The organism is Bacteroides sp. DH3716P, from assembly GCF_025914115.1.
GTDB lineage: Bacteria > Bacteroidota > Bacteroidia > Bacteroidales > Bacteroidaceae > Bacteroides > Bacteroides ovatus.
In genome coordinates, this window is sequence record NZ_CP083673.1 from 4,754,941 (window position 1) to 4,951,195 (window position 196,255).

Annotated in this window: 153 protein-coding genes, 1 tRNA gene, 4 pseudogenes and 1 riboswitch; of the genes and pseudogenes, 56 read left to right on the forward strand and 102 right to left on the reverse strand. The window is 41.9% G+C overall.

The genetic code is table 11. The features are described from left to right. Nucleotides 1-184: 184 nt before the first annotated feature. The 6 genes from KQP79_RS17880 to KQP79_RS17905 all read right to left on the reverse strand — a co-directional run bounded on the left by KQP79_RS17880 (nucleotide 185) and on the right by KQP79_RS17905 (nucleotide 6,613). Nucleotides 185-2,431: a hypothetical protein gene (locus tag KQP79_RS17880; protein WP_022199088.1), complete on the reverse strand. Its 2,247-nt coding sequence runs from the start codon at nucleotides 2,429-2,431 to the stop codon at nucleotides 185-187. Nucleotides 2,432-2,651: 220 nt separating this feature from the next. Next, nucleotides 2,652-2,771 (reverse strand) — tRNA-OTHER (locus KQP79_RS17885). A gap of 198 nt (nucleotides 2,772-2,969) precedes the next feature. Continuing rightward, nucleotides 2,970-4,058, reverse strand: a complete 1,089-nt coding sequence (gene rsgA / locus KQP79_RS17890; protein ID WP_004297109.1) for a ribosome small subunit-dependent GTPase A — start codon at nucleotides 4,056-4,058, stop codon at nucleotides 2,970-2,972. 217 nt (nucleotides 4,059-4,275) lie between these two features. Beyond that, entirely contained in the window at nucleotides 4,276-4,977 is a 702-nt protein-coding gene (locus KQP79_RS17895) for an SIMPL domain-containing protein (RefSeq protein ID WP_004304099.1), read from the reverse strand. An 85-nt stretch (nucleotides 4,978-5,062) separates the two neighbouring features. Further along, complete coding sequence (locus KQP79_RS17900) at nucleotides 5,063-5,665, reverse strand: DUF1062 domain-containing protein (RefSeq protein WP_004304101.1); 603 nt, start codon at nucleotides 5,663-5,665, stop codon at nucleotides 5,063-5,065. A gap of 108 nt (nucleotides 5,666-5,773) precedes the next feature. Continuing rightward, the gene (locus tag KQP79_RS17905) at nucleotides 5,774-6,613 is read right to left on the reverse strand and encodes an RteC domain-containing protein (protein ID WP_061447613.1); all 840 of its coding nucleotides are present in this window, start codon (nucleotides 6,611-6,613) and stop codon (nucleotides 5,774-5,776) included. A gap of 393 nt (nucleotides 6,614-7,006) precedes the next feature. Between KQP79_RS17905 and KQP79_RS17910 the strand changes: the two genes are divergently transcribed. Further along, nucleotides 7,007-7,282, forward strand: a complete 276-nt coding sequence (locus KQP79_RS17910; RefSeq protein ID WP_004297114.1) for a putative quinol monooxygenase — start codon at nucleotides 7,007-7,009, stop codon at nucleotides 7,280-7,282. Between the two features lie 67 nt (nucleotides 7,283-7,349). On the opposite strand, the gene KQP79_RS17915 is transcribed toward KQP79_RS17910, so the two are convergent. From KQP79_RS17915 to KQP79_RS17925, 3 genes and pseudogenes are all read right to left on the reverse strand, one after another. Continuing rightward, complete coding sequence (locus KQP79_RS17915; protein WP_008774619.1) at nucleotides 7,350-7,766, reverse strand: pyridoxamine 5'-phosphate oxidase family protein; 417 nt, start codon at nucleotides 7,764-7,766, stop codon at nucleotides 7,350-7,352. A gap of 81 nt (nucleotides 7,767-7,847) precedes the next feature. Further along, nucleotides 7,848-8,672, reverse strand: coding sequence for a helix-turn-helix domain-containing protein (locus KQP79_RS17920; protein ID WP_022199209.1), 825 nt, complete (start codon nucleotides 8,670-8,672; stop codon nucleotides 7,848-7,850). Nucleotides 8,673-8,709: 37 nt separating this feature from the next. Beyond that, nucleotides 8,710-8,880, reverse strand: a pseudogene (locus tag KQP79_RS17925) (ammonia-forming cytochrome c nitrite reductase subunit c552); the annotation flags it as partial. A 310-nt stretch (nucleotides 8,881-9,190) separates the two neighbouring features. Between KQP79_RS17925 and KQP79_RS17930 the strand changes: the two are divergent. Continuing rightward, nucleotides 9,191-9,787 (forward strand): 3'-5' exonuclease, encoded by a 597-nt coding sequence (locus KQP79_RS17930; protein ID WP_004304106.1) that lies wholly within the window; start codon nucleotides 9,191-9,193, stop codon nucleotides 9,785-9,787. A 74-nt stretch (nucleotides 9,788-9,861) separates the two neighbouring features. Here the strand turns inward: KQP79_RS17930 and uxuA are convergent, their stop codons facing one another. From uxuA to KQP79_RS17955, 5 genes are all read right to left on the reverse strand, one after another. Further along, nucleotides 9,862-11,031 (reverse strand): mannonate dehydratase, encoded by a 1,170-nt coding sequence (gene uxuA / locus KQP79_RS17935; protein ID WP_004304108.1) that lies wholly within the window; start codon nucleotides 11,029-11,031, stop codon nucleotides 9,862-9,864. A 63-nt stretch (nucleotides 11,032-11,094) separates the two neighbouring features. Next, the gene (locus tag KQP79_RS17940) at nucleotides 11,095-11,907 is read right to left on the reverse strand and encodes an SDR family oxidoreductase (RefSeq protein WP_004304110.1); all 813 of its coding nucleotides are present in this window, start codon (nucleotides 11,905-11,907) and stop codon (nucleotides 11,095-11,097) included. A 21-nt stretch (nucleotides 11,908-11,928) separates the two neighbouring features. After that, the gene (locus KQP79_RS17945) at nucleotides 11,929-13,002 is read right to left on the reverse strand and encodes a substrate-binding domain-containing protein (RefSeq protein ID WP_004297122.1); all 1,074 of its coding nucleotides are present in this window, start codon (nucleotides 13,000-13,002) and stop codon (nucleotides 11,929-11,931) included. A gap of 390 nt (nucleotides 13,003-13,392) precedes the next feature. Beyond that, complete coding sequence (locus KQP79_RS17950) at nucleotides 13,393-13,680, reverse strand: YtxH domain-containing protein (RefSeq protein ID WP_004297124.1); 288 nt, start codon at nucleotides 13,678-13,680, stop codon at nucleotides 13,393-13,395. 44 nt (nucleotides 13,681-13,724) lie between these two features. Beyond that, complete coding sequence (locus KQP79_RS17955) at nucleotides 13,725-13,970, reverse strand: GlsB/YeaQ/YmgE family stress response membrane protein (protein ID WP_004297125.1); 246 nt, start codon at nucleotides 13,968-13,970, stop codon at nucleotides 13,725-13,727. A gap of 207 nt (nucleotides 13,971-14,177) precedes the next feature. On the opposite strand from KQP79_RS17955, the gene KQP79_RS17960 reads away from it, so the two are divergent. After that, the gene (locus KQP79_RS17960; RefSeq protein WP_004297126.1) at nucleotides 14,178-15,383 is read left to right on the forward strand and encodes an MFS transporter; all 1,206 of its coding nucleotides are present in this window, start codon (nucleotides 14,178-14,180) and stop codon (nucleotides 15,381-15,383) included. Between the two features lie 132 nt (nucleotides 15,384-15,515). On the opposite strand, the gene KQP79_RS17965 is transcribed toward KQP79_RS17960, so the two are convergent. Continuing rightward, on the reverse strand, nucleotides 15,516-16,997 hold the full coding sequence (locus KQP79_RS17965; protein ID WP_004311214.1) for a RagB/SusD family nutrient uptake outer membrane protein: 1,482 nt from the start codon (nucleotides 16,995-16,997) through the stop codon (nucleotides 15,516-15,518). A 14-nt stretch (nucleotides 16,998-17,011) separates the two neighbouring features. Continuing rightward, nucleotides 17,012-20,140: a SusC/RagA family TonB-linked outer membrane protein gene (locus KQP79_RS17970; RefSeq protein ID WP_008774623.1), complete on the reverse strand. Its 3,129-nt coding sequence runs from the start codon at nucleotides 20,138-20,140 to the stop codon at nucleotides 17,012-17,014. Nucleotides 20,141-20,297: 157 nt separating this feature from the next. On the opposite strand from KQP79_RS17970, the gene KQP79_RS17975 reads away from it, so the two are divergent. From KQP79_RS17975 to bioD, 6 genes are all read left to right on the forward strand, one after another. After that, complete coding sequence (locus KQP79_RS17975; RefSeq protein ID WP_004311216.1) at nucleotides 20,298-21,407, forward strand: DUF4421 domain-containing protein; 1,110 nt, start codon at nucleotides 20,298-20,300, stop codon at nucleotides 21,405-21,407. A 92-nt stretch (nucleotides 21,408-21,499) separates the two neighbouring features. Next, nucleotides 21,500-23,914, forward strand: a complete 2,415-nt coding sequence (bioA, locus tag KQP79_RS17980) for an adenosylmethionine--8-amino-7-oxononanoate transaminase (RefSeq protein ID WP_004311217.1) — start codon at nucleotides 21,500-21,502, stop codon at nucleotides 23,912-23,914. A gap of 221 nt (nucleotides 23,915-24,135) precedes the next feature. Then, entirely contained in the window at nucleotides 24,136-25,290 is a 1,155-nt protein-coding gene (locus KQP79_RS17985) for an 8-amino-7-oxononanoate synthase (protein WP_061448369.1), read from the forward strand. Continuing rightward, a complete protein-coding gene (locus KQP79_RS17990; protein ID WP_004297134.1) occupies nucleotides 25,287-25,949 on the forward strand; it encodes a DUF452 family protein in 663 nt (220 codons plus the stop codon). Before KQP79_RS17985 ends, KQP79_RS17990 begins: the two co-directional genes overlap by 4 nt. A gap of 64 nt (nucleotides 25,950-26,013) precedes the next feature. Further along, nucleotides 26,014-26,868, forward strand: a complete 855-nt coding sequence (gene bioC / locus KQP79_RS17995; protein ID WP_004311218.1) for a malonyl-ACP O-methyltransferase BioC — start codon at nucleotides 26,014-26,016, stop codon at nucleotides 26,866-26,868. Further along, the gene (gene bioD, locus KQP79_RS18000; protein WP_004297136.1) at nucleotides 26,865-27,518 is read left to right on the forward strand and encodes a dethiobiotin synthase; all 654 of its coding nucleotides are present in this window, start codon (nucleotides 26,865-26,867) and stop codon (nucleotides 27,516-27,518) included. Before bioC ends, bioD begins: the two co-directional genes overlap by 4 nt. Nucleotides 27,519-27,623: 105 nt before the next feature. Here bioD and KQP79_RS18005 read toward each other — a convergent pair whose 3' ends face one another. The 4 genes from KQP79_RS18005 to KQP79_RS18020 form a co-directional block, all read right to left on the reverse strand. Beyond that, entirely contained in the window at nucleotides 27,624-29,981 is a 2,358-nt protein-coding gene (locus tag KQP79_RS18005; protein ID WP_004297137.1) for a PAS domain-containing protein, read from the reverse strand. A gap of 88 nt (nucleotides 29,982-30,069) precedes the next feature. Continuing rightward, on the reverse strand, nucleotides 30,070-30,594 hold the full coding sequence (locus tag KQP79_RS18010) for a biotin/lipoyl-containing protein (RefSeq protein ID WP_004297139.1): 525 nt from the start codon (nucleotides 30,592-30,594) through the stop codon (nucleotides 30,070-30,072). A 29-nt stretch (nucleotides 30,595-30,623) separates the two neighbouring features. Then, nucleotides 30,624-32,135: an acetyl-CoA carboxylase biotin carboxylase subunit gene (accC, locus tag KQP79_RS18015; protein ID WP_004304129.1), complete on the reverse strand. Its 1,512-nt coding sequence runs from the start codon at nucleotides 32,133-32,135 to the stop codon at nucleotides 30,624-30,626. A 78-nt stretch (nucleotides 32,136-32,213) separates the two neighbouring features. After that, complete coding sequence (locus KQP79_RS18020) at nucleotides 32,214-33,758, reverse strand: acyl-CoA carboxylase subunit beta (protein WP_004300524.1); 1,545 nt, start codon at nucleotides 33,756-33,758, stop codon at nucleotides 32,214-32,216. 248 nt (nucleotides 33,759-34,006) lie between these two features. Here KQP79_RS18020 and KQP79_RS18025 point away from each other — a divergent pair, with 248 nt between their 5' ends. From KQP79_RS18025 to KQP79_RS18035, 3 genes are all read left to right on the forward strand, one after another. After that, entirely contained in the window at nucleotides 34,007-34,594 is a 588-nt protein-coding gene (locus KQP79_RS18025; protein WP_004300526.1) for a DUF3575 domain-containing protein, read from the forward strand. A 24-nt stretch (nucleotides 34,595-34,618) separates the two neighbouring features. Then, the gene (locus KQP79_RS18030) at nucleotides 34,619-36,070 is read left to right on the forward strand and encodes a DUF3868 domain-containing protein (protein WP_061448371.1); all 1,452 of its coding nucleotides are present in this window, start codon (nucleotides 34,619-34,621) and stop codon (nucleotides 36,068-36,070) included. Between the two features lie 92 nt (nucleotides 36,071-36,162). Continuing rightward, nucleotides 36,163-37,662, forward strand: a complete 1,500-nt coding sequence (locus tag KQP79_RS18035) for an L-lactate permease (RefSeq protein WP_061448368.1) — start codon at nucleotides 36,163-36,165, stop codon at nucleotides 37,660-37,662. A gap of 1,102 nt (nucleotides 37,663-38,764) precedes the next feature. Here the strand turns inward: KQP79_RS18035 and KQP79_RS18040 are convergent. The 5 genes from KQP79_RS18040 to KQP79_RS18060 form a co-directional block, all read right to left on the reverse strand. Next, nucleotides 38,765-39,214: a WG repeat-containing protein gene (locus KQP79_RS18040; protein ID WP_008648679.1), complete on the reverse strand. Its 450-nt coding sequence runs from the start codon at nucleotides 39,212-39,214 to the stop codon at nucleotides 38,765-38,767. Further along, nucleotides 39,214-39,459, reverse strand: coding sequence for a hypothetical protein (locus tag KQP79_RS18045; RefSeq protein WP_004300538.1), 246 nt, complete (start codon nucleotides 39,457-39,459; stop codon nucleotides 39,214-39,216). Before KQP79_RS18045 ends, KQP79_RS18040 begins: the two co-directional genes overlap by 1 nt. A 136-nt stretch (nucleotides 39,460-39,595) precedes the next feature. Next, nucleotides 39,596-40,705, reverse strand: coding sequence for an AAA family ATPase (locus KQP79_RS18050; protein WP_022199190.1), 1,110 nt, complete (start codon nucleotides 40,703-40,705; stop codon nucleotides 39,596-39,598). A 2-nt stretch (nucleotides 40,706-40,707) separates the two neighbouring features. Beyond that, the gene (locus tag KQP79_RS18055) at nucleotides 40,708-41,415 is read right to left on the reverse strand and encodes an RNA ligase family protein (protein WP_022199191.1); all 708 of its coding nucleotides are present in this window, start codon (nucleotides 41,413-41,415) and stop codon (nucleotides 40,708-40,710) included. A gap of 38 nt (nucleotides 41,416-41,453) precedes the next feature. Then, complete coding sequence (locus KQP79_RS18060) at nucleotides 41,454-42,851, reverse strand: RtcB family protein (RefSeq protein ID WP_138343395.1); 1,398 nt, start codon at nucleotides 42,849-42,851, stop codon at nucleotides 41,454-41,456. Nucleotides 42,852-43,364: 513 nt separating this feature from the next. Between KQP79_RS18060 and trxA the strand changes: the two genes are divergently transcribed. Then, the gene (gene trxA, locus KQP79_RS18065; protein ID WP_061447516.1) at nucleotides 43,365-43,862 is read left to right on the forward strand and encodes a thioredoxin; all 498 of its coding nucleotides are present in this window, start codon (nucleotides 43,365-43,367) and stop codon (nucleotides 43,860-43,862) included. An 82-nt stretch (nucleotides 43,863-43,944) separates the two neighbouring features. Here trxA and KQP79_RS18070 read toward each other — a convergent pair whose 3' ends face one another. The 16 genes from KQP79_RS18070 to KQP79_RS18145 all read right to left on the reverse strand — a co-directional run bounded on the left by KQP79_RS18070 (nucleotide 43,945) and on the right by KQP79_RS18145 (nucleotide 66,263). Next, entirely contained in the window at nucleotides 43,945-45,093 is a 1,149-nt protein-coding gene (locus KQP79_RS18070) for a metallophosphoesterase (protein WP_061447517.1), read from the reverse strand. Between the two features lie 20 nt (nucleotides 45,094-45,113). Next, nucleotides 45,114-46,280 carry a metallophosphoesterase gene (locus KQP79_RS18075; RefSeq protein ID WP_008774632.1) on the reverse strand — a complete coding sequence of 389 codons (1,167 nt, stop codon included), beginning with the start codon at nucleotides 46,278-46,280 and terminating at the stop codon, nucleotides 45,114-45,116. A gap of 24 nt (nucleotides 46,281-46,304) precedes the next feature. After that, nucleotides 46,305-47,762: a RagB/SusD family nutrient uptake outer membrane protein gene (locus KQP79_RS18080; RefSeq protein WP_008774633.1), complete on the reverse strand. Its 1,458-nt coding sequence runs from the start codon at nucleotides 47,760-47,762 to the stop codon at nucleotides 46,305-46,307. A gap of 26 nt (nucleotides 47,763-47,788) precedes the next feature. Next, on the reverse strand, nucleotides 47,789-51,166 hold the full coding sequence (locus KQP79_RS18085; RefSeq protein ID WP_061447518.1) for a TonB-dependent receptor: 3,378 nt from the start codon (nucleotides 51,164-51,166) through the stop codon (nucleotides 47,789-47,791). A gap of 10 nt (nucleotides 51,167-51,176) precedes the next feature. Further along, a complete protein-coding gene (locus tag KQP79_RS18090; RefSeq protein WP_008774635.1) occupies nucleotides 51,177-52,346 on the reverse strand; it encodes a FecR family protein in 1,170 nt (389 codons plus the stop codon). A gap of 85 nt (nucleotides 52,347-52,431) precedes the next feature. Beyond that, nucleotides 52,432-52,980, reverse strand: coding sequence for an RNA polymerase sigma-70 factor (locus tag KQP79_RS18095; protein ID WP_004304159.1), 549 nt, complete (start codon nucleotides 52,978-52,980; stop codon nucleotides 52,432-52,434). Nucleotides 52,981-53,044: 64 nt separating this feature from the next. Further along, nucleotides 53,045-53,761, reverse strand: coding sequence for a LytR/AlgR family response regulator transcription factor (locus tag KQP79_RS18100; RefSeq protein ID WP_004300562.1), 717 nt, complete (start codon nucleotides 53,759-53,761; stop codon nucleotides 53,045-53,047). After that, nucleotides 53,758-54,837 carry a sensor histidine kinase gene (locus KQP79_RS18105; RefSeq protein ID WP_081104587.1) on the reverse strand — a complete coding sequence of 360 codons (1,080 nt, stop codon included), beginning with the start codon at nucleotides 54,835-54,837 and terminating at the stop codon, nucleotides 53,758-53,760. The genes KQP79_RS18100 and KQP79_RS18105 overlap by 4 nt, the downstream gene beginning before the upstream one ends. Beyond that, a complete protein-coding gene (locus tag KQP79_RS18110) occupies nucleotides 54,834-55,910 on the reverse strand; it encodes a sensor histidine kinase (protein WP_004311232.1) in 1,077 nt (358 codons plus the stop codon). The genes KQP79_RS18105 and KQP79_RS18110 overlap by 4 nt, the downstream gene beginning before the upstream one ends. An 81-nt stretch (nucleotides 55,911-55,991) precedes the next feature. Continuing rightward, nucleotides 55,992-58,469 carry a TonB-dependent receptor gene (locus KQP79_RS18115; RefSeq protein WP_004311233.1) on the reverse strand — a complete coding sequence of 826 codons (2,478 nt, stop codon included), beginning with the start codon at nucleotides 58,467-58,469 and terminating at the stop codon, nucleotides 55,992-55,994. A 233-nt stretch (nucleotides 58,470-58,702) separates the two neighbouring features. Then, nucleotides 58,703-59,293, reverse strand: a complete 591-nt coding sequence (locus KQP79_RS18120; protein WP_004300595.1) for a sugar O-acetyltransferase — start codon at nucleotides 59,291-59,293, stop codon at nucleotides 58,703-58,705. A 20-nt stretch (nucleotides 59,294-59,313) separates the two neighbouring features. Continuing rightward, complete coding sequence (locus KQP79_RS18125) at nucleotides 59,314-59,859, reverse strand: DUF2500 family protein (protein WP_004311234.1); 546 nt, start codon at nucleotides 59,857-59,859, stop codon at nucleotides 59,314-59,316. Between the two features lie 702 nt (nucleotides 59,860-60,561). Next, a complete protein-coding gene (locus KQP79_RS18130; RefSeq protein WP_004300610.1) occupies nucleotides 60,562-62,982 on the reverse strand; it encodes an ABC transporter permease in 2,421 nt (806 codons plus the stop codon). Further along, nucleotides 62,979-63,695, reverse strand: a complete 717-nt coding sequence (locus KQP79_RS18135; RefSeq protein ID WP_004304173.1) for an ABC transporter ATP-binding protein — start codon at nucleotides 63,693-63,695, stop codon at nucleotides 62,979-62,981. The genes KQP79_RS18130 and KQP79_RS18135 overlap by 4 nt, the downstream gene beginning before the upstream one ends. Nucleotides 63,696-63,707: 12 nt before the next feature. Beyond that, nucleotides 63,708-64,955 carry an efflux RND transporter periplasmic adaptor subunit gene (locus tag KQP79_RS18140; RefSeq protein ID WP_004300612.1) on the reverse strand — a complete coding sequence of 416 codons (1,248 nt, stop codon included), beginning with the start codon at nucleotides 64,953-64,955 and terminating at the stop codon, nucleotides 63,708-63,710. 6 nt (nucleotides 64,956-64,961) lie between these two features. Then, nucleotides 64,962-66,263 (reverse strand): TolC family protein, encoded by a 1,302-nt coding sequence (locus tag KQP79_RS18145; RefSeq protein ID WP_004311236.1) that lies wholly within the window; start codon nucleotides 66,261-66,263, stop codon nucleotides 64,962-64,964. 326 nt (nucleotides 66,264-66,589) lie between these two features. On the opposite strand from KQP79_RS18145, the gene KQP79_RS18150 reads away from it, so the two are divergent. Genes KQP79_RS18150 through KQP79_RS18165 form a run of 4 tightly spaced genes read left to right on the forward strand, consistent with a single transcriptional unit; the run spans nucleotide 66,590 to nucleotide 71,525 of the window. Then, the gene (locus KQP79_RS18150) at nucleotides 66,590-67,954 is read left to right on the forward strand and encodes a sigma-54-dependent transcriptional regulator (RefSeq protein ID WP_004300616.1); all 1,365 of its coding nucleotides are present in this window, start codon (nucleotides 66,590-66,592) and stop codon (nucleotides 67,952-67,954) included. Between the two features lie 5 nt (nucleotides 67,955-67,959). After that, complete coding sequence (locus tag KQP79_RS18155; RefSeq protein ID WP_004300617.1) at nucleotides 67,960-69,213, forward strand: sensor histidine kinase; 1,254 nt, start codon at nucleotides 67,960-67,962, stop codon at nucleotides 69,211-69,213. Between the two features lie 57 nt (nucleotides 69,214-69,270). Further along, a complete protein-coding gene (locus KQP79_RS18160) occupies nucleotides 69,271-70,296 on the forward strand; it encodes an AI-2E family transporter (RefSeq protein ID WP_004300618.1) in 1,026 nt (341 codons plus the stop codon). Nucleotides 70,297-70,352: 56 nt separating this feature from the next. Further along, complete coding sequence (locus KQP79_RS18165; RefSeq protein WP_004311239.1) at nucleotides 70,353-71,525, forward strand: glycosyltransferase; 1,173 nt, start codon at nucleotides 70,353-70,355, stop codon at nucleotides 71,523-71,525. A 30-nt stretch (nucleotides 71,526-71,555) separates the two neighbouring features. Here KQP79_RS18165 and rimI read toward each other — a convergent pair whose 3' ends face one another. The 4 genes from rimI to KQP79_RS18185 form a co-directional block, all read right to left on the reverse strand. Next, nucleotides 71,556-72,005: a ribosomal protein S18-alanine N-acetyltransferase gene (rimI, locus tag KQP79_RS18170; RefSeq protein WP_004311240.1), complete on the reverse strand. Its 450-nt coding sequence runs from the start codon at nucleotides 72,003-72,005 to the stop codon at nucleotides 71,556-71,558. A gap of 2 nt (nucleotides 72,006-72,007) precedes the next feature. Beyond that, nucleotides 72,008-73,474, reverse strand: a complete 1,467-nt coding sequence (locus tag KQP79_RS18175; RefSeq protein WP_004311241.1) for a RimK family protein — start codon at nucleotides 73,472-73,474, stop codon at nucleotides 72,008-72,010. Between the two features lie 130 nt (nucleotides 73,475-73,604). Next, nucleotides 73,605-74,849 (reverse strand): ABC transporter permease, encoded by a 1,245-nt coding sequence (locus tag KQP79_RS18180; protein WP_004300622.1) that lies wholly within the window; start codon nucleotides 74,847-74,849, stop codon nucleotides 73,605-73,607. An 82-nt stretch (nucleotides 74,850-74,931) separates the two neighbouring features. Beyond that, a complete protein-coding gene (locus KQP79_RS18185; RefSeq protein ID WP_004300623.1) occupies nucleotides 74,932-76,131 on the reverse strand; it encodes a pyridoxal phosphate-dependent aminotransferase in 1,200 nt (399 codons plus the stop codon). 180 nt (nucleotides 76,132-76,311) lie between these two features. On the opposite strand from KQP79_RS18185, the gene KQP79_RS18190 reads away from it, so the two are divergent. Both KQP79_RS18190 and KQP79_RS18195 read left to right on the forward strand, forming a co-directional pair. Continuing rightward, nucleotides 76,312-77,547 (forward strand): hypothetical protein, encoded by a 1,236-nt coding sequence (locus tag KQP79_RS18190; protein WP_004311242.1) that lies wholly within the window; start codon nucleotides 76,312-76,314, stop codon nucleotides 77,545-77,547. Nucleotides 77,548-77,573: 26 nt separating this feature from the next. Continuing rightward, nucleotides 77,574-77,789: a hypothetical protein gene (locus tag KQP79_RS18195; protein ID WP_004304182.1), complete on the forward strand. Its 216-nt coding sequence runs from the start codon at nucleotides 77,574-77,576 to the stop codon at nucleotides 77,787-77,789. A 1-nt stretch (nucleotide 77,790) separates the two neighbouring features. On the opposite strand, the pseudogene KQP79_RS18200 reads toward KQP79_RS18195, so the two are convergent. From KQP79_RS18200 to KQP79_RS18215, 4 genes and pseudogenes are all read right to left on the reverse strand, one after another. Next, nucleotides 77,791-78,629 (reverse strand): annotated as a pseudogene (locus KQP79_RS18200) (histidinol-phosphatase). Nucleotides 78,630-78,740: 111 nt separating this feature from the next. Then, on the reverse strand, nucleotides 78,741-80,609 hold the full coding sequence (locus KQP79_RS18205) for an ABC-F family ATP-binding cassette domain-containing protein (RefSeq protein ID WP_004311243.1): 1,869 nt from the start codon (nucleotides 80,607-80,609) through the stop codon (nucleotides 78,741-78,743). Nucleotide 80,610: 1 nt separating this feature from the next. After that, a complete protein-coding gene (locus tag KQP79_RS18210; RefSeq protein WP_004311244.1) occupies nucleotides 80,611-81,411 on the reverse strand; it encodes a DUF3805 domain-containing protein in 801 nt (266 codons plus the stop codon). Nucleotides 81,412-81,470: 59 nt separating this feature from the next. Then, nucleotides 81,471-82,664 carry a hypothetical protein gene (locus tag KQP79_RS18215; RefSeq protein WP_061447520.1) on the reverse strand — a complete coding sequence of 398 codons (1,194 nt, stop codon included), beginning with the start codon at nucleotides 82,662-82,664 and terminating at the stop codon, nucleotides 81,471-81,473. Nucleotides 82,665-82,905: 241 nt separating this feature from the next. On the opposite strand from KQP79_RS18215, the gene KQP79_RS18220 reads away from it, so the two are divergent. From KQP79_RS18220 to KQP79_RS18260, 9 genes are all read left to right on the forward strand, one after another. Further along, nucleotides 82,906-83,595, forward strand: a complete 690-nt coding sequence (locus tag KQP79_RS18220; protein WP_004300631.1) for a response regulator transcription factor — start codon at nucleotides 82,906-82,908, stop codon at nucleotides 83,593-83,595. Between the two features lie 27 nt (nucleotides 83,596-83,622). Then, nucleotides 83,623-85,404, forward strand: a complete 1,782-nt coding sequence (locus KQP79_RS18225; protein WP_004311246.1) for a sensor histidine kinase — start codon at nucleotides 83,623-83,625, stop codon at nucleotides 85,402-85,404. 157 nt (nucleotides 85,405-85,561) lie between these two features. Beyond that, nucleotides 85,562-86,506: a DUF5106 domain-containing protein gene (locus KQP79_RS18230; RefSeq protein WP_004304184.1), complete on the forward strand. Its 945-nt coding sequence runs from the start codon at nucleotides 85,562-85,564 to the stop codon at nucleotides 86,504-86,506. A 770-nt stretch (nucleotides 86,507-87,276) separates the two neighbouring features. After that, nucleotides 87,277-87,477, forward strand: a riboswitch (cobalamin riboswitch). 183 nt (nucleotides 87,478-87,660) lie between these two features. Continuing rightward, on the forward strand, nucleotides 87,661-89,706 hold the full coding sequence (locus KQP79_RS18235) for a TonB-dependent receptor plug domain-containing protein (RefSeq protein ID WP_061447521.1): 2,046 nt from the start codon (nucleotides 87,661-87,663) through the stop codon (nucleotides 89,704-89,706). 19 nt (nucleotides 89,707-89,725) lie between these two features. After that, nucleotides 89,726-91,738 carry a YncE family protein gene (locus KQP79_RS18240; protein ID WP_004304186.1) on the forward strand — a complete coding sequence of 671 codons (2,013 nt, stop codon included), beginning with the start codon at nucleotides 89,726-89,728 and terminating at the stop codon, nucleotides 91,736-91,738. 49 nt (nucleotides 91,739-91,787) lie between these two features. Beyond that, nucleotides 91,788-93,098, forward strand: a complete 1,311-nt coding sequence (locus tag KQP79_RS18245; protein ID WP_004304187.1) for a DUF5074 domain-containing protein — start codon at nucleotides 91,788-91,790, stop codon at nucleotides 93,096-93,098. Between the two features lie 218 nt (nucleotides 93,099-93,316). Further along, nucleotides 93,317-94,690, forward strand: a complete 1,374-nt coding sequence (locus KQP79_RS18250; protein ID WP_061447522.1) for a tryptophanase — start codon at nucleotides 93,317-93,319, stop codon at nucleotides 94,688-94,690. Nucleotides 94,691-94,770: 80 nt separating this feature from the next. Beyond that, complete coding sequence (locus tag KQP79_RS18255) at nucleotides 94,771-95,073, forward strand: GNAT family N-acetyltransferase (RefSeq protein ID WP_004300639.1); 303 nt, start codon at nucleotides 94,771-94,773, stop codon at nucleotides 95,071-95,073. 8 nt (nucleotides 95,074-95,081) lie between these two features. After that, nucleotides 95,082-95,306: a (4Fe-4S)-binding protein gene (locus KQP79_RS18260; RefSeq protein ID WP_004300640.1), complete on the forward strand. Its 225-nt coding sequence runs from the start codon at nucleotides 95,082-95,084 to the stop codon at nucleotides 95,304-95,306. 161 nt (nucleotides 95,307-95,467) lie between these two features. On the opposite strand, the gene KQP79_RS18265 is transcribed toward KQP79_RS18260, so the two are convergent. The 4 genes from KQP79_RS18265 to mutY form a co-directional block, all read right to left on the reverse strand. Continuing rightward, nucleotides 95,468-96,100, reverse strand: coding sequence for a 4'-phosphopantetheinyl transferase family protein (locus tag KQP79_RS18265; RefSeq protein ID WP_061447523.1), 633 nt, complete (start codon nucleotides 96,098-96,100; stop codon nucleotides 95,468-95,470). Further along, complete coding sequence (locus KQP79_RS18270) at nucleotides 96,078-97,433, reverse strand: gliding motility-associated protein GldE (protein WP_004311253.1); 1,356 nt, start codon at nucleotides 97,431-97,433, stop codon at nucleotides 96,078-96,080. The genes KQP79_RS18265 and KQP79_RS18270 overlap by 23 nt, the downstream gene beginning before the upstream one ends. Before the next feature lie 77 nt (nucleotides 97,434-97,510). After that, on the reverse strand, nucleotides 97,511-97,990 hold the full coding sequence (locus KQP79_RS18275) for a single-stranded DNA-binding protein (RefSeq protein ID WP_022200014.1): 480 nt from the start codon (nucleotides 97,988-97,990) through the stop codon (nucleotides 97,511-97,513). 91 nt (nucleotides 97,991-98,081) lie between these two features. Continuing rightward, entirely contained in the window at nucleotides 98,082-99,131 is a 1,050-nt protein-coding gene (gene mutY, locus KQP79_RS18280) for an A/G-specific adenine glycosylase (RefSeq protein ID WP_004311255.1), read from the reverse strand. A gap of 211 nt (nucleotides 99,132-99,342) precedes the next feature. Between mutY and KQP79_RS18285 the strand changes: the two genes are divergently transcribed. After that, the gene (locus KQP79_RS18285) at nucleotides 99,343-99,618 is read left to right on the forward strand and encodes an HU family DNA-binding protein (RefSeq protein WP_004300646.1); all 276 of its coding nucleotides are present in this window, start codon (nucleotides 99,343-99,345) and stop codon (nucleotides 99,616-99,618) included. Between the two features lie 283 nt (nucleotides 99,619-99,901). Continuing rightward, nucleotides 99,902-101,476, forward strand: coding sequence for an Rne/Rng family ribonuclease (locus KQP79_RS18290; RefSeq protein ID WP_004304193.1), 1,575 nt, complete (start codon nucleotides 99,902-99,904; stop codon nucleotides 101,474-101,476). 41 nt (nucleotides 101,477-101,517) lie between these two features. Here the strand turns inward: KQP79_RS18290 and KQP79_RS18295 are convergent, their stop codons facing one another. The 5 genes from KQP79_RS18295 to KQP79_RS18315 form a co-directional block, all read right to left on the reverse strand. Further along, the gene (locus tag KQP79_RS18295; RefSeq protein ID WP_008648727.1) at nucleotides 101,518-103,077 is read right to left on the reverse strand and encodes an ATP-binding protein; all 1,560 of its coding nucleotides are present in this window, start codon (nucleotides 103,075-103,077) and stop codon (nucleotides 101,518-101,520) included. 567 nt (nucleotides 103,078-103,644) lie between these two features. Beyond that, nucleotides 103,645-106,206, reverse strand: coding sequence for a collagen-like protein (locus tag KQP79_RS18300; protein WP_225483539.1), 2,562 nt, complete (start codon nucleotides 106,204-106,206; stop codon nucleotides 103,645-103,647). Between the two features lie 442 nt (nucleotides 106,207-106,648). Then, nucleotides 106,649-107,593, reverse strand: coding sequence for a tyrosine-type recombinase/integrase (locus KQP79_RS18305; protein WP_008644687.1), 945 nt, complete (start codon nucleotides 107,591-107,593; stop codon nucleotides 106,649-106,651). 395 nt (nucleotides 107,594-107,988) lie between these two features. Beyond that, entirely contained in the window at nucleotides 107,989-110,952 is a 2,964-nt protein-coding gene (locus KQP79_RS18310; protein WP_004311303.1) for a hypothetical protein, read from the reverse strand. A gap of 396 nt (nucleotides 110,953-111,348) precedes the next feature. Then, complete coding sequence (locus KQP79_RS18315) at nucleotides 111,349-112,293, reverse strand: tyrosine-type recombinase/integrase (protein WP_004311304.1); 945 nt, start codon at nucleotides 112,291-112,293, stop codon at nucleotides 111,349-111,351. Between the two features lie 203 nt (nucleotides 112,294-112,496). On the opposite strand from KQP79_RS18315, the gene KQP79_RS18320 reads away from it, so the two are divergent. From KQP79_RS18320 to KQP79_RS18345, 6 genes are all read left to right on the forward strand, one after another. After that, nucleotides 112,497-112,766, forward strand: a complete 270-nt coding sequence (locus KQP79_RS18320) for a DUF4248 domain-containing protein (protein WP_004304199.1) — start codon at nucleotides 112,497-112,499, stop codon at nucleotides 112,764-112,766. 461 nt (nucleotides 112,767-113,227) lie between these two features. After that, nucleotides 113,228-113,851, forward strand: coding sequence for a hypothetical protein (locus KQP79_RS18325; protein WP_004304200.1), 624 nt, complete (start codon nucleotides 113,228-113,230; stop codon nucleotides 113,849-113,851). A gap of 4 nt (nucleotides 113,852-113,855) precedes the next feature. Then, entirely contained in the window at nucleotides 113,856-115,235 is a 1,380-nt protein-coding gene (gene dnaB, locus KQP79_RS18330) for a replicative DNA helicase (RefSeq protein WP_008644681.1), read from the forward strand. Between the two features lie 187 nt (nucleotides 115,236-115,422). Then, nucleotides 115,423-115,929 (forward strand): HU family DNA-binding protein, encoded by a 507-nt coding sequence (locus KQP79_RS18335; RefSeq protein WP_004311307.1) that lies wholly within the window; start codon nucleotides 115,423-115,425, stop codon nucleotides 115,927-115,929. Between the two features lie 120 nt (nucleotides 115,930-116,049). Then, a complete protein-coding gene (locus KQP79_RS18340; RefSeq protein WP_004304203.1) occupies nucleotides 116,050-116,343 on the forward strand; it encodes a hypothetical protein in 294 nt (97 codons plus the stop codon). Nucleotides 116,344-116,361: 18 nt separating this feature from the next. Continuing rightward, nucleotides 116,362-116,811 (forward strand): N-acetylmuramoyl-L-alanine amidase, encoded by a 450-nt coding sequence (locus KQP79_RS18345; protein WP_004304204.1) that lies wholly within the window; start codon nucleotides 116,362-116,364, stop codon nucleotides 116,809-116,811. Between the two features lie 147 nt (nucleotides 116,812-116,958). Here the strand turns inward: KQP79_RS18345 and KQP79_RS18350 are convergent. From KQP79_RS18350 to KQP79_RS18475, 26 genes and pseudogenes are all read right to left on the reverse strand, one after another. Further along, a pseudogene (locus KQP79_RS18350) lies at nucleotides 116,959-117,474 on the reverse strand (DUF4143 domain-containing protein); the annotation flags it as partial. 243 nt (nucleotides 117,475-117,717) lie between these two features. After that, complete coding sequence (locus tag KQP79_RS18355; protein ID WP_008016862.1) at nucleotides 117,718-120,285, reverse strand: zinc-dependent metalloprotease; 2,568 nt, start codon at nucleotides 120,283-120,285, stop codon at nucleotides 117,718-117,720. Nucleotides 120,286-120,327: 42 nt separating this feature from the next. Continuing rightward, entirely contained in the window at nucleotides 120,328-121,284 is a 957-nt protein-coding gene (locus KQP79_RS18360) for a fimbrillin family protein (protein WP_004314313.1), read from the reverse strand. 55 nt (nucleotides 121,285-121,339) lie between these two features. Next, nucleotides 121,340-122,980, reverse strand: coding sequence for a PKD-like family lipoprotein (locus KQP79_RS18365; RefSeq protein ID WP_061447527.1), 1,641 nt, complete (start codon nucleotides 122,978-122,980; stop codon nucleotides 121,340-121,342). A gap of 9 nt (nucleotides 122,981-122,989) precedes the next feature. Beyond that, a complete protein-coding gene (locus KQP79_RS18370; protein WP_004314272.1) occupies nucleotides 122,990-123,715 on the reverse strand; it encodes a DUF4843 domain-containing protein in 726 nt (241 codons plus the stop codon). Between the two features lie 12 nt (nucleotides 123,716-123,727). Further along, the gene (locus KQP79_RS18375) at nucleotides 123,728-125,287 is read right to left on the reverse strand and encodes a RagB/SusD family nutrient uptake outer membrane protein (protein ID WP_004304210.1); all 1,560 of its coding nucleotides are present in this window, start codon (nucleotides 125,285-125,287) and stop codon (nucleotides 123,728-123,730) included. A gap of 8 nt (nucleotides 125,288-125,295) precedes the next feature. After that, on the reverse strand, nucleotides 125,296-128,433 hold the full coding sequence (locus KQP79_RS18380) for a SusC/RagA family TonB-linked outer membrane protein (RefSeq protein ID WP_008644674.1): 3,138 nt from the start codon (nucleotides 128,431-128,433) through the stop codon (nucleotides 125,296-125,298). Nucleotides 128,434-128,651: 218 nt separating this feature from the next. Beyond that, nucleotides 128,652-129,824 carry an iron-containing alcohol dehydrogenase gene (locus tag KQP79_RS18385; protein WP_004311314.1) on the reverse strand — a complete coding sequence of 391 codons (1,173 nt, stop codon included), beginning with the start codon at nucleotides 129,822-129,824 and terminating at the stop codon, nucleotides 128,652-128,654. 133 nt (nucleotides 129,825-129,957) lie between these two features. Next, nucleotides 129,958-130,968 carry a lysylphosphatidylglycerol synthase transmembrane domain-containing protein gene (locus KQP79_RS18390; RefSeq protein ID WP_004311315.1) on the reverse strand — a complete coding sequence of 337 codons (1,011 nt, stop codon included), beginning with the start codon at nucleotides 130,966-130,968 and terminating at the stop codon, nucleotides 129,958-129,960. 108 nt (nucleotides 130,969-131,076) lie between these two features. Then, the gene (locus KQP79_RS18395; protein ID WP_004326585.1) at nucleotides 131,077-131,994 is read right to left on the reverse strand and encodes a phosphatase PAP2 family protein; all 918 of its coding nucleotides are present in this window, start codon (nucleotides 131,992-131,994) and stop codon (nucleotides 131,077-131,079) included. 123 nt (nucleotides 131,995-132,117) lie between these two features. After that, entirely contained in the window at nucleotides 132,118-132,768 is a 651-nt protein-coding gene (locus tag KQP79_RS18400; RefSeq protein ID WP_004304216.1) for a CDP-alcohol phosphatidyltransferase family protein, read from the reverse strand. A gap of 104 nt (nucleotides 132,769-132,872) precedes the next feature. Then, entirely contained in the window at nucleotides 132,873-133,340 is a 468-nt protein-coding gene (locus KQP79_RS18405; protein WP_004311318.1) for a GtrA family protein, read from the reverse strand. A gap of 14 nt (nucleotides 133,341-133,354) precedes the next feature. Beyond that, the gene (locus tag KQP79_RS18410) at nucleotides 133,355-133,834 is read right to left on the reverse strand and encodes a phosphatidylglycerophosphatase A (RefSeq protein WP_004314279.1); all 480 of its coding nucleotides are present in this window, start codon (nucleotides 133,832-133,834) and stop codon (nucleotides 133,355-133,357) included. A gap of 161 nt (nucleotides 133,835-133,995) precedes the next feature. After that, entirely contained in the window at nucleotides 133,996-135,285 is a 1,290-nt protein-coding gene (locus tag KQP79_RS18415; RefSeq protein WP_004314280.1) for an inositol-3-phosphate synthase, read from the reverse strand. Nucleotides 135,286-135,393: 108 nt separating this feature from the next. Continuing rightward, on the reverse strand, nucleotides 135,394-137,946 hold the full coding sequence (locus KQP79_RS18420; RefSeq protein WP_138343391.1) for a DUF5686 and carboxypeptidase-like regulatory domain-containing protein: 2,553 nt from the start codon (nucleotides 137,944-137,946) through the stop codon (nucleotides 135,394-135,396). Between the two features lie 97 nt (nucleotides 137,947-138,043). Further along, nucleotides 138,044-139,336, reverse strand: coding sequence for a sensor histidine kinase (locus tag KQP79_RS18425; protein WP_004304220.1), 1,293 nt, complete (start codon nucleotides 139,334-139,336; stop codon nucleotides 138,044-138,046). 54 nt (nucleotides 139,337-139,390) lie between these two features. Beyond that, nucleotides 139,391-140,740, reverse strand: a complete 1,350-nt coding sequence (locus tag KQP79_RS18430; protein ID WP_008648745.1) for a sigma-54-dependent transcriptional regulator — start codon at nucleotides 140,738-140,740, stop codon at nucleotides 139,391-139,393. 443 nt (nucleotides 140,741-141,183) lie between these two features. Then, entirely contained in the window at nucleotides 141,184-142,662 is a 1,479-nt protein-coding gene (locus KQP79_RS18435) for a TolC family protein (protein ID WP_004300692.1), read from the reverse strand. A gap of 129 nt (nucleotides 142,663-142,791) precedes the next feature. Then, nucleotides 142,792-145,403, reverse strand: a pseudogene (locus tag KQP79_RS18440) (ABC transporter substrate binding protein). Between the two features lie 84 nt (nucleotides 145,404-145,487). Next, nucleotides 145,488-146,741: an ABC transporter permease gene (locus KQP79_RS18445; protein WP_061447532.1), complete on the reverse strand. Its 1,254-nt coding sequence runs from the start codon at nucleotides 146,739-146,741 to the stop codon at nucleotides 145,488-145,490. Between the two features lie 29 nt (nucleotides 146,742-146,770). Continuing rightward, nucleotides 146,771-148,060, reverse strand: coding sequence for an ABC transporter permease (locus KQP79_RS18450; protein ID WP_004300698.1), 1,290 nt, complete (start codon nucleotides 148,058-148,060; stop codon nucleotides 146,771-146,773). 96 nt (nucleotides 148,061-148,156) lie between these two features. Further along, nucleotides 148,157-148,783, reverse strand: coding sequence for a GIN domain-containing protein (locus KQP79_RS18455; protein ID WP_004311326.1), 627 nt, complete (start codon nucleotides 148,781-148,783; stop codon nucleotides 148,157-148,159). A gap of 66 nt (nucleotides 148,784-148,849) precedes the next feature. Then, nucleotides 148,850-149,515, reverse strand: coding sequence for an ABC transporter ATP-binding protein (locus KQP79_RS18460; RefSeq protein ID WP_004311327.1), 666 nt, complete (start codon nucleotides 149,513-149,515; stop codon nucleotides 148,850-148,852). Nucleotides 149,516-149,532: 17 nt separating this feature from the next. Beyond that, nucleotides 149,533-150,780 (reverse strand): efflux RND transporter periplasmic adaptor subunit, encoded by a 1,248-nt coding sequence (locus tag KQP79_RS18465; RefSeq protein ID WP_004311328.1) that lies wholly within the window; start codon nucleotides 150,778-150,780, stop codon nucleotides 149,533-149,535. A 233-nt stretch (nucleotides 150,781-151,013) separates the two neighbouring features. After that, entirely contained in the window at nucleotides 151,014-152,411 is a 1,398-nt protein-coding gene (locus tag KQP79_RS18470; RefSeq protein WP_004311329.1) for an NAD(P)/FAD-dependent oxidoreductase, read from the reverse strand. Between the two features lie 81 nt (nucleotides 152,412-152,492). Continuing rightward, nucleotides 152,493-153,398, reverse strand: a complete 906-nt coding sequence (locus tag KQP79_RS18475) for a glucosaminidase domain-containing protein (protein WP_004311330.1) — start codon at nucleotides 153,396-153,398, stop codon at nucleotides 152,493-152,495. A gap of 110 nt (nucleotides 153,399-153,508) precedes the next feature. Between KQP79_RS18475 and cdd the strand changes: the two genes are divergently transcribed. The 7 genes from cdd (at nucleotide 153,509) to KQP79_RS18510 (ending at nucleotide 161,560) form a co-directional block, all read left to right on the forward strand. Next, nucleotides 153,509-153,991 (forward strand): cytidine deaminase, encoded by a 483-nt coding sequence (gene cdd / locus KQP79_RS18480; RefSeq protein WP_004304232.1) that lies wholly within the window; start codon nucleotides 153,509-153,511, stop codon nucleotides 153,989-153,991. 2 nt (nucleotides 153,992-153,993) lie between these two features. Then, nucleotides 153,994-154,833 carry an AraC family transcriptional regulator gene (locus tag KQP79_RS18485; protein WP_015532972.1) on the forward strand — a complete coding sequence of 280 codons (840 nt, stop codon included), beginning with the start codon at nucleotides 153,994-153,996 and terminating at the stop codon, nucleotides 154,831-154,833. Nucleotides 154,834-154,921: 88 nt separating this feature from the next. Continuing rightward, nucleotides 154,922-155,503, forward strand: a complete 582-nt coding sequence (locus KQP79_RS18490) for a DUF417 family protein (protein WP_004304234.1) — start codon at nucleotides 154,922-154,924, stop codon at nucleotides 155,501-155,503. Nucleotides 155,504-155,602: 99 nt separating this feature from the next. Then, on the forward strand, nucleotides 155,603-156,976 hold the full coding sequence (locus tag KQP79_RS18495; protein WP_234120741.1) for an FAD-dependent oxidoreductase: 1,374 nt from the start codon (nucleotides 155,603-155,605) through the stop codon (nucleotides 156,974-156,976). A 377-nt stretch (nucleotides 156,977-157,353) separates the two neighbouring features. After that, nucleotides 157,354-159,054, forward strand: coding sequence for an ABC-F family ATP-binding cassette domain-containing protein (locus KQP79_RS18500; protein WP_234120739.1), 1,701 nt, complete (start codon nucleotides 157,354-157,356; stop codon nucleotides 159,052-159,054). Between the two features lie 430 nt (nucleotides 159,055-159,484). Continuing rightward, complete coding sequence (gene nudC / locus KQP79_RS18505; protein WP_256331556.1) at nucleotides 159,485-160,279, forward strand: NAD(+) diphosphatase; 795 nt, start codon at nucleotides 159,485-159,487, stop codon at nucleotides 160,277-160,279. 105 nt (nucleotides 160,280-160,384) lie between these two features. Further along, a complete protein-coding gene (locus tag KQP79_RS18510) occupies nucleotides 160,385-161,560 on the forward strand; it encodes a DUF418 domain-containing protein (protein ID WP_004311334.1) in 1,176 nt (391 codons plus the stop codon). Between the two features lie 388 nt (nucleotides 161,561-161,948). Here the strand turns inward: KQP79_RS18510 and KQP79_RS18515 are convergent, their stop codons facing one another. The 3 genes from KQP79_RS18515 to KQP79_RS18525 all read right to left on the reverse strand — a co-directional run bounded on the left by KQP79_RS18515 (nucleotide 161,949) and on the right by KQP79_RS18525 (nucleotide 167,191). Then, on the reverse strand, nucleotides 161,949-163,694 hold the full coding sequence (locus KQP79_RS18515) for a phospho-sugar mutase (RefSeq protein WP_061447738.1): 1,746 nt from the start codon (nucleotides 163,692-163,694) through the stop codon (nucleotides 161,949-161,951). A gap of 178 nt (nucleotides 163,695-163,872) precedes the next feature. After that, nucleotides 163,873-165,510, reverse strand: coding sequence for a C69 family dipeptidase (locus KQP79_RS18520; RefSeq protein WP_234120935.1), 1,638 nt, complete (start codon nucleotides 165,508-165,510; stop codon nucleotides 163,873-163,875). A 28-nt stretch (nucleotides 165,511-165,538) separates the two neighbouring features. Further along, a complete protein-coding gene (locus tag KQP79_RS18525; RefSeq protein ID WP_032851594.1) occupies nucleotides 165,539-167,191 on the reverse strand; it encodes a M23 family metallopeptidase in 1,653 nt (550 codons plus the stop codon). A gap of 198 nt (nucleotides 167,192-167,389) precedes the next feature. Between KQP79_RS18525 and KQP79_RS18530 the strand changes: the two genes are divergently transcribed. The 5 genes from KQP79_RS18530 (at nucleotide 167,390) to ald (ending at nucleotide 177,109) form a co-directional block, all read left to right on the forward strand. Further along, nucleotides 167,390-170,023 (forward strand): zinc-dependent metalloprotease, encoded by a 2,634-nt coding sequence (locus KQP79_RS18530; RefSeq protein ID WP_117809084.1) that lies wholly within the window; start codon nucleotides 167,390-167,392, stop codon nucleotides 170,021-170,023. Nucleotides 170,024-170,053: 30 nt separating this feature from the next. Then, on the forward strand, nucleotides 170,054-173,401 hold the full coding sequence (locus KQP79_RS18535) for a SusC/RagA family TonB-linked outer membrane protein (protein ID WP_008648767.1): 3,348 nt from the start codon (nucleotides 170,054-170,056) through the stop codon (nucleotides 173,399-173,401). 10 nt (nucleotides 173,402-173,411) lie between these two features. Next, the gene (locus tag KQP79_RS18540) at nucleotides 173,412-174,749 is read left to right on the forward strand and encodes a RagB/SusD family nutrient uptake outer membrane protein (RefSeq protein WP_004304248.1); all 1,338 of its coding nucleotides are present in this window, start codon (nucleotides 173,412-173,414) and stop codon (nucleotides 174,747-174,749) included. Between the two features lie 440 nt (nucleotides 174,750-175,189). After that, a complete protein-coding gene (locus tag KQP79_RS18545; RefSeq protein ID WP_004311339.1) occupies nucleotides 175,190-175,873 on the forward strand; it encodes a WG repeat-containing protein in 684 nt (227 codons plus the stop codon). A 129-nt stretch (nucleotides 175,874-176,002) separates the two neighbouring features. Then, nucleotides 176,003-177,109: an alanine dehydrogenase gene (gene ald / locus KQP79_RS18550; RefSeq protein WP_004311340.1), complete on the forward strand. Its 1,107-nt coding sequence runs from the start codon at nucleotides 176,003-176,005 to the stop codon at nucleotides 177,107-177,109. A gap of 148 nt (nucleotides 177,110-177,257) precedes the next feature. On the opposite strand, the gene KQP79_RS18555 is transcribed toward ald, so the two are convergent. The 7 genes from KQP79_RS18555 to KQP79_RS18585 all read right to left on the reverse strand — a co-directional run bounded on the left by KQP79_RS18555 (nucleotide 177,258) and on the right by KQP79_RS18585 (nucleotide 182,868). Then, nucleotides 177,258-178,196 carry an NAD(P)H-dependent flavin oxidoreductase gene (locus tag KQP79_RS18555; protein ID WP_004321438.1) on the reverse strand — a complete coding sequence of 313 codons (939 nt, stop codon included), beginning with the start codon at nucleotides 178,194-178,196 and terminating at the stop codon, nucleotides 177,258-177,260. A gap of 169 nt (nucleotides 178,197-178,365) precedes the next feature. After that, a complete protein-coding gene (locus KQP79_RS18560) occupies nucleotides 178,366-179,091 on the reverse strand; it encodes a DUF4858 domain-containing protein (RefSeq protein WP_008774701.1) in 726 nt (241 codons plus the stop codon). A 175-nt stretch (nucleotides 179,092-179,266) separates the two neighbouring features. Beyond that, nucleotides 179,267-179,791, reverse strand: coding sequence for a DUF4943 family protein (locus tag KQP79_RS18565; RefSeq protein WP_004304253.1), 525 nt, complete (start codon nucleotides 179,789-179,791; stop codon nucleotides 179,267-179,269). A gap of 11 nt (nucleotides 179,792-179,802) precedes the next feature. Continuing rightward, nucleotides 179,803-180,852: a porin family protein gene (locus tag KQP79_RS18570; protein ID WP_061447740.1), complete on the reverse strand. Its 1,050-nt coding sequence runs from the start codon at nucleotides 180,850-180,852 to the stop codon at nucleotides 179,803-179,805. Further along, the gene (locus KQP79_RS18575; RefSeq protein WP_004300758.1) at nucleotides 180,836-181,387 is read right to left on the reverse strand and encodes an RNA polymerase sigma factor; all 552 of its coding nucleotides are present in this window, start codon (nucleotides 181,385-181,387) and stop codon (nucleotides 180,836-180,838) included. The genes KQP79_RS18570 and KQP79_RS18575 overlap by 17 nt, the downstream gene beginning before the upstream one ends. A 247-nt stretch (nucleotides 181,388-181,634) precedes the next feature. Beyond that, entirely contained in the window at nucleotides 181,635-182,483 is an 849-nt protein-coding gene (gene nadC / locus KQP79_RS18580; protein ID WP_004300759.1) for a carboxylating nicotinate-nucleotide diphosphorylase, read from the reverse strand. Beyond that, nucleotides 182,476-182,868 carry a DUF4783 domain-containing protein gene (locus KQP79_RS18585; RefSeq protein ID WP_004326554.1) on the reverse strand — a complete coding sequence of 131 codons (393 nt, stop codon included), beginning with the start codon at nucleotides 182,866-182,868 and terminating at the stop codon, nucleotides 182,476-182,478. Before KQP79_RS18585 ends, nadC begins: the two co-directional genes overlap by 8 nt. 127 nt (nucleotides 182,869-182,995) lie before the next feature. Between KQP79_RS18585 and rlmH the strand changes: the two genes are divergently transcribed. Next, on the forward strand, nucleotides 182,996-183,469 hold the full coding sequence (rlmH, locus tag KQP79_RS18590) for a 23S rRNA (pseudouridine(1915)-N(3))-methyltransferase RlmH (protein ID WP_061447741.1): 474 nt from the start codon (nucleotides 182,996-182,998) through the stop codon (nucleotides 183,467-183,469). A gap of 19 nt (nucleotides 183,470-183,488) precedes the next feature. On the opposite strand, the gene KQP79_RS18595 is transcribed toward rlmH, so the two are convergent. The 7 genes from KQP79_RS18595 to KQP79_RS18625 all read right to left on the reverse strand — a co-directional run bounded on the left by KQP79_RS18595 (nucleotide 183,489) and on the right by KQP79_RS18625 (nucleotide 188,185). Beyond that, entirely contained in the window at nucleotides 183,489-184,088 is a 600-nt protein-coding gene (locus tag KQP79_RS18595) for a nucleotidyl transferase AbiEii/AbiGii toxin family protein (protein WP_022200187.1), read from the reverse strand. Beyond that, nucleotides 184,043-184,342, reverse strand: a complete 300-nt coding sequence (locus KQP79_RS18600; RefSeq protein ID WP_004311349.1) for a DUF6922 domain-containing protein — start codon at nucleotides 184,340-184,342, stop codon at nucleotides 184,043-184,045. Before KQP79_RS18600 ends, KQP79_RS18595 begins: the two co-directional genes overlap by 46 nt. A 78-nt stretch (nucleotides 184,343-184,420) precedes the next feature. Next, nucleotides 184,421-185,062: an HD domain-containing protein gene (locus tag KQP79_RS18605; protein WP_022200188.1), complete on the reverse strand. Its 642-nt coding sequence runs from the start codon at nucleotides 185,060-185,062 to the stop codon at nucleotides 184,421-184,423. A 37-nt stretch (nucleotides 185,063-185,099) separates the two neighbouring features. Continuing rightward, nucleotides 185,100-185,555: a preQ(1) synthase gene (queF, locus tag KQP79_RS18610; protein WP_004321441.1), complete on the reverse strand. Its 456-nt coding sequence runs from the start codon at nucleotides 185,553-185,555 to the stop codon at nucleotides 185,100-185,102. A 535-nt stretch (nucleotides 185,556-186,090) separates the two neighbouring features. Beyond that, nucleotides 186,091-186,750: a 7-cyano-7-deazaguanine synthase QueC gene (gene queC, locus KQP79_RS18615; RefSeq protein ID WP_004300765.1), complete on the reverse strand. Its 660-nt coding sequence runs from the start codon at nucleotides 186,748-186,750 to the stop codon at nucleotides 186,091-186,093. 8 nt (nucleotides 186,751-186,758) lie between these two features. Further along, entirely contained in the window at nucleotides 186,759-187,439 is a 681-nt protein-coding gene (locus KQP79_RS18620; protein ID WP_004321442.1) for a queuosine precursor transporter, read from the reverse strand. A 239-nt stretch (nucleotides 187,440-187,678) separates the two neighbouring features. Continuing rightward, nucleotides 187,679-188,185 carry an RNA polymerase sigma factor gene (locus KQP79_RS18625; protein WP_004300768.1) on the reverse strand — a complete coding sequence of 169 codons (507 nt, stop codon included), beginning with the start codon at nucleotides 188,183-188,185 and terminating at the stop codon, nucleotides 187,679-187,681. 163 nt (nucleotides 188,186-188,348) lie between these two features. Here KQP79_RS18625 and KQP79_RS18630 point away from each other — a divergent pair, with 163 nt between their 5' ends. After that, the gene (locus tag KQP79_RS18630; RefSeq protein WP_061447742.1) at nucleotides 188,349-189,638 is read left to right on the forward strand and encodes a DcaP family trimeric outer membrane transporter; all 1,290 of its coding nucleotides are present in this window, start codon (nucleotides 188,349-188,351) and stop codon (nucleotides 189,636-189,638) included. An 83-nt stretch (nucleotides 189,639-189,721) separates the two neighbouring features. Here the strand turns inward: KQP79_RS18630 and KQP79_RS18635 are convergent, their stop codons facing one another. Further along, entirely contained in the window at nucleotides 189,722-191,131 is a 1,410-nt protein-coding gene (locus tag KQP79_RS18635) for an OmpP1/FadL family transporter (RefSeq protein ID WP_061447743.1), read from the reverse strand. A 208-nt stretch (nucleotides 191,132-191,339) separates the two neighbouring features. Here KQP79_RS18635 and KQP79_RS18640 point away from each other — a divergent pair, with 208 nt between their 5' ends. From KQP79_RS18640 to KQP79_RS18665, 6 genes are all read left to right on the forward strand, one after another. After that, nucleotides 191,340-192,341, forward strand: a complete 1,002-nt coding sequence (locus KQP79_RS18640; protein ID WP_004304300.1) for a 2-hydroxyacid dehydrogenase — start codon at nucleotides 191,340-191,342, stop codon at nucleotides 192,339-192,341. 63 nt (nucleotides 192,342-192,404) lie between these two features. Further along, on the forward strand, nucleotides 192,405-193,109 hold the full coding sequence (locus KQP79_RS18645; protein ID WP_061447744.1) for a pirin family protein: 705 nt from the start codon (nucleotides 192,405-192,407) through the stop codon (nucleotides 193,107-193,109). A gap of 43 nt (nucleotides 193,110-193,152) precedes the next feature. Beyond that, nucleotides 193,153-193,800 carry a pyridoxamine 5'-phosphate oxidase gene (pdxH, locus tag KQP79_RS18650; protein ID WP_004300774.1) on the forward strand — a complete coding sequence of 216 codons (648 nt, stop codon included), beginning with the start codon at nucleotides 193,153-193,155 and terminating at the stop codon, nucleotides 193,798-193,800. Between the two features lie 67 nt (nucleotides 193,801-193,867). Continuing rightward, on the forward strand, nucleotides 193,868-194,599 hold the full coding sequence (locus KQP79_RS18655) for an MBL fold metallo-hydrolase (protein WP_061447745.1): 732 nt from the start codon (nucleotides 193,868-193,870) through the stop codon (nucleotides 194,597-194,599). A gap of 13 nt (nucleotides 194,600-194,612) precedes the next feature. Beyond that, nucleotides 194,613-195,758: a DUF4468 domain-containing protein gene (locus KQP79_RS18660; protein ID WP_052588002.1), complete on the forward strand. Its 1,146-nt coding sequence runs from the start codon at nucleotides 194,613-194,615 to the stop codon at nucleotides 195,756-195,758. A gap of 14 nt (nucleotides 195,759-195,772) precedes the next feature. Beyond that, nucleotides 195,773-196,150 carry a VOC family protein gene (locus KQP79_RS18665; protein WP_004304308.1) on the forward strand — a complete coding sequence of 126 codons (378 nt, stop codon included), beginning with the start codon at nucleotides 195,773-195,775 and terminating at the stop codon, nucleotides 196,148-196,150. Nucleotides 196,151-196,255 lie beyond the last annotated feature (105 nt).

Here is a 196,255-nt window from a genome sequence, read left to right on the forward strand (position 1 = left end):
TGAATCTGAAAAGACTAAAAGCGGGATGGGATGAAAAATATTTGTCACAACTTTTACAGGAAAATAATTTTTAATGCGTCTGCCCTGCAGCTGTCAGACGATTAATCTATCGCATACAAAGGTATAACTTTATGCGATACGACCTTTAAATCTTAGGAGGAAAAAGACAATTCCTCCCAAGAATTTAATCACCCAACAGTAATTTAGTCACAGCGGCAGTATTCAATGCCCATTCACGAGTATATATCTCGTCCGCTTCCGGAATATCAACTAACTTCAATCCCTGTGCCTGTGCTTTGACAGCTAACAGTTCACCAACAGTTGTTTTCGCTTCCAGCTTATCCAGATACTTTTCAATGGTCTGTGTATCCAAAGAAAGAATCGTCTGTCCACCAAAAGGTATTTCCAGCCAAACGATTTCCCGTTCTTTCACTTTCAGAACTCCGAAAACAAGCCCTTTCTGCAAACTTTGGGAAATACGTACCTGATGTTGTACGCAAGAAGGATCGTAAGCTACTCCTGTTCTTTCCGATATCTTCATTGGATAGGCAGAGTTCATCCAACCTACCACCAGATTAGGAGAGATAGTCCCGTTGCTATATGCATTGCAAGTGAAAGCGACATATTCCGCACCTACACGGTTCAGTTCATTCAAATCCAGCTCGATATATTCAGCAGTACCTTTCTTATTAGGAATACTTCGGATATCCCCGCTATGTTTAGCGCCAATAGCTTGCAAGTTGAAGAAGGAACAAACTTCTGTTGTGGAAGGCAAAGTGATATGACAACTCAAGTCCATGTCAAGATGCTGTGCCGGAAGCCCTTTTCCCCACTGCATAAACAATCGCACTTTATCCCCCTCTACCGGGAAACGCGTTCCCTGCAAAGCACAGGAAGTATCCTGAATTGTTTCGCTACGATCGCCGATAGCCAACGGAATATGGAACAACATAGGGTCAATATACATACTTTTGTTTTCACTTTCGACAGTTGCACTGGCGAAACGGGCAGCTACGACTTCCTTACACAAATCCTGTACATCCTTCACCATCGCTTTTAGCTGATCCTCCATATACAGACCCACCAAATAATGTGGTTCTATCAAAAGAGCATTCCCCCCTAAAGGTTTCACCATTCTCTTATGTCCCGGTTCAAAGTAGCTCTCCGCATACATACCCAAAGTAACTACCAAACGTGCCGGCAACAAATGAACCACTTCTTTAAATGCAGCCAACGTCTCTTCCGCTCCGAACCAAAGCATATTCGCAAATAAAGAACGTGCAAACATACCCGGTCGCTGCTTTAACAAAGCAAATGTCTGTTCCGCATCCGCCTTCAAACGGTTGCGCTCCACTTCTCCCTGCCAAACGGTATATGCCTCGCGGTAGAATATATCCATCAATTCCTTCAAATTTCCGAATTCCGGCTTACGGGCATATTCCGCCAGACGCAACGCACGTATCATACGTACCCACATCTCTCTTTTCGGATGCATGATTTCGCAAGCCTTCTCCGGAGCCATTGTCAGGTTGTTCAACCAAAGAGCTACCATTTTACATTCACGACGCGTATATTTCAACTTCAACTCCTCACGCTTCGCTTGAGCTGCCGAACGACTTTTATCCAAAACTCCACATATATGTGTGTTGTTTCTACCTGTTTTACGGATAATAGTCTTAGGCTCTATGATTTGCAGGAATCCGGTTTTCTTATACCACAGATAACGCAATATATCATTCGGAGTAGAGAAATAGATTTGCGCTTCCTGCGCTCTATCCTGTTCCACCAATGTATCTATCACCAACATCAATGTCTCCTTCATTTTGATTTCGACTGCCGGTAACGGAAGTTCGCCAAGCATTATTTTCAAGCTATCCGCTTGTGTGGCATCAAGAGCTGTACGCGATTCAAGCAAGTCACAGAAAAAAGCATTCAGCTCCTTGTCCTGCCAAAGTTCCAGCACTTTCAATTTACTTCCCTGTCCGAAGTATTCCGTAGTAGCCGTTTGGAACGGAGTTCCGCAGAACGGGCAACCGTTGTATCGTTCCATAGGAAATGTATTATCAGGGATCACGTGTCCGCAAGGTAGTTTAAGGCCTTTCTGGCTATTAAACAGGTTAGCGATCCATGTAACCAGATGATCCAAGCGCGTTTCTCCGGTAGGTACATCCCACCCTTTCACCAATGGAGACCAGTTTAGCGTCACGCCCAATGCTTCTTTCATCACCTGAAGAATCATCATCTGTTGAGCCGGATATAACTGATTAATGGCATGCAGCAGTTCTTCGGACAAGCTATATCCTACTTTACGGAGTTGGGCTACCAATGCAATGGTAGTCGAAGTCAACTCTTCCTGCTTTTTCTCTTCTTCTATCAAAGGCAAATAGATTGCATTCTGCCTGATAGACACTTTCAACAAATCTTTATTCATAACTTTGTTTTTTTAAGTAAGGTAATCGGAAGACNGAAGACTGTGAATCAATGGAGCATTCCTGCGGTTTTGAAGTAAGTCTTCCTTGACCTTAGTTGATAAAAAGAGGTAGAACAGGCCGGATTCGAACCAGCGTTATCCACCGTTAAGAAGTAAGCCCCGGTTGACCTCATTTCAGATAATCCCGAAGCTGCTGTCCTACCTCTATATTTATTTTTTGTGGAGCAGGCCGGAGTCGAACCGACGACCGTCACAGGATAGAAGTAAATCTTAATTGACCTTTTTCATCAGGATAATCTCAAGATTATGTATGATGCTCTACCCACTGAGCTACTGCCCCTTTACGAAACAGGAAAACTGATAATCGTATGAGTCAATATCTTAACAGGATGTATGGAAGTAACCCGTACTTGACCTGTTTTCTTGTTTCTTCGACAAAGATAGATGCAGTGGTGCGCAGCCTTTTTGCGCAACTAAAACTTTTTTGCTCTTTTAAAGAAAAAAATAAATTCCAATACCTGCATCGTTTAAATAGAAATCAGCGATTTGCCTTACGATTCTTTACTTCTTCTACAAGTTTTGTAAAGGACTTCTCCTTTTTACGTTTCTCATGTTCGGAAGCTGAAAAGTGCCACGCTTCCCGGCGAAGTTTCAGATAGCTTGCATAAACTTTATAATCTAACACACCGCTATTGACTGCTTCTAAAACAGCACAACCCGGTTCGTTAATATGCTTGCAATCTTTGAAACGGCACGATTCTGCATAGTCAGAGATTTCAAGTACTTCGGCCAGTGAATCTGGATTGTCGATAACCAAGCCAAATTCACGCACACCCGGAGTATCGATTAAAACACCCGAATCATTCATCAATACCATTTCCCGACGGGTTGATGTATGCCGGCCTTTTCCTGTGGACAGGCTTATATCGGAGGTAAGCAACACAGATTTTTCACAGAGTGCATTTACCAGAGAACTTTTCCCGACACCCGAAGAACCGACAAACACAACAGTTTCTCCCTCTGATATGGATTCCCGCAACCGGAGAATCGTTTGGGGTTGATGAATGCTCGTAAAAAATACGGGTATCTGATTGGAGATATGATTTATTTGTTCTTCAACACTCTGCCTGTCAAAATCTAAATCGGATTTATTAAGCACCAATACAGGCTTGATGTTTTCTTCTAATACCTGAACCATAAAACGTTCTACTCTGCGGACATTGAAATTATCGTCAAGACTCTGCACAATAAATGCTTTATCGACGTAAGAAGCAATGGCCTGCTTATCGGCAACTGTACCACTTTTCTTGCGATACAATGTCCGCTCACGAGGTAGCATATAGACAATAATCCCTTTATTCTCATCAAATGGTTGAAAAAGCACCCAATCACCCGTACAGGGTAATTCAGCATCAGATTTCCCATACATCATGTTTCCCGTGAGTTCACACTGAAACAATCCGTTTTCGGAAACGACCTCGTAGCAGGTACGATGTACTATGGATATACGTCCATGAGGAAGAGTGCTGTAGAGTGATTCTTGTTTTAGTTGGCTTAGTTTATCATTCCAGCCATACCAGTTTAAATTAAAGTCGAATTTGTGAATTGTTTGATTTTCGTTATTCATGATCTTAATGTATACAGCGTACACGTTACAAAGCACCACGATACTTTTAGCACCCTTGTACGCAAGTTAAAAATTGAAATTATAAAGACATAAAGAGTACTCCCGGAAGGAATCATCCGAGAGCAAACGAAAGGACAATCTGTATCAGAAACACAGATTGTTTACTAAACCAAATCCGATTTATTATTTCTTGTCATGCGACAAAGATAGACTATTTTTATTTAATGGCAAAACGAGCCGTCATTTCATACCGTAGCTTGATAACCCGGTACTGCTCGGTAGCTGCCGCACCCATGCTTACATTGCTCTGCGCTTCGAAAGGAAGATAACGGCTTATGTTATTATCGGCAGGTTCGATGATACGAATCACTTCACCCAACTGCTGCCCCATCGCTTCCACCAGATAAGATGCTTTCTCACGGGCAGCCTTCAGTGCTTCAATCTTACCTTGTTTCCGATACATTGGCAAATCCTTATGTTTGAGTTCTCCGATGCGCATGGACTCAATTCCCCACGTATTGACTGAACGAATAATAGAGTTAATCTGCTCAAAATCCGTAAGCCGGATATCCAATTGCTTACCTATCAGAAACTCCTTTCCTCTCTGACGCCAATAATCTCCTATTTCCTGTGTGCGGATAGCATCATCCGTTATTCCTATTTTGCGCAAACTTTTACGCAAATCTTTCTCTATCATTGCCAATGGCACTTTCGTATGAAAATCTTCTTCTTTTTTTGATTTACCGGTGTATTCTTCTTGCCAATACTCCTTAATCTGAACCAGAAAATGAATCTCATCCGGAACGACTTCTATTTCAGAAGAACCGGTCACTTCAACGTATCGTCCATCACTTTCCTGTGCATTCACAACGATACTCCAAGTAAACAAAACAAAAGCTAATAAACATACCTTTTTCATATCTTCAATCTTAATAGTACAACCTCTTTTACAGAATGCGAATTATCATTTCACAAAGCTATTAAAAAAAACTGTAAAACCGATTTTATCCCAAGAAATCAATCAGGCTTTTTCGATCCATCAAAATAGTATCGCCATTCTTTACCTTACACTTGGAAGATGTTTTGCCGGAAAGTAAAGAAATATACCCTTTTTCAAACAGCAGCTTCAAGCGGGTACTGGAAAGAGGCAGACATCTTTTTATCAATGAGGATAATTTAAGGCTCAAGTCGAAATCACACTTGACTTGGATACTTATGATCTCACTACTCATATTCAGGATGTCTTCTAAAGAGACGGTATTTATCACCTCATATTCAACACTGTCATAATCTAATTGAAGATTATTCCTACTTGCCACTCCGGCAGAAAAGGCATATTGCCAGGCAACTTCCCTGTCATTCATAGAAAAGCTGTGAAAGAGCTTTTTATCAATCAAGTCGGGTTTAGTTCGTGACAACAGAGTCATATTACAAGTGTTATCACATTTCACACATCTATAAATCAGCCAGACATCAATGTTTTTCTTCTGTGCATTCATCCTGAACTTATCACTGCAATAAAAGCGGTCACTATCACAGTGACTGCATTTCTTAATTAATAAGGGGCAATTCTTCACCCTTATCTCCCATGTAAATGTTGTTTCCATAACTATACAAAAGCGATTATCTTTCTTTGTGAATCAATTATATTTCTCCGCAAAGTTGGATAATAGCCATTTGTATAATTCACAAGATGTCACAAGACGCCCTGAAATTTATCTGTCAAGCTCATCCATCATCTTTATAATCTGTTCTTTCAACTTATCCAGAAATTGGGTTCTGCTTTTCTTTCTATTCCTGATTTCCAAGAATATACGATAAAAATCACCTATCTCGATATTAAACAGTGTTTCGCAACAAAAAGCAATGTCTTTCAAACTCGTATTTCCATTACTAAAGCATTTACCTGCATACAAGGCGTAGATAAACTCAACCAAAGCAACTTTACTGTCCGTCCATTGCAACAGTTTACTGTCTACAATGGAAGTGAATTTAAGATGAAGTTTCTCTGTCAGCTGCTCTATTTCCTCCGACACATATTCTATCAAGCGATTATTCGCCAGAATTTCTGCAACACTCGAATCATGCAAGGTGGTAAAAGAAATATCTCTATCCAGTAGATGACAATGTATATCAGAAAGAATATCATAATTCTCCCGAATAAAATAGCGGTTATCAAGCTCTGTTCGACCGGCACGGTAATATTCATAAAAGTCATTATTCAAAAATGATTTTTGCAGGTTCTCCAATTCAATCTTCAGATATCTGCATTGGGATGACAGAGATTTGTCGATACGATTCTTTTCAATCTGATACAAACGGACATAAAACATCAACAGACCGGAAATCTGCGGTTTCGATACTTTAAAGAAAAGAATCTCTTCTTCAGCACTTCGAAACTGATATCCGGCAACAGCTGTTTTCAGCGAGGTCAGTGAAACCTGTACGACACCAATGATCTGCCTGATTCTATCCAAAGGATCAACCGTCTGAAGCTCAATCCTTTTTATTTCTTCTTCTATGTTCAGCTTACTATTTCTTACGAAATTTTCCATTCATTCTCAACGCACCCACCACTCCCATCTGATTAGCATAAACCGGACTAAAAGCCTGAATACCTTAATTGCATCAGTTTTGAAAAACGATGCAGTGAATAATAAAAATGATAAAATGAAAAACCTGTTCAAGTATAGAACTACTCAAACGAAAGAAATTAGCCTGTGGTTTATGAGGCTAATATTAAGCTATAACAAATTTAAGAATTGTGCCCAAAATCATTGCTTTTAGAATTCAGATGCAAATATAATTGTTTTTTTAGGATGACATGAAGTTTATATGAAATTTTGAAATAAACTCACCAGAAGTATAGAAAAATAGTATCTTTGCCTCCGACTTTTCACAGATACTGTGAGAAAGCAATTCTTTTAATTATATAAATAAAAAAGACTATGATCAGATTAAATGTTTTTGTTCGTGTAAACGAATCCAACCGCGAAGAAGCGATAAAAGCGGCAAAAGAACTGACTGCCTGTTCTTTAAAAGAAGAAGGATGCATTGCTTATGATACTTTCGAAAGCAGCACGCGTCCTGACGTTTTCATGATTTGCGAAACTTGGCAGAATGCCGAAGTATTGGCAGCACACGAAAAATCTCCTCATTTCGCTCAATATGTAGGTATCATTCAGAAATTGGCTGAAATGAAATTGGAAAAATTTGAATTCTAAATGAATTACGAGGCTGTTCGAGAACAGCCTCATTAAATCCGCTATTCCTCTATCTTTCCGAGTAGAATTAGTCGAGTTTCTTATGGATAAATATTCCTTCAATCCAATAAGTTGCATGATTCGATTCAAATTTCAACAAGACATAACCGGGATCAGTGGGGCCACCGGGAAAATGATTGATAAACCAGTCCTGCCAAAGTTCCTGCTTCATCTTTTCGTCAGTCACAACTTCCACTTTCCCCGTTAACGCCACGCTGTCTCCTTTATCCTGAAAGCATAATCCTGCTTTCGGATTCGATAAGAAATCAATTGTTTTTAGTGAATCTGCTCCGGTAGACATCCAGATAGTGGAAATTCCTTCTGTCAGGATTTTGCTCATCGGTACAGGGCGGGGATAACCTTCTTTATTCACAGAAGCAAGGGTAACTACTTCACATCTCTGCAACAATTCTGTTGCTTTCTCTTTCATTGTTTTTGTGGTCATAAGCTGATTGGTTTTTATTAATCTTGCAAAGGTAACGGCATATCTTCCCATTCTATTGTAAAAAAGCGACTTTTACCTAATCTATCTTTGTGGTTCGATATAAGTAAGTGTGGTTTCTTCCGGAACGGTTAGGGAAAGAAAAGACGCAGGAGTATTGCCGGACATCGACTTAATCTCTTTTGAAAAATGCGCTAAATCATAGTATCCTGCATCAACTGCCGTAGTCAACAGATTGGCTGATGTTGTGGTTCTCAACAATTCCACAGCATTCTTAAATTTAACAATACGGCTGTATTCTTTAGGAGTAAATCCGGTATAATGCTTGAACTTTCTCTCAAAATGACGCTGACACAAACAGACATCATCCATCAAGCTGCGAACTGAACGTTTTCCTTTGGAATGATTAATCATGCTCACTGCCATAGCGACATGAGAATCGGCAGGCTGATAATGACGCGCCAAATATGCCAGCAAATATTCTTCCACTACTCGTATTCGATCTGTGACATGCTTCTGCTCACCTAATTTTTCAATAAAAGTGTCATCAAAAACAGCCTTCATCTCATTAGTACTGACTCTGCTATTCACAAACTCGTGTAGAGGCAGGTTTGTAAAGCAAGACAAACCACAAGGTAAAAAACGAACGCCAAACATGTGAATCGATTCTGTATAAGTGACGAGTTCCGAATATTTTGTCATAGGTCCTACAAAATAGGAACGATAGGGTTGCATAATCAGACTCCCTTCTTCAACAGCATTAGCCACCTCTCCCAGCGTAAATATAAAATCGGTACAACCATCCGGCAGAATATGGATGCGCATACCATAATCCGGATTGCCCTTAAACTCCCAATAGCTATCAATGTAGGGAACAAGTAAATGAGAAGGCTGATATTCTGTATACATGGATCTATTTTGTACGCAAATATAGCGAAAATAAATTCTAATCAATGATGCGTCCGTTTGCCTTTGCCTTTTGAAGCCATTCAGGGACAATCTCTTCGAGAAATTTATCTTTGCCTACCTTTTCGGCAGCCATATCCAAACCGATATATTGCTGCGCCTTTTCTTTCGTTGTGATATCCGGAAGCGGAACATCACCAGTATATCCGTACGTTCAATTTGAAGGGGTCACTTTCAGCTGGACAAAAGGAATCAATTTAGATTGGATTCAGGGGATCAATTTGATTTGGACAGGAGGGGGCAAATGGTCCCGGATTTTCCATTTTGTCCATGCCTTTGGTTTATGTCGAACAAAAATAGTGTAAATTCTTTAAAAGAAGAGTTTTTTATTGGAAATGTTTCCCCAAAGTCCATTTTAATTCAATTTTTAGTAAAAGGTTTCTATTTGCCAATCCTGTTACTATATTTTCTCCAACCTCATTTTTTATGCTATATTTGTATCCGAAAAAATAATAGAAACGATGATAAACTTTGCAGCTATCGACTTTGAAACAGCCAACGGCAAACGTACCAGCGTATGCAGTGTTGGGGTTGTCATCGTAAGGGAAGGAAAAATAACGAATAAAATCTATCGTCTGATCCGTCCCCGCCCCAATTATTATACGCAATGGACCACAGCTGTTCATGGCTTAACTTACGACGACACGATGGAAGCCGACGAATTTCCGGAAGTATGGGCGGAAATCAAACCATTGATAGACGGTCTGCCACTTGTAGCGCACAACAGTCCTTTTGATGAAGGTTGTCTCCGGGCGGTTCACGAATTATATGACATGACTTATCCTGATTATAAGTTTTATTGTACTTGCCGTACTTCGAGGAAAGTCTTTGGAAAAGATTTGCCCAATCATCAGTTGCATACGGTAGCAGAACGATGCGGATATCATTTAGAGAATCACCACCACGCACTGGCAGATGCAGAGGCTTGCGCACAAATAGCTTTACTTATTATTCCCGAACCGAAAAAAGCAAGAAAAACAAAGAAAGCTGATAAAGATATACATGTTGGAGATTTATTCGCTTCACTTATTCCTCAACCAGTGAAAAAGAGCAAATGAAAAACACTACAACTATTATTTCAATCAATAATAGCCGTAGTGTTTGATAATAAAGTGCTAACTATGTACTTCGATTAGAGGATAGATTTTGCAATACCCATTTCCAAGCCGCGAAGTTCAGCCAAGCCGCGAAGACGGCCCAGGCAAGAATATCCCGGATTCGTTTTCTTTTTCAAGTCATCAATCATTTGATGTCCGTGGTCGGGACGCATAGCGATAGAGCATTTACGACGCTGTTGTAGAAGAATAAGGCTCTTCATTACGTTGTACATGTCTACATTTCCTTCCAAGTGATTAGCTTCGTAGAAGTTTCCTTCCTCGTCACGTTGTGTACTGCGCAAGTGTACGAAGTTCACACGGTCGCCAAAACGTTCCATCATACCTGCAAGATCATTGTCGGCACGCACACCAAAAGAGCCTGTACACAAGCAGAGGCCATTAGATTCGTTAGGTACGGCTTCAATCAATTTCTTGAAATCCTCTTCCGTACTCAAAATACGAGGCAAACCTAAGATGGTATAAGGAGGATCATCCGGATGAATCACCAGTTTCACTCCTACTTCATCGGCAACAGGAGCAATTTCTTTTAAGAAAAAAATCAGGTTGGAACGAAGCTTCTCTGCATCAATATCGTCATAACGATCTAATGCTTGCTGAAATTGTTCTACCGTGAAACTTTCTTCCGAACCCGGAAGTCCGGCAATCATATTACGAACCAACAATTTCTTGTCGTCTTCGCTCATCTGCTCAAAACGAGCTTTCGCTTTAGCTATTTCTTCCGGAGTATAGTCTTTTTCAGCATTCGGACGTTTCAAGATGAAAAGATCGAAAGCTACAAAAGCTGCTTTTTCAAAGCGGAGTGCTTTAGAGCCGTCCGGCATTGTATAGGCAAGATCTGTGCGGGTCCAGTCCAATACAGGCATGAAGTTATAAGTAACTACCATCACGCCACACTTCGCCAGATTACGGATACTTTCCTTATAGTTTTCGATGTATTTCATAAAGTCGCCCGTCTGTGTTTTGATATGCTCGTGTACAGGTACACTTTCTACCACAGACCATGTCAGACCCACTTCTTCAATCATTTGCTTACGCTTCATGATCTCTTCTACTGTCCACACTTCACCATTTGGAATGTGATGAAGAGCATTTACTATACCAGTAGCGCCTGCCTGCTTAATATCCCACAAGCTAACCGGGTCATTAGGACCATACCAGCGCCAAGTTTGTTCACATAAATACATATTATTCTTTCCTGATTACAAGTTACTAATTATGATTAAAAACAGAATGATATCATCCCAATATTAGATAGAGAATGCATCAAATCCACCGTCGATAACAGCTACTGTACCTGTTACGAAGTTAGAAGCATCGCTAATCAAATAATGGATTGTTCCATAAAGGTCTTCCGGTTCACCGAAACGGTTGAATGGAGTATGAGCAAGAATGGTCTTTGAACGGTCAGTCAGAGAACCATCCGGATTAGTCAATAACGCACGGTTCTGATCGGTCAGGAAAAATCCCGGAGCGATGGCATTTACACGCAGACCGTTACCGAATTTCAAAGCCAGTTCACCAGCCATATATTTAGTAAAGTTAGCAATAGCTGCTTTAGCTGCACCATAACCCACGACACGAGTCAATGGACGAAGAGCTGATTCAGAGCAAAAGTTTACAATAGAACCTTTCTTCTGTTCCACCATAATTTCAGCAAATACCATCGTAGGCAATACTGTACCGAAAAGGTTCAAATCCACTACTTTCTTGAATGCGTCAATCTGTAAATCGAAAAAAGTTTTATCAGGAGCAATAGTTGCACCTGCCATGTTACCTCCGGCAGCGTTCAACAATACATCAATACGGCCATAAGCCTTCATGATTTCCACTTTGTTGCCTTCCAACACTTCTTTATCCATCACATCCGTGTAAAGGAACATGGCTTCATTTCCTTCGGCTTTGATACTGTCTACCAATGCTTTTCCTGCTTCTTCACTTCTGTCGAGCACAACTACTTTTGCACCTTCCTTTGCGAGATACGCAGCAATACCTTTACCTAAAATACCAGCTCCACCGGTGATAACAACTACTTTGCCTTTTACGTTAAATAATTCATTCATGGTTCTTACAAATTTATATGTTTATAATTTATTGTTCAGATAATATTTCAGATTCTCTTTGAGAAGAATATCGATAGGCATCAAATTAACCTTTTCACTGCCCTGTTTGAACAACAGATGATTACACAATGATTTAATACCATCATATCCCTGACGCTCCGGACGCTGCGCAATCAATGCGGTTATCACACCTTCGGAAAGCAACTGTGTATTTCTCCCGATAAGGTCATAACCAACCAGTTTGACAGACTGCATTCCTCTCGCTTTCAGGTAATTCCCTAAAATATAGCAAGTTGAATTAAAAATAACAGCCCCATTTATATTCGGATTAGCTTCAAATATTTCATCCAGCTTCATGAAGTTATACACTGAATCATTTATTTTCAGCTCTACTTCATGCAGATTTCCGTTGAACCCTGTTTCCGTGAGATAATGGCAGAAACCTTCGCGCCTGTTCTTTCCCTGATTAGAGTCATTCTTCCCACTATGAATAATTCGCGCCATCAATATATCGGAAGACGAAGAAAGCCGGTCCATCAACAATCTGGCAGCAATCACTCCGGCATCATAAGACTCCGTTCCGAAATAAGCCAGTTGATGTTGCCCTCCAATGTTGGAGTCAACATACACATAAGGTATTTCATTCCTGTCAAGTTCCTGCGAAAGCCGGATAACAGAATCCGTAAACAAAGTCGCAATCAATACACCATCTACTTTCTCATTCAGCAGATTACGGATGATATCATCAAAAGTCTTGTTATTATATTGATCGAAAAAGAGTTTGGTAATGGTGATGTTATACGATTCCATTTCCGACGCTGCTTTATCTATACCTTCCGAAATAGCTTCCCAATACTCTCCCTGAACAAAAGAAGGAGTAATCGCTAGAAGATGATATTGCTTTTTGGAGGCCGCCAATGAACGTGCCATCAGATTGGGCTGGTAATGTACCATCTCCAGAATCGCCTGTACCTTTTTCCTATTTTCTTCAGATACCCTACCACGATTATGGATTACACGATCTACCGTGCCAACAGAGACACCTGCCATCTTAGCAATGTCTACAATCCGAATATTTGAAAACTCTTTATCCATTTATTGATAAGTATCTTGTTTTTCATCGACAAAAGTAAAATGAATTATTGAATTAAGCAATAGTGTGTGCGCACACACATAACATACAATAAAGAACATATTATTAATAATCAGCTAGTTAACCAGAACAACCAGGAAGTATACATGTTGTTAAACATAAGAAAAAGTAAAGATAGTATAGAGAAAAAAGCATTTATCAGATGAGAAATCAGAGGGAAAATAGCTTTTGATTCTTGAAGGAAGTGAAAATAATGGAGAAGACACACCAATATGTGTTCGTGCACACATCATTCAAATAGTGACTGATAAGGCTAGAAATAAAAGATTAAACGTATATAAAATAAAACAGGTAACCGATTCTATTTAAATCGATTACCCGTTTTGGAGTTCTTATTTCCCCCACTTATCTTTTGCTTTTCCAGCCACTTTATCGGCTTCATCTGCTACTTTATCAGCAATTTCCGCACCGGCTTCTACTGCTTTAAGTCCAAGATCCACTGCTTTTCTTTCAGCATGAGCAGCAGCTATTTCAGCATCACGACCTATGCGATGGATAGCATTATAAATTTCACTTTCTAATTGTTTTGCTTTTGCTGTACGTGAAAGACGATAAGCTACTGCGCCAAGGATTGACCCAATTCCGAGTCCAATCCAGAAATTTCCATGTCTACATTCCATAATCAAGTTCTGTTTTTAGGATTAAAAATAAATTATATAAATATCTATTTAGATTTCGAGAATAAAGAAGCAATCCACAATACAAGGATAGCTCCTACGGTGGAAGTTATCAAACTTCCGATCAGTCCTGAAGCTGCCAGTCCGAAAAGGGCAAACACCCAACCGCCCAGTACACCTCCAAGAATACCAAGTAATAAATTTATAACAAGACCAAAACCTCCGCCGCGCATTATTTTACCTGCGAGGAATCCAGCCACAATACCAATAACGATATACCATATAAAGCCCATATAATCCTCCTTTTTTATTTAACAACAGTAGGTATGAAGAATAGTTCAGTCACTCAAAACTGAATTAACGACAATTTACAATCCTTAGTCTTAGAGCTTTATTCCTATCATATTGAATTAATCACAGCAAATATATATTGAGAAACGGGAAGTTTCCGTACCTTTGCAGCCGATTTTTCAGGAACACTTCAATAGTAAATAGGTATTATGGTACAGAATCAGGAACAACCCGTAGGAAAAATTACATTTTCCATTTTGATTGCATTGAGTCTTTCGCATTGCCTCAACGATCTTTTACAGTCGGTGCTATCAGCATCTTATCCTTTATTTAAAGATGATTTAGGACTTAGTTTCGCGCAAATCGGACTTATCACACTAGTTTATCAACTTTCCGCTTCAGTTTTTCAACCGATTACCGGAATTTTCTTTGATAAGCATCCCGTCGCATGGTCATTGCCTATCGGAATGAGCTTTACACTGATTGGTTTGATAAACTTAGCATTCTCTGATAATCTATACTGGATATTAGCCTCCGTATTCTTAATCGGAATTGGCTCTTCCGTACTGCATCCGGAAGCCTCCCGTATCACGTTCCTTGCCTCCGGCGGAAAACGTGGACTGGCACAATCACTCTTTCAGGTAGGTGGCAACTTCGGAGGTTCATTAGGTCCTTTACTGGTTGCTCTATTGGTGGCTCCTTATGGCAGACAACATCTCATCGTATTTGCATTTGTGGCTTTAGCTGCTATCGGAGTGATGTACCCAATTTGCAAATGGTATAAATCATATCTAAACCGGATGAAAGCACAGACTGTCAGTGTTAGAAAACCTGTTCATCTTCCTTTGCCTATGGATAAGACAGCCCTTTCAATCGCGATATTGCTGATTCTGATTTTCTCCAAATATATCTATATGGCAAGTCTCACGAGTTATTATACTTTCTATTTGATTCATAAATTCAATGTAAGTGTACAAGATTCGCAGCTATATTTATTTATCTTTCTGGTAGCTACTGCTATCGGAACATTAATCGGCGGACCTGTCGGTGACCGTATCGGTCGGAAGTATGTGATTTGGGCTTCTATTTTAGGAGCTGCCCCGTTCAGTTTACTAATGCCACATGCTAATTTGATGTGGACTATTATCCTTAGCTTCTGTGTGGGATTGATGCTTTCTTCCGCTTTTCCCGCCATATTGCTTTATGCACAGGAATTGCTTCCTACCAAGCTCGGATTAATATCAGGGTTATTCTTTGGATTTGCATTCGGGGTGGCTGGTGTAGCATCTGCTGTACTCGGTAATTTAGCGGATAAAACGAGTATTGAATATGTATATAATATCTGTGCTTATATGCCGCTACTAGGATTGGTCACATTCTTTTTACCTAATTTGAAGAAGAAAAAAATAGAATAAGATTAGATTAAATAAAATAGGGTGTGTCACATTTTGCGCTCCCTCTTTTCCAAAGAAAACGACCGGTATGCGTCGTCACGACGTATACCGGTCTACAAGTTAAGGTCAAAGTCAAAAAATTAAGAGAGCTATTTATATGTTAGGGTTAGCGTTAATTTCTTTCTGTGGAATAGCATATAAATAATAGGTGCTATTTACTGTAAACGGTTTACCGTTCGGGAAGTTAAGGAACCAATGTCCCAGAGGATTTCGTTTTTCAAAGCTACCACCCTCCTGCCAGCAATCGACTTCAGTCTTCTGCATCTCATCCGATAAAGCAGCACGTTCTACTGCCTTTTGTGTACGAAGTATATCGGTAATACCAAATCCTTCTCCCCAAAGTTCACGGCGACGTTCCATCAGAATCTCATTGATTACATCTTCCTGTGATTTTCCTGTCACCTCATAATCCCCTACTCCACGGGCATTACGCAATGTATTCAATGGAGCTACAGCCTGTGCCAACGCTACGCCATCACGAACTTTCGCCTCCGCTTCTATCAAATACATTTCAGCAGCACGCATCAAGACCAGATCAGCCGTATCATCTGCACGCATGTGAAATTTCTTATATCCCAAATATCCTTCACGCATCCACTGAAACAAAGGTAAACGAATATCACCTTCGGTAAATGTATCTTTCAGATGGGGATCAGCCATAAAGCTGCTATATGCTCCTACGTATGTTGCATCCAAATAATAGAAATTATAGCTGGCATCCGATTGGGAAGGAATTTGAGGAAATCCCCATATCCATTCTTTATTGGAAATATTATTAAAACCTTCGTACTCGGCTGTAGTTGTCATCAACGTATATCCTGCACGTGCTGCTTCAGCAGCTTTCGCAGCTTCTTCCCACTGTCCTGTCAGCAAGTAAGCACGAGCCAAAAGACCGTTGACTACTGCTACATTTGGTTTGAACTTTTGATTATCACCGCTGCGGACATAGTTTTTCAAATAGTCCTTCGCCAAAGTGAGGTCGTCGAAAATAAGCTGATAAACCTGTGCCACTGTTGATTTTCCTTTCGGTACAGTGGAACTATTGCTAGGTTCGGTATATATAGGAACACACGGAGCATCTTTATCTTTCAAGTAGGTGAATTGATAATGCTGTACCAGGTGCAAATAACAAAAGGCGCGTAATGCCAATGCTTGTCCCTGTGCCTGACGGAGTTCTTCCGAATCCCCCTTGATAGAAATGGCAGTGTTACAATTATCTATCGTTTTATATATCAGATACCAGGCAAACTCTGTTCTACCATTTGAGGATTGCGCTATATCTTTAAACTGATACGAAGAATTGAAACCGTATTTCGGACGGGAAACAACATCACTTGCCATCATGTCGTCCAGACACTGAAGCGCCCGATAACCGATATTGGCATAGGTACTTGAATAATCAAACAGATTATACCAGGCACCATTCACAAGTGCCTCCGCATTTTCGGGTACAGGTACTTTTTCTGAACTTACCGCATCCGTTGGGTCCGTATCCAGAAAACTGCTGCTACAACTCGTTGCCAGGAAAAGTCCGGCAACTGCCGCAAGAATGGATTGAATTTTTATTTTTCTCATAATTTAGTCTGAATTTAGAAAGAAACGTTAATACCTCCGGAGATCGTTCGCATAGCCGGATAACGATAATAAGTAATACCGGTAATTCCCTGTTCTGGGTCTAGTCCCTGATTCCGGTGAATGGTAAACAGATTATCTCCTTGTACATATACCTGCACACTGCTCAATGATAACTTACTAATCCATTGTTTGGGTAAGTTATAGGAAAGAGTCAGATTTTTCAATCGCATATACGAGTTATTCTGCAAGAAACGGGTAGAAGCCGAATTCCAGTCATTAGAGGTAGTACTCAAGGCCGGGACATCTGTATAGCGATTGTCGGGAGTCCATCTTTTTAGAATCTCTGTCGACCAGTCACGTCCTTCCAGACTTCCGTTGTGCAGAATCATTGTTATATCACGATTGTAGATATATCCACCGATACTGTAAGCAAAGATGGCAGAAAGATCAAATCCTTTCCAGGAAAGAGAGGTATTAAATCCACCATACACCTTCGGGAGAGACGATTTATTGATGTAATAATAGTCAGCCGAATCGTAATCGTTTGTTGTCACACGTTTTCCGGTCGGATTCTTATTTGCATCCACCTCATCCTTATACCACAGCGGATCTCCATTTTCCGGATCTACTCCCGCCCACTCTATCATATAGAAATCATACACCGAACGACCTACCTGCAACTTGTTCACACCACTTCGCGGCATATCTTTCAATGGGAGGTCTGTCACCTTATTTTTATAGTGTGTCAAGTTCATACCCAGTTTCCATACCCAACCATTCTGATTGATAATCGTTCCGTTAAGCACCATTTCTATACCTGTATTCTTCAAGGCTCCTACATTCTCGTCAATAGAACCGTATCCCAGGGAAGGAGCTAGCGGACGTGAATAAAGCAGGTCTTTCGAACGACGTGTAAAGAAATCAAACGAACCGGAAAAACGGTTATTGAACAGGGAGAAGTCGATACCTACATTAAAGTTGAGGTTTGTTTCCCATTTCAGATTCGGAGTTGCCATACGGTCGGACACTAACGCATTTTCTCCCAAATTGGAAACAATGGTATAAAGTCCTTTACTTGCATAATAAGTACCCAGGTTGTCATTTCCCTGCGCACCATAGCTCATTTTCAGAGTCAAGGCAGACAACCAGTCGGAAGTACTTGCCATAAACTCTTCCCGGTCGATACGCCAAGAAGTACCCAACGACCAGAAATTTCCCCAGCGGGTCTCCGGCGCAAAACGTGAAGAACCGTCGCGACGATAGGATGCCGAGAAGAAATATTTATTTTGATAGTCGTATAATGCTTGAGTCAGATAACCCACCAACGCATAGTCGATGCGATACCCCGAACCTCCGGTCAACTGTGAACCGACTACCAGCTCCGGCATATCAGGCTGCGCCATTTTGGAACGTGATGCCGTCAGTTCATCGTAGCGGTAAGAATAGGCCTCCACACCGGCAAGAACATTAAAATGATGTTCACCAATTGTCTTGTCATACGTAACAATATTATTCCATGTCCAAGAGAAAGTACGGGTATTCATTCGGCTGACGCCGCCGCCGTTTTCTTTAGCCGGGCCTAACTTCGGATTCGTATAATCCAATGTATTATAATTAATCAAGTCAAAGTTAAAACTTGTCTTGAATTTCAATCCTTCAATAATCGTAGCTTCCAGAAAAGTACGACCGGAGACTTCATCTTTCATTCGTTCCGATTTATCCAAAGGCAAAGTAGCCGGAAGGTTCCAGTTTGCCATCGAACCGGAAGGACGATAGGAACCGAAGTCATAAATACGGTCTCCACTCTCATCCAATTTGTAGCTACCATCCGTATTCATTTCATAAATGGGATAGAATCCCGGCATGGTACGTCCTGCGGTAATCACATTACTGGTTTTGGAGTCGGATGAAACTGGATAGTTCTGCATGGAATGTGCGAAACTCAAATTGACGCCTCCTTTCAACCAGGAAGTCATCTCGCTGGTGATATTGGAACGGAGATTGAAACGCTGGTAACCGGATTCGAGTGCAATACCTTTATCATTCAGGTATCCGGCAGAAAAGAAATACTGATTCGCTTTTCCACCTCCGGAAACACTTAGATTTAACTCTGTGCGAAGTGCCTGTTGCTCCATGGCGTCACTCCAGTCAGAATTCCATAACGGACGGGCACCTGCCACCAGCTTTCCATCTGTACCGACCGGTTGCGCATATTGAGGACCATAGGGGTTCGGGCCACCTCCCATTAATTTCGTTACCAAGTCTTTGGATGCTTGCGTGGCGGCAGTTGCCGGAGTATAATCCGCACTCTTGGCATACTGATTGCGAAGTGCTTCCCAATATAATTCAAAATATTGGTCGGTACTGACACGATCATAATCACGCACGGCACGGTTGGAACCTCCTAAGGAAGCTTTCACCTTTACCGTTGCTTTGGTATTTTGATCTCCCTGCTTGGTGGTGATAATAATCACTCCATTCGCACCACGGGAACCGTACAAAGCAGCAGAGGCCGCATCTTTCAATACTGTCATCGAAGATATGTCATCCGGATTGATAGAGTTCACACTACCATCAAACGGTACACCGTCCACTACATAAAGCGGAGCGCTGGAAGCGTTGATAGACCCGATACCACGAATACGGATTTCCGCATCCGTACCCGGCTGCCCACTTGCCGCACTTGCCTGTACTCCGGATACCGTACCCTCTAATACACGTGATATGCTGGAAGTCTGTAACTTTTCAATCTCACCTGCTTTCATCGTCGAAGCTGCTCCGGTAAAACTATACTTTTTAGCGGTAGCATAAGCTACTACCATTACTTCTTCCAGTTCCTTACTTTCCGATTCCAACGTGACATTAATCACACTCCGGTTATTCACCGGTTGTTCTACTGTTCTCATTCCTACAAAACGGAACACTAAAGTACCGGTAGCAGGAACCTCAATCGAATACTTTCCATCAATATCGGTAATGGTGCCGGAAGATGCTCCTTTCAATTGTACGGAGACACCAGGCAAAGGTTCTCCTTCAGAAGTCACCGTGCCTGTCACGCGTTTCTCCTGCTGTGCTTCCGCATATACTATATTTCCTACAAAAAGCAGAAGAGACACGACTAATAAACGTAAATAGATTCTCATAATTTTGTGGCTTAAGATTTATTTGCTTGTTGTAACTAACAGTACATTGAACTTTTTTGTTTAGGAAACGAAACATTTTTTAGAAGATTGCTAGTATAAATCAACGAAAGATAGTACATTCGTGAAACTAAAAATATCTATACCAACAAAGAACCACATGGGGAAACGGGTTATTCTATATCTTTTTCTGTTATTTTCACTGTCCTTACAGGCGCAGACTGAAGAGAAAGTCTCTTTAGGCAACGATAGTACAGAAGTAGATTCCACAACAACCACCAAGCCAAGTGCTTTTAAAAGAGCGATCAAGAAGTTTATGAACTTCAGTGATTTCGATACGCTCTATATCAGTCCCAACCGTTATAACTATGCGCTGATGGTTACTCATTTCAGCAACTTTGAGTATTATTCTATCACCAGTGAATTGCCGCAGCCACAGAAACTTAGTTTTTCTCCCAACCCGCACAACAAGATAGGATTGTATTTCGGCTGGCGATGGATTTTCCTGGGATGGTCTGTAGATGTGAACGATATTTTCAAAAAAGGTACCCGAAAGAACAGAGGAACAGAATTCGATCTTAGCCTATACAGTTCCAAACTGGGTGTGGATATCTTCTATCGCCGCACTGGTAATGATTACAAAATACATAAAATCAGAGGATTTTCAGACGATATCCCCTCTAACTATTCCGAAGATTTCAGCGGAATAAAGGTAGATATCAAAGGACTGAATCTATATTATATCTTCAATAACCGTAAATTCTCCTATCCTGCCGCATTCAGTCAGTCCACTAATCAACGACGCAATGCAGGTACATTTATTGCAGGTTTTTCCATTTCAAAGCATCATCTCGACTTCGACTATACAGCACTTCCGGGATTTATCCAGGAGGCGATGAATCCTGCCATGAAAGTCAAGAATATTAAATACACCAATGCCAATATCAGTTTCGGCTACGCCTACAACTGGGTCTTTACCCGCAACTGTCTGGCATGCCTGTCTCTCACCCCTGCCATTGCCTACAAAGCTTCCGATGTGGACGCAGAAACAAATGAAGCAAAAGCATGGTACGGTAAATTCAATCTGGATTTTCTGGTTCGGGCAGGGATTGTCTACAACACAGGCAAGTATTACGTAGGTACTTCTTTTGTTGGAAAAAACTACAATTATCATCGCAACAATTTCTCTGTCGACAATGGATTCGGTACTCTCCAAATATATGCCGGATTCAACTTCAACACCCGCAAAGAATACAGGAAAAAGAAATAATTCCACAGAAACTAGAAATCATCAACTTGCTTGCTTATCCAAAGAATCTTTGTACATTTGCCACGTTCTAACGAACAAAAGTAAAAAAATCAATGAAGCAACAACGCCACATACAGACCACACGCACTCTTCTTTCCCGCTTTCGCTACTGGGGAAGAAAGAACTATGCTGCCTTTGCAAGTATGGGACGCGAATTCCAAATCGGTCATCTGCATACCAATGTAGTAGACGTTGCTCTTCGTAAGCAGAATGCTGCACAAACTATCCCTTATCATACATTTATGACACTTCAGGAAATCAAAGACCAAGTGTTGGCGGGTATCGACATATCACCCGACCAAGCAGCTTGGCTAGCCAACATGGCTGACAGCGAGGCGCTTTATGCCGCCGCGCATGAGATTACCGTCGCACGTGCTTCGCACGAATTCGACATGTGTTCCATCATCAACGCCAAGTCCGGCCGATGCCCGGAAAACTGCAAATGGTGTGCACAATCCTCCCACTACCAGACCAAAGCCGAGATTTACGATCTCCTCCCCGCTGAAGAATGTCTCCGACAGGCCCAATACAACGAAGCCCAGGACGTCAACCGATTCTCCCTCGTTACCAGCGGACGAAAACCATCTCCCAAACAGATTACCCAACTTTGCGATACAGTCCGTTATATGCGTCGACATTCGTCGATTCAACTTTGTGCTTCTCTGGGACTGCTCAATGAAGAAGAATTGCGTTCCCTGCATGAAGCGGGAATCACCCGTTATCACTGTAATCTGGAAACTGCCCCGTCTTATTTTTCCAAACTCTGCTCTACGCATACGCAAGAACAGAAACTGGCTACTCTCGATGCAGCCCGTCGTGTAGGCATGGATATCTGTTGCGGAGGTATCATCGGCATGGGAGAAACGATGGAACAACGGATTGAATTTGCTTTCACATTGGCAGAACTGAATGTTCAATCCATACCTATCAACCTGCTTAGTCCGATTCCGGGAACTCCACTGGAAAACGAGCAGCCTCTAAGCGAAGAAGAAATACTTAAAACCATCGCACTCTTTCGTTTTATCAATCCGACCGCTTTTCTGCGTTTTGCCGGAGGACGTTCACAACTTTCTTCCGAAGCGATGCACAAGGCATTATATATCGGAATTAACTCGGCTATCGTAGGCGACCTATTGACAACACTCGGCTCCAAAGTATCGGAAGACAAAAAGATGATTCAGGAAGAAGGCTATCATTTCGCCGATTCCCAATTTGATCGCGAGCACATCTGGCATCCGTATACTTCGACTACCGATCCGCTTCCTGTCTACAAAGTAAAACGGGCAGACGGCGCTACCATTACCCTCGAAGACGGACGAACGCTCATTGACGGAATGTCTTCCTGGTGGTGTGCAGTGCATGGATATAATCATCCGGTATTAAATCAGGCGGCAAAAGAACAATTAGATAAAATGTCTCATGTCATGTTCGGAGGACTGACGCATGATCCGGCCATTGAACTGGGGAAACTGTTATTGCCTTTGGTTCCTTCCTCCATGCAGAAAATATTCTATGCAGACTCCGGTTCGGTAGCCGTAGAAGTGGCACTGAAAATGGCTGTACAATATTGGTATGCAGCAGGAAAACCGGAAAAGAACAATTTCGTGACTATCCGTTCCGGCTATCACGGTGATACGTGGAATGCCATGTCTGTATGTGATCCGGTGACGGGTATGCACAGTCTTTTCGGTTCGGCATTGCCTGTACGTTATTTTGTCCCGTCCCCCACTTCCCGGTTCGACGGAGAATGGAATCCGAAAGATATACTACCTCTACAAGAGATGATTGAAAAACATTCAAAAGAGTTAGCGGCGCTTATTCTGGAACCGGTGGTACAGGGAGCAGGCGGGATGTGGTTTTATCATCCGCAGTACCTGCGCGAAGCAGAAAAGCTTTGCCGGAAGCACGATATTCTTCTTATTTTCGATGAGATAGCAACGGGATTCGGACGAACCGGTAAACTTTTTGCTTGGGAACATGCCGGAGTAGAACCGGATATAATGTGTATCGGTAAAGCACTGACCGGAGGATATATGACACTTTCTGCTGTATTGACCAGCAACCGGATAGCAGATACAATCTCTAACCACACACCGGGAGCTTTTATGCACGGACCTACATTTATGGGGAATCCACTTGCGTGTGCAGTGGCTTGCGCTTCCGTTCGCCTGCTGCTCGAATCCGGTTGGCAAGAGAATGTGAAGCGAATCGAAACTCAACTGAAAGAAGAACTGGCTCCTGCACGGGAATTTCCGGAAGTGGCTGATGTACGAATACTCGGAGCCATCGGAGTCATTGAGATGAAACGTCCGGTAAATATGGCCTATATGCAACGAAGATTTGTGGAAGAAAGAATCTGGGTACGTCCCTTTGGCAAGCTGGTATATCTGATGCCGCCTTTCATCATCACTTCGGAACAATTAAGCAAACTGACTTCCGGCTTACTTAAAGTTATTCAAAAAAGATGACAGATAAGAAGAATATTACCAGATTTTCACCCAAGAATCTGTTCCTCGGTGAGCAAAAGGGTGTTCCTCGGTGAGGAACGGGCCTTTCCTCACCGAGGAAGGATGCCTTGGTCGGTGAGAAACTTTCGGGATACTTCTTTAGACAATAAACATCTTATAGACAACTGATTACGCTTTCAACCATCCATATATCGAATACTTATTACTTAAAACAATAATTCATGACATTAGAACATATAAACCAGGAACTCCAGACCTTGAAAGAGAAAAAGAACTACCGTTCTCTCCCACCGCTAATTCACGAAGGACGAGATGTTCTGCTGAACGGACAACGAATGTTGAACCTATCTTCTAATGATTATCTCGGGCTGTCCAATGACATTTCATTGAGGAAGGAATTCTTAAAAACACTCACCCCTGAAACATTCCTGCCTACTTCCTCCTCTTCCCGGTTACTGACCGGCAATTTTAGTGACTATCAGAAGTTGGAGCAACAGCTAGCCACGATGTTCGGAACGGAAAGTGCACTTATATTCAATAGTGGTTATCATGCCAATACAGGAATACTTCCTGCCATTTGCAATACTCACACACTGATTCTTGCCGACAAGCTAGTGCATGCAAGCCTGATAGACGGAATTAAATTATCATCAGCTAAATGTATTCGGTATCGTCACAATGATATTTCCCAGTTGCAACGACTGATTGCTGAAAATCATAACGCTTATGAGCAGCTTATTATTGTTACCGAAAGTATCTTCAGCATGGATGGCGATGAAGCTGATCTTCCCGCTCTCATTCAACTCAAAAAGAGTTATTCCAATGTTCTTCTTTATGTAGATGAGGCTCATGCTTTTGGTATACGAGGAAAAAAAGGATTAGGATGTGCCGAAGAACAGGACTGTATCAACGATATAGACTTTTTAGTAGGAACATTCGGAAAAGCCATTGCTTCGGCAGGTGCCTATATTGTCTGTCGGCAACTCATTCGGGAATATCTTATTAATAAAATGCGCACGTTTATATTCACCACCGCACTTCCTCCTATCAATATCCAGTGGACTTCGTGGATGTTAGAACGCCTTTCAGCTTTACAACATAAGAGGGCTCACCTGCTACAAATCAGTGAAAAGCTAAAGGTAGCCCTTACAGCCAAAGGATATAATTGCCCATCGGTGAGCCATATTGTACCTATGATTATAGGAGCCAGTGAAGATACCATATTGAAAGCAGAAGAACTCCAGCGCAAAGGATTCTATGCATTGCCCGTCCGTCCGCCTACCGTACCCGACGGAACTTCACGTATCCGTTTTTCACTGACAGCGGACATCACTGAACATGAAATTGACCAACTCATCAAATTGATAAACGAATGAAGCAGCATTTTATCATAAAGAATAATCAGAAGCATCTATTGCTTTTCTTCGCCGGTTGGGGGATGGACGAAACTCCTTTCCTGACCATTCATCCTACAGATAAGGACTGGATGATTTGCTATGATTACCGTTCATTAGCATTTGATACCGACTTATTAGAAACCTATTCCCAGATTACACTTATCGCCTGGTCGATGGGAGTCTGGGCAGCTTCGCAAATCATGAAGCAGTACCCACATCTGCCTGTCTCCCAAAGTATCGCCATCAACGGCACCCTCTACCCCATACACGAAACCAAAGGTATCGCTCACTCTATTTTCGATGGCACACTTCAAGGGCTGAATGAACAAACCTTGCAAAAATTTCAAAGAAGAATGTGTGGTTCAATAGCTGACTATAAAACTTTTCAAACCATATCCCCCCAGCGTCCGATGGAAGAACTCAAAGAAGAACTTGCCGCTATACAACAACAATATTTATCATTGCCGCCCTCTGATTTTAAATGGCAAAAAGCTATCATAGGAAAAGGCGACCGCATTTTCCTCCCGGATAACCAATATTTGGCATGGGAAAACCAAGTGGACTCTCTTGAACAAGTGGAAGCGGCACATTACCAACAAGAGCTTTTTAACACGATACTCATGCAGCCGGAGAACTGATGCATCCATCATTTTAAAATAAAGTGATTATCAAGTATATCAGCCTATTAAATAAATATTGATTATGAATAAACGACTAATCGCAGAACGTTTTTCAAAAGCTATCACTACCTATCCAAAGGAAGCAAACGTGCAACGGCAAATAGCAGGTAAAATGATTCGTTTGCTTACAGAACACATACCTTCTCCCTGTTCGAAAGTAATTGAATTTGGCTGCGGAACCGGTATTTACTCCCGTATGCTGCTCCAAGCCCTCCGTCCGGAAGAGTTATTACTTAATGACCTTTGCCCCGATATGAAATATTGCTGTGAGGACTTATTAATGAAGAAGCAGGTTTCTTTTCTTCCGGGAGATGCCGAAACAGTCTCTTTCCCCACCGAAAGTACATTGATAACTTCCTGCTCCGCCTTGCAATGGTTCGAATCACCAGAAAACTTTTTCGAAAGGTGTAATACCCTACTCAATAATCAGGGTTATTTTGCTTTTAGCACTTTTGGAAAAGAAAACATGAAAGAAATACGCGAACTTACCGGCAACGGACTTCCTTATCGTTCACGGGAAGAGCTCGAAGTAGCTTTGTCACCCCATTTTGACATACTGTATTCAGAAGAAGAGCTTATCCCGCTTTCGTTCGAAGACCCGATAAAAGTACTATATCACTTGAAGCAAACCGGAGTCAATGGCTTATCAACGCAATCCTCTCCTACCGGAAAACAAGAGAACGATTTGTGTTCATCAGACAACAATTCAAAGAATAATTCAAGAACTAATTCTAAGAACAATCTCCCCCAACAACAGTGGACTCGTCGTGACTTGCAACTCTTCTGTGAACGTTACACGCAGGAATTTACTCAGGGCACTTCTGTGTCCTTAACATATCACCCTATTTATATCATCGCAAAAAAGAAAAAAGTATGAAACAGAATGTATATTTCGTAAGCGGTATCGACACTGATGCCGGAAAAAGCTATGCCACCGGCTTTCTAGCTCGTGAATGGAACAAGAACGGGCATCGCACCATCACCCAGAAATTTATTCAAACGGGAAATGTAGGTCATTCCGAAGATATTGACCTACATCGGCAAATCATGGGAATCCCTTTCACCAAAGAAGACCAAGAGGGACTAACCATGCCGGAGATTTTCTCTTATCCCGCCTCTCCGCATCTTGCTTCCCAGCTGGATAACCGCCCCATCGACTTTGATAAAATAAAACGTGCGACCGAAGAATTGAGTGAACGGTATGACTCTGTTTTACTTGAAGGAGCAGGCGGCCTTATGGTTCCCCTGACAACTGAACTTTTAACCATTGACTACATCGTCCAAGAAAAATATCCGCTTATCTTTGTTACTTCGGGCAAACTGGGGAGTATCAATCATACCCTGCTTAGTCTCGAAGCAATACAAAAACGCGGCATTGTACTAGATACCGTATTATATAATTTATATCCTACCGTAGAAGACAAGACGATTCAGAATGATACAATGGAATTTATCCGGACCTGGCTGAAAAAGTATTTTCCGGAAACGAAGTTTATACTGGTTCCGGAAATAAAAAAGAATCTATAGAAAAGTAATCACCGACTACTTTCACTCAACAACAATCGTACTCTTTTGTGGATTATGGCTATCATAAGTAACTTTCACCGGATACATATAGCCATAATCCTTTTTTTAAACAGTAGTCGAATATTTATCTAAAGCCTTTCTCAATGTTCTTTCCGAAATCGGTTTGGTCACAAAGTCATTACAACCCATCTCCAATGCCAATTCTTTATCCGCCTCAAAAGCATAAGCCGTCAAAGCAATGATTGGAATTTCTTTAGAATAAGAGCGGATAATATGGGTTGCTTCCAGTCCATCCATACGCGGCATTTTTACATCCATCAGGATTAAGTCCGGTTGGTACTGCTTATACATTTCGATAGCTTCCACTCCGTCTTTAGCCCAAAGCAATGTATATTCCCTGCCAATCAGATTCTTCAGCAAGATAAAATTGCTCTCCACATCTTCTGCTACCAGAATCTTCTTAATCTGTTGTACACGATTGACTGTATTTCCTTTAGATACCACTTTCGACTCTTTAAAGAATTTACCATGCTCTCCGGTTTCTTCATAAGGGATCGTGAAATAGAATGTGGAGCCTTTACCCAGTTCGGAAGTCACCCCTATTTCTCCACCGATTTTTTCGATAATCATCCGACAGATAGACAGACCTAATCCTGTCCCTTGGGCAAAAGAGTTCAGTTTGACAAAACGCTCGAAGATATGATCTACCTTTTCCGGTTCTATCCCTATTCCTGTATCCTTTACATACACACGAATATCTTTATCCATTCGTCCAAAACCAAAACGGATCTCTCCTTCATAGGTAAACTTACTTGCATTAGTCAGGAAATTCGTTATCACCTGCATGATACGGTTCTGATCTCCCTCCATGAGCAAATCCTCCTCCTCATTATCAAAGACAAGAGTTACCCCTTCTTTCACACGTTCTTTATGAACAGTATAAATTGTTCGGCAGACCTCTCCCAGATTCATTGGACGTTTGATATATTCCAGTGTCCCGGCTTCTATCTTCGATAAATCCAGAATATCATTAATCAATTGCAACAAAATATCCGAATTCTGATTGATTATATCCGAATAGAGTTTTTTCTCTTCAGCAGTTTCGGCAGAAGGCAATAACTGGGAGAATCCTACAATAGCATTCAGCGGAGTCCGGATCTCATGGCTCATGTTAGCAAGGAAAGCGCTTTTCAATCTGTCGGATTGCTCCGCTTTAATCCTTGCCCTAATCAGTTCCTGCTCAATATTCTGAAGATTAGTAATATCCCATGAAATGCCAATCAGCAACGGTTTACGTCCCTCCATCGGTACAAGTGCTTTCAAAGTCTGCACGATACGCGCTTCTCCATTAGCGGACAAATAAGTTTCCTGCATATCAATGCGCTTATGAGTCTGAAGTAATTCTAAATCATCTTTACGGAATTTCTCCGCATCTCCATGCACCGGAAATATTTCATAATCCGTATGCCCGATAGCTTTAGACGCCGGAATACCTGAATGATCGGCAAATGCCTTATTCCAATACAAATATCTAAAATCATCTTCCGGGTCCTTCACACACAAATAGACCGGAATATTATTTAAAATACCATCCAACAATAAATTCAGTTCGCGGAGTTCATCCCGTTTCTTGATAACATCAGTAATATCCTGCGTAAAGAACCAAATGAGTTCCTGATTATTTTCACGAATCAGAAAAGCAGATACCTGATGTACTCTCTCCTTCGTATGCCCGTAAGGTATATAAGCCGCCCGATAAGCAAAGCTACCATCGTTATCACGAATTTCCTGCAATCTTTTTTCCCACGCCCCCCTGTCGGTCATAGAGACACGCAAATCATATACTTTTTGTGTACCCAACTCTTGCGTTACACCGTATTCTTCTATAAATTGCTTATTCGCATAAACCAGCGTTCCATCTCCCGCCACAGCAAGAATGCTGTCACTCACCTTATCGAGCACACTTTTAAAAACTTCCAACTGCCTTTGGGTAGCTACTCGTTCCGTTATATCACGACACATAATCAGCACGTATTCCTCATCCAACGGAAAAATACGGTTCTCGTAATAATGGCGTTCACCATTAAAATCCAGTTCGTGATGTGCAGTTGAAACAGTTCCGGTGGTGATAGCATGACGCATATTGGAGTGAATATTCTGATATGCTTCCGGTGGAACCATATCCTGCATACGCATCCCTCTAAAATCCTTGTTTGATATTCCTACATGGTTGGTTTCCTCATTGGAAACAACTTCAATACCTACCTCACTCTGATTGAAGACAGTCAGCATATCGGGAAGAGAGTCTAGTATTCTAACAGCATATTTTTCTTTAAAACTAACAGGACGATCGTTATATTTCTCATCCCTAAGGGTAGAAAGTTCTTTTCTAAGCTGCTCGTTTTCTTTTTTAAGTGCTTCTAACTGTTCTAATAATGCTTCTTTGCTTTGTTCGATACTCATAATGTAACGGTGTAAATACGTACTTATCTGCCAAAAGTAAATATTTTTTTGAATAAAAGCACGTATTTACCCCGTTTTTTTCAAAGAATTACTCAATTACCATAATCCGGTCGTTCAATCCCACCTTCATGCCATCTTCCACGAATACTTCTTTCACAACTCCATCCGTCACCGAACGTATCTCATTCTCCATTTTCATCGCCACCAATACACAAAGCGGATCACCCCGCTTCACGAGATCTCCTTTCTTTACATACGTCTTCAGGATAACTCCCGGCATCGGTGCCTGTACCACCTGACGCCCTACGGATTCAGCAGCAGTGCGGGCATTATGTATCTTCTCCATTTCTCCCTGCAATTCAATCTGATAAAGCTCCCCTTTATTCATAATCGTATATGAATTATTGGAAGAAGGAGAAATCTGCACTCCATGCGAGTGGTGATCAATGATGATCGAATGGATAGAGTCGCCACCCATGTTATAATCGACCTCATATATCTTACCATTGACTGCAATCTTCTTGATTGGTCCGTCCTCCAGAATCTCCACCTTATATTCACTGTCCGGCATATCCTGGAGCTTGGCGTAATATGTAGCTAATGTTGTACCCATAATCTGTTCCGTTATTTATTAGTCTCAAATCAATAATTATTAGCAGTCATCTGCAATTTACCATAATACTTCCAGAGTGATTCTCCTACTACCGGGAGTGTTGTTGCACGGGAAGCCGCTTCTTTCTCACGCTCGTAATGTCGCACTGCGGCAGCAATGACAGCCACTGTCGGATCTGTATTCTGACGACGTTTCAGGTCTTCCTTATCGAAGCGTGTATCAATAAACGTCGTGTCATATTCACCTTTCAGGAAAGCTGCGTTCTTCAATACACGTTGATGGAAAGGAATCGTTGTCTTAATTCCCAGAATCTTATACTCGCGCAAAGCACGTGCCATATTGGAAATGGCCGATGCACGGGTACGCCCCCAACAACATAGCTTGGCAATCATCGGGTCATAATGCAGAGAGACTTCAAATCCGGCATAAGCGGCACTGTCAAGACGCAGGTTACGTCCCTCGGGAGCTTCACGGACAGTAATCACACCGGGAGAGGGCATGAAGTTATTCTCCGGATCTTCGGCGTAAATACGACATTCGATCGCTGCTCCGCTAAACTCAATATCATCCTGTTTGTAAGGTAATGGATTTCCGGCAGCAACAGTTATCATATCCCGTACCAAGTCAACGCCTGTGCACTCCTCCGTCACAGGATGCTCTACCTGCAAACGGGTATTCATCTCGAGAAAATAGAAGTTCTGGTCCTTATCCATCATAAACTCCAATGTCCCGGCACTGTAATAACCTATTTTTTTACAGGCTTCCACGGCTACCTTCAACATCTTCTTTCTCGTCTCCTCTTTCACAAAAGGAGAAGGACTTTCTTCTATCACCTTTTGGTTACGACGCTGAATGGAACATTCACGTTCATACAGATGAACGACATTTCCATACTTATCTCCCATGATCTGAACTTCGATATGATGCGGATTCTCAATATATTTTTCAATATAAACCGCATCATTGCCAAAGGATGTCCCTGCTTCGGATTGCGACAAACGGAGAGCAGTTTCCACCTCTTCTTCCGTACGTACCAGACGCATACCTTTTCCTCCACCTCCCGCAAGTGCTTTCAGCATAATGGGATAGCCAACTTCATTAGCTACCTTCTTCACTTCATCAATGCCCTGTACGGGTGTTTCGGTTCCGGGCACAATAGGCAATCCTGCTTCCCGCATAATCTTACGGGCCTCCGTCTTGATTCCCATTTTGGAAATAATATCCGCACTCGGTCCGATAAAAATCACTCCCTCTTCTTCGCAACGGCGGGCAAAATCCGCATTCTCCGACAGGAAACCATATCCCGGATGAATAGCGGCTCCGGTCTTTTTGGCAATGGACAATATCAATTCCGGCTTTAGGTAGGAGGTATCTTCGGGCGATTCGGAGATGCAATAGGCTTCTTCCGCATAACGCACGTGCAAAGCTCCGCGGTCTACATGGGTATAAACAGCCACTGTCGAGATATTCATCACCCGACAAGTCCGAAAGATGCGCATCGCTATCTCACCCCGGTTGGCTACTAATATTTTTTTTATCATAATCTTTTTCTTTTTAGAAGTCAAAACTTAAAAGAGCAATTTAATAATTTTAGGCACGGATTTAATCCATAAACAGGCTTACAGCGGTAGATTAGAATGTTTCTTAGGAGGATTCGACTGCCGTTTGTTGGCAAGCATCTCGAAACTTCGAATCAACCGCAAACGGGTTACTGCCGGATCGATTACTTCATCCACATATCCCAGTTCCGCCGCCCGGTAAGGATTGGCAAACTTTCCGCGATAATCATCCTGAAGTTCTTTCCGTTTCTCTTCGGGTTTCTCGGCTTTATCTATTTCCTTACGGAAAAGGATATTCACAGCTCCATCCGGTCCCATCACCGCGATTTCGGCGGTAGGGAAAGCAAGATTTACATCTCCACGGATATGCTTGGAACTCATCACATCGTAAGCACCACCGTATGCTTTGCGGGTAATAACCGTCACTTTCGGCACCGTAGCCTCACAATAAGCATAAAGTAATTTTGCCCCGTTACGGATAATTCCGCCATATTCCTGATCGATTCCCGGAAGGAATCCCGGAACATCTACCAGTGTCAGTAAAGGGATATTGAAAGCATCACAGAAGCGGACAAAACGGGCGGCTTTGATAGACGCATTGATATCCAGTGTACCAGCAAGCACCAATGGCTGATTAGCCACCACTCCCACCGTTTTTCCATTCAGGCGGATATATCCCGTCACAATATTCGCAGCATATTCTGCCTGAAGCTCGAAGAAACTATTATCATCAGCCACCGCTTCTATCATCTCTTTTATATTATACGGCTGATTCGGATTGGACGGAATCAAATCTGCCAGTTCCGGAGTCAGGCGAGTCGGCGAATCGCTGGTCGCTACAAACGGAGGCTCTTCCATATTATTCCCCGGCAGATAGGAGATCAATTCACGAATATAATTGATGCACTCAATATCGTTTTCCGCAGAAAGATGGGCTACACCGGACTTTGTCATGTGCACGCCTACTCCACCGAGTTCTTCTTTTGTCACTTCTTCCTGTGTCACGCTTCTCACCACATCCGGTCCTGTAATAAACATATAACCGGAGTTTTTCACCATCAAAATAAAATCGGTCAATGCAGGAGAATAAACAGCACCACCGGCACAAGGTCCCATGATTGCGCTAATCTGCGGAATCACTCCGGATGCCATAGAATTGCGCAGGAATATCTCGGCATATCCGGCCAAAGAACGTACTCCTTCCTGAATTCGTGCACCTCCCGAGTCATTCAATCCGATGATGGGTGCTCCCATCTGCATGGCCATGTCCATCACTTTACAAATTTTCTTAGCATGCGTTTCCGAAAGAGCTCCTCCAAATACGGTGAAATCCTGTGCGAATACATAAACCAGGCGCTTGCCAATCATACCATATCCCGTCACCACCCCGTCTCCGGCGAATTTCTGCTTTTCCATACCGAAATCGGTACACCGATGGGTTACCAACTTATCCAGTTCGATAAACGAACCTTTCTCCAATAATAAATCGATGCGTTCACGGGCGGTCAGCTTGCCCACAGAATGTTGTTTTTCAATGCGAGCGTCTCCGCCGCCTTTTTCTGCTTTCCTGTTCAGTACTTCCAGGTTGCTAATAAGCTCTTTCATAGGCTGTAATTATTAAAGTTGTATGTGTGTGTAAAAATAAACAGTAATAAATGAAATCATTGTCATATTGATTACACAAAGGTACTTTTATATAATGAACGCATCATGCGTGGAAATTGTTAGCATTTATGCCTTAAAACATCTTTATCCATTTATTTAGGGAGCTTTTTTTGCAGGTTGCGACAACAAACTTCCCCGCTTTTCTGTTTATCGCTTATCATTTTTAATAAAACCTATACCCTAACAAAATGAGAACAATTAAAATCTTATTAGCAGCCGGTTTCCTGCTCGTGTTCGGTACAAGTATTCATGCACAGGTACAACGGAATGAAACCTATCTACCCAAATTTGCCATCAAGACCAATGCTCTCTATTGGGCCACTTCTACGCCCAATTTAGGAATCGAAGTGGGATTGGCAAAGAAACTGACTCTCGACATATCCGGTAACTACAATCCGTGGAAGTTTGGTGACGACCGTCAAATCAAACATTGGCTCGTTCAGCCGGAATTACGCTATTGGCTCTGCGAACGTTTCAACGGAAGTTTCTTCGGTTTGCACGGACATTACGGAGAAATGAATGTCAGCAATCTGAATATATTCGGAATGGGACATGACCGTTACGACGGCAATCTGTACGGAGCCGGTATTTCCTACGGATATCAATGGATCATAAGCAAACGATGGAGTATGGAAGCTACCATCGGAGTGGGATACGCCCGTCTGGAATATGATAAGTATGCTCGTGGTGACGGAGGTGAAAAGTTGGGACATAACACCCGCAATTATTTCGGTCCGACCAAAATCGGTCTTAGTTTCATTTATGTCATCAAATAATCGAACTCTCTAAAACTTACAATGATGAAAAGAAAACTTATTTATCTATTTATAGCTTTTGCAGCCGCCATCCTACCGGCTCATGCACAAAAATTCCTGAACGATGCGCTCACTCTCTCGAACGTATCTTTATGGCAACAAGGTAACTCTCTTTATGTCGGCATGACCTTCGACATGAAGAATCTGACAATAGGTTCCGCCCGAAGTTTAAGCCTTATTCCCCTGCTGACGGACGGACAGCATAATATACCCTTGCAAGAAATCATCGTCAATGGTAAAAGACGCGAAAAAGCATATATCCGCGGTCTGGCAATCACTAAGCAAGAACCTACCGCCATTATCGTTCCTTATAATAAAAGGGAAACTTTTAATTATACGCAGGTGATTCCTTACAAACCCTGGATGGCTAATGCCAGTTTACAACTTGTAGAGAATCTATGCGGATGCGGCAATTATCAGGAAATGAATGCACAGGAACTGATTACCAATGATGTATCTACCGAAGCCAAACGTTTAAGTGCCATGTCTCCTATCATTGCCTATATTCAGCCAACCGTAGAAGTGGTCAAAAACCGTAGCGAACAATATGAAGCTCATCTGGATTTTCCGGTCAACAAATCGGTGATCCTTACCGACTTCATGAACAATCATGCTGAATTGGTGAATATCCATGCCATGTTTGACAAAATACAGAATGACCGGAACCTGACTGTGAAAGGTATCAGTATCAAAGGTTTCGCCTCGCCGGAAGGACCTCTTGCCTTCAATGAACAGCTTTCCCAAAAACGTGCGGAAGCTTTGAAGGATTATCTGGTTAAGAACGAAAAAGTGTCTTCCAAACTATATAAAGTGACTTTCGGTGGAGAAAACTGGGATGGATTGGTAAAAGCACTCCAATCTTCTTCGATGAAGGAGAAGGAAACATTCCTGAACATCATCAAAAATACAACTGACGATGCCAAACGTAAACAGGAAATCATGCGTGTAGGCGGCGGAGCTCCTTACCGTACCATGTTGAAAGAGATTTATCCGGGACTGCGTAAAGTGAATTGCAAAATTGACTACACCGTTGTCAATTTCGATGTTGAACAAGGCCGCATCATTATCCGGGAAAATCCGAAATATCTTAGTCTGAACGAAATGTATCAGGTGGCCAACAGTTATCCGAAAGGCAGCAAGGATTTTGTTAATGTATTCGATATTGCTGTACGCATGTATCCTACTGACGCCGTAGCTAACCTGAACGCAGGAGCCGTCGCATTATCACAAAAGGATTTGGATGCAGCAGTGAAGTTTATGGAGAAAGCCGATCACAATACTGCCGAGTTCATCAACAATACCGGAGTCTACAATTTCCTTAACGGAGACATTAACCGTGCCATGGCCGCATTCGAGCAGGCAGCAAAGCTAGGTAACGAAGCTGCCCTTGCCAACTTAAAACAATTACAACAAATTTTAAGTGTGAAGATGAAATAAACAGAAAAATCTATTTATTCAACCGACCAAAGTGGGGCGTTCGTTTGTTATATCAATAATAAACGACGTTCCACTTTTTAAATCTGATAATTATGACCTTGATCCTTGCTGTTATTCCAGTGTTACTGTTGATTATACTGATGGCATTTTTTAAAATGTCAGGTGATAAAAGTAGTATCATTTCTCTGATTGTAACGATGCTGATTGCTCTTTTCGGCTTTGCTTTCTCGGTAGACAATCTGTTTTACTCCTTTTTATATGGAGCATTAAAAGCTGTCTCTCCTATCTTAATCATTATTTTGATGGCTATTTTCAGTTATAATGTATTGTTGAAAACTGAAAAGATGGAGATTATCAAACAGCAATTCGCATCTATTTCTACCGATAAAAGTATTCAGGTGTTATTACTGACTTGGGGATTTGGAGGTCTATTGGAAGCTATGGCCGGCTTCGGAACAGCAGTAGCTATTCCGGCGGCAATTCTTATCAGTCTGGGATTCAAGCCTATCTTTTCGGCAACGGTGAGTCTGATTGCCAATAGTGTAGCCACTGCTTTCGGAGCAATCGGAACTCCGGTATTAGTATTGGCCAAAGAAACGAATTTGGACGTATTGCATCTTAGTACGAATGTCGTATTGCAATTATCCGTTTTAATGTTCCTGATTCCGCTGGTTCTACTTTTCCTTACTGACTCCAAACTTAAATCGCTCCCGAAAAATATATTCCTGGCTTTATTGGTAGGCGGAGTCTCTTTAGCCAGCCAATATGTGGCAGCAAAATATATGGGTGCTGAATCTCCGGCCATAATCGGCAGTATTCTTTCTATTATCGTAATCGTTATTTATGGAAAACTTACTGCATCCAAAGAAGAGAAAACACGAAAAAGTCATCTGAAAACGAAAGATATATTAAATGCATGGAGCATTTATTTACTGATTCTGTTTCTGATTATTCTGACCAGTCCGCTCTTTCCGGGATTGCGTCATACTTTAGAGAACAATTGGATTACGAGAATCAGTCTGCCTATCAATGCGTCCACCGTCAATTATACTATTTCCTGGCTGACTCATGCCGGAGTATTGCTTTTCATCGGTACTTTTATCGGTGGATTGATTCAGGGGGCTAAAGTAAAAGATCTGTTCATCGTTCTTTGGAATACCGTGAAGCAGTTGAAGAAAACATTCATTACGGTTATCTGCCTCGTGGGGTTATCTACTATTATGGATAGTTCCGGAATGATCGCTGTGATTGCCACAGCACTGGCTACGGCTACCGGAAGTTTGTATCCGTTATTTGCTCCGGTTATCGGTTGTCTGGGAACATTTATCACCGGAAGCGACACCTCTTCCAATATCCTTTTCGGAAAGTTGCAAGCAAACGTGGCTGGGCAAATTCATGTCAGTCCGGATTGGCTGTCTGCTGCAAATACAGTAGGTGCTACAGGGGGTAAGATTATCTCTCCACAAAGTATTGCCATTGCTACTTCTGCCGGAAACCAACAGGGAAAAGAAGGTGAAATACTGAAAGCAGCTATTCCTTATGCTTTAATATATGTGGCGATTACAGGAATTATTGTTTATATTTTCAGTTAATTACCCTAAAATTGAAGAAGATAATAATACTGTTAACAAAGCGTGATAATACTTCCGCTTAACCATTAGATATTAAAACATTTAGCTCGTTTTTGCACGGTTTTGATTCTTTTCACCACAGAGGACACGGAGGACACAGAGGTGAATTTGGTTTATGACTTACGGTTGTGACCCTAATTTTGATGCGTAATCCTCCTACTATAAAGTTGAAAAAATATGAAAACATCTGCCACCTGCAACGAAAAGCGCGTAATGCACTAGTTGATAAATAGTTGGAGCGTTGCAGATACCTGCGGCAGATAGGTTGCAGATAAAGTATCTGCAACACAGTATAAACCTTACATAAGCTAATTCTCCATGAGTGCAGAAGTTTATTGTATACATTAACTTCCCGTTTCCAGGCGGGGAACTGTCGTTTCCGGCATTAGAAATTACAGTTTCCACAGCAGGAAACGAGAGTTTCTAAGGCGGGACACTACAGTTTCTACGTAAGGATACTGTCGTTTCCCCGTAGAGATACCAAAATTTCTCCATAGAGTCACCCCAATTATCCCATAGCTTTGCATAAAGGAATCAAGGCTTTTTCTTTGATTATATAACGTGTTGCAGATACTTTATCTGCAACCTATCTNATAAAGGAATCAAGGCTTTTTCTTTGATTATATAACGTGTTGCAGATACTTTATCTGCAACCTATCTGCCACAGGTATCTGCCACGTTCCAACTATTTATTAACTAGTGTATTACACGCTTTTCGTTGCAGGTGGCAGATGTTTTTATGTTTTTCAACTTTATAGTAGGAAAAACTTTCATTCATTTCCGTACCGTATTGTGAATACTACTAAAAAACACCTAGCAGTTTAAGCAGATGTACTTGGTTAACTATATACATCTTGAGAATGTAAAATATTTGCAGAAACGACTTAATGCAGGATCCGATGAAGAAAATAGCAGTAAAACACTGATATAAACCGGTTCTTCTTGGTAGAAAACGTACGAAAAGTGCCAGAAATAAGCAATCACCTTTACTACAGCATTAGCGTAGTGAGGGTGATTTCAACTTATTCTCTCTCACATCTTTCCTTGAAACTGTTAAATATAACTACAAATAATTTTTAAATATCTTATCTATTATACTTTTCTGAAGCATCACTTCCATAACAGGTGTTTCTCTATCATATTTATAATATCTCTTATCTTTACGCACATAAATATATCTAATATACTCATAACCTGTAGCACACCATTCCTCAATATCAAATCTAATATCATCATATTCGAAAGGAAGCACTAATCTATTATTTATATCAACAGCTCCATATTTACTATCCTTAGTTACTATTACAACATCTTTAGTTACATAATCCAAACTATCATATTCTGTAGGAAGTAATACTTTACCGATATAATCAATAATTCCCACTTTTTTATCTTTCACAACATAATGCGCGGAAGGCCCATATTCCCACCATGAAGAAATCGAATCATACTCGCAGGGAATTAGCTGCTCACCATCCTTCATCACCACTCCCACCTTATCCTGCCTCTTCACTACAAGGCTTTTTCAGCCAAGACCAAATTAAAGTCATCATCAGCTGAAATTTCCTGTAATTTTCCAAAGCCGAAAATAGTATCTCCTTTATTATCCAGCCAAGCATAACCACGTTCACCACACAAAATAACGCCCCATTTCCCTTCCTGAATATATATGATATCGTTCTCTTCTTGTGCATATCCTATAGAAGATACTAATAAAGAGAATAAAAGTAAAATATAAGTTTTAACTATGTGTTCCATGATATCAGAATTACAACCATCATAATATTCTCAAATATAACGGATATAATTCTGATACACAATAATTCTTCTAACAAATAACAATTCTATTTCTCATCATCAAATGAGTGGCTCTAGAATCAACTTTTCACGTTGCTTATACCACATGATATACGACTTCATGCGCTTCCGCCAGTTGAGGAACCTCCAGTTTATCCAACATTTTATCTAAAACAGATTCAGGAAGTGCATATTCCCTGCTTTTATTTTGTTGACGCCAAATGTGGTATGGTTGTTCCAGATAGACTATCTTTACTTTTGCACCATAATCAACAAACAAATCAATCAATTGAGCACGCATCTGACGAGTTATGTTAGTAGCATTCCAAACAAACTCCTGACCTTTGCGGAGATACGTTCTGGCTTCCTCTTTCGCTGTTTGCACTACCCATCCATTCGCAGACTTATCCGTAGGACTCAATTTGTGTTTTCGACGAATGACGTCCAAACTCACCACCGGAACATCTATGCCAGCAGATTGAATATAATAATCCTTCCCCATTCCCGGAAGTCCTGACAACATCGTCACTTCACATTTAAACTGTTCGTGAGGGACATAATCAATATAACTGTCTTCAGTATGGAAGTAATGAAAACGTGCATAATCAGTGGCAAATTCTCTTGGTTTCTTCCAACAATCCTGTTCACGGCAGAAAATCTCAAACAGTTCCAGTGCTTCCAGCAGTTCATTCTTATCTTCACAAATGCGTCCTCTGATATCAGCGTCGGCCAACATCTTTAGTAATAAAGTATCTACCCGTAAAGAAGCTTCACAGAGTTTCTTCACAGAGTCAGGCTTCTCCATCAGCCAAACAGGTAATCCATGGTACCGGACTAAAGATGCAATCTGTTCCCGGATATGGAATGGAGCAGGACAATCCCGGTATAAAATAGTGCGGACAGTGTACTCTCCTTTTCTGGCATGTCCTTTAGCAGATACCCGCCCCTCTCCTTCATCCACGGAAGTTGAACGTTTTTCAACATCATGCAACAAGGCAGATGTCCAAATGATTTCTTTCTCCAAAGTAGAAAGAGAATGATAAGCGGAAGACTGCTGCAATGCCTCCAACACCATACGGGTATGTTCGGCTACACTTCCCTCGGCATGATAACGAATATCCTGCTGAACAGTATTCATTTCGCGCACCCACTCGAACTGTTGTTCGAGTGAGCACCACGATTTATCTTCTACCAATTTCCAATTCATCTTTATTCCTCCTTTTCATTATTAAATTCCCAAACAAGCGGGGCACGCTTCCAGTTACGTGTCCAATGCTCATCTGTTTTAACATGTCCTTTCCGCACATACTTAAATACATTATGTGCAAATTCGCTTACCGGATATTCTCCGACATTGCGGCTGACTACTCCCTCACGGGTACAAACCTCTTTCGTCCACGGATCACAAGAGCCGAAAATAGCCGGTTCTTGTGACATACGGATAATTTCCTGTTTCAAAAGTTCTGGTGTCAAACCGGAAACAGGCTCTATCTTCAACTCCGGAACAGTAGGAAGGTCAAATAAAGCTGCATAAAACTTTACTTCTTCCCATGACAGCCACTGATCCATACAACGGGCTGCAAAGACATAAAAATGCGTTTCTAATCGCTGATATTCTATGGAATGCACAGCATATAGATTCTCTCCAAAGATTTCTATATCACCCAAATCATTCTTTATCAATTCCCAACGCTCACGCAGTTGCCTCGTCCAGGGTGAAGTAGTGGGAGCAGCATGCGAACGGGCGAAAACGCCCCACTGACTTAAACAATTATTCTCTCCATCCAGCTTCTCGGTATGCACCAATGTCCGAATCCGTTGGATGTCCTCCCAATACGTATGGTTAATCCGGTCGTCACTAGTCGTTCCGGGAGAGAACGGATAGTGATAGGTGCGACCATATTTCTCTGATATCATTTTCTTCTTTTAATTAAATACTAATTTCTTTCATCGCATCACTCCTTATTCATTCGAACGATTCGAGGCATAAATTTACCTTGCACTTCTACCAGTGTCTCCTGCATATACATCACTCTGTCAATGTCCTTATATGCCAGTGGCATTTCTTCCACGCTCCCACCAATCAAAGTCACTCCCGCCTGCGACAGTAGCTTCTTCAAAGCCGATTGCGTAAAACTATCTTTTGCCTTCTGGCGGGACATCGCCCTGCCGCCTCCATGAGAAGCCGAATTTAAAGCAGCTTCCATCCCTTTGCCACAAACCAGATAACCGGCAGTAGCCATGCTACCGGGAATCAATCCCGCTTGTCCTTTCTGTGCCGGAGTAGCCCCTTTACGATGTACGATTGCCATACGCCCCGGTACTATTTCCTCTCTCCAAGCGAAGTTATGATGGTTGTTGACATTAGCGAGCGGCTTCAACCCTAATGCTTTCGCCAAATTCAAATGAATCCGTTCATGACAGGCACGGGCATAATCGCCTGCCAGATTCATACTCATCCAATACTCCTGCCCCGCTTCAGTGTTTAAATCCAGCCAGGCAAAATGCTGTGCTTCACGGGGAAGCCTGCACACCTCACGTGCCAACAGGCTGTAATGTTTGGCAATGGCAGCTCCCAATCCTCGTGAACCGGAATGTGACAACAATGCCAGATAATTTCCTTCCGGAAGATTCAACACGTTATTTTCTTGCAGAGCGATCTCGCCGAACTCTACAAAATGATTGCCACCACCAGAACTCCCCAGTTGACGTACTGCCTTTCCATGCAAATCCCTCAACAAAGGTGTCAAACGGAATTCTTCCCTATCCAACACCTCATGTTCCTGCTCAAAACCCAATCCGCCATCCATACCGAAATGGGTGAAATCTTTCAAGGCTTCTTTCATCTGATAGGTACATCGTTTCAGGAAGTCGGCGCTGGCATCAAATACCGTCAGGCTCATCCGACAACCGATATCAACGCCTACGGCATACGGAATCACTACATTATCCGTAGCAAGCACTCCACCGATAGGTAACCCGTATCCGGCATGAGCGTCAGGCATCAATGCTCCGACCACCGTTACAGGTAAGCGCATAGCCAGGTTCATCTGTTGTTTGGCAAGCGTTTCGATAAATTTACCTCCATAGGTTTTATACCTCAACGGCTCATCCAATAAATCATAAGCTATAAACTCTTTCGCTATTATAGTAGGCGAAAGGCGTTCGGCCAGCTTATTCCAAATTTCATTATTTTTGTAAGATTCGGGATGCTCGAGTATATCGCTCAATGTCATTTCAATCTGTTCTTTAGTGTCGTATTTGCAATGTTTGCTCACAATGTCCACTACCAGACTGCGGGCAACATTATCCCGGTATCCCAGTTTGCTTAAATCTTTTAATCGTATTCCCATACTCTTTTTTCGTTCGCATACAGCATTCCCTGTCGGCCTCACCGGCAGACAACAATGTAATACACGTGATACCAATGCTTTGGATATGGATATGAAATACCCCACCACCGCATTAAAGTGATTAATTTAAAATATAAAAAGTGATTGCAGGACTAATCAACCATTACCGCTTGTTAGTAGAATTGCGGTCAATATAAGAACCATAGGTTCAGTGTAAAAACAGTAAGTTGCAAAGCCTCATCCTCTCGATGAGACAACTTAGTCCTAATTTGAAAATATTATAGCTCCAACATAATTAATACCCTTTCCATCTGTTTTTAAAGGGTGAATACTCATTTTATCGCGGCAAAATTAGTGCTTATTTTTATTTCCTCCAAAGAATAATAGACAAATTTTAGCGTTCGGTAACTATCCGAGGGAAGTTTTGCCAAGAGTTTCTGTCAAATTGCTATTTTTTACTCCCTTTATATCCCCTATCTTTGCAACATAGAAAACAAAAAGAAAGAATAGTATATGAAACTAATGAAAGGTTTATTGAGTGCCTTTGCCGTTATATTGGCAACCACAGCTTGTGCAGGCAACAGCGGAGAAAATAAAAAGAGTAATGAATCAACAAAGGAGGATAATAAAATGGAAGTAGTAGCATTAAATAAAGCCGATTTTTTAAAGAAAGTATATAATTATGAAGCCAATCCGAACGATTGGAAATTTGAGGGCAGCCGTCCTGCTATCGTAGATTTCTATGCTACCTGGTGCGGTCCATGTAAGGTGATGCACCCGATTCTGGAAGAACTTAGCAAAGAATATAGCGGTAAAGTAGATATCTACCAGATTGATGTGGACAAAGAACAAGATCTGGCAGCGGCATTCGGTATCCGCAGCATCCCTACCCTATTGATGATTCCAATGAAAGAGGAACCTAGAATCATGCAGGGAGCTATGCCCAAAGACCAGCTTAAAAAAGCAATTGATGAATTTCTTCTGAAACAAAATAACGAAGCAAAGCAATAGACTTCGACTTTTTTCTCGTCATGGCAACTGCCCTCTATTCGTCTTTTGAAGATGGATAGAGGGCTAGTTTTAGTTAAACTCATTATAGTTTCCTCTGAACACCGTCGTCACCAACGACGTAATAAACTCCATTGTCTAGCAATACAGCCCGTCCACGCTTTTTCTTCCGATTCTCTTTATTGTCAACATTAACAGCGATGACTTTACCATTATAAAAGGTTGAAATATCCTTGAAGATAGTGTGCCCCACAAAGATATGTTTTATCATATAACGATCCAACATCATTTGTAAAGAGTCTTGTGCCAACGGTTTATATTTGGGATCTTTTCTCACCAGGCCGCGATACCAGATTGGACCGTCATTACCATACAGAAAATCAGTCAATGGAGAAAGTGCCTTACGCTCTTTTTTGCTCATGAAAAGTGCCCGGCTCATTTCCTCGTTCACAGTGGGGATATTCAAGTTCTTATCATAGAATAATTTTCCTAATCCGGCATGCACATATAAATCAGTTCCAATGATTTGCATTGTATTACGTGTTGCAAGCCAACGGCCCAATTCGGTATTTGTGCCGAATAATGAGGGATATTCCACTCCCAGTTTTTCTGCCAGCAATTTATATTTATCTTTTGTATAGCGAAGATCGTTGGACAACACCAGAGCCTCATGGTTTCCCAAAAGGAAAGAGACATGACCTCCCGCTTTAGCCGCTTCGTCTTCTAATTTATAGAACAGCCAGAAGATCTGCAGTACATCCTTGCCACGGTCGAAAATATCTCCGATAATCACCAAATGATTGCTACCGAAATTCCATTGATATTTATCATTAATCACTCCGTTTCCTTGCAACAGGCTAATCACACAATCCAGCCGCCCATGAGGATCGGACATCACAAAAACTTTTTCCGGACGGGTATATTGCCACTCCGGTCTTTTCAATGGATGGAGTTTTACATCAAACGGATACCGTCCCTCATGATCCGTCACACGGAAACTGAAATCTTTAGGTAATGTCGCATAAGTCTTATCGGTAATCCGTCCTTTCTTATTGACATTAATAACCCGTGTACTACCGTCTGCCTGATAGAGTATATAGGGTCCGTCACCAGACAATTTCTCTTTTTTTTCTTTCTTCTTATCTCCTGAATGATAAGTTCCGGCCTGAATGCCGGAACTTATTAAAACGAGAACAAGAGTAGAAAGAAATAATCTCAAAAAACGAGTGCTCATATTCTTTTCTTGCTTGAAGTTTATTTTTTAATCGTTACTAATTCTCCTTCGTCATTGATGGCTTTAATATCATCTCCTTCAATAACCACAGCACGAGTCTCTTTTTCAAAAGCCTTGGGATGATTAACACAAATATCATATACCTTTTTATTATAGGTATACTTCACACGACTATTTTCCGTATGACCGATAATAATACGTTTGACATCATATTGAGCCAGAAGTTTATCTACATCCGCTTCCTTTATCGGACTGTACTCACTGCCAGTCTTAACCATTCCACGATACCACAACGGACCGTTATAACTATCACTATAAAGGAAATCGGCAATATCCGGATATTGTTTTTTCCGTTCCTCTTTTGAAAGGTAAATGCTCTTGCTCACCAGTTCATTGATTTCGGGAATCGTCTCTTCGCGTTCCATAAACACCTTACTCAATCCTGCATGAACATAAAGGTTTTCACCTACAATCTGAATGGTGTTTTTAGAACGCAGCCAGTTACCCATCACATTCGTCAGTCCCCACATCTTTCCATAGGTCATGTTCATCGCTCTTTGCGAAAGAGTGTTGTACTTGGCATACGTATATTTCAAGTTATCACGCATTATCATTTCTTCGTGATCCCCCAAGATGGTTGTCACTCTGCCACCAACAGCTTTCGCCTCAAATTCCAATTTGTATATGAGCCATAAAATAGGAAGTACGTCTGCTCCACGATCGAAAATATCACCATCAATCACCAAATGGTTACTGCCATATATCCATTCATATTTATCATTAATCACTTCCCCTGTTTTCAGAATAGCAGCAAACAAGTCGAAACGCCCGTGAAGGTCGGATACGGCAAATGTTTTAGCATACTCGGTACGGTCTTCCCATGCCGGACGTTCAAAATTCTCAATCTTATTAATGGGTACCTGAAAAAGGAGTTGATTATCATCCGAATACACATCCAGTTTCAATCCGGCCGGTAATCCGGATTCTTCACGAATGTTCAATGCATTATCTTTAGTCACTTCCAGAATTTTAAGTCTACCGTTTTCATAGAAAAGGTAAGGACCATCATTACGGAAATGAGTGATTTCAGCTATATCCGGTCCCACGGGAGTCAGATCTTCCCCGCACGAATAAAAGGCCGTGATGAACAAACCCAAAAGGAAATAGATGCTATATATCTTTTTCATAATTTCTATACGTTAATGCGTTAATTAATGCAATTCATATTCCGGATTCTGAACCATATTCTCATTGTACTCCATTTCGTGGTTAGGAACAGGAAGAACGATTTTATAATAACTCCAATCAAACTCTACCGCTTCATTGGGAACTTCGCTCAAATAATCTTCACGTATCACTTTCTTGTTATTTCTAAGTAAATCAAAGAAACGTTGTCCCTCTCCCCAGAATTCAATGCGACGCTGTTCAAGCACCAGATCCAGATTTATATCTTCATCTGCCACGGCATCCAGATCCTTACCCGTACGTGCATAAATAGGTTTCAGATACTTGCGCGTATTAGGTATATCATTCCTCTTAATCGCAGCTTCAGCCGCATTCAGATAGAGTTCCGACAGACGGAAAACCGGGATATTGGCATCTTCATACGATTTAGAACCTTGGGCCGGATATTTCAAGCAATAAGGTTTACTGCTACTTGCCGTAGACACCATCTGACTACGAACATCATCGGAATTGTCTTTCATGTAGTCTTTCCAATACTTTTCGGTAGCTATCAGATTATATTTGGTGCTAAGATAACCGATGGATGATTTTCCCGGACTATCAGTTGTCAGATTCACAATTTCGAACAACAGTTCACTATTGAACGGAGTAGCCCATATCTTGGCATATTCATCATTGGTCCACAACTTATAGCCTTGTTTTTCCGCACCTTTGATAGCTTCGGCAGCCACATCGTATGCCTCTTTGTCATTCCCCATATAGAGATAAACCCGGCTTAATAATGTCATTGCCCCCCATTTATTGATCTTACCCTCTTTCTTTACCGGACGAAGCAGCTTCACCGCATCTGTCAGGTCGTCTGTGATGGCCTTATAACATTGGGCGGTCGTATTGCGGGAAGGTTTGATATTCTTATCTTCTACCACTTTATCAATAATGGGCACAGCCAGTGATGCCCCGTTATCTTTCAGATAAGGATACCCGTAAATACGTGTCATATCGAACAGCAACAAGGCACGTATTGCCAAAGCCTCTCCTTTCAAGTCATTATAATACTCCTGCTCTGTCAGCTTCTCCAGTTTCGGAGTTGTAATTTCCCGATCGGGAACAAGCTTTATCTTTTCAATATCCCGGAATAAAATGTTCAGGTTCTTACCAATACCGTAGTACATCCCCCAGAAACCACTAGGTCCATTCGTCTTATTGTACTTGAATGTATAGAAACTGACATTGGTGCTGGAAGACTTATAAGATTTCATGTCATCTCCCCTCAAATCACCATAACAGAACATATCTGCTCCATAATAACTGGATGACTGCATACTGCTGTATGCACCGTTCAGCACAAATTCAAAATCTCTTAATTCGATCAATGAACCATCAGTTTCTATAGCTGTGGAAGATTGCAAATCCAACCAATCATTTCCGCAACTACTCAATAAGGTTGCAAAGGCACCTAAAGCTATATATTTTATCTTTTTCATACTTATTCATTTATAGATTAATGCACTTAGAATTTCACTTCCAAACCGAATGTATAAGTTCTCATCGGAGGAGTATCCCAACTAGGTGATGAACCCGATTCGGGGTCAATATAATCGTATGCCGCCCAAGTTAACAGGTTATTGCCCGATGCATACAGACGTATATTGTCTATACCCACTTTCCGGGTCCATGTCTTCGGCAGTGTAAAGCCGAAAGTCAGATTCTTCAGACGAACATAATCTCCACTGTATAAACGACGTGTGGTAGCATAATCGGTCATGGAAATTGATCTACCGACTACAAAACGTTCAATACTCGTTTCATCACCCTCTTTCTGCCAGCGTTTCCGGTAATAAATAGGAATATTCAGCGTTCCATCGCCACCGTGTTCCAGTTTGCCTGCCGCGCCGTCATAGTTCCATGCCCCAAAAGAGAAATTCACGTTAAAATTCAGATCAAACCACTTATAAGAGATGCTGTTACCCAGTCCACCGGTGATAGTAGGATCGGCACATTGCAGTATCACTTTTTCCGCACTACGCGGATCTTTAGTAGTTTCTTTGTTCAGATTTCCATTTTCATCCGTCGTATTCTTATAGAACATCGGTTCACCGTCTACCGGGTCGATGCCTGCAAATTCAATCATATAATAGGTAGAATAGGGCAAACCTACCTTATGAATAGATGTTCCGCTGGTTACTTGTTTCAAATCTCCGTCCAACTTCAGGATTTTATTGGCATTATGTCCCAGATTCAAACTAGTGCTCCAACGAAAATCTTTTGTCTCGATATTAGTTGAACGAATTTCCAATTCATATCCCTTGTTTTGTAATTTACCTATGTTGGCAAGATAACTTGAGAAACCTGTTGCAAGAGATAATGGCCGGCTGTAAAGCAGATTTTTCGTTGTACGAACGTAATATTCAAATGTAACATTCAGTCTGTTGTCGAAGAATCCCAAGTCAATACCGGAGTTGAAGTTATAGTTGGTTTCCCAAGTCAGTTCCTTGTTTTCCAGTTGCGACTGCGTGATACCCGGATTATCGTTATAATTACTAGTCAGACTGCTCAATCCCATATATCCATAATAAGAAGACGGCAGAGTTCCGTTCACACCGTAAGAAACTCTAAGTTTCAAGTCACTTAACCAGTTCTGAAGAGGTTTCATAAAACTCTCGCTACTCACTCTCCATGCACCGGACAATGACCAGAAATTTCCCCAACGATTCTCTCTTGCCAATCGCGAACTTCCGTCTGTTCTCCAACTCGCTCCCAGATAGTATTTGTTGTCATAATCATAGTTGGCACGTGTAATATAAGAGACAATACGCGTCGTACTGTTAGAACCTCCCATACTCTGATACACTACACCATTGTTGACTTCCGGTTTATCCCAGCGTGCAAAATTAGAGATAGTAGTTCCCAGTCCATCCGACTCCTTACTGTTGATTTCATAACCAGCCAAAAGGTCCAGATTATGTTTTTTCTTGATCTTTGTCTGATAAGTCAGAATATTAGACCATGTCATATTGGTAATATCATTATAATCTTTGCTGAAACGTCCGTTATCATCGTCACCGTCACTGGTACGCGGGTCTTTCCATGCACGAGACTTGTTCATCACAAAATCATAACTGAATGTAGACGCAAACTTGATTCCTTTCCAAATATCGAATGATGCATATACGGTATTGAAAGAACGGGTCGCATATTCTCTCTTAAAATTATAAGAATTTGATAACATCGGATTACGGTCATCCAATTTGATTAATGCACGGTTCCAGGTACCGTCTTCATTCCATATAGGGTCAGACGGTGTGGCTCCATTACGCGTACCGTAAATTGGAGAAGTATACGATGTCCCTTCCGAATAAGTATCCTGATTCACTTTGGAGAACTGTATCTTTGCACCGATATTCATCCATTTAGCCATCTGATAGTCTACATTCAAACGTGCAGAAATACGTTCCAGACCGGAGTTTATCGTAACACCATCCTGCTTCATATAGCCGATGGACGTATAGTATTTAATCTTTTCCTGTCCGCCGGAAGCTGAAAACTCGTAATTCTGGTGGCTACCGTTACGGAACAGATAATCATCCCAATTCACAAAACCACACCAAGGGATCGGTGCATACTGGTCAATATTCGAATCGGCATAAGCCCATGCTTCATTCTCGGTCATCCCCTGATGAAGTCCTACCTCATCATCGGTCTTACCACTATAAGTTAAAGCATAATTTCGAAGCCCCTCGTGGATCAGGTTACGACGTTCCTGTCCGCCCATCAATTCGCGGAAAGGCATGGCAAAATTAGAGAATCCCCAATCCGATTTCAATTTAAAGACCGGTTTACCTGCTTTTCCTTGTTTCGTAGTAATAATGACAACGCCATTTGCTGCACGTGAACCATAAAGTGAAGCAGCAGCGGCATCCTTGATAACAGTGATGCTTTCAATATCCGATGTATTCAAGGTAGACATTACATCCAAACCGGAATCACTACCAGATGCACCAATATTACCCGACAATACGGGAACACCATCCACTACATACAGCGGAGAATTGGAGGCATTGAACGAACCCATACCACGGATACGGATGGACGTTGACGAACCCGGTATACCCGAACCGGTATTTACGCTGACACCGGGAGCCGCCCCCTCCAACATCTGTTGGAAAGATACATTAGGCACATCTTTCACAGCATCTGTCTTTACGATACTGGCAGAACCTGCATAAGCCGATTTCTTGAAAGTACCATATCCCGTTACAATTACTTCGTCCAACAGGTTATTATCCACTTTCAGGATTATGCTCATCGGCTTGCCGGGAGTTGCAACTACCTCCTGTGACGCATAACCGATATAAGAAACCATCAGAGTCACTTTCTTGTCTGTAACTTCCAGATGGAAATTACCATCCATATCAGTCATCATACCGTTAGTTGTACCTTTCACGATGACATTAGCTCCGATTATCGGCTCTCCACTATCTTCAATTACTTTCCCTGTAATCGTATATTTCTCACGTGCAACAGTTTCCGTCCTAACGGGTTCAGCCTTACGGATGGCAATTACTCCATCATGAACCGTATAAGTCAGTCCGCTATTTCGCAGGCATTTGTTAAGCACTTCAGAAATCAGTTCATTCTTCACATCCAGATTTTCCACTCTGACTTTCTTTGCATCATTTGTGCTGTAGATAAAGGTAAAGTCCGTTTGTTTCTGAATTTCCCAAAGAACTTCATTCAGTGTTACATTTCTGAATTTGGCTGTAACCGTGGTCTGTGCGAATACAGATGCGCGCATCAGCCCTGAAGTCGTAATACAGAGAAAAAGGAACATCATACAAAGACGTTTTCCATATTTCCCAAATCTGGCAACATTACGTAGTTTTTCCATAAAACAGGGATTAATGATTAGTGAATATTTTGATAGTTTTTCCTTCTACTGTGACAGTTACTCTACCCGTTTGCTCCAACAATTTCACCAATGGGGTAATCTCATTATAGCGGTTAACATAGCAACCGAAGCGTAACTCTTTCGTCGCCTCATTCTCATAGACTACATCCATATCATACCATCTGGCAAGAGTTTTCATGATGTCGTCCAATCGCTGGTCCTTGAAATTGATCTTTCCATGTATCCATGAAGTATAAAATGCAGTATCTACATTGCGTACATTGATCTGGTTGCTGCCCGGAGTAATACAAGCCTGTTCCGATGGTTTCAGAATCCGGTTGCTTCCATTTTCAGTCTGTACTTTTACCGAACCGCTGACAAGTGTAGTTTGATATTCTTCGTTTGCGTAAGCTGATATATTAAAAGTAGTTCCTAATACTTCTATTTTCATCCCTTTGGTTTGTACAATAAAAGGCTGTCCGGTTTTGCTTACTTCGAAATAGGCCTCTCCCTCCAATTCTACCAGACGGCAATCCTGTGCAAACTGAACAGGGAAACGGATGGAACTCATAGAATTCAACTGTACTTTACTTCCATCGCTCAACGTCAGCTGATATTCACCACCACGAGGAACGTTTACCTTATTATATGCAAGTTTTTCGGATGTCCGGGCGGGAGCCTGCTGATAATTCAATGCTGTAGAATCCACCTGAATGACTGTACCATCTTTTTCTTTCAATTCCACGCCGGAGGTAGACTTCAAATCAATTGCTTCTCCATTATCCAGAATAAGAACGGCTTTCTTACCACCCGGAACAATTTGTTTCGCTACTTGAGATAACGGCTGGGGTTCATTACCGCTCTTATATATTGCCACAGTAGCAATAACCACCGGAAAAATGAAAATAGCAGCATATTTACATATATTCAGTATCCGATGTCTGAACCGATGGCGTTGGATTTTTCTTTGCACTCCCTCCCATCCGTCCTCTGTATGGAAAGTTTGCCGCTTCTGCATATTCTGCTTTATGTTCTCTTCCTTGCAGATTTCCCGAAAAAGGCGTTCGTTTTCGGGCGATTCATTTCTCCACCGGGTCAGTTCTGCCTGTTCTTCTTCCTCGATTTCATCAGATAAGTATCTGGCAATGAGTCTTGCAATATAGAAATGTTGGTTTATCATAATTCACATGTTTTAATCGTTGTTTATACTAAAACAGGTGAATTGAAAATCAGGGTGTATTAAAAATGATTTTTTTTAAAAGAAACTATAAAAAGTAAAAAACCAGGTAGTAATAGTCTTTCAAATATACGCGTAATTTACGGTAGGCAATCTTTTTCTGGGAGTGTACCGTTTCGCCGGAAATATTCAGTGTTTCAGCAATTTCCGGATTGCTTTTTCCCTCAAGTGCCAGTTGCATAATGCTTTTCATCTGCGGTGGCAGTTTTTCAATGGCATCCACTAATATCCGGTAACTTTCTTCTGCTATGACCTTGTCTTGGAAAAAAGAGTCTTTACTCATTTCCTGAACTTTCTGTGCATACTCGTTCATGACCTTGGTATGTTCCAGTTCATTTAAAGATTTATTGCGTACCGACGTATAGAGGAATGATTTAATCTGATGCACATACATGAAATCATCGCGCAACTGCCACAACTTCACAAAACACTCCTGAACAATATCAGCCGCTAATGCATCATTTTCGACATACTGATTAGCAAACATACATAAAGATATGTAATATTTGTCGAATATAGAACGAAACTGCGTCTCATCAGTTAACTTAATACTAATATAGTCTGTTGTGCCAATCACGTATTCTTTATTTTGGTTACAAATATACCATTTGAAAATTATGTAACCAAACAAAAATGAAAAATCACAATCTTTGTTTCATTACAAAACCCTCAAAGAAGTCGTCCCGATAACTATTACCGATAGCAATTTCATACGATTTTATAAATATATCATTATTGTCAAATGACTCGATGTGATCGGTATTGACGATATAGGATTTATTCACCCGCAAAAAAATAGATTTTGGTAATAAATCGAATATGGCTTTCAGGCTCATGCGAGTAATGATACGCTGGTCGTTCAGTTGAAGAATGACGTAATCTTTCAATCCCTCAATAAAGAGAATATCGGAGAAATTCACCTTGAAATACCGGCGCTCTGCCTTTACAAAGAAATATTCAGCGGCAACAATCGTTTCGATAGCTTCTTTTTCTTCTTTCAATAATAGAGAATGATAGGATAACGCTTTATCCACCGCCTTTTGAAAACGTTCCGCTTCGACAGGCTTAATCAGATAGTCGATTGCATCTACTTCATAGCTATCCAACGCATATTCTGTATAGGCTGTGGTGAAAATAACCAGTGTCTTTTTGGAAATTGTACGGGCAAACTCTATTCCTGTAATCCCAGGCATCTGAATATCCAGAAAAACCAGATCGACTCCCTGTTGCTCCATAAAGTCGGAAGCAGTTGCAGCACTGTTAAAACTGCCTATCAACTGGAGGTTATCGGATTCTTCTATCAATAACTTCATGGCCTCACGTGCCAAGGGTTCATCATCTACAATGATACAATTCATAATGTTATACTTAAAATTACAAAATAGAGATTTTCATCTTCTCTTTGTTCCAACTTATAATGTTCAGGATACAGTAATCCTAACCTACGCTGGATATTGGCAAGTCCGATTCCACCGACTTTACCCTGCTGGACTGCAACAGCCGGTTTAGAATTCTCACACCGGAAATCCAGTCGGTGAGCATCCACCTTAAAAAAGACATGGACATACGAAGAATGCTCACTATCAAAACTATGTTTCACCGCATTTTCCACAAAAGGAATGAATAACAAAGGCTGAATCCAAATGGAATCCACTTCTCCCTCCTGCCTCAACGTAAACTGGAAATTGTCACGGCGTATCTTTTCCAAATTCAGATAGTCATTCAGGAAACGGATATCCGAAGCCAATGAAACTCTTTCACGCGAACTGTCGTTAATCTGATACCGTAGCAAATCTTCCAGTTTAAAAAGTACTTTGGAAGCTTCTTCCGGATTTCTCTTTATCAGGACATTGGCATTATTCAGCATATTGAAAAGAAAATGCGGGTTAATCTGATTCTTCAGAAATGTCAGTTCGGATTGCAAAGTAGTGGACTCGAGTTCGTCAATACGCAGATTATAACGCAACCAATGGGTAAACAAGGATATGGCTGCCGAACCTGCGGTAACAAAACCGATGGTCAGTATCCCCGAAAAAGTATTAATGAAAGTAGCGAATCTGCCAGGATCTTTTCCGGGCAGAATTACTTCAAAGAGTAATCCCTGGGTGACTGAAAGGAAGACGATGACTACCAAATTCGTCAGGACAGCCGCCAGGACATAGTGCCCCAAACGGTTCTTCAACAGAAAACAGGGTACTAATATATACAGGTTCATATAGATTACCGTATTAATGGAAACAAAATATGCCAGGAATCCACCAAAACGCCGCCAAAAAGAAACTGACTGCAAAGGTTCGTACCAAAAGACATTAATAGTCATCAAAAGAACTATTATTTGCAGTAACAGATGTCTACATGTCCGGTAATGAGGACTTAACAGAAAAGCTGTGACACTTTTATCTTCCATTCTTCTATGTTCTGTATTCAGGTTCATACTTCACCTCCTTTCAATTCCAACCAGATGCTTTCTGTCGTCAGGAATAGTCTGTAACGATTGCCATATAATAAGTTCAGTCTTTGGCGGATTCTTTCAAGTCCTTTATCTTCCAAAAGATTCACTTGTAGGCAAAGACAAGTGAATATAATTGTGTTCTCTTCTACTTTCAAATGGATTTTGAGAGAAACAGGGATTGATGTTCGCTGTTCGTTGATTGATTTTACAATATATTGCACAAATGGAATGAAAAGCAAGGGTGGAACCAGTGTTCTATTTACTTCTCCATCCGCAAGCAGTTCATAATTGAATTGTGCCTGAGAATTCTGTTCCAAGGTCAGGTAATTATTCAGGAAATTAATTTCACTACTAAGCAATACCTTTGTTCTGCTGCAATCATATAGCTGATAGCGAAGTAGTTGACTTAATTTCATCAGCATCTTCGAAGCTTTTTCCGGTTCGCTCAATGTCAGTTCCCCCGAATGATGCAATGTTTTGAAAAGAAGTTCGGGGCTGACTTGTTCTTTTAGCTGTTCCACTTCCGAAAGAACGTGAACCTTTTCCATTTGTGAGACACGTTGATGATCTATCATCCATTCTTTCAGGAGAACGGTCATTGTTCCTCCTATCATGCAGAGTGTGGACAACATGAAAGAAGATATATAATCCATCACTATAGGTATGGAGAAATAGGAGGCACGTTCGTAAAATTCCGGCCAGCAGGAATAAGATACATATTCCGTTGCCATTTGTATTGCCAGGGCAAGCATCATTGCTACTGAAAGTAAGGATATGTAGGTTAGATAGCGTCTTTTCAGCAAAAACTTTGGAAAGAGCCAGAAAAGATTCAGATAAATAACTCCTATATAAGTCAGTAGATATAAGAAAGTGAATGTATAAATCCATCCTCCCAATATATCCCGATAATCGAGGAATATAATAAAAACCTGATTGAATGATATGGTAGCCAACACCATAATAAGCACCAGATAACGCGCCCATCGAAGTTCCGGACTAACGAGGAATCGATATAATAAAGTAGATTTATTGTCTGTTGTTATTGTTTCAGCCATCGTGTATTTAATCAGGGAAGATGTTTTATCTCCGGGGACGAAGATAAAACATTTTTCCGGTTGGACTTCTATATCGGTTATTTAAAATTCAAGTTTATAACTCACATTTGTCAATGTTGTAGAACCGTCACTAACATCAATTTTTCCAGTTTTCACATTATATTCATGTCCATAGTGTTCTTTCGCACCGGTAAAATTAAGTCCTTTCACTGCAAACTCATGAGAGACTTTCTTCTTGTTGATGCGGTAACTCACGGTATAGTTGCCGATAAGCATGGGAGAATACTGTTTAGAAAATGCTTTCGTTTCGTCATATTGCACCTCTTTATCAGGATGATTCATCGTTGCTTCCCTGTCAATCGGAGAATACCGGTCACCTCCTTGTAAGGTCAATTTCAGATTGATGCTAAGAATATTCTGTCTGTTACGTCCCAGCATCCATTCCTTTCCAATCAGTCCGTTGATGACATAATTCCGATTAAACTTCGTATTGTACCACACACCGTCTCCGCCCCGGTAGCGGGAATCGAAAAGAGAACCGGAAATCATGTAATAGAGCCCTTTTTCCAGGAAACGTTCTAAAGTGATGTCAATACCGATGTTGCGTCCTCTTCCTTTATTAACCAATGCGTCTTCCACATAGAAATCAGAACGGTTGAGTACGGAATAAGAGCTGTCAGCCATCACAGGCACATCATGGAGAAATTGGATATAAGGTTCTATTTTCAGATTCATGCGATCGGATATTTTGTATCCAAAAGATAACATGACGTGCTGCGCTTTGGTGAAATCGAGTTCCTTGTTGACGGATTTGTCTCCTGTACTTTTCGTTTTCACAAAATAGACGTCCATTTTCTCCATGCGACTGTACATACCATAAGCCAGTGCAAAAGTTGCTTTCGGAGTAGCTTGCCATTTCAAACCAATACGGGGTTCAACAGACCATTTATTATTCAGAGTCAGAAATTGCCCGTAAATACCGGCATTGAGCGTCCAGCGTTCCGTCAATCCTACAGAAGAACTATTGTAGGCAGATATCAGACTCGTATTACCTTTTCCTTGAGATACGGTTTCCAGTGATTCGGCTTCATAAGGAGCAATGGCAAGATTCATTTGATAGAACATGGCATTATACGTAAATCCTGTCTTATTAGTAAAACGGTTACTGAATTTACGGTTAAAAGTCGAAGTTAGTATTAAGTTAGTATGTTTTGAGTTAAGATCCATGTAGGGGGTGGATTCCAAAGAGTGGTTAAACATGGTTGCTCCACCGTCCAGTTGCGAATAAGTACCGGCAATAGTGGTTTTCAGTGATGCGTCATTGTTGAAGAAATAACGGTGGCTGATACCTCCGGCAGCCATATACTGTTTGTCTTTTGATTCGCTACGGTCGCTCATATATTCCCATTTATCCGTATTCTTTTCAAAATCACTGCCGAATTTATCAATCAGGCTGGTTCCCCAGACAGAGAATGTTCCTGCTTTCTGTGTCGGGAAATTCAGTTTGAAGTTCAAGTCCTGATAGTCCATCTTTCCGCCCTCCAAGTTCAGAAGTCCTGTTGTGGAATACCGATAATTGAAAATATAGGATGCTTTGTGCTTCTTGCTTAACGGTCCTTCGGAAGCTACATCAATTCCCATGATGCCCACTTGAAGCGTATTCTCATTCTTCTGGTTATTTCCATTACGCAATTTCATATCAAACACACCAGATACCGCATTTCCATATTCTGCCGGAAAAGCTCCGGTAAAAAAATCGGAATTACCCAATACCTGCGAACTAAGAGATGAAAGTATCCCTCCACCCAATGTGGCAATATCCGCAAAGTGATTCGGGTTCGGAATTTCAACGTCTTCCAATCGCCACTGCAACAGATGGGGAGCATTGCCATGAATGGATATTCCATTGGAAGATACACTGGGGGCCACTCCGGCAAAGGAAGATACCAAACGGGCAGGGTCGTCAAAACCTCCGGCATAGCGGCTCGCTTCTTCCACACTCAACATACGGGCTCCAGTAGTAGCCATCTTATTCATCGCTTCCTCTTTATTGGTCCTGGCACGAATCACTACTTCATTGAGTTCGTTTACACTTTCTTTCAAAGGAATTTCCAAATAAACCTCTTTGGCGGAAGTTACCAGTATCTCTCTGAAAATACCCGGTTCATATCCCATAAAGGCTGCCTCTACCGTATGCCGTCCAACAGGAACCTGTGGTATGCTGAAACGCCCGAGACTGTCTGTTATCGTACCTGTTCCCTCTTTTTCGGATAATCTCACCGTTGCATACGGTATCGGGTGTTTTGAATCCCCGTCAATAACCATTCCCCGGATTGTCTGTACCGGCCGACCTTTTCTCTGCGGTGTCTGACTAAAAGCCACTGCGGATACCAACAAAGCAACCAACAAAAGTATCCACCCGCCATAACGATGTGTTTTTCGGGTTAACTCTTCACCAAGAACTCTTTCAAAGGTTTTGAGTACTGTGCTGCATTCATCTGCGGAGATACCCGACTGAATAGATATTTTTTCTAATAATCTAGTTTTATTCATCTTCATGATTTTATTCTGTTTTTATTTCGTCACGAAGATAGAGTATAGAAGATTGCCGATTTTTGAAATGAGACGAATACATCCCGTTTGTAGACAAAACACAAAATTGGTAAGACGAAAAATCATCCGAACTATGGAATTTCACTTAAAGAAGAAGCTCTTTTTAAAAGACACATCACTTTCAGAACGATTTATATCCTCTAAAAGTGATGTGACTTTTTTTAATAGCACACGCCAACCTACCCTAAAAAGTCGGTCTTATCTTTATCCGTGATCTCCCGAATTACTTTACATGGCACTCCTGCAGCGATTACATTTTCCGGCACATCCTTAGTCACTACACTTCCTGCTCCGATTACCGAATTTCTCCCAATGGTAACACCACCCATAATATGAACGCCTGCACCAATCCAGACATTATCCTCTATTACAATCGGATGTGCATAGCAACCTCCCATAATGCGTTCCCGGGCATCAAGTGCATGATTTGCTGTGTACAATCCCACACGTGGTCCCAACAATACATTATCCCCTATTGTAATAAGATTCCCATCCAACATGATGCAATCAAAATTAGCAAAGAAGTTGTTTCCTATAGTGATATTAAATCCAAACTCACACCGGAAATTGGGTTCGAAGTGAACATTCTCCCCAATGCCTTTCAACAAATTGCGTAATAATGCTTCACGAACCTCTTTGGGTTTTCCATAAGTAGAGTTATAATCATTAGTCAGAAAAACGACTTGTTCTCTTCTCTGAACCAGTTCTGTAGACAAATCATTATACATAGTCCCCGACAACATTCTTTCATACAATTCTCTATTTTCCATATCTATATCATAATGATTGATTAAAGTCCTTTTGTAATCACCGGTAATCCGAAAAAGCCTTTTTGTAAAGTCAGTATCTTCGATGCACCTGCCTTGGCCTTATTATAAGTGGAAAGTGACACATGCAGCTCTTCCACAGCTCCATTCTCAAAAGCTACCTGCAGATAGTATTCCTTACGTATGCCATCCGAAACATAACGATGCCTGCCTACTCTACGGGTCTTCTTATGTGTTTCCACATATTTTTTCTGTACCATCACTGTTTCTTCGTGTGTGGAAGCAGGATCGGCAAACCAATAATTACCGCCAAGAAACAAGACATAACTGATGGCACCGATGCAAGCCAGATGACACAAACAATTAATTACTTTACCATCCACGGTTGTCAGCCATATCCATTTCTTATAGAATGGGATAGTAACAAGAGCAATCAAAAGCGCCATTCCAAGAGGTATCCACCAGGCAGTCAGTGTATCTTCGTAGATAACATATCCAATGCCACACGAAGCAATAAATATCAGAAGCATCAAAAAGCGAAGTATCCTAATAAATAGAGTTTTCATCATATTTATACTTTTATGCGCAAATATAAAGATAAGCAATTAAAGATACAGCCAAAATCACATATAAAAATCAAGGTTATATCTTGTACCTTTTTTCTTTGTGGAAATAAAAAAACGAACATTTAAGCTAGTTTCACGACTTAATTAAAGTACATGTCTTGTTCCTCGGTGAGAAACACATCGTTGCACACCGAGAAACGGGTCGTTCCTTTTAAAGGAACGGGGCTTTGGTTTTAAACCAAAATACAAGTCATATAATCAATTAAATATCAACAATTTACCAAATCACCATTTCAACTAATAAGCATATTGGAATTTTATTGACAACTCACGATAGGATGAGAATAATAGAATAACAGAAAGGATAGAAAAATTCATTTTAAACATAGTGACGGTATCCACTTATGATAGTGACGGTATATTCGTGGGATAGGGTAACCATCCCGACCGGATAGTGACGCTATATTTTTGCTTGGGAAAAAGCATAAAAAAAGGCTATCTATCCCAGACAGCCAATCTTTTGTTAACCTTAAATCTAATACTATGAAAAACACATTGCAAAGATACGGACTTTCTGCATATCTCCAAATTTTCAGGCTCAAGTAGCGTATCTTATAACATGGTTTAATAGAAGTAACAGTTTCGTTAACATTTAACATAAATCCATCGGATATTAACGAATATCCGATGGAGTAGATTCAGAGATTACTCATATCGTAATGAACGAGCAGGTTTGCTCATTATTATTTTCATTGTCTGGAAAGCCACTGTCACAAATGAAATGAACAACATCAGCAATACAGGTACTATAAAGAACCACGCTTTGAGATCGGTACGGAAAGCATAATGGCTTAACCAGGCATTCATACTAAACCAAGCTACCGGAAGAGCTATAACAACTGCAATCAAAATCAACTGGAAAAATCCTTTGACCAACTGATAGAAAAGATTCCAGCGGGAAGCTCCCAACACTTTACGTATTCCCATCTCTTTGGTGCGGGTGGAACAGGAAAACATGACTAATACCCAAAGTCCGAGACAGGAAATAAAGATTGCCAATCCGGTGAACGAACCGATCATCGCTCCGAAAACCTCGTCTTGCCGATATTGGTGGTCGAAGAACTGATCGAGGAAGAAATAATCAAAGCTGGAATCCGCAAAATACTGATTCCAGATCTCTTGCACTTGAGATACCAGTTCACGGGGATTTCCGGAAGCCATCACAACAGAGATATAACGCTGGGGCAACCAATCAATTTTATCTTTATGAATCAGCATGATAGGTGTATAGTTCTTGCTCAACGCCTGCTGATGATAATCTTTCACCACTCCGATAATCTGCATCGGCGCATCAGTACATTCCACTGTTACCAACTCGCCTATCGCCTCATCATTGGAAGCAAATCCCAGATTACGTACAGCTGTTTCATTAATCACCAGTTTATCGACATCATCACCATATTCTTCGGAGAAACTTCTTCCGGCTACTATCTGCAAACCGTATGCATCCGCATAATCAGGATCACAAGCCAGCATCTCATAAAGACGGTTCTGCTTCAAAGCGTCATTGGTGCGACGATTGGAAAGGAATGTGGCCACTTCTTCGCCCGGCACGGCACCGGAAAAAGTAACCCGATGGACCAGAGGAAGACGCGCGATTGCTTTTTTCATTGCTTCCAACTTGATATTCTGCCCCTCTGTATGTCCCGGAAACTTAACCACTAATGTCTGGCTGGTTTTCACTCCCAAAGATTGATTGCGCATAAAATTCAGCTGTGCAAAAACAATCAATGTAACACAAAGTAAAATCATGGAAGCTGTATACTGGACAACCACCAGTACCTGACGGGTTCGGTCGCCTGACTTGCTATGCAAAAACTTCCCTTTCAACAAGGTTATAGGTTTGCGATTCAACAAAGCCAATGCCGGATAATACCCGGAAATAAATATTCCGGCTATAAAAACGAGAACCAGCAAAATCCACCAGTAATCCATGAACCAGACAGAAAACGTAACTGTACGTCCTACCAATTGGTTGAAATGTGGAAGAACCAGTTCTATTAATCCCACAGCTAATATGAAAGCTATCAGATTCATAACCAAGGCCTCAAACAGGAATTGATAAATCAACTGTTGGCGGAAAGCTCCCACTACCCTGCGCACTCCCACTTCTTTAGCACGCTCCATCGAACGTGCTACGGTCAGATTGATATAGTTAATCCAGGCAATAACCAGAATAGCGACAGCCGCAAAAATCAGGGCGATCATAGCAGAACGATTTCCTTTGGTTTCCGTCTCATAGCCTATCTGTGGGGTGAGATGTATATCTGCCAAGGGAATTAAAGACACGCCCCACGTCTTATTTTTCAGTGCTTCCTCTGTCTTGTATTTCTCCGCCATCACAGGAAATTCTTTTTCTATCTCCGCTTTTCTTTCCGGTGAATCGAGCAAAACATACGTATAGGCTTCATGCTTATACCAGTATTCCTGCATATATTGAGGCAGAGAGGCATAGGAAATCAGAAAATTATAATGAATGTGTGAGTTGGAGGGCATTTCTTTCATGACTCCGGTCACTTCGCACGATACTTTATCATACGTTCCGGTAAAGATCAGAATTTTGCCGATAGGGTCTTCATCTTTGAAATACTTACGGGCAATACGTTCGGTGATTACCACTTGCCGGGGCATGGAGAGACAAGTCTTTTTATCCCCTTTCAGAAGTTCGAAATCAAAAAGACGGAAGAAGCCCGGATCGGCATAGGCTATCTGATTCTCCCGTAATGTCAGTTCGCCATATTTCACAATCTGCTCCGGTTGGAGATGGGTAGCGATACGGGTATAATCTTCGATTCCGGCAAGATTCTCTTTCATGGCCGAGGCATATCCGAAAGAGCTGGTCGCCCAGTAATCGGTCAGGACTTCCCCTTCATGAAAAGTACTTTGCACCCGATAGATATGGGCATATTTCGTGTGCATTTTATCAAAGCTGAACTCAAAAGTGACATAGGTTAGCATCAGTAATGCCGATGCCATTCCGATTGCCAATCCAAAGATATTGATGAAACTGAACTTCTTCCGCTTCATCAGATTCCGATAGGCACTATTCCAGTAATTCCCTATCATACGGTTTCGTTTTTAGATGACGTTTTCTTTTCCAGCGGACGGTTGATGTTTTCGGCTACAATCTGTCCGTCCAATAGTTGGATGACCCGGTGTGCATACTTCGCATCCCGCTGTGAGTGGGTGACGATAATGATTGTGGTTCCCTGACGGTTGAGTTCGCTCAACAGTTCCATCACTTCGATGCCATTCACCGAATCCAGATTTCCGGTAGGTTCATCGGCCAGCAGTAGTTTACATTCGGTCACTACGGCACGGGCAATGGCTACACGCTGTTGCTGTCCGCCGGATAACTGCTGGGGATAATGATTCGCACGATGTAACAGGTTGACTTTTTCGAGCACTTTATTGACTCGTTCTTTCCGTTGGAGAGTCTTCATACCCAGATAGACAAGTGGCAGTTCCACATTCTCATACACGGTCAGTTCGTCAATCAGGTTGAAACTCTGAAAGATAAAGCCCAGATTACCTTTCCGCAAAGCAGTCAACTGGTTTTCAGTCATTTTATCGACTTGCTTCCCCTCAAAAAAGTAAGAACCGGAAGTCGGAGAATCCAATGTACCGAGAATATTCAGCAAGGTGGATTTGCCGCATCCTGACGGTCCCATTATCGCTACAAATTCTCCTTGTTCCACCTGTAAGGTGACATCATTCAATGCTTTTGTCTGCACCTCTTCTGTGGTGAAAAGCATAGATAGTTTTTCTGTTTTAATCATAATAATTATTCATTATTTTAGTATTAGTTTCTCATTGTCTCCAAATAATTCATACCCGGATATGATTACTTTCTCACCCGGAGACAAACCGTCTGTCACCTCGTAATACAGTGGATTCTGCCGTCCTATCTTCACAGGGCGCCGCGTGGCAAATGTACCACTTTCATCGACAACGTACATCCATCGGCCCCCGGTAATTTGAAAGAATCCGCCACGGGGAACCAGAATAGCTTGTGCCGGATCACCCAATTGCAGGTTTATGTGATAAGTCTGTCCGGCACGGATATTCTCCGGTCGTTCGGATATAAAATTGAGGTCTGTACGAAACTGACCGTCTTTCACTTCAGGATAAGGTTTAGTCACTTCCAGTTTATAGGTTCCTCCGTCACGGGTAAAGTCGGCAGGAAGTCCGGGAAGTACCCGTTCTACGTAGTGCTCGTCTATCTGTGCCTGTACTTTAAGGTCGGAAGTGATGATTTGCCCGATATGTTCGCCGGCAGAAATAGATTGCCCGATTTGCGCATTCAGGTTTCCTACCTGTCCGTCAATCGGAGCTTTCACTTTCAGGTTTTCCAAACGCTCACGAACCAATGCCAAGCTCCGTTTCATATTACGTATATTCTCGTCAAGACTGCCTATCTGACTTTCCCGAAAAATATGATCCTGCCGGATACGTTCGTCAATAACAGCCAGTTGCTCTTTGGCTGCTATATATTCTTCCTCTGCCTGGCGATAGTCTTCACGTGCTATCAGTTGTTCGTTTACCAAACGTTTATACTGCTCATAACGGCGTTGCTTCCCGATAAGCTCTTTATTCAGGCCGATACGTTCTTGTTTCAGTTGCAGTCGTTCCTGCTCCATACTAATCCGGGTATTACGCAACTCGTTTTCCTGATAAGCAAGATCGGCTTCACTCTGCATGATACCGATATTGAGCAATGGGTTGCTAAGACGCAGAATCACATCACCGGCCTTTACCATAGCTCCCTCTTCTTTCAGGCGCTCTTCCACACGACCGCCCTCGATGGCATCCATATAGATAATCCGGCTAGGCATGACCTGACCAATCACACGGATATAATCACTGAACTCGGCCTGCTCGACAGTAGCAATTGTCAGCCGGTCTTTCTCCACTGCCATAGAAGAAGCTGTATCTCTGAAAATAAAATAGGCAATCACAGCAAGTCCGAGCATTACCCCACCGACCCAATAAAGACGTTTGCGATTGATGCCGGGTTTTCGTTCAATAAGTGTATCCATAATGGTTTATAAAAAAGTTCCTTGTCGATAATATTTTTCTAGTTTCATCATCATTTCTATTTGCAAGCGTACACGAACCAGTTCTGCTTTGGCAGCAATAAACCGGTTACGGGCTTCCATCAGTTGAAAGACGGAAATCAATCCCTCTTCCCATTTCCGTTCGGATTCTTTCAGTACCAGTGTTTCAGCGTCAAGTTGTGATAATGCCTGCTGATGTTCACTATATCCGGTGTGAAGAGAAAGGAGTGTTTGCTCAATATCCGTATATAATTGTTGTTTTTCAAGTTCTTCTTCGTTTGTGAGCCGATACATATTCAATTTCAGCTTGCGCTGATTGGTCAAACGTTGCAAACCGCTTAGCAGGGGAAAGGAGATGCCAACACCCACATATTTTCCTATATTATCACGCAATTGTCTGGCCGAGAAAGCTGTATTATAATAATTGGAACCGACGGTGAAACGAGCAAAGACAGAGGGTGAGAAAGCTCCTCCCGCTATCGCATACTCTTTATGAGCTGCTTTTTGTTTCAAATCAATCATACGTATGGAGGGCAATATTTCGATAGATTGTGCGTATAGAGTTTCCACAGTCGAAACAGAATATGGTGGTAATTGGGATGCTGTAATCGTATCCAGAATAGCGAGTGTGTCGCCCGGCTGGATATTCATTAATTGTTTCAGATGTAATAAAGCGATCCGACTGCTATTTTCGCGCGACTGATAACGATAAATATCTCCCTCCCGGCGTGCTTTCACCTCCTGTAAATCGGAAGCTGATTTCAATCCCAGTTCCACGAAGACCTCTGTCTGTTTCAAATACCTTTCGCTCAACCGGCTTTGTTCCAAAGCAAGATCGAGCAATTTTCTCTCCAGAATCAGTTTGTAATAAGCATCCGTCACCTGATAGGCCAGTTCATTCTGTTTCTCTTTCAGCTCCCATTCACTACGTTCTTTGTTCATTTTCCGGAAACGCACCTGATTGATACGCGAAAAGCCTTCAAATAAGGAAAGTGTCATATCGAGTCCCACCGTTCCCTCTTCAAAAGATTCACTGGTATACCCATTGGTGTCAGGATCCAGCGAACGTCCGAATCGTTTGCCTGTTTCCGCATTAACCACTATGTGCGGCAGGAAAGCACCGACAGAAGCTATATAATCCGCTTTCGTTTCCTTTATGCCGATAACTCCGTTACGTACAGCCGGATTCTGTTTATAAGCCAAACGAATGCAATCGTCCAAACTCATAGCGGATTGGGCTAGCAGGAAAACCGGCACTGAAAGCAATAGTAGTAAAAGAAATCTTTTCATCCTTTATAATATATGATTGTGTGATAGCAGGATGATAAAAGCAAATGCAATGCCACAAATCATAAATAATTGATTATAAAACAAATAGAAATTACATAATTCTTCCACCGTCCAAAAATTAAACGCCCTAACGTCCAATAATTGGACATTACCGAGAGAATCCCTCTATTCTACCCCATTCTAACTCGTTCTGACTCATTCCAGCATAAACTTTGTATGAAAACGTCTAATTATTGGACACTCCCTTGCAAAGAAAATCAAAAACAGATACCTTTACCCGAAAACTTAAAAGGAACATTCAACGGACAGAGCCCCCAATCTTGCGTATGGAAACAGGAACGATTTTAATTGTAGACGACAATAAGAGTGTATTAGCCTCACTGGAGTTATTACTCGAGAATGTGTTCAGCACAGTCCGCACAGCTGCCAATCCTAATCAAATCACGACCATCTTATCTACCACTCCGATTGATATTGTGATTCTGGATATGAACTTTTCAGCAGGAATCAACAATGGTAACGAGGGACTGTACTGGCTGAAACATATCCATGAAATCCGCCCTTCACTGCCCGTTATTATGCTAACCGCCTACGGTGATGTAGAATTAGCCGTTAAAGCACTGAAGAATGGTGCAACAGATTTTCTACTAAAACCATGGGATAACCACATACTGATACAGAAAATAAAGGAAGCCTATCAAAACAATCGTCCAACCCATCATAAAAACTCTCCCAAATCAACCCAGAAAGCATCCGGTGATGAAAATCTGAATAAGTCAGAAATGTTGATCGGTCATTCCCCTGCAATGCTACAGCTAATTAAGGTAGTTACTAAAGTCGCCAAAACCGATGCCAATATCCTGATAACCGGAGAAAACGGAACAGGAAAAGAGATGTTAGCCAGGGAAATACATCGCTTATCTTCACGAAACACCCGTCAGTTACTTAGTGTCGATATGGGGGCTATCAGCGAATCGCTCTTTGAGAGTGAACTCTTCGGACACGAACGTGGAGCGTTTACTGATGCTTATGAAAGCCGTCCGGGTAAATTCGAAGCCGCCAATGGTGGTTCGCTTTTTATGGATGAAATCGGAAATCTCCCTCTTGCATTGCAGGCCAAACTACTGACTGTACTACAAAACCGAAATATCACCCGAATCGGAAGCAACAAAGTGATTCCCGTTGATATCCGACTCATCTCCGCCACCAACAAAGACATACCGGAGATGATTAAAGAAGGTTTGTTCCGCGAAGACTTATTCTATCGCATCAATACCATCCATCTGGAAATTCCCCCTTTGAGAGAACGGGGAGATGATCTATTATTATTCATCGATGCTTTTCTTCATCGCTTCGCTTCCAAATATCAACGACCGGAAATGCGAATGCATGAGCAAACGATTGAAAAGCTACGCTCCTATCATTGGCCGGGCAATATCCGGGAACTGCAACACACCATCGAAAAGGCGGTTATTTTATGCGAAAGCAACGTGATACGTCCTAAAGATATTCTGGTGAAACAGACTTGGAAACCACAGACAGTCCAAGCGGTGCCCAATCTGGAAGAAGTGGAACGACAAGCCATCGAGACGGCCATCTTGCAAAATAATGGAAACCTGACTGCTGCGGCCGAACAACTTGGTATCAGCCGACAAACGCTCTACAATAAACTGAAACGATTTAAGCCCTAAGCCGTATGCTATTCAGCCGACATATATATTGGACCACATTAGGACATATCCTATTTATTCTTGCTACCGCAGGAACAGGTCTATGGCTCATTATTTCCCAACAAGGAGTGGTAATAGGGATATTACTGGTTATCTGCTCCTTGTTTCAGATTGGAAGATTAGTGAATAAGCTAAACTCTTTCAACCAAAAATTACGCCTTTTCTTCGATGCGATAGAAGACAAAGACAATATGCTCTATTTCCCCGAAAACAATGTCAGCCGGGAACAGGAAATGCTGAATCGTTCACTCAACCGTATCAATGCCCTGCTCATCCGAACTCAAGCTGAATATTCAAAGCAGGAACATTTCTACCGTTCGCTATTGGAAGAAGTCCCTAGCGGTGTGTTGGCATGGGATTCTTCCGGAAAAATAATGATGGCCAACAGTGCCGCACTGACTTTATTGGGATGCCAGCAACTAGCCCAATACGACCAACTGAAACCTATCCTGCAGGAAAAAGAGAAGAAAGAACGACTTAGTCTGTCTCAAAACCAGATGAAATTACAGAACGAAACTATTACCATCTTATCCATCAAGGATATCAGCAATGAACTGAATGATAAAGAGAGTGAATCATGGAACAAGCTAAGCCACGTGCTTACCCACGAAATCATGAATACCATTGCTCCCATCATCTCCCTGTCGCAAACATTATCCGCATATCCGGACAACAGCGAAAAAACACTTCGCGGACTTCATATCATCCAGGCACAAAGTGAACGCCTGCTGGAATTTACCGAATCTTTCCGTCGTCTCTCCTATCTGCCCCAACCGGAAAGGAAACGGTTTTCACTAACAGCCCTCCTGCAAAATCTGCAAGAACTCCTGTCTACCGATTTTCAGGAAAATCAGATTCATTTCACACTTACCTGTCAGCCGGAATTCATCGACATGGATGGAGACGAGAACCAGCTATCCCAAGTCCTGCTCAATCTCCTTAGAAACTCCATTCAGGCGTTAGACGGAAGAACAGACGGAGCAATCGAAATTTATGCATATCGGGACGAGCATATATCTATCGACGTCACAGACAATGGTCCCGGTATCCCCGATGAACTGCAGGAAAAAATATTCATTCCGTTCTTCACCACCAAATCCGAAGGAACCGGTATCGGATTAAGTCTCTGCCGACAAATCATCCGTAACCACAACGGTCATTTGTCTATTTTGGAAAGCCGTCCCGGTAAAACAATTTTTCATATCGACATTTCACTGTAAAACAAACCTTTCACGGTCTTCGAGTGTTTATTATCATATAAACGAATTTTACACGATATGAGCACCAAAGAACAATACTGGAAATATTCCCTCATTGTCATCATCCTGTTTATGGGAGTCATCATCTTCCGCCAAATCACTCCTTTCCTGGGGGGATTGCTGGGAGCACTCACCATCTACATTCTTGTACGCGGACAGATGAATCATCTGGTAGAAAAACGAAAGCTGAAACGAAGCATCAGCGCACTGTTGATTACCGCAGAAACGATTTTCGTCTTTCTTATCCCTTTGGGATTGACTGTCTGGATGGTGGCAAACAAGTTACAGGATATCAATCTGGATCCACAGACCTATATTGCACCTATTCAACAGGTAGCAGAATTCATCAAAGAGAAAACAGGATACGATGTATTGGGAAAAGATACGCTGTCATTCATCATGTCCATACTTCCCCGTATCGGACAAATTATAATGGAAAGCATCAGCAGCCTTGCCATCAACCTGTTCGTCATGATCTTTGTGCTTTATTTCATGCTGATTGGAGGAAAAAAGATGGAAGCTTATGTCAATGACATTCTGCCATTTAATGAAACCAATACGCAGGAAGTCATTCACGAAATCAATATGATTGTCCGTTCCAATGCTATCGGTATTCCCTTACTGGCTATCATCCAGGGAGGCGTGGCTATGATAGGCTATCTGCTTTTCGGAGCACCGAACATACTGATGCTGGGATTCCTGACCTGCTTTGCAACCATCATTCCGATGGTAGGTACGGCATTGGTATGGTTTCCTGTAGCCGCTTATCTTGCCATCAGCGGAGACTGGTTCAACGCCATCGGGCTTTTTGGCTATGGGGCTATCGTCGTATCGCAATCGGACAATCTCATCCGGTTCATCCTTCAAAAGAAGATGGCGGATACGCATCCGCTTATCACTATTTTTGGAGTAGTCATCGGTCTGCCGATATTCGGGTTTATGGGAGTCATCTTCGGTCCGTTGCTGCTTTCATTATTCTTTCTTTTTGTGGATATGTTCAAGAAAGAATATCTCGACTTGCGAAATAACCTCCCATCGAGATGACGAAACTACCGAAAAATTGTGTACTTTTGCGGCTGTAAAAACGACACTAAAATTTGATGGAAACATTTACATTCAATACTGTCGAACTGATTCTTTTATCGGTGGCAGGTATTCTTTTTATCATCCAGCTCATTTATTATTTCGGCCTGTACAATCGAATACATGTCCACAATAAAGCTGTAGGCAAAGAAGAGGTGCATTTCATACGAGAACTGCCTCCACTTTCCGTGATTCTCCGTGCACGCAATGAGGCTGAAAATCTTCGTAAAATTCTACCTGCCATTCTGGAACAGGACTATCCACAATTTGAAGTGATTGTCATCAATGATGCTTCCACAGATGATACCGAGGATATACTGGGAGTGATGGAAGAAAAATATCCTCATCTTTATCATAGTTTTACGCCCGAAAGTGCACGCTATATCAGTCATAAGAAACTGGCTCTAACGTTAGGCATCAAAGCCAGCAAACATGACTGGCTCGTATTTACGGAAACAAACTGTATGCCCGCCAGCAACCAGTGGCTAAAACTGATGGCACGTAATTTCACTCCGCAGACCCAAATTGTGTTGGGATATAGCGGATACGACCGCACAAAGGGATGGTTGCACAAACGTACTGCATTCGATACTTTGTTCCAGTCTTTGCGCTATCTGGGATTCGCGCTAGCCGGAAAACCTTATATCGGTATCGGACGCAACCTGGCTTACCGGAAAGAACTATTCTTTCAACAGAAAGGTTTCTCCAAATACCTGAATCTGCAACGTGGAGAAGATGATTTATTCATTAATGAACTAGCTACCTCCGCCAACACCCGTGTTGAAACAGACTTCAACGCTACCACACGGATACAGCCCGTATATCGCTACAAAGATTGGAAAGAAGAAAAGGTTAGTTATATGGCTACTGCCAGATTCTACCACGGAATACAGCGTTACCTCCTGGGATTTGAGACATTCTCCCGTTTGTTATTCTATATTGCCTGTATAGCAGGTATCGTATTCGGGATACTTAATTTCCACTGGCTAGTAGCAGGCATCGCATTCCTGATGTGGTTACTGCGCTTTACAGTACAAGCTGTCATTATCAACCGCACGGCAAAAGAAATGGGTGGAGGACGAAAATACTATTTCTCGTTACCTGTTTTCGACCTTATCCAACCTGTACAGTCATTGAAGTTCAAACTCTGCCGTTTCTTCCGGGGAAAAGGAGATTTCATGAGAAGATAAACCGGATTTCGTGAGAAGACAGACTTATTGTTAAATCAATCGCTGCATATAAATAGCATCCGAACCATCGTGATAATAGCATGGCTTTATTCCTGTTGGAATAAAGCCATTTTTCATATATAGCCCGATAGCGGAAGTATTGGTCACTTTCACTTCAAGCGTAATCTTTGCAGCCTTACATTCACCGGCCGTCTGAATCGTCTGGTCCATCAATACCTGCCCCAGTCCTCTTCCTCTATAATCCGGATGAACAGCTATCGAATAGATTCTTAAATAGCGAGTTCCCCCATGAAATAACAGGGAGACATAAGCGATCACCCTATCCGCCTCCATCATCACATAGAAAGTTCCTTTCGAACGGCTTATCAGATAGGCAAACTGCTCTATTGAAAAACTGTCTTCCCGGAAACACTCCCACTCTATTTCCAAAATAGCGGGAATGTCTGCCTGCTGTGCTTTACGGACGATTATCGGCTCCATAATCAATAATGTTTTGTTTCTAGCACTTGTTCAAAGTGATTCAACAAGCGGTAATACATTTCATCACCGATAATGGCATCTTCCAGTCCATGATCGATACTCGGATTATCATTGATTTCAATTACATAAGCCTTATCATCCACCATTTTCAGATCGACTCCATACAACCCTTTTCCTATCAGATTGGCAGCCTTTACAGCTGTATCCAATACCACACGAGGCACCTGATAAATAGGAATCGTATCTACCAATCCACAACGGCTTCTGCCCGAATCATAGTGACAGTAAATTTGCCAATGTCCTTTCGCCATATAATATTTGCAGGCATAGAGCGGTACACCGTTCAATAGACCGACACGCCAGTCAAACTCCGTTGGAGTAAATGCCTGTGCCAACAAGATAGCCGATTTTTCAAACAGTATCTTCAGACTGGCTTGCAGTTCTTCTTCGTTCGACACCTTTTTCATACCAATGGAATAAGAGCCATCCGGTATTTTCAGGATAAAAGGAGCGCCCACCTGTTCGCTTATCTGTTCGAACGAATGATGGCTGGATTGAAAAATCAATGTAGACTTGGGAGCAGATATCTTTTCCTTCTCAAAAAGTTCTTTCAGATACACTTTGTTCGTACACCGGATGATAGACAACGGATCGTCAATGACAGCCATTCCGTTTTGTGCAGCCAACTGTGACAAATGGAATGTATAATGATTGAGCGAAGTTGTAGTACGAATAAACAAGGCATCAAATTCGAGCAAACGGATAGCATCATCTTCGGTTATCATCTCCACATGGATGTTCATTTTCTTAGCTACCTCAGTCAATTTGTGCAGAGCACCTTTATTGCTGGGAGGAAATTTCTCCTGTGGATCGACCAATACAGCGAGACTGTAACGGGAAGCCTTTGCCGACTTCGGTGCACGCCATATTTTCTTGTTAAAGTTATCCAGCGTATTGGCAAAGAAATCCTGCTCTGCATCATTAAGCTGATTCAGGGGAAGAAAATGAATGCCCTCGATCTGATTTCTGGGATGAGTATTCAAAGCCACTCTTAACAATGGGCAAGGGTAATTCTCGAAAATAAAACGCGCAATCCGTTCCAGACCTTTTTCCCGGCATTTGCCAAAGTAAATATTCAGGTACCAGATATCATCCTTGATGTCATTCTTCTGTATCCATTGATAACAAAGGGCTTGCAGACTACGGTCCATCCGCACCCCCGTTCCAACCTCCATTTTGTTGATGATATCAACATCCGGAATGACTTTCTGTCCTCTCGTTTGGGCTAGCAGCGAACAGTAATACCCTTCAGAGTTATAGCTGTAATCATTGCTAAGATTAATAACTAACTTCCGGTCTTTCTCCACCGGCTTGTTTTTTAGATAGTCGGAAACAGTCAGGACACTACTTGTCTCATAATACGGTTTCCAGTCATCCAGATTATCCAACAGGATTAACACATTATTCATAATGGTTAAAAATTAAACCTACAAGAGGATATTAAGTAAATTGGGCGCAAATATAGACATATTATTCACTCCACATCACGCAATAGACCAAATTATTTTTGCAGTAAAAATCAGATAGGAAAAAAGAGGATTATTCGTATCTCATGGAGCTTGCCGGATTGATCTTAGTGATAAGAAATGAAGGACCAATCAACATCAATACAGATGCACACAAAGTGCCCAAATTAATCAAGATAAAAAGTAAAACATTAAAAGAAACTGGAACAGTATCTACATAATAAGTCGCCGGATCAAGTTTAAAGAATCCGAATTGAGACTGAAGGATACAGAATGCCAAGCCAATGGCATTGCCCCAAAACATTCCTTTGCCAATCAAAAAGACTGCAAACCAAAGAAAGGTTCTGCGAATCGTGAAATTATTGGCTCCCAATGCTTTTAAAATCCCAATCATATTGGTACGTTCGATGATAATAATCAATAAACCGGAAATCATGGTGAAGCCAGCAACTCCTATCATCAAAATCAGAATCACCCATACGTTCAAATCCAATAAATCAAGCCAAGCAAAGATTTGAGGATTCAGTTGTTCGATGTTACGCACATAATACACACCTCCCAACTCATCTTGCCTGTTGTCAATATCAGTTGCGATCTCATAGGTTATATCTTCCAGTCTATCATAATCTTTCACCTGTAATTCCACACCGGTCACCTGTTCCGGTTGCCAACCGTTCAAACGATTCACCAGATTAAGATCCGTCAGTAAAAAGAGGTTGTCGTATTCGGAGAAATTCGTCTGATAAATTCCGGCAATCGTCAGGCGACGAGCGCGAATATCATCCTGTATATAATAGGTATATATCTTATCTCCCAGTTTCAACTTCATTTTAGTTGCCAACGCTTTCGAGATAAGTACTTGATTGGTAGAAACTGAATCACTGAAAACAGGAATCTCCCCTTCTACCAAATACTCTTTTATAAAATGGGGGTCAAACTCCGGACCTACACCTTTCAACACCATTCCTTGAAAAGCGTCATCGGTCTTAATCATACCCGGTTTGGTAGAGAAACGCTGCACATGGCTTATCTCCGGATAATCAGCAAGAGCAGTCATCATACTGTCTCCTACCACAATGGGATGGGTTTCGTAAGAACTGACCGCATCCAAATTAGTTATCTGGATATGCGACCCGAATCCTATAACTTTATTTCTCACTTCACTTTTAAACCCGATGACTACCGCCACTGCAATAATCATTACGGCCAAACCAATAGCAATACCCGCCATGGCAATGAGGACCGCAGGACGTGACACCTGCTTTCCGCCATCGCTTTCACGATAGATACGCCGGGCTATGAAAAGTGATAAAGACATTTGTTTAAGTATTAGGTATTAAGTATTAAGTGTAGCAGCAACAAACACCCCAGAAACTACGGTTAATACTTAATACTAGAATTTATTCCGTTCTTCCCGGATACACTTCCAAAGCCTTCTGCAAGACAAAAAGTGCACGGGTTAAATCTTCTTTTTTCAATACGTAAGCAATACGAACCTCGTTGATTCCAGATCCCGGAGTGGTATAGAAACCGGAAGCCGGAGCCATGAATACAGTCTGACCTTCATACTCAAAATCAGAAAGACACCATGCGCAGAACTTATCGGAGTCATCTACCGGAAGTTTGGCCACTGTATAGAAAGCTCCCATCGGAATGGGCGAATAAACGCCGGGAATACGGTTCAAACCGTCAATCAAACATTTACGACGTTCTACATACTCATCATACGTTTCGCGTGAATATTCTTCCGGAGCATCCAAAGAAGCTTCTGCAGCAATCTGTCCAATCAACGGAGGACTCAAACGAGCCTGACAGAACTTCATAACAGCATCGCGTATCTCCTTGTTTTTGGTAATCAACGCACCAATGCGGATACCACATTCGGAATATCGTTTGGATACCGAATCAATCAGTACCACATTATTTTCAATACCTTCCAGATGGCAGGCAGAAATATAAGGAGAACCGGTATATATGAACTCACGATATACTTCATCAGAGAAAAGGAATAAATCGTACTTCTTTACCAAGTCACGAATCTGATTCATTTCACGACGTGTATACAAATAACCGGTAGGATTGTTTGGGTTACAAATAAGAATCGCTTTCGTACGTTCATTAATCAGTTCTTCAAACTTCTCTACTTTCGGAAGAGAAAAACCTTCTTCAATGGTCGTAGCAATAGTACGAATCTTAGCCCCGGCAGAGATTGCAAATGCCATATAGTTAGCGTATGCAGGTTCCGGAACGATAATTTCATCTCCCGGATTCAGGCAGGAAAGGAAGGAAAAAAGCACGGCTTCCGAACCTCCTGATGTAATGATTATATCGTCTGCTGTAAGGTTGATATTGAACTTTGCATAATATCCCACTAATTTTTCGCGATAGCTACGATAACCTGCACTGGGGCTATATTCCAGCACTTTACGATCAATATTGCGTATCGCGTCAATCGCGGCCTGAGGAGTGGGCAGATCAGGCTGTCCGATGTTCAGGTGAAACACATGGACTCCGCGTTGCTTGGCAGCGTCTGCCAAAGGAGCCAGTTTTCTGATAGGAGATGCAGGCATCTCGTTTCCGCGAATGGATATGGTTGGCATAATTTTAACTACAAATTACTAATTACTATTTACTTTTTCTACTTGGAGCTGCAAATGTACGCAATAATTTGAATACAGAGACATAAAAACTTTAAAAACCTTAGCAAGGTTAAAATCGTTATGGTAAATTGAAAAGAAAGCTATACATTTGTCATACGGAAAACTTAAAACAATATCATAATGACCATACACCTTATCTCATTCGCTTCAATACTTCACAAACAAGTCTCGCTACGTAGCTCGCACGAAGCTATTTTGAGCGAGATTGAAAAATATTATACTGTAAAGTTCGTCGACCATCAAGATATGGACAAACTTAGTAGTGACGATTTCAAAATCATTTTCGTCGCTACCGGTGGGGTGGAAAGACTGGTCATACAGCATTTCGAAAACCTCCCTCGCCCCGCCATTTTACTGGCAGACGGCATGCAGAATTCTCTTGCTGCCGCACTGGAAATTTCCACCTGGTTACGGGGACGCGGAATGAAAAGTGAAATTCTGCACGGTGAATTACCGGCTATCATCTTACGTATCCATACACTTTATAATAATTTCCAGGCACAACGTTCCTTGTTCGGCAAACGTATCGGAGTCATTGGAAGTCCTTCTTCCTGGTTAGTTGCCAGTAACGTAGACTACTTGTTGGCAAAACGTCGTTGGGGAATCGAATATGTAGATATTCCATTGGAACGGATTTATGAACAATTTAAACACATTACGGATGACCAAGTCGGAGCATCATGCGCAGCTGTAGCATCACAAGCTCTTGCCTGCCGCGAAGGAACTCCCGAAGATTTAATCAAAGCGATGCGATTATACCGGGCAATCAAAAAGGTCTGTCAGGAAGAAAATCTGGAAGCGCTGACATTAAGCTGCTTTAAACTGATTGAACAAATCGACACTACCGGATGCGTGGCATTATCTTTATTGAATGATGACGGGATAATAGCAGGTTGTGAAGGAGATCTTCAATCTGTATTTACGCTATTAGCAGTTAAAGCACTTACGGGTAAAGACGGATTTATGGCAAATCCTTCCATGATTAATTCCCGTACGAATGAACTGATATTGGCACATTGCACCGTAGGTCTCAAACAAACGGAGAGATATATTATCCGCAATCACTTTGAAACAGAAAAAGGAATTGCCATACAAGGGCTACTTCCGACGGGGGATGTAACGATCATAAAATGTGGCGGTGAATGTCTGGATGAATATTACTTGTCTACAGGAACATTGACTGAAAATACTAATTATATTAATATGTGCCGTACACAAGTGCGCATCCGCATGAATACTCCGGCCGAATACTTCTTAAAGAATCCACTGGGAAATCATCATATTATGCTTCATGGTAACTATGAAGATACGTTGAACGAGTTTTTCCAGGCAAATGCTTGCAAGAGGATGGAATAAAGGCATCTATAAAAAACGAAAGATTTATGATAGGAGAAATTACATGTGCTATAAATAGAGTTGAAGAGCAAATAGAGCAGCTCTTTGACGAAAAAGAGGAGTTTATCATGGCCTATGAAGATGCGCTACCTAGAACTATGTATCTGAAGAAGTTGACTGAAATTGATTCACGAATAGACGAGCTAAAGAAAACGTTGATTTCGTTGAATGAAGAGAAACAAGAGATCCTGGATATGGAATAACTTATCCTATGGGAATATCTTCCCATTTCCCCCCATGCCATTCTACCACCGAAGTAAAACCTGCTTTCTTCAAAGCGGCTAACCCTTCGAAGCGGGCATTGTTTATTCTTTCAGGGTAGTGCGCATCACTATTCACCTGTACCCGAATACCCAATTCTTTCAGGAAAGGGAAATAACGTTCATTCGGATAGAATGTACCCAGCCATGATAAGACTTGGTATTGATTTCCACCATATAACCACGTGCGGCAATCACCGCGAAGTAATCGCGGACCAACGTGTCATACCATGCTTCATCAAGCAAACCCGGACGATAACAGGAAGCGTTATAATGCATCTTGTCAGCATGGCCGACAATATCAAATCCTCCCAGCTCTACCATACGGAGCAGGTTCTTATAATAAAGGTGGACAACAGAATCCAAGTCACCATCGAAGTGCCTGTCTACCAATTGACGGAAAAGATCTGCCGGGGTATCAATATCTACGATTTTCCCTTCTGGAGAATACAACATATGCACAGAACCTATCCGGTAGTCAAGTGGTAGTTTTTGAAAACAAGGCAAAGAGGGATTGTTTTCTTCATTCAGGTAGTCAATTTCGAGACCGATGGCAAGCTCTATCTTACCTGCATATTTCTTTTTCAGACGAGAGAATTCGGAAAGGTAATCTTCCATTCTATCCCACTCCATCGTCCATGCGGTAGAAAATGATAGTGGAGCATGAGAAGAAATGCCATAAGAAGTAAACCCTTCGCTGATAGCAAAACGAATAAAATCGTCCATATTGGCTCGTCCGTCGCAATACAGGCAGTGGCTATGATAATTGGTTAGGTTTGTCATACTAGGTTATATTGTCTGGGGGTATATTATCATTATTTGGTTATCCGGGAATATAATAAACTATACTTGTGCCATCGAAGTGGCACAAAGGTGCCAATATAGTGGCACGAATCAGCCTTCTATTTCGCTAAGTTCCAACCAACGCATTGTCTTTTCGTCAATCATATCATTGACTTCGGGCAAACGTTTTGACTTTTCAGTCAATTCGTCAACGGAAAGTGTGCCGCTACAAAGAAGTTCCTCAATTTGTGTTTTTTCAGCTTCCAGTTCGGCGATTTCTTTTTCCAGTTGCTCGAATTCACGCTTTTCCTTGAAGCTCATCTTACGTTTGTCGTTCAGGCGGACACGGGCGGTCTTTTCTTCCTGCGGCTTCTCCGCTTCTTTCTCTTTTTGTTCTTTCGCCTCTTTCCAGTCACGATAATCACTATAATTTCCGGGGAAGTCACGGATATCTCCCTGCCCGTTGAATACCATCAGGTGATCTACTACTTTATCCATAAAGTAACGGTCATGGGAAACGACAATCACACAGCCTTTGAAGTTTTGGAGATATTCTTCGAGCACATTCAGCGTGATAATATCGAGGTCATTGGTAGGCTCGTCCAATACTAGAAAGTTAGGATTACGCATCAGGATGGTACAAAGGTAAAGACGGCGACGCTCTCCCCCACTCAATTTATAGACATAGCTATGCTGGGTTTCAGGAGTAAACAGGAAATGCTGCAGAAATTGAGAAGCAGTCAGCTTCTTTCCATTGCCCAATTCGATGACTTCGGCAATATCCTGTATCACATCAATCACTTTCATCTGTTCGTCAAACTGAAGTCCGTCCTGCGAATAATAACCGAAACGAACTGTTTCGCCAATATCCACTGTTCCGCTATCAGGCTTGACTTGTCCCATCAATATCTTGATAAAAGTAGATTTTCCGGTTCCGTTATTTCCTACAATTCCCATCTTCTCATAACGAGAGAAGATATAAGAGAAATCATCCAGAATCTTCAGATCTCCGAAACTCTTGAAAAGATGGTCGGCTTCGAATATCTTGCTTCCGATATACGATGCTTTCACTTCCAGCTTTACATTATCAGTATTAAAACGCTGCTTCGCAACCTTTTCCAATTCGTAGAAAGCATCTTCCCGGTAACGAGCCTTATGTCCGCGTGCCTGCGGCATCCGGCGCATCCAGTCGAGTTCTGTACGATACAGATTATTGGCACGCTCTATTTCCACGCTCTTAGATTCAATACGTTCCTGACGCTTTTCGAGATAATAGCTGTAGTTACCTTTATATTGGTAGATTTGTTGATTGTCTATTTCGATAATCTCGGAGCAAACACGATCAAGGAAGTAACGGTCGTGAGTCACCATCAGCAGGCTAAGGTTGGTACGACGCAGGTAATCTTCCAACCATTCGGTCATATCCAAGTCCAGATGGTTGGTCGGCTCATCAAGGATTAACAGGTCCGGTTCGGTAATCAAAGCATTTGCCAAAGCAACACGCTTCAGCTGTCCGCCGGACAGTTGCTTCACTTTCTGATCGAAATTACGGATTTTAAGTTGTGAAAGGATTTGCTTGGCTTTCTGTTCATACTCCCAAGCTTTCTCCTGATCCATACGTGCCAAGAGGTTTTCCAATCCCGGATGACCTTCGGTTTCCATGCAGCGTTCGTACTCCTTTATCAATTCCACCGTGCTGTTACCATGATGGAAACAGGCTTCGAGCACTGTCAGTTCTTCGGGATATTGCGGATCCTGTTCCAGGTAATCCACCCGAAGATCACGACGAAAAACAATATTACCGCTATCATAACCTTCCTTTCCGGCAATGATATTCAGTAAGGTAGTCTTTCCACTACCGTTCTTTGCTATTAATCCTACCCGCTGACCTTCGGCAATGCCCAAAGATACATTTTCAAAAAGAACCAAGTCACCGAAAGACTTGGTCAGGTTATCTATCTGTAAATAAGGTACTGCCATTTTAATCCAAACACTTCTTATATTCTTCTATTACATTGCAAGGCTCTCCCGCCTTTACTTTACTCCAAACGAGCTTCATCGGGTCGATGGTCCGATCTTTATATTGGAGAACAGGAGCTTCCCGGTTGCCGTCAATCAACGTTTTCCATTCCATGCCATCCACTTCATTTGCCAGAATTGCACAAACAGTGATACCAATAGCCAACCATTCCTCTTTCTTTTTCAAACCAATCTTACCGCTGTCAATCACTTGTTGAAGTTTCTCCAAGTCCTCTTCTATTCCTTGAAAATCCTTTTTCAGTTCCTGCTTCACAGTAGATACCACCCATTCATATCCCTCATTAATCAAATAAATTTCAGAAAGACGTACAGGAATCAATTCAGCAGGATACTTCTGCCCTTCTTTACGTACCTCCAAAGTAGCGATTACATCTTCCGCCTCCTTCACAACTCCACCTTTAGGCACGGTGAAAGAACATTCAAAAGCAATATCGTCAACGCCTGTAATCCACAAATGGGAAGTATAATAAGTTCCCTCCTCCTGAAACATTTCTTTACTATACGCACATTCCCACGTTCCGACTTTCACCAATGAAGCCGAATCGTTCTCTTTCAGTTCCTGCCGGATGGCATCTTTGCCATAACCGGCTTTTCCTTTAAATGCGGATATACGAAAATTCCCCGTCCATACATCGGGATTATAGAAAAGAAAAGAGCCTTCGCCATCTTCAAACTCATTCCAGTCTGATGGATAGTTCATAGAAAACCATGCTCCGGGAGAGATAAATTTCTTGCCTTGCATCCTTTTACTTTAAAATGATTACTTGGCAAAAGTACGAATTAAATACGAATTACAAAACATCATTTCCCTATTGGCTGTATTTTCCTCCGCACATCTTTAGAAATCTCCAGAAACATATAATTCAATTTCCCGGAATGAATACCTTCTTCGTTCTCCTTATACTTCTTATTAGCATATTGCTTCGATTTCTCGAAAGTCAATAGCGACATTTCATTCTGCGACTTGCCTACCATTGTGGAGTCCAGCTGTTCATCCGGGAAAAAGTCATCCAGATCGACATCACCAATCATTGTTGTTTCTAGGAAGTTCTTATCAGTATGTGAATTATCGGTATAATACCCCACAAACATGTGTCCCGGCGTACGTACCAGAATAGGATCGATATTTATAGCCCGAAGCAGTGATGCAAACAGTACGCTACCGTCCACACAATTAATCTGCGAAGATTCCAGTGCATCATCAAACGTACGAACCCGCTGCGAGAAAACAACATTACTCGAAAGGCTGGTGTTGGAAACAGAACTGTAACGGAATTTGCGTTTCTGCAATATATTCCAGAGAGCATACACCTGCTTGTCCACCGCCCCTTTAGCCTTACTCTGATAGCCTAAGAAGCGATTGACAATACGAGTATTCAGTGCTTCGCGAAGCAACTGGTCAATCATAGGATTCTCTTCATTGACATAGGCAGCAAAGAAAATACTTGTATCATGGAATTTGGTTCCATTCGATACATACCCCAACAGACATTCATTGATACTGCGCACAGAGAATGTACGCACCCGTTGCCCCAGATCTTTTCCATTCATCTCGACAGTAATAGCCACACTTACCGGTTCTGCCTGCACCTCATTTTTCAGAGCTTCATAGTTCCAGATGATATCAGGATAAATCGTATATTCCGTTCGAGGCTTGTTTAGTACAAATTCCGACACCGAACGGGAGAAAAAAGGCGTTTCAGCCACTTCAATCCGTACCCGGCTATAGGCTGTCTTCGACTTCACCCGAACAGCAATACACGATTTCGGATTCCCCAAATAATTAGAATCCAACGGAACAATCACCTGCGCATCAGTAGTGGCAACAGACAAAATCGCTGAAGGAAATATATTTCCGCCCAGATCATCCACAATTTCAAAACCGGAATTGAATGAAGTATATTTAAACACAGACATACCGCCAAGGAGAATTAACAGTACCACCACCGATCCTATTATTTCCTTCCGATGCCGTTTTAAGTCAATTTTTATCATTATTTGTAGTTTCTATAATCAAACGTTTCTATTGTATCTCGCTAACAAAGATAACAAATAGTGAGCGGTTTTTCCTCTTACAATCAACAAAAACTTCCATATTCCTCATCAATTCTCGGAATTCCCGGAATGTAACACGATTGTAACGTCTGTTTCATCTGCCCGTAACAAAGTCTCCTCATCTTTGCAAAGGATAAAATAAAAACGTAACTTTGTCATATCACATTAATACATACATCTTATGAACGATTACCGTATTCTAGTTGTCGACGATGAAGAAGACCTCTGTGAGATTCTGAAATTCAATCTTGAAAACGAAGGTTATGAAGTTGATACTGCAAACTCTGCTGAAGAAGCAATGAAGATGGACATCAGCAGCTATCACTTGATTCTCCTCGATGTGATGATGGGAGAAATCTCCGGATTCAAAATGGCGAACATCCTGAAAAAAGACAAGAAAACAGCTAAAGTGCCTATTATCTTTATCACAGCAAAAGATACCGAAAACGATACTGTGACCGGATTCAACCTGGGAGCAGACGATTATATTTCAAAACCTTTCTCGCTGCGTGAAGTCATCGCCCGTGTGAAAGCCGTATTAAGACGCACAGTGACAACGGAAACGGAAAGAGTCCCCGAACGTCTTACTTATCAGTCGCTCGTTATTGACATCACAAAGAAAAAAGTAAGTATCGACGATGAAGAAGTGCCATTGACCAAAAAAGAATTTGAGATCTTGCTTCTGCTGGTACAGAATAAAGGACGTGTATTTTCCCGTGAAGACATCCTGGCCCGCATCTGGAGTGACGAAGTGTACGTGCTCGACCGTACTATCGACGTAAACATCACCCGTCTACGTAAAAAGATTGGGGTATACGGCAAATGCATTGTCACCCGTCTCGGATATGGATACTGTTTTGAAGCTGAATAAATAATTATGCCGAATTAAATAGTTATTATGAACCTGCCTGTAACTCAAAAGCATTTTCTTTCTTTTAGCCGAAAACTTTTCCTTTCGGTTATTTCACTATTCCTGGTATTTGCCATTTGTTTTATTGCGTACCAGTATCAACGTGAACGGGAATATAAAATAGAACTGCTAAACACCAAACTGCAAGATTACAACAGCAGGCTCTACGAACAACTGGAGAATCAACCTCTTGACAGTGAAATCATCGACGGTTATATCAATAACCATATCCTGGAAGACTTGCGTGTAACCCTTATTGATGCTCAAGGAAATGTTGTTTACGACAGCTATCCAAGTCATAATAACCAGATGGAGAACCACCTGAACCGTCCGGAAGTACAGAAAGCCATAAAACATGGCAACGGATATGATGTACGCCGTACTTCCGAGACAACCGGAGTTCCCTATTTCTATTCGGCCACTCATTATAAAGATTATATTGTCCGTTCGGCTTTACCTTACAATGTCAGCCTCATCAACAACCTGCAAGCAGACCCGCACTATTTATGGTTTACCGTAATCGTGACCTTATTATTAATGATTATCTTCTACAAATTCACCAACAAACTGGGGACTTCCATCAGCCAGCTCCGTGAATTTGCGATGCGCGCCGACCGGAACGAGCCTATCGAAATGGCTATGCAATCCGCCTTCCCGCACAACGAACTGGGAGAAATATCACAGCACATCATTCAAATCTACAAACGACTGCACGAAACCAAAGAAGCTCTCTACATTGAACGTGAAAAGCTAATCACCCACCTTCAAATCTCACACGAAGGACTAGGTATATTTACTAAAGACAAAAAAGAGATTCTTGTCAACAATCTTTTCACCCAATACAGTAACCTGATTTCAGACTCCAACCTGGAAACAACAGAAGAAGTCTTTGCCATCAGCGAACTGCAAGAGATCATTCATTTTATCAATAAGAATCAGCAAGAACGTTCGAGAGGAAAAGGTGAAAAACGAATGTCTGTCACCATCAATAAGAATGGACGGACATTTATCGTAGAATGTATCATCTTCCAGGATGCCAGCTTCGAGATTTCCATCAACGACGTTACCCAGGAAGAAGAACAGGTTAGACTCAAACGCCAACTGACCCAGAATATCGCCCATGAGTTGAAAACTCCCGTCAGCAGTATCCAAGGGTATTTGGAAACCATTGTCAGCAATGAAAATATTCCACGCGAGAAGATCAACGTATTCCTCGAACGTTGTTATGCACAAAGCAACCGTTTAAGTCGGTTATTACGCGACATCTCCGTACTCACCCGCATGGATGAAGCCGCCAGCATGATCGACATGGAACGGGTAGACATCAGTGTGTTGGTAGGTAACATCATCAACGAAGTATCGTTGGAGCTTGACGAAAAACATATTACAGTCGTCAACTCCTTAAAGAAGAGTATACAAATCAAAGGAAATTACTCACTACTTTATTCCATCTTCCGTAATCTAATGGACAATGCCATCGCATACGCCGGAAGTAATATCCAGATCAATATCAACTGTTTCCGTGAAGATGAGAATTTCTACTATTTCAGCTTTGCCGACACAGGTATTGGAGTATCTCCCGAACATCTGAATCGTCTCTTCGAACGTTTCTACCGGGTAGACAAAGGTCGTTCACGGAAAGTAGGTGGAACAGGACTGGGACTAGCTATTGTGAAGAACGCCGTCATCATCCACGGTGGCAGCATCTCCGCCAAGAACAATCAGGGAGGCGGGCTGGAATTTGTATTTACATTGGCAAAGGAGAAGTAAAATCAGGAGTTATCCTGCAAAACTTGTCTAATCAAAAAAACTAACAGAAGAGAACGCAGCAAAATAAAAGGAAGAAAAATTCTTTGAATAAAGTAGAAAGGACATTATCTTTGTCACCAATGTAATCTACATAAATTCAATGTAATAATTGTTAGTTATGAAAACAAACATCCATATTCTTCCAGCTATATGCATCCTTTGCCTTTGTGCCTGCAAAAGCGGCAACGCTTCCAGTCTGAACAAAAATGATGTAATACAAGACACCATTAAAACCTTTACATTGCCTGCCATCCCCCCAATGATGACAGCCCCGGAACAACGGGCAGACTTTCTGGTAAAACACTATTGGGATAACGTCAACTTCGCCGACACTAATTACATCCACCACCCCGAAGTGACCGAACAAGCTTGGGCGGATTATTGTGACATACTGAATCACGTCCCGTTGGAAACTGCACAAGAAGCCATGCGGAAAACAATCGAACAAACGAATGTAGACAAAAAAGTATTCACCTACATCACCGACCTGGCGGATAAATATTTATACGACCCCAACTCCCCCATGCGTAACGAAGAATTCTATATTCCCGTATTAGACGCCATGTTAGCTTCTCCCTTGTTAGAGGAAATTGAGAAAGTACGTCCTAAAGCCCGCCGGGAATTAGCACAGAAAAACCGTATCGGAACCAAAGCCCTGAACTTCAGCTACACATTAGCTTCCGGCGCACAAGGCTCCCTCTATCAACAGCAAGCCGACTATATCCTCCTATTCATCAACAACCCCGGCTGTCATGCCTGCACAGAAACAATAGATGCCCTGAAAAACGCACCTATCATCAACCGACTTTTGGGACAAAAGAAACTAACAGTCCTCTCTATCTACCCTGACGAAGAGTTGGACGAATGGAGAAAACACCTGAATGAATTCCCCAAAGAATGGATCAACGGATATGACAAGAAATTTGCCATCAAAGAACAACAACTATATGATTTGAAGGCTATCCCCACCCTCTACCTTTTAAACAAAGAAAAGACCGTGCTCCTAAAAGACGCCACCGCACAAGCTATCGAAGAATACTTAACTAATGTTGAACTAGAGTAAAACGATACAAAAATGAGGGTGTTCGGAGAGGGCTGTACAAAGCGCTGAAACGCCCACCAGTAAAGGGGGAAAAGCCAATGAAAACCAGTAGAGTAGAGAAGAGTAAAGAAGAGTAAGTAAAAGTATTATTTCTGTTATAAACAACAGCAATAATACTGGGCAGAGAAGATGGCTTTGGATGCTGCCGTTGTCGGTTCGGACCACTTCGTCGGTGCCGTTTCTGTTCCCGTGTCCCTCATGAACTGTTCGTCCGGCAGATAACCGACTTTTGTCTGGTAGGTTGTTGATGCTCGCCCGGTGGGTAACGGACATTCACACGGTAGGTAACGTACGTTTGTACGTTAGGTAAATTCTATATTATTTCTCGGGCTACCACTTCAATACTTGTTTGCTAAAGTATCATTTGCTTCAAAACCATACCGAAATGAATTAGTTCAAAACCGTGCAGTAAGGAACAAAATAGGTGGATACCGCTGCATCCACCTATAAAAAACGACCAATTATGTTTCAATAAATCTGTTTCATACGTCCAACGTTGGACATAGACAAAGATACTTTTTAAAAGCTAATCTTATGTCAAACAAATAAAAAAAGGCGGGCAACTCAATACCCGCCTCTAAAATCCGCTAATTTGGTAAATTTTGTAATAAGTGACAGTCTCATTTACAAAAATACAGAAAATATCGAAAAAAACAAGTTGGTTCTTTCTCTTTCGTATCAGGACGAAAGAAAAAGAATATCCCCCAACTTGGAAAAAACAAATAAACTCCCTATCTTTGTCCCGCATTGGTTTGCGACTCCCTTACGGGGGAAGCAATTAAAAGGGAATCAGGTGTAAATCCTGAACAGTCCCGCTGCTGTAAGTTCCATGCATGTTACAAGCAATTCACTCATTGCCACTGGAGAATAATCTGGGAAGGCGTTTGTAACAGGAATAAGTCAGAAGACCTACCATGCAATTATGTTTCACTGCTTTCGAGGAAAAAGCGTTGAGTCTAATGAACCGGACAAGTCGTCTATCATTTCATTCATCACTCTAATTCAGAGAAAGTGTGTTAAAACGAATAAACTCTGCCAAGTTTATTTATGCGTGTCCGGTCGAAGGGATTTCGCCCGGACACTTTTAAATAGCAACAGACTGAAATAAGGAATAAATGAAAGAGAGAACATTTAAGAAAATGATCTTTGCAGTATTCTGCTGCCAATTCTTATCCATACCACTTTTTGCACAACAGCAAAAGGTAGATACGACACATACATATTCTATTCCTGAAATAACAGTATCAGATATCTATCAGACTCGCGAAGTACGTTCTACCGCTCCCCTGCAAGTATTCTCCAAAGACGCCCTGAAAAACCTGCACGCCCTGCAAGTATCCGACGCAGTGAAACACTTTGCCGGAGTGACCGTAAAAGACTACGGAGGTATTGGCGGACTAAAAACAGTATCCATACGAAGCCTGGGAGCACAACATACCGCTGTTGGCTATGACGGGATCACCCTAACCGATTGCCAAACGGGACAAATCGACATCGGGCGTTTCTCGCTTGATAATGTTGACCAACTCTCTTTAAGCAATGGTCAAAGCGACAACATTTTCCAGCCCGCCCGCTTCTTTGCAGCAGCAGGTATCTTGAATATCCAGACACTCACTCCCCGCTTTGAGAAAGAAAAAACAACCAATATAAGTGCATCTTTCAAAACCGGTTCATGGGGGCTGGTCAATCCCTCCATACTATTAGAACAACAATTAAACTCCAAATGGACGGTATCAGCCAATGGTGAATGGATGTCTTCCGATGGACATTATCCATATACTCTACACTATGGAGATGCAAAAGAAGATCTGACCTCTCGTGAAAAGCGAAAGAATACAGACGTGCAGACTTTTCGTGCTGAAGCGGGACTTTATGGCATTTTTTCTGATAAAGAACAGTACCGACTTAAAGCATATTATTTTCAGTCTTCCAGAGGACTACCCAAAGCCACCACTCTTTACAATGACCATTCTCTACAACAATTGTGGGATAAAAATACATTTGTACAAAGCCAATACAAAAAAGAATTCAGCCGCCAATGGGTATTTCAATCTTCTGCCAAATGGAACTGGAGTTATCAGCGTTATCTGGACCCAGACACTCCAAATTCTAAAGGTAAGACAGAAAACAGTTATTATCAACAAGAGTATTACCTCTCTGCTTCTGTCCTCTACCGGATGTTGGACAATCTTTCATTCTCTCTTTCTACAGATGGAAGCATCAATACAATGAATGCTAATCTTAATGAGTTTGCACAACCTACACGTTATTCATGGTTGACAGCTTTTGCGGGGAAGTACATGAATGATTGGCTAACAATCTCTGCATCAGCTTTAGCAACAATTATCAACGAGGATGTAAAAGAAGGGGGTAGTGCCGGCAACCATCGTAAATTAACACCGTATATAAGTGCTTCATTCAAACCATTTTATCACGAAGAATTCCGTATTCGCTTCTTTTATAAAGACATTTTCCGTTTACCTAGTTTCAATGATTTATATTATCAGGAAGTGGGAAACACTAAATTAAGACCGGAAAACGCACGACAATACAACGTAGGTCTGACATATAGCAAAAACGTATGTCCGTTCTTACCTTATTTATCTGCCACAATCGATGCATATTACAACAAGGTGACAGATAAAATCATCGCCTACCCAACTAAGAATCTTGCCGTATGGAGTATGAGAAATTTGGGTGAGGTTGAAATCAAAGGAATTGACGCCACGGGTAGTTTATCTCTTCAGCCCTGGGAAAGAATCCGTATTAATCTCTCCGGTAATTATACCTACCAACAAGCTTTGGATATAACTAATTCTGACCCCACTACCGAAGCAGGGAGGACTTACAAACATCAGATAGCTTATACTCCTCGTGTATCCGGTTCGGGACAAGCCGGCATCGAAACACCGTGGATCAACTTTTCGTATTCATTCCTCTTCTCTGGGAAACGGTATGTGCAGAATGAAAATATAGCCGAGAATAGTATGGAGGGTTATAGCGATCATAGTATTTCAATAAGTCGCAGTTTTCACATTCTAAAAACTCATACTTCAGTCAGTGTAGAAGTACTAAACATAGCCAACAAAAACTATGAGATTGTGAAAAACTTCCCCATGCCAGGGCGCTTCGTCAGAGCAACTTTAAATATAAGATATTAAGAATAAAAGCAGGTAAATTATGAATATAAGAACAAAAATATTATATATATATCAGACACTATTTTGCGCATTCCTGTCACTCTTCGTAGCTTGCGATGACTTAGAAGACAAGTCGACTTCAACAACCATAGATGGTAATATTACAGAAACCGGAACAGCCGAAATATACATATTAAGTGAGGGTTTGTTCAACTTGAACAATAGTTCATTAGCTAAATATTCATTCAAAAGCAACAAACTAGTCAAAAACTATTTTAAAGACTTGAATAAGCGTGGGCTAGGTGATACAGCCAACGACATTGTACTCTACGGAAGTAAACTGTATATTGTAGTGAATGTATCAAGTACCATTGAAGTGATTGACTTCCAAACAGGTATATCGATCAAACAAATCCCCATGTTTACGGATAATGGAAGTTCCAGACAACCACGCCATATCGCTTTCTATGAAAACAAAGCATATGTATGTTCGTTTGATGGAACAGTAGCACGTATTGATACGACTTCGCTGCAAATAGAAAGTTTCACAAAAGCCGGAAGAAATCCGGAAAACATTTGTGTTAAGAATAAGAAATTGTATGTCTCCAACTCTGGAGGATTAGACTATTCGGAAGGATTAGGGGTAGATAATACTGTCTCCGTTATCGACATCGAATCTTTCACCGAAATAAAAAAGATAGAAGTTGGTCCTAACCCCGGCTGTATTTCACCAGGACCGGACGAAGCGGTCTATGTGGCAACTTATGGAAGCAATATTGCAGACGGAGATTTTAACTTTGTGAAGATTAATAGCCAAACGGACGAAGTAGAACGCATTTATAACGAAAAAGTGATGAACTTTGCCATCGATAATAACAACATAGCCTATCTATATAATTATAATTACAATACCGAAGCATCGTCTATCAAAGTACTAAACTTAAGAACCGGAGAGACGATACGGGAGAATTTCATCACAGATGGAACTAAGATTAGTACTCCATATAGCATTAATGTCAACCCTTATAGTGGTAATGTGTATATCACAGAAGCATATAGCTATACGATAACCGGAGATGTATTATGTTTCAATACAAACGGTCAATTATTATTCAGATTAAACCGTATCGGTCTCAATCCCAACAGTGTCATATTTAGCCAAAAAGCATCGACTGGGGATAGTGACGGAGAAGAATCCGACCCGAATGCCCCCTCTGCTTTTGCCAATAAAGTATTAGACTACAATCCGGCTCCCAGTCAATATATGAATACTGTTACCACTGCTTATAAAGAGAATTATACCGCTGAAGAGGTTAGAAAATATGCAGAAGAACAATTGAAAGATACCGACCTATGCTTGATTAGTCTTGGAGCATATGGTGGTTATATCACAGTAGGATTCGATCATACCGTTCCTAATGTCCCGGGTGAATACGATCTTAAGATATATGGTAACGCATACTATGATATGTTCGGAACATTGACCGGTGCTCTCGGGGGAAGCGCTGAACCTGGTATTGTATTAGTGTCCAAAGACACTAATGGAAATGGATTAGCAGATGATGAATGGTATGAACTGGCAGGAAGTGAATATAACTCTCCTGCTACGACCAAAAATTATACAATCACATATTATCGCCCATCCTCTCCGAAAGAAGATGTTAAGTGGACTGACAATAAAGGTAATGAAGGATATGTATATCGGAATGATTACCATACAACAAATTCTTATTACCCAGCATGGATAAAGGAAGATCAAATCACATTCCACGGAAGTCGTCTGAAAGATAATACAGTGAATGAACCGCATGAAAATATGCCCGAACATTGGGTGGGTTATTGTTATGCCTGGGGATATGCCGATAATCATCCGAATGGAGAAGAACAATGTAAATTCAAAATAGACTGGGCAGTAGATAAGAACGGAAATCCTGTCGTATTAGATGGAATCGATTTTGTAAGAATCTATACGGCAGTCAACCAAAATAGTGGATGGATGGGAGAAATCTCCACAGAGCTACAGGCCGTTGAAGATTTACACTTCAAGAAATAGAAAGACAATAAACTATATATAATTTATTAATTCAAGAAAAATGAAGAAAATGAAATTCTTAATCAGCCAACTTTATCTGTTGGCATTATTCGCACTGCCATTTGTTTCAACATCATGTAGTGATGACGATGACAATAGCACAAAAGTAGAAATTTCCAGTTTAGGTGTAGAAGATGGAACTACTATAGTAACAGGACAAATTATTCAACTTGAAGCTCAATTAAGCAACCCACAAGGAGAAGTTCATTACTCATGGTCAACAGCTGGAAAGGAAGTCTCTACCCAAAGCACTTATACTTTTCAAAGTGATGTCACAGGAACTCACACGATAACGCTAACTGTAACAGCCAACAATGAAGCGCAGGAAAAAAGTATTAATATAATAGTCGTTAAACCACCATTCTATGTTATTAATGAAGGTCAAGGCAAAGGTTCTGTTAATAGATACAAACAGGAACAATGGCAATATAATATAGTAGAAGGACTAGGAGTAACTTCAACTGTAGGTATTATCAATAACGGTTATATGTATATCGTTAGTAAACAAAGTCCTTTCCTTGTTAAAATGAATTTGGAAAATAACCAAATTGTGAATAAGATAGAAGACGGGTTGGACCAAAATGCACAAGGACAAAACTTTTGCATTGTTAATAATGAAACTGGTATTCTTACGACTAGTAATGGAGCATTCAAAGTTAATTTAAAGCAATTGACATTAGGTGAAAAGTTATCAGGTTTAGATGCAGTTAGCAGCGATAATGAAGATATATATAAAACAGACAAATACATATTCATTAGCAGCAAAAACACAATTAAAGTATATAATACCAATGATCTTTCCTTTAAACAAGACATAGCCTACCAAATAAAAACAGGATTCGCCCAAACCAAGGATGGCACATTATGGGGCGCAAATGGTAACAAATTAATTAAAATTAATGTAGAGACATTAGATTATGAAGAAGTTGAATTACCTAACGGACTTAGTGTTTTTTATAATCAGTGGGGCTATACTCCTACAGGCTTATGTGCATCTATAACAGAGAATGCATTATATTTAGTACAAATGTTTGAAGAAGGTTACAGTGTATATGGCAAGAACATTTATAAATATAATGTAGAAACAAAAAATGCTACCCTATTCTTCTCTGCTCCCGCTGCTGATAAATCGGTATATGGAGCAGGTGTTCAAGTCGATCCCAGAAATGGAGATGTATATATTATCTATACAGAAGACGGATGGTCGACACATTATTTAAATACTAATATTTACATAGCAAATGGAGTCACTGGTACTCAAAAAGAAGTAATTGATTATACTGGTACTTATTGGTTCCCATCGACTATAGCCTTTCAATAAACATAGTACTACATTAGAAATCATCCTATAATTTTAAAGAGTCAGATATTCCCAATGGAAGTCTGACTCTTTTCATTTCTCCACCCACTATATTTTGATTTCCTACTATTTCACAAAAAGGCATCCGCATCAGCCAAACTTACAAAAGGTCATCATATATTTGTTAATCACGCATATTTTAGCTACATTCGTCGTTCAAAACTATTAAATCTACAACAATGAAATTACCTTTTGCTGAATCATGGAAAATCAAGATGGTAGAACCCATCCGGAAAAGCACACGTGAAGAGCGCGAGCAATGGATTAAAGAAGCACATTATAATGTCTTTCAACTCAAATCAGAACAAGTTTATATCGATCTCATCACCGACTCCGGCACCGGAGCGATGAGCGACCGCCAATGGGCGGGAATGATGCTAGGTGATGAAAGCTATGCCGGAGCGACCTCATTCTTCAAGTTGAAAGAGATGATTACGAAACTAACAGGATTTGAATACATCATACCAACCCATCAGGGACGTGCCGCTGAAAATGTTCTTTTCTCTTATTTGGTACATGAAGGAGATATTGTGCCCGGCAACTCACATTTTGACACCACCAAAGGCCACATCGAGGGACGTCATGCCATCGCATTAGACTGCACCATCGATGCAGCCAAACAAACCCAACTAGAAATATCGTTTAAAGGAAATATAGACCCTGATAAATTACAGAAAGCCCTCACAGAATACGCTGAACGGATTCCTTTTATCATCGTCACCATCACCAACAATACAGCCGGAGGACAACCCGTCTCCATGCAAAACCTGTACGAAGTACGTGCCATCGCCGACAAATATGGCAAACCCGTACTTTTCGACTCTGCACGTTTTGCCGAGAATGCCTACTTCATCAAAATGCGCGAAGAAGGTTACCGAGACAAAACGATCAAAGAAATCACACGGGAAATGTTCTCTCTTGCCGATGGCATGACAATGAGCGCCAAGAAAGACGGAATCGTCAATATGGGAGGATTTATTGCCACGCGACGTGCAGACTGGTATGAAAGTGCAAAAGGCTTCTGTGTACAATACGAAGGCTATCTCACCTACGGAGGCATGAACGGACGGGATATGAACGCCCTCGCCATCGGACTGGACGAAAACACCGAATTCGACAACCTCGAAACACGTATCAAACAAGTGGAATACCTGGCAAAGAAACTGGATGAATACGGAATCCCTTACCAACGCCCAGCCGGAGGACACGCTATCTTCATTGATGCGCCTAAAGTCCTGACACATGTTCCTCGAGAAGAATTCCCGGCACAGACGCTAACTATAGAGCTCTACCTGGAAGCCGGTATCCGTGGATGTGAAATCGGTTATATCCTTGCCGACCGTGATCCGGTGACCCATGAAAATCGCTTTAACGGCCTTGACCTACTTCGTCTCGCAATCCCCCGCAGAGTATATACCGACAATCACATGAATGTAATAGCTGCCGCCCTCAAAAATGTATACGAACGCAGAGAAAGCATCACTCATGGAGTACGTATCGCCTGGGAAGCTCCCTTAATGAGACACTTCACAGTTCAATTGGAAAGACTATAAACTTGGAGAATATTTGTTCGCGTAAAACAAAAGTGTTCCCCAAGTGTTTATATTATAATCGAACTTAATACGTAAAAATTATGGCAGAAGATTATAAATTAATAGACAACGAAGAAAAGCATAGGTATGAATTTCAGATCGATGGCAAAATAGCTGAAATAGACTATATCAAATCAAACAATGGAGAAATATACCTTGTACATACCGAAGTACCCGCCTCATTAGGCGGCAAGGGAGTAGGCTCACAACTTGCGGAAAAAGCATTGGCAGACATCGAGCGACAAGGTCTACGCCTGGTACCGCTTTGCCCGTTTGTAGCCGGATATATTCACAAACATCCGGAATGGAAGCGAATTGTAATGCGTGGTATTCATATTAAATAAATACATATATGGGAAAAAAAATTGAATATACTAATGGTGAACTGACCATTGTGTGGCAGCCTGAATTATGTCAGCACGCCGGAATATGTGTAAAGATGCTACCCAATGTTTATCATCCCAAAGAAAGACCCTGGGTGCAGATTGAAAATGCGACAACAGAAGAATTAATTGCACAAATCGGCAAATGTCCGTCAGGAGCATTGAGCTATCGACTTAATAAAAAAGAGAAATAACCCAATAGTGAAAGACTTCGCCTGAAAGGCTTTGAATTCATAAAAATGAGATTGCTTCAAAATAAAAAAATGAGGCAGTCTCATTTTTCGTTTTAGAAAGACACTACATTCGGACAATGATAACACACCGAGAAAAGAGCCTCACACATTTCCTCATCCGTTCAATTCAATGTCCACGTCAATACAAAGTCCTGACAAATACGATAACCGACAGAATAAAGTTCTTGCTGCGCCTTAACTAACTCCTGAACCTGAAACGTCCCCTCCTCTTGAGGAATAAAATGCGTCAGCCGGAGTTTACGAAGATCAGCATCCGCATTTTCCATCCGCTTGAAAACAGCTTCCTTTGCCGACCAATGCAATAACAGCCCCCAAGTTATATCTCCCTGATAAGATTCTACTTGCTCATCAGGACGGACATAGCGGTCGCATACCTTGTGAACCCGTTGGGCATATTGTTCAATGTCAATGCCTACCGGAACCGAAGAAGCAAGCATCACCGCCACATAACCTTTCGTATGAGAAATACTGATAAAAAAAGAATGATCTGTGAGATAAGGTTTCCCCTCGGGAGAGTAACCGATTTCCTTATCCTCCTGCAACATGGAATACAACAGAACACGAACCGACAACCATTCCATCTTACGACGTTCGGAGACAAAGCGATTCAATTCCTGCTCACAGAAAGCTCTTCGCGCACCGGGCAAAAGAAGCAATAAAGCATCCAAAGACTCTTCCATCTTCCAGACAGCCCACTGTATGCCATTCGTCTTATACTGCAGAAACGACGCCATCTTCCATTTCTTTCCGCAGAATTGTAAACTTAACTTTCAATATACGGCGACTATCCATTTCGAGCACTTCAAACTCATAATTGTGATACGTCACTTTCTCATGCAGCGCCGGGAATTCACCTTTAATTTCGAGCAACATACCTGCCAATGTATCTGCATCACCCACCACCTTTTCAAACTCGTCTTCGTCCACTTTTGCAATCTTATAGAAATCCGTCAACTGCGTTTTCGCTTCAAATATCCAGGTATGGTCATTCAAAACAACGTATGTACGCTCTTCGTCATCGTATTCGTCGTGAATCTCACCTACAATCTCTTCGATAATATCCTCCATCGTTACCAGCCCGGAAGTTCCTCCAAACTCATCCACAACGATAGCAATATGAATCTTATTCGCCTGGAAGTCACGCAGCAAATCATCAATCATCTTCGTCTCCGGCACAAAATAAGCCGGGCGAATCAATGACTGCCAACGGAAATTATCCCCCTTATTGACATGAGGCAGAAGGTCTTTAATATACAGCACCCCTTTAATATTGTCCCGTGAACCGGAATAGATAGGAATACGTGAATAAGCATTTTCAATGATACATTGCATCACCTCCTTGAAAGATGTACGGATATCCAGATCGACCATATCCAGACGTGATGTCATCACCTCCTTCACGGTTTCCCCACCGAAACGGATAATTCCCTCCAGAATATTGTTCTCTTCAGAAAGCTCTGCTTTATCCGTCAGTTCCAACGCGTGCGACAGTTCATCCACAGAAATATTGTGGCTCTTCTTCACAAAATGCTTATTCAGAAAAGTTGTCGAACGCACAAGCACAGTAGCTATCGGACGGAATACCTTTTCCAGAAAGTAAATTCCCGGTGCCGAAAAACGGCAAAAAGTCAATGTTTTCTGTGCCGAATAGATCTTAGGCATAATTTCACCGAACAACAACAGGAGGAAGGTCAGGATGACGGTCAGTATCAGGAACTCTGCCAACGGAGAATGGAAAACAAACACATTCATAAAGAAGAAATTGCAGAGCATGATAATGGTCACATTCACAAAATTGTTCGTAATCAATATCGTTGCCAAGAGACGTTCGGTGTCCCCAAGAAGAGCACTTATTTTATCGTCGGAAGGATGATTGCGCTCATCAATATCATTCCGATCAGAAGGAGATAGCGAGAAAAAAGCTATTTCGGAAGCCGAAGCAAAGCCGGAAGCAAGCAGAAGCACACCTGCCAGCACTATGGCAATAATAGCAGAGATAGAAGGAGTGTTTACGGTAATACCGTTGAAAATGTCAGCCAATTGGCTTAAATAACCATCTGAGTCCAAAGAGTTTATATTTTAGTTAAACAAAAGATAATGTGCCAATGAGTTAGAAAAAATCGATTGGCACACTATCACATTATTTAGAACGGCAAATCATCTGCCGGATTATCTTGTACAGGTTGCGCCTGCGACTGCTGCGTTTGTTGCGGCTGGCTGACAACCGGTTGTTGCTGCTGTCCCATAACAGGCTGTCCAGAAGCAGAAGCCCCCGCACCCGGGTTGGCTCCTTTCGGAGACAACATTTCCATATTATCCACATAAATTTCGGTAATATAGCGCATAGCACCCGACTGGTCGCTGTAAGAACGCGTTCTTATCTTCCCTTCCAGATACAGTTTGTCACCTTTGTGCACATATTTATCTACAATCTCCGCCAAACGGTTAGATGCAACGATATTATGCCACTCTGTTCTTTCGGGCACTTGGGTCCCATTTTGCAATGTATAGGCCCTATCAGTTGTAGCTAAACGGAAAGTAGCCACCGCTGAACCTGTATCGAAATACTTCACCTGAGGATCTTGTCCTACATTTCCCAACAATATTACTTTATTTACTGACATATATGCATCAAGTTTATGATTCTTAAAATTAAATCTGCTGCCAAAATTAAACAGAATAACAATAGGATGCAAGAATTTTAAGTATTAAAACTTAATACTTGCCATTTAGTGCTTGCAGCAGAGTTTGCACCAGCCTTGAAATAGCGTACTGCTCCAGTTCCTCCACTTTTATTTTCTGGAAATCACCGAAAGAAGTCAAATTTTCAGATAATGTTACTTCATACAGATTAGCATAAATCACCCGGTGAGACAACACATGCTTCACTTCCCTGCAAACAGAACGCACCACCGGCACTTCCCCCGATGCAAAGAATGCACGGAATTCCGGCAAAGCAAGAAATTCTTCCTCCGAAAGAGCCGTCGGAGTCTCTATCAATGGCAATTCGAACAGATTCTTCCAAATATCATTTCCTGTTCGTTTATTTATAAAGGTATACGCGCCCGCACGTACATAAATATAATTGAAGTAACGGTTGGTAGTCTTTGTTTTATGCTGTTTCACCGGAAGCTTTGTCACTAACCCCTTCGAAAGTGCCGAGCAACCGCCTGCCAAGGGACAAAACAAACAGTTGGGCGACTGCGGAGTACACTGAATCGCTCCGAAATCCATTATCCCCTGATTGTAAACAGCCGGATGCTTCTTATCCAACATCTCATCTGCCAATGCTGCAAAAAGTTTCTTTCCTTCCGTCGAATCAATCGGAGTATCTATACCGAAATAACGTGAAAGCACCCGATACACATTACCATCCACCACCGCATAAGGCATACCGTAAGCAAACGAACAGATAGCTGCCGCCGTGTACCCCCCCACTCCTTTCAGAGCCAGCACTTCCGGATATGTTTTCGGGAAAACACCATTCATGCTTTTGGCGGCAGCATGAAGATTGCGGGCACGCGAATAATACCCCAACCCCTGCCAATACTTCATCACCTCGTCCTCATCCGCAGCAGCCAAAGTCTGTACATCGGGAAAACGCTTGATAAAGCGAAGAAAATAATCATACCCCTGCGCCACCCGCGTCTGTTGAAGAATAATCTCCGAAATCCAGATCAGATACGGATCGGCAGACTCCCTCCAGGGCAGTTCACGTTTATTCTCTTCATACCACTCTACAATCGTTTTCGTAAACTCGTTCATATCCTCATTCCTAATGTATTATCTAACATTTATCTTGTATATCCTACTCAAAAGGCACACAAAAGTAACTCTTTTAGCTCTAAGAAAACCCTATGCCACTATTTTTTTAGAAAAATGTGCAGAATATATTTTTTTAGGAGCTTAAAAAGCTATATATTTGCAGTCCAAAAAATTAGCAATAACATAGTAATAATATTTTTTTTAAGGAAAAATGACTAAAGCAGATATTGTAAACGAGATTACAAAGAAAACTGGGATTGATAAGCAGACAGTTCTTACAACAGTTGAGGCATTTATGGATGCAGTAAAGGATTCACTGTCTAACGATGAGAACGTATACCTGCGTGGGTTTGGTAGTTTCGTAGTAAAGAAAAGAGCACAGAAAACTGCTCGTAACATTTCTAAAAACACTACGATCATTATTCCGGAGCACAACATTCCGGCTTTCAAACCGGCTAAGACATTTACAATTTCAGTAAAGAAATAATAAACAAGAGTATTAACCCATAAAATGTGAAGCTATGCCAAGCGGAAAAAAGAAAAAAAGACATAAAATGTCTACGCACAAGCGTAAAAAAAGACTAAGAAAGAACAGACATAAAAGCAAAAAATAATTTTTAAGTCTGGATCACACAGAAATAAAGAACAAACTTGCGAAGCTAATGTCTTTCAAGTTTGTTCTTTGTTTAAGTAGCTAACCCAAAATGAACAATTTGTCAAAAAAGTTGTTCATATAAACGAGATTCAATCAATAATAAAGAAACAAAACAGTGACAAATGAACTAGTAGTTGACGTACAGCCCAAAGAGGTCTCCATCGCCCTTCTCGAAGATAAGAGCCTGGTGGAACTTCAAAGCGAAGGAAGAAATATTTCTTTCTCTGTGGGCAATATGTATTTGGGACGTATCAAGAAATTGATGCCCGGACTAAATGCATGCTTTGTAGACGTCGGTTACGAGAAAGACGCTTTCCTTCATTATTTAGACTTGGGTCCTCAATTTAACTCACTCGAAAAGTTTGTAAAGCAGACTTTAAGCGACAAAAAGAAGCTGACCTCCATCAGCAAAGCAACCCTGCTTCCCGACCTTGACAAGGATGGAACTGTATCCAACACCCTCAAAGTAGGACAAGAAGTAGTGGTGCAAATCGTTAAGGAACCGATCTCCACTAAGGGACCGCGACTGACGTCCGAAATTTCGTTTGCCGGACGCTATCTCGTACTGATCCCTTTCAATGATAAGGTTTCTGTTTCACAAAAGATTAAATCGAGCGAAGAGCGCGCCCGCCTTAAACAACTGCTGATGAGCATCAAGCCTAAAAACTTTGGTGTCATTGTCCGCACGGTAGCCGAAGGCAAACGCGTAGCCGAACTCGACGGAGAGCTTAAAGTTTTGGTTAAGCATTGGGAAGATGCGATGGTAAAAGTACAAAAAGCCACCAAGTACCCGACGTTGATTTATGAAGAAACCAGCCGCGCCGTAGGTTTGTTGCGCGACCTCTTCAACCCATCATTTGAGAATATTCACGTCAACGACGAGGCTGTGTACAATGAAATTAGGGATTACGTATCACTGATTGCGCCCGACCGGGCTAATATCGTGAAACTGTACAAAGGCCAACTTCCCATTTACGACAATTTCGGTATCACCAAGCAGATTAAATCATCGTTTGGTAAAACAGTCTCTTACAAGAGTGGTGCCTATCTGATTATTGAGCACACTGAGGCGCTTCACGTAGTAGACGTGAACAGCGGTAATCGCACCAAGAATGCCAACGGGCAGGAAGGTAACGCACTCGAAGTAAATCTGGGAGCCGCCGACGAGCTGGCCCGCCAACTGCGATTAAGAGACATGGGTGGTATCATTGTCGTGGACTTCATCGATATGAATGAAGCCGAAAACCGTCAGAAGCTTTATGAACGAATGTGTGCCAATATGCAGAAAGACAGGGCACGGCATAATATTCTGCCGCTTAGCAAATTCGGGCTAATGCAGATTACACGCCAACGTGTGCGTCCGGCAATGGACGTCAACACGACCGAAACCTGCCCTACTTGCTTCGGCAAAGGCACTATCAAGTCGTCCATTCTCTTTACGGACACTTTGGAGAGTAAAATTGATTACCTGGTCAATAAACTGAAGGTTAAGAAATTCTCGTTACACGTCCATCCGTATGTTGCCGCCTATATCAATCAGGGACTCGTTTCTCTGAAACGGAAGTGGCAAATGAAATACGGATTCGGTATCAAGATTATTCCAAGTCAAAAACTCGCATTTCTGCAATATGTGTTCTATGATACACATGGAGAAGAAATCGATATGAAGGAAGAAATCGAAATCAAATAGACAGAAAAGGCGGCCCGGTCAAAACGAGTCGCCTTTTTGTTTTATCTATTTTCTTCAACTATCCATTTTTCAATATTACGGGTTTCCGCACTGAAGTTCACTCCTATTTTAAAGAGTTTCCGTTCATCCATCTCGAAAGGAAGAGCATAATGCTTGTCATTTATCTGCTGCAAGGCTTCTTCGGCCATACCATTCAGTTTAAATTCCATGATATAAATGAATTTGTCTGTCTGCAAGACAAGATCGATGCGCCCTTCGCTTGTATGATATTCCACTTTGGCATAGAAGCCGACCAGTTTAAAGACAATGAAAAGCACATTCTCGTAATGCAATTCCTGATCGCGAATCACTTCGTAGGTGGTATCTGCAAAGAAACTTTGCAGACGACGGAAGAAAGAATTATAATCCCCGGAACGTACTTCACGAACAAATTTCTGAATTTCAAACGGAGATTCTACCTTATTTACATTCGCATAATAAGGAAGCAGGAAACGGACAAATCCTTCTTCTACTTCACGATTCGGGAAACCTAACCGATACATTCCAAATTCTTCATCATACCCTTTAATAGTGAGATAACCACTCTGATAAATCACCGGAATGGGATTAGTAGATTCAGAGTCTATGCTATTCAATACTTGGGCGTCGGTTTCTTCATGCGTCATCCGCTCCAAGTCATAATGATGTTTTTGCAGCAATTTCACCAGATAGGTCGGTGTGCCCGTTTCAAACCAATAGCTGCCAAATTCTCTATACTTAAAAGCATTGAGCAAACTAAACGGATTGTACATGCCGATTGAATTGTGTGTAAAGTGATAGCCGTCATAACATTCTTTCAATTCTGCACAGAGTTTATCATACGTCACACCGCGTACGTCCGCAAATTCATGAAGCTCGGCATCCAAAGTATCATGAAGTTCCTGATCGCTAACCCCACAGATTTCAACATAATCTTTTCGCATGGATATATCGTCCAAGTTGTTCAAGTCACTAAACACACTGACTTTGCCAAACTTTGTCACACCGGTAAGGAATGCAAACTTGATGCAACCGTCCATTGTTTTAAGCGCTCCATAAAAAGGCTTTAATGTATTCCGAAATTGCTTTTGTAATTCCTCATTACCGATGGCTTGCAACATGGGTTTATCATATTCATCGACAAGAATAACCACACGTTGCCCCGCCAACTTACAGGCGCGCTCTATAATACCGGCAAAACGCAAAGAAAACGAACGTTCGGACGGCTCGGCACCATATAGTTTTTCCCATGCTGTCAGCGATTTATCAAGTATATTATCCAGACTTTCGGATGTATCATATTTCTCGATATTAAGGTCCAGATGCAGTATAGGATATTTTATCCAGTCCTTTTCCAGTTTTTCCACAGCCAGCCCTTCAAACAGTTCTTTCTTTCCTTGAAAATAGGCCTCTAAGGTGGAGACGAGCAGACTCTTTCCGAAACGGCGCGGACGACTCAAGAAGTAATAACTTCCAGTCTTTACCATTTGATACATCAGTGCTGTCTTATCAATATAGAAATAACCGTCATTACGAATTTTTTCGAAATTCTGAATGCCGATCGGATAAATTTTATGGCTCATATTCTCTTCTTTTATTAATCAATGCCTTTCTTGCAAAGATATATATTTTTAATAGAACTCTTTGTCATAGCAGGTTAAAAGATTCTTTTCAATCATTCATTCTGCACATTTCCCCGGAAACTTAGGGACGATAAAATAAGGGGATGATGACTGCACAAAATTACGAAAAGCCCGGACTTTCGCAAGCTCGGGCTTTCTGTATCTTGGGGACATCTCCTTTACCTATAGGGAAATGGGCGACTAGCAATTTGATTCTAGTACAACAAAAAAGACGTTCCAAGAGTAAAGATAAAAGGGATGCCAGTGGGAAATGTGGGGAGGCATCCCTTTTCTAATAGAAGAATAAAGATAGAAGGATGGACTTTCACAAGCTGTGTCTCTTCGCTTTGTCACTTCTCAACATATAATCTTCACACTTCGGTGAAGAAGGGTTTCATATTTATGGAGAGAGCGCACTTCAACAAGCACGGGCTCTCCTATTATGTTATATCATTCTAGAGATAGCTCCCACCTCTGCCAGAGGCAAATATAGAGGAACTATCTAATAGAACATTAAAGGATTTCAAATTAATCCGCAAAGAGAGCAGTAGGGAATGTTACTGTCTTCACCACAGGTGCAGGAGATGTTGCGCTCCAGCTGATTGAAGGAGTAATAGTAACCGTCACTACCAAATCTTGCACAAGACCCTTCAAGGCCTTACCAACTGTTGTTAATTTCAGTTTCTTATTAGCATCAAACTCGAAGTTAACTTTATCACTTAGTTCTACCTTAATAGAATATCCATAAAGAGCAAGAACATCGTCAGCGGTAGTCAAAACACTAGTGTCATAAGTTTCACCATTTGCAGTCGGCCACATATTCTTACCTTTTCTGTCTTTCCATACAATGTCACCCAGTACATCAATCTCTGCATCTATGGTTTCAGCTGTATACGCTGTTGTGATACCTTTTTTAGCGTCCGTTGCACCAAATGTTGATGTAAGCAGTTTTGATAATGAGATAAATTTCACCTTTTGGTTAGCAATTGAAGCAGGTTCAGCAGCATCGTTAGGTTGACAATTTACATTTACGGTCAATGCCATATTGTCTTTAGCGTGATCCATGTCTACTGTGAATTTACCGTTAGATTCACTTCCTACAGGATCTTCACCATTCTTGTCTATAGCATACGTAATATTGTTGTATATACCTGCATTAACTCCTTCAGTAATAGCGCTCCATGTAGTAAAGATTGAGCCCATTTCTCTTTCGAGGCTGATGCTCTGAATCTTATCACCATTCTTAGTTTCATTAATCAGAAGAGATACCTCGTCATCTTCAGTCCACATACCTGAAGTTTTTGTAAATACAGGCATCTTATAGTCAACAGTTACCGGCATTTTGAATATAATTTGCTTCGTTGCGTCGACGTCAACTGTCAATACGACTTCCATAGTACCCTTGTATGCAGCGGCTACTGTCAGTTTCAGGTTATCATATTTAGTATCACCAGAAGCACCAATACCACTGAACTTCACTTTGTCTCCATCGTTAACCGTAGCAGTTGAGCTAGCAAGTTTAGCAGCTGTAATAGCGTCTTTGATTGCCTTAATATTAGCTGCTGACACAACAATGTCGGATTTTTCTGATTTATTCCAAACTACCGTCTGTGCTGCCAAAGATTTTGTTTCTATTTGCTTAAAGGTGACAGTCAGTTTAGCCGGAGCAGAGGAGCCACCGACGCTAGAATAATCAATGCCCTCATGAGCTTCTCCATCAAAAGGAATACCATTTGTAGTTATATAGCAGACTTCAACCTTTGCTTCTTGCCCTTTGGTAGAAGTGATGGTTTGTTTGCCGGCCTCGTTCGTTCCCAATGTTACACCTTCAGGAGCATCGGCTGCCAACTTATAATAATATGCATAGACTGTACTCAAATCCATAGGAGTGGTGGTAGCTGCAGCTGCCAAGTCATCCAAAACCTGTACCTCACCAACTTTTGCGGACACTGCTGCATCTACCAGTTTAGTAGCACTTGTAACTGCTTCTGGTTTGATTTTAACATCATAAGCAGAGATTATTTCATTGTTCCATGCGTCTTTTGTACAGAATGCGTATGCTTCATCGGCAGGAAGGGCATTCTCCAGATTCAAACCATCTTTTAGTGTAACAGTAAGGTCGTAAACACCACGATTCACTTTAGCTTCGGTAGCACGTGTCAATGGTTTTGCAGTTTTATTTTGTTCGATCTTAGAGATAACAAAATTAGCTTCATTTTGAGAATTCATCAAATAGATTTGATATTTGCTATCAGTAAAGTCAGGACCTACCGGATTAATCAACGCATTCAACACGCCGGAATTAGTTATTAACAGGTCATTTTTCTTAAATTCTTTTTTCTCATCACCCATACCAAAAGTGAAATCAGCTTTGCATTGAGCATAACTTAATTTAAGTTCCTTTGTTCCGCCTGTAGTGATTTTACCATTATTAATATTCACTCCTTCAATGCTACTAATCAAAGCTGCAGTAGGCAAAATACTTGTTAATTCAGTTCCAGTAGTTTTATCTTTTACATGTAGAGTGAAGCTAGGTAATCCCTCATTCTGTACAGCATAAACAGTGGCTGACGAATAATCACCTTTTACCCATTTATTTGTAACGTCATCATAAAAATACCAATAATCTTTTTCAAATTCACCTGTTCCATCGCCAATAAAAGGAGATTTTCCGGCAGGACCGGCAGGACCAACAGGACCTTCAGGACCAACAGGACCTTCGGGGCCAACAGGACCAGTAGCACCGGTCTCACCCTTTTCACCTCGTGCCGGTTTCCCAGTATCAGCACCGTCTATAAACCAGTTTCCATTTTCTCCAATTTCAACGACAGATCCATCTTTACCATTCACAATAGAATATTTATTTCCATTGTTGAAAGTAATTTCAAATCCACCAGTGATACTTTTAATGTCTGTTACCCAATTACCTGCATTCACTTTTGCTTGCAGTTCAGCAAGACCTGCCGCATTGGCATCAATCTGCGTTTGCAGATTGTCGATGTCATCATCATAGTCTTTACAGCCTACATAAGTGACAGTAGCAAGCGTCAATGCCCCGAAAAGCATTACCCTAACAAAATTTTTCTTCATAACTACTTAAAAATTACATTAATAATATATTATTAAACACTAAGTTTCAATAATAGCACGCCCGTTACTCTGTAGGTAACGGAGAAACCTTTGTGCCTGCTTTTCGGGAGTAGTCAATACTGGGAAATGATAAGATAAACAATGAAACATTTTTACCCCTGCTTCTGAAAGACAGTAGAGGAAAGGAGATCTTTTGCAAAAATTTAGAAGTTAACAAAGCCCTAATACAAAGAATCCGCGTGTTTTATTTGATTAATTCCTGTTTTGAGTAGTTTATTAGAAAAAATGTATGATTTCGTTTGGTTGTTTTAAGAAATATGCTCATATTTGCACCGATATTCNGTAGTTTATTAGAAAAAATGTATGATTTCGTTTGGTTGTTTTAAGAAATATGCTCATATTTGCACCGATATTCATTCCCGTTACCTACAGAGTAACAGAGTTATTTCCAAGCACTTACACCTACAATAGAACGTTTTACAAAGTCAAGAACTTGTTTATTTGCTTCATCAATTTTCTTACTCCGGAAAGGTTTCAGATAAGTCTCCGTCACAGTGATAGACGAATGTCCCATCGCTTCGGAAATAATACCCGGATGGATTTCACAATAATAAGCTGTCGTAGCCCAGGTATGGCGGGCGGTGTACGAGCTCAATTTATCGGATAATCCCAATAATTCACCTAGCAACATCAACTGTTGGTTAAAACTGCGCAATGCCAACTGATATTCGCGATACGCCTCTTTAGTTCCTTCACGGCTTTTCAACAATGGAAATAAATAGGGAGAAGAGGGATCGCGATTCATATACTTCTTCACCAGGATCATCGCTTCGGGAGTCAACGTCACAGACAACGGGCGCCCTGTTTTACGCCGGCGATATGTTATTACGTTATCACGCAAATCACTCTTACGCAAATAAGCGAGATCGACAAACGGCATACCACGAAGCGAAAACATCAGAATGAACAACTCTTGCGCCTGACATACAGCAAATGGCACACCTGACGTACGAGACAATTTGGCAAACACCTTCTTCATATCTTCATCACACAACGCACGTTTATGATCGGTACGAGTACCGGTATAAACAGAACGGAACAGATGAGGTACATAAGGAGCTTTCCCAAGATCGACGGCACGATTGTAAACCGCACGAAACGTACGCAGATAAGTGGAAACGGTGTTCCAGCTACAACCACGACTACGAAGATGTATTTCAAATCCTTTTAACCACTCCGGACTCACTTCTTCAAAGGTGAAGTCCGCTTTCCCACAATAAGCAATGATGGCATTCAGACTGCTACGATAAACGTGTGCAGTACCGAAGTTTCCCTCCACCTGTAGCCCCGTGGCTACTTGCTTCATAAATGTTACTACTTTCAACATTTTCTCAATTTATTAATTTATTCGACAATAAAGATACAAGTATTCTTTCATCTAAAAACTCATCATACGAACAAAACTGAAAACGAAGATGTTTTTATAGAGAAAGCTATCAAAGTCGATTTATAACAAAAACCCGGACTTTCGCAAGCTCGGGTTTTCTATATCTTGTGAACGCCTCCTTTACCTATAGGGAAATGAGGGACTAGCAATTTGATTCTAGTACAACAAAAAAGACGTTCCAAGAGTAAAGATAAAAGGGATGCCAGTGGGAAATTAGGGTGGCATCCCTTTTCTAATAGAAGAACAAAGATGGAAGGATGGACTTTCACAAGCTGTGTCCTTCGCTTTGTTCTGGGGTAAAAATATCTTTTTCACACATAGGTGAAGAAGGGTTTTTAGTCTGGAATACTAGTTGACTCTTTTGTCGGATCTATTTTCACTGTAACCGTTTTACCAGCAGCATAATTAGTAATTGTTCCCCAACGTGATTCGGCAACAATGTTAACAATAATGCTAACTTCAGCTTTCAACTGCTTTCCTGTATTGGTAAGAGTCAAAGCACCCGTATTCTTATCTAAAGTAACATATTTAGCATTAGCGGCATCAGCCAATTCAAATGTAGGAGCTACAAATCCGAATATGCCTAATGGAGCTGCTCCCCATTTGTCGCCAGCTTTTACTTCCTTACCTGCTTCCCACATTTTCTCTTTATTAGAAGCTTTCCATATAGCTCCTGTTGCAAGTTGAGTAGTTGCATCCACTTTATCACTACCAATCTTCACTGTTGTAGCAGTCGGAGCAGTCCATTCACCACTAAGATCAGCAAGAGTAAAGGTTGTTTCCTTAGAAGTTACTAATTCGATATCTGCTCCAGCCGCATTTTTAGCAATAACCTTAGCAACAACTACTATAGCCTTAGCAGGAGCAGGGTTAGAGTATGTATTATCCACTTTCAAGACATTATCTGCAAGGCTAACACCAGTGATCGCCTCTTTCAGTGAGAACTGAACAGTAGCACCTACCTTCTTAGCATTGTCCACAATCGTTGCATAGTTCGCAAAGAGAGAAGGGATTTCCATCATGAAATTCATAGATGTAGGCTTGTCTGCCGGAAGAAGATTTGCGGTCAAAGCCAAACTTGATCCACCAGTAATAATCTTATCATCATACGTCAATGTGTAATCAGCATCTGTTACCTCAACTGTAATTGATGGTTTCAAAGTGAAGTTCTGTACATCAGATACCTTTACTTTTACTTCCGGTACATAAGTATCTTTTACTGTACCCTTCGGAACTACAATTTCCAATTCGTTTGTAGTGGTATTAGCTTTAAATCTCAAATATACTCCTTCTGCAGCTTTAAAGGCAAAATTCTCTGCTGGCAATTTTTCATAAACTTCCTGACTAATACCAATATCAGTACTACCACCAGTTGTACCATAAGGAACTGTCACATCAGCTACTTGTTCTTTTGTTCCATCAAATTTAACTGCCGAAATAGTTGGAGAAACTTCCGGATCTGTCGATGCCGCTTTAGCGGTAACATCAGCAAAAGCAGTAACTTTCTCGAAATCAGTACCAGTGATTGTTACAGTGGCCTTTGGTTTGGCTATTTTACCATTAGAAGCATCAGTATAATTTTTCAACTTCAGTACACCCTTCTCAATGGTATAGGAAGCCGCATCATCGCCCTCTACCTTATATGATACTACGAACTTCTCGGCATTCACACTGCTTGCCATTGGCTCATTAGTAACATCATCACCAGCTCTATTTTTACCAGTAATCTGAAGAACAGCTCCCGTTGCATAATCTACAACTGATAGAGGTTTATCATAAAGAATATAATCAATTTCTTTATTCGGTGATTCCACTTTTACATCAGTAATCGCTCTATAATCCGAAATTACCGGGAAATAGTTCGAACTGATATTAGTCAGATTCTTGCTTTGATCTTTAGCGATAAGATTCAGACTAACAGCGAAACTCTTGTCCGTTGAAGTAGAAATAGTAAAAGTAACGATACCTGTAGCTTCGTCTACTTCCGTTTTCTCAATGTTATAAATCTCGGCTGTGCGGGTCTTAATTTCCTGTCCGTCGAACGAAGGAGCATAATTCTCTGCGAAGTTGGCAACGGCCGTTGCAGGAGAAATACGGAATTTCATCTGGATCGGTTTCGTTTCAGCTACCAATTTATTATCGTAGAAATAAGACATAAAGATGATTTTACCATCTTCATATTCAGGAACATAAACTACGCTCTGAATCTGATTTTCAAGTGCTGTGATACGAGTTTTTAATGCAGTAAACTCTCCATCTACCCCACTTTTATAAGTAGCAAGATAGGCTTCTACTTTATTATCAAAATCTGCTTTAGTAGCGCAATAGCCATAACTAGCTTTGATCGTAGAGATTTCAGCCAATACTGCCGCAAAATTTTCATAACCACCACCAGCTAAAGCTGTTTCGATAGTTGTTTTAAATGTAGTAAGCGTAGTGATATTACTGGTAACAGTTTGGTAAGCAGTTGCCTGTTCACTCTTATAAGTTTCAAAACTAGTACTCAACGTTGCTAATTTATCGTCTACACCTTTGATAGCAAGATTGATAGCAGAGGTTTCCGCCAATACCTGTGATTCAATAACCTCGTTTACATATTTAGCAATAGAGCCATTGTCTTTCAGCAACTCCAGAACTTCGTTATCAACCAATCCTGCAAGTTCAGAATGGGCTACGTAAGCAGTCAAATCATCCTTCGATGCAGCGTTTTGATTGAATGTTTCCAATGCGGTGATTCTGCCATCCAATTTTTGCAGTTCCAAGATATTAGCTTGTATCTCAACAATAGCAGCCGCATTATTGTCAGCCATATCTTTTACAGCCTTCAATTCATTCTTAGCTTCTGCCAGTTCATTTGCTAATTTTTTCAGGTCTTCGCTAGATGCAGCACCAGCCAATTTTTCTGTCAGGTCGGCAACTTTAGCTTCCAGATCTTTTTTCGTTTCGTTCAAAGTTCCCTCGATTGAGTTTACTTGTTTTGAAAGTTCGGTAATCTGGTCGCCCAATGTTTTAATAGTACTTGCATCTGCTTTGTTTTCCAACGCAGTCTGCAACGCTTCTACTGTTTTCAGCAAATCCTGTACTGCCTTGCTATCCGCCTTACCATCAATAGCAGTTTGCAATTGAGTCTGCAAAGTTTGAATGGCACTAGATATGGCCGCTTTCATGTCCTCTGTACTCACCGGATTAGTGGACGTAACTTTATCAATCTGCTCTTGCAGATTTTTGATGTCATCGTCATAGTCCTTACAACTCGTTACAGTTGTACTAACCGCAAGCGTCAATGCCCCAAAAAGCATTACCCTAACAAATTTTTTCTTCATAACTACTTAAAAATTACATTAATAATATATTATTAAACACTAAGTTTCAATAATAGCCGCCCGTTACTTCGTAGGTAACGGATAAACCTTTGTACCTGCTCTTTTGGAGTAGTCAATACTGAAAAATAAGACGATAAGCAATGAAACATTTTTACCCCTGCTTCTGAAAGGCAGTAGAGGGAGGGAAATCTTTTGCAAAATTTAGAAGTTAACAAAGTCCTAATACAAAGAATCCGTGTGTTTTATTTGTTTAATTCCTCTTTTGAGTAGTTTATTAGAAAAAATGTATGATTTCGTTTGGTTGTTTTAAGAAATATGCTCATATTTGCACCGATATTTCAACCCGTTACCTACGAAGTAACAGAGTAAAAATCAAGCACTTGCACCCATCACCGAGCGTTTTACAAAGTCGAGCACCTGTTTATTTGCTTCATCAATTTTCTTACTTCGAAAAGGTTTCAAATAAGTTTCCGTTACAGTGATAGACGAATGTCCCATTGCTTCGGAAATAATGCCCGGATGAATTTCGCAATAATACGCAGTCGTCGCCCAAGTATGACGTGCGGTATATGAGCTCAACCGGTCTTTGAGTCCAAGCAGCTTTCCCACCAGTTCCAACTGATAGTTAAAATTGCGCAGAGCCAGTTGATATTCCCTATACGCCATTGGCGAACCTTCGTCACTGTGAAGAATCGGGAATAAATAGGGCGACTGCTCCTCGCGACTCATATACTTCCGTAAAAGAAACATCGCTTCCGACGTCAACGTCACAGACAGTGGACGCCCCGTTTTACGACGACGATAGCTAATCACATTCCCCCGGAGATCACTCTTACGCAGATAAGCCAGATCGACAAAAGGCAGCCCCCGGAGCAGGAACATCAGGATGAACAATTCCTGCGCACCCCTCATGGCAGGAGTAACCGCATCCGACTGCAACAGACGGGCAAATACCTTCTTCATATCCTCCGCATCCAATGCCCGACGACGGTCCGCCCGCGTACCTGTATATACGGAGCGAAACAAATGCGGCACATAAGGCGCTTTCCGAAGATCGACAGCACGATTGTAAACCGCACGCAACGTGCGAAGATACGTAGACACCGTGTTCCAGCTACACCCACGAGCACGAAGGCTACCCTCAAAATGCTTCAACCACTCCGGAGTTATTTCCGGGAACGACAAACAACCGGAACCCTGAAAAGTAAGAATCGCATTCAAACTACTTCTATATACATGAGCAGTCCCTAAATTCCCACTCTGCTGCAAATCAACAGCCACTTGTTTCATAAACGAAGTAAAACTTTCCTTTTTCATTAAAAAATAATTTAATAATTAATATTTACTAATTTCACAATTTACTTTAGTAAAATACGAAAATATATATACAAAGATTTACATATATAAAATTATAATATTAAAAACTGAAATATTCACATTATCTATCAAATTTATTTTTATACATTTGCGCAGTTTTTTTAAACAAATAATCATTTTAATTACTAAAAAACAACAAAGTTATGAACAACAATGAACCAGCTGCCGAACACTACAGCATCAATGGATTCAAGTATTTCTCCGAGTTGGCGAAAGAATATTTTCCAGATCTGGCAAACGCCTCTTCCGCCAGCAAAAAAATGCGCAAACGCATCAAAGCAGACAAGACGTTGAACGAACAACTGGCTGCCGCGTATTACACCTGCCAAACAATCGACATCAGTCCCGAAATGCAACTAATCCTTTACCGCCATTGGGGACCTCCCCACATCGACCTGCCGACCAACGTTTAATTACGTAGTAGAAAACGAAAACATCGACAAGGAATAAAAAGAAAATCGAACTATATATTTTTAAATATATCATTTATCTTTTTATTGTTTATTATGTATTCCACTTTGCGTTCACCACTTTTTTCGGAAAAGAAGATAACTATCATTTATACAGCTATTTACAGAAAGAAAAAAGCGTTCCACAAAGCGTTCGGCAAAATGACCGTTTTTTTCATTCCAAACAGAGCCTCCGAATCCTCCCAACGAAGGCTCTGTTTATCTCCGGCAGAAGTTCTATCAAACACAAACAGAGCATCCGTTTCATCTCCTGATCGCTTCTTCGCCCCATGAAAGAAAACAAAAATACAACAACTTACGTACCACAACTATTCTTCTTCGTCCACACCCGTCCACAAACAGACACACCCCTTGCAAACCGCACGGGAATAGCGTACTTTTACAGAAAATTTAAATAACACTCAATGAAAAATTTCAATTTTCAAGCCATGCTGAAACATGGTTTTCTCATTATCCCTAAAGCCTTACTACAGCAGCAGATAGAAGACCGACACATGCAAGAAGGAGAAATAGAAGCTCTCCTGAAAATTCTGATGAAGGTCAATTATTCGGATACACTCTACAACGACCGTCAAAATAAAAACTGCCTGTGTAAAAGAGGCGAAAGCCTGTTTAGTTATCGCGACTGGAGCCACATCTTCCACTGGTCTGTCGGAAAAGCCTTCAGGTTCATACACGAGCTTGCCACGCTGGGAATTATAGAAATCATCTCTCACCCCAACAATTCCTCCCTGCATATTCGTGTCGTCGAATACGATAAATGGATGGGAGTTCCCGATAGCGACAAGCAGAAAAAGAAAGCCGTCAACGAAAAGTTTCACCTGTTCTGGAATGAATTCCACAGCATCACACAGCTCCCCAAAGAGAATATCGCCAAAGCACAACGCGAATGGAAAAAGTTGGGCGACAAGGAACAGCAACTCGCCATCGACAGGATAGAGGAATATTATTTCCACCAAACGAACATCAATTTCCTTCTCCATGCCGCCAGCTATTTATCCAACAAAGCTTTTCTTAACGAATACTGATAATATGAATACCGAAAACAGAGTTTCGCCACAGGCTCCCGAAATAGAAGAAGCTATCATCGGCGCCTGCCTGATAGAACAGGGAGCCATACCACTGGTAGCCGACAAGCTGCGTCCCGAAATGTTCTACGTCCTGCGCCATCAGGTTATCTATGCCGCCATACTGGCCATGTATCATGCAGGAATAAAGATAGACATCCTCACCGTAAAAGAAGAGCTTTCCCACCGTGGAAAGCTCGAAGAGGCGGGCGGACCGTTCGGCATCACCCAATTGAGCAGCAAGGTGGCAACCTCCGCCCATCTTGAATATCATGCGCAGATCGTACACGAGAAATACCTGCGACGCGAAATGATTCTGGGGTTCAACAAACTCCTCGCCTGTTCGCTAGACGAAACGATGGATATTGACGACTCACTGGTAGACGCGCATAACCTGCTCGACCGTCTGGAAGGCGAATTCGGCCATAACAACCACATGCGCGACATGGATGAACTAATGACCGCCACCATGGTAGAAGCCGAAGGACGTATCGCCAACAACAAAAACGGAGTAACCGGCCTCCCTACCGGACTGGCGGATCTGGACCGCATGACGTCCGGACTACAGAAAGGCGAGTTGGTGGTGGTCGCCGCCCGTCCCGGCGTAGGAAAAACGGCATTCGCACTACACATGGCACGAAGCGCAGCAATGGCAGGGTATGCCGTAGCTGTCTACAGCCTCGAGATGCAAGGGGAACGACTAGCAGACCGATGGCTGACAGCGGTCAGCGAAATCAGCGCCCGCCATTGGCGATCGGGAACCGTCAGCCAACAGGAACTCGTAGAGGCACGCACAACAGCCGCTGACCTCAAACGCCTGCCGATACACGTAGACGACAGCACATCGGTCAACATGGAACATATACGTTCCAGCGCGCGACTGCTGCAAAGCCAACATGCGTGCGATGCTATTATTATCGACTACCTGCAACTCTGCGACATGACGACCGGTCAAAACAACCGCAACCGCGAACAGGAAGTGGCACAAGCCACCCGCAAGGCAAAATTGCTAGCCAAAGAACTGAATGTACCAGTCGTACTGCTTAGCCAGCTAAACCGCGAATCGGAAAACCGCCCTGCCGGCCGTCCCGAACTGGCTCATCTCCGCGAGAGCGGAGCTATTGAACAGGATGCAGACGTCGTCATGCTGCTCTACCGTCCCGCCCTTGCAAGGGTGACGACCGACCGGGAAAGTGGTTATCCCACCGAAGGTCTGGGAGTAGTCATCATAGCCAAGCAACGCAACGGAGAGACAGGAAACGTCTATTTCAGACATAATCCGGAAATGACCAAGATCACCGAATATGTCCCTCCGTTAGAGTATATGCTGAAACATGCCAAATAAGAAACAGTTACACTAATAATATACAATTTTATATTACAACATATAGCATAAATCATTTTCTCATTTTATTTCATTATACATACAATATATATAGCAAAACACTTGACTTTCCCTCTCATATTTCGTATATTTGTAATGTCGTAAGGACAGAGAAAATTTTATTACTTAAACCTTAACTTTTTATTGTATGAATGTATTAGTGGAGCGCTATCAGCGCAGAAAGTATGTGAATCAACCGGATTCACAGATGTTGTATTATGTACGCCAGAAATCGGGCACAGTGAGAGTGATGGACATCAACAAGCTGGCGGATGCCATCGAAGCGAACTCCTCGCTCACTGCAGGAGACGTGAAGCATGCCATTGAGGCTTTTGTCGAGCAGTTACGCCTATCGCTTACCCAGGGCGACAAGGTGAAGGTTGACGGATTGGGTACGTTTCATATCACATTGAGCAGCGAGGGGGCAGAAAAAGAGAAAGATTGCACGGTGCGCAGCATCCGCAAAGTAAATGTCCGTTTCGTGGCGGACAAGGCGCTTCAATTGGTAAATACGAGCCATGCCACTACCCGAGGCGAAAATAATGTCGATTTTATCCTGACAGCAAAGGGCGACGGAGAAGGTGACGATGACGGAAATAGCGGTAGCGGTGGAAACAGCGGCGGAAGCGGAGAAGCTCCGGACCCGGCAGCTTAATCTTTAAAACAGCGCCGCATGGATATTACGGAGTGATTTCTACAGTTACTCTCTATGCGGTTTCTGTTTTCTTCTACATTTATTTTTTAATTCTCAATTTTCAATCCTCAATTTATTAAAATGCTTGATAAAATCATAGAGATCATTATAACGATCCTGCCCTTTCTGGGCAGTAACCGCAAAAAGCGCAAAGTAATGGCGCAAGAAGTAAAAGAGTTCAGCGAACTGGTGAAAGACCAATATACTTTTCTGATGCAGCAGTTGGAAAAAGTGTTGAAGGATTATTTCGACCTTAGCTCGAAAGTGAAAGAGATGCATACGGAGATATTCTCATTAAGAGGTCAGCTGGCGCAGGCTGCCACCTTGCAATGCATCCATAAAGAGTGCTCGCAACGTAGCATGGCGGAAGCCTGACAATGAACGGTCTTATCCATGAGAACTATCAATCTAATAGTAATCCATTGCTCCGCCACGCGCGAGGACAAGAGCTTCACGGAATATGATCTGGATATCTGCCACCGCAGGCGCGGATTCAACGGAACGGGGTATCATTTTTATATCCGCAAGAACGGTGATATAAAGTCTACCCGTCCGATAGAAAAGGTCGGTGCGCATTGTCGCAGTTTCAACAAGGAAAGTATAGGTATCTGCTACGAAGGAGGACTCGACTGCATGGGACAACCGAAGGACACACGCACCTGTTGGCAAAAACACTCTCTGCGTGTATTAATTCTCACTTTATTGAAAGAGTATCCCGATTGCCGGATATGTGGACACCGGGATCTTAGCCCCGACCTGAACGGAAACGGCGAGATTGAACCGGAAGAATGGATCAAAGCCTGTCCTTGCTTTAATGCTGAAAAGGATTGGGATAAAGTCTAAAAAAATTAGCTTTATTATAATTTAGGCACGGATAACACGGATTTCACGGTTGCTTTGTACAAGCATAGCACTAACCGTGCAATCTGTGTAATCCGTGCCTAATCTTTAACTTATGATTTTGCTAGACTACGCGTTATCAAAGGCCGTTTAGAACCGACGTAATATGCTGTCTAATTTTCCAACGAGGTAAAAAGGTAGATTTATCAATTTGAATTCTTTTCCGTCTGCCGTCTTTACCTCATCCACAGCATAAGGCTGCGACCATATTCTGACTGCAACAGTCTGATTAGAGTGATTCATAAAAGAATGTAAGGAACGCAAGTGGGCGTTATGCCCTGATTTGACTTCAATGGGATAAACCATAGAATCCTGCACCCACACATAATCGACTTCTGCATTAGAACCACTTTTATTACGCACCCAGAAACAACGTTTCTGACTGACTTTATCTGTCAGTGTCAACAGTTCTTGCGCTACAATCTGCTCCGCTATCATACCACGCCAAGCATCCATTATATCTTTTGCTCCCAAAACCTCTTTCTGTACCTGTGCCGCATAATTCACCAATCCTGTATCTAACCAGACCAGTTTGGGCATACGCTTTATTTCAGGAGTGGCCGGAACTTCCGTTGCCGTAGTCGGATAAACTAATTCCAGCAACAAAGTTATAAAGAATTTCCAAAGATGGGGCAAAATACCATTGATTTTGTTTCAAAGATGGGGCAAAAGTCTATCGTTTATGTTCCAAAAATGGGGCAAATCCGCCTAATACTGTCGTAAAGATGGGGCAAAAAGAACGTATTTACAATCAGCTAATCTACAAATTAGACGACTTACCATGTACTAACTCCAATCGTACATCGTAAATCGTCTAATCGTAAATGAACTTAATCGTAAATTATTTTTCTACTTCACGTCGAATGCAGCATCAATCAACGCTTTCAAGTTCAGATAATGACTTCTGTATATTCCACTGGAAGCATTTGCCGCATTGGTCAGGTCTCTTCTAAGATCAGTCAACTGTCCGCGTGCAATAGTCGGTGCTTCAGAAGGGAAATCGAAAGCTACGAGCGAATAACCACCCAGACTTCCGAGCGAACCGGAACTGTTCTTCGGTTTATCAAGCATTCCAATCAACGCATTGACATAAGTCTTTTGCAAACTACGTTGGGAAGCATCCGGTTTCTTTCCTCCTTGCATATCGCTCCAGATACTCTTCTTCAAATCACGGAACAAATCGTTGGCTGTGTATGCCTTCGCTCCGTTGACCAGTTCGTTGTCCGTCATCTTATCAAGTGTGCGGCTGCTAAGCAGTTGTTTCAATGTACTGCTCTGTACACGGTAGATCGAATTGAAAGTATTGATACCAGTTCTTTCGGACAGTTTATCATCCATCAGCCAGGTCGGTGTGGTAAACAGTTCCTTGTTCAGGAAGTCGACCGCTTTCTTCTGAATATCCTTCGGAACATATTCCACCGCTTTCATGTCTGTCTGTTCCACAGAAATCGGATTGTGGTAGATACCGGCCACATTGGTAGCCACATGGCCCATGTACAAGTCGAATTGTCCCACCACATTCTGATACAAACGGACAGCTTTCATATAACCCTCATTCGGTTCATAAGTCCAGTTCATGATTTCAGGCATCACACGTTTCAGGTTTTTGATTCCATACGAGCTTGCCAGCATGGCATCATCTCCCAAATCTTCACTCTGGTTGCGGGGATCGTTTCTGTCGAGTTCCGTTCCGAACGTATAGCGTTTGTCCTCCCGCAGCTTCTCAATGATCCACTTATTCAAATGAGGTATTTCGGCTTCCGCCGTTTCATATTCAGGCATCCAACGATAGCCCCATTCAATCGCCCATTTATCATACATACCGATACGGGGGAATATTCCCGAACGTGAAACGTTGTCTTCCGGCTGTGCCACATAGTTGAAGCGTGCATAGTCCATGATAGACGGTGTATGACCGTTGGCTTCCACCCATATTTTGTCTCTAAGTTTCTCTACCGGGACGGTATTGGAAGAACCGAAGTTATGACGCAGTCCTAATGTATGTCCCACCTCGTGGGAAGATACAAAACGTACCAGTTCGCCCATCAGTTCATCGTCGAACATCGGTTTGCGTGCTCCCGGATCAATGGCTCCTGCCTGCACGATGTACCAGTTGTAAAGCAGGCTCATCACATTGTGATACCAGTTGATATGCGTTTCAAGAATTTCACCGCTGCGAGGGTCGTGCACGTGAGGTCCGCTTGCGTTCGGAATATCGGAAGGCTTGTACACGATAGCCGAATGGCGGGCGTCTTCCAAGCTCCAGGTAGGATCGTCCGTCGGTGCTTCTTTGCCGAAGATTGCATTTTTGAATCCTGCTTTCTCAAAAGCGGCTTGCCAGTCGTTCACTCCCTGAATAAGGTACGGAACCCATTTCTTCGGAGTGACAGGGTCGATATAAATGATAATCGGTTTCTTTGGTTCCACCAATTCGCCACGCAGGTATTTCTCGCGGTCTTCGTCTTTGGGTTCGAGACGCCAGCGGGTGATATTCGCTTTATACTTCACTCCTTGCGGATTCTCGTCAAAATCCTTATAGCTCACAGCAAAGTAACCTACCCGGTCGTCGTGCAATCTCGGTTTCATCGGTTCCTTGGGAAGTAATAGCATAGAGCTGTTCAGTTCGTAAGTCAACGGAGTGGTAGAGGTGGCAAAGAAAGCTGCCAGCAGTTTCTCAAGTCCACTGCCTCCTCCTTTCTTCCGCTGGAAGGTACGCACGGTACGTATTTCGATGTTTTGCGGAAAGGCTTTCAGTGTGTCGATATAACTGGCGTCGTCTACCATGCTGCTCGCTCCGATGTTGTCTTTCACCCGGCTGGTGAATGAAAACATTTCGTTGTCCTTACGGATATAGTCGGTCATGTCGATCACATAGTTGGTAGTTTCTCCTTCTTTACGGACAGTTTTCAGCGGGAAGGTGGCCACAATGGGTTGAACATTGGAGTTCAATACGGCCTGATACATACCCAGTGTATCAGCAGAATGTTCGAGATAAGAGATTTCACGCACGAACAGTTTGTCGCCGCGTCCTTTCTCGAAACGGATCACTTCGTCGCTGATGTAATCTCCCGGATAGCCTACTTTACGTTTCTGCGCGTCTACCGGTGCTTTCACAACTCTGTTCACAATCAAAATATCACGTCCGAAAAGAGAGTCGGCTATTTCGAAGAAATATTTACCATCTACGTAATGCACTTTAAAAAAGCCGTCCATTGTTTTGGCTTTGCCGGTGATTACTTTTGCGTAAGGTTGCAGAGCATCTTTCTTACTCTTGGCAATGGAGTCAGCCTTGGCTTTATCCACCGCTTCCGTCTTGCTCTTCTTTTTCTTCTTTTTCTTGAAGATGTCCGTCGATTGTGCTCCGGCCAATGGAACGATCATTGCCAGAATCATCAGAATTGAAACTAATTTCTTCATGCTTTCTTTTTTAATATTTATATACAGATACAAAGATAATAATTATTCGATACCGGCAATGCCATACATATTTAAGTTGTTGATACTAGACATCTTTTCATTCGGTTTGCCTGAAATAGTATATTCCTGTCCATCAATTGTCAAAGTAAAATTATAGGTATAAGTTAGCCCTGTTTCAAAAGGTACGGCAATCATCATATAACAGGTCTCCAAACTGGCACCAAAATACCCGGCAGTTATCTCGAAGCCGCCATTAGGAAGATTATAAGTAATACTGTTTATCGGAGTACCGGAAATTTTACCTGTCGACAAATCTACAGTTGCTCCATCTTCGTAGGCAATCGGATGGTCACAGCTCACCACCACTTTAGTAAATTTCTTACCGACAAAAGAATCCGGGCATCCCGCACCCGGTAAAGTGATTTGAGAAAACAATGGTTTGAATTCTCCCAAAGAAACAGTTGCAGCAGAATAGCTAGATGTAGTAGCCGAAGCATAAGCAAAGCTATAATTACGATGCGGCATAAACTCTGATTCATAATACTCCTGCACAGCTAAGTTGGGCAAAGCGACAGCCTTATAATCTTGTGAAGCTGCGTTATAGGGCGTATAGGCATAAATAGTGTGATCGCCACCCTTAAATCCTGCAGCAAGTTCGGAAGAAGGATTCAGCGTAATATCTTCAGTCACACGACTATCACGATCATATACTATATACGTTTTACCATCCAATTCTGTAGTAGTAGCCACCGCTACTTCCGACGGAGCATACGGCAAGTTATCCTGCGGTTTGCCATCGGACAACACATATATTCCTATCTTGTCCGCTTCAATCCATCCCTGGCTTCCATGGGAATACACATTATAAGCACCGGAAACAGCAATTTTCCCCACTACGGGAATATCTGCATCTTCTTCTTCACCATCGTCACTGCTGCAACTTACTGAAGACAATACTAAAGCTACACAAGCAGCAAAATAAAACAGTCTATTTTTCATACTTTTCTCGTTTAAATGATTAATTATTTACTGATAGGTTATTTTCTTTTTCCAATTAATATTCTCCTTCATAGTTCGTGCACCATACCATGCCTTTCACATCGCCAAACCCGCTAAAAGTCTTCAATTCCAAATCGGGAGCAAAACCTTCGAAGAGACGTACCATCTGGCTCGTGTTTACATCGATGATGGCGATATCCCCATTTTCCTGCGAAAGTGCCAGCCGGAAATTCGGATCAGTGCTATTTCCCCCATAGCCATAAAACTCACAAACAACAGGACTTCCACTGATGCCGGTGATACGGCTGCCTGCTGTGTAAGCCAGCATATGGCTGCGCATCTGCATACTGTATATATAGAGATTCTTATCTCCATCGGTAAAGTAGAAATAAGGGTTCTTTTCAAAATTGGAGGACATCTTAATGACACTTTGCGGAGTCAATAAGGAGCTGCCGCTGAATCCGTATTGATCCGTACCGGTTATCAGGTGAGAGTTATTATCCATGTCTTTTACGGCAAACTCGTGCAAATCATAATTTCCGGTTCCCTGCACGTCAATCAGCGACACGTAGTTTGACCAAAATGTCAGCCCGCCGTTGGAGGCTACATCTTTCTTTTCGTAAGCCCCTATTGCCAGGCAGCGGGTTCCCGCTCCCATATTGTTCACCCGCAACACACCGGAGGGAACTTCCAAATCCTGATCGTATGTTTTGAAGTAGACGATGGCAGGAGTATAAACTGCTCCCCACTGCGGATAATGTGTAATGCCGATAAAACGGGCATTTTGCTCATCATACAAGATACAACGTTCTTCGTCGGCACACCAATAAGTGACGTTGTGGAACGGTGCGAAACAGGTGATACGGCTACCTCCCTCAAACTCATACGGCATGGCGCCGTACTTCCCGTAATAAGGAATCGCTTTATTGTCAGTGCCTACGGCACGGATATACACTTCCCCCTGTTCGGAGCAAATCACGTAATATTCTTCCTTGAATGCGAAGTCCATTATCTTCAAGCCTTCCGGCTCTTTACGGTTTTCAAATTCGTGGGCAAGCCACATGTCTTTTTGCAACGAATTGCCATCTAGCGTGACACTTCCACTACCCTGATTTATCAGGATTTTCGGCAAACCTGACACGTAGGAACCGGAGATAGAGCCTAATACATAATAGTAATAGATCCCGAGCGGGTCTGTACCCAGACCATCTTCGATGATGTTTTCTACATCGTGCGTAGCCCGGAGGCCGGGATTGATGAAAGATAAAGAAGATTTTCCGTCTCCTTTGTTGGAGAGAATCATCCAGCCCCAGTCGAAACTGTTCTTTCCCGTCAAGGTATATTTATTGCTGATGTATGTTTCATTCGTTTCCTTATTGATGACTTTCAGTATCAGTTCGTACGTTCCGCCTTTTTCGAACTGATACTTCAGATGATAACCTGTGTAGATCAGTTCACGGTTCAGATACCATTGAACGGTGAAAAGTTCATCAACATTCCCGATGTCCGTTGAGAAGTTGATGGGCGCATCCATCTCGAAAAGGTTGCCTACCATAAACGTGTAGTCCGATGAAGCGGAGTTCACAAAAGAAACTTTGGTAGAGTTTGTATAGTCATAGTTTCCCAAATCGTCATAACAGCCGGTTATCACGAGAAGCTGCAGGATTGAAATGAATAGTATTGTTTTTCGCTTCATAATTTATTATCAGTTATCGAGAATGGTTTCATACAGCGGTGTCACTCCGTCTGTATCATAATATTGGTAATTGCCTTGCTGCCACTGGTCTTTCCACCAGGCCTTGAAGTCGGCTATCAGGTTGACAAACTCAATACCGGTGTATTTATCCAATGATTCGAGTATCTCACCATCCATGAAAATGATAAAAACACGGTATTTCATATCCGAATAAGTACCCAGATTGGCTGCCGAACTCTGGTTCCACCAAACAGGTTGGGAAATCCGGTCGGTCACTTGAATCGTGACGTGTTTGTATTCTGCCGGACCCACCAGACAGTTTTCCACTGCATCCAGTGAAAGGGTAAGGGTGTAGTCTGTGTTGAGCAGGTCTTCATTGCGATAGACGGTGACTTCGTAGGTGTCTTCCGCCAGTCCGCTATGGAAGATGCCGGAGGTCAAAGGGGCATAGTCGATGCCGGAACGGGCGGTGCTTTTCTCTCCCACTGCGGAAATATCACAGGTGGCATTTTCTTCGAGCAGGTAGCCAAGAAGTGTCATTTTCACTTTCACGGTTCCTTCTCGAAGCAAGGGTGCATCTGTAGCAAAGTTGAATGTTATTTTCTGTGGAGACTTATCGCTCATGTAAGTAAAATAGACGTAATTGTCTCCATTATAAACGTCCAGCTGCTCTTCACTGCAAGAGGTGAGAACGAACAGCAGGCAGAAGATGGTATATGTCAATATTCGTTTCATCTTATCCGGGCATTAGTTGGTTGTTTCACTGGTAGGCAATGGAAGTACATAAGAACCTGTCATGTTGATTTCTCCTTCCTCGTCGGAATCGGGCACGGTGGAGAGGTTCATCCGTTTGTAGGTGTAGAAGGTTCCACCTTCGCCTATCATTTCTTTCCGTATATCGAGCAGTATTTCGGCATCCAGTTGTTCACGGGTGCTGACTGTCAGACTAAGGGTACGTTCAGCTCCACGGGCTTTTCGAACTGTTTCGAGGTAGTTGATTCCTTCGGTTATCTTGCCATTATAGCTACTGATCTCCGCCAGGATATGACAGATTTCACTGAACCGGATCACTGGTATCATCGGATTCTCCATTGCTTCTACTACTGATTCTACGGAAGGGTTATACTTCAGTGTGTAATACTTCGACTGGGTTTCATTGGTAGTCCCGATCAGGTAGGTGAGCCGATAGTCGGTATATACGCCCGTATTGTCCGAAGCAAACAGGGAAGGGATATTTGCCAACGGCAAACGGGTGGTTGACGAAGAAGAGGAAGAGCCCCATACGGCCTGTTCATAATCCGTAGCCAGCTGTTTCTTGTACAAGCCGAACAATATGTCGTGGGAGACTTTTGTATATCGGGAATTGAGATTGCAGGTAATGTTCTCTCCTTCTGTAAAGCCTATCCACCGTTTCTGCTGATAATAGGTGTTGTAAAGTTCTTTGGCGGCTGTCTCGGCATTCTTGTAATAGGCAGGACCGGCATAGATGCAGACACGGGCTTTCAACCCCAGCAATGCCAGATAGTTGAAGCGGATGCCACGATACCAGAAGAATGCTCCCATATCGTCTATATAGGAACCGGAGTTGAAGCGGTAGCGGGCATTCCATTCGGGAGTAGGTTCGTACATTTGTGAAGCGTACATCGCTTCGGGATGGTATTCGGTGTCAAACTTACGCAGAATGTCTTCCGCTTCGAGCAGGTCTTTCAGGACTTTCTCGATAAAATCGGTAACGGTACATTTTTCTACCACTGCGGCTTCGTATTTATCGCGGTAAGGAAGATAGGCGCCCGAAGGATTGGTTGCCGTTGCAGGAGCAAACAAGCGAAGCAGGTCAAAATGCATCATGGCTCTTAATGACAAGGCTTCGGCGTAAATGAGGTTTTTCTCTTCTTCTCCGTATTCGAACAAAGAGATGTCCGTGGGCCGGATGTTCTCGATGAGCTTGTTCAGGTTGGCTATCACTTTATAGCCTTTTTCCCAGATAGCTGTCACGACGGGTTCGGTGTCGACCGTGTTATAGATAAGTTCGGAAGCGTCGGCATACATCGGAGAGATGGTTCCCGCCTTTTGATTGTATTGCTGGGAGATGGCACTAAGGAATCCCCAGCTTAGTTGCTTACCGTAAAGTTCGTCGGACGCCAGATTGGTGTAGATACCATTCAGGGCATTCCGGTAGCCGAAACCGGTGGAAAACAGATCGTCGTCGGCTATCGCATTTTCTGGTGTTACGTCCAGCCAGGCATTGCAGGAAACGGCTAACATTCCTGTCAGGGCTATTAGTATATGGCTGATTAGTTTCTTCATTTGTATGGTTAGAATATGATGTTAGTAGTCAGATTGAATGAACGCGAATAAGGATAATCCAGTCCCCGTTCCTGACGGATGGTAGACCAATAGAACAGGTCGTTCATCGTGAACGAAAGACGCAGGCCGGATAGATGGAGTTTCTTTAATTGTTCGGGACGGAAATTGTAGCTCATTGTCAATGAACTCCATTGCAGGGTATTGTTTTTCTGTACAAAACGCGAAGATGCGCCGGTGGTGACATTACGGTCACGAATATCTTTCATGGTGGTTATGTCTCCCGGTTTCTGCCAACGGTCGAGCAATACCCGCTTATCTACATTGTCATTTTTAATGTCGGCATTCTCTACATAGGAGACGAGGGTATTGTTGTAAGCATCTCCACCAAAAGTATAGAGGAAAGAAGCAAACATGGATAACTGTTTATAGGACAGGGTATAACCGAATGAGCCTTGTCCCTTGGGAGCTGTATCGCCAATAATGGTCCATTCGTCGGCAGACCATACATCGGTAACGTCACCATTCCGGCGAAGGTAGATTTCTTTGCCGTTTGTGGGGCTGATTCCCAATGACTTCATCCCGTAAATAGAGGTCAGAGAGGCTCCTTCGTAATATTTCAGGTATGTTTTAGCATATTTTGAATCGGAGCTGCTTTCGGGGTTATATCCGCTGAACAGTTCTTCCACTCTTTTATTATAGTCGCGCATTGCCTGGGAGATTTCAATAATCGTGTTTTTGTTTCTTGCAAAGCTGCCGTAGAGCTGGAAGAGCCAGTTTCTGTCACTGTAAAGTCGTGCCCGCAGTTCCAGTTCGACGCCGGTGTTTTTCACCTTTCCCATGTTTTCTTTGTAGGAGGTGAATCCGGTAGAGGAAGGGATGGTATAATCGGTTATCAGGTCGATGGTACGCTCGTCGTAGGCAGAGGCTTTCAGATAGATTTTATCGTGCCACAGTCCGATTTCAACTCCATAGTCGAGGGTGTATTTACGTTCCCATTTCAGGTTCGGATTTCCCATCTGATAGAGGAATACACCGTAGCCTGTGGGATACCAGCTGTCTGTTTGCAGCTGATACATATCTTTGGCCGAATAGAGGGAGAAGTTGGTCTTTCCGGTCAGTCCGTAGGAGGCACGGAACTTCAACATGGAGAAGAGTTCGTTCGACTTCATAAAATCATAATTATGAATGTTGATTCCTGCTCCTGTTGACCAGAACATGGACCATCTTTTATCGGAACCAAATTCGGAAGAACCGTCGATACGTCCTGTAAGGTCGGCGAGATAGATATTGTTATAGGTGTAGTTGGAAGTAAGCAAGGCTCCTACCAAGCGGGTGGTATTGTCGGAGCTGCTGGGCTTTCCGTATACTTCTGCCGCATAGTTTGAAGAGACAAGGTCGCCACCAGGGAATCCCCGGTAACGTGTTTCGGAAGCAGTGCTCTGCGTTTGTCTCATGTTGGAGGACAAGCAGATATTGAGATTGTGTCCCTTGAAGGTATTGTTGTACATGAGTGACAGGCTTCCGTCTATCACTGTTCTCTTTTGTGTGGATTCTGTTTTTTCACCATTGATGTTGCCTGTACTGGCTGAATAACTGGCCGATGCGGGATCTTTGTACAGATCACCGGTAGAATTTCTCATCAGGACGGAGAACTGACCGCGCAGACGCAGACCGTCGGTGATACGCCAATTCAGACTAAGATCATCGGTTACTTCATCATAACCGGAATGGTCGAAGCTGTTGTAGAAGTTGATTTCGTACAGTGGATTTACTTGTGTGCCGCTAGCCCCGTCGAACTTTTCGAGACGGCGCACATAATCGCCATTTTCATCATACAGACGCATATAAGGAAGTAAATGGGAGTAATCGCTGAATGAATTGAAGGGGACATCTGTGCTTTTGTTATAAGTGTAGGTCACTTTGTTCTTTATTTGTAGTCCGCCAATGCGGTAGTCTACATAAAAAGCGGCATTGGCATTCTTACGGGAAGAGTGTTTCATCACTCCTTCCGTTCCTCTGAATCCCAGTTCCACTCCCCAGCGCACGTCGTTTTCTCCACCGTCTATGAAAACGGAGTGTTTATGGTTCAGAGCCGTGCGCAGTCCTTGAGAAAGCCAATAGGTATCGACACCTGTCAGTACATTATTGAGTCGTTGGTAGTAACCGTTGGTATAGGGGTCTATTTCCGGGGTGTTGCTGTCATATAGTCCTGCCAGGCGTTCGGTTTCCAGCTTCTCACGGGCGTTCATCAGATTGTAGGAGGATAAATCCGGCAGTTCGGCAGAAAGTACTCCGGAATACTGTACACGGAACTTTCCGGCTTCGGGCGCACGCCGTTCAATGACAATTACTCCGTTGGCCGCACGTGAACCGTACATGGCAGTGGCGGCAGCATCTTTCAGGATATTGATGCTGTGGATGCTATTCATATCGAGGTCGTATATCTTTTCTACATCGACTTCAAAGCCGTCCAGTATGAAGATAGGCAGGTTGGAATTACCGCTTAGCACTTCCCGCGAAATGGAGGAGGTGGAGGTCTGCCCAAGTGTCGTTTCTCCGATACCGGTCTGACCACGCAAGACGAATTGAGGCAGGCTGTTGGGATCGGAACCAGCAGCCAGATTCTCCTGTATTCTGAAAGAGGGATCGAAAGTCTGAATGGCCGAAATCAGGTTGTTCGGGTTGACTTTTAACAGGTCTTCTTTCTCTATCTTTGTGGTATTTCCTGTGAAACTTTCTTTCTGTATGGAGTTATAGCCGGTTACAATCACTTCCTGAATACTTTCGGTAGCTTCTACCATCTGCACATCGACTTTCTGCCGGGAAGTGACTTTGATTTTACGGGTTTCAAAACCGATGTAAGAATAGATAACCAGACCGCCTTTTTCGGGCAGGGTCAATACATAGCAACCGTTTATATCGGTAATTACACCAGTAGAATGACCATCCAAACGAATCGTCACTCCTACCATCGGTTCTTTAGAGAGTTTCTCAATCACCCGGCCATAAACATAATTTCCGTGTGGAGGAAGAAGATATGTCTCTTTTGAATTATTTTTGTTTTGGGCTATTGCATTAGTAGATAGTGATAAAATGTATACAAACAATAAGATTCTATTCAAAGCCCCGGAATTTAGCTTTTGCATAACGGATATATATAGTTATTACACCCGCAAAAGTATTCTTATATGATAGACGGAGCAATCACGAATTTTAGGTATTTTACACAACTATTATACCAAAATATAATTAAAGCAAAATCTTTTTGCTTCTGTTTAGGTATTAATCAATAGCAAAAAGAATAACTGCATCATTTATCCTCTATCAAAAGGCAAATGATGCAGCTGTCGGTTATATCTGTTTTTTATAATGCCAGACGGTATATCTCTTTGCTGTCCCGTTTCGCTAATTTGACATAGTTGCCTACCAATTCACCTTTATTCCGGTGCAGACTATCTGCAAGGCGGTCGATGTCGGGATTCTCAATGCCAAGTTCTTTGAAGGTCACAGGCAGGCCGATGGAAGTAAAGAAGGATTTCAGACGGGAAATTCCTTCAAGGGCTACCGCCTTTTTATCGTCTGATTCTGCCACTCCCCACACTCGGATGGCGTATTGGGCTATCTTACCCACATTGTGTTCTGTCATCCATGTCATCCAGGCAGGGAAGATTACGGAGAGTCCGGCACCATGAGTCACGTTATAGATGGCGCTGATTTCATGTTCGAGGAAGTGGGAAGCCCAGTCCTCTTCACAACCTACACCACAGGTTCCATTGTGGGCGATCGTTCCGCACCACATCAGATTGGCACGGGCTCCGTAGTTTTCGGGGTCTTTCATGACGGTAGTTGCCTCTTTGATGATGGTAAGCAGTGTACCTTCGCACAAGCGGTCGCCTATTTCCACTTCTTTTGTATTGGTGAAATAGCGTTCCATGATGTGTGCCATCATATCGGCAATGCTGCAGGCGGTTTGGAAAGGAGGAAGTGTGTAGGTCAGCTCGGGGTTCATCACGGCAAAAACAGGACGTAGTACACCGGGAGCACGGAGGCTTAATTTCTGTAAGCCATCGACTTTCGTGATGACGGTGTTACCGGAACCTTCGCTTCCGGCAGCAGGAATCGTTAACACAACGGCTACTTTCAATGCTTTCGTCACAATGGCTTTTCCGATGTAGAAATCCCAGAAATCTCCGTTGTAAGGAACTCCGGCTGCAATGGCTTTCGCCGTATCAATCACAGAGCCACCACCAACGGCGAGCATCATGTCTACGTTTTCTTTCCGGCAGAGGTTGATTCCTTCATACACTTTCGTGTCTATCGGGTTAGGCTGTACACCGCCCAGCATACAATAGGGAATACCTGTTTCCTGCAATGATTTCTCAACACGGGCCAACAAGCCGCTACGTATCACGGAACCGCCGCCATAAACAATCATCACTTTACGTGCACCGTATTTCTGTACTAACACTCCGGTCTGCGCTTCCGTATCCCGACCGAACACGAATTCAGTAGGGCTGTAAAAGATAAAATTATTCATTGTCGTTTTCTTTATAGGTCTTTTCGTCAGTCTTTTCTATAGATCCAGATAGAACTCCTTTGACAAGTTTTTCTATAAGTTCTTTTATAGAGCCCTTCATAAGGGTCTTTATAGATCAGACAAAGTTATAAATTTAAGCAGAATATCTTTCTTTTGATTGTTTAAAATTTCCTACTTTCATTAGTACAAGTCCGATTACAATCCAGACCATTTCGCGTACACGGGTAATCAAAGCGGCATAGACTCCGTAAGCTCCGGAAAGGGAAAGGCCGCCTACGGCGAGGGCAAAGCCACCTTCACGACCTCCCAATTGCATAGGCAGGAAAAACAGCAGATTAGCAAGTAAAGAAGAGAAAGCCGCAATCAGGCAGCAGTCGGCAAAGCTGACATGGGTGGTCAGCACGTTCAGTATCAGCCATATTTCAAGACAACTGACTACACGGGCGGTATATTCCAGTATGAGGGCGCTATAAAAGGTTTGTTTCTTTTGTTGGTGGAGAAGGGCAATTTGTTTGTCTATATTCTCCAACTTCTCTTTATGCGCATTTGCAAAATGAAATACTTTCTTTTTCAGAAAAGGAATACGACCACCCATACGGACAAAAGCCACAGCCATCCCCTGCCGATAGCCTTTCATAAAAAGAATAACAATCAGCAAGCAAAAGACAGTAATAGCTCCTAAGATTATCCCCATCATCCACCCCACCGGATAGAGACAAACGTAAAGCAACACTGAACTTAACCAAAAGCAAAAGTGGGAAAAGATATGCATCATCACATAAAGAATCACGGAAGAGGTGGCGCGTTCTATTCCTATATAGGGTTTCAGCTCCATAATACGATATGGTTCGCCTCCCATCAGCCCAACAGGAGTCACGTAATTAAGCGCAAAACCTGTTACTGTGAATTTGTAGAGCCGGACAAATGAAAACCCCGTCTTACCACCACTACGGATGATGATGTACCACGATACTGTATTAATAAGGTAGACAAACAGCCATAGCAACAAAACCAAAGGTAAATATACCCCTGCACGCTTCAAATTCAGCCAAAGCTCCTGATAATCCATATCAAAAGTGAATATCATTATCAGAACGGCAATGATACCAAAAGCGAGAAATATATTACGGTACTTGTTCTTCACTATTTGTGAGACTTATATCTATTTTTTATATGGGTATATATCTGCTTTTATATGAGTATATACTTGCTTTTTGTATGGGTATATATCTCACTTTATTCACATATAATCTTACTTTATATACGTATAATATCTTTCGAAGAATCTTTTGAACGCCGGGATTCTCATCAATATGTATTCGAATACCAGCCAACCGATTAACGCGCAAGAGATGCCAAGTAATACATCAATGATATAATGATGGCATGAATAAATAGCTGTTCCCCAAATGCCGACCATGATAATAGAGAAAAGAGTAACCACATACCACCTGCATTTACCAATAATGGCATACACCAATGCAACTACCATATAGGCCGCGTGCAGTGAAGGCACTGCCGCAAAAACATTAGCATTACGCCCGTAGATAGAATCAAAGATGGTTACTCCGAAGAATGCATCAAAGCGTCCCAATCCTGCAACATTACCCGGTGTGTTTAATATCGGTTCGAAACCGTAGTTGATGGCATACCAAGGCGGAGCGGCCGGATGAATATAATAACCGGCAAAACCAATCAAATTGACAAACAAGAATACTAACGCAAAGCGAAGGTAGGTTTTTCTTTCCTTCTTGAAATACAGGCAAAGACCGAACAGGATGGGAACGGGAACCCAACAAAGGTAGAAGATTCCGGCAAAAACGTCCGCTATCGGCCAGTTGTGTGCAGCGAAGTATTCGCAAGGAGTAACCAGAAGACCATTATCCATTACTCCGAAAAGAGACTTTTCGAGATTATACAGTCCGGCCACATCAATCGGGTTCACTTCGTAGTTGGGGCAAATACGCATCCAGTCATACGAGATTCCAAAAATGGCGAAAGGTAACAGGGCCACAGCCAACTTACGAGTAGGTAATCCGGCAAAAAATAAAACTAAATAGAGTACCGCCATTAACAGGTGCTCGGAACGAAGCCCGATGAAGATACTTGTCAGCAAAAGGAAAAGAGCCATAATGACTGTCACAGTCAGGGCTTCTCTCTTCGACGGCATTTGAATATTCTTTATCATTATAATGTTTTGATTAGACAACTAGACTATTTACTATTGGACTATTTACGATGTACTATTTAGGATGTACGATGTAAATAGTAAATCGTCCAACAATAAATTAATTCATTCTTTCATCGCTTTGTAGCAATGTCTCACACGAGCAAATGCCGTGATATTGGCAAACAGGGCAACAAAAGCCAGAGGAACAATCATAATCAGGATTGGTTCGAAAACGGTGATATCTTTGAAAACGCCACAGAACAAAGCTCCGAGACTGGTCAGCACTACGCGTTCCGGACGTTGCATGAATCCGACTTTACATTCAATTCCTAAGCCTTCGGCACGGGCACGCACGTAGCTTACCATCAGTGAGCCGATTAGTGCCACAAATGCAATGAGTGCATAAAGGAAATAATCTTTCATTGATAAATAGTAACAGATACCAAAGAAAGTCATCAATTCACTGTAACGGTCGAGTACTGAATCGTAAAGCGCACCGAACTTGGAACTCATGTTGCCTAGGCGAGCTACACGTCCGTCCATCATATCGAACAGTCCGGCAAACAAAATCACACCTCCTGCCCAGCCGATAATGGCCAAATCGTTCTGTCCGCCATATATGCCGGCATATACAAACATACCTGCCGCTACTACATTCAGGATAAATCCGGTAGTGGTGATAAAGTTAGGAGTGATTCCTATTTTAATCATTCCGCGTATCAGGGGATTGATAATCTTATAAATCAACTGTTGTAAATAATCTCTGTAATTCATCTGTTTAAATCTGTTTATAGCTATTTTTATCTAAATCTTCTGTTTTCTCAATCTGTATATATCTAATTCTTTCGTTTTCTCATCAGTCTTTTCAATCCGTTTTTTCAGTTTCTTTTTCCGAATAAACTTCTGATATCTATATTCCGGTAAACAAAAAAGCGCTGCATATTATAATTCCAAAACAGTGCCACGATGATTGCCACTACCACTTTAGGGATAATGAAGAAATCTCCGAAATACAGGCTAAGTGTGTTGCGTACCCAGGGAATCTTCGCCAATGATTCCGTCAGTGCATACGTTCCCCACGTATTGAGCCAAACGCTGCAAACCCATACAAGGATAAATTTTACAGCAACGTGTGTTTTCTTTCCTTTCGATTTAAAAGTCCATTTATAGTTGATAACGCAATTAACGATTCCTCCATAGATAGCCCCCGCCAGGGTGGCATATACATAGTAGACATCAAACAGCCTGACCAGAAGAATCGTAACGAGAAAGTCTGCAATAGTTGCCATTTGAGCAGAAAGCTGCGCCCTCAAAAACATGAAGATGCCGCCTTTCTGGGAAATCATCCGTGCAACTTTTTTCAGCCAATCACCCATCTCGCTCCCACTAACAATATAAAACTATACACTCCCGCCAAAACATCGTCCATCATGACCCCTACTCCACCTTTCAGGCTTTCCATACGACGTATGCCCAACGGTTTGGCTATATCAAAGATACGGAACAGGGCAAAAGCCGCAATCACGTACCAAAACCATTTGTCATCATTGGGAACAGCCAACAACGGTATCCACACTCCCACCATCTCATCTACTACCACACGCGAAGGATCTTCTCCCCAATAAGTCTCCAGCTTATCGGCAGCCCAAATGCCGGCGAATATAAATACAATCACCAAAGCGGCAGTCAGCCATAATACCCAAGAGAAAGGAAGGAGAAAATAAAGTGCAATCCAAATGATAGAAGCCAGTAACGCCCCAGCCGTGCCGGGAGCAAAAGGAGAAAAACCGGAGCCAAAGCCCGTGCCTATAAAAACAGGTAGAAAGGGAGGACGCTTCATTTATTACTAATTACTAATTACAAACTACGAGTCGGTTGTGTCACGAGTCCCCCAACGAATGGGGAATTTGTACAATAAAAAAGTAAAAGTTGAGGTTGAGCATCCACCAGTCTTTATAGGATGGTAAATCTCAATCTCAACTTATTATTTGGGGTTACTGATTAAGCTAAGTAATCAGGTTCTTTTTCACCAATCATGTTACGCAATGTCTGTTTTACCATTCTCCATTGTGTAAACAAGTCGTGTTCGGGCTGATGTTCGAAATCGTGCATCGGACTCTTGCAGAAGAATGACAACCAAGTCTGGATGCCACACATGCCTGCACGCATTGCCAAGTCGCTGAACAACACAAGGTCAAGAGCGATAGGAGCTGCAAGGATAGAGTCGCGGCAAAGGAAGTTCACCTTGATTTCCATCGGGTAGCCCATCCATCCGAAGATGTCGATGTTGTCCCATGCTTCTTTGTTGTCTTTGCGGGGAGGATAGTAGTTGATACGTACTTTATGATAAACATCTCCGTAGAGATCCGGATATTTTTCTGGTTCGAAGATAGTGTCGATTACAGACAGCTTGCTGACTTCTTTTGTCTTGAAGTTATCCGGATCATCGAGCACTTCACCATCGCGGTTACCGAGGATATTGGTAGAGAACCAACCGTTCACACCCAGCATACGGGTTTTGAACATCGGAGCCAATACGGTTTTCATCAGTGTCTGACCACTCTTGAAGTCTTTACCGGAGATAGGTACATTCTTTTGTTTAGAGAATTCCCACATAGCAGGAGTATCCACACACAAGTTAGGAGCCCCCATTACGAACGGAGCACCTTCTGCAATAGCAGCATACGCGTAACACATACTCGGAGAAATCACGTCTGTATTGTTTTCCTTCATTGCTTTCTCTAAAGCAGCGAGTGACATGTGTTCGTCAGACAGCGGAATGTAAATTTCAGTACTTGCAGCCCAAAGCACCACTACGCGTTCGCAGTTGTTAGCAGCTTTGAAGTCGCGGATATCCTGACGAAGTTGTTCTACCATTTCCCAACGGGTAGCAGCCTTCTTCACGTGTGTACCGTTCAGACGTTTTGCCCAGTTGTGATCGAAAGCAGCCGGCATCGGTTTGATAGCTTCCAACTCTTCTTTTACTCCATTCAGGTCTTTTTCTTTCAAAACCTCGGCGTACATAGCAGCTTCGTATGCGTTGTCCGGGAAAATATCCCATCCTCCGAAAACAATGTCTTCCAAATTCGTCAAGGGCACAACGTCCTTGATGAGTTTTTCTTCGTTGTTCTCCATGCGCATTGTGGCTAACTGTGTAATAGATCCTATCGGTTTTGCCAGTCCCTTGCGAGAGGCTAGTGTACCTACAATCATCGTGGTAGCTACCGCACCACCCACTCCGACTACCAGTACGCCAAGACGCCCGGTAGCGGGTTTAATTTCTTGTTTCATTTCTATTCTATTAAAATTAAACTAAAATTGATGCAAAAATAAGATTAATTAATTACTAATACAGTCTTTATTTGTCATATAAACATTGCAATTAGCAGGATTTAACTTTTAAAAGGTCATATGGAGACTTATTCTCAAGCCTGATCTGTCAATCCCGGGCGAATCACGATAAGTGAGCCTCCAGATATAGTCCAAACGTAACACCTTGAAAATGTTTTCAATACCGACACCCGCCTCCACATAAGGTGTTTTTCCCATTGTTTGTGTGTTTTCTATCGGAAAAGCGAACAAACCGTCACTCAAAGCCGGGTTGTTTTTATCGCTCAAATGTCCATATAATCCACGACAGGAAACTATTTCCCTCCATTTTAGTTTTTTCAACAACGGTACCCGGTTGAACAGCCATCCGTTGAGGAAATAAGTAACATCCCACGAGAAATATTCATCGTTCATAAACTCCATCGCATTCATCAACGAGTAAGATTCCGGTTGGATGGTATAAGAAAGGTTGGCATTAGGCATGATAAGCAACGGAAAAGGTACTTTATCCCACACTTTACCTGCTTTTAGTATAACGTCCGTATAGCCGAACGCGGAAAACCAGAAACGTTTCTGAATACCGGCTTCGGTATGATTGTAAGTGTAATCGCTGCCCAACACTCCTTTTCCGGCAATGGTATGAGACAAGGTAAACACCGGTGCATCCAACGATACGGGAAAACGGTTCCATTGGGTCTGGAAGAATTTCTCGTTCGGAGCATAACGCAGTTTCAACTCTGCCGCACTGACAGAGAAATCTTTTACCGGGGTGTAGGTATCTCCTTCTTTCTTTAAAAAAGGAATCAGGTAGGAGGACTCATCTTTCCGTGTACGCGCTGTCAACTGGAAAGAAAAGCCGGAATAAAACTCATTGGTATAGGTCATCTCCGCCTGCCGGAAATAGCCGATACGGTCGTCCTTCTCACGTTTCAAGGCCAGGAACACATTGTCTTTGCTTGTATACAGGTAATTTTGTCCATACTGGTTCACATCTGATTCGTAACGCAATTTCAATGAATGGATAGGAAATTCATTGGCGTATTCTTTCTTCTTCTTGAAAGAATATTCCAGTTCCGCCAATCCTTTCACTCTTTCATCTTTAAACCCGTAAGCCACATATCCTTTGCCAAACAGGTGCGGATTGAGCCAGGCGGTAGTCATACCTCCGGCACGGATACGGGGGCCTTCCAATGTGTTACCGCTGATAGTGGCATTCATCGGGCCGATATAGAAAAGTGGTGCTTCTTTGGAGGTGGGAATATATCCCGTAAAGAGAATGGAAAGCACTTTCTCCGTCCAGTAATACACCGGATAACTGCGTAATTGTGTCATCAGGCGGTCTACCGAGTTTTCCTGCTGGGAGATGGCGGCTTGCGGACGATTCTCCGCCCAGAATGATTCGGGACGCGACAGGGCTTCCGTCTCTTCAATAATACGTTCGGGTTTGGTGAAGGCTTTGTCGGCTTCAGCAGTCGGCGTAAAGGTGTAGTTGCTGTAATCCGCTACCCGGCGGGCAAAAATACCGTCCTGTCCTTCGGTCAGTTTAAACTCAACAGTGATACTTTCATGATCGAGCAGGCGTGTGCCGTCTTCAGCGCGCTTAAATTCCTGTTCGAGCAACATGTAGTCTACAAAGTTCAGGTTTATCTTTTTGGGAAAGTTGAATACGGCACGTTTAACAAAGTAGGTAGAGTCGAGCGTCACATACAGGTGTCCGTTGAAACCGAAAGACTCGGAATTAAAAGGCGTGAAAGCGAGGTCTGCACAAAGCTCTCCGGCAATCTGCAACGTGTCCATCAGGTAATATTTATAAAAGCCTGTGCCGATACGGGACAAGGGACTGACAAACTTATTCGTAAACAGGGAAATGTTGTTTTCGTAGATATCGACGTCTTTGAAGACTTCATTGATGGCTGCCTGCATCCCTTGTTTAGAGAGAAACTCATCGACACCGGCCTGTTTGCGTCCTTTCACCCATTGCTTCTCGGAACGGGGAGATTTCCGGTAATAGTCTGTGGCAAGCAGTTCACGGGCTGATACCGTCAGAATCGGTTTACCGGTAACGGCAGAAGTATCTACATATTCTGTCAGGAAATCAAATTTACGATATAGCCATTTTTTCTGTTTCTCTTCATCGAAGTTATTCAACGCAAAGGTGGTCTTTTCATAACGTTCGCGTTGCCAGAAGTCTTTCTCGTAGGGAGAGTAGTTGTCACGGCTTTCAATCATGCGGCGGACAAATTCTACGGCGGGATTATCTTTCTTCCGGTAGTGCTCACGTTTGGGTTTGACTACCACTTCACCAAGCGCGTATTCGGTAGGCGCAAGTGCTACTTTATAGGATGCATTACGGGCAGGGCGAATGGTGCGGACATAGTCATTATATCCGATTACAGAGATTACAAGCACTGCTTCGGAGCGGTGGGTTTTGAAGTAAAAGCGTCCGTCGCTTCCGGTAGTAGTTCCTTCGGTCGTGTCTTTTAAGCGTACAGATGCATAAGGCAAAGGTTCTTTGGTCAGAGAATCAGTCACCACCCCTTGTACCACATACTGCGCACTGAGCGGAATACTGATAGCCAATAAAAGAAAGAGCGTCAATGTGCCTTTTTTCATTAATCTCATACCTTAAATCCTATTGAATTGAGCGGGGCAAAGGTAGGAGTGATTTCAAGACAAAAAAAGGTCTATTTGACGGAAGAAATGTTCTTATTTGACACAATTAGGGGAAAGTAATACGGAATCGGGTCAGTCCGTCGGCATAGGTTCGCAAAGAGAATGTGCACCCATGACGCATCAGTACTTCGCGAATAAAGATGAGTCCGATTCCCTGACCGTTCGGTTTGGTAGAGAAGAAAGGACTGAACAGTTTAGCTTCTGTTTCTTTGCTGATTCCCTGACCGTTATCTATCACTTCAACAGTAGCCGGAGCGAGGGTGCGGACTATTATTTCCCCATCGGCTTCAATGCTTTCCGCTGCATTTTTGATGATATTTACGAGTACTTGCTCAAACAAAGCGGCATCCAGCATCACATCTTTCAGACTTTCGTCTATTTCCATGCGGAGTGTGATGCGACGGTCATTACACATTCCTTCCATAAACCGCTTGCAGGTGAAAACCAAATCATTCAGATTGACAGAAGAGAGTGTCGGTTCGGGGATTTTCACCACATCGGCAAAACGGGTGATGAAACGACTCATCGAGAAACAACGGTCGGTACATACACGCATCACGTCGCAGATGTCTTCCATTCCTTCTTCGCTGGAAAGGGCTTGTTCTACCGTATCCAGTGTGGAAGTAATGCCGGCAGTCGTGTTGTTCACTTCGTGGGCAATCATGCGAATCACTTTCTCGTATGCTTTCTTTTCCGCTTTCATCACTTCGTCGGTGAGAGTTTCTACCAAGTAGAAAGGATGCTGAAATCCACGATCAATGAAAGAAGAATGAGTACACCGGTAGATATTCGAGTCGTTCAGACGGACGGTTACCTTCTCTCCTTTCGGGAGGTTGGCTAATTCCACCGCTAACGGAGAATCAATCTCTTTCATCTTCTTGCCTTGTACGTCTTCCAAACGAACACCCAGCATTTTCAGAGCCATCGGATTCAATTCCGAAAGGTCTTCATCAAGGGAAGTTATAATCACTCCCATCGGAGAAGCTTTAATCAGCAAATCAAGAAAATTATTCTGTTCACGCAGGCGGAGACGTTCATTCTTGAGTTGTTCCATCATGCGGTTGAAGATATTCACCACACGATCGGCCTCATATTGGCCTACAGGACTAAGACGACTACTGAAATCCTGCTCACGCAACAGTTCCATACCGCTTCCGATTGTATTCAACGGCTTCACAATCTTACGATAGAAAAAGGTCAGATAAATGAGGATGAAAAGTATCAGCCCCTCCCCTATGTAGAAAAAGATTGTATTCAGTTGACTGGAAAGGAACAGCAATACACTACCTAATGCCAGCAGCAGAAAGACTAGTATGTAAAAGAATCCTTTTATACGCACGTTATCTGTGGTTAACGGTTAATCTTAATATTATTAGGCACGTGCCTAAATTTATCACATTGTTATATTATATTTTTCGAGACGACGATAGAGTGCTGCACGGCTGATACCCAATGCCGTAGCTACCTGACTCAAATTTCCTTTGTAACGGTCCAACGCCTGAAGAATGGTCTGGCGTTCTATTTCATCCAAAGTCATACCGGCCAGAGCTGCGCCTTCGGTCACTCTTGCGTCATCGTGGCGAATATACTGCGCATCAAAATCGGAAGCATCAAGCAGCGGTTTACCACTTACCAGAATGGTACGTTCCACCAAGTTCTTCAATTCACGAATATTCCCCGGATAGGGCAATCGGCTCAAGAATTGCAGGGCATCGGCAGAGAACTCCGTACGGGGCAATCCGTTGGTTACCGCCTGACGGTCGGCAAAATGACGTGCCAGCAAAGGAATATCTTCACGACGTTCGCGCAGGGCCGGCAGTTTCACTGTTATCAGATTGATACGATAGAAGAGGTCTTCACGAAAAGTACGTTCGCCTACCATTTTGCGCAAATCGGCATTGGTGGCTGATACTACCCGGATATCCGTCTTGCGCGGACGGCTGTCGCCGAGCACTTCAAATGTCTGATCCTGCAATACACGCAGTAACTTCACCTGGCACGAAGGGTCGAGATCACCTATTTCATCCAGGAAAATCGTCCCTTTGTTTGCCATTTCAAAACGTCCGATACGGTCTGCGGAAGCATCGGTAAAAGCTCCTTTCTTGTGTCCGAACATTTCACTTTCGAACAAGCTTTGGGAGATACCTCCAAGATTCACTTTCACAAAGGGATGTTTGGCACGCTGACTGTTGATATGAATGGCCTCGGCTATCAATTCCTTACCTGTCCCGCTTTCCCCTGTAATGAGAACAGAGGCATTGGTCTTTGCTATGCGGGCAATCGTATTCAACACATCCATCAATCCCTGGCTACGCCCGATGATGTGGCTGCGGTCGAAAGAATCGCTCTGTTCCTGCGTTGGTTCCTGTGGAGTGCCCGAAAGTTGGAGTGCCGTTTCGATGCGTTGCAACAAGGCAGCATTATTCCAGGGCTTCGTTATGAAATCAAAAGCTCCTGCCTGCATTCCTTGCACAGCAAGTTGGATACTTCCCCAAGCAGTCATCAATATCACCGGTGTTTCGGGACGGAATATTTTTACTTGTTTGAGTAGGGTCAAACCCTCCTCACCCGTTGTAGAAAGAGTGAAGTTCATATCCATCAGGATTAAATCCGGAGCTACGGAACGTACCACTTCCATAGCTTCCCGTGGACCGGGAACGGTCTGTACTTCATATCCTGCCCGCTTCAACATGAAGCTAAGCGAAGAACGCACTGCGCTGTCATCGTCAATTATCAGAATCATAGTTATATTTGAGTTTTGCCCAGTCAATTAACAACTTTGTCTCACACTCCAAAGGTACTAATAAATAGTTTGCTACCAAATGATTGATATATAAATCACGGAATGCACGCTTCAATAATACAAGTTACGTAATAAAGCTGTTTTCTTATTATTGTATTTAAGATTTTCCACTGCACTAAATAAAGATTTTCAGTACAGTAATTTATAATTGTTTATGCAGTCGAGTAATTATCCAGTTACAATGGGACAAAAGTCACCTTATAGAGTGATAAATATCATCTTATAAGATGACTATTGGCACTCTATAATATGACCACCTGTCTCCGAAAGGATTAAAACTCTTAAGATACGAAATTAATTCGTAAAAAGCAAGAACGGAATAGAAAATAATACTATTTACTGCAAGTTCCTCCATAAGATTCAAAAGCTTTTTCCTACCCTTTCTATTGCCGGATGATTTCATCAAAATCAGCTTCAAGTTCGGTATTGGTACGAAAATCCCATAGCGTCAGACTGCGAATCTGATAATAGTAATACCAATAATAATAGAGTTCGGAAATATGTTTCTGTCTTGCCTCATCTTTAGAGTTCTGCGCATCATTCAGGTCTAAGGTATTAATTTTGCCTATCAGGAAAGTTTCAATACTGGTCTTATAACGTTGCTGTGCAATTGCATCGGCTTCCTTCGCTATGTCCAACTGCTGTGCCTGATTATTGAAATGCTCCACCAACAGAAAAATGTCCTGATTGAAGTTGATCTGTTCCTGACGAATTTTTGAAAGCACTACATCCCGGTTGCTCTTGGCTACCCGGACTTTCCCACGGCGTTTTCCCCAATCGAGAATCGGAATCTTAACGCCTACCTGAACAATCTGATTATCCTGCAGGTTCCTGTAAACGGCCGGAAAATTCCGGTTCTCACCCGTATATCCTACGCTTGCAAACAAATCGACACTACGCAAATTTCCGCGTGCGGTAGCTACCTCATAGTCGGCTTCCAACTGGCGGCGACGGATATTCTGTGCAAAAGAATTACGTTCCAATGCTTTATTTAACACCTGATTGTACTCCATCCTCGGGCCATCCACAGCTTCGGGAAGAACCGGGTTTAGTACTTCATCCTCTCCTACTCCCAAAAAGGCACGGAGCTGGAACATCTTGGCATTGAGATCACTCTCTGCCTCCGTCAATGCAGCTTTCGCATTTAAAGCGGAGAGTTTCAACTGCAAGAGTTCATTCTCGGAAATTTGCCCCATTTTGCGTTTGGCAAGGGCTACTTCATAAAGGTGGTCGGCGTTTGTCTGGTTCTGTTTCGCCGTGCCAAGATTTTCTTTTGCCAACAAAAGATTAAAGTAATAAGTGATGGCACGCATCGTCACTTCTTCGGTAGCAGTGATAAAAGCTGCTTTCGCTTCGGCATAACGAACCGGTTCGATGCGTCTGTTCCACTTTATATTATTGACTCCAAAGATGGGTTGTGTAAGTTGTAATGTGACAGGAACCGACATAAAATGCCGGTCTCCTCCGGCTCCCAATTGCTTGATATAGTCGAGAGAGGAAGTCAGCGAGAGTTTACCACCGGTAAGCCAGATGTTTTGATCGATAGAAAGATCACCGGTAAGCCCCAATGTGTTATTACGGACGAAACCGTAAGAACCGTCCGAATTTTGATAGGAACTATACGATTTGTTATAATTGGGCAGGGTTCCGGTCAAGTTGACTTCCGGCAGAAGATCAGCACGAAAGGTACGAAATTCCCAATAGGCCGTTTTCAATTCATTCAAGGCAACAGCAGCGTCAACAGATTGAATACGCGCCATAGCAATAGCTTCATTCAAGGTTATTTCCCTTTCCTTCTGTGCCGACAATGCCAACGGCAGGCAAACGGCAGCAAGAGCAAACAATATACTTTTCTTTTTCATTATACACAGTATTTTCCACTATGAGAGAATCAAACGATGTGCCAAAAAAGTAAAGTTTTTATTATCAACAGATTAGAAAATAAGAAAAGTGTCCATTTTCGGACACTATGCCCAAAAGTGAACGTTCGATTATTCGCAGTAGTTAGGAAGGCGCACAGTGAAACGAGTGCCTTTACCTACTTCGGAGGTGACGGAGATGGTACCATTCAGACGTTCGATGATGGTCTGACAAATACTTAATCCCAAACCTGCTCCTTGGGTGAAATTATCGACTTTATAGAATCGTTCGAATATATGACGGATACCTCTTCTTCAGAAATACCGACTCCGGTATCCTCCACAAAGATGCGGGTGTAGCCGGGAACCTCATCATCTTCATAGCCGAAAGTAATGAAACCGCTGCTCGTAAATTTAGCAGCGTTATTTATCAGATTATTCACGACTTGCTGCAAGCGTACATTATCTGTCGTGAGATATTTCTTATCACTTTCGGGCATACGCAACACCAGTTCTACTCCCGGTGGCATATTCAAGCGTTGAGAATCATGGACGGTCTTTAATAACAGCGGCAGGTTATGCTCGGCGAACATAAATTCCATGGTTCCCGATTCGATACGTGACAAATCAAGAATATCATTAATCAAAGCCAGTAACAGGCCGCAATTCTTATTAATGGTTCCGATAAACTGGGCAATCTCTTCGCTTGTAAAACCACTCGTATCGCTTAGCAAATCGGAGAAACCTACAATCGCATTCAACGGAGTCCGAATCTCGTGACTCATGTTGGCAAGGAACGCCGATTTCAGTTTGTCAGCCTGGAGGGCTTTATCACGAGCCTCTCTCATCTCCTGCTCGGCAGTCTTATATCGCTGGATACTCTGGCAAACACCTAATATATTGTACAATGAATCTTGTGTCAATCCCGTGATTACGGAAGAACGATATTCCCACCATTCATACTCTCCGTTGACATTCCGCTGACGGAAATTCAGACGGGTATTAGAATCTTCTCCTGTCAATGCTCTATTAAATAACGGACTTATTTCCTTCAAATCATCAGGATAGATAGTGCGATCCATTTCATCACGGGAGATGGTAGTAACCGATTCATCGTATCCAAGACGTTTCAAGAAACCTTGCGGGAAAATGAAACAGTTGGTTTCCATATCAAACTGCCACGGATAGATGGAGCTTTCGTCTACTGCCATATCAAAGAAACGCTTCTGCATTTCTTCATTCGAAATATTCCGTGCGGAAAGTGCCATACCGGTAATCGTATCCTTTGAACGGATCGGGACTATTTCCCCCGACACCGGGAAGTATTTATCACTATGCACTTCTTTCATGAAAGCTCCCTGGGGTATCTTCACACTTTCTCCTTTAGCAGCTACCTGCTTCAGCATAGAATGAAGAATATCCTGACCGTTATAATATATCTTGAAGATGCTGCCTGCCATCATTCCTTCATAAAAACGGCCCCCTGAATCATACGGCAAATGCAGCATTTGTAATAAGGAGCGGTTTGTGAAATGAATGTGCAAATCGGTATCATACGTTATCACACCATCACGGATGGAATGAAATACATTATCAAACTCATTACGCTGTTCCACAAGTTTATTCTGCACGAGCAGACGGGTCTGTGCCTGAATCCGTCGTTTGGACTCACGCCGGTTGGCACGCATCAACCACACGATAGAAGCTATCAGCAACGCCAGGATAGACGGATAGAGCAGTATAAAAAGGTATTTATATTTTTCCCAATACGGTTCGTTGACGATGGTTCCGCTAGAGGATACTTTATCAGGGTCAATATGAAAATAATCCAACTGTTTATAGTCATAGATGAATCCCTGCGTGATTTCTGTCACTCCTATTTCTTGGGGAGATGTACCTTTTAAGACTAAAGCAGCCCTTTGAGCTGCCGATAATGCTGAAGCATAACTATCGGAATCGTATGCACAGAATACGCCATTAGTTAACCCCACATTCTGACTCGAAAATACGGGAGCTTTTGAGTTTTTGCCAACGAATGAAAGGAAAGGCGACCATTTAGGAGCAACCACCAGACGTTCGTAGCTGTTACGAGGGTAACAAATAGCAGCAATGATGTGACTCGTTGTATGATTTTGGGTATTATAGACTTTCATTCTATAATCCGGATTGTCTTTTTGAAAGATTTTCCACTCTTCTTCAAAATCTTCAAGGCCTTTGTTACTCAAAAAGCTGTTATCTATCACACATACCACTTCTTTCCGCTGGGGAAATATCTTTTGCGCCTGACGCAATATGACATCAAAATCCGGATTGGCAGTGAACCCGCAAACATTGGGATGAGTAGCAATCAGCTCCATATCAGGATACTTAATGCCGAAAAACACGACCGGTATCTGCAAAGGCAACGAATCTCCACAGGCAAAAAGAGTATAGAAAGCTTCATCACTTGCTGTTATAATCAAATCGGTCTGCCTGTCACGAGCACGCTGACAAAAACGACGCATAATTACTTTCTCGGAGTTGAATGCCCAAAAATCGGCATCAAGATACTCCGTTGTTATATTCACCTTCAGGCCACTTTCTTTAAATCCTTTGACCAACCCCTGATTAAGGTCGCTATGCCAAGGAGTCTGTGAGGTGTATGACTGTATAAACAGGATATTGTATGTACGTTCCGCTGCTGCCGCCTGAATAAGAACAGCAAAAAACAGAACGATAAGCAAACAATAGTAGCGTCGATTCATATAATTAAAGCCTGCGGTGTTTTCAATATTATGCCGACAAAGATACGTTAATTATATTGAAAACAAACAGATAGCCCAAGTTTTTTATTCTTCGCGCAACGCCTCGGCAGGGTGTATGCGAATTACCTGACGAGCAGGAAACCAAATGCCAACGAGAATCATTAAAGACATCAGGAAATAGGTTATGACAAATGTAATAAGAAAACGCACTACTCCCCACTCCATATACCCTTCAGTCAACTCCAGATGGCCGATATTATAACAGATGACGGCGGCAGGCAAAGCAGCCAGAGTCAACAATAGCAATCCTTCTTTATTTAAACGTTGCCAAAGCTGCATCCGGCTGGCCCCGACTGCTATACGAAGCGCAGACTCGGCACGACGGTGCTGCGTACGGAACCAGAAGGTGCCGACAATACCCAACAGGATATTAAGCAATAAGAAGCCCATCATCCAGAAACGTACCTGTACCTGATTATAACTTCCTTGCTGGAAGTCATTCCGCAGATCTTCATAATCATGCACTTTCAGGATGAATAAGTTACCGACACTCAACTGGTTGGCGGACAATTTCATCAAATGTTCCGCAAAGTCTCTGGAAGTCCCCGGTTTCACCCGCAGACAAACTTCTACACTCGAAGGATAAAGTTCATCGTCAAGTTCGACCATTATCTTTTCAGGAAATTCAATGGCTACATACCGATCACTGTAGTTAGGCCAAAAGTCATTGTAACGCACCTTCTTCGAAACTCCCCCTATCTTGTACACTTTCGTAGAATCATCCACATCGACCATTTCTTTACCCAACAGCGTACGATCGCCTTTATAATCTTTGGGCAAGAAATTTTCACCAACAACGACATTGCCATTCTTTAAAGCTTGCACCAACGGCTGATAACCACGCCCATCAGCACTTTGATAACGGAAGACCTGAAAAAAGTCAGGGGTTACCGAACGTCGTAGCGGATTACTAACCAATGTATCGATACGTAACATACTACCGGAATTACTCCCGATATAGGGACGCGCATTATTGGATATTGAAACGGCCTCCACTTCCGGCAATCTCCGGAGACGATTGGTCAACTCGATAATATCTTGTCCTAAAGATGTACTCTTTTGCTCTTTCGAAAGATAAGAATTACTCTTGTCGTTTTTCAGGCTTAGCTCCAAATAATACGTATCGGTAATATCAAATCCTACCGGTTCGTAATAAGTACGCGCTGTCACATACGTCCAGTCGACCACATACCACAGGACCACAAAAACAATTAATAGTTCTGACCACAACCATCCGTTTGACCGGCGCTCGTTCCATATTTGTTTTAATAGTTGCATTTTCTTTAGAATTTAGATGAGTTGAAGAATTATCTTTCGTTGATGGCATCCACAATATTGGTGCGAGTTACTCTCCATGCCGGAATGGCGGCACTTAATAAATTGAGTAGGAAGCAAGCCAGAAATGCCAGCAGGAATACGGTAGGATCGAACAGTAAGTCGACACACATGGTCCGCAAATCTTCCACCCCATTGGATACAAAGTCTACGGAGAAAAGCATTCCTCCCAAAAGGAAAGCGGCGACATAACTTAATACCAGTCCGAGAATTCCTCCGAACAGGGAATAAAGCATATTTTCGGATAGTACCTGCATCATAAGCTCCCGTCTGGGGGCACCAAAGGCTTTTCGCACTCCTATTTCGGAGATACGCTTACGCATGCGTGACAAAGTAAGTCCGGATAAGTTGACGGCAGGAACAATCAATAAGACAAGTAATGTCAGTATGTATTGCCGTACTGCTTCTTTCACAGCAGGAGGATTGTTGGCGGAATAGCGTTGCGCGGCTACGAAATAAGTATCAGGCTGTCCGCGATAGAGTAAATCGAAATTGGGATGCCCTGCCATAAAGATAGCCCGCAAGCGGTCTGCCTCCTGACGAATAGCCGGAAAATCGTCTCTCGATTTAGCCAGTATATAGACGGCAGTCATACCCATGATATTGTCATCGCCCCAAGTGGCTGTGAAGGCACTTGTTGAACTTAAAGGAATCCAAACTTGCGCATAGGCGTACTTCGCCAGTTTAGAGACCGGACGTACCACTCCGCAAACAATATAAGCCGAATGATTCAGAAGGAATGTTTTTCCAACCACTTCTGATGTTCCGAACAAACGGCGAGCCATATCTTCGGAAATCACAGCTTTTGCTGCTCCGGCATCAAAATCGGCATTATCATACGGTTTACCGGATAGAAACTCAAATTCAAATATTTTCCAGAAAGCATCGTCTGTTTGCAACACACTACAACTTTCCATCTCACCTGCCGGTTTAGCAGCCAGCATTGTTTCCTGCCAGATATTGGTTATGGAAACAACTTCGGGAATTGTCATTGCTTTGAAACAAGCCTTTGCCGTATTGTATCCGATAGGGCCATTGCTTTGCCAATTCACGTTGGACTTACTTTGAAGTCCGGCAAACCGGAAAATAAGCATCCGGTCACGATGGGTTTCCGGTGCAAAGGGAGCAATAGTCGCACGTAAAGTAATCACAATTACCATTATCATAGCAATAGCCAAAGCTGTACCAATAATGGAAATAGATGAAAGCAGTTTATTTTCTCCCAACAGATGGAATGCTTGTTTAAAATAGAGTTTTATCATGATCGTTACCAGTATAGAGTTCAGTATATTTCTTACTCGTCTTTTTTATTCTTCTTCGATTAGGTTCCACAGAAGTTCGTCAAAGAACGTTCCATATTAGAAATTCCATCCCTTCTTTGTTATATCCTTACATTTCAGGTTTTTGTAATTGATTTTACCAACACCATCCTTTTTAAAGAATGCAGTATCAGTCTTACCCGATAAAGTGATATTACCTACTCCATCCACTTTAGCCTTGATAAGGCCACAGTCAACATTCATTTTCATATTGCCTACTCCGTCGACATCGAGTTTCAGTTCATCGCAATGAAGATTTTTCACGTTGCAATTTCCCACTCCGTCAAGTTCGAAAGCTATATTTTTAAGATTCAATTTTTCCTTTGCATCAAAGTTCCCTACCCCGTCGATTTTCACTTTACTCAAATCGGGAGCAGTGATGTAAAAAATCAGATTCTTGACATTCTTTACGTTCTTCTCTTTATAATCGATAACCAGTGTGCCGTTCTTCACCGTTACCCGGGTTTTCTCTACAAATTCAGAAGGCCCTCCCAAACGGCAGGTACATTCTGCCGATTGAGCGAAAATAATATTTCCGACAGATTGCAGGTTGATGGCAAAGAAGTCGCCTACATTATAATCTTTACTCACATTTTGTGCCGATAGCGAACAAAAAGCAACACTTAACAGGACAGCTATCGCAACGATAAAAATATTCTTTGTCATGGTGGTTTTTAATTTAGAGAGATATTAATCTATTTTCTATTTAGTTTTATGTATAAAACGCAGGTTCTACTGCACCTGACGTCCGTCAAAGAAACGGATGGTACGCGAAGTCTGCTTCGCCTGTTCTTCATTATGGGTAACCATGACGATGGTGCGTCCGTCTTCTTTATTCAGTCGGTGAAGCAGTTCCATGACTTCGGCTCCCATCCTTGAATCCAAGTTACCTGTCGGCTCATCGGCAAGGATTATTTCGGGATTACCGATAATAGCACGGGCAATAGCTACACGTTGGCACTGCCCACCGGAAAGTTGTGTAGGAAAATGTCTCATACGATGGCTTAACCCTACTTTTTCCAATACCTCTTGCGCCAACCGCTTTCGCTCACTACTGCCAACACGGCGATAAAGTAAAGGCAACTCCACATTATCCATCACATTCAACGAATTAATCAAATGAAAAGACTGAAACACAAAACCAAGCGTTTTATTACGAAAAACGGCCAATTCTTTGTCTTTCATTCCTTCGGTACGTATTCCATTGATTTCCACTATTCCCATGGTAGGTGCGTCAAGTAATCCCATTATATTCAACAATGTAGATTTTCCGCACCCGGAAGGTCCCATTATACTTAGGAATTCTCCACGTTCTACCGTCAGATTCACATTTTCCAACGCTACCGTTTCAATCTCATCAGTACGATAAATTTTGGAAAGAGAGTTCAATGTTATCATAACTTCTAGTATTTAAATTATTTAATCTTCAGCTTATTCTTGTTCTTATATGCACTCATATCGCTTACCACTACCCTGTCACCCGGTTGCAATCCACTCAAAACTTCTACATATTCAAAGTTTGAATCACCCAACTGTATCTTACGTTTGACCAGTTCATTGTCAGAGTTGCAGACAAACAATTCGTATTCACCACGCCCCACATAGAAAGAGCCATTGGCAACACGCATCACATCTTCCTTCACGGCATTCATCACATAAACATCTGTCTTCAATCCGGAGCGCAGACGACGGTGATTATCTTCCTTCAACTGAACCGTGAATGATATGACGCCATTCTTGGATAACGGTGTTACACTGCTGACCGTTCCTTCCAGTTTATCGCTTCCTATCTTAACAATTGCTTTTCCTCCAGCTGCCACACGGTCGCCATACGTATCAGCAATCTCGCCTTCTACCTTAAAATGACTTAAATCGGAAATGATAGCGACTTGTCCGCCTTCGGAAACCTGCGCACCAATCTGGTTATTAATATAGGTAAGAATAGCTTTGCGCGGAGAACGGATTTGCGCATCATCCAAAGTACGTTTCTTTTCGGAAAGGCTCTTGCGGAAGATATTAAAATCAAGCTCCTGAACTTTTAGTTCGGCGGCAGCTACTTCCTTCTCATTTTTATATTGTTGCTGAAGTTGTTCGTACTCTAATTGAGCCACATTATAGCTCAATTCAGCCTGGCGTACCTTATCCGTTGTTCCTGCACCGAGACTGTCCAGATAGTGTTCATTTCTCAACTCCACTTTCATACGACTCAATTTCATTGCCGAAACTTTAATCTGCATCGCCATATCGGAAAGCTTCGTCTGATTATTGACACGAAGCTGATCGAGCTTATACCGACGCATCTGCTCTTCGTCCAGCAACTTTTTATATTCGGTTTCCGTACTCTGAAGATCTAGTTTCAGAATCGGAGTACCTACATCTACGCTATCTCCTCCTTTTTTATAAACTTCAAGAATACGACTGTTGATTGGAGAATTGATTATTTCTTCAAATGCAGGAACCACCTTGCCGGAAGCACTGACACTTACCTCAATAACTCCTGTATCGACTGTGGAAAAGACAAGATCTTTTGCCTCCACTCCTGCCCTTAGTACAGATATAAGTACACCAATGACAACAATACTTGCCACCCCGATGGATGAATAACGAATGATCTTCTTGTTACGTTCTTTCTGACGTATTTCTTTAGGAATTTCTCTGTCCATATCTGATCGTTTACGATTTTATCATGTATCAATTTAGCATTTCATATACCAAATCTATGCCAAAATCATAAGTAATTGATAAATAGAATGTAACAAAAAACAAAGGGTGTCCGATATCGGACACCCTGTACGAATTTACTGTTCAGAATATGAATCTATCCACCTGTCGGCGGAAGGTCAGTATACCTGGATAATGCCGGATTGTCAACTACGGTATAATGACTTCTCATTGACTATTTTTTCTCTTGTTCGGAAGCTTGCTGAATCTCCTGCGGAGAGTGTTGCTTCGGTTCCTGTATCAGTTCTTTTCCCCAATGGGTAGTTTCCTCCACCTTTTCACGATCACGAATCTCTTTTGCTTTACGGGCATAGACAATCATACGCATAGACTGATCGTAAGTGAAATAATTCCATACCCAATTCAAGAGTACAATAACCTTATTGCGTACTCCAAGGATAGAACGCAGATGAACAACGAGCCACATCACCCAGGCAAACCATCCCTGCATCTTTACTTTACTAAACTCTGCTACGGCACGATTGCGCCCGACAGTCGCCATCGAACCTAAATTGCGGTAATGGAAAGGTTTCATTTCCTGTCCTTTCTCCATACGAATCAGATTCTTTGCCAATAGTTCTCCTTGCTGGATCGCCACTTGTGCCAGTTGAGGATGCCCGTTCGGGTAATTTTCATCAGCTAACTGAATACATTGGTCGCCAATAGCAAACACATTATTCATCCCTTCTACACGGTTAAATGAATCGACTTTAATACGTCCTCCACGCCCAATCAGAGAGGCATCCAGATTTCCGATAGTCACACCGGTGACACCACTCACCCAGATAAAAGTACGCGTGGCAATCTCTGTACCATCTTCGAGTACTACTTTATGGTCACGATAATCCACAACGCGTTTATTCAACAGGATATTTACTCCCATTTCACGGAGAAACTGTTCAGCATGTGCAGATGATTCTTCCGACATTCCGGCAAGCAATCGCGGCCCGGCTTCAATCAAATAGATGTGCATCAGACTGCTGGACATATCAGGATAATCATTCGGCAAGACAAATTTCTTCATCTCGGAAAGTATTCCGGCTACTTCTATCCCGGTAGCTCCACCTCCCACAATTACAATATTCAATAACTCTTGTTGTTCCTGCTTCGTTGAACAGGTCAGCGCTCGTTCCAGATTAGCCAGAAGAGCGTTTCGCAATCCCATCGCTTCTGACACATTTTTCATCGGCATGGCTTCCTCTTCGATATGTTTATTACCGAAATAGTTGGTTGTAGTACCTGCTGCTAACACCAGATAGTCATATTCTGCTTTTCCGATGGAAGTCTGTATCATATTCTTTTCCGGGAAAATGGCACGTACTTCCGCCATACGGAAAAAGAAATCTTTCCGATGCTGGAATATTTTACGGAAGGGGAAGGATATGGAAGTTGGCTCCATACCAGCCGAAGCCACCTGATAAATCAAAGGAGGAAACTGATGATAGTTGTTTTTATCTATCAATACGACTTGAAAGCCTGACTTTTTCAGCTTGTTAGCCAGTTTCAAGCCACCGAAACCACCGCCTACTATGACGACACGTTTCTTATTACTTTTTGCAATGTTTAGACTCATATTCTAATCATGTTTTATCAAGATAATAACACATGAATGAGTCATTAAGTTTCCGAAATTCGAAACTTTTGAGAGAAGTCTCTACCGCAGACGCAATCTATCTCCGATTTCCGGAACATACTCACCATCCTTACGATTCATCTTATACAGATTTTTGAGGCGGATACCATATTTTTGAGAGATGCCATGCATGGAATCTCCATCTTTCACAACATATACAGTATAAGGTTTGGAAGCCTTTTTCTTCTTGCTCTTCAGGTAGATGATATCTCCTTCCATCAAGGTATAATCACGCTGCAAGTCGTTGTACTTCACAAGTTTCCTCCAACTAATATCGAATTCCTTGCCTAAATCTTTAAAGGTATCACCGTTGCGGGCTACCACATAAGCAATATCATTAGCGATATACACCTGATGCGGGCTCATCAACCAAGGATTCTTTTTCAGTTTCCGTTCCGAATATACCCCCTTACGGTCGTATTTATACAAGTCATAATCTTCGATAATTGTAATCAGACGATTAGCATAAGAAGGATCGGTAGCATAGCCTGCTTTTTTCAGTCCACGCGCCCAGCCTTTATAATCGGTGATGTCCAGTTTAAAAAGAAAAGCGTAACGGGCACCTCTTCTAAGGAAGTCGGAATGATCTTCGTAAGAGTCACGCGGATGCTTATAAGCACGGAAACATTCGTTACGGGCATCATCATCATGACGAACCGTACGTCCCCGCCAACTGCCACCACACTTAATACCAAAGTGGTTATTACTCTTTCGTGCCAACTGGCTGTATCCGGCACCGCTTTCCAGCAATCCTTGTGCCAATGTAATACTCGCCGGAATCTTATGAAGCTTCATCTGTTCAACAGCCAAATCACTATACTTATTTATATACTCGACGTAACGGGCATTCCGTTTCTGTGCCTGCACTCCTACGGCAAAGAAAAAAACAACGGTTAAAAAGATAAGTCTATGCAGTTTATTCTCCATTTTTATTCAGATGTGAATTAGATGGCACAAAAATCTGAAAAATAATTGGGATTATCAATCTCTTTCCTAACTTTGTAACATTAATTGTAGAAACCAATACCCTGACGTATATGAAAGACCTCACAATTACCGCTATTATTAAAGTATATCAATATGATGAGTTGAATGAGGGCGATCGGTCACTTATAAAGACTGCCATGGAGGCAACAGCTCGTAGTTATTCTCCGTACTCCCATTTCTCCGTAGGTGCCGCTGCGCTATTGGGCAACGGGACAGTAGTGACAGGAACCAATCAGGAAAATGCGGCCTATCCGTCGGGGCTTTGTGCAGAACGTACTACCCTATTCTATGCCAACTCCCAATATCCCGACCAACCGGTTGTCACTCTTGCCATTGCGGCACGAACGGAAAAGGACTTCATCGACCATCCGATTCCTCCCTGCGGTGCTTGCCGGCAAGTGATTCTGGAAACGGAAAAGCGTTACAAACAACCCATCCGCATCCTATTATATGGCAAAGAATGTATCTACGAAGTAAAAAGTATAGGCGATCTACTGCCGTTATCATTTGACGCATCAGCAATGGAGGATTAATTATGTTACAACAATATCACACGAAACTAAAAGGAACACTCGCACTTACAGACTCTTATCTGACAGAAAAAGCACTGCAAAAAGAAAAAGGGCTTTATAAATTTATATGGGTACGCAACGGAAGCATCACAGTAGAAATCGACCATCAGGAAATGATACTTACCCAAGATGAAGTGATTTCACTCACTCATCTGCAACACCTCGAATTTAAATCGATTGATGGTGAATACCTGACTTTGTTGTTCAACAGCAATTTCTATTGTATCTATGGCAACGACCATGAAGTGTCATGCAGCGGTTTCCTGTTCAACGGTTCTTCTCACCTGATCCGTTTTACCCTGAATGAAAAAGAACGTAAAGAACTCGACACCATTACCGAAGCACTGGAAAACGAGTTTACCGTTTCCGACAGCCTGCAGGAGGAGATGCTACGCATCCTGCTAAAACGTTTCATTATCCAATGTACCCGAATTGCACGTCACCGCATGAATATCACCCGTGAAAAAGAATCCGGTTTTGAGATTGTCCGCCAATACTATAACTTGGTCGACGAGCATTACCGGACGAAGAAACAGGTGCAGGACTATGCCAATATGTTGCATAAATCTCCCAAGACACTATCGAACATCTTTTCTACCTGCAAACTGCCTTCGCCGCTTCGGGTTATCCACGAACGGGTGGAAGCGGAAGCTAAACGTCTCCTGCTTTACAGCAACAAAAGCGCCAAAGAGATTGCCGATATTCTGGGATTTGAAGACCAGGCTTCTTTCAGCCGTTTCTTCAAAAATATGACTGGACAGAGCGCCGTGCAATTCAGAAACACACAGGAAGGGAAAAATTGACAAGGCATACGGAAGTATTGCTATTTTGGGGGTAGTGGAAATGGACGACCTTTGCAACATAAGATAAACCCATTAAAACCCCAACAAAATGAAAGAGAAATTGATCGCTTTACTGACCTTCACTTCAAGTCTGAAAAGTTTTGGTATGAAATTTATCCGCGTTGCCATCCTGGTAGTATTTGTATGGATAGGCGGATTGAAGTATTTCCATTATGAAGCCGACGGGATTGTTCCGTTTGTTGCCAACAGTCCTTTTATGAGTTTCTTCTATGCTAAAGGTGCACCCGAATACAAAGAACATAAAAATGCGGAAGGTGCTTTTGTCCCGGAAAATCGTGCATGGCACGAAGCAAACCGCACTTATACTTTCTCTTACGGACTGGGAGCTCTTATTATGGGGATCGGCATACTGGTATTCTTGGGAATCTTTTTCCCAAAAGTGGGATTGGCAGGCGACACCCTCGCCATTATCATGACGCTCGGCACACTTTCTTTTCTTGTCACCACCCCGGAAGTCTGGGTTCCCGACTTGGGAAGCGGAGAATTCGGTTTCCCATTACTATCCGGTGCAGGGCGGTTGGTGATTAAAGACATTGTGATCCTGGCCAGTGCCGTAGTGTTATTATCCGACTCGTCACAACGCGTACTCAAAACACTTAAAAAAGACTAAGACAACCACTAAAGAGGATTCTGACTTCTTGCCATTGCGGAACAAATCGTATTTTCAGACTGTTATATAGTCTCATACAAATCATTAATACAAGAAGTTATGAAACAATATGATGCAATTATTATAGGATTCGGCAAGGCAGGGAAAACCCTGGCTGCCGAACTTTCCAACCGCGGATGGCAAGTGGCCATCGTAGAACGTTCCAACATGATGTATGGAGGAAGCTGTCCGAATGTAGCCTGTATCCCAACAAAGACGCTGGTGCATGAAGCCGAGGTTTCCGCTTTGCTTTACCACGATGATTTTCCGAAGCAGGCGAATATGTACAAACAGGCCATCGGCCGAAAGAACCGCCTCACTTCCTTTCTTAGGAATGATAATTACGAAAGACTAAGCAAACGTCCTAATGTGACTATCTATACTGGAACGAGGTCTTTCATATCCGCCGATACCATAAAAGTGGAACTTCCCGAAGGAGAAATCGAACTGAAAGGAAAAGAGATATTTATCAACACGGGGTCTACTCCCATTATCCCTGCAATAGATGGTATTCAGCAAAGTCAGCACGTATATACCAGTAGTGCGCTTTTGGACTTAAGTGTACTTCCTCATCACCTGATTATCATAGGTGGAGGATATATCGGACTGGAGTTCGCTTCTATGTATGCCGGTTTCGGCAGTAAAGTGACGATACTCGAAGGAGGAAACAAATTTATGCCTCGCGAAGATCGGGATATTGCAAACAGCGTCAAAGAAGTGATGGAGAAGAAAGGTATTGAAATCCATCTGAACGCTCGTGCACAGTCTATCCATGACACGAATGACGGAGTGACACTGACTTACTCGGACATATCCGACGGTACTCCTTATTATGTAGATGGAGATGCCATTCTTATCGCAACGGGACGTAAACCGATGATTGAGGGATTGAATCTGCAAGCAGCGGGTGTAGGAGTTGATGCTCACGGAGCTATCATCGTAAACGATCAGTTACGCACTACTGTTCCTCATATATGGGCAATGGGAGATGTGAAAGGCGGATCGCAATTTACATATCTCTCGCTGGATGATTTCCGGATTATCCGCGATCAGCTCTTCGGCGACAAGAAACGTGATATCGGAGACCGTGATCCTGTGCAATATGCAGTGTTTATTGATCCGCCATTGGCACATATCGGAATCAGTGAAGAAGAAGCTCTGAAAAGAGGATATTCATTTAAGGTTTCCCGGTTGCCGGCTTCCTCCATCGTCCGTACCCGTACATTGAGGCAGACAGATGGTATGCTAAAAGCTATCATCAATAATCATAACGGGAAGATTATGGGCTGTACTCTATTCTGCGCCGATGCTTCAGAAATCATCAATATCGTAGCTATGGCGATAAAAACAGGGCAAACCTCTACATTCTTGCGCGATTTTATCTTCACGCATCCCAGTATGAGTGAGGGATTAAATCAACTGTTTGATGTATAAGAATAAGAAAGAGTATAACTCACTTCTAAAACAGAGCCTCTGAATAGGGTAAACAGAGGCTCTATTTGGAGTAATCGGAGGCTCTGAATGAGGTAAACGGAGCCTCTAAATAAATGAAATTCATTCTTTTTCAGTCTTAATAGAGTGAAATCTAATAGAAAGTGTTATCTTTGCCGCCAAGTTAAACTATATACCTACCGCAATGAGAATTACTAAGTAAGACAACACTTCTAAGTAAACATCACTTTTCTTATATGCTTTTTCTATTTTGTTAAGCATCACGAAATCCGTGTTGTTTAGCCAGTATTGTGTTTGTCGTTCCCCCTATCCTGTGTTTTTTTTCACTCTATTTTCAACCTCAAACCCAATAGATCGTCATGTCTATCAGTATCCAACAAATCAGCTATATCCATCCGGATAAAGAAGTATTATTCAGTGACCTCAATTTCGCCATCAGTAAAGGGCAGAAATTGGGATTAGTCGGTAACAATGGTTGTGGCAAATCTACTTTGCTACAAATTATTGCCGGACAGTTATCACCCTCTTCCGGTGTCATTGTCCGCCCGGACGACCTATATTATATCCCGCAACATTTCGGGCAATATGATTCACTGACCATTGCACAAGCTCTTCAAATAGAGCGTAAACAGCAAGCTCTGCACGCCATCCTGGCAGGAGATGTCTCAAACGAGAATTTCACCATTCTAAATGATGACTGGAATATCGAAGAACGTTCCATCGCCGCTCTCGATTTATGGGGATTAGGACAGTTTACGCTATCCTACCCGATGAATCTGCTTAGTGGCGGCGAAAAGACCCGCGTATTCCTGGCAGGTATGGACATTCATCATCCATCTGTCATACTTATGGATGAACCGACCAATCATCTCGATTCTTCCGGCAGACAACGTTTATATGACTGGGTAGAAAAATATCGTTCCACCCTGTTGGTGGTAAGTCATGACCGCACCCTGCTCAATCTTCTCCCCGAGATTTGCGAACTAAAGAAGCATCAAATCAATTATTATGGCGGAAATTACGAATTCTACAAAGAACAAAAAACGCTGATGCAGGAAGCATTACAACAACGTATTGAAGAAAAAGAAAAGGCACTACGTATTGCCCGTAAAGTGGCTCGCGAAACGGCCGAACGCAGGGACAAACAGAATGTACGCGGCGAAAAGAGTAATATAAAAAAAGGAGTTCCACGCATTGTATTGAACGCACTCCAAGGGAAATCCGAGAAGAGCACCAGTAAACTGACTGGCGTTCATCAGGAGAAAGCCGAGAAGTTAACAAATGAACGCAACCAGCTTCGAGGTTCGCTCTCTCCGACTGCTGCATTAAAAACCGACTTCAATAGTTCCTCGCTTCATACCGGGAAGATATTAGTGACAGCAAAAGAGATTAACTTCAGTTATCATTCCAATTCGGTTAACAATGATATTCTGACGAATGATGAAATAAATTCGTCTGACACAGGTTATCATCCCAATCCGAATAGCAATGATATTCAGGAAAATAGTATCTCAAAACAACAGCTTTGGCAAGCTCCTGTCAGTTTTCAGCTAAAGAGCGGAGACCGCCTCCGTATAGAAGGAGCCAACGGTAGCGGGAAGACAACTCTATTGAAATTAATCACCGGCCAACTTCAACCACAGGAAGGAACCCTGACACGGACGGACTTTAGCTATGTCTATTTGAATCAAGAGTATTCGATCATTGACGACCGGAACAGTATTCTTGAACAGACTTACGCTTTCAACAGCCGGAATCTGCCGGAGCATGAAATAAAGATTATTCTAAACCGTTACTTGTTTCCTGCATCCGAATGGGACAAATCCTGCCGGAAACTTAGTGGTGGTGAGAAAATGCGTCTCGCTTTCTGCTGTCTGATGATTAGTAACAATACCCCTGATATGTTTATCCTGGATGAACCTACCAACAATTTGGACATACAAAGTATTGAAATTATCACTGCTACTATCAAAAATTATGCAGGTACTGTGATAGCAATCTCACACGACAATTATTTTATTCAGGAAATTGGTGTCGAACAATGCATTTTATTGAGTTAGTCTATTGATATTTTATCCAGGGCAACCGCACCAAAATTTAATTCATATCCGCACAGTTTTGAATAAAATAATGGAGTATTCTGGAAACGTTGTGGTAAATCTGAAAAAGATGATTGAGTTTTTAAGATTCCCCGTTATCTTTTTATTATAAGATATGGGTCCAGGGTGAGGGGTGGTGAGGGTAGATTTATAACCTTTTATTATTTTATTTTCTATACTATCTCCTTTTTTATCCTCAAAAAAAAAATACGAAAGTTATAAATCTACCCTCACCACCCCTCACCCTGGACCCATTCATTAGCGCAACGTTTAACTCGTTTCTGCACAGTTATGAATCAAATTTTGGTGCGGTTGCACTGTATTTTATCTGATAAGTCTAAATATCAATCTAGTTTTTTATAACTTCGCAGCGCGAAGATCAAGAATTAGAATTAAAATGAATCAGACAGCACAATCATGGTGGTTTATCTTTTACAAAGACCAACTGCTTCTTGAGAAAAAAGAGGATGGTATATATACCGTCCCGTGTGGAGAAAGCTCTCCTATTGTTATTAAAGAAAAAACAACCGTACACAATATCACCACACTAGAAAGGAAAAACTGCAAGGCTTTCTCCCTCTCCTCTCCCATTGAAGAATCGGAGCAATGGATCATGATAGGGCTTCGTGCCTCCTATGAATATCTTCCTTTGTCTCATTATCAGACAGCAGGAAAAGCACATGAGATTCTGCATTGGGATAGAAACAGCCGCTTTTGTTCCGCCTGCGGCACGCCTATGGAACAGAAAGAATCTATCATGAAGCGTTGTCCGAAATGTGGCCGGGAGGTATATCCTTCCATTTCCACAGCGATTCTTGTATTAGTGAGAAAAAAAGATTCACTACTTTTAGTGCACGCCCGCAATTTTAAAGGAACATTCAACAGTCTCGTTGCCGGATTTCTGGAAACCGGAGAAACGCTAGAAGAATGTGTAGCACGTGAAGTGAAAGAAGAAACCGGACTGGATGTAAAAAATATCACTTATTTCAGTAATCAGCCCTGGCCTTATCCCAGCGGACTAATGGTCGGCTTTATTGCCGATTATGCCGGAGGGGAAATCAACCTCCAAGATGAAGAATTGAGTTCGGGAGACTTTTATACAAGAGACAATTTACCCGAACTTCCCAGAAAACTTAGTCTTGCCCGAAAGATGATTGATTGGTGGATAGAGCATCCCAATGAATAATCAAACACGGTAAACATCATCAAAGGAATCCGTCAGTATGTTCCCGAAGCCTGCTAAAAGACGGATAAAATGCATACTTACTAAAAATAATCATAAATTAACCCCATGAAATTATCAACAAAAACACCCCGAATTGAAGTAGTAGATGCTCTTAGAGGATTTGCTGTAATGGCCATCCTTCTGGTTCATAACCTGGAGCATTTCATTTTCCCCGTATATCCGGAAAGTTCTCCTGAATGGCTTACCATTTTGGATGCCGGAGTATTTAATGCGACATTTTCACTGCTTGCCGGAAAGTCTTATGCCATATTCGCTCTGCTTTTCGGATTCACTTTCTATATCCAGTCGCACAACCAGCAGTTGAAAGGAAAAGATTTTGGTTACCGCTTTTTATGGAGAATGATATTGCTGGCAGGATTCGCCACTTTGAATGCCGCTTTCTTCCCGGCAGGAGATGTCCTGCTTCTGTTTGTTGTAGTCAGTCTTGTACTATTTATCGTACGTAAATGGAGTGACAAAGCGATTCTAATCACCGCCATCTTGTTTTCACTGCAACCGATTGAATGGTTTCATTATATAATGAGCCTTTTCAATCCTGCTTATACCCTACCCGATTTGAATGTCGGAGCCATGTATGCTGAAGTAGCGGAATACACCAAAGCCGGAAACTTTTGGGATTTTCTGATAGGTAATGTTACTTTAGGACAGAAAGCAAGCTTGTTTTGGGCTATCGGTGCCGGACGTTTCTTGCAGACTGCCGGACTTTTCCTGTTTGGCTTATATATCGGACGCAAAGAATTGTTCGTTGCTACCGAATCTCATTTGAAGTTCTGGATGAAAGCACTTATTATTGCAGCTATCAGTTTCGCACCACTGTATTCTCTGAAAGAACAGATCATGCAAAGTGACAGCAGTTTAATTCAGCAAACGGTAGGCACTGCCTTTGATATGTGGCAGAAATTTGCATTTACGATTGTACTTGTTGCTTCCTTCGTGTTGCTTTATCAGAAAGATCAGTTCAAGAAAACTGTATCTAATCTGCGATTCTACGGAAAAATGAGCTTGACCAATTATATTTATCAATCTATTTTGGGAGCCATTATCTATTTCCCATTCGGATTCTATCTTGCTCCTTACTGTGGATATACTCTTAGCCTGATTATCGGTATTATTCTTTTCCTGGCGCAAGTTCGGTTCTGCAAATGGTGGCTGTCTAAACATAAACAAGGACCATTGGAAACAATATGGCATAAATGGACTTGGATAGGCACGAAGAAATAACAGAAAAAAAGAAATAGCACTGACTGAAAAATAGACTAAGAAAGCAGGCCACGAAATACACATAACTACAAACGAACAACTTACGAATATGAAACTGAACGTATCACTCTAAAGCATCAACAAAACATGTGTATCCGCAGCCTGCGGGTTGAAATTGAGATGATGTCAATACAACAAGATTCTCGCAAGAAGGATTAGCAAGTGGACTTAAAGAATGCAAAGGAAATGAAAGAACTGTGCCAAGTTGGGGAAAAAGCCCGAAAATAGGCAGAATCAGGGCTATGTATAGAGAAAAAGAAGCGCCTCCATAATCTTCGAAAAGACCATGGAGGCGCTATTTATTATTTATCTTTCGTTATCTATATCTGAAATTTCAGAAGAAACAAAATCAGACACCCAATGATTTCTTCACTGCTTCAATCTTTTCCATTGCAGCAGATTCGGCAGAAGCATAACAATTGCGGCAACCCATTTCACCCTGAACTTCCATATAGAACTTAATCTTAGGTTCTGTACCTGAAGGACGAACGGAAACTTTGCTACCGTCTTCAGTGAAATATTGAAGTACGTTAGATGGTTCCGGCATATCGATTGCAGTTACGTTACCTTTATCATCCGTCTGTTTCAGTGTCTTATAATCTTTGCTTAAGATCACTTTAGAACCACCCAATTCTTTCGGAGGATTAGCACGGAAGTTCTCCATCATCGCTTTGATTTCTTCTGCACCGCTCTTACCCGGTTTCACTACGTTTACAGTAAACTCTTTAGAGAATCCGTATTCTACGTAGATATCCAGCAACAACTGATACAAGGATTTTCCATTATCTTTTGCCCATGCAGCAACTTCAGCAATCAAACAGCAAGCTGATACGGCATCTTTATCGCGAACGAAATCTTCGGCAAGGAATCCGTAGCTTTCTTCACCGCCACCGATATATTTCTGTTTGCCTTCACGCAGACGGATTTCACGGGCAATCCATTTAAATCCGGTGTAGCAGTCAAGCATTTCGATATTGTTCTTATCTGCGATTTTCTTGATTAGTTCAGTTGTAACGATTGTCTTCACGCAGAACTCGCCACCTTTAATCTTACCCAGTTGTTTGTACTGTGTCAGAATATAATAAAGGTACATCATACAAGTCTGATTACCGTTAATCAGTACCCATTCGCCTTTATCATCCTTGCAAGCAATACCCACACGGTCAGCATCCGGGTCGGAAGCCATAACGAGGTCAGCATCAATTTCTTTGGCAAGGTTTACAGCCATAGAAAGAGCTTCCGCATTTTCCGGGTTCGGAGATACGACAGTCGGGAAGTTACCGTCCTTAATCATCTGTTCGGGCACAGTAAATACGTTTTCGAATCCCCACATTTTCAATGCACGAGGAATCAACATCATACCTGTACCGTGGATCGGAGTATAGACAATCTTCATATCTTTGTGACGGGCAATAGCTGCCGGATCAATAGAAACAGTTTTCACCATATCCAGATAAATCTTATCGATGTCTTCACCGATAATCTGAATCAAATCCGGATTTCCCTGGAATTTGATATCGGCAGCAGAAGCAATTGCATTCACTTCGTCGATGATACCCTTATCGTGTGGAGCCAATACCTGCGCACCATCGTCCCAATATGCCTTGTAACCGTTGTATTCTTTCGGATTGTGAGAAGCAGTCAGGATGATACCGCTTTGGCAACCGAGGTGACGGATGGCAAAAGACATTTCCGGTGTCGGACGCATGTCGTCAAACAGATATACTTTGATACCATTGGCAGAGAAAATATTAGCAGAAGTTTCCGCAAACAAACGGCTGTTGTTGCGGCAATCGTGACCTACTACTACAGAAATCTGCGGCAGGTCTTTGAAGTTCTTTTTCAGATAGTTGGAAAGTCCTTGAGTGGCAGCACCTACCGTATAGATATTCATACGATTGCTACCTACACCCATAATACCACGCAGACCACCAGTACCAAATTCAAGATCTTTGTAGAAAGCTTCAATTAGTTCGGTTTTATCATCGTTTTCCAACATACGTTTCACTTCAGCCTGGGTTTCAGCATCATAAGCCGGGGTTAGCCATTTTTCGGCTTTTTCAGTGACCTGTTTAATAAGTTCCTGATTTTCCATTTCGATTGTTATTTATTGGTTAATGAATTATTTATTATCAATTTCTTGAGCACACAAATGTAAAATAATAAGTTTATAATTCCTAGTTATTTAATGAAGAATTAAGAATGAAAAATGAAGAATCGCATTATAAGACATATTTGCAAAGCATAATTCTTCATTTTTCATTCTTAATTCTTCATTTTACCAAATATCTGTCACCAGTCTGCTTGACATATTCCTGCAAGAATTCTTTCGGATATCCGGGACGCATCACTCCGGCAGGTTGTCCGATAGAATTACGCTCAAACTTACCGTCTTTAACACGTTTCACCACTCCATCATTGTATTTCACAATCAAGAATGTACCCAATTGTTTCCAAGTATCGAAAGTGCTCTGTGCGGTCATATTTGTATAGTTTGTCAGAAAGTCAACCGCTGCGTTCTTATCTTTTGCCAGCAGTTTGGCAGCCATTTCTTCAATGCCTTCCTGTGCATTGTTGAAAGTAGTTTCCATTTCTTTCTGCGCTTCCCGTACATCACCGATCATCAAATCATAACGCGGATAGACCATATTAGATACCCAGTTGAAAATCCAGAAAGCAGAATTCCAGGAAAAAGTAATATAATCGGCCCCATCTACACGGGTATAACATACCGGCACTTTAGTAGCACAACAATAAACCGGGGTAAATACAGCCATGTTCGCATCATCCACGCCAAACCAAAGTACACCGCCTATCGGGTCCGGCTTATGAGCCCGCATTTGTGCAACAAATACAAACCCGCTTTGTTGAGTGGAAATCGGACGTTCGTTGAAATATTCCTGACCATCTACCTTGAAGTTCAGAGGAGAAAGACGGTAAGGTGTCTTATAAGGTCCGGCTCCAAAATCATTGGAGATGTCAAGAGGCGTTCCTTCATAATGGTCGCGCATCATATCTTTCACATCTTGCACGGATAACTTATGTTTCGGTTTCACAAAAAGAGGCATCGGCGTATTGGTCTTTCCCTCAATGTAAGGAAGATAATCTTTTCCGTTATCTGTGAACTTATTAAAATAGCTCCACACACGAGCCTCACAGAAACGGCGGGCACCAAAATCAAGAGGCGCATAGGCTAATGAGAAGCTAAAGTCTTTGTTTACTCCATTAAAATATCCCTTCTCACGGGCAAAAGAAACGACATCCGGAGAGTACATACAGTTTTCCTTGTCGTTCATATCAAACTGGTGGATACGTGACTGGTTGGCATGGGCCGAAATACAATCATCGGGCACACGTACAGCTACCCAAACTGCTCCACGGATGCCGGGACCTTTACCAATCATTTCCATAATCCATATTTCGTTCGGATCGGCAATAGTAAAGGATTCTCCTTCGCTATAATAGCCGTATTGCTGCACTAAGTCGGTCATGATCTTAATTGCTTCACGGGCAGTGCGCGAACGCTGCAAACCGATATAAATCAGACTTCCGTAATCGATGATCCCTGTAGAATCGGCCAATTCCGGACGTCCGCCGAAAGTTGTCTCACCAATGGTAACCTGATATTCATTCATATTACCGACTACATTGTAAGTCTGGCGTGCCTGCTCTATTTCTCCCAGATACTTGCCAGTATCCCATTCATAAACTTTCAGCATCGTACCTTTTGGATAGGTAGCAGCCGAATAATGATAAAGTTCTCCGAATAAGCCATACGAGTCGGCAGAATAGGAAACAATCGTCGAGCCATCGGCAGACGCATTTTTTCCGACAATCAGGTTGGTGCAGGCGAAGGTGTTCGCCACAGCCGCCATCAATACGGCGGCACAAAGAATAATTCTTCTCTTCATAATAAATATATGATTCACTTTTAATAATTTACCAAACAAAGCTTTCACGGGCCACTGTTTCATTCCCACAATAGTCGGTCACTGTAAATTCAACAGTATGCTTGCCTCCTTTCTTTACGCGTTTGGGGTCCAACGTACATTCCCAGTATGATTTCACAATATTGGGACGTCCGAAAAGCGCATACTTTCCGTCAATCGTTCCACGATAGGAAGCAATTCCCGCGCCCTGATCTTTCAAACGATAGACAATTTTTCCGTTTCTTCCCCACTGATTCTTGTTGACAGGGATAATCTCCGGCGGGATGGTATCGATGGCAACAGTGTAAGTTCCCAACTCCCGGATAGATGCTTTCATGTATCCGTCTTCATACTTTCCGCCTACGCTGTACTTTCCTCCTTTTGGAGTTATGCGGGCCACATAATATTTCGTCGTATCGGCAATTGGTTTTCTACGCAACCCGATACACAGTTCACAAGCTGCATGCAGCGGAACCGCCTTATCATTCAGCTGATAAGTAAAAGCAACGGCACCACTATCCGCCTTCACCTGATAATTGAGGAGAACATCATCATACAACATTCCTTTCGGAACAACCAGGTTCAATCCCGGTTCTTGCAGATAATTAGTCTTATTCCAGGTAAAATAATATTTCTCCCGATGATTCAACGGTTCAATCGGCTGTTTCCGACCCCGTACGGTGAAACTATATTTGGAAGTGTTTCCGAAAGCATCTTTTAATGTATATAAGAACTGATAGTCCCGTTCCTCATCAATCGTCACCAAGCCACGGTTATCATTCGATGCTTTTAGCAGACGCAAAGTGTTGCCCGGATCAATGAAAGATTTCATATATTGCCCGTAAGTCCAGGAATTAATCATCCGGTTCTCTTCCTGCGAGAAGCGATCTACGGTGCTGCGAAATATTTCATTTCCATCTACCGTAAGCACAACTGAATAAACTCCATAATGGTTATTCACTCCATCCATGTAATCGTATGCTTTGATCCCCACACCTATCACTCCCCATGCTTCCACCGGACGCTCACTATTGGGAAGGATGGTTTTATTCTCTTGCTTTCCATCCACTACTCCTTTACCCAGTTGTGGAAAAAATAGAATGCCATCCGCTTTCGGAGCACGCGTATCTTTTATTTTCGATTGAAAGAAAGGCATAGGGTCAATATAATCTCCCGATTCCGTTTCAAATACATCCAGGTGAAGATGCGGACCGAACGAATATCCGGTATTTCCGCTCCATGCGATCTGCTGACCTCCTTTTACCGGATATTCTCCCGGTTCGGGAACAATCTCTACTTCCCAATTTTCTTCTTCATATTGAAGTTTCTCCACCCTTTCGGCAATGGGAGAAACAAAACCACTCAAATGGCGGTTGATCGTTGAATAGCCATTATGATAACAGACATCAAGTACATATCCCGAACCATTCGTGACGCGAATACGCGAAATATAGCCATCAGCGAGAGCACGAACGGGTTTACCGATAACTCCGCCTGTCTTAAAATCCAGTCCGCCGTGGAAATGATTGGAGCGGATTTCTCCAAAGTTCCCACTCAATGTAAGAGGAAAGTCAAAAGGAGGTACAAAGGTTACTTGCTTCTTCTCTTGTCCATACCCTCCGATGCAGCAAGCCAGCATCAAAGCAGTGATATATCGTCTCATCATTCCGTTCACTTTTTTACTCCCGCAAATGTACACTATTCCCACTAAACTATGAAATATCCGAGGAGAATGATGACCATAGATGCTAGTTAATATTTCTTTTTAATGTTATATTCATTGCAAATTAGTAGTCATTATGTTATTAATATTAGTACTTTTGTAGCCGTTTTTTAATTATAATTAAAAGTTAGAAACTCAATGAGAATGTATGTAAAAGTAATGGCAGCGGTCATTGCATGTATATTGCTGAGTGGAGAAGCGCTCTCGGCATTTGCAACTACCCCCGCTACAGAAAATCTGAGTTGGTTTAAAAAGAAAAAGAAAAAACCAGAAGAGAAAGAAGAGAAGAGTAAAAGCGACTACGAGAAATTAGTGGAAGACAGTAAAACGACCAAAGGGATGTTTGCTGTACATCAAAAGAAGAATGATTATTATTTTGAAATTCCCACCTCACTTTTGGGACGTGACTTATTAGTTGTCAATAAGCTGCAACGAGTTCCTGCCGAACTTAATGATGCGGGTGTAAACCGCGGAGTAAACTATGAAAACCAGATGGTTTGCATGGAATGGGACAAAGCGACGGGCAAACTAATGTTACGCCAACAACGTCCATTACCTCTGGCCCCCCAAACGGATGCTATCTTCCGTTCGGTAAAGGATAATTTTATCTCTCCGCTGATTGCCGCATTCAAGATCGAAGCAGTCAATGCAGATTCTACGGCATTAGTAATCAAGGTGAATGATATTTATGATGGTACGGAAACCAGTATCAATAACGTATTTACCAATATTAATCTGGGTACTTCGGCTATCAAGAATTTATCACGTATTTTATCCATCAAATCTTTTTCAAACAATGTCGTGGCAACTTCCGAGTTGACTACCCGGGTAACGGAAGGTACTACCACTGTTTATGTAACGGTGGAAGTTAGTTCTTCTATTCTCTTATTGCCCGAAAAGCCGATGATGGGACGATTCGACAATCAGAAGGTCGGTTATTTCACGAATCCGTTATTAAGTTTTAGTGATGCGCAGCAGCGTACGGATAAGACACAGTATATCACCCGCTGGCGTATGGAACCCAAACCGGAAGATCGGGAGGCTTATCTGAAAGGTCAGATGGTGGAACCTGCCAAACCGATTGTCTTCTACATTGATAATTCAACTCCTTACCAATGGCGTTCGTACATTAAGAAAGGTATCGAGGACTGGCAGATTGCCTTTGAAAAGGCTGGTTTCAAGAATGCGATTATTGCCAAAGAAATCACGGACAGTATGCATGTAGACATGGATGATGTCAATTACTCCGTACTGACTTATGCTGCTTCGGAAAAGAAAAATGCAATGGGACCTTCTCTGTTAGATCCCCGTTCCGGAGAAATCCTGGAAGCTGATATTATGTGGTGGCACAATGTGCTTTCTATGGTACGTGAATGGATTACTGTCCAGACCGGAACAGTGTGTCCGGAAGCACGTAATGTACAATTGCCTGATGCTTTGATGGGAGATGCCATTCGATTCGTCGCCTGTCATGAGGTAGGCCACTCTCTGGGACTCCGCCACAATATGATGGGTTCATGGGCTTTCCCGACAGATTCATTACGTTCCGAAGCATTCACTTCCAGAATGAACTCTACCGCTTCATCTATCATGGATTATGCACGATTCAATTATATCGCACAGCCTGGAGATGGCGTGAAAGTTCTTTCTCCGCATATCGGTCCATACGATATGTTCGCTATCGAATATGGATATCGTTGGTACGGAAAGAGTACTCCGGAAGAAGAAAAGGATATTTTATTCGATTTCTTGAGCAAACATACTGATCGGCTTTATAAATATAGTGAGGCACAGGACGTCCGCGATGCGGTAGATCCACGTGCACAGAACGAAGATTTAGGTGATGATCCGGTTCGCTCTTCTTTACTTGGTATTGAGAATCTGAAACGTATCGTTCCACAAATTCTTCAATGGACTACTACCGGTGAGAAGGGACAAACTTATGAAGAAGCATCTCGCCTCTACTACGCTGTAATCAACCAATGGAACAACTATTTATATCATGTCCTTGCCAATATTGGTGGCATCTACATTGAAAATACAATTGTAGGAGACGGCGTTAAAACTTATACATTTGTAGAGAAAGAGAAACAACAAGCTTCACTGAAATTTCTGATGGATGAAGTTTTGACATACCCTAAATGGCTGTTTGACACGGAAGTGGGGCAATATACTTATCTACTTCGCAATACTCCCATCGGAAAACAGGAAAATGCTCCTACACAAATCTTAAAGAACGCCCAAGCCTATATCCTTTGGGATTTACTGGGCAATACTCGTTTGATGCGTATGATAGAGAATGAATCTGTCAACGGAAAGAAAGCCTTTACAGTAGTGGAACTTATGGACGGACTTCATAAGAATATTTTCGGTGTTACCGAACGCGGTGGCATCCCTAATGTTATGGAACGTTCTTTGCAGAAAAACTTCCTCGATGCATTACTTACAGCCGCTGCAGAACCGGAAGCTGTTAAAATCAACAAGAAGATCGCCAACGAACATTTCTTGCTTGACCACGCTACTCCTTTCTGTAGCTGTTACGCTGCCGAACAACGTGCACTTCGTCAGGAAGAGCGGATGGGGGCTCCACGTGTGCTCAATTTCTATGGCAGCCAGCTCAACCGTATTTCAGATGCTATTTCTGTGAAACGCGGTGAATTATTACGTATCAAGAAGTTGTTGCAGAACCGTCTCGGAACTTCCGATACTGCTGCACGCTATCATTATGAGGACATGATTCTGCGTATTAATACTGCTTTAGGAATCAAATAAAACCACTTATTACTTTAACTATCTACATTAATGAGAAAAAAATACTTGTGCATTCTTATATGCCTCTTTGCAAATGCGCTGGCCTTTGCCAGCGCTGCTAATCGTACAATCACCGGAGTCGTTATATCCGGTGAAGATAATGAACCTCTGATCGGCGCTTCCGTATATGTTAACGCAGATGACTTAAAAAAGGCCGGAGCATCACAGACTTCTCTAGGTACTATCACTGATATGGATGGTAAATTCTCCATTTCCATTCCGGAAAAGGTGACTAGATTACATTGTAGTTATATAGGATTTGAAGAACAAGACATCGTTTTGCAAGCAGGAAAAGATACTTATCGTATTGTACTTCAAGCTTCTGCACACACATTGGGAGACGTCGTAGTAACCGGTTATCAAGAACTGGAACGTCGTAAACTGACTGCTGCCATTGCCAAAGTAGATGTTACAGATGGAATGGTAGGTGCAGCAAAAAGTATCGACCAGGCATTAGCGGGACAAATCGCCGGTGTGGCTGTAACGACAACTTCCGGTGCACCGGGAGCTCCAGCACGTATTCGTATTCGTGGTACTGCTTCACTGAATGGAACACAAGACCCGTTGTGGGTATTGGATGGGATACCTTTGGAGGGGACAGATATTCCGGAAATCAACAAAGACAACGATAATGACATCGTAAATATGTCACAATCTTCTATCGCAGGTTTAAGTCCAAACGACATTGAAAGCATTACGATATTAAAAGATGCAGCTGCTACTGCTATCTATGGTGCACGTGCTGCAAATGGCGTAATTGTGGTAACAACCAAAAGAGGAAAAACCGGAAAACCTGTTATTAACTTCAATACTAAATTGACTTATACTCCAAATCTCAATACTTCACGACTCAACTTACTAAACTCGGAAGAGAAAGTCGATTTGGAACTTCAATTGTTAAAAGAAGCACGGTTTGACATATTATGGGGATTAACAGATCCGATACCGGTATTTCCTGAAAAAGGAAAAGTTGCTGCTATCATGAAACAATATAACTTAATAGACATCTATAAAGAACAGGGGTGGAACGGACTGACACCTGAAGCCCAAAATGCTATAAACAAACTGAAAACAATCAATACAGACTGGAATGACATATTATTCAGAGATGCTTTTACGCAAGAATATAACTTTAGCATTTCTGGTGGTAGCGAAAAGGTTACTTATTACAACTCACTTGGTTATGTCAAAGAAAACGGAAATGTACCAGGTGTAAGCATGAGCCGTTTTAATCTGACCAGTAAAACGTCTTACCAAATCAACAAAATATTAAAAATTGGAATGTCTATTTTTGCCAACAGACGCAAGAATAACACATTTATGACTGATACTTACGGACTTATTAACCCTATATATTATTCACGTATCGCCAACCCTTACTTTGCTCCGTTTGACGAACAAGGAAACTACCTTTACGATTACGACGTAGTCAGAAGTAATGAAACAGATGAAAAGCAAGGCTTTAATATATTCGAAGAACGAGCAAACACCAATAAAGAATCTGTCACCACAGCCATCAATTCTATCTTTGATGTTCAGCTACGTTTTAACGATCAGTGGAAAGTTTATTCACAGATTGGTGTGCAATGGGATCAATTGTCGCAAGAAGAATATGCCGGGATAAATTCATATAATATTAGGAATATACGTGAAACCAATAAATATTGGAAAAATGGTGTACAAACCTATCTTATACCAGAAGGAGGCATGCTTAAAACAACTAATAGTACAACCTCACAACTCACATGGAAAATCCAAGGAGAATACAAAAACACATTTGGGGATATACATGACATACAAATAATGGCTGGTTCGGAAATTCGCAAAAACTGGGTAGACAACCAAGCCTCAACCGGATACGGATATGATCCCAAGAAACTAACATTCCAGAATCTCATATTTAAAGATGAAGCACAAGCCAATGATTGGAATCTAAAAACTAAATCGTACAAGGAAAACGCTTTTGCTTCTTTCTTTGCCAATGGTTCATATACTTTAATGAATCGTTATACATTGGGAGGAAGTGTGCGCATGGATGGTTCTGATTTATTCGGAGTAGATAAGAAATACCGTTTCTTACCAATCTATTCGGTAAGCGGTTTGTGGCGTTTATCTAATGAATCGTTCATTAGACAATACAAATGGATTGATAATTTAGCTCTTCGCCTTTCTTATGGCTTACAAGGAAATATTGATAAGGGAACCTCTCCATTCCTAGTCGGAAAATATGATAATGTGAATATTTTACCAGGTTACAGTGAAGAAAATATTATTATCAATAGTGCTCCCAACAGTAAATTACGCTGGGAAAAAACAGCATCTTACAATCTAGGAATAGATTTTTCTGTACTCAATCAAGCCATCAATCTTAGTGTAGATTACTACTATAGAAAAGGAACAGACTTAATTGGTTCTAAAGCATTAGCTTTAGAAAATGGATTCACTAATATGTCTATAAACTGGGCTAGTATGGAAAATAAAGGTGTAGAAATAAACCTGCAGACACGTAATATCACCACTAAAAACTTCTCTTGGTACACTACTTTCAACTTCGCATATAATCAAAATAAAGTACTAAAAGTACTTACAGATAAAAGCCAAGTGACTCCTAGTCTGGAAGGATATCCCGTAGGTGCAATCTTTGCACTAAAAACAAAAGGTATAAATCCTGATACAGGACAAATCTATCTTGAGAATAAAGAGGGGAAAGCTGTCACTGTAGAAGAGTTATTCAGAATGACATCGAATGAAGATGGTCTTGGCACTTACCAAATAGGACCAAGTACTGAAGAACAAAGAGACTTTTACAGCTATGTTGGAACGTCAGATGCTCCCTACACAGGCGGTTTTCTAAATACGTTCAATTACCGAAATTGGGAACTGAATCTGAATTTTTCATATAATTTTGGAGCACACGTAAAAACAACTCCAAGTTATAATGTATCTGACTTAGACCCAGGGCGCAATATGAATAGAGACATACTGGATAGATGGACACCGGAAAATACAACAGGAAAGTTCCCTGCATTAGCAACGTACAATTACAATCCGGCCGACTACTACTTGTTCAGTACTCGAAATGACATTTACAGATCACTGGATATCTGGGTAAAAAAGCTAAGCTTTGTACGTCTACAAAATATACGTCTTGCTTACCGGGTTCCATCCGAATGGCTTCATAAACTAAGTATCGGCGGAGCAACTGTAGGATTAGAGGCTCGTAACCTATTCGTTATCAGCTCTAATTATGATAATTATATGGATCCGGAATCAATGGGCAACCTATACTCTACCCCAGTTCCCAAATCCATTACCTTCAATCTAAGTCTTAACTTTTAAAAAATATATTATGACAAAGAAAATATATTATATATTCACATTAATAGGAAGCCTGTTATTATCTTCCTGTGATAGTTATTTGGACATACAACCAGTAGGCCAAGTAATTCCCAATACGCTAGCTGAATACAGAGCTTTATTCACAACAGCTTACAATACAGCACTCAATGACAGAGGAATATGCGAAATCAGAACAGATATCGCAACCATATTACAGTCTGATGCCACTTCCAAAAATTCTTTAGGAGATGTTGAAAAATGGAATGATGTTAATCCGAATGCAAGTACGAGACAATTTGGATGGGCGGCCTATTATACCAATATCTATTATGCCAACGCAATCATCGATAAAAAAGATGAAATATCAGAAGGAAGCCAAGAAGATATTAATCAATTAGTTGGAGAAGCTTACCTCATGAGAGCATATATGCATTTCATATTGGTCAATCTTTATGGACAACCTTATACAGCTACCGGAGCATTAGAAACCAAAGCAGTTCCTCTAAAACTCAATACTGATTTAGAAGAAATACCATCAAGAAATACTGTAAAGGAAATATATACCTCTATTTTATCTGATATAGAAACAGCACGGAAACTGATTAATAAAAAAGAATGGGAAATTCAATATTCATACCGTTTTTCAACATTATCAGTAGATGCTATGGAATCACGGGTATATTTATACATGGGTGAATGGAGCAAATCTTATGAAGCTTCGGAACGTGTATTAGCCGGAAAATCGACATTGGTAAACCTAAATGATGAAGGAGGCAAACTTCCTAATGAATTTACATCTGTAGAAATGATCACTGCCTATGAAGTTTTTCCAAATAGCGATTATGCCGGATCACTCTTACTTTACCCTTCATTTTTACAAGAATATGAGGAAGGAAAAGATCTACGTCCAAACAAGTATTATCAAGCAAATAAAAATGGAAATTATACTTCCATCAAAAGTGGTGAATCTAAATTCAAATGTACTTTCCGCACCGGAGAGCTTTATTTAAATTCAGCAGAAGCTGCTGCACATTTAAACAAATTACCTGAAGCACGTACCCGGCTCTTGAAACTAATAGAGAATCGTTATACATCAGAAGGTTATGAGCAGAAAAAGAATGAAATAAACGCGATGAGCCAAGAAAAGCTAGTCACAGAAATTCTGAAAGAACGTGCTCGCGAGCTTGCTTTTGAAGGCCATCGCTGGTTTGATTTACGCCGAACTACCCGACCGGAAATCAAAAAAGAAATTGAAGATGTAACCTACACACTTGTACAAGATGATTCCCGTTACACATTGCGTATTCCACAAGATGCAATTGATGCTAATCCCGGACTTTTAAACTAATAACCAAGCATTTTTCATAGAAACAAACCGCCTGACATCATAGACTAAAAAGCTCCCTTTACCTAAAGCGTAAAAGGAGCTTTTTTTAATCTATCTATTAGCCATTTCTCATTTTGTACACCTACCTCATTCACCATTAAATCTTTATCCCCTAAAAGCATTGTTCTTTAACAAGAAATCCGTATCTTTGTAGCGACTTATTACGATTAATAACGTAGAAGCGTTTAGAATATTATCTCTATTCAGAATCTGGTAAATTCTTTAATTGGGGAGATAATGGCAACTAAGCGTTCACGTCTTTGTTATATGCAAGGGCGTGGACTCTGTTGTTCATTTCCCAATAGGTTTACCAGAGCCTTGAATAGAATGAACTAACGACGTCCACGCTTCTCTTGTATATATATGGTATCCGGACGCTTACCACACAAACAATAAAGGTAATGAGCAGCACTATTACAAAGTTCTTCGCTTCTTTTTTAGCTTATGGGGTAGCTAATAAGAAAAAGCGCTTCTCGGCAATTGGCCGTTTCTCCGAAGGATTGGCTCCGGTAAAAGGAAAAATCCAATGGGGATACATCAATAAAGGATATGACGTTGTCATTCCTCTAATGTACGAACGGGCTTTCTCTTTTAAAGAAGGATTAGGGATGGTAGTACTCAATTCTCAATACGGATTCATCGACCATACCGGACAAATACAGATTCCGTTTAAATACACAGCCGCTCACTCGTTTGAACAAGAATGTGCACGGGTATGCCACGATGGATTATGGGGATTGATTGACAGACAAGGAAACTACATTCTTCCACCGACTTACAGTCAAATAGAACAATTCGCGGAAGGATTAGCTCTCGTCTCGCTACACAATAAGATAGGATTCATTAACAAGAAAGGAGAAGTTGTCATTCCCCTGGAATATGATAATGGACGCTCTTTCTCTGAAGGATTGGCTGCTGTTTGTATTGAAAGTCAGTCGTCCAAGTGGGGGTATATAAACAAAGACAATGAAGAAGTACTTCCTTTTAAGTACGATATTGCAGAACCCTTTTATAACAACATAGCTCGAGTGGGTCTCTATGGAAAAAGCATGAAAATCAACAAACAGGGCAGTGAATGTCTATAAAACAACCACTCTACGCATTTATTCATCTCAACACGCAAGGCATTCTGTTCTAAAACATCCCCTTACGAATAACAACGTAAGGGGATTTTTCGTACTTTCGAACATGTTAAATCTTTAATACGTAACATTATGATTATCGGAGTACCAAAGGAAATCAAAAACAATGAGAACCGTGTAGGCATGACACCTTCAGGAGTGGCCGAAGTGGTAAAACAAGGGCACCGGGTGTTTATCCAACATACAGCGGGAGTAAATAGCGGTTTTCCGGATGAAGCATATCAAGCTGTCGGCGCACATGTCCTGCCAACAATAGAAGATATTTACGCCACTGCTGAGATGATAGTAAAAGTGAAAGAACCGATAGTCACTGAATATAACTTAATAAGAAAAGGACAGTTACTATTCACTTATTTCCATTTTGCTTCCGACAAGGAATTAACCCTTGCTATGCTCTCTAACAAATCAATATGCCTGGCTTATGAAACTGTAGAAGAAGCAGACCACTCATTACCTTTATTAATTCCCATGAGTGAAGTTGCCGGACGTATGTCTATCCAAGAAGGCGCCCGTTTTCTGGAAAAACCGCAAGGCGGAAAAGGTATCCTTTTGGGAGGTGTACCAGGTGTTAAACCAGCTAAAGTATTAATTTTAGGAGGTGGAGTTGTAGGTAGCAATGCTGCACAAATGGCTGCTGGAATGGGGGCAGATGTCACTATTACAGATATAAATCTGGCACGTCTGCGCTATTTGAGCGAGACACTGCCGAAGAATGTAAAGACATTGTACGCATCCGAACTAAGAATCAGAAAAGAATTGCCGGATGTTGATTTAGTTGTCGGCTCTGTACTGATTCCCGGTGATAAAGCACCACATTTGATTACCAAAGAGATGCTTTCAATAATGCAGCCCGGCACAGTATTAGTAGATGTAGCAATCGATCAGGGAGGATGTTTCGAGACCTCTCACCCGACCACCCACAGTGCACCGACCTATATTGTAGACGGAATCGTTCATTATGCAGTAGCTAATATTCCGGGAGCTGTACCTTACACTTCCACCCTTGCACTAACCAATGCTACCCTCCCCTATGTGATAGCTTTAGCAAATAAGGGATGGAAAAAAGCCTGCAAAGAGAATCCAGCATTAGCACTCGGATTAAATATCGTAGAAGGAAAAATCGTTTATAAGGCCGTTGCCGACGTATTTGGTTTGAAGTACGATCCTATCAACCTGTAACTATGCATTTTCACCATACAGTAATATAAAGTCTTACAGAGTTCTTTCTTTTTTTCAAAGTAAGGCTATCTCAATGTCTTACGTCTTCGATTGATAACCTTTAAAAAACTCTGCAAGACTTTGTATTACTCTGTGGTGAGCTATATCTTTAAAATAAATAATCTTTCTTTGCCGCCCGTTGATAAGCCGCTACCAATTCGTTCATTACTTCTGCCACAGACTGCCGACGGGATATGATTGCCGAAACTTGTCCGATCTCCAATTCCCCTTCTTCCAGATCACCTTCAAAGATTCCTTTTTTAGCACGCCCCCGTCCTAATAAAGTTCTCAAATCTTCAGCACTAGCTCCACTATCTTCAGCCTTCTCCACCGCTTCGCGGAAAGCATTCTTTACCAAACGTGTTGGAGCCAGCTTTTTCAACAACAACTTAGTATCCCCTTCTCTGAGACTCAAGCAATAATCTTTAAATACCGAACTCGCTGAACTCTCTTCAGTAAGAGCAAAACGGGTTCCTATCTGCACCCCTTCGGCTCCCAACACCATAGCAGCCAATACTCCTTCCCCTGTGCCGACACCTCCTGCAGCTATCAAAGGTAATGTTGTAGCCTCACGTACAGCCGGAATCAAACAGAAAGTCGTTGTTTCTTCGCGTCCATTATGCCCTCCGGCTTCAAACCCTTCTGCCACTACCGCATCTACTCCAGCCTCCTCACATTTTACAGCAAAACGGGAAGAAGAAACAACATGAACAACCGTTATTCCACGCTCTTTCAACCACCCAGTCCACGTTTTCGGATTTCCGGCAGAGGTAAAAACAATCTTCACTCCCTCTTCCACCACAATATTCATAATCTCTTCTATCTGGGGATACATCAAAGGAATGTTTACACCAAAAGGCAATTTCGTGGCCGCATTACATTTACGGATATGCTCGCGTAAAGTGTCCGGATGCATGGAACCGGCACCGATCAATCCCAGTCCACCGGCATTGCTCACAGCAGAAGCAAGACGCCAACCGCTGCACCACACCATACCACCTTGAATAATAGGATACCGAATACCCAGAAGAGAAGTAATTCTATTCATAACCAATAATTTATCTATGTGTTAATATACTAAGATACCAATAATAGCGACAAAGCTATATAACAATGCGCCAACATAACAACACACAAATATACTAATTATTCAATTACAAACATTCTCTAGTCAGCACATTAGCGCATTGCTACATCAACACATCATTATAACGCCTTCAACGGGCAATCTGTTCAATTGGTTTATTTATCAACACAGTGGTAGAATCTCCATAAGTTCTCAACACTTCCAATGTGCGGGCACGGTTATCCCGTCCCGTCTTATTCCAGAAATCTTTTGTAAAGACAGCCATCAGGTCAAGTCCGCCGATAGTTCCACCATTGATATACACTCCACTCCCACCAAACAAGGGAATAGGTGCATCCATCACTACCGTGTTCACCATCATTCCGTTAGCACGTTCACCCAACTGACGGAAACGCACCCCACTCGCCTGTATCTCATCCAACGACTTACGCATTCCCTTTGCCATCGGATTGCGTGCCCAGTTTGAATAAGATCTTTGATGGCGTATCTCGTAGAAAGGATCACCCCGCCAGGTATTTTTATCGATCTTTATCTTCTTCTGATAGATGGGATCCCAGTTATAGCGGGTATTCGCTTTATATGGCATCAGAGTCAACATCACTTTCGGTTTAGGCAACGCTTCAGGAAGCGATTCGTCAGGCATCATCCAGCTTTTCTCCTCCGACATCCGGGGAGTACCCACTGCGCTTCCGAAATCAATCGATTTCACAGCATCCATATTTAAATGCAACTCCTGGTCACTCTCCAGCAATTTCTTCAAATGCAAAGAATCTTGCGCCGTCCATACTTGCGAATATGCAAATACAGCAGTCAAGCACAGTGCCATCGTTGTTATAAACCGTTTTAATCCATCCATCCTTTTTACTCTTTCATTACCTATATTTCGGAGCACTTCATATACATTTGCACGTATGAGAGCCTATCGTTTGAGCGTAATAATCCCCTGTCAGCAGCAAAAGACTGCTGATACAAACAAATGTTCCCACATGAATGTTTCCTATTTTTTACTTTCCGAAGGCTCTTCCCCTTTATTACCACCAACGATAACCCGATCCGCAAAGCGGCTCATCGTAGCACGGATCAATTGTCCATCTCGTTTTCGGATATTGGCGTTCTTCCCACCAACTACGATAACAAGCGGCTGCATCGAGTACTTCCTCATCGGTCAGGAAATAGATTGCTTCATAATTTTCAGCATTCGCCAATACCATTTTGCAACCTAATGACGGAGGTGTGCCCTGACGGATAGATTCAATCACCCAAAGCATACACTCACCCAACCGAATCTTACCGTTGTTCATATTATAAACCGACGGAAAAGAAGGGATAATAGTCAGATCTTCTGCATATTTTAAAAGTTCGGGGATATCCTCTTCCGTGAAATGAGGAACCTCCACCACCCCTTTTTCATTCTTCATCTTGTACGTACCCGACTTCAATTGCTTCACAAAAAGAGCAACATCCGGATTGTTATAATCCATTTCTTCGCTGGTGCATCCTGTAAAGGATACGATCAGGCAAACAGCCATCCACAGCATTAGTAGTGTTTTTTTCATTTTCATAAGGATTAATACGTCATGCGGAGTCCGCAAAGTAAATTAAAATTAGTCGGCCGTTTTGTTCGTACCGTAGCCAATTTCGAATCTGTCTTAAAATGATGCGAAACTCCGGGTTCGGCAAAAACAGCAAGTCGGTCATTAATCTTATAGTTGATTCCAATACCGGCAGTCACTGCCAGCTGGATAGGTTCTTCTTTAAAACTGTTGTCCGGTGCACCGGCAATACATTTATCGGCTATTCCTCCTACAGTAGCGTAAAGGTCGATTTTTTTCGTATCTACCAACGTCACGTTCACTTTAACGGGGATTCCCAGATAGTGCAAGTGCTGCCCTGCAGAACGGAGGTTCGAATAGAGCAATCCGGTTTCTATGCCAAGAAAATCGTTCAACTTACGCTCTACCGTCACCCCTGCGGAAACCGGCATTTTATAAGTACCGTTATCTGCCGGAAGTGCTGTACCCACTTGAACTTTCATCACCCAGCGATGCTTTTTCACTGCTTTGGGTTGAGACATATCGACATTCGACTGTTCTTCCGAAGCGACAGATGATCCTGTATTACCGTTTGTTGCCTGCCAATAACCATTATGCCCCTGATTACCATATCGGTTGCCATTTCCCGTAGAAGTAGTGGAAGAAAAAGAAAACGACATAGAGAAAGTGATTGAAAGAGAATCTTCTTCCTCCGTATATTGCGACAGCATACCGTAAGATTTCGGAGCCGGTTTCGGCAACACCGGTTCTACCGGCAACGGCAACTGATTGACGCGTATTCCATCTCCATCCATCTGTCCTCCATTCGTCACGGCTATCTTTGTAAATGCTTCTTCCATTTCCTCCTTTGGAGAGAAATACAAGAAAGTAGCCGACGAGGCTGCCAAAACAAGCAATACAGATGCCGCAGCCGCTACACGGAAGAGCAGAATCCGACGACGATGCTGGCAAGCCACAGGAATTTCCTGCGAGAGCTCTTCCCAAAAGCCATCCCGTACACTCATCCCGGCATCAGCGAGACGCGTGCGAAACAGATCGGTTATTTCATCATTTTCTTTCTTCATGATTTCTATACTCTTTAATTCTTTTTGCTAACAAATATTTGGCCCGGTGCAGCTGCGAAGTAGATGAATGCTCTTTAATATGAAGCATCTTGGCTATCTCCTTGTGCGATTTCTCTTCAAACACATAAAGGTTGAAAACGGTTCGGCAACCATCCGGCAATTCGGCAATAAAAGCCATCAACTGCTCTTCGGAGATTCCAGCCCCTCCTCCCGAATCCGATATATCCGGTATATCGGGAAGCTGCTCTTCATGCACTACCAACTGGCTGACTCGCTTCTCCCGTCGCAGGAAATCGAGTGATTGAGTAACCATCACCCGGGTAATCCATGTACAAAGTGAAGACTCACCCCGGAACGAAAAGTTGGTAAAAATCTTGATGAAACCGTCATGCAGTACATCGTGCGCCGCATCCATATCGCCCGTATAGCGGAAACATACCGCCAGCATCTGCTTGGAATAGAGAGTGTAAAGTTCCTTTCGGGCTGAATCCTTTCCTGCCCGACAGCCCTTTATCAGTTCTATCTCGTTTTCCAAAGTCAATTACTTTTTTTTAAAATCGAACGTATGTCTGCGTCGTTTGCTCATTAGACGCGAGAGTTTGAGGAATGCTGCAAGGAATATTGCTAAAAGAAGTTAAAGGATAGATAATAATAAACGGGAAAGAAAAAACGATGAACGATAAACGGTAAATGATGAACAAAGCTGCGCATAATCATGCTACAAAATATCCACCGTTTACTGTTTATCGTTCACCGCTTACAGTTCACCGCTTATTATACTATCAGCATGCTTTGAAACTCATGTCCAGTCCTTTCACTGAATGAGTCAAAGCTCCTACAGAGATGAAGTCTACGCCACATTCGGCATACTCACGAAGAGTATCAAAGGTGATACCACCCGAAGATTCGGTTTCGTATTTGCCTGCTACCATCTCTACTGCTTTCTTTGTCATTTCGGGAGTGAAGTTATCAAACATGATACGGTCTACTCCGCCGAGATCAAGAACTTGTTGCAGTTCGTCGAAGCTGCGGACTTCTATTTCTATTTTCAGGTCTTTACCTTTTTCCTTGCAATATTCTTTGGCACGAGTGATTGCTTTGTCGATACCTCCGGCAAAGTCCACATGATTGTCTTTCAGAAGAATCATGTCGAACAGACCAATACGATGGTTTACTCCGCCACCGATTTTCACTGCCATTTTTTCGAGGATACGCATACCGGGAGTTGTTTTGCGGGTATCAAGCACACGGGTATTTGTACCTTCCAATACCTTTGCATATTTACGGGTCATTGTTGCAATGCCGCTCATACGCTGCATCACGTTCAACATCAGGCGTTCGGTTTGAAGTAAAGATTGCACTTTTCCTTCCACTACCATTGCTACATCACCCGGTTTCACTTCTGTTCCGTCATTGATAAACACTTCCACTTTCATGGTAGGATCAAAACGGTTGAAGATTTCTTTAGCTACTTCGATGCCAGCCAACACACCGGCTTCTTTGATAAGCAATTTTGATTTTCCCATTGCCGTAGCGGGAATACATGAAAGGGTGGTATGATCGCCATCACCTATATCTTCTGCAAAAGCAAGATCGATCAACTTGTCGATCAGTTCTTTTTCCTTATTCATTGATCTTGTCAATTCTTATTTGATGTATTAAATATTGATTCTGCACTTTCTTCAGGAAGCAGTTCACACGAAAGTTCCCATTAGTAGTAGCCAACGTACCGATAACGAAACTCGATTCGTCCCGTTTTCCCTGATGGTTCACATTAAATCCGCTGACTTTATTCTTCGTAAAGAATTCCTGCATCGCAGCTGTTGCTTTCTGTTTGTCAACGTTTGTCGAGCGACCTTGGAGCACCAGGTTTACCTTGTCCCCCATATACTTACTTAGCTCTTGCGAGCTTCCTCTTTTAAATGCCGTAATCACTCCTGCCGGTATCTCTTGCGCCATTAGCAACGAGAGGGAAAGAAGCAATGCGGTCATTCCTACGAGCACTCGTTTTTTCATAATTACAAGCTTTTAAGTTGAAGTTTAAAGGCTTAAACTTTCAACTAATGATAGGCAAAGGTAAGCATTAATTGCAGAATAACATAAAAAATGCCTATTTTTGTGCAATAATCAGAATTGTAGACGTATGAAAACAACCTTGCTCGTCGTAGGACGAACCGTAGAACAACACTATATAACTGCTATCAACGACTATATCCAGCGCACTAAACGGTCTATCACTTTTGACATGGAAGTGATTCCTGAATTGAAAAACACGAAGAGTCTTTCAATGGAAGTGCAGAAAGAAAAGGAAGGGGAACTGATATTGAAAGCTCTCCAACCGGGCGACGTGGTGGTATTGCTCGATGAGCACGGAAAAGAAATGCGTTCTCTGGAGTTTGCCGAATATATGAAGCGAAAAATGAACACGGTCAACAAACGACTGGTATTCATTATCGGAGGGCCTTATGGCTTTTCTAAAAAAGTTTATCAAGTGGCACACGAAAAGATTTCAATGTCCAAGATGACTTTCTCACATCAGATGATCCGGCTGATATTCGTTGAGCAGATTTATCGGGCGATGACTATATTGAATGGAGGGCCGTATCATCATGAATAGTAACTTATCTCATATACTATTATAAACGAGACAAAATAGACTTTTTAATTTCGTCCCAAGATACATCCACAAACATATAAGGCATTGGCTCCTCCTCCGCATCTTCAAAATAAGCTAAACTTTTCATAGCCATAAAAGAAGATGAGTCAGGATATTTTTGAGAATAGAAATCCAATAGATTTTTCAATGAATACTTTTTCAACAAAAAGTAAATATCTACAAAATCTTTTTTAGTACCTCTCCCTTCAATAGCAGTAATTTTCATTGCCGCAATATCTCTAGGACTTGCCAAACGTATCCCATCTTTATATACGACATCATCAAGCCAAGGATAAGTATAGTTCACGATATCTATTTTAACCTCATTCAATACGTAAATGTGTATATTCTTAGAATCATTTAAGATAGTCAGTGTCCCAAGTGTTCGCAAAGCCTCCTTCAAATCTTGAGAATCTACATTAATCTGACCAAAAAAATCCAAATCGACCGACTTTCGATGTCCTAATTGCAAAGCTAATGCAGTACCACCGACTAGACGAGTATTACAAAGTACAGGTAACTGTTGCAACTTTTTTAAAAGTTCCAGTGTTGTGGATTCGACCGTTGATAAGTGTAACATCTAAATTGTTCTTTAGGAGTTTGTGAAATGGCAGAAAGATAAGCTAAAGCCCGAGGCTCCAATTCACGAAACCCCTTAGCTATTTCGACGATTCTCCCAAGTCCATAATATTGTTTTACAATATTCCAATCTTGCAACATACCATATTCAAGCACTCTCTTTATTATATATTGTGAATGCTTCTCCATATCCAAATCATCTTTATTGACATCCCAAAAAAGATATGTTGAAAATCGAGTAATATATTCTTCCATTATCTATCGTATTGCAATCCTTAAATATGACAAAGATAAAAATAAAAAATGAATCGAACGCAAGCTAACAGCTATATTTCACAAAACTGTATTATTCTCTTCTTCATAGATTTTATTAAAAACTCTACAAAGTTTTTTTTCATCCGCAATTAGTTGACGAAGTTCTGCCAACCGTCCGGCATTATCCGATTGGGGTATCCATAACGTCAGATACCCTCCTTCTGCATATTTTTCAGTTAGATGTTTCCGAAAACGGGCATATTGCTCTTCTTTATCCATCTCCGGATAATGAGACAGCCCATATTGTACGGTACGGCGTAAAGTGACTTCGGGATCAATAATTCGGTCAGCCTCGGCAACAATCATTCCATAGATTGTTCTGGGAGCCTGTTTATTGGAAGCCCGATGATCTTCTATCGCCTCTTTCATCTGCAACAGCTGCTCATCCGTAAACCAACGCCGCAAAGTTTCGTCGGCTAACAACACTTTGCCGGAGGTTATATGATGAAATTCACGTCCTTCATACAACCCCAGGTCATGATAAGCAGCGATGACATAAACCATCGAATAATCGACTTCATAATGCGTCGCTAATTTCAGACTTTCCTCAATAACCTTTTCTACATGGTCAATTTGATGCGCTTTATCAAAGTTAGCGTATTGAGGAATAATACTTTGCCGAACATAGTTTTGCAATTCAGCAGGCACATGATGAGTCATATTCGATCTTTTTAGCTAGTGAATTCTTTTATTTATATTATTCCCGATTCATCAAACGATGTTCTGCCATCTGTTCGAACTTTGTTCCCGGACGACCATAATTGGCATACGGATAAATGGAAATACCACCACGAGGAGTAAATATTCCCGTTACTTCTATGTATTTGGGACTCATCAATCGGATAAGATCTTTCATTATGATATTCACACAATCTTCATGAAAGGCTCCATGACTGCGGAAACTGAAAAGATAGAGTTTCAAACTCTTACTTTCTACCATTTTTATATCAGGAATGTAGCTGATACGTATTTCGGCAAAGTCCGGCTGTCCGGTAATAGGACACAGACTTGTGAACTCCGGGCAGTTGAAACGTACCCAGTAATCATTTTCAGGATGCTTATTATCAAAGGCTTCCAGTACTTCAGGAGCATAATCTTGTTTATACTCGGTTTTTCTTCCTAATAAGGAAAGTTGGTCTTTTAATTCTGTCATTGCACTCATTAACTACAACCTCTACTCTAAACAAAAAAACGCATTTCTTCTTTCACCTATCACCGTCCTGCCTCAAACGCCTTATTCATCGAGGTTTTAGTGGTGAAGGATTCATTTCACAACCTATCACCGCATCTATCACCTATCACCATCAACTCTTATCCTACGTTTGCTTTCTCCTCATCTTACTTGTTACGGTGTGTTTCATTGCCTGAAACAATGTGTTTCCCGCCTTGAAACAAAGTGTTTCATTACTTGGAACAAACTGTTTCAAGTCTTGGAACTTATAGTTTCAAGCGTTAGAAACTTTAGTTTCCTACCGTTGAAACTAATCTAAGCCAATACATTCTGTACTGTACTACTATCATTTATTAATTAGAACTTACCGGTGACAATAGATGTGACGGCAAAATGTCAAATTTAGCTGCTGTCACTACTTGCTGTCACAAACTAAAAATCTTATAATCAAACATTTATCTACAACAATGTGACAGATGACAGCAAAAAAACGCATTTTAATCTCTATGTAGAGATATTATTGATTCTTACTTTTTAAATACTTTTCCAATCCTTCCCGACGCAATGTACAAGCCGGGCAATGTCCGCAACCATCTCCCTGAACGCCATTATAACAGGTCAAAGTCTCGGTGCGAATCAGTTCCAATACCCCCAGTTCGTCGGCCAATGCCCATGTTTCTGCCTTATCAATCCACATCAAAGGGGTATGAATCACAAATTGTTCATCCATAGCCAGATTGAGAGTTACATTAAGAGATTTGATAAAGGCATCACGGCAATCGGGATAACCGCTGAAATCTGTTTGAGAAACTCCCGTTACCAAATGATTAATACCACGTTCACGGGCATATACTGCTGCGATACTTAGAAAAAACAGATTACGTCCCGGAACAAAGGTATTAGGAACGCTATCTGCAGGTTTTTCCTGATCCATCACCATCGTAGTATCGGTCAATGAATTATGACCTAACTGTCCGATAAAGGAAACATCCATCACATCAAATTCCACTTCCGCTTTCCGGGCTATCTCCCGTGCAAGCTCCACTTCTTTCTGATGCTTCTGACCATAAAGAAAACTCAAGGCATATACTTTCTTAAAGTTGCGTTTTGCCCAAAACAAACAAGTGGTAGAATCCTGCCCACCACTAAACACAACCAATGCTGCTTCTCTATTCATATTCTATATTAAATATCTTTGACTTTCAATACATTATAAGAGATATTGGTGTCGTAAACATCGCTACCGTCTATTTTCTTGATTGCTTTCACCACACGAATTGTCACCGGAAGGATAATAACTTCATACATGGATTTCAGCACAATCTGAATCCCCATCATGATAAGCAGTTCTTTCCAGGCAATAACTCCACCAAAAGCTACCGGGAAGAAAATCAATGAATCGGCAGTCTCACCTACAACAGTCGACCAGATGGCACGGGCCGAAAAGTTACGCCCCTGACTGGCTACTTTCATCTTACTCATCACATACGCATTGAGAAATGAGCCTACCAGAAAAGCCATCAGACTGGCAGCCACAATACGGGGAGCCATACCGAACACAAAATTGAAATGTTCCTCGCCCTCCCAGAAAGGAGCAGCCGGAATGGCAACAGCTATCAACCCAAGAGCAACCACGAAGAAGTTCATGGCAAAACCGCTCCAAATGATGAGCCGCGCTTTCTTGAATCCCCAAACCTCGGCGATACAATCATTAATAATATAAGAAATAGGAAAAACCAATAATCCGGCTGTCACGGTCAGACTACCTACCTGAATTACTTTTGTTTCAAGAAGATTGGCTGCAATGAGACAGACATTAAACAGAATGCCCAGCAGCATAAAGGGTACAGATACTTTTTCTTTCATAATTCCTGTTTTTTACGTGGTGTTCTAGAATACACGACCGCTATTCACGGCATCATACATTTTTTATTCTTTCGGAGTGCAAAGGTAAAAAATAAAACTGGAATTATCACATTCATCTTACCAGAATCTGTCTTCCCGATAATTGAAGAAAAAATAAGCCTCCCTGTCAGTCGTCGTATTCTGACAGGAAGGCTCATCACTTTGACCTTAAAAACACATCACTCAATCAGGCATCCGCATCAAGAGGAGAAGTCTTTCAATTCCTCTTTCAACCGCTTACGGATGAAAAACAAACGGCTCTTTACCGTTCCCATCGGCAATCCTAATTTTTCGGCAATTTCTCTATACTTAAATCCGGCTACAAACATCTGAAAAGGCACTTTCATCTCTTCCGGTATGGAATGTATCACCCGGTACAACTGTTTCATATCATACGTAAACTCGAATCTATCAGCATCTTCATCTTCTATCAGATGTTGTTGATTGATGGAGTAACTATCATCAATCAGGTTCATTTCACGAACTGTGCGACGATAGTTGTTCACGAAAATATTACGCATAAGCGTATACATCCATCCCTTCAGATTTTTGCTATACGTAAACTTCTCCTGATTATCTAATGCCTGCAACAAACAATCCTGAACCAAATCATTAGCAGATTCGCGGTCTGCCGTCAATTTATATGCGAAGCGATGCAAATCCGGTTGTATCGCTAATATTCCTTGAGTAAAATCAACTTTTTCCATCGTCGTATTTCCTTTATCTAATTAGTACGATACAAAGGTCCGTTTTTTTAGAATCATTATAAATAGCAATTCTTCCGATTAGTTTGGCAATTTTTCCTTTGCCCCTCTCAACCATTTCTTTTTTTAGTTGTTCATTGGGCATTCACCTAAAACTTAACTGATAATGAAAACAAGCTTTAAAATGGTAGCTATGCTACTGGGGATAGGAATTTTCCCCCTCTGTGCCTATGCACAACAGAAGGTAGTCATCGAAGATGAAGAACCGAATTCTATCATGTTTGTTTCGAAAAACAAAGCAGGAGATGAAATCATCCGAATCATGAACGACCGTTCGCAGATGCGTTTCCACGACCCGAATGCTCCCCGTTTCCTGCTAACCGACCAGAAAGGGAAATTTGCCCTGGGTATCGGAGGATATGTTCGTGCAACAGCAGAGTATGACTTTAACGGTATCGTAAATGATGTCAATTTCTATCCGGCATTGATTCCACAACGCGGAAGCGGCAATTTTGCCAAGAATCAATTCCAGATGGACATCACCACTTCTACCCTATTCCTCAAACTGGTAGGACGTACGAAACATCTGGGAGACTTCGTTGTCTACACAGCCGGAAACTTCCGGGGTGACGGAAAAACCTTTGAATTGCAGAATGCTTATGCGCAATTCCTCGGTTTCACGATCGGATACAGCTACGGTTCGTTCATGGACCTCTCCGCACTGCCTCCTACCATCGACTTTGCAGGTCCTAACGGATCAGCCTTTTACCGCACTACGCAATTGAGCTATATGTGCGATAAGTTGAAAAACTGGAAATTCGGTGTTTCAATGGAAATGCCTTCAGTAGACGGTACAACCAACAATGACTTGTCTATCAACACCCAACGAATGCCGGACTTTGCCACTTCCGTACAGTATAACTGGAATAGTAGCAGTCACGTTAAATTAGGTGCTATTGTCCGTAGTATGACTTACTCAAGTAACGTTCATGAGAAAGCCTATTCCGCCACCGGCTTCGGTCTGCAAGCATCTACAACTTTCAATATTACGAAGAAATTACAGGCATTCGGACAGTTTAATTATGGAAAAGGTATCGGATCTTACCTGAACGATTTAAGTAATCTGAACGTAGATATCGTTCCCGATCCTGATAATGAGGGAAAAATGCAGGTTCTCCCAATGCTGGGATGGTATGCAGGGCTGCAATACAACCTTTGTCCGAGCATCTTTATATCCGGTACATATAGTTTATCCAGACTTTATTCTGAAAACGGATATCCAAGTGAAAATCCGGAATCCTATCGTAAAGGACAGTATTTAGTGGCTAATGCTTTCTGGAATGTAAGCAGTAATTTGCAAGTGGGCGTAGAATATTTAAGAGGATGGCGTACTGATTTCAGTTCCGCAACCCGTCATGCCAACCGGTTGAATATGCTGGTGCAGTATTCTTTCTAAACTAACATAGAACAGTAAAACAAAAAAGCCGTCTCAACATCATGTCCGAGACGGCTTTTATATACATATAAAGGATTAGAAATTTAGAACTTGTAATTCACGCTCACGCCAAATACTTTATTGGTACGGCTATAAACGTCTTTATCAATAGATGCACCTAATCCACGTACATTTTCTTTAGTATAATCACTATACGTAGTCCAGAAATAAGCAACATCAAGGCTCAATGCCTCCGTGAAATTAATACGGCCTCCGAAACCAACTGAATAAGAATCACAAGAGAAACTTGTATCCGATTGGAAAGCATCGCTCAATCCGTAGTCTGTTTTCTGATAACCTCCACTGACTGTGAACAGTTTATTGATATCCCATTCAACACCCGCCAAATACTCGTGTGTACCATGTTTCAGTGTTTTCTGCTTGCCATCCGCCATACCGGCATTCTTATCATCAAAGAAATGATATTCTACCGATGCTCTCAATGATGGCAAGATCTCATAACTTGCAGCTAAAGAAAGCATAGCAGGAAGATCACTCGGAGTGTTCACACCATTCTGATAAGGTGCCATAAAATCTGCGGCAGCATCCGGAGCAGTTATGTCATGTGTATCATTCTCAATATTCATATTGGCTTTGAACTCATACTTTGCAGCCAGATTCAATTTTCCGAACTTAGCATCAATACCAATAATCGGTGTCAATCCCCAACCTGTCTGATCGCAGTCTAATTTAAGTTTCGCATCATTCAGCTGCTGCGACTTTTGTAATGCTGCCTGTTGTGCCTGCTCTAAAGTCATACCGGCGGCCATTAGTTTTTTTACAATCTCAGCACCCAACTGTTCTGCTACACCCTCTTTCAAATTGATATCAAGGAAACCTTTATAGCCACCCGTAAAATAATTCATACGTGCACCAGCAAAAACTGCGAAGTGCTCATTAATTTTATAGCTTGCTCCTAATTGAAAACCATAAATATACTGACGACCTTCCATAGCCGAATTAATAGCATATTGATTAGGAGACAGCATCCCTTGACCGATTGTATTTACCAGACTAATAGCAGCCGCATCAAACATAGGTAAACCTTTGTCAAATGAAGCTTTTCCGCCACCACCTACAATGGCAAAGCTACCGGAAAACGCCCAATCGCCTTTTTTATAGACAGCATGTATAGAAGGAATAACGGGAGCAGAAGCTTTTCCTTCATACTTACGTACAGTATTCTGTCCGTCCATGGTCCATAAAGGACTTGTTGCAGCAATATCACGGGTCTGATATGCACTTTGAATAGTAAGTGCTACTTGAAGACCATCTTTGGGAAGAAATGCCAGTCCGGCAGGATTACTATAAACTCCATCAACATCGATGGAAGCGCCGCGGGCTATCATGCGTAAGAAAGCAGCATTCTGATTCGTATTGGTTAGATAATCTCCAGCAAAAGTTGGAATTGAAACGATCAACATTGCAAGACCAATCAACGAAATTTTTCTCATCTAAATCTTTTTTAAAATTATTTCGGCGCAAAGATATAACAATATTGCACAGGGAGCACATATTTGTGCACTTATTTTCATTTATCCGCCATTTTAATTGAAAAATCAAACTGTTTCTAATGAAACAATCTATTTTTCGAATGATGGATTGATTAAACAAATTCACCTGTTCCAACGTTTAATATTATATAATTTATAGAATAATATTATGGCCTATACAATTGCATTTTTCGGCACAAAGCCTTATGATGAGTCCTCTTTCAATGACAAAAACAAAGAGTTCGGGTTTGAGATACGCTACTACAAAGGGCATCTGAATAAGAACAACGTACTACTGACACAAGGAGTGGATGCTGTCTGCATCTTTGTGAACGACGTTGCCGACGCAGAAGTAATCCGTGTGATGGCAGCCAACGGAGTAAAACTATTGGCACTACGCTGTGCCGGATTTAATAATGTAGATTTAGATGCTGCCGCCGCTGCCGGAATTACCGTAGTACGGGTTCCTGCCTACTCTCCTTATGCCGTTGCAGAGTACACCGTAGCTCTTATGCTATCGCTAAACCGGAAAATTCCCCGTGCTTCCTGGCGTACCAAAGATGGTAATTTCTCCCTGCACGGTCTGATGGGATTCGATATGCACGGAAAAACAGCAGGCATCATCGGTACAGGAAAAATCGCGAAAATACTGATTCACATCTTAAAAGGGTTTGGAATGAACATATTGGCTTATGACCTCTATCCGGACCATAACTTCGCCCGTGAAGAACAAATAGTTTATACTTCACTGGACGAACTATATCACAATTCGGATATCATCTCTTTGCATTGCCCGCTCACCGAAGCGACCAAGTATCTGATTAACGACTACTCTATCAGCAAAATGAAAGACGGAGTTATGATTATCAATACCGGCCGTGGACAGCTGATTCACACCAATGCACTGATTGAAGGGTTGAAGAACAAGAAAATAGGTTCCGCAGGACTGGACGTATATGAGGAAGAAAGCGAATACTTTTATGAAGATCAATCCGACCGCATCATCGACGATGATGTACTCGCCCGCTTACTTTCATTCAACAATGTGATAGTCACTTCTCATCAAGCTTTTTTCACACATGAAGCGATGGAGAATATTGCGGCGACCACCCTGCAAAACATAAAAGATTTTATCAATCATAAGCCTTTGCTAAATGAAGTGAAGAAATAAAACTTTTAAGCTCCTTTCTTTGTTTACAAAACATATAAACAAATAAGAGAAAGGACAGATTTTATGAAAAAAGTAATACACAAAGCAGATACAAGAGGACATTCCCAGTACGATTGGTTGGATAGTTACCATACTTTTAGTTTTGACGAATACTTCGACTCCAATCGTATCAACTTCGGTGCCCTTCGCGTATTGAATGATGACAAAGTTGCACCCGGAGAAGGTTTTCAGACTCACCCGCATAAGAATATGGAAATTATCTCCATCCCTCTGAAAGGACATCTGCAACATGGAGACAGCAAGAAGAACAGCCGCATCATTACTGTTGGAGAAATTCAGACAATGAGTGCCGGAACGGGAATCTTCCACAGTGAAGTGAATGCAAGCCCTGTAGAACCGGTAGAATTCCTGCAAATCTGGATTATGCCAAGAGAACGGAACACCCGTCCCGTTTATCAGGATTTCAGTATCACAGAGTTGGAACGTCCGAATGAACTGGCAGTCATCGTATCTCCTGACGGCAGTACACCTGCTTCCCTTTTGCAAGACACCTGGTTCTCAATCGGTAAAGTAGAAGCCGGAAAGGAACTGGGTTATCACATGCATCAAAGTCATGCAGGCGTCTATATTTTCCTCATTGAAGGAGAAATTGTAGTAGATGGCGAAGTGTTGAAACGCCGGGACGGTATGGGTGTTTACGATACCAACAGTTTCGAACTGGAGACACTGAAAGATTCACATATTCTATTAATAGAAGTACCTATGTGATTCCATCATTAGAAATTAAGAACTAAAACTGCCAGATAATCTTATGGCGAAATTAAACATAGCAGATATCCGACAGGAATATACGAAAGGCGGGTTGCGGGAAAATGAACTTCCGGGCGACCCGCTTTCGCTTTTCAACCGTTGGCTACAAGAAGCAATTGACGCAGAGGTGGATGAACCAACTGCTGTCATTGTAGGAACCGTATCTCCTGAAGGGAGACCGTCCACGCGTACCGTATTATTAAAAGGGCTCCATGATGGAAAATTTGTCTTCTATACCAATTATGAAAGCCGTAAAGGCAGGCAATTGGCACAAAATCCGTATATCTCCCTCTCTTTTGTGTGGCACGCCCTCGAAAGACAAATACATATAGAGGGAATAGCGACGAAAGTTCCTCCGGAAGAATCGGATGAATATTTCCGGAAACGTCCTTATAAAAGTCGGGTCGGTGCACGAATTTCTCCCCAAAGTCAACCTATAACAAGCCGAATGCAATTAATACGGTCTTTTGTCAGGGAGGCAGCCCGGTGGATCGGAAAAGAAGTGGAGAGGCCCGATAATTGGGGCGGATATGCCGTTACCCCTACAAGGATTGAATTCTGGCAAGGACGCCCCAACCGTCTGCATGACCGTTTTCTATATACCCTGCAACCGGACGGGGAATGGAAAATCAGTCGTCTTGCTCCTTGATTTCGTCGATTTTTCTTGGCAACTCCAACTAGAATACGTAATATTGCAATTATAAAATAGTCAGCTTATGACACTGGATTATATTTATCACAGCGGTTTCGCCATCGAAATGGAAGGTGTAACCGTTATCATCGATTACTACAAAGATTCTTCCGAAACGGAACATAACCGGGGAATCGTACATGATTATCTCCTGCAAAGGCCGGGTAAACTATATGTATTGGCCACCCATTTCCATCCCGACCACTTTAACCGTGAGATATTGACCTGGAAAAAACAACGCCCCGACATTCAATATATTTTCTCCAAAGATATCTTGAAATCCCATCGTGCCAAAGCCGAAGATGCTTTCTATATTAAAAAAGGAGAAACATACGAAGACGAGACAATTCGTATCGATGCTTTCGGCTCAACGGATGTCGGCAGTTCGTTCTTGCTTCACCTGCAAGATTGGAGTATTTTCCATGCCGGCGACTTGAACAACTGGCATTGGAGTGAGGAATCTACTGAAGAAGAGATCCGAAAAGCCAATGGTGATTTCCTTGCAGAAGTTAAATATTTAAAAGAAAAAGCGCCAAACATCGATTTAATACTATTCCCGGTGGATCGGAGAATGGGAAAAGATTACATGAAAGGGGCAAAACAGTTCATCGAACAAATAAAAACTACTATATTTGTGCCCATGCACTTCAGTGAAGATTATGAGGGGGGAAATGCGCTTCGTAGTTTTGCTGAAAATGCCGGATGCCGTTTTATCAGCATCACCCATCGGGGCGAAAGTTTTGAGATTACCAAATAAACACATGATAATTATGAATAAATTTACGATTCTGTTTCTTACCCTGTTCCTTGCATTGCCGATGGCGATGAAGGCAGATTCTGCAAAAGAGAAGAAAGATGACACCAGGTACCTTGTAGGAGCTGTTCCTGAAGTAGATGGTAAAGTAGTATTTTCCAAAGAGTTCCAGATTCCCGGAATGAGTCAGGCACAAATCTACGACACAATGACAAAGTGGATGGACGAACGTCTGAAAGAAAATAAAAATATTGATAGCCGCATTGTTTTCTCTGACGAAGCAAAGGGAACAATTGCCGGTGTTGGAGAAGAATGGATTGTTTTCAGTTCCAGTGCTCTGTCATTAGACCGTACACTGGTCAACTATCAGATTACCGTTACCTGTAAACCCGGCAACTGCCTAGTAGAGCTTGAGAAAATCCGTTTCACTTATCGCGAAACAGAGAAATACAAAGCGGAAGAATGGATTACTGATAAATATGCGCTCAATAAAGCAAAGACCAAATTAGTGCGCGGCCTGGCTAAATGGCGTAGAAAAACTGTAGACTTCGCAGATGATATGTTTATGGATGTAGCAGTAGCTTTCGGAGCACCTGATACTCGTCCGAAGACAGAGAAAAAGAAGAAAGAAGAAGAGCAACAAACTCCATCAATCGTTGCAGCCGCAGGCCCGATTATCATTGGTGGCACAGATAAAAAGACTGATATTAAAGTGACGACCGCCGAACCCGTTCAAACTACAGTTCCTGCTGCGACTCTCACTCCTGCTACTCCAGTAGGCAAAGCTTCCACAGATATGCCGGGTTATACAGAAATTGATTTGAAACAAATTCCGGGCGAAGTATATGCCTTAATGGGAAGTGGTAAATTAGTAATCAGTATTGGAAAAGATGAGTTCAACATGACCAATATGACTGCAAATGCAGGTGGTGCATTAGGTTATCAATCAGGAAAAGCTGTTGCATATTGCACACTTTCACCCGACCAACCTTATGAGGCAATAGAAAAGGCAGACAGCTATACACTGAAATTGTATGCCCCGAACCAGACAACTCCTTCAGCTGTTATCGAATGTAAGAAAATGCCTTCACAGACAACTCCGCAAGCCGGACAACCCCGTACCTATGTTGGAGAAATTGTGAAACTCTTAATGAAAAAATAAGGAAAATTGCAACAATGGAAATAAAAAGTAAATTTGACCATTTTAATATCAACGTTACAAACCTGGAGCGGAGTATCGCTTTTTATGAGAAAGCACTCGGCTTAAAAGAACATCATCGGAAAGAAGCATCCGACGGTTCATTCACACTGGTTTACCTGACAGATAATGAAACTGGTTTCCTATTGGAATTGACATGGCTCAAAGATCATACTGCTCCATACGAACTGGGGGAAAACGAAAGTCACCTATGTTTTCGTGTAGCCGGTGATTACGATGCAATCAGGGCCTATCACAAAGAAATGAATTGTGTATGTTTTGAGAACACTGCCATGGGGCTTTATTTCATTAATGACCCGGATGATTACTGGATTGAAATACTCCCACAGAAGTGATTTTATATAAAAAGTGGAAGGTGTGTCAAAATGCACACCTTCTGTTTTTTACGCACAAAGCCCCGACTTTCACAAGCTGGGGCTTTGTTATTACCTAAAGATTTT

Bases quoted from the DNA above. Each gene is read 5' to 3' on its own strand.
- KQP79_RS17880 (WP_022199088.1), bottom strand. From the start codon at position 2,431: ATGAATAAAGATTTGTTGAAAGTGTCTATCAGGCAGAATGCAATCTAT.
- rsgA (WP_004297109.1), bottom strand. From the start codon at position 4,058: ATGAATAACGAAAATCAAACAATTCACAAATTCGACTTTAATTTAAAC.
- KQP79_RS17895 (WP_004304099.1), bottom strand. From the start codon at position 4,977: ATGAAAAAGGTATGTTTATTAGCTTTTGTTTTGTTTACTTGGAGTATC.
- KQP79_RS17900 (WP_004304101.1), bottom strand. From the start codon at position 5,665: ATGGAAACAACATTTACATGGGAGATAAGGGTGAAGAATTGCCCCTTA.
- KQP79_RS17905 (WP_061447613.1), bottom strand. From the start codon at position 6,613: ATGGAAAATTTCGTAAGAAATAGTAAGCTGAACATAGAAGAAGAAATA.
- KQP79_RS17910 (WP_004297114.1), top strand. From the start codon at position 7,007: ATGATCAGATTAAATGTTTTTGTTCGTGTAAACGAATCCAACCGCGAA.
- KQP79_RS17915 (WP_008774619.1), bottom strand. From the start codon at position 7,766: ATGACCACAAAAACAATGAAAGAGAAAGCAACAGAATTGTTGCAGAGA.
- KQP79_RS17920 (WP_022199209.1), bottom strand. From the start codon at position 8,672: ATGTATACAGAATATCAGCCTTCTCATTTACTTGTTCCCTACATTGAT.
- KQP79_RS17930 (WP_004304106.1), top strand. From the start codon at position 9,191: ATGATAAACTTTGCAGCTATCGACTTTGAAACAGCCAACGGCAAACGT.
- uxuA (WP_004304108.1), bottom strand. From the start codon at position 11,031: ATGTATTTATGTGAACAAACTTGGCGCTGGTATGGTCCTAATGACCCG.
- KQP79_RS17940 (WP_004304110.1), bottom strand. From the start codon at position 11,907: ATGAATGAATTATTTAACGTAAAAGGCAAAGTAGTTGTTATCACCGGT.
- KQP79_RS17945 (WP_004297122.1), bottom strand. From the start codon at position 13,002: ATGGATAAAGAGTTTTCAAATATTCGGATTGTAGACATTGCTAAGATG.
- KQP79_RS17950 (WP_004297124.1), bottom strand. From the start codon at position 13,680: ATGGAATGTAGACATGGAAATTTCTGGATTGGACTCGGAATTGGGTCA.
- KQP79_RS17955 (WP_004297125.1), bottom strand. From the start codon at position 13,970: ATGGGCTTTATATGGTATATCGTTATTGGTATTGTGGCTGGATTCCTC.
- KQP79_RS17960 (WP_004297126.1), top strand. From the start codon at position 14,178: ATGGTACAGAATCAGGAACAACCCGTAGGAAAAATTACATTTTCCATT.
- KQP79_RS17965 (WP_004311214.1), bottom strand. From the start codon at position 16,997: ATGAGAAAAATAAAAATTCAATCCATTCTTGCGGCAGTTGCCGGACTT.
- KQP79_RS17970 (WP_008774623.1), bottom strand. From the start codon at position 20,140: ATGAGAATCTATTTACGTTTATTAGTCGTGTCTCTTCTGCTTTTTGTA.
- KQP79_RS17975 (WP_004311216.1), top strand. From the start codon at position 20,298: ATGGGGAAACGGGTTATTCTATATCTTTTTCTGTTATTTTCACTGTCC.
- bioA (WP_004311217.1), top strand. From the start codon at position 21,500: ATGAAGCAACAACGCCACATACAGACCACACGCACTCTTCTTTCCCGC.
- KQP79_RS17985 (WP_061448369.1), top strand. From the start codon at position 24,136: ATGACATTAGAACATATAAACCAGGAACTCCAGACCTTGAAAGAGAAA.
- KQP79_RS17990 (WP_004297134.1), top strand. From the start codon at position 25,287: ATGAAGCAGCATTTTATCATAAAGAATAATCAGAAGCATCTATTGCTT.
- bioC (WP_004311218.1), top strand. From the start codon at position 26,014: ATGAATAAACGACTAATCGCAGAACGTTTTTCAAAAGCTATCACTACC.
- bioD (WP_004297136.1), top strand. From the start codon at position 26,865: ATGAAACAGAATGTATATTTCGTAAGCGGTATCGACACTGATGCCGGA.
- KQP79_RS18005 (WP_004297137.1), bottom strand. From the start codon at position 29,981: ATGAGTATCGAACAAAGCAAAGAAGCATTATTAGAACAGTTAGAAGCA.
- KQP79_RS18010 (WP_004297139.1), bottom strand. From the start codon at position 30,594: ATGGGTACAACATTAGCTACATATTACGCCAAGCTCCAGGATATGCCG.
- accC (WP_004304129.1), bottom strand. From the start codon at position 32,135: ATGATAAAAAAAATATTAGTAGCCAACCGGGGTGAGATAGCGATGCGC.
- KQP79_RS18020 (WP_004300524.1), bottom strand. From the start codon at position 33,758: ATGAAAGAGCTTATTAGCAACCTGGAAGTACTGAACAGGAAAGCAGAA.
- KQP79_RS18025 (WP_004300526.1), top strand. From the start codon at position 34,007: ATGAGAACAATTAAAATCTTATTAGCAGCCGGTTTCCTGCTCGTGTTC.
- KQP79_RS18030 (WP_061448371.1), top strand. From the start codon at position 34,619: ATGAAAAGAAAACTTATTTATCTATTTATAGCTTTTGCAGCCGCCATC.
- KQP79_RS18035 (WP_061448368.1), top strand. From the start codon at position 36,163: ATGACCTTGATCCTTGCTGTTATTCCAGTGTTACTGTTGATTATACTG.
- KQP79_RS18045 (WP_004300538.1), bottom strand. From the start codon at position 39,459: ATGGAACACATAGTTAAAACTTATATTTTACTTTTATTCTCTTTATTA.
- KQP79_RS18050 (WP_022199190.1), bottom strand. From the start codon at position 40,705: ATGAATTGGAAATTGGTAGAAGATAAATCGTGGTGCTCACTCGAACAA.
- KQP79_RS18055 (WP_022199191.1), bottom strand. From the start codon at position 41,415: ATGATATCAGAGAAATATGGTCGCACCTATCACTATCCGTTCTCTCCC.
- KQP79_RS18060 (WP_138343395.1), bottom strand. From the start codon at position 42,851: ATGGGAATACGATTAAAAGATTTAAGCAAACTGGGATACCGGGATAAT.
- trxA (WP_061447516.1), top strand. From the start codon at position 43,365: ATGAAACTAATGAAAGGTTTATTGAGTGCCTTTGCCGTTATATTGGCA.
- KQP79_RS18070 (WP_061447517.1), bottom strand. From the start codon at position 45,093: ATGAGCACTCGTTTTTTGAGATTATTTCTTTCTACTCTTGTTCTCGTT.
- KQP79_RS18075 (WP_008774632.1), bottom strand. From the start codon at position 46,280: ATGAAAAAGATATATAGCATCTATTTCCTTTTGGGTTTGTTCATCACG.
- KQP79_RS18080 (WP_008774633.1), bottom strand. From the start codon at position 47,762: ATGAAAAAGATAAAATATATAGCTTTAGGTGCCTTTGCAACCTTATTG.
- KQP79_RS18085 (WP_061447518.1), bottom strand. From the start codon at position 51,166: ATGGAAAAACTACGTAATGTTGCCAGATTTGGGAAATATGGAAAACGT.
- KQP79_RS18090 (WP_008774635.1), bottom strand. From the start codon at position 52,346: ATGATAAACCAACATTTCTATATTGCAAGACTCATTGCCAGATACTTA.
- KQP79_RS18100 (WP_004300562.1), bottom strand. From the start codon at position 53,761: ATGAATTGTATCATTGTAGATGATGAACCCTTGGCACGTGAGGCCATG.
- KQP79_RS18105 (WP_081104587.1), bottom strand. From the start codon at position 54,837: ATGAACCTGAATACAGAACATAGAAGAATGGAAGATAAAAGTGTCACA.
- KQP79_RS18110 (WP_004311232.1), bottom strand. From the start codon at position 55,910: ATGGCTGAAACAATAACAACAGACAATAAATCTACTTTATTATATCGA.
- KQP79_RS18115 (WP_004311233.1), bottom strand. From the start codon at position 58,469: ATGAAGATGAATAAAACTAGATTATTAGAAAAAATATCTATTCAGTCG.
- KQP79_RS18120 (WP_004300595.1), bottom strand. From the start codon at position 59,293: ATGGAAAATAGAGAATTGTATGAAAGAATGTTGTCGGGGACTATGTAT.
- KQP79_RS18125 (WP_004311234.1), bottom strand. From the start codon at position 59,859: ATGATGAAAACTCTATTTATTAGGATACTTCGCTTTTTGATGCTTCTG.
- KQP79_RS18130 (WP_004300610.1), bottom strand. From the start codon at position 62,982: ATGATAGGGAATTACTGGAATAGTGCCTATCGGAATCTGATGAAGCGG.
- KQP79_RS18135 (WP_004304173.1), bottom strand. From the start codon at position 63,695: ATGATTAAAACAGAAAAACTATCTATGCTTTTCACCACAGAAGAGGTG.
- KQP79_RS18140 (WP_004300612.1), bottom strand. From the start codon at position 64,955: ATGGATACACTTATTGAACGAAAACCCGGCATCAATCGCAAACGTCTT.
- KQP79_RS18145 (WP_004311236.1), bottom strand. From the start codon at position 66,263: ATGAAAAGATTTCTTTTACTACTATTGCTTTCAGTGCCGGTTTTCCTG.
- KQP79_RS18150 (WP_004300616.1), top strand. From the start codon at position 66,590: ATGGAAACAGGAACGATTTTAATTGTAGACGACAATAAGAGTGTATTA.
- KQP79_RS18155 (WP_004300617.1), top strand. From the start codon at position 67,960: ATGCTATTCAGCCGACATATATATTGGACCACATTAGGACATATCCTA.
- KQP79_RS18160 (WP_004300618.1), top strand. From the start codon at position 69,271: ATGAGCACCAAAGAACAATACTGGAAATATTCCCTCATTGTCATCATC.
- KQP79_RS18165 (WP_004311239.1), top strand. From the start codon at position 70,353: ATGGAAACATTTACATTCAATACTGTCGAACTGATTCTTTTATCGGTG.
- rimI (WP_004311240.1), bottom strand. From the start codon at position 72,005: ATGGAGCCGATAATCGTCCGTAAAGCACAGCAGGCAGACATTCCCGCT.
- KQP79_RS18175 (WP_004311241.1), bottom strand. From the start codon at position 73,474: ATGAATAATGTGTTAATCCTGTTGGATAATCTGGATGACTGGAAACCG.
- KQP79_RS18180 (WP_004300622.1), bottom strand. From the start codon at position 74,849: ATGTCTTTATCACTTTTCATAGCCCGGCGTATCTATCGTGAAAGCGAT.
- KQP79_RS18185 (WP_004300623.1), bottom strand. From the start codon at position 76,131: ATGCCAACCATATCCATTCGCGGAAACGAGATGCCTGCATCTCCTATC.
- KQP79_RS18190 (WP_004311242.1), top strand. From the start codon at position 76,312: ATGACCATACACCTTATCTCATTCGCTTCAATACTTCACAAACAAGTC.
- KQP79_RS18195 (WP_004304182.1), top strand. From the start codon at position 77,574: ATGATAGGAGAAATTACATGTGCTATAAATAGAGTTGAAGAGCAAATA.
- KQP79_RS18205 (WP_004311243.1), bottom strand. From the start codon at position 80,609: ATGGCAGTACCTTATTTACAGATAGATAACCTGACCAAGTCTTTCGGT.
- KQP79_RS18210 (WP_004311244.1), bottom strand. From the start codon at position 81,411: ATGCAAGGCAAGAAATTTATCTCTCCCGGAGCATGGTTTTCTATGAAC.
- KQP79_RS18215 (WP_061447520.1), bottom strand. From the start codon at position 82,664: ATGATAAAAATTGACTTAAAACGGCATCGGAAGGAAATAATAGGATCG.
- KQP79_RS18220 (WP_004300631.1), top strand. From the start codon at position 82,906: ATGAACGATTACCGTATTCTAGTTGTCGACGATGAAGAAGACCTCTGT.
- KQP79_RS18225 (WP_004311246.1), top strand. From the start codon at position 83,623: ATGAACCTGCCTGTAACTCAAAAGCATTTTCTTTCTTTTAGCCGAAAA.
- KQP79_RS18230 (WP_004304184.1), top strand. From the start codon at position 85,562: ATGAAAACAAACATCCATATTCTTCCAGCTATATGCATCCTTTGCCTT.
- KQP79_RS18235 (WP_061447521.1), top strand. From the start codon at position 87,661: ATGAAAGAGAGAACATTTAAGAAAATGATCTTTGCAGTATTCTGCTGC.
- KQP79_RS18240 (WP_004304186.1), top strand. From the start codon at position 89,726: ATGAATATAAGAACAAAAATATTATATATATATCAGACACTATTTTGC.
- KQP79_RS18245 (WP_004304187.1), top strand. From the start codon at position 91,788: ATGAAATTCTTAATCAGCCAACTTTATCTGTTGGCATTATTCGCACTG.
- KQP79_RS18250 (WP_061447522.1), top strand. From the start codon at position 93,317: ATGAAATTACCTTTTGCTGAATCATGGAAAATCAAGATGGTAGAACCC.
- KQP79_RS18255 (WP_004300639.1), top strand. From the start codon at position 94,771: ATGGCAGAAGATTATAAATTAATAGACAACGAAGAAAAGCATAGGTAT.
- KQP79_RS18260 (WP_004300640.1), top strand. From the start codon at position 95,082: ATGGGAAAAAAAATTGAATATACTAATGGTGAACTGACCATTGTGTGG.
- KQP79_RS18265 (WP_061447523.1), bottom strand. From the start codon at position 96,100: ATGGCGTCGTTTCTGCAGTATAAGACGAATGGCATACAGTGGGCTGTC.
- KQP79_RS18275 (WP_022200014.1), bottom strand. From the start codon at position 97,990: ATGTCAGTAAATAAAGTAATATTGTTGGGAAATGTAGGACAAGATCCT.
- mutY (WP_004311255.1), bottom strand. From the start codon at position 99,131: ATGAACGAGTTTACGAAAACGATTGTAGAGTGGTATGAAGAGAATAAA.
- KQP79_RS18285 (WP_004300646.1), top strand. From the start codon at position 99,343: ATGACTAAAGCAGATATTGTAAACGAGATTACAAAGAAAACTGGGATT.
- KQP79_RS18295 (WP_008648727.1), bottom strand. From the start codon at position 103,077: ATGAGCCATAAAATTTATCCGATCGGCATTCAGAATTTCGAAAAAATT.
- KQP79_RS18300 (WP_225483539.1), bottom strand. From the start codon at position 106,206: ATGAAGAAAAATTTTGTTAGGGTAATGCTTTTCGGGGCATTGACGCTT.
- KQP79_RS18305 (WP_008644687.1), bottom strand. From the start codon at position 107,593: ATGTTGAAAGTAGTAACATTTATGAAGCAAGTAGCCACGGGGCTACAG.
- KQP79_RS18310 (WP_004311303.1), bottom strand. From the start codon at position 110,952: ATGCTTTTTGGGGCATTGACGCTTGCGGTTAGTACAACTGTAACGAGT.
- KQP79_RS18315 (WP_004311304.1), bottom strand. From the start codon at position 112,293: ATGAAAAAGGAAAGTTTTACTTCGTTTATGAAACAAGTGGCTGTTGAT.
- KQP79_RS18320 (WP_004304199.1), top strand. From the start codon at position 112,497: ATGAACAACAATGAACCAGCTGCCGAACACTACAGCATCAATGGATTC.
- KQP79_RS18325 (WP_004304200.1), top strand. From the start codon at position 113,228: ATGAAAAATTTCAATTTTCAAGCCATGCTGAAACATGGTTTTCTCATT.
- dnaB (WP_008644681.1), top strand. From the start codon at position 113,856: ATGAATACCGAAAACAGAGTTTCGCCACAGGCTCCCGAAATAGAAGAA.
- KQP79_RS18335 (WP_004311307.1), top strand. From the start codon at position 115,423: ATGAATGTATTAGTGGAGCGCTATCAGCGCAGAAAGTATGTGAATCAA.
- KQP79_RS18340 (WP_004304203.1), top strand. From the start codon at position 116,050: ATGCTTGATAAAATCATAGAGATCATTATAACGATCCTGCCCTTTCTG.
- KQP79_RS18345 (WP_004304204.1), top strand. From the start codon at position 116,362: ATGAGAACTATCAATCTAATAGTAATCCATTGCTCCGCCACGCGCGAG.
- KQP79_RS18355 (WP_008016862.1), bottom strand. From the start codon at position 120,285: ATGAAGAAATTAGTTTCAATTCTGATGATTCTGGCAATGATCGTTCCA.
- KQP79_RS18360 (WP_004314313.1), bottom strand. From the start codon at position 121,284: ATGAAAAATAGACTGTTTTATTTTGCTGCTTGTGTAGCTTTAGTATTG.
- KQP79_RS18365 (WP_061447527.1), bottom strand. From the start codon at position 122,980: ATGAAGCGAAAAACAATACTATTCATTTCAATCCTGCAGCTTCTCGTG.
- KQP79_RS18370 (WP_004314272.1), bottom strand. From the start codon at position 123,715: ATGAAACGAATATTGACATATACCATCTTCTGCCTGCTGTTCGTTCTC.
- KQP79_RS18375 (WP_004304210.1), bottom strand. From the start codon at position 125,287: ATGAAGAAACTAATCAGCCATATACTAATAGCCCTGACAGGAATGTTA.
- KQP79_RS18380 (WP_008644674.1), bottom strand. From the start codon at position 128,433: ATGCAAAAGCTAAATTCCGGGGCTTTGAATAGAATCTTATTGTTTGTA.
- KQP79_RS18385 (WP_004311314.1), bottom strand. From the start codon at position 129,824: ATGAATAATTTTATCTTTTACAGCCCTACTGAATTCGTGTTCGGTCGG.
- KQP79_RS18395 (WP_004326585.1), bottom strand. From the start codon at position 131,994: ATGCCGTCGAAGAGAGAAGCCCTGACTGTGACAGTCATTATGGCTCTT.
- KQP79_RS18400 (WP_004304216.1), bottom strand. From the start codon at position 132,768: ATGAATTACAGAGATTATTTACAACAGTTGATTTATAAGATTATCAAT.
- KQP79_RS18405 (WP_004311318.1), bottom strand. From the start codon at position 133,340: ATGATTTCCCAGAAAGGCGGCATCTTCATGTTTTTGAGGGCGCAGCTT.
- KQP79_RS18410 (WP_004314279.1), bottom strand. From the start codon at position 133,834: ATGAAGCGTCCTCCCTTTCTACCTGTTTTTATAGGCACGGGCTTTGGC.
- KQP79_RS18415 (WP_004314280.1), bottom strand. From the start codon at position 135,285: ATGAAACAAGAAATTAAACCCGCTACCGGGCGTCTTGGCGTACTGGTA.
- KQP79_RS18420 (WP_138343391.1), bottom strand. From the start codon at position 137,946: ATGAGATTAATGAAAAAAGGCACATTGACGCTCTTTCTTTTATTGGCT.
- KQP79_RS18430 (WP_008648745.1), bottom strand. From the start codon at position 140,740: ATGATTCTGATAATTGACGATGACAGCGCAGTGCGTTCTTCGCTTAGC.
- KQP79_RS18435 (WP_004300692.1), bottom strand. From the start codon at position 142,662: ATGAAAAAGAAAAGTATATTGTTTGCTCTTGCTGCCGTTTGCCTGCCG.
- KQP79_RS18445 (WP_061447532.1), bottom strand. From the start codon at position 146,741: ATGCAACTATTAAAACAAATATGGAACGAGCGCCGGTCAAACGGATGG.
- KQP79_RS18450 (WP_004300698.1), bottom strand. From the start codon at position 148,060: ATGATAAAACTCTATTTTAAACAAGCATTCCATCTGTTGGGAGAAAAT.
- KQP79_RS18455 (WP_004311326.1), bottom strand. From the start codon at position 148,783: ATGACAAAGAATATTTTTATCGTTGCGATAGCTGTCCTGTTAAGTGTT.
- KQP79_RS18460 (WP_004311327.1), bottom strand. From the start codon at position 149,515: ATGATAACATTGAACTCTCTTTCCAAAATTTATCGTACTGATGAGATT.
- KQP79_RS18465 (WP_004311328.1), bottom strand. From the start codon at position 150,780: ATGGACAGAGAAATTCCTAAAGAAATACGTCAGAAAGAACGTAACAAG.
- KQP79_RS18470 (WP_004311329.1), bottom strand. From the start codon at position 152,411: ATGAGTCTAAACATTGCAAAAAGTAATAAGAAACGTGTCGTCATAGTA.
- KQP79_RS18475 (WP_004311330.1), bottom strand. From the start codon at position 153,398: ATGGAGAATAAACTGCATAGACTTATCTTTTTAACCGTTGTTTTTTTC.
- cdd (WP_004304232.1), top strand. From the start codon at position 153,509: ATGAAAGACCTCACAATTACCGCTATTATTAAAGTATATCAATATGAT.
- KQP79_RS18485 (WP_015532972.1), top strand. From the start codon at position 153,994: ATGTTACAACAATATCACACGAAACTAAAAGGAACACTCGCACTTACA.
- KQP79_RS18490 (WP_004304234.1), top strand. From the start codon at position 154,922: ATGAAAGAGAAATTGATCGCTTTACTGACCTTCACTTCAAGTCTGAAA.
- KQP79_RS18495 (WP_234120741.1), top strand. From the start codon at position 155,603: ATGAAACAATATGATGCAATTATTATAGGATTCGGCAAGGCAGGGAAA.
- KQP79_RS18500 (WP_234120739.1), top strand. From the start codon at position 157,354: ATGTCTATCAGTATCCAACAAATCAGCTATATCCATCCGGATAAAGAA.
- KQP79_RS18510 (WP_004311334.1), top strand. From the start codon at position 160,385: ATGAAATTATCAACAAAAACACCCCGAATTGAAGTAGTAGATGCTCTT.
- KQP79_RS18515 (WP_061447738.1), bottom strand. From the start codon at position 163,694: ATGGAAAATCAGGAACTTATTAAACAGGTCACTGAAAAAGCCGAAAAA.
- KQP79_RS18520 (WP_234120935.1), bottom strand. From the start codon at position 165,510: ATGAAGAGAAGAATTATTCTTTGTGCCGCCGTATTGATGGCGGCTGTG.
- KQP79_RS18525 (WP_032851594.1), bottom strand. From the start codon at position 167,191: ATGAGACGATATATCACTGCTTTGATGCTGGCTTGCTGCATCGGAGGG.
- KQP79_RS18530 (WP_117809084.1), top strand. From the start codon at position 167,390: ATGAGAATGTATGTAAAAGTAATGGCAGCGGTCATTGCATGTATATTG.
- KQP79_RS18535 (WP_008648767.1), top strand. From the start codon at position 170,054: ATGAGAAAAAAATACTTGTGCATTCTTATATGCCTCTTTGCAAATGCG.
- KQP79_RS18540 (WP_004304248.1), top strand. From the start codon at position 173,412: ATGACAAAGAAAATATATTATATATTCACATTAATAGGAAGCCTGTTA.
- KQP79_RS18545 (WP_004311339.1), top strand. From the start codon at position 175,190: ATGAGCAGCACTATTACAAAGTTCTTCGCTTCTTTTTTAGCTTATGGG.
- ald (WP_004311340.1), top strand. From the start codon at position 176,003: ATGATTATCGGAGTACCAAAGGAAATCAAAAACAATGAGAACCGTGTA.
- KQP79_RS18555 (WP_004321438.1), bottom strand. From the start codon at position 178,196: ATGAATAGAATTACTTCTCTTCTGGGTATTCGGTATCCTATTATTCAA.
- KQP79_RS18560 (WP_008774701.1), bottom strand. From the start codon at position 179,091: ATGGATGGATTAAAACGGTTTATAACAACGATGGCACTGTGCTTGACT.
- KQP79_RS18565 (WP_004304253.1), bottom strand. From the start codon at position 179,791: ATGAAAAAAACACTACTAATGCTGTGGATGGCTGTTTGCCTGATCGTA.
- KQP79_RS18570 (WP_061447740.1), bottom strand. From the start codon at position 180,852: ATGAAGAAAGAAAATGATGAAATAACCGATCTGTTTCGCACGCGTCTC.
- nadC (WP_004300759.1), bottom strand. From the start codon at position 182,483: ATGAATAAGGAAAAAGAACTGATCGACAAGTTGATCGATCTTGCTTTT.
- KQP79_RS18585 (WP_004326554.1), bottom strand. From the start codon at position 182,868: ATGAAAAAACGAGTGCTCGTAGGAATGACCGCATTGCTTCTTTCCCTC.
- rlmH (WP_061447741.1), top strand. From the start codon at position 182,996: ATGAAAACAACCTTGCTCGTCGTAGGACGAACCGTAGAACAACACTAT.
- KQP79_RS18595 (WP_022200187.1), bottom strand. From the start codon at position 184,088: ATGTTACACTTATCAACGGTCGAATCCACAACACTGGAACTTTTAAAA.
- KQP79_RS18600 (WP_004311349.1), bottom strand. From the start codon at position 184,342: ATGGAAGAATATATTACTCGATTTTCAACATATCTTTTTTGGGATGTC.
- KQP79_RS18605 (WP_022200188.1), bottom strand. From the start codon at position 185,062: ATGACTCATCATGTGCCTGCTGAATTGCAAAACTATGTTCGGCAAAGT.
- queF (WP_004321441.1), bottom strand. From the start codon at position 185,555: ATGACAGAATTAAAAGACCAACTTTCCTTATTAGGAAGAAAAACCGAG.
- queC (WP_004300765.1), bottom strand. From the start codon at position 186,750: ATGAATAGAGAAGCAGCATTGGTTGTGTTTAGTGGTGGGCAGGATTCT.
- KQP79_RS18620 (WP_004321442.1), bottom strand. From the start codon at position 187,439: ATGAAAGAAAAAGTATCTGTACCCTTTATGCTGCTGGGCATTCTGTTT.
- KQP79_RS18625 (WP_004300768.1), bottom strand. From the start codon at position 188,185: ATGGAAAAAGTTGATTTTACTCAAGGAATATTAGCGATACAACCGGAT.
- KQP79_RS18630 (WP_061447742.1), top strand. From the start codon at position 188,349: ATGAAAACAAGCTTTAAAATGGTAGCTATGCTACTGGGGATAGGAATT.
- KQP79_RS18635 (WP_061447743.1), bottom strand. From the start codon at position 191,131: ATGAGAAAAATTTCGTTGATTGGTCTTGCAATGTTGATCGTTTCAATT.
- KQP79_RS18640 (WP_004304300.1), top strand. From the start codon at position 191,340: ATGGCCTATACAATTGCATTTTTCGGCACAAAGCCTTATGATGAGTCC.
- KQP79_RS18645 (WP_061447744.1), top strand. From the start codon at position 192,405: ATGAAAAAAGTAATACACAAAGCAGATACAAGAGGACATTCCCAGTAC.
- pdxH (WP_004300774.1), top strand. From the start codon at position 193,153: ATGGCGAAATTAAACATAGCAGATATCCGACAGGAATATACGAAAGGC.
- KQP79_RS18655 (WP_061447745.1), top strand. From the start codon at position 193,868: ATGACACTGGATTATATTTATCACAGCGGTTTCGCCATCGAAATGGAA.
- KQP79_RS18660 (WP_052588002.1), top strand. From the start codon at position 194,613: ATGAATAAATTTACGATTCTGTTTCTTACCCTGTTCCTTGCATTGCCG.
- KQP79_RS18665 (WP_004304308.1), top strand. From the start codon at position 195,773: ATGGAAATAAAAAGTAAATTTGACCATTTTAATATCAACGTTACAAAC.